This is a genomic window from Sphingobium sp. AP49 (assembly GCF_000281715.2).
GTDB lineage: Bacteria > Pseudomonadota > Alphaproteobacteria > Sphingomonadales > Sphingomonadaceae > Sphingobium.
Window position 1 is genome coordinate 3132627 of the sequence record NZ_CP124576.1, and the last position, 230686, is coordinate 3363312.

Consider the following 230686-nt stretch of genomic DNA (forward strand, 5'->3'; position numbering starts at 1 on the left):
ATTTCGCAGCTGGGCGGAACGCGCGCAGCCGGGTGAAGACGTGGTCTATGCCGAAGGCGTCCGCCCGGGCGACGCGATCGGCGCCACGGTGCGCGGGCTGCATGATGCCGGGCTGGTCGCCATGACGAGCAAGCGGGTCGATGGCCGGTTGCGCTTCATCGCGCAGCGCCTGCCCGATCCGCGCCCGTCGCAGCTTCGCGCACGGGTGTGCGAGGTGCCGCGACGCGGTCAATTCCAGCTGGGCGCCAATGACGGCGCGATGACGACGCGGGCGGTGCTGCGCATCCTGCAACAGGCAGCAGCGCGCGGCCTGCCCTGCCCCACCAATGAAGAGCTGGCCAAGCGGATCGGGCTGAATGGCAAGGAGGCTGCATCCTATCGCGTCCGGCGGCTGGTGCAGCTGGGCAAGATCAGCGTGGAAGAGCCTTCGCCGCTTGAACGGCGGGTGGTGACCATCCTGGCCAGCGGCAAGCAAACACAAAGGGCGATGCTGTGACCGCCTCCCTTCCCTCTTTCAAATCCGTCGGGTCGCACGACGGAACGGGCGCGGCGCCCGGCCCTGTGGCAGCCGCGCCCGCCAAAATCTGAGGCGGCGCGGCGGTGGAGCGGGACGGGACCGACATGGTGACCAGCCTGACGCCCGGTGAACTCTACCGCCGCGCCCGCCGGATCGAAGCGCTGGCCCGGATCATCATGGATTGCACCACGCGCGGCTCCCGCAGCGCCGACAGCGCGCGGGCCAACCAGTTGCTCAAGGAAATCGGCGCCATTGCCGGGGAAGGAAGCGAATGATGGGTGTCCTGAACAAGGCCTTCGGCCGCCTGCCGGTGCCGAAGATCGACGCCGAACCGCTGCGCGTGGTGCGCGTCCCCTGTCCGCGCTGTGGCACGGTGAACTGCGCGAACCATAGTGCGAGCGCGCTGACCTCGCGGGTGGTGACGCCGGCTTTCTGGAGGGGCGCATGATGTCTGTCCGCATGATGCGCCTGTTCCTATCCGGCTGATCGAGCCGGTGCGCGCACCGGGGCGCGCGGAGTGCGGGTATAGCCCGCGCCGCGACGGCGAAAGGCCAGCGAAAGGCCAAAGGCGTTGACGCCACCCGGACCCAATTTCTTCAAGTTTTGCCTGATTTTCGGGGTGGGGTTTCGTGTCTCTTTCACAAGCATTTCTCGACGAAGTTCGCGCCCGCACGACGCTTTCGGCCCTTATCGGCCGCGCCATCAAAGTCGAAAAGGCCGGCAAGGAACAGAAGGCCTGCTGCCCGTTCCATCATGAAAAAACGCCCAGCTTCACCATCAATGATGAAAAGGGCTTCTATCATTGCTTCGGCTGCGGCGCGCATGGCGACGCGATCCGGTGGCTGACCGATCATGGCGGGCTGGATTTCATCGACGCTGTCAAAGAGCTGGCCGGCACGGCCGGGCTGGACATGCCGACGCGGTCACCCGAGGAAGCGCGCCGCGAGGAACGGCGGATCGAGGCCGGCGATGTGCTGGGCCGTGCGGCAGACTGGTATCAGATGCAGTTGCGCCAGAGCCGCAGCGCCTATGCGCAGCTGACCGCGCGCGGTCTGACAGCGGACACCATCGCCCGCTTCGGCCTTGGCTATGCGCCGGGGCAGCAGTCGGTCGGTGCGATCGGCCTTGCGCCTGACGCCCTTGCCGGCTTTGGCCTGGTGGTCGAGACGCCGGACGGTTACCGCGACCGGTTCCGGGGCCGCATCATGGTGCCGATCGCCGATGCGCGCGGCCGGATCGTGGCCTTTGGCGGCCGGGCGACGCGCGATGGCCAGTTGCCCAAATATGTGAACAGCGAGGGGGCGACCTTCGCCAAAGGATCTACCCTCTACAATCTGCACCGTGCGTCGCCGGCCGCGCGATCGGCGCGGCGCCTGATCGTCGTGGAAGGCTATTTCGATGTCATCGCTCTGGATCAGGTCGGGATATCGGAAGCCGTTGCGCCGATGGGCACGGCCATCACGGTCGAGCAGTTGGAGCGCGTCTGGCGGGTCAGCGAAGCCCCCATCATCCTGATGGACGGCGACGAAGCGGGGCAGAAGGCGGCCATTCGCGCGGCCGAACGCGCGCTGCCGCTGGTCGCGCCGGGCCGTGGGCTGTCCTTCGCCTCCCTTCCGGACGGTTCCGACCCTGACGATCTGGCGCGATCGGGCGGCCGGGAAGCGATTGACGCGGTCCTGTCCGCTGCCGTCCCGCTGGTCGATCTGCTGTGGAACGCTGCGCTGGCGCAAGGGAATGCGGCGACGCCCGAAGGCAAGGCCGGCATCTGGCAGCGCCTGGCGCAGTTGGCGGCGGGGATCGCCGACGCTGAAACCCGTGCGCAATATCAGGCCGACTGGCGGGCGCGATTTGATCAGGCCTTCCCGCCCCCGCCGCCGTGGGCGCGCGATTTTGATACCCTTCCGACCGGAAGGCTGGAAGCTCTCTCCGAACAGCCGGAGCCGGTGCAGGCGCGATTGAAGCGGATTGCGCAGGAATGGTTCGACAAGCGTCTGGAGTATCTGGAGCCGTCCAAGGCGGCTATCCTGCGCCTGGCCTTTGTCGCGGGGCGGCGGGCCGGTGCGGGGCTGCTGGCGGAAGCGGCGGTCAAGGATCGGTTGTGGCGCGATGCCGGCGATGTAGATGGCGTCGAGAATGCTGATGTCGACCGGGCGATTGGCGACGGGGTCAAGAAGCCGTGGGATATCGGGCCTGATATCGTCATGATGGATTGCGCCGTGCTGCCGATGACTGATTTCGGCATCGGCGAACGGCTGATCGCCCGCTATGGCGAGCAATTCCGCTTCACCACGGCCAAGGGCTGGCTGGGCTGGGACGAACGGCGCTGGCGTGTGCTGGATCAGGAAAAGGATGGTCCGCCGCCGGCAGAGCTGCAAAAGGCGATCTTCGACACGATCCGCGACATGCAGGCCGAAGCGCGGATCATGCGGCAGGCCGGTGTCTATCAGGCGGAGGAAAACCCGCACGGCATCGACCAGTATATCCCCAAGGGCAAAAACTTCGTCCTGCTGTCGACTATATTAGCTGGCTATGGCCGGCAGAGCGAGCAGGCGGGAAAGCCGTCATCCATCGCGAAACTGGCGCAAAAATGGCTGACCGTCGCGATCGAGGCGTTCGATTGTGATCCGCTCGCTATCAACCTGCTGAACGGAACGCTGCGTTTCGAGCGCTATCAGGATGAGGAAGGGCGGCGGCGGGCGCGCTTCTCGCTGGAGGCGCATTCGCGTGCCGATCTCAATACCAAGCTGGCGCCGGTGGCATTCGATCCCGACGCGGTCAGCCCGATCTATGACGGCTTCTTCGCCTGGGCGCACCCCGACGAGGGCATGCGGCGCTATCTGCATCAGGTCGCCGGCTATACCGCGACGGGTGATACCGGCGAACAAAAGCTGTGGTTTCATTATGGCCTGGGCGCCAACGGCAAATCGACGGCGATGGACCTGTGGGCGCATGTGCTGGGCGACTATGCCGGCACGATCGGCATCGAAACCTTTCTCGACCAGGGGATCAAGAAGCGCGGCGACGCTGCCTCGCCCGATCTGGCGCGCCTGGGCGGTGTCCGTCTGTTGCGCGCGTCGGAGCCAGAGCGCGGTTCGCGGCTGAATGAGGCGCTGGTGAAGGCGGCGACGGGCGGCGAGCCTATGGCCGTGCGCGCGCTGCATCGTGGCTTCTTCGACCTGCTGCCCCTCTTCAAGCTGCATATCGGCGGCAACTACAAGCCCGATATTCCGGGCACCGACGAAGGCATATGGCGGCGCATGAAGCTGGTGCCGTGGAACGCCCATGTGAAGGATGGCGAGCGCGACGAACGTCTTCCGTTCAGGCTGCGCGACGAAGCGCCGGGCGTCCTCAATCATATTGTGCGCGGCCTGCTGGACTGGCTGGCGAATGGCCTGATCGAGCCGGATGCGGTGCGCGAGGCGACCCAGCAATATCGCGAGGATAGCGACCCGCTGGCGCGCTTCCTCAAGCTCTGCACGGCGCAGGATCAGCAGGGACGCATCCAGTCATCCCGGCTCTACGAAGTGTTTCAGGCGTGGTGCAAGGCGGCAGGCGAGAAGGAATGGAGCCAAAAGGGGTTCAGCAAAGCGATGCTGGACAAGGGCTTCACCAAGAAGGCCAGCGACGGAATGCAGTGGCTGGGCATGCGGCTGATCCGCGATGCTAGCGACTTCGTGGATGAGCATGGGCGTGTGCGCGCCGAACTGCCGCCATCGGCCGACGACATCCCCGCGATCACAGAGCCGCCCCCCGACATGGATGATTATGTCCCGCCCTTCTAGCGGCGGCGATTTGAAGGCGGATGCTTCCGGTCCGGAAGGGTGGCGGAAGCATCATGGAAGGAAGAAAGCGCGGGTTTCTGCGCCATTGGAAGGGTTGGAAGGGTTGGCCGAATGTTTCCTTCGTATGTGCGGGCGGGCGCGGGCGCATGTGCGAGCTATAATATTCATAAATCATTCCAATCCTTCCAATGCTTCCAGATTAGAAATTAAGTCATTGATTATACATAAATTTATAGTCGGAAGGGTTGAGCAATGAAGGTTCCGGCCATGGAAGGGTCACAGTTCTGGTCATTCGCGGACGTGGAAGAGCGTCTGGTCGAGGCGATGCGGCTGTGGTGGCATGTCGAGGGCGCGGGCTGGCCGTTCGCTTCGGATGGGCCGTGGCACCTGATCGGCGAGGATCGCACCTGGGATTGGGACTTGGATCGGCGGCCCGATGTTCGGGTGCCGAAGCTGCCCTTGTCGCGCGAACAGATGCGGCGGCGTGATGAGGCGACGGCATGGCTGCGCCACGCGCCTGATCGCGATCGGCGGTTGGTTGTGCTGGGCGTCACGGCGCTGGCAGCAGGGCGCAAGCGGGTGCCGTTCCGCGCGCTGCTGCGGCCGATGGGCCTTCGGACGGGCGCGGAGGGTCTGCGCAAGCGATACTCGCGCGCCATCAATGCGATTTGCCAAGTGCTGAACACCGCAGAAATGCGCGCATAGAGACGGCGCAAGGGGTAGAATGTGATGGTTGCGAAATATTCTTTGTCCGCCTTTGCCTCCGAAACTGCTATCCAGTGGATACGCTGGTGGCGGGCCTATGGGCGCGGCACTGGCGCGGACCTCTCCAACCTGACGACGCCTCGCCCTGCCCATGCAGCGCGGGGCGTCGTCATTTGCGACCGCGTCGCGATAGGGGATGGGTCGCGCCGGGGCTGCGACCGCGTCGCAAATGCCAGCAATGAAATTGCGCGGGCGGGTGGGGCGCGACAGAATATTGCGCCCACCCCCCTTTGGGTCCTCCCCGGCTCGCAAGGCTATACGGGGGCCGAAGGCGTTCGGTCTGCCAGCGTGCCGAATTTTTCGGCAAGCTTTTGTTTTTCTTTGGGTTTCGGTCGCTGATGCTGGGGAACCTCGCCGATCTGGTGGCCACTGGCCTCGCCTCTGAACCGACGCTGCGCAAGTGGCTGAAGGATCAGCGCGACTGCGACTGGCTGAAAAAGCGCGGCTCCAACGGCGATGCCTATGAAATCGACATTGCCGGGGCCATCGCCGCATGGCGGGCAAAGGAAAACGACAAGGCCGAAGCCGAACGGCAGAAAAGCGAAATGCTTGGCCAGATGGCCATGGACCTTGGTTTGTCTTTGCCGGCAGGCCCCGCGCTGTCGATCGCTGATCGGAAAGCCCTGATCGACGAAGAGATAGCGGCCATGAAGCTGGGGCAGCTGCGGCGCGAACTGGTTTCGGCGGCTGAGGTAGAGGCGGCGGTCGGTGATGTTCTCGCTCGCTATGCTCAGCGGGCCAGCACCTTCGCGGCCCGGCTCGCGAAGAAAATTGACCTGTCGCGTGAGCAAATCGCCGCGATCGAAACACTACGTGCGGCGGACCAGACTTGGTTCGCCGGCCAACTGGAGAATTGGGGTAAAGGCATTGTCGATGATGGCGGCAATACCGGCTCCGCGCTGGACCCTACCCGCCCCGACAACCGGCGGTGACATATTGCGCCGCACGGCGCACCATGTCCGCCCGCATATAAAAACGACGGTTAGTGCGTGGGCGATCGAACATCGCGAATACGATCCCACGACCTTGCCATGGCAACCCGAAATCATGGACACGTTGTCCGATCCGGAAGTCGCCGAAGTGGGCATGATAAAGCCCAGCCAGTGCGGTGGGACTGAGATAGGTTTGGCCTGGCTGGGATGGATCGTAGACACCGATCCATCGGACACGCTGGTCTGCCAGCCCGACCAAAATATGGCGGGCATCTTTTCAAAGACGCGCTTGCGCAAGCTGATCGACGAAACCCCGGCGGTGAAGCGGAAACTGAAGCCGACCGCCGATGCCGACACGGTCCACCTGAAATTGTTTCAGGGTATGGAGCTGGCAGCGGTGTGGCCGGTCCCTTCTCAGTTTACTCAGCGCCCTGTTCGCTATGGCTGGTTGGACGATTACGACCAATATGACGAAGATATCGGATCGTCTAAAGACAAAGGCGGTCAGGGCAGCGGCGAAAGCCTGCTGGAAGGCCGCAATACTTCGCACGAAGGACGCGAAAAGAAGTTTATTTCTTCTTCGCCTGCGCGCGAAGATGGGGGCGGTGTAGAGGCATTTGTCGAAGGCGGCACCGACGAACGGTTGCAGCCTATATGCCCGCATTGTGGCGATCGGTGGGAAATCGACATTCTGACCGATCTTCATTTTGATCGGAAGGGTACGGCCGACGAAGCCGAGGCCAGCGCCTATGTTACATGCGCGGCTGGATGTGTGCTGGAGCCGTCAGACCGGCGGGCCGTTTTGGACAGCCTGACGGATTTGCCTGCTAAAGGTTTTGTTTCAGCGAACCCGACTGCCAGCAAGCGCCGCCGATCGTTCCGAGTGGACGGCCTGATGGCGCTGACCAGTTGGCCTAAGCTGGCACGGCTATGGCGCGAAGCGCTGATGGCATGGGAGCTGCGGCAGGACGAAAGCAAGTTGCGGACGTTCTACAACACGAAAGGTGGCAAAAATTATCGCTCGCAGGCGAGCGGCGAAAAGCCGGTGGTTTCCGCCGATCTGCGCAAGCGGTTGACGATGGGGTGGCGCCTGGGGACGGTCCCGCGCGGCCCGACCGTGCTGAACCTGATCATCGACGTTCAGCATGACCGGTTTGAATGCGGCGTGGTCGGCTATGGTCGGGATGGGGAACGCTGGCTGATCGATCGCTTTGCGATCGACGTGATGGACGACGGGCTGACGCAGGTTTCGCCCTTCATCCACACCGAACATTGGAAAGTGCTGCTGCCCCTGTTTGATCGGAAATATCCGATGGTCGATGACGGCGGTGCCGTTGTGGGCCATGCGCCGATCCTGTCCATCACTGTCGACACTGGCGGTTCGGACAGGAAAGGCGATCAGGCAACGGCAGGCGCCAAATGGTTCTGGAATGCGGCCCGAGCGCTAGGCGTCCATCAGTCGCGGATTACGTTGGTGAAGGGCGGGTCGAACCGCGACGGCAAGAAGTTGATGCCGCCGGGCGAATTTGCCGACCAAAAGGTCAAAGGCGGGGCCAAGCGCAACAGCGCCCGCCTCTGGTTGCCGAACGTGCACAAGATCAAGAATGTCATCGACGCGAAATTGCGTCGACAGAAGCCGGGGCCTGGCTACATCCATCTTCCCGGCGGCGAGTTCGTCGACGGGACTGACCAGCGCATATTCGGCCTGACCGATGAGCATCTAGACGAAATCACGGCCGAAGAGCTGAAGAAGGGCAAGTGGGAAAAGCTGCGCGCCCGCAATGAAACGCTGGATATCCTCGTCTATGGCGAGGCCGCGATTTTGAAACCGCCATTTGCGCAGAGCCGCACTGATATGCGGTGGGTGCCGAAGGACTATCGCATCATCTGGCCGGCGCAAGGCGTCATCGTCCTGCCCGCGCCTGCTGCCAATGATCCCGCCCCGGTTCCGTCAGCGGAGCCGGTGGCGGTCAATGCAACACCACCGCCGCCAAAACCGGTGCGGAGCCGAACCGCTCCGCGCCGATCAGGTGGTTGGATGAACCGACTAGGAAGCCGCTAGATCATGATCAATCGTCTGACCGACGCCCTGCCGTCTATGCCATCGAGCATAGTGGCGGGCGACAGCCTGCGCGTGGTCCACGCCGATCTGGCCGCAACCTATCCGGCATCCGAAGGCTATAGCGCCACGTTCATCTTCGTTCCCGAACGTGGCGGGTCGGCGGTCACGATCGACGGGGAAGCCAGCAGCGGGGGATGGTTGCTGTTTGCTGCCGGGTCGGTGACCGCCGATTGGGCCGTTGGCGTTATGCGCTGGTCGGTCAAGGTTGAAAGCCCAGATGGTCGTTTCACCGCCGAAAATGGCAGCATCAACATTCTGCCTGACCCAGCATCGGCGGCCGACACACGCAGCCATGCGCGCAAAACGCTCGACGCCCTGGAAGCCGTGATCGAGGGGCGGGCGTCGAAGACGGACATGGAAACCACCCTGGCCGATGGGCGCCAGATCAAGCGCATCAGCCATGAGGAACTGGTGAAAATGCGCAAAACCTATGCCGGGCTGGTCGCGGCCGAAGAGCGCAAGCGCGGACGCGGTGGCCCGGCCCGCATATTGGTCAGCCTGTGATGCGGATATTCGGCATCCAGATCGGTCGCGACACGGCAACGCAGGGTGCGGCCCCGGCCATGCCCCGTCGCCAGCGGATTGCGCGCGGCGGATATGCGCGGCGCGGATTTCAGGCCGGTGTGACCGATCGCCTGACCAGCAAGTGGACCACCACCGACGAAACGGTGAACATGGCGCTGCTGAACCATTTGCGCCCGATGCGGGCGCGCAGCCGCGACTTCGGGCGCAATAATGAATATGGCCGCAAATTCCTGTCGCTGGTTCGTACCCATATCATCGGCCCGGCGGGTTTCACGCTGAAGGTCGACTGCCGCCGCCCCGACGGAACGCCGGACCAGCAGGACAGCAAGCGCATTGCCCGCGCCTATAAGAAATGGAGCAAACGCGGCAATTTCGATGTGACGGGACGGCTGAGCGAAACGCAATTCGACGCTCTGGCCATCACGATGATCGCGCGCGATGGCGAAGTGCTGATCCGCATGGTGGAAGGCCGCGACCGTGGCCTGCATCGCTTCCAGCTTCAACTGCTGTCCGGCCATCTGCTGGACGAAGGCCATAATATGGACCTGGCGAACGGTCACCGCATCCGCATGGGTGTGGAGTTCGACGCCTGGATGAAGCCAGTGGCCTATCATCTTCGGATCATGAGCGGGTCGGCTGACATGCACGGCACCGCCAGTCAGCGCTATGAACGGGTCAGCGCCGACGAAATTCTGCATCTGTTCGTGCCGGAGGAAATCGACCAGTGGCGCGGCATCCCATGGGCCTATGTTGCCCTGCGCGATGCCAAGCATCTGGATCAGTTTGACGAAGCGGCGCTGGTCGCGGCGAATGTCGGCGCCGCCAAGATGGGCTTTTTCCAGCAGAAAGACCCTGAGGCTGGTCCACCGATGCAGCGTGAGGGGGAAGACGATGGCGACGGATATGCCGATCAGCAGGACTTCGTCACGGCGGCCGAACCGGGAACGTTCGATGTCATTCCCGACGGCTATGAGCTGAAGGAATATGACCCGACCTATCCCAATGAGGTCTATGATCCGTTCACCCGCAACGTTTTGCGGCGGCTGTCGACCGGCCTGCTGGTCGCCAATCACAGCCTGACCGGCGATCTGACACAGGTGAATTTCAGTTCCATTCGCGCCGGCACCCTGGATGAGCGCGACATGTGGAAGATGCTTCAGGGCTTCTATGCGGAAGCGAAGGAAGTCATTTTCGGCCGCTGGCTGGGCGTATCGATGATCTATGATCCGGACCTGAAGGCCCTGCCCTACAGCAAGTTCGACAAGTTCAACGCGCCGGTGTTTTTCGGCCGCCGTTGGGATTGGGTAGATCCCAAGAATGACGCCGCCGCCGATCGCGAGGCGGTCGCGCTGGGGGTCCGCAGCCGGGCGGAAATCATCCGCGAGCGCGGCCGCGACCCTGATGAGGTCTGGGCCGAACTGGACAGCGAGAAGGAACGGGGCATGGCGACGCCACATGCGGGCGGCGGCAATAGCAATGCGGGCACGGCATCCGCCGCCGCCTGATTTCAGGAGACAGTCATGAGTAAAGTTGCCCTCGCCCTGCTGGCGGGAACGATGATGGCTGGCCCGCAGATGCGGGACAGCGAACCCGACCAGACCTTGCGTCGGGACATGCAATTCACCCTGCGGGCCGAAGCGATCGACGTGGAGGCCCGCACCGTCGAACTGAGCTTCTCCAGCGAAGAGCCTTATGAACGCTGGTGGGGCACCGAAATTCTGGATCACGCCGATACCGCAATCCGCCTTGGCCGGCTGAACGGTGGCGGCGCGCTCCTGATGGACCACAATAGCCGCGACCAGGTGGGTGTTGTGGAACGTGCCTGGATTTCAGGCAGGAAAGGCCGCGCGACGGTTCGATTTGGACGATCGGCCCGCGCGCAAGAGGTCTTTCAGGATGTCCAAGACGGCATCCGCAAACTGGTCAGCGTGGGTTATCGCATCGTCGAAATGGTGTTGGCGCAGCGTGACGGCGACAATGCGACCTATCGGGTAACCGATTGGGAGCCATACGAAATCAGTCTGGTTTCGATCCCTGCTGACACAACCGTTGGCGTCGGCCGCGAAGGCGAGCCGCCCGCTTTTGATCCCCGTTCCCTTGTTAAAGAGGAAGATGACATGAACTTTGGCACCCGTAATGCGGGCGGTGGTGCTGCTGCGCCTGCCGCCCTCGCTGCTGCATCCGCCGCCCAGACGGCCGTCGAACATCGCTCGGCCGTTCCGGCCCAGCCTGTCGCCCCTGTCCTTGACGCAGCGGCCATCGCCGCCGCCGAACGCGACCGCTCCAACCATATTCGCGCCATGGCCGCGCGGCTCAACTGTCGCGAGCTGGGCGACGCTGCGGTCAATGACGGCCGTTCGGTCGAACAGTTCATTCGCGATTTCGAAGCGCAGGCGGGCAACGCAACCCCGATCCGCACGGCCGAAACGCCGCTAATCGGCATGGGCGAGAATGACGTGCGCAGCTTCAGCTTCGTGCGCCTGATGAACGCCCTGGCGAACCCCACCGACGCGCAGGCCCAGCGGGCCGCCGGTTTCGAACTGGAATGTTCGGCCGCCGCTTTGCAGCGTGGCCATGCTTCGGCGAAGGCCGGGGCGCTGCGCATCCCGCTGGACGTTCTGCGCGCCGATATCAACGGTGAGGCCCGTGACCTGAATGTTGGCACCGCCACTGCCGGCGGCCACACGGTCGCGACCGATCTGCTGGCAGGCAGCTTTATCGAGCTGTTGCGCAATGCGATGGCGCTGACTGGCCTGGGCGTCCGCATCCTGGGCGACCTGAACGGCAATCTGGCCATTCCGCGCCAGACCGGCGGCGCCACCGCCTATTGGGTCGGCGAAGGTGCGTCACCTACCGAGAGCCAGCAGGCGTTCGATCAGGTGGCCCTGTCGCCCAAAACCGTCGCGGCCTTTACCGACATGACCCGCCAGCTGCTGATGCAGTCGTCGATCGATGTGGAGTCCTTCGTGCGTCAAGACATTGCGCTCTCGATCGCGCTCGCCCTCGACCTGGCCGGCGTGAATGGTTCGGGATCGGCCAATCAGCCGCGTGGCCTTCTCAACACCACTGGCATCGGTTCGGTGATCGGTGGTGCCAATGGCGCGGCGCCGACCTGGGAACATGTCGTCAAGCTGGAAACGGCGGTCGCCAATGCCAATGCCGAGCTTGGCAGCCTCGGCTACCTGACCAACACGAAGGTTCGCGGCAAGCTGAAGCTGACCCAGAAGTTCGCCGGCACCAATGGCGATCCGGTCTGGGAACGCGGCAACGAGATGAACGGCTACCGCGCCGCCGTCTCCAATCAGGTTCCGTCGAACCTGACCAAGGGCACGGCCATCAATTGCTCGCCGATCATTTACGGCAATTGGGCCGACATGCTGATCGGCATGTGGGGCGGCCTCGACGTGCTGGTCAACCCCTACATTCTTTCGGGCACCGGGTCGGTTCGCATCGAAGCCTTCCAGTCGGCGGACATCGCCGTCCGCCACGCGGAAAGCTTCGCCGTCATGGGCGATGCCCTGACCGACTAATCCATCCTCCAGCGAGGGCCGGGCATCCCGTCCGGCCCAAAGGGAAACAGCATCATGACCACGAAAAAGCTCTACGCGCAGCGCCCCGTCGGGATCGATGGCAAGCATTTCGACCTGGGCGAGGAAGTGAAAGACGTTGCGTCCGAGCAGCTCAAGCTCGCCGAAAGGCAGGGATCGGTAGGGCCGGACAAGCCGGGCACCCCGCCGGTTCCGGAAAAAAAGGACTGACAGGGCCGCTCGGCACAATGACAGCGCGGGCGCTGGTGGCCACGGCTACCGGCGCCCTTCTCGTTTGAAGGGCATATTTCATGAAGAGCATCACGCTTCATACCGCCGAACTCGACAATGGCGGCACCCGGCGCGAAGCCGGCGCCAGCATCGGTGTCGGCAAGGCCAAGGATCAGATCGACCTTGATCGGGCCAAGGCGCTGGTCGCCAACGGCGGCGCTGTCGAAGAGGCAGTAGCCGCGAAATGACCGAATTTTCGGACGCGGCGGCGGACCTGCATCAGGCTTTCGCCGATCCGATCACCTACACCGGTGCCGGGCTGAATGGCGCGACTATCACCGGCACCAAATATGATGTTGCCGGCGATCTCTTTCAGGGCGCCGGAAGCACCGCCCGCCGCGTCTGGTTTGAAATTCAGCAAGGCGATCTGCCGCAGGCGCCCGCCAAGCGTAACGGCGTCCGCCACACCGACCCCATGACCGGCATCACCACCGATTGGAGCGTCATCGACATCGCGCGCCGTGACGACATCGGTGCCTTCGATCTGACGGTAGAGAAAGCATGAGCACTCGGGAAACCATCTTTGCCGCGATCGAGGCCGCGCTAGCCGCAACCGGCGCGAACGAAATCGAACGAATGCCGTCGAGCGACCCGGCATCCTTCCCGGCCCTACACATCATGGACGACGGCCAGGGCCAGTTGGAAGGGGAAGCCGGGTCGACCCGCTATGGCATGGCCATTTCGATCGAAGGCTATGTCGAAGGCTCTGGCGGCAGCGCCATGCACACCGCCCTCAACACCCTTCATGCTGCAACGGTCACCGCCATCATCGGCCTGATCCCGACCGTCGTCGTAATCGAAGATATTCAGGAAGGCGATTTGCGCACGGCGGTCGCGCCGCTCGCCAGTGCCGCCCGCCTCGCCTTTAGCCAGGATTTTACCATCACCTTCGCCACTCGGCGCGGGCAACCTTAACCCTATAGGAGCAAGACATGGGTGATCCCGTAATCCGCCCCGACAATGCGGTGGCGATGTTCAAGATCGAAACCACCGAAGGCGTCGACGCCGTGCCCACGGCGGCCGATGCCTTCCCGTTCGACACAGGGCAGCAGTTCAACAGCCCGTTCACGACGGAAGACTCGACCGAAGTGACCGGCTCGTTCGTCGCCGGTGCGCCGACCGTCATCGGTCAGCCCGCCGAAATCACCTTTCGCTGCAAGATGAAGGGCGCGAACGCAGCCTATTCCGCCAGCGTCAAGCCGCCGCACCATGCCCTGCTGGTCGCGGCGGGCAAAAAAGCCTTGTTCACCGCTGCCGTCGCCGCTGCCGCTGTCACTGCCGTGGCCGGCGGGACCGCGACGCTTGCGGCCGCGTTCGCCGCCACTGCCCAAGCCTATCGCGGGATGCCGGTCAAGCTGTCAGGTGGGCCGGGCGCTGGTCGCACCACCTTCATCACCGACTATACAGCCGCCCGCGTGGCGACGCTGGCCGACAGTTTCAGCCCGGTGCTGACCACCGCGACGCAGGCGGAAATTCTGCCCAACTGGACCTATGCCGGGACCAGCCCGAAGGATCAGTCCGCGCGCCTGACCGATCAGCCCAGCGGTACGCTGTACCTGAATGAAGACGGCGTCCTGCGCAAGTATACAGCCTGCCGTGTCAGCCTAACTGATTGGGGCGGCGACACTGCCAAATCTGGCTTCTTCACGTTCCGCATCACCGGTATCTATGCCGGCAAGGTCGATGCGGCGATGCCAGATGCCGCCGTGCCGCTGCATAGCGGCCCGATCTTGGCGATGGGTGTCAGCGGCGTCGATCCCGCCTTTCTGGTCAATCGGCAGCAGCTTCCCATTTCGTCCTGGTCGATCGCTGAAAACACGACCCAGGAAAACCCGGAAGACCCCAACACCTTCTATGGTTTCGGCGCATCGCAGTTGGGTCGCCGCGTGCCCGAACTGCGATGCGATCCGCTTGCCACGCTGGTCGCTACGCGCAATGTCGAGGCGGATATAGCGGCGATGTCCCAATTTTCCGCACTGATCCGGGCTATTGGTGCCGCCTACAACCGCTGGGCCATCACGATGCCACTGGCGCAGCCGGTTGCGGCCGACAGTGCCACGCGCGGTTCGCTGCGGTCGGAAGACACCCGCTTCCGTCTGCTCAGCCCCGGCCGCGACGCCCAGGCGCGCGACGGCGACTCGATCCTCTGTTTCTGGTAAGGCCCATGTCGATCATCATCGCATCCACCGCCGCATCGGCGGCCGAACCCTTCACGCCGAAATGGCTGGAGGGCACCGCCGGTGCGCCAACCTTCTATATTCGTGCGGGCGACATCATCGAACGCCAGCTGATGGAGGCCGAACTATCTGGCCCGGCCTATAATGCCGGTGAAATCTGGCCCTGGGAGAAGCATGGCGCGCTGATCGACGGCATTAGCGCCTTTGCCGGGGAAGACACTGCGCACCTGATCGCGCTTGCTGAAACGTCGGTGAAGGGCGAGCTTGTCGACCCTGCCGAAATCCAGCTGTTACAGCAGGTGACACAGACGATCGCCCAGCATTTCCCGGCCTATCGGGCGCTGGTCGAGCGGGAGGAACGCCGCCGGGCAATCCTGCCCATGGTCGCCTTTTGCCGCTATTGCGTGGATTGGGAAAATGTCGAGGGTCGGCCGGTGCGTGGCATCAGCGGCCAGATCGACCCTGCAACGTTGACCACAGTCGACCCTCTGTTGCTGCGCGTCGCCGGCATGGAGGCCTATGACCGGCAATATGGGCTTAGCGCCCGAAAAAACTCCGATGCGCCCTTGAAGTCCGGCGACGACCAAGAGACTTCGCCTTTGGCCGAACCTTCGGAGACGGATGGATCATCGCAGGCGAGCGATACCGGGAAAACCCCCGCCTGACCCTCCCCGCCTGGGCGCTCTTCACCGTCGACCTATGGTTGCGGTGTCGGGCGCGCGGCGGGGCGCTGGGTGGTGGCACACCGATATTGCCCGGGCCGGGCGGCTATGGCCAGCAGCCGGCGGCATTGATGGATGCCTTTGACCTGCTGGAAATGATGGTGAGCGAGAAAGACGATGCCAGCCCTTGAACTCTCCGTCGACCGCGCCGACCTCGATCGGCGCAGTGACGCCATCATCACCGCCATGTTGCTGGCGGGCACCCGCTCCATCCATGCCAGCACCAAATGGCTGGAACGGCGCCTGGAGGATCAGACCAAGCGCGCCGTCAAGGGCCGGCTGTGGCGCGCCTGGAAGTCGGACGCCTATCCGGCGCAGGGCCGCGCGGCCTATTCGCCGGAAGGCCAGGTCTATGTGAACGGGGGAAAACGCTCGGTCGGCGCGATGGCCTATTGGACCAGGCCCGGCATCAACAAGAAGGCATCGGGCGAATGGCTGGCGATCCCGACGCCGGAAGCCGGGGTGCTGGGTCGCAGCCGCAACATCACGCCAGGCGAATGGGAACGCCGCAACGGCATTCGCCTCGAATATGTGCATGGCAAGGATGGAAAGCCGTCCCGCCTGGTTGCCGAACATGTGATGTTCGGCGCCAATGGCATCGGCGTCCGTGTGCCGACAAAGAAGCGGCTGCGCAACCAGCGCTATATCAATCGCGACGGCAGTCCTGCGCGGGTGCAGTCCGTCACCATCTTCGTGCTGATCCCATTCCAGCGCTTTGCCAACAAGGTGGCGGTTGACCCGATCGTGCGGCAGGCAGAGGCCTATCTCGCCAAGGATTATCGCGAGCGGACCACGAAGGTGGGCCGGCAGTTCAGCTAGTCTTTTGACTTCCTAATCGCCTCGACGATCGCGCCTGCTGCTATGAGGCCAATGCCGCTTACAAACAGTGCCGAGCTATAGATTGCCTGAAGGACGATGTCGGGCACTCCATAACTCACTCCGGCGCTGAAGACGATCAGCAGTATTCCGACAGCATAGAACGCGATGCTCATTATTTTCCCCTGCCCTTCAGAGGGCAGACCCATAGCCCGCTGGCCTGCGATGGTCCAGCAATGGAGTCCTGTGCATGGTTGACATCCTTGCCCGCCTGAAAATTCGGGCGGAAGAATTTTCGCGCGGCGCTGACCAGGCGTTTGGCCGCTTTGAACAGCAGGCGGCTAAGTCGGGCAACCGCGCGGGTGATGAATTTGCGCGCGGACTTTCTGCCCGGATCGATGCGCTAACCACGGGCGCCGGTATCGCTGCGATTGTTTCATTGGGTCAACGCGCGCTCGACCATGTCCAGACGCTGAAGAAGGAAAGCCAGCAGCTCGGCATTTCGACCAAGGCGCTTCAGGAATATCGCTTTGCGGCGGCGGAAGTCGGTGTCGAACAGCAGGATTTGAGCGACAGCTTTACCGACCTGACCCAGAAAATCGGCGAAGCGCGCGGCGGCAACAAGGATGCGAAAGATGCCTTCCGCGATCTGGGCATCGATATCGACACAACGACCGGGCGCGCCAAGAGTATGGAAGGCGTCTTCAATGAGCTGATCGGCAAGTTGTCGCAGGTCAGTGATCCGACCGAGCGCGCGCGTCTGGAAGCCCAGCTGTTCGGCGATGAATGGCGCAAGATCGACCCCATGCTGCGCGCCGGGGCCGGGCGGATCGACGGCCTGCGACAGGCCGCGAACGAGTTCGGCGCCGTCATTTCGGACGACGCGATCCAGAATGCCGATGCCACCGCCCGCAAGGTGCAGCAGATGAAGATGGTGCTGGAGGCGAATATTGCCGATGCTGTCGCCAAGAACTCGGGGGCGATCCTTGGCCTGGCCAATAGCCTGACGCGAATGACCGGTAGTTTGGCCCAATGGTGGAGCCAGAACCCGGAAAAGGCCTATGCACTTATGGGCGCCGCAGGGGGGGCACGAGCCGGTTTTGCATTAGGCGGGCCGATCGGGGCAATTATTGGTACCGGTGGTGGATTGGTCGCCGGAGCAGCTTATGGGAAGTCCGACAAGCAGGCCTCCGATGACGCCAATATGACCCTGGCTTTCCGCCGCCAGCAGGCGTTGAACGCGAAGAAGGAACTGGATGCGATGCGCGCCGCACAGACCAGCGGATCGCTGGTCAGCTTTCGGCGCAGCGGCAGCGAGCGGTCAGGCGGGACGTTGCAGCAGGCGGAAGCCGAAGTCTTGCGGCAGGCAAAATTGCTGTGGCGCGCGGCCCAGGCTGCGCAGACATCGACCATCCGGCGCACCGGTCCGATCTGGACCAGCCCTGTTACCGTCGATCCCGAAAGCCCCACCAGCGCTGCATCGTCGGGCGGTCGCGCCTCCGGTCGTTCGGCAGGCTCGGGCCAATCCGATGCCGATCGCGACCTTGAAAAGCAGAATGAGGCCGAACAGCGTCTGCGCGAAAGTCTGGAAGAGACGATCCAGCGCCAGCGCGACAGCCAGCAATTGGCCGATCTTCGCGCGCGGGGTCTCGATCGGCAGGCCGACCTTCAGCAAGCGATGCTGGAAATTCAGCGCCAGTTCCCCGGCCTGGAGGGCACGACCAACGCGGAGGCGGCCAAGCTGCTGGGCCTGCGCGAAGATCAGATCGCGCCGCTGCGGGAGCAATATGAGCTGCTGAAGGAAATCCGCACAGCAGAAGTCAATCGCGATGCCGATGCCGATGAAGCCCGGCAGCGCGTCGAGAATGAACGCAAGGCGCAGGAGGAAATAGGTCGTCTGCGCGAGGAAGCGGACCAGCGCCAGCGCCGGTCGATCGAGGATTTGTCGCGCCTCTATTATGACCTGTTCTCGGGCCATAGCAGCGATATATGGCGCGATTTCAAGCGCGAGGGCATGGAAGTCATGGCGACGCTGGCGGCGCAGTGGACCATCGCGCAATTTTCCGGTCGGCCCTTCGACCCCCTGACGGCGCTGAGTACGGCCACCAGCAGCATGGGCTTCGGTGGCCCGGCCAGCGCTATATTGTCGGCCCTGACGAACGGCAGCGGCCGGGCAAGCGGGCTGGCGGAACTGGCCGCAGCGGAAGGCGGCGACGCCGGACAGATCGCATCGGCAGCGGGTCTGGCCAAACAGTTCGGCGCGACCAGCGGCCTGAGCGGCATCGCATCCAGCGTCGCATCGGTCATGGGTCCATTGGCCATCGCATCCGCCGCCAACAGCATGATCGGGGATATTTTCGGTTTCAAGGGTGGCCCGCTGGGCGTACTCACCGGCCCGATATCGAACCTGATCAACCCCAGTCGATCGGCCGGCGCCACCATTACCGGCCTGGACAGCGTGACGATCGGTGGCAAGGACAAGAAGCAATATGGCGTGGCGAGCGGCCTGGCGGACAATGTCCTGTCGGGCCTCAAGGATTTGGCCGACCAGCTGGGCGGCAGCGTAGGCAGCTTTCGCACGACGATTGGCGTTCGTGACGGCGATTATCGCGTCAATCCCACCGGATCGTCGCTGAAGACGAAAAACGGCGCCGTCGAATTTGACGATGATGTCGAAGGCGCCATTGCCTATGCCATTGCCGACGCCGTGTCGGACGGCGCGATCATGGGGATATCGGAAGCCAGCAAGCGCCTGCTGACTTCGGGCGCCGACCTGTCCGAAGCGATCGAGAAGGCGGCGGCGATCGAGGCGATCCCCAAGGCATTGCAGGCCCGGCTCGATCCGGTCGGCTATGCGATCGAGCAGCTGAACGACAAGTGGGACGATACCTGGGCCGCGCTGAAGGAAGGCGCCGCCACCGCCGAACAGATGGCAGAAGCCCAGCAACTCTATAATCTGGAGCTGGAAGAGGTGAAGAGCAGCACCGCCAGCGCCGCGCAGGGCCTCAAGGATTTCCTCAAGGCCATGGACGCCGGATCAGCGTCGCCGCTGTCGCTGCGCGATCAGGAAAAGGCGGCCTATGACGAATTGTCGGTCTATCTCGACAAGATCGGCAAGGGGCAGTCGATCGACCAGAGCGCCTATCAGGATGCGGCCCAGACCTGGCTGGATATCGAGCGCCAGCTATACGGGTCGACATCCAAATATTTCGAGGCCTTCGACGCCATCCAGGCGGCGACCAGCTCGGCCATTTCCTCGATCGAGAATGTCAGCGCCATCACCAGCGCGTCGGACCAGTTGGCGCAGGACGCCGCCACTGCCGCCAAGGCGACGGCGACCAGCACCACCACCATGGCAGCGGACACGTCCAACATGGTCATATTGCTGCAACAGCAGCTGGCCGCCAGCCAGGCACTGTTGAACGCGCTGGGCGGCGGTAGCGGGTCCACCTTCACCGGCACCACCCGAAACTACTGATGCCCGCCCTTCCCGCTGACATCGCCGCCGCCCTGCGGCCACAGATCGTCGTGTCCAACGAAGATGCGACGATCAAGGCCCGCTTTCCCTCGGCCCGCAACAATAGCGACGAACCGTCCGAAGGTTTCTTTGACCTGCGGGCGGACGCTGAAACTGCCGGCGCCCAGCGCCGCGCCCTGATCGGCGCCGTCCGGCGCCGCTTCGCCGTGACGATCGACGACATGCTGCCAATTACTGCCGGCGTGATCCCGACCCATCGCCTGATCGACGCCGAACAGGGTGTCGACGCCCTCATGATGGTCACCCGGATCGAAGTCGATCTGGAAGACGAACAAACCAATGTGGAATATTTCGGATGAGCAATGCAGTGATCGTGAAGCCGCTGGCCTTTGCGGCCGCAAGCGCCGGCTCCACGGCGGCCGGCTATGATCCGGCCTTTGTCGGCAATGACCATATGGGCGTCGTGTGGAAAAGCGCGACCGGCGCGGCCAGCCAAGCGCTGACGATCGACATGGGCGCCAATGTCACGATCGACACCATCCTGTTGCTGGGCTGCACCGGCGCCCTGGCCGGCTGGACGCTGAAGGTCGAAGCGGCAACATCTGCGCAAGGTGCCACCTTCCCCGCTGGTTCATGGGTTGGCGCCGCCCTGCCCTTCCTCGCCGGCAGCGCCATGCCGGTCAGCGGACGCGGGCGGGCCATCTGGTTTGCGCCCGCCTCGCCGCCGCCGGCATCGCGCTATTGGCGCCTGACCATCGGCGGGCTGGCCAATGCGGCCGCGACCGTGGCGCGCCTGGTCATGGGCCGGAAAATCCAGCTCCAGCGCAATTTTCAGTTCGGTGCGGCCTTTGGCGTTCGCGACATGAGCAATGTCGATTTCTCGGTGCGCGGGGTGCTGCTGCGCCGACGCGGCGTCAAGCTGCGATCGGTCGCCGTCACCTTCGGCTCGGTCTACAAGGATGAGGTCGAGGCTGTGGTGCATCCGCTGATCGAGGAAATCGGCATCAGCGAACCGATCGCCCTGATCATCGATCCGGACGATGACGCCCAGCGACAGAACCGCATCTGGTTCGGCCCGCTGGTCGGCGACCTGGGCACGGTCTGGGCAAAGCCGGGCGGCTTTGAATGGCGCGCCAGCCTGGTGGGGCTGAACGCATGAAGGCGTGGCTGATCCAGATCGACGCCTATGACGGCGCCACCGCAACCACGCTGCGCATGGCCAGCCATGATGATGATCGGCTGTGCCATCTGAATGGTCAGACTTGGTGGCCGGTCATCGTGAAGCTGCCGACGCTGCGCTATGATTTCTTTGACGGCAGCTTTGACAGCGGCTCTATCACCTCGCCGTCAGGCACGCTGGAAGCCAATATCGAGGCGATCCCGTCGCTGCCGCGTCTGGCCATCCACGATGCCCGCATCCGCATCTGGGGCGGCGAGCTGGGCGCCGCATTCGCTGGCTTCCTGCTGACCTTCGACGGCCGCGTGAAAGAACAGCCTTCGGTCGACGGCGGGACGATGTCGATCAGCTTCGGCACGGACGACAGTTGGCTGGATCAGCCTCTGCTGGCGACCTATGCCGGCACCGGCGCAGCAGAGGGCGGCACCGATCTGGAAGGTCAGGTCAAGGCGCTGGCGCTGGGCGCGCCGCGTTTCGTACCTGCGACGTTGATCGATGCGGTGGACAATATCTATCAGCTGTCGGGCTATGGCGCGCTCAACGCTGTGGAAACGGCCTTTGAACGGCTGAACCGTTTCGGGGCGCCCGCCGGCAATGCAACCAGCTTCGCCGCGCTCAAGGCGGGCGCGGTGACGCGCGGGCAATGGGCGACATGCCTGGCGCAGGGCTTCGTCAAATTCGGCGCGCCGCCCGAAGGCCTGTTGTCCTTTCACCTTCAGGGCGATGCAACAGGCGGCTGGAGCCGCCTGCCCGGTGATATCATCCGGCGGATCGCGACGATCGCGGGCGGCGCATCGCGCCTGTCTTCGGATGACGTAGCAGCGATCAACACCGCGCGGCCCTGGCCCTTGTCGATCGTTGTGAATGCCCAGACCACCGCGCGCGACCTGATCCAGCGCATCGCGATGTCTGTCAATGCGGTCGCCTATGTCGACTGGCTGGGTATGCTGCGCCTGTCCGCCATTGGCATCGGCGCGGCAAGCATGACGGTCGCCGCCGATGGCAGCAGCCTGCCCCCCGTAGCGGATGTGCAGCAGGTCGAAATCAGCGCGCCTTTCTGGAAAATTGCGCAGGGCGCTGCCGTGACATGGCAGGTCCATGGCCTGAACGAAATCGCCTTCAGCGCACCGCTGAACCCACGCGGCCCCTATGATCCGGACGAAACCTATCGCGAAGGCGACATGGTCACGCTGCCCAACGGGTCGCAATGGCTTTTCATCGGCGCGACGCCCGCCAAGGGGTCGGCGCCTGCGGACAGTAATCCAAACTGGTTCCGGCTGTCCGACGCCATCACCGCCGCCAATGTCACCTATGATGATGGCCAGACCGTCGAGGAGCTGAAGCCTGCCGAACCGGGCGCGACCGATGGCATGAACCCGGCCGAGAAGGACGAGTTCGAGCAGCTCAAGGAAGACCAGGCCGCCGCCGAAGTGGCGATGGGTCAAGCCCAGGACCAGATCGATGATCTGATCGCTACTTATGGCTCGACCGCCAGCGCTGCGGCCTCCGCATCGGCAGCCCAGACCAGCGCCGCCGCCGCCCAGGGCTATGCCAGCACTGCCAGCACGGCGTCCGGCAACGCGCAGACGGCCCGCGACCAGGCCAACACGGCAAGCTCGGCCGCGCAGGCAGCGCGCACCGCATCGGAGACGGCGCGGGACAATGCGACCACGGCGGCGACCAATGCCAACACGGCCAAGGTCGCAGCGGAAGCCGCCCGCGACACGGCCAATACGGCGGCGACCAACGCCAACAGCGCGCGGACCCAGGCAGAAACGGCCTTCGCCAATTCGACCACGGCACGCGATGCGGCCCAGGCGGCGCAGACGGCAGCCGAGACGGCGCGCAGCCAGGCGCAGACCTATGCCTCCAATGCGAACGGTTCGGCCACGGCCGCTGCCGGCAGCGCGTCGAGCGCTCAGACCAGCGCCACCAACGCCGGCAACTCGGCCACCGCTGCGGCGGCCAGCGTAGTCGCCGCGACCTCGGCCTATACGAACGCGATCGACGCGATCAACCGCGCGCCGATCCTGCCATCCGGCTTCGGCGAGGGCGGCAAATATTGGACGCTGAGCCGCAACGGCGCCCCTTCGGCCATGCCCGATCCCACCGCCGCCGTCGTGGGATCGGACCCTGATTTGGGGCCGACGCTCGGTTTTTCGTGGGGCGCGCAAGGCTCCAACATCCTGACCAAGGGGATTGTCGAGCTGGTCGCGGGCCGGGTCTATGAGGTCCAGGCCCGGATGAAGGTCACGGCATCGGACGGCTCGATCAGCTTCTCGACCGTGGCCGTGCCGATGCTCGCCGATTTTACGGGCGCGCCAACCAGCGGCAACTTCATCAGCGGTGGCGCGGCCACCATCACGACGACGGGCACCGTCACCACTTTGAGCGGAAAGTTCAGTCTGACCGCCGGCACCGGCATCATGACGCTGCCCGCCGGGTCCGCCTTCGCCCGGTTCGGCGTCCGCATGACGACGGCCGAAACCACTACCCTGCCGACGTTCCTGTTCGGATCGATCACGATCCGGGATGTCACTGAACGCGAGGCGGCGACCGTCTATGCCGATGCGGCGGCGACCAGCGCGAGCGCGGCGGCGACCAGCGCCACGGCGGCCGGGACCAGTGCGACGGCGGCCCAGACCAGCGCCACCACCGCCAACACCCAGGCCGGCAATGCCAGCACATCGGCGGGGCAGGCATCGACCAGCGCCACCAATGCGGCCGGCAGCGCGAGCGCGGCGCAGACCAGCGCCACCAATGCAGCCAATAGCGCAACAGCGGCCGGCACATCCGCAACGGCGGCCAGCAATAGCGCATCGACGGCGGCCACGAAGGCAAGCGACGCGGAGCAAAGCGCTTCGGCGTCGGCGTCATCGGCAACCCTGGCAGGCACCAAGGCCGGCGAGGCGGCGACCAGCGCCACACAGGCATCGACCAGCGCGACGACGGCGCAGGGCCATGCCGCGACAGCCAGCACCCAGGCGACCAACGCGGCCAACTCGGCCACGGCGGCCGGCGGCAGCGCGATCGCCGCGAGCAACAGCGCATCGACCGCCGCGACCCAGGCGACGAATGCCGGCAATAGCGCGACAGCGGCCCAGGCGAGCGCCCTCTATGCCGAGAGCAGCGCCACCCTGAACCTCGTCAAGAAGGGCAATTTCAGCGACAACGGCATTGGCCTGTGGGCAGGCAACAGTACGCCCACCGCTTTTCTGGAAACCGCGCCGGACGGCCAGACCCGCGTCCTGCGATCGACGAACCGCGACACATGGGAGACGGCGTTCACGCCCGTCACCGCGACCAATGCGCGCACGCTGCGGCTGACCGGCTATGTCCGTAATCCAGGCAGTTTCGCCCTGCTGTTCGGCGTCAACTGGCAGAACGCGGCCGGCACCGACGCTTGGGTCCAGACCCAGATCGCCGCTGCCAGCGCCACCAGCTGGGCCGCCTTCTCGGTCACTATCACCCTGCCGGCGACGGCCGTCCGCCTCCGTCCGATCCTGACCAGCAACGGCACTGCTGGCGCGGCCGGCCATGATTATCGTGTCTCCAGCCTGCGGATCGAGGACATCACCGAAAGCACGGCGGCGGCCGGTTCGGCGACGGCGGCCAGCACATCGGCCAGCAATGCGTCTACCTCTGCGACGAACGCGGGCAACAGTGCTACCGCCGCGCAGAGCAGCGCGACGGCGGCGAACACCAGCGCCGGCAATGCCTCGACCTCCGCGACCCAGGCATCGAGCAGCGCAAGCGCGGCGGGTACGTCGGCCAGCAATGCAGCGACCTCCGCGACCAATGCGGCGAACAGCGCCACCAGCGCCGGCAACAGCGCCACGGCCGCCAGCGGGTCGGCGTCCAACGCCAGCACCAGCGCAACGGCGGCCGGCAACAGCGCGAGCGCTGCGGCCGTTTCTGCCGTCTCGGCCGCCTCCAGCTACACCAGTGCGGTCAGCGCGCTCAACAACGGGCCGCTGCTGCCGACCCAACTGACCGACGCCAATTATTGGACGGTCAGCCGCAACGGTGTGCCCGACAGCATGACCCCGGCCACCCTGTCGGTGGTCAATGACAGCCTGCTTGGCCCCTCGGCCGAGTTCACGACATGGACGACGGCGGGCGCCCAAATATTGACCCGTGGCGCCGCGCCGATCGTCGCGGGCCGCATTTACGAGGTCTCGGTTCTGTTCCGGGGTACGGCGGGCGACGGCAACATCCAGTTCAGCGTGATCGGCTGTCCGATGGATGGCGCCTATGCGGGCCTGCCCTCCGCGAACAGCTTTGTCTCTGGTGGCGTCGTCACGATGACCGGTACCACGAGCATGCTGGCGACGGCGATGTTCTCGACCGTGGCAGTGGCCGGTGTCTCTGCGATCGACGCCGCCACCAAATTCCTGCGCGTGGGCCTGCGCCTGGGCACGGCTGAAACTGGCCTGATCATCCGCATCGCGCAGATCAAGATCGTCGATGTCACTGAGCGCGAAGCGGCCAAGAGCAGCGCCAGCGCGGCAGCGACCTCGGCCAGTTCGGCGGGGACCAGCGCGACCAATGCGGGCACCTCGGCCAGCGCCGCGCAGGGCAGCGCCACGACGGCCGCGACGCAGGCGGCGAATGCGCTCAACTCGGCCAATTCTGCTGCGACCTCGGCCAGCAGTGCCAGCACTGCCGCCACGAATGCGGGCACCTATGCGACCTCGGCAAATAGCAGCGATGTTTCGGCCGCGCTGACCGCAGCAGCCATGATGCCGGCCGACTTCCAGCAGGACGGCAAATTCTGGGCGACCGGCTATATTGGCGCACCTAGCGCCCTGGCGCCGATCGCCACGAACAGCGTCTATTCGTTTGTCAGCGTCTCCGGCGTCGGTCGCGTCATCCAGATCGTATCGCAGGCCTCGTTTACCTATGTCTGCACGATCGGCGCCGTGGCTATGCAGCCCGGCCGCAAATATCGGGTGACGGGTCGAGCGCGCCACACCCAGGCCGCTTCGCTGTCGGTCTCCCTCTTCGCGGTCATGCTGGGGTCCGACTATAGCGCGGGCAGCAATCGCGAGCATCTCCAGACCCTATCGGTGCAAAACCAATGGGTGGACTATTCGCTCGATGTCGATGCTGACACTTTCATTGCGGCGGGCCGGACCTATCTGCGCGCGTTGTTCCGTCTCAGCGCTAACGCCGGCCACATCATCCAGATCGCCGGCATCAAGGTCGAGGATATCACCTCGCAGGATGCTGCCGCAGGTAGTGCGGCCGCTGCGGCCAGCAGCGCCAGCCTCGCGTCTGCCAGCCAGACCGCCGCCGGCAACAGCGCCAGTTCGGCCAGCACATCAGCGACCAATGCGGCCACATCGGCCACCAACGCATCCAACAGCGCGGGCGCGGCCAGCACCAGCGCGTCCAGCGCGTCGACCAGCGCGAGCAACGCTGCCGGGTCCGCCAACACGGCCAGCACGCAGGCCACCAACGCATCGAACAGCGCGACCGCTGCCAATAACAGCGCGTCGGCCGCTGCCGGCAGCGCGTCGGCCGCGTCCACCAGTGCTACCAACGCGGGCAATTCGGCCAGCGCCGCATCGGCCAGCCAGCTCAGCGCCTCCAGTTCGGCGGCGGCCGCACTCAACACGCTCTACGTCAGCGCGCCGCTGCTGACTTCGACCTTCGAGGAAGGTCTCAAGCACTGGATCAGCACGCGCAGCGGTAGTCCGACCTCGCCCGGCGGCGACCTTTCGCCAACGAATACCAGCTGGGTAGCCGACGCGGACATGGGTAACGCGCTCGAATTGTCCTGGTTCGCGACGGCCGGCGCCAACCTGGCTTCCCGTGGTGTCCTCGCGATTGCGCCTGGCCGCATCTACGAGATTTTCACCCGGTTTAAGATCACGGCTTCCGATGGCTCGGTGTCGCTCAATCTGGCCGTTGCGCCGATGTTTGGCGATTTCACGGGCAACCCGGCGAACAACGCGTTCGTAGGGGCCACCTCTTCGCAGAGCTTCACCGGCACCGGCACGGTTCAGACTATGAGCCGTCTGTTCAGCCTGACGGCGGGCACAGGTATCGCGACGATCACGGCGGGGACGACGTTCATCCGTCCGTTGCTGCGCCTCAACGGCAATGAAAGCGGCCTGGTCCTCCGCGTCGGCGAACTGCGTATCACTGATGTCACCGAGCGCGAGGCGGCAGCGACCAGCGCGAGCGCAGCCGCGACCAGTGCGTCCAACGCCTCGACCTCGGCCACCAATGCCGCCAATTCGGCGACCTCGGCCACCAACTCGGCGAACACCGCCAACACCCGCGCCAATGATGCCAGCAGCAGCGCCACCGCTGCGGCGACCTCCGCATCCAACGCCTCGTCCAGCAGCTCGGCCGCCGGATCGTCGGCCACGGCGGCGGCGAACAGCGCCACGGCCGCCGCCGGTTCGGCGACCAACGCAAACAGCAGCGCGTCGACCGCGTCCGGTCATGCCTCCAGCGCCAGCGGCTCGGCCAGTGCTGCCGCTGCCAGCGCGACCCAGGCAGCGACCTATGCCGGGAACGCGAACACCTCGGCCACCAACGCCAGCAACAGCGCCGTCGTGGCGACCAACGCCGCCTCGGCCGCGCAGACATCCATGACGCTGACCGCCTCGATCGCGGCGGGTGGCATGAACCCGAACCCTGCTTTCGCTGATTGGCCGAGTGGCAACGTCTACCCCGGAAGCTGGACGAATTACGGCACCATAGACGGCCTGGGGAAGATGACCAATATTTCCCCCTACGGCCCCTACGCTGTGTCGATGCTGGCGAACCCGGGCAACACACAGAGCGGTCTCCAGACTGGCGTGATCGGGGGCACCGATAACGGACGGATCTCAAACGGTCAGTGGCTGGTGATCGAAGCAGACGTTCGCTTCTACTCTGCCGTCACGGCAGGCGCCGGTGTCACCGTCGTGGTCCGCAACAGCAGCGGGGCTGGCATCGCCAATCTCAACCTGCATTTCTATTCGGACCCGGACACCTCCGGTGCGGTTAATGCGACCGGCATTGACGCCACCCGCATCAAGAGCTTTCGGAAGATGGTTCAGGTGCAGGCGGCTGGCGCATTCAGCTTCATTGTCTATGCGCTGAACCGCTGGAGCGGCTTTGCGGGTTACAACACGGGCGTAACGACGGGGATCGAGTGGTTCCGCGTCAATCTGCGCCCCGCCTCCGATCAGGAAATCGCCGCACAGAAGGCCACGGGCGACATCGCCACGCTCAACGCATCGGTCTCCAGCCAGGCGTCCGCGCTCGCCACGCTGCAGGGCAGCTATGCGTCGCTGTCGTCGACCGTCACCGCCCAGGGCGCCAGCATCACCAGCCAGGCGTCCGCGATTGCGAGCGTGCAGGGGAACGTCACCACGCTCTTCGCGCGCGCCTCGATGACGATCGCGGCCGGAAACGTCATCACGGGTTGGGAGAGCAGCACCAACGGCTCTGTCAGTTCCTTCAAAATAAGGTCCGATATCCTCGAAATCGTGCCTAGCAGCTCGAGCGGTGAGCGGACCTCGTTCAGCAATGGCGCGTGGAAGGGATACGACAGCGCCGGCACCAAGCGCTTCCAGCTTGGCAATCTGGCGGCCTGATCATGGCGGTGAACGACTATGGCATCAGGCTTTGGGATGAGGCAGGCGCGCTCGTCTTCGACACCAGCGACTATAGCGGTCGCTATGTCGACAGCCTGACCTTCACCGGCCCGGCTCATGCGAACTACATCGTCTCGGGCAAGCCTGCCGAGAGCCAGCTTTGGATTAAGGTCGAGTTCTATAACGCCACGCCCGTCGAGCTTGCCCAGGCGGTGGTAGTCATCATTGCGCCGGCCACCATCAGCTATGATTTGACCCAGCTTCCGTCGGGCGTCGTCACTGTCATCCATTACGGGTGGCGCTGATGGCTTGGGGCGCAACGATTTGGCATCCAGACGGCCGGGTGCAGTTTGACAGCACATGGCCGTCCATGTGTCGCGTTCAGAAAGGGCGAGCGACCGCCAGTGCGACGATCAGCGTAACGGGGGGACGGAAGCCCATCGTGGCGATCAGGCCGATCAACTGCAACGCGGCAATTGAGAGCTGCACCAAGTCCGGCAATAACTACAGCTATAGCTTGTCGATCTATGCGATGGGTGCGGGCGGCTATGTCGACTGGTGGGTCTATGACACCCCGCCTGAAACAGCACCAACCAGCGGGTGGGCGCTCATATTCTGGAATGAGGCCGGGAAGGTCACATTCAATAGCCTGTACCCTCCGATGCGGCCGGTGCCTGAGGGGCCTCAACCGGCCGGCAGGGTCTATGCAATCGTTTCGGCCATCGGGCCGAAATGGGAAGAGCAGGTCATCACGATCGAAGACACCTTCGGCAACATCGTCGGCTTCAATTGGTCGACGAACATTGGCGGGTGGGAATTTAACGGATCGGACTTCTACACCGTCTCATATTCCACCCCGGCCCATTTCGGTGTCTCTTCCGATACTGGCTACGATCCAGGCTCAACAAGTCGGCTGTTGATCGATGTCACTGGGCACTGAGGCGCTTCTCATAGGCTCCTACGCCGCGCAGCTTCGCGGCGTGCTGCCGGCGTGGCGCAATGGCCACGTGGGCGATGCCGATTTCGTCTGCACCCGGCGAGCAGCAGCCTGGATCATGGGACTGTTCGGTACTGCGGTGGTCGAACATGCGCCCGGGCGGTGCTTCCGCATCGATCGCGCGGGCGGGCGACATATCGACATGGACCTGCGCGGCCATCTGCTGCCGAGCGTCATGGCGCATGCCGACGTCATGCAGGTCCTGCTTAACGGGTGGACGATCGAGTGCCTGGTCGCGCGGCCCGCGTTGATCCTGGCGTTGCGGGAGGCATCCCAGGACGTGGTTCCCAAAGCGGTGGGCAAAGCCCGCCTCGATATCGACGGTTACCGCCAAGCCGGGGTCTGGACGCCCCCCGCGCTTGCTCAGGCGGCCTTGGCGTTTCGCAAAGATGGAGAATGACTTTGATCCCCAAGCTTAAATTGACCCTGCTGAACGGCGCCCGCTTCGAGCTGCCGGCGGCGGCTATCACGATCGTCGAAGAGCGCAGCGGCGAAGAAAAGGGCTGCGCGATCGCCTATGACATCGACGGCGATCGTGGTGCCGAAACACTGGGCGACCAGTATGGCTATGTGAAAAAGCAAGCAATCGATGCGGGCGGCATCCAGAACCCGATCGAACTGACCGCTCTCAACAATGAAGGCGTCTCGCGCCTGGTTACCATTTCGCGAGACCGCATCCTGGCTCGCAAGGAAGTGCTCGACAGCCCGATCGGCGTGAAATCGATCCTGTCGATCGCCAACGGCCAGAACAGCTTCCGCATGACGGTAGCGGACACGCTCGACCAGATCGACGGGATCGAAAGCCCGGCGAAGCGGGCCGCCAAGGCCTAATCCAACCATCGGAGCATAAAGACATGACCGAAACCACCACCCCCACCCTGGCTGAGCTGATGGCCCAGCAGGCGCAGCTGGAGCGGCAGATTGCCGCCGCATCGCTGACCGGCGTCCAGGCTGCGCAGGCCGTCATGGACCGCACGTCGACCGGCAAGGTTGCCGACGATCTGGAGGCGCTGCTGACCGACATTCCGGCCGGCAGCCAGAGCTATCAGCAGTTGTTCAACGTCATCAACGTCGTGCGCAATGTGAAGTCGTGGCTGCCCCAGGAAGTCGCCCGCCTCCAGGCGCTCGCCGCTGAGCCGCAGACGCAGGAAGCTGCCTGACGCATGTCCGATCCGGGCGCGGCCGCCGGCGAGGCAGGGGGAATTTTCGCCGGGGCTGTGGCCCTGCTCTATGCCATCGGCAAGGGCATGGCCTGGCTACTCAATTGGAAGGATGCGCGGGCGCAGTCCCGCGCGGCAAAATTACAGGTCTGGCACGATGAGCTGGCCAAAAAGGAAAAAGATCAGGACGAGCGCGACCGACAGTATCGGCAGCATATCGAAACACAGCTGCGCCGATTGGCCCTAGAAAACCGCGTATTGCGCCGGGCATTTGAATTGGTGGCTGAGCCGCTTCGTCGGCTGGAACCGGACAATCCTAAACTGGCGCAGGCGCAATCGATGCTCGACCGGGCATTCCCGCTCGATCCGGGGTTGCCGATCGACATGGGGGCGCTCCTATCGATGATCGATGAGCCGGGCGGCGAAGCCGAACTGGTCTGATCCTTCGTACAAGCAAGCTGACAGGGCGCCTCGGGCGCCCTTTTTCATGGAGCATGGAATGCAGAAAATCACCCAATGGCGCCGGGTCTGGCGCTGGTGGAGTGTGCGCCTGAGCGCGCTCGCTACCATGGTCTGGGCCTATCTTCTGGCGTCGCCGGATTTGCTCTGGATCGTACTCAACAGTCTGCCGCCCGAATTGCGCGACGTGGTTCCGCCGATCGCACCCATCGCCGTGTTTCTGGCGGTGACGATCGCGCGTAACCTTCAGCAGGTTCATGACGATGGCAAATAGAAAGATCGTCTTTGGCGGCGCCGGCACCGCCCTGGGCGCTGCGGTCGCTATCATCCTCGCGGGCGTCTATCATGATGAGGGCGGCTATGTGAACCGCAAGGATGATCCTGGCGGCGAAACCATGCGGGGAGTGACCAAGGGCGTCGCGCGTGAAGAGGGGTACAAGGGCGCAATGATAGCCTTCCCCAAGCAATGCGACGACCAGACGCCGGTCTGTTCGGACAAGGTCTATTTCGAGCGGTTCATGCAGCGGCCGGGATACCTGCCGATCATCGCCGCGTCGCCGGCAGTGGGTGAAGAACTGGTCAATTCTGCGGTGAACTTCGGCCCAGCGCGTCCTTCGGCCTGGTTGCAGCAATCGGTGAATGCGCTCTGCCCAGCGGCCCGGTTGAAGGTGGACGCGCGGGTGGGCGCTGGCACACAGCAGGCATTCGCTTCTTGCCGGCAGAGCCTTGGCAAGGTCAGCTTCTGCCTGCGGATGCTCGACCAGATGGATGGGCGCCAAAAGGCAGAATATGACCGGCTTGTCCGCGTCAACCCGCGCCTGAATGTGTTCTATCGCGGCTGGGTCAATAAGCGGATCGGCAATGTCGATCGCGCCAAGTGCCAGGCTGAACGCTAGTGTAGGGCTTCGTCACCTGATCAATTGTGCAGGCGAGGCGGCTGCATTCGCACCGCATTTACCACATGTGTAGGTGGCTGCCTCCCCCGCTCCTTCAGATGCGGAGAAATCCCCATCAATGAAGATGTCGGTGTAGTCGATATTCCAGTTATTATATGCAGGATTTTCCGTTTCCTGCTACGATGCGCGACCTTCGTTTCCGCACTCGCAATTCAAGCTCCGCCCTACACGTTCCATCTTCGCCATCGCAATCTCCTGTTGAAGCTTTCTAGATATTTCTTCGATATTAAGGCCCGGTTTACGAGCGCGAACGAGAGGACTTATGGACGCAGCGAGCATCACGATGACTGCCTTGGCGACTACGATCGGGACCGTCTTAGTGACTGGTTTCAGCCATAGGTTAGCTGTCAAGCGCGGATGGCGCGATGATGAGCGACGGCACGCCCGATATCTTGCGATCCGACTGGTGTGTATTCTTGACGAATTTGTGAATGGGTGCCTTGAGGTCGCCTATGATAGCGGGGAGTACGATAGCCAGGGCTATAGTCAGGCGACTGTATCAAGCCCCTCCATTGCGATGCCGGACGACGTTGAATGTAAGTCCATCGATAGCGCCCTGATGTACCAAGCCTTGTCACTTCCTAATCAAGTGGCAAGCGCAGATCGTTCGATCGCCTTTTATGGCGGCTTCGTTGCCACGCCACCCGATTTTTCTGAGTATTTTGAGAAGAGACGAGAATGCTATTGTAAGCTAGGCCTGTCGGCGATCGACTTATCAGATAAACTGCGCGTGGAATTTTCTATACCAAACTACGAGGCAGTTAATTCCGACTGGCACCCAAGCGAAGATTTCGAAAATGTATTGGCTAAGCTGGCGGCGCTTAACGCCGCGCACGCGATTGATCCCGCTGAACTAATTCCGACATGATTTCGCCATTCAGGCGACAGCAGATGCCCTATCGAAGTGACGCTAACGGCCAATGAGTTTGAGGAGGCCTCAGGGAATGAATCGCCTGGGCGTTGGCGAAAACCCGACGGTCGGCCACCGACCAATCGTCGCCGTGCGGGCCACGATCAAACTTTCCCGATTGCGGACATTGCACAATCGGATCACTATTGTGGAATGAGCCGTGCAGACTTTTTACGCACCCAAACGCCGCATTTAGTCGCTGAGGTTCGGATGTTCGCCACAGCTGATGGCGGCAGGAAAGGCCCGGCATATCCGGGCTGGGGGTGCCCCTGCATGCTATCGAAGGCAGAGCCGCTAATCGGCTATGACGCTTTGCCTTTTTTGGACGATGGCAACCTCCTGCCGGGTGAGACCCGCCGTTTAGGCTTCTATTTTCTTTCCTACGAAGAGGCGGTGCCGCTGATGCGAAACGCCGGCCACTTCTACCTTTGGGAGGGTGGTTTTATAGGCGAGGCCACGGTGATCGACGGCAGCTAACCCTATGGGGGCACCCAAAACCGGCCTGTCGCGTAACCACCCTTTTCCGCCGTTCGCGCGGGTCGCGGTGGAGTGACGCTAACGGCCAATGAGCTGATGTGGCCTCAGGGAATGAATCGCCTGGGCGTTGGCGAAAACCGGACGGTCGGCCACCGACCAATTTTCGTCATTCCGTTGGATGATCCGCGTCCCTAAAACCGGCCATTCATTCAGATGGCATGTAGAAGGCTGAATGACGAAATCTGGTGGTGAGCGGACGTTGAGTAATGCCGTACGGCATGCGACCTTAAGCGGATGAATGACACCCCCACAATCGCTGCGGCACGACGCTTTCTGCACTTGGTTCTGGAAGGGGCGCCGCCGGCTGATGAAGTCTTGGCGCGAGCGTTGGATGAGCTTGCGCTCGCTTACCATGACACTCCTGACGGGGAGCCACATGGCGACGAGAGCGAGCCGCCGAAGACAGACTATGAGAGGACAAGGAGCCGCCTATGCGCAAGATTTCCACAGTATAGTCACTATCCAGTCACTTGGCCCTCTAGCGATCTAGACGAAATGCCGGTGCTGGGGGACGCCATTGACGACCTCGCTGATATTTGCGGCGACCTTCAAAAAGCAATATGGCATTTCGAGGCTCAGGGCCCGGATGATGCTCACTGGCATTTCAAGTTTGACTACCAAATCCACTGGGGCAGACACCTCCGGCAGGTGGCTTATTACCTCTATGAGAAAATTCGTCGCGAGATGTCAGAGAGTTGGTAGCGTCCGCTCTTGGAGCGATTGTTGACGAATGATTTTATACCGCGCAGCGTCAGCTATCGCTGGTCAACTCTCCGAAACCGGCCAGTCCGCGATCCACCCTTTTCCGCCGTTCGCGCGGGTCGCGGTGGAGTGACGCTAACGGCCAATGAGCTGAAAGTCACGGCAAGTTCCTGACTGTACGGGAATTGCTGGGTGCATCCATTCCATCGGCGGGCGTGGCCTGCGCCTTTGAACGCAATGCGCTCGCTCGACTGGCACATGACCCACGATCCGGCCCGTTCGATCCTGGATCGCTGACCGAGGATTATGAGGCAGGCCTGCGAATCGCAGCGATGGGCGGACGCGGCATTTTCGTACGCATGCGCGACGCCGACGGAAAGCTCGTCGCCACGCGCGAATATTTCCCAAATGAAATTGGTGCAGCAATCCGGCAGAAGGCCCGCTGGATCATCGGTATCTCGCTGGCCGGCTGGGATCGCATGGGCTGGCAGGGCGGTCCGGCAGAATGGTGGATGCGTATCCGCGACCGGCGCGCCGCACCCGCCGCCCTGGTGCTGGTCGCAGCCTATGTTGCGCTGTTGCTGTGGAGCGTCATCACCCTCATCCGTCCGTTTCTTGACCACCCGGAAATGCGCCCGCCCTCACCCATCATCGAGGCGTTGCTGATGCTCAACCTCCTACTCATGAGTTGGCGCGCGCTGATGCGGGTCATCTTTACGGGCTACAGCTATGGCTGGCGCCAGGGCCTGGGGGCGCTGCCGCGCATGTTGGTCGCCAATGCTGTGGCGATTCTTGCCGCCCGCCGCGCGGTCATCCTCTATATCCGTTCGCTCCTGGGCCACCCCCTGACATGGGACAAGACCCAGCACCAGTTTCCAGAATCACAGGCCGTCTCATGAACCGGACGGCGGGCGGAAAGCCCCTGCGCTTCTTCGCCTTCCTCATGACGGGCTGGGTCGCCGCACGCCTTGCCAGCCCCGACCTCCTCCTGACATCCTTCATCCCTTCAAACTCCCCTGTTCCGGTCGCGCCCTATCCAGCAGCCCCAGCTTCGAGGCTCCTGGCCTCTGCCCCACTCTCGCCGATGCCTGCCGCGAATGCGGCCCCCTTGCCCATCAACTGGCCCGTTGCGGATCGATCGCTGGCTAAGTCGTCAACGGCGTCTTCTCGCTCAACGCTTCCCTTCCACCAGGCCGACAAGGCGAGCATGAAGGTACCGGGTGAGGATGAAAATGGTGTTGCGCTCGATCTGATGAACTTCATCCGGTTTACGGTGGGCTTTGCCAATCGCCATTATGCGAGCATGGACGGCCCCATCACGGCAACGCCTCTCGCTTCACCCCTGATCCAGACAGCTATAATATCTGCCGATCGCTGGCATGGCAGCGCGTGGCTGCTCTGGCGTCCAGGTGCAACAACGCCGGCAGACCTCGCATCTGTGGGAAGGCTCGGCGGATCGCAGGCGGGGAGTCGGCTGGATTACGACCTGACACCCAAGGCTAGCAGCCGTGTTGCAGCTTATGGCCGCATCACTGCCGCGCTTGAACGTCCTGCTGCCCCCGAAGCCGCGATCGGCCTGTCGCTTCAGCCCGCCCGTGCCATCCCCGTCAGCGTTGCGGTTGAACGACGGATCGCGATCGGCAATGGCGCACGCAACGCAGGTGCGGTGATAATAGCGGGCGGCTTCGCCCCCCGGCACGTCGCTGGCACGCTGGAGGCCAGCGGCTATGCCCAGACCGGGATGGTCGGATTTCACGCGCGTGACCTGTTCGTGGACGGCAAATTCTCCTTGCTCGCCCCCATCAAGCGCGCGCCGTTGCGCATCGGTGCAAGCATATCTGGCGGCGCCCAACCCACAGTTGAGCGCCTTGATATCGGCCCAGAGGTCCAGCTTCGCTTGCCTTTACCTCGGATCGCCGCGCGCCTGGGTATCGAATGGCGCGAACGGATCGCCGGACAAGCGGCTCCCGCCTCTGGCATCGCAATCACCCTGGCGGCGGATTTTTAAGGGAAAAGGACATCACGCGGCTTCCGCTCGCGATCTTTTGCCACTAACCCCGAACGGCATGGATCTGTACCTGCCCATCGCCAATCTGTCGGTGAACGCCCTGGTCATCATCGGGCTGGGCGGCGTCGTGGGTCTGTTGTCGGGCATGTTCGGCGTCGGCGGCGGGTTCCTGACGACACCGCTGCTGATCTTCTATGGCATTCCTCCCACCGTCGCAGCAGCCTCCGCTGCGTCTCAGGTGACCGGCGCCAGCGTGTCGGGCGTGGTCACCCACATGTCGCGGGGTACAGTGGATTTCCGCATGGGCGGGGTGTTGATCGCAGGCGGCATTGTCGGCGCCGGGTTGGGCGTCCTGATCTTCCGCCTGCTCCAGGCGATCGGCCAGATCGATACCGTCATCGGTATCCTCTATGTCCTGATGCTTGGCGGTATCGGATTGCTGATGGCCAAGGAATCGATCCAGGCGCTGATTGCCTTGAAGACCGGCAAGCGGATGCAGGCCCGCAAGCGCCGCCATCATCCCCTGGTCGCGGCCTTGCCGATGCGCTGGCGCTTCTATCGATCGGGCCTTTACATCTCTCCGCTGGCGCCATTGTTGCTTGGCATGGCGACTGGCATTCTCACCATGTTGCTGGGTGTTGGCGGCGGCTTCATCCTCGTTCCCGCCATGCTTTATCTGCTGGGCATGAACACGCAGTCGGTGGTCGGCACATCTCTGTTCCAGATATTGTTCGTCACCATGGCGACCACGATGATGCACGCGATGACGACCAAGGCGGTAGACCTGGTGCTGGCGCTGCTGCTGCTGATCGGATCGGTCACCGGCGCACAGGTCGGAACCCGCCTGTCAATGACGATCCGTCCGGAATATCTGCGCATCCTGCTCGCCGCAATCGTGCTGATGGTCGCCGCGCGCATGGCATTGGGACTGGGATGGCGACCCGACGAAATCTTCACGATCGAGATCCAGTGATGGCGCGCACACTCGTCCTGCCGGCCCTGCTGCTGATGCTGACTGCCGCCGACGAACCGCAACTCGTGCCGGATGTGTCGCAGCGCGAGGTCGAAATCCAGTATAGCTTCACCGGCGCAGACCTGCTGCTGTTCGGCGCGATCGTCTATCCCGACGGCACGCGCCCAGACAAACCGGCCGACATCGTCGTGGTGCTCAAGGGTCCCGAACAGTCGATCGCCATGCGCGAAAAGCAGAAGGTCGCCGGTATCTGGGTCAATGCCGATCGTGCCCGCTTTCGTTCTGCCCCCAGCTTCTATGCCATGGCATCGTCGCGCCCTATCGACCGGATCGTCGATGAACGCACGGCCGCCATCTATGAACTGGGCGTCGACAAGCTCCAGCTTTCACCTTCCTCACTCAACGACAGCGCCGAACTCGACCGGTTCCAGGCCGGGCTCGTCGACCTGCGTGAGCGCAACGGCCTGTTTGTCGAGCGTCCCGGCACGGTCGAGATTACCGACGGCGTACTGTATCGCGTCCGCCTGCCACTTTCAGCGCGCGTGATTGTAGGCGACTATACCGCCGAAACCTTTCTGGTGCAGGATGGCCGGGTTGTCGCTGCGGCCGTCCGCGATATCCATGTCCGGAAATCGGGCTTCGAGCGCTTCATGGCGGTCGCGGCCGAACATTGGTCCTTTCTCTATGGCCTGACCGCGATCGCGCTGGCGGTTGGCATGGGCTGGGCCGCCGGCGCGATCGCCCGCCGTATCTGATCGCCGCCTCTCCAAAAGTTCATCTTCCCGCCACGCTGCGGTTGCATCGACGGGCGCATATCCAGCCCTGCCACTGCCCCCTTGGTGGCACGAACCGGCCAGCATGGACCTGCTGGCCAAAGACGGTCGGGATGCGTGGGTCTTTCCCGACCGTTCAGCCCGGCACGGCGGCCTCCTCCCGTCGTGCCGGGCGTCCGGTCCGCGTTTGAGGAGAAGGACGATGAGGAGCCGCAGTCACGCTATCTTCCGTCGCGCTATCTTCCGGCATAGCCTGCCGATCCTGATCATTCTCTTCGCCGCCTTCCTGCTGTTCCTGCAATGGCTGGGCTATCTGGGTGGAGATCCCTTTTCCAGCTACCGTCCCACCATCTATCAGCCGGGTCGGGGCACGCCCGTCGCCATCATCCTGTCAGGTGACATGGGCATGAATATCGGCATGGGGCCGGGCATCGCCGCACGACTGGCGCGTGATGGCATCCCCGTCATCGGGGTCAATTCGCTCACCTATTTTCGCAACACGAGAACCCCGGCCGATGCAACCGCCCTGATCGAACAGGCCATGGCACGTGCCCATGCAATCGATCCTGCCGCCCGCATCCTGTTGATCGGCCAGTCCTTCGGTTCCGACATGGCCCATGTGGGCCTGGCAGGGCTGCCCGCCCCCCTGCGCCGCGACCTGGCGATGGTCGCACTCGTCGTACCGGGAGCGACCGTCGAATATCGTGCCTCGCCCGGGGAGATATTCACCTTCCTGATGGCGGACGCGGATGCGCTGCCGACTGCGCGTCAACTGGATTGGGTGCCGCTGCTCTGCGTCCATGGGCGCGAAGAACCCGCCAGCCTCTGCCCCCTGCTGCACCAGGCCAATCTGCGCAGCGTCGCCCTGCCCGGGGGACACCCGTTGCACCATGATGTAAACGCCCTCTATCATGTGCTGCGCGCCGCCTTCGTGCAGCAGAGATTGCTTCGGATAGCCTGATATGATGCGCAGCCTCCGCCCCCTTCTCGTTGCCTTATGCCTGCTCAACTGCGCGTCCGCCAACGCGGCCGATCCGGTCATGGGCTCCTGGATCAACCCGCGCGGCAGCGTCACTGTCACCACCGGGGCCTGCCAGGACAAGCTGTGCGGTTGGGTCAGCCACGCCAACGCCGAAGCACTGGCCGACGCGAGCGACGCCGGCATCCCGCATCTGGTCGGTACCACCCTGCTGCAGGATTATCGCCCGAAGGGACCGGGCCATTGGGCCGGCCGCGTCTATGTGCCCGACATGGGCAGGACCTTCTATTCGACGATCGACCAGCAAGGTCCGAACCAGCTCAAGATTTCCGGCTGCATCCTGGGCGGCCTCTTCTGCCGCAGCCAGTTGTGGCACCGGGTCACGACGGGGTAAAAGCAAGCCATGGGGGTCATGACATTCCTGCGCCAGTACCGCACCGGGCTCTCGGTCGGGTTGGTCGTGCTGCTGGCCGCACTCGGCTTCGTCGCGCTCTATCACCTGCTGCATGACGTCCATATGCGCGACATCCGCGCCGCCTTCCACGCGATCGGCCCGGCCGCCTTCATCCCCGCGCTGCTGCTGACGGCGATCAGCTATGTCACGCTGACCTTTTATGACGTGCTTGCGCTGCGTACCATCGGCCGCAAACTGCCCTATGAAACGGCGGCCCTCGCCTCCTTCACCAGCTACACGCTCAGCCATAATCTGGGCCTGTCGCTGCTGACCGGCGGATCGGCGCGCTATCGTATCTACAGTGCGGCAGGATTGGGCGTCGCGGATGTGGCGCGGGTCGTCGCGATCGCCGGCGCGACCTTCTGGGGCGGGGTTCTGGCGCTTGCCGCCGCCATGCTGGTCTGGCGCCCCGAGATACTGACCCTGGGCGGTGTCACTGTGTCGGCGTCGACACTGCGGCTCGCCGGCTGCGCCATCCTTGCCGCGATCGCCGGGCTGATGATCTATGCCGGCCGCCGTGGGCGGATGCTGAAGCTTGGCCGCATGACCCTGCCGCTGCCGTCGGCCGGCCGCATGGCAAGCCAGATCGGCATCGGCGTCATCGACCTGGCCGCCGCCAGCGCGGCGCTGTTCGTCCTGGTGCCCGGCATCGGCCTGCATGCCTGGCCCGCCTTTTTCCTGGGCTATGCCCTCGCCATCGTCGCCGTGCTGCTGACCCACGTGCCCGGCGGCGTCGGCGTGTTCGAACTGGTGATGCTCGCCGCCCTGCCCGGCGTGGACCGGCCGCAACTGGTCGCCGCGCTGCTCGCCTATCGGCTGGTCTATTATATCCTGCCGCTGGTGATCGCGGTCGGCATCATCGTCGCACAGGAAGGCTGGCGCTGGCGCCAGCCGCTGCGTCGCACCCTGCGCGGGCTGCAGGCGGTCACCACCGGCCTTGCGCCCATCATGACCGCCGCATTGGTCTTCCTGGGCGGCGCGGTGCTGCTGGTGTCCGGTTCGCTGCCCGCCATCCCGCATCGCGTCGCCACGCTCAGCAGCGTCGTCCCCCTGCCTTTCCTCGAAGCATCGCACATGGCCGGCAGCCTGGTCGGCGCGGCGCTGCTGATCCTCTCGGCCGGCCTTTATCGCCGGCTCGATGGCGCCTTCTGGCTGACCCGCATCCTGCTGCTGGCGGGCGCAATCTTCTCGCTGCTCAAGGGACTGGATTATGAGGAAGCGGCGGCGATGCTGCTGATCGCTGCCCTGCTGCAATGGGCGCGCCCCGCTTTCTATCGCCGTACCCAGTTGATCGCCGACGCCTTCACTCCCGGCTGGCTGGCCACGGTGGCGATGGTCCTCGCGCTCTCGGTCTGGATCGGCTTCTTCGCCTATAAGCATGTCGAATATCAGAACGACCTCTGGTGGCATTTCGCGGCCCGCGCCGACGCCTCTCGCTTCCTGCGCGCCAGCCTCGCCGTGGCGGTACTGCTGGTCACGCTGGCGCTCTGGCGCCTGTTCCGCCCGGCGGCGCCCATGCCGTTCACCGCCAGCAGCGCCGCCACCGCACCCGAGGCGGCCTTCGCCCTCGCCGAACGGACCGACGTCAACCTTGCCCATATCGGCGACAAGCGCTTCCTGGCGTCGGACAGCGGCCAATGCTTCCTGATGTACCAGATCCGCGGGCATAGCTGGATCGTGATGGGCGATCCGGTCGGCGCCCGGAGCGAATGGGCCGACCTGCTCTGGCGGCTGCGCGAACAGGCCGATGCCGCGCAGGGGCGGCTGCTGCTGTACCAGATCAGCCAGGACATGCTGCCGCTGGCGATCGAACTGGGGCTGCAGATCGTCAAATATGGCGAAGAGGCGCATGTCGACCTGGCCGGCTTCACGCTGGACGGGCCGGATGCCAAGCCGCTGCGCTATGCCGAGCGCCGCGCCGCGCGCGAGGGGGGCAGTTTCGAGATCATCACCGCCGCCGCGCTCGACACCGAGATGGACCGGCTGACGGAGATTTCCGCCCATTGGCTGCGGGCCAAGGGGCATAAGGAAAAATGCTTCAGCGTCGGCCGGTTCGATCGCGCTTATATGGCACGGTTCGACTGTGCCGTGGTCCGGCGCGAGGGGCGGATCGTCGCCTTCGCCAATATCTGGGCGGCGGCCGACCGGTCCGAACTGTCGGTCGACCTGATGCGCCATGACGAGGACGCCCCTTATGGCACGATGGACTTCCTCTTCATTCACCTGATGCTGTGGGGCCGGGAACAGGGCTATCGCTGGTTCAACCTGGGTCTTGCGCCCCTGTCCGGGCTGGAGGCGCGCCGGCTGGCGCCGCTCTGGTCGAAGCTGGGCGCTCTGCTCTACCAGCATGGCAATGCGCTCTACGGCTTTGAAGGGCTGCGCGCCTATAAGGACAAGTTCGGCCCGCAATGGGAACCGCGCTATGTCGCCGGGCCGCAGGGCCTGTCCTTCGGCCGGGCATTGCTCGACCTTCAGGCACTGATCGCCGGATAGCCATTGCGCGCCAGGCGCATCCCGCGATAGCGCATCCCGATGCATGCCATCCACCATATCGCCATCATCGGGTCCGACTATGCCCGCTCCCGCCATTTCTATGTCGACCTGCTCGGCTTTGCCGTGCTGAACGAGGTCTATCGCGCCGAACGGGATAGCTGGAAATGCGACTTGGCCGTCGGCGGCGCGCAGATCGAACTCTTCTCCTTTCCCAATCCCCCGCCGCGCCCGTCCCGCCCCGAAGCCTGCGGCCTGCGCCACCTTGCCTTTGCCGTCAGCGACCTTGATGCGGAGGTCGCGCGGCTTGAAAGCCATGGGGTGGTGTGCGAGCCGGTACGGGTCGACGAATATACCGACCGGCGCTTCACCTTCTTCGCCGACCCGGACGGTCTGCCGCTCGAGCTTTATGAAGATCAGGTCCGCGCCATTTGACAGCATCAGGCCATGCCCCTTAGGTAACCGGTATCAATAACCGGGAGAGGGTCATGGCAGTCAGCCGACGGGACGCATTGCTGGCGACGGCTTCGGCTGCGCTGGCGAGTGGTTTGAGCGAGGCGCGGGCAGCGCCCCCCGCCCCTCCGGCTCCCCCCGTGCCCGCCCCCGACTGGCGGCGCGGTTTCGACAATCAGCGCATCGCCGATCTGGGCGACGGCCGCTTCCTCAATCCGCTGATCGCGGGCGACCATCCCGATCCGACCATCCTGAAGGATGGCGCGGACTATTACATGACCTTCTCGACCTTCGATTCCTATCCCGGCCTCATTATCTGGCATTCGCGCGACCTGGTGAATTGGCGGCCGATCGGCCCGGCGCTCAGCAAGAATATCGGATCGGTCTGGGCGCCCGAACTGTGCAAGCACAAGGGCCGCTATTATCTCTACATCCCGGTCAAGGCGTCGCCCAACACCAGCTATGTGATCTGGGCCGACCGGATCCAGGGGCCGTGGAGCGACCCGATCGACCTCAATCTGCCCAATCATATCGACCCCGGCCATGCCGTGGGCGAGGATGGATCGCGTTGGCTGTTCCTGTCGGGCGGCGACCGGGTGCGCCTGACCGACGACGGCCTTGCCACCGTCGGTTCGCCCGAACATGTCTATGATCCCTGGCATTATCCCGACGACTGGGATGTCGAGGGTTTCTCGCCCGAAGGCCCCAAGATCCTGCGGCATAAGGACTGGTTCTATCTGGTGACCGCCGTCGGCGGTACGGCGGGGCCGCCGACCGGCCATATGGTGATCGTCGCCCGGTCGCGGTCGATCCATGGCCCTTGGGAAAATTGCCCGGCCAACCCGATCGTGCGTACCGTCGATCGCGCCGAAAAATGGTGGTCGCGCGGCCATGCCACTTTGGTCGAGGGACCGGACGGCAGTTGGTGGTCGGTGTATCATGGCTATGAAAATGGCTATTGGACATTGGGGCGGCAGACGCTGCTCGACCCGGTCGAATGGACGGCGGATGGCTGGTTCCGCATGGTCGGCGGCGACCTGTCGCAGCCGATCGCCAAGCCCAAGGGCGGAAAGGCAGAACCGCATGGCCAGCCGCTGTCGGACGATTTCAGCGCATTGCACCTCGGTTCGCGCTGGAATTTCTTCAAGCCTTCGCCGCAGGAGGCGCAGCGGGCGCGGGTCGAGGGCGGATCGCTGGTCCTGAAGGCTAGCGGCACCGCGCCGTCCAGTTCGTCGCCTTTGCTGCTGGTGGCGGGCGATCAGGCCTATCAGTTTGAATGCACGATCGAGATCGCGCCGGGCGGCGTCGCGGGGCTGCTGCTCTTCTATGACGAGCAGCTTTATTGCGGGCTGGGCTTCGACCAGGAGCGGTTCGTCACCCATCAATATGGCATAGAACGCGGCCGCCCCGCCAATCCCCATGGCCGGCGGATGCGGATGCGCGTCACCAACGACCGGCACATCATCCGCTTTCACATCAGCGGCGATGACGGCAAGAGCTGGAAACGGTTCGACCGGGGCATGGAAGTGTCGGGCTATCACCATAATGTGCGCGGCGGCTTCCTGATGCTGCGCCCCGGCCTCTATTCCGCCGGTGCCGGTGAAGCGCGCTTCACCGACTTCCGGTTTCGCGCGCTTTAGGCCGATTGCGGCCGACACGCGACGCGACAGTCGAAGTTCACAGTGTCGTGCGGGCTATTTCGGGCCAATGCGCCGGTAACGCGCCTGCGACGCGCCACCCACGCGCCTGTAACGCGACAGTGGCCGGGAAAACGGGTCACGCCCGCGCGCCTTCGACGCGACACTGAAGCGACAGGGACGCGACAGCCACGCGACAGGTGGGCGGTATGGGAAAGAGATAGGGCGGCGCTTGCATCCCCAAGGGTAGATCAGAGAAGGGCCGAGTAGGACAGCGAGGCGGACGTCGCGAAAGTCCACCCTGCCGCGCCTAGCGCGCTATTCGCGCAAGTCTCGCTCCCCTATACCTTGGCCGGAACGCGGCTCCGAAGCAGGGCGAGCAGCAGGGCGATGCCGCCGGTCAGCAGCAGCAGGTCGACCAGCAGCCCCTGCCCGCCCGCCAGCAACGGTGCGCCGTGGAGCAGCGCGACGATCAGCAGGCCGGCCACCAGCACCCATTGCAGCGCGCGCGACAGACGTGGACCGGGGAGCGCCTTGGCCATGCCGGCGGCCAGCACCGACAGGATGGTGAGGCCCAGCCAGACCAGCGGTAGCGGCGTTTGCGGCAGGACAAAGGCCAGCGCGGCGGTCAGGACGAGGATGACTGGCTGGCCCCAGCAGATCGCGGCCCAGATCCGTTCCCATTGCGGCGCGGGCCGGCCACGATCGCGACGGCGCGCCAGCCAGATGGTCACCCCGCTCGACGTGACGATGCAGAGCGCAATGCCGAGCAGGCCATAGGCGATCCGCACCGGCATGCCACCGAACCAGCCGAAATGCAGTTGGCCGATACCGCTGAGCATCCGGGTGCCGGCCGCCAGATCCTGCGGCCGTTCCTGATGGATCAGTTGCCCGCGCGCATCATATTGCACTTCATCCTGCTGGGTCAGCCATTGCGGCCGGCCGCTATGGATCGAGATGCGCATATCCGCGCGACCGGGTCGTTCGACCATGATGTTGTCCGGCGCGGCGACCGGCGCCCGAGCGCGGGCATCGGCGATCAGCTTCGCAATATCGGGAATGGGCATGGCGCGCGTATCGACCTTGGGCGGCGGATCGAGGAAGAGTTCATAGACCTTCCCCATGTCGCCGCGATAGAGCAGCATCGCCAGCATCGCGACGATAATGGTGCTGAGCCCCAGCAGCGCGCCGGTCAACGCCAGGGTGAAGTGAAAGGGCAAGGCCCAGATGCCGAGGCGATTGTGCAGGTCCGCCTCCTGCAGGCGGCGCGAACCACCCAGCCGCAGGTGGAAGGCATCGCGCAGCACGCGCGGATGCGCCAATATGCCCGACACCAGGGAGGACAGCAGCGCCACCCCGGTCAGCCCGACGATGAACTGTCCCCAACTGCGCGGCAGATGCAGGTTGATATGGAGGTGGATCAGGAATTCGGTCCAGACCGCTTCGAGATCGGACAGCGCACCATCGGCTGCCACGCCCCATTTATGCTCATAGGTCGCGCTGAAGGCGGTCAGGCTGGCACCATCCTGGCTGGCCGTGGGCAGCGACAGATAGAGGGTGGTGTCGGCCGGCGCGCGCTGCGCCGCTTCGGCGATAGCGCGGGCGGCCGACGCATCCGACAGGCTGGTCACCACCGGCATTGCCGGCACTTCCCACCGCTCCAGATCGGGCGCGAACACCGCGACCGTGCCGGTGAGGCAGACAATGTAGATGATCGCGGCAAAGGCGAGGCCCAGCACCGAATGGCTGCTGAGCACCGATCGCACCGTTTCGGGCGACAGCGGCCAGCGCCATTTCTTCGCCCGGCTGTTATTCTGGACGCTCTGGTCGTTCATGCGGCCCCTCCCAAGGCGGCGAGGCCGAAGCCGACGATGCTGGTGCCGACCAGCACGGCCGTGGCGCGCAGCAGGCGGCGATCCGCCAGCGTCCATGTCATCGCCAGCCCCCACAGGATCGGCAACAGCATGCCGCCCAGCACGATGCGAGTGCGCGGATCGCCGGGCATGTAGACGGTCAGGCAGAAAGCGACGCCCATCGCCGCCGTCATGCCGAGCGGCCCGGCGAGCAGCGCGCGCAATACGCCGCGCCAGAAGCGACCGGGTTCCTCCAGCGGTTCGGGCGCGACATCGCCGGCGCGCACCCGCCCTGCCTTGCGTCGCACGCGGCCGAACCAGATCAGCGCCAGCGCGCCGATCGCTTCCATCACCAGCCCGAGCGCCAGCCCCTTGACCGGCCCCACCAGCAGGAAGGCGGCGACCAGCAGGCCGACCAGCACCGTCCAGCCGGCAAGCAGCAGCGCCGGCACGGAGCGATCACGCCGCAGCCAGGACCGGCGCAGCAGGGCCGCCCCCAGCGCCCCGCCGGCGATCAGCAGGAGGCTGGCGAGCGGGATCACAAATGGATGCTCGCGCCAACGCCGACGGTCTGGGGCTCGCCCAGGATCGCCTGATGGATCGCCGCATATTGATATTGCATATATTCCTCGTTGAGGATGTTGCGGGCGAAGACGAACAGCGACCAATGATCGGTTTCATAGCCGATCCGGCCATTGACCACGGTGCGGCCGCCGACCTTATACTGATCCTGATCCTGGCCGACGCCAGTGAAAACCGACGTCCGGTAATTGGCGTTGAGGTTCGCGGTGAAGCCGGGGCCGAACCGTGCATTGATGCCGCCCGCCAGCGTCCAGCGCGGCGCATAGGGGAATTGCGTGTCGGTGAGGTCGACGGTGCTGGTCGCGCCGGTGGGCAGGTCGAAATCGTCGAACTTGGTGCGGACATGGCCGACCGAGGCATAGAGATCGATGCCGCGCGCGACATTGGCGTTGGCCTCCACCTCGAAGCCGTAGAGATGCGATCCGGCCGCGTTCACCGTGTTATAATCATAGGCATTTTGCCCGAAATAGGCGGTAACCTGCTGGTCCTTCCACTTCATGTAGAAGAGGTTGGCGTTGAGCATCAGATGCCCGTCGAGCCATTTCGACCGCAGCGAGCCTTCATAGTTCCAGCTATATTCCGGGTCATAGGGGACCAGTTCGGCGCGCGCCGGATTCTGGCTCGACCCGCCCGATCGATAGGCGCGCTGGACGGTGAAAGCGGTGGTCAGGTCCGGCGTCCAGTCCATGCTGATCCCGGCCTTGGGCAGGAAGGCATTGAAGGTCCGGCTGTTGCTCGCCAGCGGCGAGGAGGCGTCGGACACCAGCCCCAGCACGCCCTGGTTGATGAGCGTGATGATCGGCGCATAGGCGGCGCCCAGGAAATTGGCATTGGGCAGCGTGCCGTTGAAGGTGGCGACCGTTTCCGCCGCATAGCGGTTGCGCTCATGATCGAAGCGGAAGCCGCCGATCAGGGTCAGCCGATCGGTCAGCTTGAAGCGCGCATCACCGAACAGCGCCATCGTCTCCACCTTTTCCGGCTGGTCGGCGGAATAGGCCACCGGGATCACCGGCAATTGGGTCGCATAGGCGGTGCTGAGGAAGCTGGCCTGCGCGGCGGTCGCACCATTGGCGCGCAACAGGGCGGCGATGGTCGCGGTCGGCGTCGCGATGTTGACGCGGCTGTTCTGATCGATGCTGCCGGTGCGGCGATAATACCAGGCGCCCAGCAACCCGCTCAGCCGTTCGCTGTCATAGTTGAGGCGGAATTCCTGGGTCAACGTCTTGTAATCATAGCGATTATCGATCGCCTGGATATCCTGCGGCGTGCCGTCGGTATCGATCTGCGAATGGACCTTCGACTTGTTCCAGGAGGTGACGCTGGACAGCTTCAGATGGTCGGCGAGCGGGTAGCTGATGTTGAACACCGCGATGTCGCTGTCGATCTTGCCCCGGCTCGGCTGATCGCCGGTCGAGATGCGGTGGTTGAAATAATTGGGCACATCGGTGCGGGCATATTCGTAGAGATAGCCGCCGTCGCGCCGCACCCGGTTGTAGCTGGCAACCGCCTCCAGCCCCGGGATCGCCTGGGGCGTCCATTTGATCTTGCCGCGCAGGTTCAGCGATTTGAGTTCATCGTCATATTCGTCGCGGGTGACGTTGTAGATGAGGCCGCGATCGTTGCGGCGCTCGGCCGACAGGCGGATGCCCAGTTCGTCCTGGATGATCGGGCCGCCCACCGCAGCGGAAAAGGTGCGGTCGTCATATTCGGTCCACAGCACGCGCGCGTCGCCGCCCCAGGCGGTCAGCGAGGGATCCTTGCTGGTGATGACGATGCCGCCGGCCAGCGCATTGAGCCCTTGGATGGTCGATTGCGGCCCGCGCAGCACTTCGACCTGCTGCACGTCCCACATGTCGGTCGGGCCGCCATAAAGCGCCCATTTCGGGATCGGTGCGCCATCGACATAGACGCTGGCCGCGTCCGCCTGGCCCCCGGCGCCGACGCCGCTATTGCTGATGCCGCGGATGGTGAAGCCGGACGAGCCGTAGGTTTCCGACAGGTTGGCGGTACGGTTATAGACGTCCTGGATGGTGATCAGCACCTCGCGCTCGATCTTCTCGGGCGTCACGACGGCGATGCTGGTCGGCGTCTGCTGCAGGGTGCGGGCGCTCTTTTCCCCGGTGACGATGATGTCGGCCGGCGCACCGCCCTCGCGCTCCCGTTCAGGCGCTTCCTGTGCCAGCGCCGGGCCAGCGATCGCAACCAGCGCCACGCCAGCGAGCCACATCGACAGTCGGTTCATGAAATTCCCCCAAATCTTATACAAGCGGCTCCATATTTAATTCAGCTAACGCGAGTCAATGTCATTATCATGGAAGGTTTGACATTCGCTTCGGACAAAAAAGGGCCGGCCGCCTCGTGCAGAAGGCGACCGGCCCTTGTGGCGCGACCCAGGGAGGTTCGGGCTACATTTTCAGGCGCGCACCGAACTGGAAGGTGCGACCGAAATGGTTGTACTCATAGTTGCGATTGGCATCGAGGTCGGTGTAGCGATCGCGATATTCATCGGTCAGGTTGATGCCGTCGATGGTGAATTCGAGCCAGTCGGTCGCCTTGTAGCGGATCGAGGCATCGACATTGACTGTCGAATTATACCCCTCGAACACGTTGCCGGTGCCGCTATTCTGGTCGATATAAGGACCACGATAGCTGGCGGACACGCGGGCGCTGAACTTCTGGTCCTCATAATAGAGCGTGCCGTTATAGGCGCGCTTGGACACGCCAAAGAGCGTCGTCGTCCGCAATCCCGAGACCAGGCCACCACCCGGCACCGTCGCCGGCCCCTGCACATTATAGGTCGCGCTGGAATCGATGAAGGTCGCATTGGCGATCACACCGAAATTCTTGAATATTCCCGGCAGGAAGGTGAAGGGCAATTGCAGCGCGATTTCCGCGCCCTTCAGCGATGCGCCGCTGCCATTGACCGTGGTCGCAATGGTCCAGATCGGCTGTGACTGCAGCGCAGGGTTCAGCGCGGCCGGCGAGGAACTGACCAGCACCGATGCAGGCAGGCCGGTTTCCGTGAAGGTCGCGTTGGAAATGGTGGCGGCGACCGGGAAGCTCTGCACATCCTTCTTGAACAGCGCGACCGAGAAGATCGACTGCGGCGCGAAGTACCATTCGATGCCGATATCATAGGCCGTTGCCCGGAACGGATCGATATAGGGATTGCCGTAGCTTACCCGATATTGGAAGCCATCGGCCGATCCACCCGGCGTCAGATTGCCCAGGGTCGGACGGGTCATCACATCGGCCACGGCTGCACGGATGATGATATCCTGAGCCGGGAACAACGCCACGTTCACCGCCGGCAGCCAGTCTTCATAGCTGCGCTTGATCGTCACCGGCGCGGTCCCGTTGATACCGGTCGAGGTCTGGTCGGTCTTGGCATAGCGCATGCCCGCATTCAGCGCATATTCGAGACCGAACAATTCCCCCTTAGCATCGAACTGGAAATAGCCGCCGGTCACTTCTTCGCGTACCGACCGATTATTGCCGACGTCGAGCAGCAGCGGACGATCATACAGCTTGGTATAGGCCGTCGCCGCATCCAGGTTCGGGATCAACCATTGGGTCGTGGTGCCCGACGGCTGCCCCGCCTTGCCCAGGGTGAACAATTCGCTCAATTGCGGCGTCGCCTGGAAACCATAAATGGCCGTCGGCCCGAACAGGCTGGTGGGCGAGCAAGTGATGGTACCCAGCACCAGATCCTTGCCGCCATTGCCGCAGACGGCGGTATCGCGCTGATAACCTTCCGTCTTGAAGTCGAATCGGCGCCACATCGTGCCGACCTTGACCGTCAGCCCCTCGGCCGCGTCCCATTCGGTGCGGAGCTGCGCGGTCTTGAATTCATTGGTGGTATTGGAGGGGCGATCACGAATTTCCGCCAGTTGGAAATTGGCCGGATCGGTCACGCTGGTGCCGAAGGTCAGCTTGGGCTGCTTCATGTTGCTATAGTCATAGCTATAGCCCTGGGCATCGCGATCGTCGAACACGACGGTCGTTTCGACCGGAATGTCGGCGTTCGACTTGGAAAAGCCGCCCAGCAGGGTGAAGCGGAACTTGTCGCCCACATCCTGGTCCCAGGTGCCGCCCAGCTGGTAAAATTCGGTGCTCGACTTGCGCAAATAATGTTCGGTACGGACCCAGGCATCGTTCAGCGTCGCCGAGATCATATTGCCATTATTGTCATAGACCGGGTTGACCACATTGATCGACCGTTCATTGGAGCGCAGCAGCACCTCGCCCCACTTCTCCTCGCGCGTTTCCTTGAACCGCGAATAGAGGCCATCGATCGAAATCTTGGTCGCATCGGTCGGCGCAAATTGAACCGACCCGGTGATCCCCAGGCGCTCGCGATCATGGCGCACTTCGCCATAGCGCGGAATGCGCGGGTGAAAGGCCAGAGCAGCCGTATTGCAGGCGTCGCTCGGACGATAGGTGCCGCCGGAATTGGGCTGGCTCCAGCAGGCTGTGCTGTCGACGCTGTCAAACCGCGCCTGAGCCCAGCGCACGCTGTTGTTACCCAGTTCCTGATTGTCCATGCTGGAATAGGCGCCCGACAATGCGACGCCAAAACGGCCATCGGCCGATTTCCACGAGGCGATGCCCGCCAGGCGCGGCCCCCAGTTTTTCGACAGGTCATTATAAGCTGCCGTTGCCGAACCGACCAAGGTCAGGCCATATTTTCCGCCCAGCGGATTGCCGGTGTTGAGATCGACCACCGCGCCCAGCGAGCCTTCGTCAAGCGAAGCCTCTGCCGTCTTGTGGACGACGATCGAATTGAACAGTTCCGAAGCGAACACGTTGAAATCGAATGAACGGTCACGGTTGGAACTGGCACCATCCGTCGAGGTGGCAACCGTTTCGAGACCATTGACGCGGACGCGGGTAAATTGCGCACCCAGGCCGCGAACACTGATCGCACGCCCTTCGCCGCCATCACGCTGGATCGAGATACCCGGAATGCGCTGCAGCGATTCCGCCAGATTCTGGTCGGGGAATTTGGCGATATCCTCCGCGACGATCGCGTCGACCGAACTCACCGTGTCGCGCTTCAGATTGATGGCCGCGCCCAGCGACTGGCGGAAACCGGTGACGATGATGTCTGCATTCTGGCCGCTGTCGGCCGCGCCCTGCGCCGTGGCGGCATCGCCCTGATCGGCCGGCGCCGGTGCAGTCTGGGCATGAGCGGCCGAGACGCAGGCAATGGCGCAGGCCAGAGTGGAGGCCGCAGACAGCCATTTCCGGGCGGACGAAGCCTGTACGAACGCAATCATAAAAACATCCCTCCTTATTTCCGCCACGCCTCTTTGGGGGTGCGGCCCGATGTTGTCCCCTTGAAGACACCGGTGTCAGAAACTTGTGACCCGACTGCGGATCAATGTCAATGATCATTGCGGCAATTATGTCTGAAGCCGTCAGGCCAGCCGTCGCGGCGATTTTCGGCACCCTTCTGCCGCGCAACCCTCCATATCGAGCCATTTTGCACCGCAATATGGGCCATGTAGCTCAAAATTGAGAGAGACAGAACCCGAGCCGGCGCCATTAGCAAGATGTCGGCAAACAGATTCGACACCGGTGTCAAATTGCTTGCATCATCGCCCTCGCGGTGCAAGTCTGGCAGCGAGAGGAGCCTTCGGAAGAATGACAAAAATCGCGCATCTGCTTGCCTTGCCGCTCATCGGCCTTGCCCTGACCACCCTGCCCGCCCCTGTGGCCGCCGCGCCTGCAGCCACCGTTCCATCCAATGCCCAGACCGCCTTTCCCGGCGCCGTCGGCTGGGCGTCCGCAACGCCCGGCGGCCGGGGCGGCCGCATCATCCGCGTGACCACGCTGGCGGCCGACGGCCCCGGCAGCCTGAAAGCGGCACTGGAGGCGAAGGGCCCGCGCATCGTCGTGTTCGAGGTCGGCGGCGTCATCGACATGGCGCGCCAGACCATCACCATCCGCGAACCCTATCTGACCATTGCGGGCCAAACCGCCCCCTCCCCCGGCATCACCCTGATCCGGTCGGGCATCGACATCGCCACCCATGACGTCATCATGCGCCATATCCGCGTGCGCACCGGGGTGGACGACCAGCCGCTGCTGAGCGGATGGGAGGCGGATGCCATGTCAGTGGTCGGCGGTCATGACATCATCGTCGACCATTGCAGCTTCACCTGGGCGATCGACGAGAATATGTCGGCGTCCGGCCCGCGCTTCAATGGCAAGACGCCCGATGAATGGCGCGCCAACACAGCGCACAACATCACCTTTTCCTATAATCTGGCGGCCGAGGGCCTGGCCAATGCCAGCCACCCCAAGGGCGAGCATAGCAAGGGCACGTTGATCCACGACAATGCGACCAACATCCTCATTTATCGCAACGTCTACGCCCATAATGTCGAGCGCAACCCGCTGCTGAAAGGCGGCGTCCATGCCGCCGTGGTCAACAACATCATCTATGATCCGGGCGAGCGCGGCGTGCATTACAATCTGATGGCGCTGGAATGGGGCGAACATCCCTATCAGAATGGCAAGCTGGCGGCGGTCGGCAATGTCATGCGCGGCGGCGTATCGACGGCGACCGGCCTGCCCTTCCTGACGCTGGGCGGCGACGGCGACCTGGAATATTATGGCAAGGACAATCTGGCGGTCGACAAGTTCGGCAAGCCATTGCCGATGTTCGGCCGCTATGGCGAGACCAAGGCCAGGCTGATCGAGACGCAGACGCCGCCGACCTGGTGGCAGGGGCTGGACGTACTGCCGGTGCGCGATGTCGAGACCCATGTACTGTGGCGCGCGGGCGCCCGCCCCTGGGACCGCGATGCCGACGATCTGCGCGTGCTGTTCTTCGTGGCGGAAGGGCGCGGCGAGATCATCGACAATGAGAAACAGGTCGGCGGCTATCCCAAATTCGCACCAACCCGCGCACCCTTTGTCGAGGGCGACTGGAATCTCGACACGATGGAGCCGAAATCGGGCCGCTACCCTGGCCAGAAGGACGACATCACCGAGCACCTGTCGGATCGCGACAAGATGATGCGGCAGGAGGCGAAGCCATGAGCCTGATGCTGTTGCTGGCAGCCGCCGCCGCGCCGCCCATGGTCGTGATCGACGAGCGCGAGGTGATGCGGGACGAGCCGCCACCCCATGGCGAGATCGGCATGTCGACCGCCTATCGCATCAGCGACGCCGTGCCGCAGCCGCGCAGCATGGAGTTCCGCAAGCGCGTGCTGCATGTCGGGGCGGCGATCGGCGTCCATCCGATCGCCCATGACGAGGTCTATTATGTCCTGTCGGGCGAAGGCGTGGTGACGTCCGACGGCGTGGAAAAGCCGCTGACGCAGGGCATGGCCGCCTATCTCTACAAGGACGCGAAAGTGGGCATCCGGCAGGTCGGCAAGGAACCGCTGGCGCTGATCATCAGCTATCCGGTGGTCCACTGACCCGACAAGTCACCAGGCGCGGGGTATATTGCCTATGCGCCTGGCGACGTTGGTTTCGATCGCGTTGAGTTCAGCCTGGCTGAGCACGCCCGACAGCATCAACCGGCGCATCAGTTCATCGACCAGCGCCGCGAGAAAATGCAGCTCACCCCGTTCTGCCGCATGATCCAGTTCATCGACGTCCATGCCATCCTCCTTGCTGCGGAAACTGGATCAATGCACGTCCCGCCTTCCGGTTCATGAGGACACGGCCAGCCGTTCAGCTGCCCGGCTGGATATAGGGAACGCGGGCGAAGAGGTCCCGCTCCCAGCCGCGCGGATCGCTTTCCACCCGACTGTCGACATCGACGATCATCGTCTGGCGCCCGTCCAGCCGATAATGCGGCCACGGTATCATCCCGGCACCAGTGGGGTCGCCGCGCCGGGCGAAAGCGAGGAAGCGCTGCATCAGCGCGCGCGAGGCGGCCTGGGCGCCTGCGCCCGTGCCGGTGAAGCTGCCCGGCGCGTCGAGCGTGCCGAAGGCGAGCGCGATGTCCATGGTGTGCGGCGCGCCGCGTTCGGGCTGGGTCGGCGAGGCGAAATCGACCTGATAGACCCAGGTCGGCGCATCGGCGCGGGCCCGCGCCTCCGCCTCCAGCACCTGCCCCGGCCAGCTGCGCCCGGCCGTGGTCGCGGCATAGAAGATGCGCTGCGCCGACCAGTCGGGATAGCGCGCACGATATTGGGCGACGATCCATTCGGGCGAGAGGTCCATGCGCAGTTCCGGCGCGATCCGGGTGGCGAGGTTGGACCAGTCCAGCCCCTGGAGCTTGGGGCCATGGGGATCGATGAAGGCACGGGTCTCGTCATGGGTGTTGCCCAGCATCATCGGGATCGCCTGCGACTGGGGCGGCGCATCGGGCCAGAAGGGATGGCGCGCAAGATGCGTCATGTCGAGCACCGGCCCCATATAGAGGCCGCCGCCCATGATCGGGTCTTGCGCTGCCAACCCCTCCACCAGTTGCGCCGTCGAAAGTGACAGCAAAGATGACAGCTCATCGACCTTTATGCCCAGCCGGGCGAGATAGGCCTGCGCCCGCTTCGTCGCGTTGAGCGGGCCGGAGGCGGTGACCTGCTGCCCGCTCATGGTGATGGCGCGGTGGAACAGGCCGGCGGCGGCCGGCATCGCCATCATCGTCGCGATCTTGGCGCCGCCGCCCGACTGGCCGAACACCAGGATATTGCCGGGATCGCCGCCAAAGGCTGCGATATTGTCGCGCACCCATTGCAGCGCGAGGATGAGGTCAAGCTGGCCGGCATTGCCGCTGTCGGCAAAGCGCGGATCGAGCCGGGCGAGATAGAGATAGCCGAAGATGTTGAGGCGGTGATTGACCGTCACCACCACGACATCGCCCTGCGCCGCCAGCCGGTCGCCATGGGTCAGCGGATCGACCACGCTGCCGTTGGAATAGGCGCCGCCATGGATATAGAGCATCACCGGCCGCTTGGCGCGCGGGTCCGGACCGGGGGTCCAGATATTGAGGAACAGGCAATCCTCGCTCTCCGGCTCCTGCTTGCCCTGTTGCGGGCAGGATGGGGCGAAGGCGCCGGCATCGGCCGTGCCGGTCCAGCCATCGGGCACAAGCGGTGCCTGGAAGCGGCGGGGCGCGGTATCCTGACCATAGCGCAGGCCGCGAAAGACATGGAGGCCGCCCTCGCGGGTGCCGGCGACCCGGCCCTTGCGGGTGGTCACGATGCTGGCGGTGGCGGCATGGGCCGGGCGAGCGAGACTGGCGCCCAGCAGGGCCGCAGCCCCGGTCAACGCGCTCCGCCGGTCGATATCGGGCATCCGTCCTCCTGTGATGGGTCGGGAGGTTCAAGCCCTCCTCTTTGGTCAGGGTTGTCCTGCGCCCGCCCATCAGGAACGGGCGCAGGACGGGATATCAGCGGGCCAGCCAGCCGCCATCGACGGCCAGGACATGGCCATGGATATAGTTGGCCGCCGGCGAGGCGAGGAACACGGCGGCGCCGCCAATGTCGCTCGGGTCGCCCCAGCGGCCGGCCGGGATGCGCTCCTGGATCTGGCGGTTGCGGGTCTCGTCGGCCTGCAGCGCGGCGGTGTTGTTGGTCGCGATATAGCCCGGCGCGATCGCGTTGACGTTGACGCCCCTGGCCGCCCACTCGTTCGCCAGCAGCTTGGTGAGGCCGGCGACGCCGCTCTTGGACGCGGTATAGCTCGGCACCCGAATGCCGCCCTGGAACGACAGGAGCGAGGCGATGTTGACGATCTTGCCTGAACCCTGTGCCAGCATGTGCCGCCCGGCCGCCTGCGCCAGGAAGAAGGTCGACTTCAAATTGGTGTCGATCACCGCGTCCCAGTCTTCCTCGGTGAAGTCGACGCTGTCGGCGCGGCGGATGATGCCGGCATTGTTGATCAATATGTCGAGCCCGCCCAGCTTGGCGATCGTCTCGTCGACGACGCGCTGCACCGGCTCGATGCTCGACAGGTCAGCCGAGACGATCTCCGCCTTGCGGCCGAGCGCCCGGACCTTTGCGACGGTTTCCTCCGCCGGGGTGCGGCCGACCGCCGCAATGTCGGCGCCGGCCGCCGCGAGCGACAGCGCGATCGCCTGGCCGATGCCGGTATTGGCGCCGGTGACAATGGCGACCTTGCCACCAAGATCGAAGATGTTGCTCATGTCAGGACTCCCTGGCCCCTTCCACTCGCGCGAAAGGGGCGAAAAACCGTCAGGCCAGCTGGCAGATGTCCAGCACGTTCATGTCGGTATAGTCCTGGTTCTCGCCGGCCATCGCCCAGATGAAGGCATAGGCCTTGGTGCCCGAGCCCATATGGATCGACCAGGGCGGCGAGATCACCGCTTCCTCGTTGGCCATGACGATGTGACGCATCGCGTCGCCCTCACCCATATAGTGGAAGACGCGGTCGGCATCGCCATCCAGCTCGAAATAGAAATAAATCTCGCTGCGGCGCTCATGGATGTGCGGGGGCATGGTGTTCCACACCGAACCGGGCTTCAGGACCGTGAGGCCCATCACCAGCTGCGCGCTGTCGCAAATGCCGGGGATGACGAGCTGGAAGATGGTGCGCTCGTTCGATTCTTCCAGGCTACCGCGCTCCAGCGCATTGGCGTCGGCGATGCCGAGCTTGCGGGTCGTGAACGCCTTGTGCGCCGGGCAGGAGGCGAGATAATAGCGCGCGCCGGCACCGGCAAACTCAACATCCTTGGCGCCCATCGTCACATAGAGGCAATCCTTGTTGCCGAGCGTGAAGACCTCGCCGTCGACGGTCACGGTGCCTTCGACGCCCGAAACATTGACGATCGCCAGTTCGCGCCGCTCCAGGAAGGGATGGCCCGCCGCCGAGGCCGGCTCGGTCTGCGCCGGCAGCTTCACCGGGGCATCGGCCACCGCCACGCCGCCGATCACGAAACGCTCGGCATGGGTATAGTTCAGCACGCATTCGCCGTCACGGAACAGCCCGCCGATCAGATAGCGATCCCGCAGCTCCTCGTTCGACACGCACTCCATCATGTCGGGGTGGGTCGCATAATAGGTCTTGTCGAACATGATATCCTCACCCGTTTGTCTGAAATTTCTCCCTTGGGAAGCAAATTTGGAAACCGGTGTCAACCTTCAGGATGCGAGCGGCGCGACCGAACTGCGCCGGATCAGCGTCGAACTGAACAGCGACGGCTCGCTGACCTCCGCTTCCTCGCCGATGGCGGTGCCGATCAGCTTGAGCGCGGCGGCGCGGCCCATGGCGGCGATCGGCCAGCGCACGGTGGTCAGCGGCGGCCAGACGCGGGTGGTGAGCGGCGTATCGTCGAAACCGATGATCGACAATTGCTCCGGCACCTCGATCCCGCGCAACCGCGCCGCATAGAGGACGCCGGCCGCCATCTCGTCATTGCTGGCAAAGATCGCGGTCGGCGGCGAGGTCAGGTCGAACAGGTTTTCGGAAGCGGAAACCCCTGATTCAAAAGTATATTGTCCGTCCGCTACCAGGCTGCGCGGCAGGCTGATGCCGGCTTCCGCCAGCGCCATTTCAAAGCCCTCGCGCCGTTCCTTGGCCGAGCGGAAGCCATGCGGCCCGGCGATCAGGCCGATCCGCCGATGCCCCTGCGCGATCAGATAGCGCACCGCGTCCGCCACCGCGTCCCGGTCATTGGAGGCGACCATATGTTCCGGGTCATCGAGCAGGGCCGAGCCCATGCGCACATAGCGACAGCCGGCATCGTCGAACAGCTTCGAAAGATGGTCATTTTCCGAGAGCGGCGGCAGCACAACGACGCCGAACAGGCGCTGGCGGGTCACGAAATTATGGATGTCCTCCATCACCATGGCCGCCCCCCTGTCCACCGGGCGCACCACCAGCTCGAACTCGGTGCCGTGCAGCGCCTCCAATATCCCCTTCTGCATGCTCAGCACCATCTGGGCATTGGGATTGTCGTAGATGAGGCCGATCAGGAAATTGCGCCCCAGCGCCAGCGCGCGCGCCTGCGGATTGGGAACATAGCCGGTCTGGCGGATGATTTCCTCCACCTTGCCGCGGGTTTCCTGGTTCAGCAGCGGCGATCGGTTGATGACGCGGCTGACCGTCTTCTTCGACACGCCGGCCATGCGGGCGATGTCGTTGATGGTCAGCTTGGCGGTGGCGCCCTCATCCCTGGGTGTCTTTGTCATGGCCCTTTTATAGCGCGCTTATGGCCCGCAACCAGCGCAATATGCGTCGCTCGGCAAATCTATTGACACCGGTTACTCTTGCAGGCATCCCGAGAGGCAGAACCAGCCGAGAGGATCATCGTGACCGCCGCTTCCCCTGCCGCCATTGCGCGCGCCTTCGTCACCGCCCGACAGCGCGCGACGGGCTTTTCCGACTATCCCGGCCCGATCCCGCCCAGCCTGGCCGATGGCTATGCGATCCAGGCGGAGGCGCTGACGCTGGTCGATGCGCCGGTCGGCGGCTGGAAGGTCGGCCGCGTGCCCGTACCGCTGGTAGAGCGCTTCGGCGCCGATCGGCTGGCCGGGCCGATCTTCACCCCGACCATCCATGCCCTGACCCCCGACGCCACCGGGCTGGTCTTTGCCCAGGGCTTTGGCGCGGCGGAGGCGGAGTTTCTGCTGCGCATCGGCCAGGCGCCCGATCCGGCGCAGACGCGCTTCACCCTGGAGGAGGCCGCCGCGCTGGTCGACGCGGTCCATATCGGCCTGGAGATCGCCAGTTCGCCCTTCACCGGCATCAACGAACATGGCCCGGCGGTCACCGTTTCGGATTTCGGCAACAATAACGGCCTTTTGATCGGTGCAGCCGTACCGGACTGGCAAAGCCTGGCCTTTGCCGAGGTCGAGATCAGCCTGCGCATCGATGGCGTCGTCGCCGGTACCGGCCGCGCCGTGAGCTTCCCCGACGGGCCGATCGGCTCGGTCCGTTTCCTGCTCGAAAATCTCGCCGCGCGGGGCATCGGGCTGCAACCGGGCGCATGGATATCGACAGGCGCCGTCACCGGCGTGCATGAAGTGCGCGTCGGGCAGAATGTCGTCGCGGACTTCGGACCGCTCGGTACCGCACACTGCGTCATCCGCCCCCAAGCGGCCGCCTGACAAGGCCGCAGGGCAAGAGGAGAGGAAGAGAATGAACGAGGCCGTCGCCGGAGCAACCCAGAGGGTCGGGCGCTATCGCTGGGTGATCGTCGGGCTGCTGTTCGCCGCCACCGCGATCAACTATGTCGACCGGCAGATGATCGGCGTGCTGAAGCCCACATTGGCGGCCGAGATGCACTGGTCGGAAACCGACTATGCCAACATCGTCTTCTGGTTCCAGGCGGCCTATGCGATCGGCTATCTGGGCTTTGGCCGGCTGGTCGATATGATCGGCGCGCGGTTGGGTTATACCGTCGCGATCATCATCTGGACCATCGCCCATGTCGCCCATGGCGGCGTGCATAGCGTGACCCAGTTCGCCTTCGCCCGCTTCGGCCTGGGCGTCGGCGAATCCGGCAATTTTCCGGCCGGCATCAAGGCGGTGGCCGAATGGTTCCCGCAGAAGGAGCGCGCCTTCGCCATCGGCCTGTTCAACGCCGGCGCCAATGTCGGCGCGATCATCACCCCGCTGCTGGTGCCATGGCTGACCATCCAATATGGCTGGCGCTTCGCCTTCATCGCGACCGGCATATTCGGCGTCGTCTGGCTCGCCGCCTGGCTGATCCTCTATCGCCGGCCACAGGAGCATCCGCGCGTCGGCACCGCCGAACTGGCCTATATCCAGCAGGATCCGGCCGATCCGGTCACGCCGATCGGCTGGCGCCGGCTGATCAGCGTGCGCGAATGCTGGGCCTATGCGGTCGGCAAATTCTGCATCGATCCGATCTGGTGGTTCTTCCTCTTCTGGCTGCCCGGCTATCTGGGGGAGCGCTATGGCCTCGACCTCATCAGCTTCGGCCCGCCTTTGGTCGCCATCTACCTGCTGTCGGACCTGGGCAGCGTGGCGGGCGGATGGATGTCGAGCCGGCTTATGAAGGCGGGGCGCAGCGTCAATGCCGCACGCAAGCTGACCATGCTGGCCTGCGCCGTTGCGGTGCTGCCGATCATCTTCGCCCAGTCGATCGACAATCTGTGGCTGGCAGTGCTGGTCATCGGCATCGCCACCGCTGCGCACCAGGCCTTTTCCGCCAATCTCTATACCCTGCCGTCGGACATGTTCCCGCGCGGGGCGGTCGGATCGGTGGTCGGCATCGGCGGCACGGCGGGCGCGATCGGCGGCATGCTGATGGCGAAATATGCCGGCTATATCCTCGACAGCATCGGCAGCTATGCGCCGCTCTTCGCCGTCGCAGGCAGCGCCTATTTCATCGCCCTGCTGGCGATCCACCTGCTCTCGCCCCGGCTGGCGCAGGTGAAGGTGCCCGACTGAAGTCCCTACTGCGTTCCTTGGGGGGAGGATGGCGGTCCCGGGTCAGGCGGCGGCGAGCGCCGTACGGCCGATCCGGGACCGCTCAAACCACCAGAGCAGGGCACTGGCAATCAGCCAGCCGATGAACCAGGGCCAGGACGGGCCGGGAACGGAACGCGCGGCAGTGACGCCATCGCCCTTCTGGCCGGCGCCCTGCAGCAGGGCCATGGCCTGATACAACTGCGCGGCCCGCAGCGTCGGCAAGGCATTGGCGGGGTAGATGTAGAAGGCCGCAGCCGAGCCATCCGTCCGGCGCAGTTGATGCCAGCCCGCCCGATCGGGCCACCAGGCGGCGCAGTCGCCGGTCGCAGGATCGATCGACAAGGGCGCGCCATCGATACGGGCGCCGGGCTTCAGGCCGCACAGGCTGATCCGTTCCTGCACCCAGGCCGGGCCTGTGAACGCAGGGACAGGCCCCGGCGCGGGCCGTACCACAGCGGCCATCATCCGCCCCCACCAGTCGCCATACAGATCGCCCCGGCCGCTCAGCACCAGGCCGAAACTGTCGAGCCCGGTCCAGACCGCGACGCGACCCGCGCCCAGCGCGCGCCAGGCGGCGAGCGGCGTGCCGGCAGAATCCTGCACCAGCGGCACGACGTCCCGCCCCGCGGGGAGGCCATCCATGCGGGTGACTTCAGGCAGGACATCGTCGCCGATATTGAGGTCGGCGGGTATGTCGGTACTGCCAATGCCGGCGCGGGTGCGGGCGCGATCGGCGGCCAGCGAGGCCGGCAGGGCAATCGGCGCGATGCCATTGCCACCGGACAGATCGAAGCCCAGCGCGCGCCACTGGCCGCGCAGCGTGCCGTCGGCCGGGCCGCTGCCGCGTAGCAGCAGGCCCATGCCACCGCGCACGGCATCCAGCACCGCGCCGCGCGCGCCGCCAAGGCCCGCCCAGGCGCGATCATCGACGATCAGCAGATCATAGCGGCGCAGGCTGGCGGCATTGATCGCCACCGGCGCGTCGCCCAGCGCGACGCCGCCGCCCGCGCCCATGTTGAGCGTGACGGCATAGCCGGCGTCGGTCGCCCAGCGGCGCAGATATTTGACCTCCGGCCCCGGTGCGCCGGCCAGGATCAGCAGGCGCGGCGCGGCATCGCCTTCGACCAGCAGCGGCACTACCGCCTGTTCGACCAGCCCGCCATCGGCGCGGCGGAGGCGCAGGGTGAACTCGGCGGTGCCGGCGGCGCGCGCGGTGCCGGTCAGGCTGAAACGCCCATCGGCATCCACCGGGGCGGCGTCGGTGATGCGCCCGGCAGGATCGAGCAGTTCGACCTGCGCCTTGGACAGGCCGGCCACTTGGCCGCCCACCATGAAGGCTGTGCCCGGCGCGACCCTGTCGGGTCTGGCCAGTGCGATGATGCCGGAAGGAGACGGCGGCGGGGTGTAATCGATCGCCAGTCCCGGTGCGACATCGCGATCGCGGGCGACGAGCCCCTGCCCCAGGATAACAAGGCGGCGGGTGTCGGGATAGCGGCGCAGCGCAGTCGCCAGATCCGGCACCGCCTGCGCGCCCGCCACGTCCGGCGCTTCGGGCAGTGCGACCAGATACGCGCCCTTGACGGCCGAGGCGAAACGCGAACTGCCCTGGGTTGCCACCGTCAGCGTGCCGCCCGCCACGGGTAGCGCGGGCGGAAACAGGCCGAAGAACAATAGAAGAGCGACAATCGGCTGGAGCAGCATCAACGCCGCGAGGCGCCAGGGCCGCGCGCCCAGATCGCCCGCCGCGCGCTGCCACAGGATCAGCCTGGCCCAGCCGACCAGCACGGCCGCACCGAGGAGCAGCGCGGTGATGGCTTGCGCGCTCATGGCCGTCCCCCGATCGCACCGAGATAGCGCGTGCCGGCAGCGTCGGCCGGGCGCCGCCGCGCCACGCCACCCTGCGGCCGCTCCATAGCCATCCACAATTGCGCGCGCAGCTTGTCGCGGCAGGATGCGCAGGCAGGCTCTCGCCGGACCGCGTCGATCGCGCCGCTCAGTGCCAGTGGATCGGGCAGGCGTGCGGCGTTGGCCCGCGCCCATCCCTCCAGCGCGTCGAGCGGCACCGGTCCCTGCGCCAAGCCGCGCCAGGCGGCGGCAGCCGGGCCGTCATCGCCCTGTACCGCGACCAGCGGCTCGAAATGGTCCGCTATCCCCTCGCGCTTGCCGGTCATGCGGCGGGCGGGGTCGATCGGCGGCAGTTCCGGCCCGACACGCGACAGGAAGATGCGGGTCGCCTGCTGCACGTCCTTGATGAAGCGCAACGCCTTGTAAGCGAAGGGCAAAGCCAGATCCGGCCGGCCCTGCTTCAACTGCATTTCCGACTGCCACATCTCGTCCACCGCCTGTTTCAGGATCGCGCGGGTTTCCGGGTCCAGGCTGGAGGCGGGCGATTCATCGTGCGGATGGCCGAACTCGGCAAGCACATCTTCCTTCTCGCCAAAGACATTGGGGGCCGCGACCGGCGGGCCATGGTCATGGCCGTCGCCCTCGCCATGGCCATCCGCATCGGCGGTCGGCGGGCTGGGTTCGCCTTCGCTCTCGCCGCCCAGAAACTGGCTGTAGCGGCCGCGCAAGATTTTCTGGTCGTTGCCGATGCCGTTGGATTGCGACAGATATTTGTCGGCCGACAGGCTGCGCTTGCGCTTCAGCAGCGCCTCGATATCGATGATGATCTGGCGCTGACTGCGGAAATAGGCCGGCAGGGTGGTGTTGACCATGCCCTGCAGGCCGGCGCTTTCCGGGGCCTTGGGCGCGGGCCAGCGCAGGATGACGCTGGGGCCGCGCACCTCCTGTGGCGATGGCGCGCGATTGTCGCGCACGATGATCTGCACCACCATGTCGCCGCCGGCCGAAAAGCCGAGTGCGCCGAAATCGAGGCGCGGGGCGAAGCGCCGGTCGCGCGCCGGGCCGGTGCCGGACACCGCGATCTCGCGCTCGGTGAAGCGGATATTCTCGCCCTCGCCGATCGCCAGGGTGATGCGCAGCCGGGCGGTGGCGGCGACGCCATAATCGTCGGTCGCGGCGAAAACGGGCGTCCAGCTACGCTGACCCGGTGTCACCATATTAAGGCTGGCGGCGGGCGCGATCAGCTTCACCTGCGGCAGCGCATCGGCGACGCCGTCGATCCGGTGCAGCGGCGGCAGCGGGCCGCGCCCGGATGCCGGGTCGACCCGGTAGAGGAAGGAGGCGTCGAGCGTGCGGCTGGCGATCCAGTGCTCGCCATCGCGACGCAGCGCCACGCCCGCGCCGCCAAGCGGCAGCAGCGCCGGCGTACTCGCCTGCGGATCGAAGCGGAAGGTCCATTCGAGGCGTGATCCCAGCGGCGCGCGCGCATCGAGCTTGGCCTCGTCGCGGAGCGGCAGGCCGGTGTAGGCGGGCGGGATGATGCGCAGATTTTGCGCGACCAGGCGCGGGATGCCGGGCTTTGCGGTAATGCCTTCGGCGGCGGGGGCCAGCACGACGGGTTTGTCGCTGCCGCGCGGCCAAAGCAGGAGGGCGGCGATGCCGAGCAGGGCCACGACCCAGAGCGCGATAATCATGCGGCGCGACCAGTCCGGCGCCAGTTCCTCCGGCATGCCCTGCCCCAGCCGCTGGTCAAGGCGGGATCGTTGCAGCCGTTGCAGCGACCCGAGCGCCTGCGGATCGGCGAAGAGAAGCCCGCTGCTATCTTCCAGATCGGGGCGGCTGGCATCGAGGCGGCGGACCAGCCAGGCCTGATCGAAACGCCGAGCACGACGGACGATGAGAGCGCCGAGCAGACCGGCGCCGATCAGCAGCAGGATCACCGCCGGCACTCGTCCGGCGAAGCGCCAGACGAGCGCGCTCGCCAGCAGCAGGATCGGCAGACCGCGCAGCAGCATGTCGAACCGCACGCGCCGGCGGCTCGGCGTCAGCCAGGTGGAGAGCAGCGCGTCGGCACTCATGGCGCGATCGCCCGTTTGCGGCTGGTGGCAAACCAGCGTTCGGCGAGCAGCAGCGCGGCGATCAGCAGCGCCAACCAGGGGCGCAGGTCGGCCGGCGGTTGGGGATAGGTACGTCCGCCAGTCAGCGGCGCATAGGCGGCAGCTTCGGCGCGTTGCGGCGCGACGCTTGGCGGCTGGATCAGCGCGCGCAGGCGGGCAGGGAAATCCGCCTCCAGCACTTGCGGCATCTGTGCCGGCTGCAACGGGCGGGTGAAGCGGAGCAGGCGGCCCTTGCCGATCGGCATCGCCTCCACCAGCGGCCGGGCAAGATCATCCTGCCACAGGGGCGCGGGGGTCGTGCCCTGGGGCAGCAGCGCATCGGATGGGACGATCGCCTGCCCGCCCTGCGCGATCCAGCGTTGCAGCGCTTCAGGCAAAGTGCCGGCGCTCATCCAGAACAAGATCTTGTCAGATGAAGGCAATGGCGCGGTCAGTGGGCCGCTGTCGATACCGGCCGACTTGCCCGCGGGCTGCCAGGCAAGCGCTGCGGCATTGAGGTACCGCAGCCCGGCGGCATGACCCGCGTCGGCGCGGATCGCGATCGACGGCGGCTGTACCGCCACCGGCTTGCCCGCCGGCATCGCGCCGGGGACGATGCGCCAGTCGACCTTGCGCGACAGGCGCGGCCGCTCCGCATCGGCGCCCTGGAGGATCTGCGGTACGATGATGGTCAGCGGCGCGCCCTGCGGCAGTTCCGCGTCAAGCTGGCGCACCAGACTGCCTAGCGGGATGGCGTCGGTCGTGATCGGCTTGCCCGGTTCGACGCGGGGATAGCCGGGCACCAGCCAATGCGCCCTGCCATCGGCCAACGTCTTGTCGTCCACCGCCGCCGGATCGACGCCGGGCGTCAGCGCGACATAGGGCTGCTTGCTGGCGGCGCCGAACAGCACCGGATGGGCCAGCCACAGCACGACCAGCGCCAACAGCGCGAGGCGCAGGGCGAGCAGCAGCCATTCGTCGAAACGGAGGCGGGACCGTGGCTTGGGCTTCTGCCGCAGCCAGCGCAGCGCAGCGAAATCGGTCGGCAGTTGCTCGCTGCGCCGGGCGATATGGATCGCGAGCGGGATCAGCAGCGCCAGCAGGCCGGCCAGCGCGGCGGGGAGCAGCAAGGCAGGCGTCATGAATATTCGGCCGCGTCATGGGCACCGAACAGGCGGCGCAGCGGCAGGTCGATCGGCTCGTCCAGCACATGGGTCGCGCGGCGGATGCCGACCGCATCGAGCCGCGCATGCAGCTCCGCGCGCGCCTCACCAAAGCGGCGCAGAAATTCGGCGCGCAGCGCGGCGCCATCGCCCAGCAGTTCCTCGCCCGTCTCCGGATCGCGAAAGCGATAGCCGCCGTCGAACGGGAAATCGCGTTCGCTCACGGTCAGCATCTCGACCACCAGAACCTCGCGCCCGGCGGCCGCCAGCTTCTCGACCAGCTCGATCGCGCCGGACTCGAAACAGTCGCTCAGCAGGATGACCAGATCATGGGCACCGATCCGTTCCCACAGCGGCGCCAGTTGCGCATCGTCTGGAAAGCCGCCCGCCGGCTGCACCGGCAACAGATCGAGCAGCAGCCGGTCGCGCTGGCGCAGGCCGGTGGCGGGCGGCAACAGGCGCAGCCCTGTGTCGGAGAGCGCCATCCAGCCGAAGCGATCGCCCTGCTGCATCGCCAGTTCGGCGATGCTGGCGGCGATCCCCTTGGCCGCGTCGAGCCGGCTATAATCGGGCCGGATCGCGTCCGCCTGCCCCATCGACGCGCTGGCATCCATCACGATCCAGACCGCGACCGGGCTTTCCCGTTCCGCCTCGCGGACGAAGAATTTGTCCGACCGGGCATAGAGTTTCCAGTCGATCTGGCGCAGCTCGTCGCCCGGTTCATAGGCGCGATATTGCGCAAATTCGAGGCCGGCGCCCCGGCTGTGGCTCTGGTGCAGGCCAAGGCCATGCGATCCCACCGCCCGGCGCGTGAGCAGGCGCAGGCTTTTCAGCCGGCTGCGCACGTCTGGGGGAATGAAATCGGCCATGGCTGCGCGTCCGGATCAGGCGAGCGGCACAGCGCGCACCAGCGCGGCGACCACATCGTCGGCACTCTTCCCTTCCGCCTCGGCGGCGAAGGACAGCAGCAGGCGATGGCGCATCACCGGCCCGGCCAGCGCGACGATATCCTCACGCGTGGCCGCCAGACGGCCCTGGAGCAGCGCGCGCGCCTTGGCCGCCAGGATCAGCGACTGGCCGGCGCGTGGGCCGGCGCCCCATTTCACATATTTGCGGATTTCCTCCGGCGTGCCCTCGCCGGGACGGCTGGCGCGTACGATGCGCGTCACCCAGCGCAGCAGATCCTCGCCGAAATGCACGTCGCGCACCAGCTTCTGCAGCGCCAGCACCTCCTCGCCCTGCATCACTGCCGGCACCGCGCCGGGCTTGGCGCCAGTGGTCTGGGCGAGAATGTCATGCTCCTCCTGCTCGGTCGGATAATCGACGCGGATATGGAGGAGGAAGCGGTCGAGCTGTGCATCGGGCAGCGGATAGGTGCCGGCCTGTTCCAGCGGGTTCTGCGTCGCCAGCACGAAGAAGGGTGAGGGAAGCTGATAGGTGGTGCCGCCATAGCTAACGGTGCGTTCCTGCATCGCCTCCAGCAGCGCCGCCTGCGTCTTGGGCGGGGTGCGGTTGAGTTCGTCGGCGAGCAGCAGGTTGGTGAAGACCGGGCCTTTCTGGAATCGGAAGCTGCGATGGCCGGTGCCATGATCCTCCTCCAGCAATTCGGTGCCGAGAATGTCGCTGGGCATCAGGTCGGGGGTGAACTGGACCCGGCGGAAGTCGAGCTTGAGCGCTTCACCGAGCGAGCGGACCAGCAAGGTCTTGCCAAGGCCCGGCACCCCTTCGAGCAGGCAATGACCGCCGGCGAGCAGGCCGATCAGCAACTGTTCGACCACCGCCCCCTGCCCCACGATCGCCTGGCCGATCGCCGCGCGCAATTCGCCCAGGCGCGCCAGTTTCTGCTGGATTTCCGCTTCGCTGATATCGGTCATTTCATGTCCCTTGCTGGGCAAATCATCGGGTGGGGAAACGCCGTCACGACGACAGCGCGTACATCACGATATTGACCGCGAACCTGGTATTGTCCTCGGCCAGGAAGCGCTTGTTGCGCCAGTCATAGTCCCACTCGCAGCCATAATCCTTGTTGCTGTAGAGAACGCCCAGGCGGCCATTGACCTCTATGCCCTTGAGATAATCATGGACCAGATCGTCGCCCCAGCCGTTCAGTTCCAGCCCGGTATTGGGCGGCCCGTCGAATTTGAAGAAGCTGCGATAGACCGGATGGGTCTTGGGCAGCGTCTTCAAGCCCTTGGGGCCGAAAATCTTGGCCATCTGCGCCTCGAACGAGCGGGCGAACAGGCCGTCTATGTCATGGTTGCAATCATCCACCAGGACGAAGCCGCCATTGCGGACATAGCGCTCGAAATTGCGCCGCTCGGCCTCCGAAAATTCGACCAGCTTGTGCCCCGCCATGTAGCAGAAAGGCGCGGTCAGCATCTTCGGGTCCGAAAGGGCAATGACATGCTCCTTCGGATCGACCCGCAGCGTCGTATAATCGATCAGCGAGGTGATGAGGTTGGACGGCATGCGCTGGTCGACGTCCCAGTCGCCCGAGTCATAGCGCAGCCGCGTGAACCAGAAATCATAGCCTCCTGCCGCAGCGAGCGGCCTTGCCAGCATTGCGCCGGCAAGGCCGCCTGCCATCAGGCGGAGAAATTCCCCGCGCGTCATGATCGCAAGATCACACCGCGTCCGAGAGCGAGGTGAAGGTGAAGTCGCGCAGCTTCATCGGCGGCACGACGATGTTCATCGACACTTCGTCCGGCGGCACCCGGACCGGGCGACCCAGCTCTTCGACATTGTTGAGCATGATCACCGGGCTCTCGTTAAACCGGAAATTCTTGATCGGATATTTGATCTGGCCGTTCTCGACATAGAAGGTGCCGTCGCGGGTCAGGCCGGTCAGCAGCACGGTCTGCGGATCGACCATGCGGATATACCAGGTGCGGGTGACCAGCACGCCGCGCTCGGTCGAGCGGACCAGGTCGGCGGTGGTCTTGGTGCCGCCGGTCATCAGGATATTGCCCATCTGACCGATCGCAGGCTTGCCCTGCTTGCTCGCCCAGTAGCGGCTATAGTTGAGGTTCGTGACCTTGCCGTCCTTGACCATGTCGACGCGCTGACGGGCCAGGCCATCATCATCCCAGGGCAGGCAGGGCGCGACCGGATCCCACGGGTCGGTGTAGAAATTGACCTGCGGCCCGAACACCTGTTCGCCGAGCTTATTGCCGCCGCCCTTCTTCGACAGGAAGCTGCGGCCCTCGTCCGCCTCGCGCGCGCCGAAGAAGTAGAACATGAAGCCGATCAGGCCTGCGGCCGCCATCGGTTCCAGGATCACGGTATATTTGCCGGGCTCCAGCGCCTTGGCCTCGGACGAGGCCGATGCCTTGCGCATGGCGATCTGGATGTCGCTGTCCGCCTTGAATCGGGTGGCGTCCTGCGTGTCGGTGCCGACCCAGCCGGAACCCCGGCCATCCTCGGTCCGCACGGTGCAGGTATAATCCAGCATGGTCGAGCGCTGATAGCCGAAATTGCCCTTGCTGTTGGCGATCGCGACGAAGCTCTGATTATCCTCCAGATAGCCGGCCGCGATCAGCTTCTGCGACTTGCAGGCGCTGATCGAGGTCGACGCCACCTGGGCGCGATATTCCGGCGTGATGTCAGCGGTCGACTGGGCGAAGGTCGGGCTGGCCTTATAGGCCTGCTTGTCCACCGCTGGCATGAATTCCGGATTGTCCGGGGCCAGATTGGCCAGCGTTTCGGCCCGGCGCACCACCCGTTCGAGCGAGGCGTCGTCGAACTGGTTGATGGTGGCAGTGCCGATCTTCTTGCCATAGGCGACCTGGACCGCCAGCTCGATATCGTCGGTCAGGCCCGCAGTCGACACGTCGTTGCGGGCGAAACGGATATTGCCCTGGATCTTGCCGGTCAGTTGCGCGGTGCACTCGTCGGCCTTTGACATGGCGACGACCTTGGTCAGGATTTCCTTGGCCTGCGCTTCGGTAAAGATGCTCATTTTCTGTCTCCCCTAAAGCGTCAACCGAGCGAACGCGCGGTGTTGATGACGTTGATACCGTTGAAGCGCGCGGTCGAAGACCCGTGCGACACGGCGGAGACCTGGGCCGGCTGGCCCTTGCCGTCGAAGAAGGAGCCACCCAGGCGATAGTCGCTCTGGTCGCAGACGCCGACGCAGGCATTCCAGAATTCCGGGGTGCGGATCTGGTAGGCGACGTCCTCGATCTGCTGACCGATCTTGCCATTCTTGATCTCGTAGAAGAGCTGGCCGCCAAACTGGGCGTTGTAGCGCTGCTGGTCGATCGAGAAGCTGCCATCGCCGATGATGTAGATGCCGTCCTCGACGCCCGCGATCATGTCGGCGACGCTCTGCTTGGTCTTGCCCGGCTCGAGCGACACGTTCGCCATGCGCTGGAACTGCACATTGGACCAGCTATCGGCATAGGCGCAGCCGTCCGATTCCTTCTTGCCCTCGATATGGGCCTGGTCACGGATCGCCTGATAGCCGACCAGCTTGCCGTCGCGGATCAGATCCCACTTCTTGGTCTTCACGCCCTCGTCATCATAGGCGACGGCGCCCAGACTGCCGGGCTGGACCTTGTCGGCGACGATGTTCACCTTGTCGCTGCCATATTGGAAATGGGCCTGCAGCTTGTCCATCGTGGCGAAGCTGGTGCCGGCATAATTGGCTTCATAGCCCAGCACGCGGTCCAGTTCGAGCGGATGGCCGACGGATTCGTGGATGGTGAGCCAGGTGTGCGACGGGTCGAGCACCAGGTCATATTTGCCCGGCTTGACCGACGGCGCCTTAAGCTTGGCGCGCGCCTGCTTGGCGGCGGCGACGGCATCTTCCTTCATGTCATAGGACTGGCCATAGACGGTGACGCCATTGGGCAGGACAGTCTTGCCACTGGCGGCGCCGTCCAGATATTCAAAGCCCAGCCCCATCGGCGAGGACAGGCCGTCGCGCGTGCGGAACTTGCCGCTGGTCTTGTCGACTGCGGTCACCTCCATCGGCGCCCAGATGCGGTGGACATCCTGGTCGATATAGCTGCCATCGGTGCTGGCGAAATATTTCTGCTCGTTGACCAGGAACAGGATCGAACGGATGAAGTCCGCGCCTGCCTCCATGGCAGCGGCGTTGACGCCCATCAGCAGATCGACCTTGTCCTTGATCGGCACGGCCATGCTGTTCTTGACGATCGGCGTGCGCCAGCTGACCTCGCCCGCGCCCTTGACCGGGGCGAGCTGGACCGGGGCGCTCTGCTGCGGCGCATTCGCCTTGGCGATCGCGACCGCCTGCTGCGCGGCCTTGGCGACCGCTTCCTTGGTGATGTCGTTGGTGGCGGCAAAGCCCCAGGCGCCGTTCGCCAGCACGCGAATGCCGACACCGGTGGATTCGGTGTTGACGATATTTTCGACATTCTTCTCGCGGGTGATGACGAACTGGCGCAGGTAGCGCCCGACCCGGACGTCGCAATAGCTGGCGCCGGCGCTCTTGGCCGCATTCATCGCGGCATCGGCCAGTCCCTTCTTGAAGCCGACATCAAGCGCACTGTTCAGCTCTTCTGCTGCAATGACCTTGCCGAGGAAGGACGGCAGGACGAGCCCGCCGACGCCCAAAGTGCCAAAGGCCAGGAAGTCGCGTCTATGCAAGATAGCCTCCACTGGAATGCCCGCAGGACGCGGGTCTGTCTTGTCGCGAAGGCAGCCCCCTTGGCACCCCCCGCTTGGATGGCGCGGATCATTGCGAGCCGGACAGACGAGGTCAAACGGCTTTTCGGAGCGACAGGGCGTGGCCCCAGGGGTTTCGACGAACGACAAACCGATGCCGACCAACGACATGAGCGGCCATGACCATGTCACATGCCCTGCCCAAGGTCGCGATTTTTCCGGCTTTATCTCAGATGCTTGGCAATGAGATTCTCGCTCTCATCCCAAAACCGCGCAACCACCGCCGGATCATCGACGAGTGGATTGGGCGTGCGCAGAGCGCGGCGATACCAATAGCCGCCGCCATTCGCCCCGCCCTCCGTCTCAGTCGCCAGCCAGACCAAAGTGTCCGCCCCTTCCGCCTCGCTCGCCTTGTCCAGGCCAAGCGAGCGGGCCTGGGTATCGGCGGGCGCATGCGAAAAGAAGTTCGAGTCGACGGCGCCGGGATGGACGGCATGGGCGACGATGCCTTCGCCCGACAGCCGCCGCGCCAAGGCCCGTGCGAACAGGACATTGGCGAGCTTGCCGGTGCAATAGGCCATGCCCGGGCTGAACCGTTCCAGATTCTGCAAATCGTCCAGGTTGATCGCCGGGATCATCTCGCTGGCATCCGATGCGGTATTGAGGATGCGTACTGCCCCCGCCGGCTGGTCAGCCGCAGCCTTGCGCAGCAACGGCAACAGGCGCTGCGTCAACAGGAAAGGCCCCAGATGATTGCCGGCGAAGTTCGCCTCCAGCCCCTCATCGGTCATCACCAGCGCATCGGTCATGCCACCGGCATTGTTGAACAGCACGTCCACCCGGTCCGTGAGGGCCGCGATGTCCCGAGCCAGTTGCAATGCCCCATCCAGCAACGACAGGTCGGCGCGCAGCATGTCGACCTGCGCGCCAGCCGCCGCGCCCCGGATCTCCGCCTCTGCCGTAGCAAGGCGTCCCGGATCACGGCCGGTGCCGATCACCCGCCAGCCCTGCCGTGCCATGGCCTTGGCGATCGCCTTGCCGATGCCCGAACTCGCGCCCGTCACCACCGCCACGCGTACCTGCTCCACCATGTCCTGCTCCCTGGATTTGTCAGGCAGCCTATCGATTGATGCAGGGTGATGCACGCCGCCGCAGCGATGCGTGCGGGCGATCATACCGGGCCGGTACTACCACGCAGGATCAGTTCATGCGGCAGCATGAGCGCGCCTCTGACACCCGCTCCCCGGCGGAACTGCGGGTCAACCAATATGTCGACCGCCGCTGTCGCCATTTCGGCCTTGGGCTGGCGAATGGTCGTCACCTGCGGCCAGGCCGCGCGCGAGGATGGCGCATCGTCGAAACCACAGACGGACAACGCCTCCGGCACAGCGATGCCATGCTTCATCGCCGTAATCAGCACGCCCAGCGCCATATCGTCGTTCGACGCAAAGATCGCCGTTGGCCGATCGGGCAGCGCCAGCAATTGCTCGCCCAGTTCCAGCCCACTGCGCGAGGTAAAGTCCCCGCGTAGGACGCAGGATTCGTCAACCTCGACGCCCGCCGCCGCCATCGCGGCGCGAAACCCTTCCTCACGCCGGGCGGACGCGCTGTGACTGACCGGCCCCTGGACGAAGCCGATATGGCGATGCCCCAGGCCCAGCAGATACTCGGTCATTTCCCGTGCCGCGCGACGGTCATCCATCCGCACGGTCCCCGACGCTGGTGGCGCCACGCTGGGCGCCACCAGCACGGTGGGCAGGCCCGCCTCGGCAAAGACCGCCATCAGCGCGACATCGTCGCAGATCGGCGGTGCGATGATGGCACCGTCCAGGCGCAACGCCTTGATACTGGCGCGCAACTGATCGGCCCAGTTGGGCGCTGCAAGATCGACCGGTTCCACGACGAGATGATAGCTGCGCGCGCGACACCCCATCAGCGCGCCATGCTGCACATCGGCAGCATAGCCCGAAACCGGATCGTCGATGAACAGGCCGAGCAGATAGGAACGCGAACTGGACAGGCTGCGCGCGAAGGCATTGGGGCGATAATCGAGTTCCGCCACCACCCGTTGCACCACGTCGCGTACTTCGGGGCGGACATGCGCTTCGCCATTGATGACGCGCGATACCGTCTTGGCCGACACGCCCGCCCTGGCAGCGACGTCCTTGATCGTCACGACATTCATGCCTCTGCCTCCAGCCCTCGTGCGCAGATCCACGCAAAGGCGGCGACACCGATATAGCACAGCGCCGGCAGCAGCAGTGCGGGCAGCAGCCCCACGGCATCGGCCGCGACGCCCGTCAGCACCGGCACAATCGCGCCGCCGACCACCGCCATGCACAACCACATCGATGCCAGCGGCGCGAGGCGCCGGTCACGCGGCATGGCCAGCGCATAGATGGTCGGATACATGATCGCATTGCACAGGCCGACGGCGATCAGCGCAGCCGCACCCAAAGCTCCCGGCAGCAGGATGGCACCGATCGTCAACGCAATCGCCGCGACGGCGGCCAGCAGCAACAGCCTCGCCTCGGCGATCCGCGTCATCAGCCAGGCGCCGATGAAACGGCCGACCATCGCCCCGGCCCAATAGAGGCTGACCAGTCTTCCCGCGCTCACCGGATCCAGCGCCAGCCGTTCGGGCTGCATCATGATATTGGTCATCAACGTCCCGATCGTCACTTCCGCACCGACATAGACGAAGATGGCCAGCGTTCCCCATAATAGGCGCGGATCGCGCAACACCGCGAATATCTGTCGCGGCCAGTCCTTCGGCAGCCCTTCCCCGCCGCCGACCGGCGCATGTGCCAATAATCCGCGATGGCCGACATAGAGCAGCGACAGGGCCGCCAGCACCGCACCCGTGGCGATGAAGGGCATGGAGGCCGCCATCTCCGCCCGGGTGCCGGGCGCAATGTCGGCCAGTAGAAAGGGCGCGGTCAACAGCGGCCCAAGCACCGTGCCAAGCGAATTATAGCCCTGAAGCAGGGTTAGTCGGAATGCGGCGCCACGCGATGGCCCGATGACCGTAACCACCGTGTTGGATGCAATCTGCAGCACCGTCTGCCCCGCCGACAGCAGCAGCAAGGCGCCCAGCACCAGAACGAACCGATGCGCAGTTTGTGCGATCACCAGCGCCAGACATCCCGCTGTCATCACCATGAGGCCGGCGGCGATCGAGCGCATATAGCCGACTCGTACGACGGCCAGGGCGGCGGGCAACGCGAACAGCAGATAGCTGGAATGGAAGGCAAGCTGGACCAGCAGCGCCCCTTTATAGTCGAGCGCCAGGATCGACTTGAGCTGCGGTACCAGCAGGCTGATCGACGCACTCAGGAAGCCGCCGACGAAGAAGACTCCGATCGATAGCCAGAACAAGCGCTTGGCAACATATTCCAGCATTTTTCCCGGCCCGGTAGCCGACGGCGATAGAGGCATGTCGGACATTTATGGCAGCCTGATCGGGATGGCAAATGACTGTTGCATGGAAAACACATAGCCTGACATCGATGTCAAATCCATCTTGACAACGATGTCAGACTTTGGTCATTGCAGCGTCACAAGTAACAAATATCCGGGAGGATGACATGACGAGGCACACACTCGTCGCGAGCACGGCGCTCGCGGCTTGCCTATTTACCGTTTCCGCAGCCCATGCCCAGAATGCCGCCGCCCCCGCGCCGCAGGCATCGGAAGCTGGCGCTGACATCATCGTCACCGCGACCCGTCGCGAAACCAGCCTGCAGTCGACCCCGATCGCGATTTCCGCGTTCAGCCAGGACACGCTGACCAAGAATGGCGTCAAGGACGTCACCGACCTCGCCCGCTTCGTCCCCTCGCTGCAGTTCAACCAGCAGGGCGACCAGTCGGCCGTGCTGCTGACCCTGCGTGGCATCGGCAATGACAGCGCCTATACCGAAGTCGCCGATCCCGAAGTCGCCATTTATATCGACGGCGTCTATTCGCCGCGCTCGCAGGGCGCGTCGGTGCTGATGTACGACATGGAGCGCGTCGAAGTGTTGCGCGGCCCGCAGGGCACGCTGTTCGGCCGCAACGCCACCGTCGGCGCCCTGAGCCTGATCTCGGCCAAGCCCAAGCTGGGCGAGTTTGAAGGCAATGTCGAAGTGGTCGCGGGCAATTACGACCGGTTCGGCGTGCGCGGCGCGATCAACATCCCCGTCACCGACACGCTGGCCTTCCGCGTCGCCTTCGTCAGCGACCAGCATGACGGCTATGCCGACTATCAGGCTGCCCCCGATGTTCCGGGCGTCAACCCGTCGGCCTTCGTCACCTCGGGCAAGAAATATTATGCCGCCGACCAGCAGTCGGGCCGCATCTCGATGCTATGGCAGCCCAGCGACCGGTTCAGCTGGAACCTGTCGACCGAAGGCTTCTGGGACAAGGGCGCGCCGGTGATCGGCCTGCTCCAGACCCCGCGTGAAGGCACCAAGCGCTGGTCGACGCTGAGCGACACCGCGCCCGAGACCGATCGCTATTCCGCCGCCGTGCGGAGCAACATGAACTATGACATCACCGATGGCATCCAGCTGAGCTATATTGCCGGCTGGTCGCGCATCGGCGGCAGCACTCGCACCGACGCCGACGCGGGCGCCCTGCCCCCGACCGGCCAGGTCGACGCGGATGGCAACGACCTGCCTCTGGGCGCCTTCAACGAGAACAGCACCGTCTGGTCGCGTTATGACTTCCAGAGCCATGAACTGCAGCTCAAATCGACTGGCGATCAGGCGGTCGACTGGATCCTGGGCGCCTATTACAGCCACGAAAAGAACAAGATCCGCTTCGATATCGACCAGCGTAACGGCTATCGTGACGGCACGTTCAGCTGGGCCGGCAGCTTCATCCAGGCCAATCGCCAGATCGACAGCCGCGCCGTGTTCGGCCAGGCCGTATGGCATGCCACCGACTGGCTGCGTGTGACCGGCGGCCTGCGCTACACGTCCGACAAGAAGGAAGATATTGGCGGTCGCAACGTGATGTTCGACCATTGCCCCGACACCCTGCCCGCCGATGCGTGCCAGGATGGCATTTTCGGCGCCTATCCCGACGCCACGGCCGACGAACTGGTCGCGCTGCTGCCGGGCTATGCGATTTCCAGCAACGACGTGAAGGGCAAGTGGAACAAGCTGACCTATCTCGCCCGTGTCGATGCCGACATCGCCGCCGACACGCTGGGCTATGCCAGCATCTCCACCGGCTTCAAGTCGGGTAACATCCAGGACAATGCCGGCCTGACCGATCCGGAAACGCTGACCAACTATGAAGTGGGCCTCAAGTCGCGCTTCTTCGATCGCCGCGTCACGCTGAACCTGGCCGCCTATTATTCCGACTTCAAGGGATATCAGGTGAACCAGGCCGTCACCTTCCGCGACGACCAGGGCAATGTCATCCGCAGCCAGATGATCACCCAGAACGCCCAGGGCGCCAAGGCCTATGGTCTGGAAGCCGAACTGGTGGCGCAGATCACCGACAATGACCGCCTGAACTTCTCGGGCACGCTGCAGAAGACCAAGCTGGAGGATCTGGAGAGCGTCGACGGGCGCCTCTATGACGGCGGCAAGCAGTCGTCGATCGTGCAGCTGAAGGGCAATGAGCTGGCGCATGCGCCACGCTTCTCCGCCACTGCCAGCTACGAGCATCGCTTCGAACTGGCCAGCGGGGCGACGATCGTGCCGCGCGTCACCACCCATTATGAAACGCGCAGCTGGCTGAGCTACTTCAATGGCGACGCCAACCCGTTCGTCAATGCGAACGATCCGGCGGACAACATGCCCAACCGTGGCACCTATGGTACCGACTGGGACAAGCAGAAGGCCTATTTCCGGTCCGACGCATCGTTGACCTTCAACTCCGCGGATCAGAAATATTCGGTCGAGGCGTTCGTCCAGAATATCGAGAATGGCAAGATCCGGACCGGCGCGGGGGCCTTTGGCGCGACCCGTTACGACCCGGTGTTCCTGTCCAATCTCCAGTCGCCGCGTACCTGGGGTGTCCGCGCCCGCGCGGCCTTCTGATCGCGGCCTGAAAGGAAACAGACATGACGACCGACTCCTCCCTTCCCGGTCGCGTCGTCATACTGGGCGGCGGCACGGCCGGTTGGCTGGCCGCCGCCTATCTGTCCCGCACGCTGAAGGTGCCGAACGTCACGCTGGTCGAATCCAGCGAGATCGGCATCATCGGCGTCGGGGAAGGGACTTTTCCCACCATCCGCACCACACTGGCCGGGCTCGGCATCAGCGAGGCCGAATTCCTGGTCCAGGCCGACGCCACCTTCAAGCAGGGGGTGCTGTTCGACGGCTGGGCCACCGGCAGCGACAGCTATTTCCATCCCTTCAACCTGCCCGTCGGTGGCGAGGATGAGGCGCTGCTGCCGCACTGGATCGCCGCCGCTGGCCCCAACCGGCCAGCCTGGGCCGATGCCGTCACGGTGCAGGAACGGGTGATCCGCGCCGGGCGCGCGCCCAAGCGGCCCGAGGACGCCGATTTTTCCGGGCCGATGAACTATGCCTATCATTTCGACGCGGCCCGCTTCGCGGCCTATCTGCGCGCCATTTCGGTCGCCGCCGGGGTGTCGCGCATCGAGGGCACGGTCGGATTGGTCGAGCGCCATGCCGATGGCGATATCGCCGCGCTGCTGCTGGCCGACGGCCGCCGGGTCGAGGGCGATTTCTTCCTCGATTGCTCGGGCTTCCGCGCCCTGCTGATCGGGCAGACGCTGGGATCGGGCTTCAAAAGCTGCGCCGACAGCCTGTTCAACGATCGCGCGCTGGCGATGCAGGTGCCCTATGCAACGCCCGACGCGCCGGTCCGCCCCTATACGCTGGCCACCGCGCACGAGGCGGGCTGGACCTGGGACATCGGCCTCTCCGGCCGGCGCGGCATCGGCTATGTCTATTCCAGCCGCCATTGCTCGGACGACGAGGCGGAGGCGACATTGCGCCGCTATGTCGGCAGCGAAGGTGACAGCCTCACCCCGCGCCAGCTGCGCTTCGAGACCGGCTATCGCGACACCCAGTGGATCGGCAATTGCGTCGCCGTGGGCCTTTCCGCCGGCTTCTTCGAGCCGCTGGAATCGACCGGCATCATGCTGATCGAGGCCGCGCTCAAGATGATCGGCGATTTCCTGGTGCCCGGCGACCGCGCCGCCCGCGATGCCGCCGCGCGCAGCTTCAATGCGCTGATGGCTGCCCGCTTCGCGCGGATCGTCCATTTCCTGAAACTCCATTATTGCGTCACCCGGCGCACCGACACCGCCTATTGGCGCGACAATGCCGACCCGGCCTCGATCCCGCAGGAATTGCAGGACATGCTGGCGCAATGGTGCCATCGCCCGCCGTCACGCTTCGACTTCCTGGTCGATGTCGAGACCTTCCTGCCGCCCAGCTATCATTATATCCTCTACGGCATGGGCTTCGAGACAGCGCTCACCGCCGGCGCGGATCGCTATCCCGGCGGCGCCGAGGCCCGCGACATCTTCACCCGCGTGCGCGGCGCCCAGGCCGGCGCCTGCGCCGCCCTGCCCGACCATCGCACGCTGCTGAACCATTATCATGCCCGTGCGGCCACCATTCCAGCCAAGGTTTCCCGATGACAATGAAGAAGACGGCGCTGATCGCCGCCCTGATGATCGCCAGCAGCCTGACCGGCGTTGCCGCTGCACAGACCGCCGCGTCCGCCCCCGCAGCAGCCACAGCCCAGTCGGCGCAGGCCCGCGCCGACGCGCTGGTCAAGCAGATGACGCTGGACGAGAAATTGCAGCTGATCCACGGCTATTTCCCGCCGCTGGCAAAGCCCGTGCCGCCGATCGCGATGATCCCGTCGGCCGGCCATATTCCGGGTATCCCGCGCCTGGGCATTCCCACGCTGCGCGAGAGCGACGCCAGCCTGGGCGTCGCCAATCAGGTCGAGCAGCGCAAGGGCGACGTCGCCACCGCGCTGCCCGCCAGCATCGCCACCGCCGCGACCTTCAATCCCAAGCTCGCCTATGAAGGCGGCGCGATGATCGGCGCAGAGGCACGGGCCAAGACCTTCAACATCCTGCTGGCCGGCGGCGTCAACCTGACCCGCGATCCCTGGAACGGTCGCAATTTCGAATATCTGGGCGAAGACCCGCTGCTCGCCGGCACCATGGTCGGCGAACATATCAAGGGCGTGCAGAGCAACCATATCGTCTCGACCATCAAGCATTTTGCGCTGAATTCGCAGGAAACCGGCCGTAATGTGCTCGACGCGCGGATCGACAAGGCGGCGCTGCGGGAGAGCGACCTGCTCGCCTTCCAGCTAGGGATCGAGATCGGCCAGCCGGCGTCGGTCATGTGCGCCTATAACAAGGTCAATGGCGACTATGCCTGCGAGAATGACTGGCTGCTCAACACCGTCCTCAAGCAGGACTGGGCCTATAAGGGCTGGGTCATGTCGGACTGGGGCGCAGTCCATTCGACCGAAAAGGCGGCGATCAAAGGCCTGGACCAGGATAGCGGCCAGGAACTGGACGACCAGATGTTCTTCGATACCAAATTTGCCGATGCGGTGAAGGCGGGGCGCATCCCGATGAGCCGGCTCGACGACATGGTCCGTCGCATCGTGTTCGGCGTGATCGACAGCGGGCTGATGGACCAGGCCGTGCCCGACAGCGCTCAACCGATCGACTATGCGGCCCACGCACTGGTCGCGCAGAAGGCGGCCGAGGAAGGCATCGTCCTGCTCAAGAATGACGGCAATCTGCTGCCGCTGGCGAAGACCGCCAAGACAATCGTGCTGATCGGTGCCCATGCCGATGTCGGCGTGCTGTCGGGCGGTGGATCGTCGCAGGTCCGCTCGGTCGGCGGCGCGCCGGTCGAAATCCCGCTGACCAAGGGGGCGGCCGCCTCCTTCGCGCGGATCACCTGGCACGCCTCCTCGCCGCTGAAGGCGATCCAGGCGCTCGCCCCCAATGCCAAGGTCACCTATATCGACGGCAGCGATCCCAAGGCAGCGGCCGCCGCCGCACAGGGCGCCGACATGGCGATCGTCTTCGCCTGGGCCTGGCGCACCGAAGCGCAGGACCCCGAAAGCATGGCCCTGCCCGACAATCAGGATGCGCTGATCGACGCCGTCGCCGGCGCCAACAGGAAGACGCTGGTGGTGGTCGAGGCCGGCGGCCCGGTGCTGATGCCCTGGGTCAGCCGCGTGCCCGCCATCCTGCAGGCCTGGTATCCCGGCCAGCGTGGCGGCGAGGCGATCGCCAACATCCTGTTCGGCGATGTCGATCCTTCGGGGCGCCTCCCCATCACCTTCCCGGTCGGCGTCGATCAGGCGCCGCGCCCGGAACCGATGGGCCTCGCGGAGCTGCACGCCGCCGAGGCCCGCCGGGACGCCGGCGACAAGACCGTCTATGGCATGAGCGGCGGGGTCGCCTCCTTCCCGGTCGACTATCCCGAGGGCGCCGATGTCGGCTATCGCTGGTATGCGGCCAAGAACGCCAAGCCGCTTTTCCCCTTCGGCTATGGCCTGACCTATACCAGCTTCCACTATGCCAATCTGAAGGTGGCCGACGGCACCAAGCTGAGCGTCAGCTTCGATGTCACCAATAGCGGCCAGCGCGCGGGCGCCGACGTGCCCCAGCTCTATGTCGAGGCAAAGAGCGCCGCGGGCACCAAGGCCTATCGCCTGGCCGGGTTCGAGAAGGTCTGGCTGAAACCCGGCGAGACCCGGCAGGTCAGCCTGACCGTCGATCCGCGCGTCATCGCCCGCTTTGACGAGGCCAAATCCGGCTGGGCGCTGGACGCGGGCAATTACAAGCTGCGCATCGGCCATTTCGCGGGCGACGCGGCGCTGACCGGCTCGGCCCGGCTGGACGCGGTCGCGCTCAAGCCATGACCAGCGCCACGCATCAGACCGAGCTGCTGCTCTTCACGGTATTGGTCCAGCTGATCGTGATGATCGGCGCCGCCCGGCTGATGCACGTACTGTTCCGCCGCATGGGGCAGCCCGGCGTGGTGGGCGAGATCGTCGCCGGCCTGCTGCTCGGCCCATCGTTGTTCGGCCATTTCTTTCCCGGCCTATCGCTTATCCTGTTCGGCGCCAAGCCCGAACCGGCGGTGACGGTGCTGAGCCAGATCGGCCTCATCCTGCTGATGTTCCAGATCGGCAGCGAGTTTGAGTTCGCCCGGTTGCGCGAGGCGCGATTGCGCCAGACGACGCTGCTAGTCGCCATCACCTCCGTCGCCATTCCCTTCCTCGCCGGTTTCGGCGTTGGCCAATGGTCGGCGGCGGCGCTGGCCCCCTCCATCGATCCCTTCGTCTACAGCCTGTTCTGCGGCGTCGCGACGGCGATCACGGCGGTGCCGATCCTCGGCCGCATCCTGGGCGATTTCGGCCTGACCCGCACCGACATCGGCATCGTCGCCATCTCGGCCGCCGCGATCAACGATGTCGTCGGCTGGGTGCTGCTGGCCGGGATCGCCGCCTTTGCCACGGCGCAGCTGTCGGGCAGCTATCTGGTCGTCCATGTCGGGGGCCTCGCCCTCTTCCTCTTCGCCCTGCGCTTCGTCGCCGCGCCGCTCGCCGACCGGCTGGTCGCCCGCTTCCCGCTGGAGCGGGGCACGATTCCGCCGTCGCTGCTGGCGATCCTGCTGCTGATGATGTTCGGCCTGGCGCTCTGCACCTATGCGCTGGGCATCTTCGCGATCTTCGGCGGCTTTGCTGCGGGCCTGCTGTTCCATCGCCATCGCGCGCTGGTTGATGCCTGGCAGGAACAGGTGGGCCGTTTCGTCACCGTTTTCTTCCTGCCGATCTTCTTCACCTTCACGGGCCTGCGCACCAACATATTGGGCCTGGCCACCGGCACCGAATGTTTCTGGCTGATCGCCGCCTGCGCCGCCGCGATCCTGGCCAAGATCGTTCCGGTCTATTGCGCCGCCCGGGTGAGCGGCTGGCCGCACCGCGACGGGCTGATCCTAGGATCGCTGATGAACACCCGCGCGCTGATGGAGCTGATCGTGCTCAATGTCGGCTATGACCTCGGCTTCCTGCCCAAATCGATGTTCACCATTCTTGTGGTGATGGCCGTGGTCACGACATTGATGACCGGACCGATCCTGCGCATCCTGCTGCGCGCCACCCCGCAACCACTTGCCAGACCCGCCGAAGCCTGACGCTTCGCCTGCACAGGAGTCCCCATGATCCCGCGCCTTTCGTCCGCGTCTCTTTCCATCCTTGCGCTGGCGCTGACCGGCGGCGCCGCAGCCCAGTCGGTGCCGCAGCAGCCGACCGCCTCGATCGCCAACCCCGCGATCTGGCCCAAGCTCAACGCCCAGCCCAAGCGCGACGCCAAGGTGGAGCAGCGGATCGACGCACTGATGCGGGCGATGTCGATCGAGGACAAGGTCGGCCAGTTGATCCAGGTCGACATCGGATCGATCAAGCCGGCCGATGTCGTCACCTACAAGATAGGGTCGGTGCTGAACGGCGGCAATAGCGGCCCCTATGACGACGAATATGCCTCGCCGGCCAAATGGCTGAAGCTGGCCGACGAATTTTACGACGCATCGATGACCCGCAACGACGGCCGGCCGAAGATCCCGATCATCTGGGGCACGGATTCCGTCCACGGCAACAATAATATCGTCGGCGCCACGCTGTTCCCGCACAATATCGGCCTGGGCGCCGCGCGCGACCGCGACCTTATTCGCAAGATCGGCGAGATCACCGCGCTGGAAACCGCCGCCGCCGGCCTCGACTGGACCTTCGCGCCGACGTTGGCAGTGGTGCAGGACGACCGCTGGGGCCGCACCTATGAAAGCTATGGCGAGGAGCCGGCAATCGCCGCCGACTATGCCGGCGCGATGATCGAGGGCGTGCAGGGCAAGGTCAATGGCAAGGATTTCCTGGCGCCCAACCATCTGATCGCCACGACCAAGCATTTCCTGGGCGACGGCGGCACCGGCGGCCGCGACCAGGGCGACACGGTGGTGTCCGAACAGGTGCTGCGCGACGTCCATCTGGGCGGCTATCCCGCCGCGATCGAGGCTGGGACGCAATCGGTCATGGCCAGCTTCTCCAGCTGGAACGGCGAGAAGATGAGCGGCAACAAGTCCCTGCTGACGGGCGTGCTGAAGGAGCAGATGGGCTTTGACGGCTTCGTCGTGGGCGACTGGAACAGCCATGGCCAGGTGCGCGGCTGCACCAATGAGGATTGTCCCCAGGCGATCAATGCCGGGCTCGACATGTTCATGTATTCCGGCCCCGGCTGGAAGCAGCTCTATGCCAATACCCTGCGCGAGGCGAAGGAGGGCACCATACCGGCGAGCCGACTGGACGACGCGGTGCGCCGCATCCTGCGGGTGAAGCTGCGCGCCGGCACCTTCGATCGCGGCCGGCCTTCGTCCCGCCCCTTTGCCGGCAAGTTCGACGTGATTGCCGGTCCGGCCAGCAAGGCGATCGCCCGCCAGGCGGTGCAGGAATCGCTGGTGCTGCTCAAGAATGAGGGCGTACTGCCGCTCAAGCCCAGCGCCCATATCCTGGTCGCCGGCGCCGCTGCCGACAGCATCAGCCAGCAGGCCGGTGGCTGGTCGATCACCTGGCAGGGCGCGGACCTGCCCAACAGCGCCTTCCCCAATGCCACCTCGATCTGGAAGGGGATTGCCGACACGGTGAAAGCGGCCGGCGGCACCGCCAGCTATGCGCCCGACGGCAGCTTCACGACCAAGCCGGACGCCGCGATCGTGGTGTTCGGCGAGAAGCCTTATGCCGAGTTCAAGGGCGACATCCCCAATCTGGAATATAGTCCGGGCGACAAGCCGGACCTCGCCCTGCTCAAGAAGTTGAAGGCAGCCGGCATACCGGTGGTCACGGTCTTCCTGTCGGGCCGGCCGCTCTGGGTGAATGCCGAACTCAATGCGTCGGACGCCTTTGTCGCGGCCTTCCTGCCGGGCAGCGAGGGCGGCGGCGTCGCCGACGTCCTGTTCGCCAAAGCCGATGGCAGCATCAATCATGACTTCCGCGGCACGCTCGGCTTCTCCTGGCCCAAGCGCCCCGATCAATATGTGCTCAATCGCCGCGACCCGGGCTATGATCCGCTCTTCGCCTTTGGCTATGGATTGTCCTACGCCAAGCCGGGCAAGGTCGGGCCGCTCGACGAGAGCCGCCCCGCCGGCATGGCCGAGGCGACGCCGGGCACCTTCTATGGCACCGGCCGCACGCCGCCGGGCTGGGCGATCGACACCGAACTGGTCAAGCAATCGGGCGTCGACCGCCGCGCGCAGGAGGATGCCCGCCTGTTCAGCTGGAGCGGCGGCGCGCCGGGCAAGGTCGCGATCGTCGCGCCCCGCCCGATCGACCTGGCGCGCGAAAGCAATGGCGAGATCAGCCTGGTGATCCAGTATCGGCTCGACGCCAAGCCCGGGGCGCCGGTGACGATCGGCGTGGAAAGCGGCGGCAAGACCATCGCCGTGCCGATCGATGCCAGCCTGGCCAAGGCAGTGCCGGGCAGTTGGACCAGCTTTGCCGTACCGCTGCAATGCTTTGCTAGCCGGGGCGCGGACATGCACGCACTGACGGCGCCCTTCGTCCTGTCGACCAGCGGGCCGATGACGATCGCGATTTCCGACGTGAAGCTGGACTATGTCAGCATGCCGATGAATGCCTGCGGGGGGTGAACCGGCCGTGGCGGCGCGAAGCAAAGCTATCACCCCCCTGTAGTCAGGGGCGGGTTTCGCGCCGCCGTGGCGTCCGCTATGTCCCACCGCGAAACATAAGGGGGGACGCACGGATATGGATCGAGTGCAGGGACTTGCATGGGCGGCACGATCGCCCTTAGGTGACGCCATGACGGGTCGCACCTCCATTTGTCATACGCCGCAGGAGCGGCCGTGACGATCAATCCGCTTTATTCCCTGACGGGCTTCATTGTCGGCACGCTGGTCGGGCTGACCGGCGTTGGCGGCGGATCGCTGATGACGCCGATCCTGGTGCTGCTGTTCAATTTCCATCCCGCCGCCGCAGTCGGCACCGACCTTCTCTATGCCTGCGTCACCAAAAGCGTGGGCAGCCTAGTCCATGGCTGGAAGCGGTCGGTCGACTGGGCGATCGTCGGCTGGCTGGCACTGGGGTCGATGCCCGCCGCGATCGGTGCGCTGATGGCGCTGCGGGCGATGGGGCCACCATCCGCCGCCGTGGTCGATCCGATCAAGGTGACGCTGGGCGTGATGCTGCTCCTCACCGGCCTGGTGCTGCTGTTCCGCGAGCGGATCACCGCCTGGTCGCGCAGCCATGGCCAGGATCGCAGCCCGGCGACCACCCGCAACCTCACCATATTGCTGGGCGTGATCGTCGGCGTGGCGGTGACCATCACCTCGGTCGGCGCTGGCGCGATCGGCGCGACCGCGCTGCTGATCCTCTATCCCCGCACGCCGCTCGCCCGGATCGTCGGCAGCGACGTCGCCCATGCCGTGCCGCTGACGCTGGTGGCGGGCATCGGCCATTGGTGGCTGGGCACGGTCGACATGTCGCTGCTCGCTTCGCTGCTCATCGGGTCGATCCCCGGCATCATCGTCGGCAGCCTGCTGGCATCGCATGTGCGCGAAGCGGTGCTGCGCACGATCCTGGCGACGATCCTGATCATCGTCGCGCTCAACCTGGTCTTCTGAAACGCCGGGGCGTCAGCCCGGCAGGAAACCGGACTGGCGCAGCCGATCGACCGAATCCCGTGCCACCGGGGCGGACATGCCGTTGGTCAGCCGGACTTCCCGGCTCTTGCCGATGCCGGGCACATCGGCGACCGCTGCCTTGGCGACCCACCAACTGCGATGGATCTGCGCACCGGGCATATCATCCATTTCGGCAATGGCGTCGCGCAGCCGCATCAGGATCAGTTCGCTGCCGCGCGGTCCATGGACGCGGACATAATGATCCTCGCTCTCCAGCGCGAGCACCGGCCCCGTAAAAGCGGAACTTAGGCGCCGATCGAGGCGGGTGCCATCCGCCCTGCTCGCCGGCCCATCCGGCAAGGCGGGCGCCTCGGTCCGTTCGGCCCCCTGCGCGAACATGGTCGCTGGCCCCATATGCTCGTCATAATAGCGCAGCAGATGGGCGTCGGCCCGTTCCGCCCACCAGGCGATGGTCATGACCAGCAGACAGCATAGCAAGGTGAAGGGCAGCAGTCCGGGATAACCGCCCAGCAGCCTTATTTCGTCGCGCCCGACCAGACGCCAGATGAGGGCCAGGGGAAAGCTGGACACGACCATGCCCCAGAAGACCAGCGATCCGCGCGGCAGGCCGGTCGCCCGGGCGATCGCCCGCCAGGCGATCATGGTCGGGCGCGCCAATATATAGGCCCCCATCAGCAACAGCCACCATCGCCCCGCGCGCAGGAAAAAATCACCGGACAGATAGGTGCCGAACGGCCCCAGGAAGCCGACGACCGCCGCGACCGGCAGCATCGCCCACAGTTCCAACAGCACACGGCGGAGACTTTTCACGCAATCCCCCTTCCCATTCACGAAACGCGAACCGCGCAAGGCGCGGATTTCCGTGCTTTTCCTTATCATCCTTCCGCGTGACGGAAAGCCGCTTGCCCGTCAATCGCCGCCTGCCATCGCTCCCTTTCATACCGGCGGGCCGATGAATGGATCATCCACTTTGACCGGATAGGGAGACTGACAATGACCGACTTTCTGAGCACCAAGAGCGCGATCGCCATCATGTGCTGCGCCATCATCGCCCATATGGGTGCCTTTGCCCTTGCCCTCGCCTGATGTGCCGTTCCACGCCTTCCCGATCGCCCGGTACCGGCCCGCGCTTCAGCGACAGGCCGGGTTATGGGCGTCGGGATAGGCCATATAGCTGATGCTTGCCGCAGGCAGGGATTGCTCGCCCTGGGCGCTGACGCCCTTGAATTGCGGCACCACCCCATCCTTGCCCACCGTCAGCAGGCGGCCGTTGAGCTTCACCGTCCCGGCGTCCAGACTGTCGGCGGTCAATGTGTAACGAACGGCCTTTCCGGCCATTGCAAAGCGTGCCGGACTGGCGGTGTCGAGATTGATCGCCACGACGGCCACGCCGCCCGGCTTGCCACGCAGGCATTGGCTGTACAGATGCAGCTTCCCGGAATTTTGTCCGGCGTCCAGCACGACATTGCCCATCAGGCGCGCCCATAGAACCGCCGCCCAATAGCTGGGACGCGGCTCCATCGTGTCTTCGTCGATCCACGCATAGTCGCTGGCCGCCAGCGTATTGTGAAAGACGACCGAGATGCCCTGCCGCGCCTGACGCCCCAGTTGATCCACATAGCGAAACGTGTCGCGATATGTCGCCGCCCAGGCGTCACCGCCACAGGCCGCCTGCGCCGTCTCCGTGATCCAGATATCCGTCCCGGGCGCATAGCGCTGCTGCAGCGGCCTATAATAATCGACATAGCGATCCGCCCGCCCCAGCCAGTCCTCGCTCAAGGCCGCATCCGGTGCGATGCCGGCGCTCTTGTCCATCCTCGCGCAGCGCTGGGAAACGGTACCGTAAAAATGGTAGGAGAAGATATCGACCTTGGCGCGCGGTTCCGTCCCCATCAGCGCATCGGTTGAAATCTGGCCGGCATTGGCCGGGAATATCACGAACCCGGCTTCTCCGGTGCTACCGGGACCAACGATCTTCATGTCCTTTGCCTCGGCATCGCGAAAGGCGCGGAAGACGGCCATGTCCTTGGCAAAGGTGCCGGCATCATAGCCTTTGGGCAAGCCCACCATCGGACCGACATTGGGTTCGTTGATGAGTTCAGCCGCATAGATATGCCCGCCAAGCTTGCGGGTATAGGCATTGAGTTGGCGCGCCTGCTCGGGATTCCACACGCCAGAGGCATCGCGTGCGCCCTCGCTGACGGGAAAGGAGACGACCAGCTTGCCGCCAACCGATTGCACGAAGTCGATCACGCCGGCCCATTGGTCGCGGGTCAGCACGCTTTGATAGCCTTTGGGCGGCGTTGCCGGCGGTGGGGCATCGCTGTCATGGAAATAGGTGGCATTGGCCCATCCCCCACTGACCCGTATATAGGTCGGCCCCAGTGCCCTGGCGAGATTGCGCAAGCGCAGGTCGGTCTTCAGGTTGATCGGATCGCGCTTGCGAAACATGACCGCCGCCATGTCGACACCGCCGCTCGGCCCGACGCTAGGTTTGGGCGCGGCTTCTCCCGGCTTGGGATAGGGCGCCCAGAACCGGCCGCCGACCACTTCCACCATCTCAACATTATAGGCCTGATATTGGTCATCCACCTTGGCAATCCGCGCAAATTCGGTCGGATTGGCGACAGGCGAAGCAAGTACGGCGCCGCCGAGCAGCAGCGCACCGGTCGTCACGCCATATTGTGCGATCCGCAAATGGCTGTTGCGCATGTCGCTCTCCCTCTCCGTTGCTTGACCGGCACTATCGCCCGCACCGTGCCGGCCAGCAAGGGTGACGCAAAATTGGCCAGACCAAATCGCTCGAGCGATAGCGCGACAGCAGCGGCCAGCAGCAGCGATGTCGATCGCGGCATCGACACCTGTGTTCATCGGAGGCCGGAACTAAAATGGCCCCGGACCGTTACCGTCATGGTTGCGTAATATTACAAAGCCCAAGAACATATCCGACCTGATACCTGCCCCGGTAATAATACCGAGGTTTATTGGGGGCACTTTACGGTAGATTGAGGACGAACAGGGAGTAGCAACGATGAAACCCATTCGCAGTGCTCACACGCCACAGGCGCGCGTCGCCTTCACCCCGACCAGCAAAAAGGCTGGACAATGGGTCCAGACCCCGTCCGGCTTCGTGAAGCTCGACAGTCCAGCGGCTCCGCACGCCCAATAACGACTGCGCCTATCGCCGTCTGTGCCATGCCCGGCAAGATCGGCGATAGGCATGTCACTGCATCCGGAAATGCTCCATGCTGCCGCCAGCGGTATAGGGTGCGAGCAGCCTGCGAAATTCTGCGAACTGGGGCGTCGTGGTGAAGGCGACATGATCGTCCATGCTGGCCCATTCGATCAGCAGGATGAATTTATCGGGATGCTCCACCCCTCGCCCGAAGCGCACCGCCTGCACACCAACCAGGCCGCGCAGCAGGGGCAAGCCGTCATCCTGCATGGCGGTCTCGAACGCCTCCTCCATGCCCGGCTTCACCATCAGCAACGACTGTTCTACTAGCATGCCATATCTCTCCTAACGGGCTGCGAGGCCGGCATTGCCGCCATGCAGCCGCAGCTTCAGCGCATTTTGATAATAGGCAACCGTCTGATATTGACCGATCAATATGGGCAGTTCGATGAGTTGCGCCGGATCCAGCCGGGTTGCCAGTGTTGCCCAGGTGTCATCCTGGATCATGGCATCGCCATGCAGTTCCTCCACCGCGCGCAGAATGGCGCGATCATTTGCGTTCCATGCCGCGTCGGTCGAACCCACGATGATCCGTTCGACGTCCTCTCTTCCGATCCCGGCATGGCGCGCGATCAGGATATGCTCGCCCCATTCATAAGGCGCCTGGCACAACCATGCGATCCGCAGGATCGCCAATTCGCGATCACGCGGCGCCAATCGCCCTTCCGTCAACAGCAGAACGCCCACATCGGTCTGGCGCGCAAAAAGGGTTGGATGGCGCAGCATCGTCCGGATGATCTCCGGCAAGCGGGCCAGCAGGACGGCCATGTCAGCCGCTTCCTGCCCGGCCCCACGCGCGTCCGCCACATCAGTGAGCAGTTCCGCCTCGCGGGCATTGATGGACTGGTTGATCGCGATCATCTGTCGGATCAGGGGATCAAGATCGCCGCTATATTCATCGATCTGCAGCGGCTCGATCCGGGGTGCGCCACCCAATATCTGGTCATGGCGGCGGGCAATGCCAGCGGTCTCGGCGCCCATTCCGGGTTGCACATCCGCACTCTCGGTCATGCCAGCCTCTTCCCTTCGGTCTCCCGCTCCGTCGAAGTGGCTTGGTGCCCCGGCAGTGTCAAACCGCCGGGGCGCTATATGTCCGGTCAATATTCCTCGGGATCGGAATGAAATTCATGCCAGATGCCGTTGAGGATGCCGAAGCCGACGGCGAGGCCGACGCCCAATATCCAGGCAAAATACCACATAGGTCGGATCCTTAGTAAAAGTCGGGGTTGAGGCGGATTTCCCGATCGGTCACGCGGCCGAACATCACCTTGTAGGCCCAGGCGGTGTAGGCCAGCACGATCGGCAGGAAGATGACGGTGCAGATCAGCATGGTGAACAAGGTGCCGTGGCTGGACGAGGCATTCCATGCCGTCAGACTGGACCCCGGATCGATCGAACTGGGCAGGATGAAGGGGAACATCGACAGGCCGACGGTGCTGATGATGCCGACATTGGCGATCGACGAGCCGGCGAAGACCAAAGTGTCGCGCTGGCCACGAATGCCCAGCAATGCCAGCACCGGCCCCGCAAAGCCCAGGATCGGCGCCAGCAGCATCCAGGGATGCGCGGCATAATTGTCGAGCCAGGCGCCCGCCGCCGCGACCGCGCCGCCCAGATGCGGGTTGGACGGACCGTTGGGATCGATCACGCCGTCGACGCGATAGCCCATGCCACTCCAGGCGACGAACAGCCCGCCGATGGCGAACAGCAGGATCGACAGGATCGCCGCGCCCTGACCATAAAGACGCACGCGCTGTAGCACCGGCCCCTCGGTCTTGAGGCTGAGCCAGCCGGCGCCATGCAGCACCAGCATCGCGACCGACAGCAGGCCGGTCAGCAGGGTGAAGGGCGTGAACAGGCCCAGCAGCGATCCTTCATAGAACATGCGCAGGTCGCCATCGAGGCGGAAGGGCGCGCCGACCAGCACATTGCCGACCGCGACGCCGAAGACGAGCGCGGGCACCAGACCGCCGACGAACAGCGCCCAGTCCCAGCCGGCCCGCCAGCGGGCATCGGGTTTCTTCGAGCGATATTTGAAGCCGACAGGCCGCAGGATCAGCGCCGAGAGCACCAGGAACATCGCGAGATAGAAGCCGGAGAAGCTGACGGCATAGACGAAGGGCCAGGCGGCGAAGATGGCGCCGCCGCCCAGGATGAACCAGACCTGGTTCCCTTCCCAGGTCGCGCCGACGCTGTTGATGATCATGCGCCGTTCCTCGTCGGTCCGGCCGGCAAAGGGCAGCAAGGCCGCCGATCCCAGGTCAAAGCCGTCGGTAAGGGCGAAGCCGATCAGCAGCACGCCCAGCAGCAGCCACCAGATGACGCGCAGCGTTTCATAATCGAGCGGAATGGTCATTGTCCTAACTCCGGTTGGCGGGCGTCATTCGGCGGGCACGGCGCGGAAATCGGGCGCCGGCTCGGCGGGGCTGTCAGGCCGCCAGGGGATATAGCGTTCCGGCCCCTTGGCGATGGTGGCGAGCATCAGCTTCACCTCGATCACCGCCAGGATACCGTAGAGCAGGGTGAAGCCGATGATGGTGGTCCACAATTGCGGCACCGTCAGGCTGGAGGCGGCAAGGAAGGTCGGCAGCACGCCATCCACCGCCCAGGGCTGGCGCCCGATTTCCGCCACCGCCCAGCCGACCTCGATCGCGATCCACGGCATCGGGATCATGAAGACGGCCAGTTTCAGGAACCAGCGCGCATCGAACCGCCGCATCGACGAGAAGGCAAAGGCGGTCGCGAAGAAGGCGATGAAGGCAAAGCCCAGCCCCGCCATGATGCGGAACATCCAGAAGATCGCCGGCACATTGGGCACGGTGCTCCAGGCCGCCTTCTCGATCGTCGCGGCATTGGCCTGGCGCGGATCGGCGACGAAGCGCTTCAACAGCAGGGCATAGCCCAGATCCGCCTTGTTGCGCTCGAACGCTTCCCGCGCGACCAGATTGTTGCGATCGACCTTCAGCGTCTCGACCGCATCATAGGCGATGATGCCGGCGGCGATCCGCACCTTGGCGGTGTCGACCAGTTCGTTGATGCCGCTGACTTCGCCGGTCAGGCTGCGGGTCGAGATGAGGCCCAGTACATAGGGTATCTTGATCTCGTGCGTGGTTTCCCGCCCGCTGTTGGACGGCAGGCCGAAGATGGAGAGGCCGGCGGGGGCGGGTTCGGTTTCCCACATGCCCTCGATCGCGGCGAGCTTCATCTTCTGGTTCTCGGTCAGCGCATAGCCGCTTTCGTCACCCAGCACGACGACCGACAGCGAGGCGGCCAGGCCAAAGGCGGCGGCGACGGTGAAGGAACGCTTGGCGATGGCGACATGCTTGCCCTTGAGCAGATAATAAGCCGAGACCCCCAGCACGAAGACGCTGGCGCAGACATAGCCGGCGCTGACGGTGTGGACGAACTTCGCCTGAGCGACCGGATTGAAGATCACCGCCATGAAGTCGGTCACCTCCATCCGCATCGTCTGCGGGTTGAAGGTCGCACCGGTGGGATGCTGCATCCAGCCATTGGCGACCAGGATCCAGAGCGCCGACAGGTTCGACCCCAGCGCCACCATGAAGGTGGTGAGCAGATGGCCGCGCTTCGACAGGCGATCCCAGCCGAAGAACATGAGGCCGACGAAGGTCGCCTCCAGGAAGAAGGCCATCAGGCCCTCGATCGCCAGCGGCGCGCCGAAAATGTCGCCGACATAGTGCGAATAATAGGCCCAGTTGGTGCCGAACTCGAACTCCATGGTGAGGCCAGTGGCCACGCCAAGGACGAAGTTGATCCCGAACAGCTTGCCCCAGAAGCGGGTGATGTCCCGCCAGATCGGGCGGTCCGTCATGACATAGACGCTTTCCATGATGACGAGCATGAAGGAAAGGCCCAGTGTCAGGGGCACGAACAGGAAATGATACAATGCCGTGAGAGCGAATTGCAGCCTGGATAATTCAACGACGGCCATGCTTATCATCGCGACCCCCTTCTTCTTCCCTGAACCATGATGGCTCGCGGAATATTGGTGTGACGGTGCTACATCATTGAGGCAGATCAAATTCTATCCGCCCTGCTAGGGTAATTGAATGCGCCAAAGGGTCCACCTAGGAAAAACCGCAATAATGGGTTGGGTAATCGACATTTTAGGCGCGGCGCTGTTCGCCGCCGGGATTGCCGGCGGGATCGGCCGGCTGGCCGATGGCCAGGTCATCGGCTGGCTACCGCCGACCCTGATCCTGGCGGGCGGCATGCTGCGCGGCGCGGGCTTGCTGCTGGCGCATGTGCAGGCGATCCGGACAGCGCAGGCCGATGTCGCGTTGCGGCGTTCGTCACTGATCCCCCGATTGCTCGGTGGTCGATTGACGCGGCCGCTGCTGGCCGGCGAGAATGCGATGTTCGCGATCGACCATATGACCGCGATCGAAGCCTATGGCGCCCGTTTCATGCCCGCAAGACGCGCGGCCATGATCGGCCCCTTGCTGGTTGCGGCGATCGTCGCCGGGGCGAGTTGGGTGGCCGCGACCATCCTGCTGGCAACGCTGGTCCCCTTCGCCTTTGGCATGATGCTGGCCGGCACGGCTGCGCGCCGCGCCGCCGAGCAGCAGATGGCGGCGCTCGCCCAATTATCGGGCCTGTTCGTGGACCGGCTGCGCGCATTGCCGCTGATCCGCCATTTCGATGCGCAGGCGCGGGTCATCCGGCAAGTTGACGGTGCCGCGCAGGCGGTTGCAACGCGCACCAGCGCCGTGCTGCGCATCGCCTTTCTGTCTGGCGCCGTGATGGAGTTTTTCGCGGCCCTCTCGGTCGCGCTGGTCGCGGTCTATTGCGGCTTTGCCCTGCTTGGCCTGCTGCCATTTCCCATGCCCGAAACGCTCAACCTGAAGCAGGCCCTGTTCGCACTGGCCATGGCGCCCGAATTCTATCTGCCGATGCGCCGCCTGGCCGCCGCCTATCATGAAAAGCAGTTGGGCGAAGCCGCCGAGGGCGCGCTGCAAGCCGTCCTGCCCGCTGATGATGCGACGCCGCTTTCCACGCCCGGTGCGTTTGATGGCCTTCGCGTCGATGCGCTGTGCATCGGGCTGGGTGCGGGGATCGGTCCCGTCACGCTGAATCTGGAAATGGCCGATCTGGTCGCGCTGACCGGCCCGACCGGCAGTGGCAAGACCAGCATGCTCGCCGCCATTGCCGGGCAAATCCAGCCGGTACAAGGCCGCGTCACAACCGCGGGCGGCGACGTGATCGATCCCGACCAGATCGCCTGGGCATCCCAGACCCCCTTATTCCTGCCTGGCAGCCTGGCCGACAATATCGCGCTTGCCCGTCCAGACGCGGACCGCACCGATATCGCCCGGGTCGCTGGCCTGGTCGGCCTGACCCCCATGCTCCATGCCCGTTCGGCCGGGCTTGACCTGATCATCGACCATGCCGGATCGGGTCTTTCAGGCGGAGAACGCCGGCGGATCGGCCTGGCGCGCGCCATTCTGTCGAACCGCCCGCTGCTGCTGTGCGATGAACCGACGGCGGATCTGGATGCCGACAGTGCAGCGGCCATCACCGCCCTGCTTGTGGCCCTATCCGCCAGCCACGCGATCCTGGTCGCAACCCACGACCCTCATCTGACTGCGGCCGCCCGGCAGGTGGTGGCATTATGAACCCCATCCAGATCGCGCTGGACAATGCCCCAGGCACGCGCAAGCGCCTGATATTCGCCACGATATGCGCAGCGATCGCGACGCTTTCCGGCATCCTACTGCTTGCCCTTGCAGGCTGGTTCCTGACCGCCGCGATGCTGGCGGGCGCAGCCGGGCCGATTGCGGTCCAGGCATTCAACTATCTGATCCCGAGTGCCGCGATCCGGCTGCTCGCCATTGCCCGAACGGCGTCGCGATACGGCGAGCGGCTCTGGTCCCATAATGCCGCACTCGGCGCCATGGGTGGCCTGCGCGCAATGCTGTTCGCCAAACTGGCGGTGCAGGACAGCCGGACGGCGATCGACCTGTCGAGCGGAGACGCCGCCGCGCGACTGACAGGCGATGTCGATGCACTGGAAGAACTGATCGTTCGCCGGCCTTCGCGAATAGCTGGCCTGTTGGCGGCGTTGGCCGGCGGTGCCCTGGCCGCGACGGCGGGATGGCGCTGCGGGCTGTTGCTGGTCGCGTTGCTGGCCCTGTTGCCCCTGTTATTGCGCTGGATCGCGCCCCGGATTACCGAAGAACCCGCGCGCGAAGCCGCCGAAGCCCTGGGCCTGTTGCGGGCGCGCCATGTCGACTATGCGGCGGCCCGGCCGGAGATTGTCGCCTATGGGCTTGGCCCGCAGGTCATGGAGGATTTGCAGCCGTTGATCGCGCGACTGGACCGCGCGCGCGCGCGCCTGTTCATCGGGGAAGGGATACAGGCCGCCGTCCTTGCCACCTATGTCGCTTTTGCCACGATGATGGTGCTGCTCAGCGCCGTCGGCCCTGCCCCGATCATTGCCCTGGCCCTGCTGTCATGCGCCGGTGCGGTCGAGGCGATGGCGGGCCTGTCCCGTTCGGCCTTCCGCCAGGCAAGCGTGACGGCGAGCCTTCACCGCCTGACCGGCATCGCCACGCTCGCAACGCCCACCATGGCGGCAAGCGCGCCGCACATGTCGGCTTCGCTCCGCCTGGGCTCGATGCAGTTGGCGCCCGGCGACCGGGTCGCCATCATCGGCAGGTCCGGATCCGGCAAGACATTGCTCGCCGAAGGGCTGGCCGGTCTGCGCGCCGTCATCGCCGACGCCGCTGTCGACGGCCGCCCGCTCGCTACCGTTCCAGCCGCCTTGCTCCAGCGGCAGTTCGCACTCTCCCCGCAGGATGCGCCGTTGCTGGCGGGCAGCATTGCCGACAATTTACGGCTCGCCCGCCCCGGCATCGACCATGCCATGATGATGGACGCCCTTGCCGTCAGTTGCCTTGAAGACCGGATCGCCACTCTGCCGGGCGGCCTCGATTTTCAACTGGGCGAGGCAGGCAGCAATCTTTCGGGGGGTGAACGCAAGCGATTGTCGCTCGCGCGTGCACTGCTGGCCGGACGCCCCTGGCTGTTGCTCGACGAACCGACGGAAGGGCTGGACGCCGCGACCGAAGCGCGCATGATCGAGCGCCTGCGGCACTGGCTCGATCGCACCGGCACCGGCCTGATCCTCATTTCCCATCGTCCGGCCCCGCTCCAGCTTGCGCGGCACCGGATTGATGTCGCACGGATAGGCGCCATTCCAGCCCTGCCGCGGGGTGGCTAGGATCATCCGGCAATGATAGGCTTTATCTACAAGCGGATAACCGCGACCGAATCTCGAAAGCCAAAGGGAGACGCCCGGTGCCCGTTCAACCTACGATCCTTATCGCCAGCGATCTGAGCGCCCGCAGCGATCGGGCTTTCGATCGCTCGGTCCAGCTCGCCACCCAATTGAACGGCGCACTGCTGCTCGTCCATGTTCTGGACAAGGGGCATGCCGAGGAGGCGAGCTATGCCGCCACGCGGGCCAATGCGGTCATCGCGAAGCTGACCGCCGGGCTGTCCATCCCGGTCGAGGCCCAGCTCGCCGACGGCCGCGCGCCCGAAGTGATAGCCAGCATCGCCGGCGACCGGCGGTGCGACCTGATCGTCGTCGGCCCTGCCCGCCACAATGGGGTCGGCGACTTCATTCTTGGAACCGCCGTCGATTATCTCGTGCGGCGTGCGAACGAACCAGTCCTGATCGTCAAGGATCGCCCCCAAGGCCCCTACCAACGCATCCTGGTGGCAACCGACTTCTCGGATTGTTCGCTGCAGGCGCTATTGGCCGCGACCCGGATTTTTCCCGATACCCGGTTCGATCTGGTTCATATCTATGACGGCGGCTTCCCGTCCCGCCTCGATCCGGCAGAGACTCTTGTTTTCGCCCGGTCCGAGGCTGAACGTGAAAGTGCACGCTTCCTTGCCCGCCCCGAACTCACCCATGCCCAGCCGTTCCAGGTCGAACTGATCGAGGGACGCGCGGGCGAAATGCTGCCCATGCTCATCGCCGAACGGAACATCGACCTGCTCGTGCTGGGGTCCCACGGCAATGGTGGGTTCATCCATGCGCTGATCGGCAGCCGGGCATCGGAACTGCTGGAGGCCGCGCCCTGCGACGTACTGATGGTCCGCACCGCCGGGAAATGACGATGGTCCATGCTATGAACAGGGAAGCCGCGCTTCTGGTTCGCGCGCGCCACTGCGGATTGTCTGAAGCGTCGTGATCGATCCCCGTGCGCTGCGCACCTTCCTCGCCGTATGCCGTGCCAATTCGATCAGCGGCGGCGCCCGGCTGCTCAACATCTCCCAGCCATCGGTATCCAATGCGATCGCGCAACTGGAACAGTCGGTCGGCGCGGCGCTGTTCGCGCGGTCGCGCAGCGGCATCAGCCTGACGCCGGAGGGCGAGGTGCTGCTGCGCCGGGCAGAGGCGGTAGACAGCCTGATCAGCGGCGCGGAGGAAGAGCTCCGGCTGGCCCGCGCGGGCGTGACCGGCCCGCTGCGGGTGGGTGGCACGCCGGGCGCCCTCGTCAGCCTGCTGCCCGATGCAGTGCGGCGGCTGGAGGACAAGATGGGGCATTTCGCGCTGCATGCCGTCGAGCGCCCCGACCATGACCTGGCCGACATGCTGCACCGGGGCGAGATCGAGCTGGCGTTCGTCACCACGGGGCTGGAGGAGCCGCCCGAGGGGATCGAGGAAATCACCTTCGCGCAGGATCCCTTCGCGCTGGTGGTCGGGCGCCGCAACGACCATCTGCCGGCCGAGGTGTCGCTGCGCGACATGATGGCCAGGCGCTGGGTGCTGCCGGAGGCCCGCGGCGCCTTTCGCCGGCAGATCGATGCGCTGTTCATGGCGGCGGGCGTGCCGGTGCCGCAGGATGTGATCCGGTGCGATTCGCTGCTGACGACCAAGGCGATGGTGCGGAACAGCAGCCGGCTGACCATCTTGCCGATGAAGGTGGCGGCGGCCGAATTGTCGATCGGCGTGCTGCGCGCGATCGCCATCCGCGAAGCGACCTTCCAGCGCAGCATCGGCATCCGCAAGCTGAAGGATGCGCGCCTGTCGCGGCTGGGCGAGGCCCTGCTCGACATCATGATCCATAGCTCCAAGCTATGATGTTGCCAAAAATCATTATTATTCTTGCATATAAATTTGGCGCATAAGGGCATTCAACAAGAGACTTCGGGAGAGCCCTCGTGCGGCAGCTGATCCGCAATATTGCGATTTTCGACGGGACGGGCTGCGCGCCCTTCCCCGGCGCAGTCATGATCGAGGGCGATCGCATCGCCGACATTCTGCGCGACGAAGCCGCGATCGACGCGGCACAGGCCGACATGGTGATCGACGGCCGGGGCGCGACGCTGATGCCCGGCATGGTCGATGCTCATACCCATCTGACCTGGGGCAGCTCGGTCGAAAAAATCTATCACCAGTTCATCCTGCCGCCCGAGGAGCTGAAGGTCGCCGCCTGGCGCAACGCCCGCGTGTTGCTCGACCATGGCTATACCAGCCTCTATTCGGCCGGCGCGCTGGGCGACCAGATCGAACCGGAACTGGCCCGTGCAATCGCGGCAGGCGAAACCCCCGGTCCGCGGCTGGTGCCCTCCACGCTGGAGCGCAGCCCGGAGGGCGAGGAAGGGGTGGAGACCGGCGATGTGTTCAACGGGCGGGGACCTGAAGCGATGCGCGCCTTCGTCGCCTATTGCGCGGCGGAGGGCGTCAAGTCTCTGAAGCTGGTGATTTCGGGCGAGGATGCGCTCAAACCCGGATCGTCGCAGGACATCCTCTACACCGACGCGGAAATGATCGCGGCCGGCGAGGCGGCGAAGGAAGCCGGCCTGTGGATCGCCACCCATGCCTATAGCCCACGCGCCATCAATCTGGCGCTCGAAGCCGGCGCCCGCATCCTCTATCATTGCTCTTTCGCCGATGACGCGACGGTCGATGCCATGGCGGCCAAGAAGGACGCCATCTTCTACGCGCCCGGCCCCGGCGTATCGGTCGCCGCGCTGGAGGCCAATCCGCCGCCCCATATCAACATGGCGTCGATGAAGGCGAGCGCGGCCGAGCGGCTGGAACTGGAAAAGACGCTGGTGCCGAAATTGAAGGCGCGCGGCGTGCGCGTCCTGCCCGGCGGCGACTATGGCTTCCCCTTCAACCCCCATGGCCGCAACGCCCGCGACCTGGAGCATTTCGTCACTTATTATGGCTTCACCCCGGCCGAGGCGCTGCATGCCGCCACCATGCTGGGCGGCGAGCTGATGGATCAGCCCGTCGGCCAGGTGAAGCCGGGTTATCTCGCCGACCTGCTGCTGGTCGAGGGTGATCCGACCAAGGACGTCCGCCTGCTGCAGGATGCGGCCAATATCAAGATGATCATGCTGGGCGGGCGGATGCACAAATCCCCCGTGCCCGAGCCCCTGACGGTCTGACCGGAAAGACGCTTTCATGTTCGACGTTGCGATCATCGGCTGCGGGCCGGTGGGGGCCTTTGCGGCCAATTTACTTGGGAAAGCGGGTGTCTCGGTCCTGGTGATCGAGCGCGAGGCCAACCCCTACCCCCTGCCCCGCGCGGTCCATCTGGACCATGAGATGATGCGCCTGTTCCAGTCGGCCGGCGTCATAGACCGGGTCGCGCCGGACATGCGCGATACCGAGGGCCATCTGCATGTCGGCGCCGATCATGGCGTGATCCGCTATATGGGCACGGTCGGCCGCCCCCGCCCCTTCAGCTGGTCCAACGACTATTTCTTCTACCAGCCCGAACTGGAAGACCATCTGCGCGACGCGCTGGACGTCTATCCCAATGTCGAGCTGTCGCTGGGCACCGCGTTCGAGGCGCTGTCGCAGGACGATGACGGCGTCACGCTGACGCTGCGATCGGACGCCGGCGAGGAACAGGTCCGCGCCCGCTATGTCATCGCCTGTGACGGCGCCCGCAGCGCGGTGCGCAAGGCGCTCGACATCGGCCTGGACGATCTGGATTTCGAGGAACCCTGGCTGGTGGTCGATGCCGAGGTCGACGGCCCCGTCCGCTTCCCCGACCTGTGGGGCGTGCCGGATGCTGCCGACCTGCAGAAATTGTCGGTGATGATGTGCGATCCCAAGCGCCCGGCCACCATCGTCCCGGGGCGCGGCAATCATCGCCGCTGGGAGTTCATGCTGCTGCCCGGCGAAGATGACCAGGCGATGATGCAGCCCGATGCCGTGGCCGCCCTTGTCGAGCCTTACCTCTCCGGGGTTCCGCACAAGGTCGTGCGCGCTGCGACCTATCGCTTTCATGGACTGATCGCCGAGCGGTGGCGGTTGGGCGGCGTCTTCCTGGCCGGCGATGCCGCGCACCAGACGCCGCCCTTTTTCGGCCAGGGCATGTGCCATGGCCTGCGCGATGCCGCGAACCTGGCCTGGAAGCTGGAACTGGTGCTGGCGGGCAAGGCGCCCGAGAGCCTGCTCGACAGCTATCAGCCCGAACGCGATCCCCATGTCCGTGCCGTCATCTCCGCCGCCGTGGGCGCGGGCCGCTATATCTGCGTGCTCGATCCCGACGCCGCCGCCGCACGCGATCATCAGCTGCGCGAAGCCGCCAAGGGCGCCCAGAGCGGCACCGCCGCCGACCTGATCCCCGCCATCGCCACAGGTATCGTCGCCAGCGGCACGGCGGGTGCGGGCGAACGTTTCATCCAGCCGCGCGTCGGCGACCGGCTGCTGGACGATGTGACCGGCGGCGGCTGGCGCCTGTTCACCCGCCAGCCGGTTGTCGGCGGCGACGTGACCGTCGTCGATGTCGCGGAGCTGGGCGATGATGGCCATGTCTCCGACTGGCTCGATGCGCGCGGCGCCGACGCCGTGCTGGTCCGCCCCGACCATTATGTCTTTGGTACCGGCAAACCCGCTGATCTCATCGCCCGGCGCGACGCGCTGATCGCCGGCAACGCCCAGCAGGAGATCGCGGCATGACTCTCTCGCTCGCGCAGGCCCGTGCCATCATCGACGCCGCGCTTGCCAAGGCACGCGCCGATGGCGCCCAGCCGCTGGCGGTCATCATATTGGATGCCGGTGCCCATCCGGTCGCCTTTGTGCGCGAGGATGGCGCCAGCCTGTTCCGGTTCGACATCGCGAAGGCTAAAGCCACCGGAGCGCTGGGAATGGGCGCGGATACGCGGGTGCTGGCCACCCGTGCCGCGTCCAACCCTGTCTTTTTCCAGAGCATCGCGGCGGCCACCGGCCAGATGGCCTTTTCGCCGGGCGGGGTGCTGATCCGCGATGCAGACGGTGCGCTGGTCGGCGCGGTCGGCATCAGCGGCGACACCGGCGAGTGCGACGAGGCCTGCGCCATCGCCGGCATTGACGCTGCCGGACTTTTCCACGGAGACAGAAAATGAAGCTGCGCAGCATCGAACTGGCGCTGCCCCATGCGGGTGAGGCCGCCGCCTTCCTGACCGACGTCTGGGGCATGGCGCCGGCGGCGCAAGAAGGCGAAACCCATTATCTGCGCGGGTCGGGCAGCTATCCCTATCTGGTGGCGCTGACGGAATCGGCCGACGCCTATGTGCGTTCCACCACCTTCGTCTGCACCGCCGAGCGGCTGGAGCAACTGAAGCGCAGCGTCACCGCCGCCGGCCTGCCCGCGACCCCCACGGTATCGACCGATCCCGGCGGCGGCCATGGCATCATCGTCGAATTGGCCGAGGGTGAATTGCTGCGCTTCCTGGTCGATGCCGAGGAAGTTGCGCCGATCGCGGGCGCCGACCTGCCGGTAAAGCTGACCCATGTCGTCTTCAACAGCGCCGATGCGGAAGCGACCGGCCATCTGGTCGAGCAGGCGCTGTCCTTCCGCGTGTCGGACCGGACCAAGGGCATGGTGTTCGTGCGCTGCAATGACTCGCACCATTCGACCGCCTTCGCCCGCGCCGGCTTTGCCAGCCTCAACCATATCGCCTTCGAGATGGCGGACATGGATGCGGTGATGCGCGGCATCGGCCGGTTGCGCGACCATGGCATGGTGCCCGCCTGGGGCCGGGCCGCCATGGTCCGGGTGCCAATGTCTTTGCCTATTTCATCGCCCCCTTTGGCCCCGTCATCGAATTTTCGACCGCCGTGGAAAAGGTGGCCGAGGATTATCAGGCCGGCGCGCCGGAGGACTGGACCTGGCCCGAGGGCCGGATCGACCAGTGGGGCATGTCCGACAAGGATTTCGCGGGCCTGCGCGCCGCCGAAGAGAAATTCCGCCACCGCCGCGACTGGGACGCCCGGCCGCTGGACCTGATCAACGAGGAACAAGCCTGATGCGCTATGTCAGTTTCCGCCGTCCCGACGGCACCCCCAGCTTCGGCCGGATCGCAGGCGAGACGATCGTCGAGCTGGCAACCGATGCGGTGCCCAGCCTGAAGGCCGCGCTGACCGACGGCAGCCTCGCCACCCTGGCCGATGGCGCATCCCATGCCGCCGCCGATGTCGTGCTGCTGCCGGTGATCCCCGATCCCGCCAAGATCCTGTGCGTCGGCCTCAACTATGCCGAGCATGTCAAGGAAACCGGCCGCGAGCAGAAGGCGCATCCCGCCATCTTCGTGCGCTATGCCGACAGCCTGGTCGCCGACGGCCAGCCAATGGTGAAGCCCGCCGTGACCGAGCGGTTCGACTATGAAGGCGAACTGGCGGTCGTCATCGGCAAGCCCGCGCACAAGGTCGCGGCCGCTGACGCCTGGGATTATGTTGCAGGCTACAGCGCCTTTAACGACGGGTCGGCCCGCGACTGGCAGCGCCACAATATCCAGTTCACACCGGGCAAGACCTTTCCCGGCACCGGCGGCTTCGGCCCGGCGCTGGTGACGCCCGAAGAGATTGACGATCTCGCCGCGCTGCGCGTCCAGACCCGCCTCAATGGCGAGTTGCTGCAGGACCAGCCGGTCAGCGACATGATCTGGGATATCCCGACCGTCATCGAATATGTCACCGCCTTCACCCCGCTCAGCCCCGGCGACGTCATCGCCACCGGCACGCCCGGCGGTGTCGGCGATAAGCGCACGCCGCCGCTCTACATGAAGGCAGGTGACAAGGTCGAAGTGATCATCGGCACCATCGGTACGCTCAGCAACCGCATCATCGACGAACAATAACAATCATCAACCCGCACACCGGGGGAGGACAGACCATGCGTAACATGCACATCACCATTGCGGCCCTCGCCAGCGCGAGCGCCATCGCGATCGCCGCGCCGGCCTTCGCACAGGACGCCGCCACGCCCGACCAGGCCGCCGCGCCCGCCGACGTCAATTCCGACATCATCGTCACCGCCCAGCGCAAGGCGGAGAAGGTGACCGAAGTGCCGATCTCCATCACGGTGGCCAATGCCGCGCAGTTGGAGCGGCAGCAGGTCAACACGATGAACGACCTCAACCGCATCGCGCCCAGCCTGGAAATCCAGCAGGCGCCGGGTCAGAATACCGGCGGCGGCGGCGCTATCCGTGGCATCGGCACCCAGACCTTCTCGGCCGGCGCGGTCGCCTCGGTCGGCGTCGTCGTCGACCAGGTCAGCCAGGGCAATGCCAATATCTCCGACCTGTTCGACGTCAGCCGGATCGAAGTGCTGAAGGGGCCGCAGGGCACCTTGTTCGGCCTCACCACATCGGCCGGCGTCATCAACATCACCACCAATGCGCCCGATCCCACCGGCTTTTCCGCCCGCGTCCGCACCGAGCTGTCCGACGCCGGCACGCTGGGGTCGAAATTCGGCAACCAGATCGTACAGGGCATGGTCAACATCCCGCTGGCGTCCAACGCCGCGATCCGCCTGTCGGGCGTCGCCAATTTCCGCCAGGGGCCGAACCGCAACGCCAGCACCGGCGATTATAATGATACCGATCGCTACGGCATTCGCGGCCGCTTCCTGTGGGAGCCCACCGATCGCCTGACCGTCAATGTCATCGGCGACTATACCAAGAGCCGGATCGAGAATGGCGGCGACTTCTTCACCTTCGTCAAGACCAGCGGCCCGGGCACGGCGCTGGGTGGCCTGCTGACCGACACCACCGGCATCACCGCCCGCCTCGCCAGCTGCGGCGTGACCCGGGCGAGGGCAATCGCGACTATTGCAGCGACGATAGCTATGTCGGCCATACCGAAAATTACGGCGGATCGCTGCAGCTCGATTATGAGGCCGATCCCTTCACCCTCACCTCCGTCACCGCCTATCGCAAATCGAACGAGACCGGCTATGGCGCGGCGACCAACGTGTTCCGGGCCGATCCGCTGGAATTGCAGGTCGGCAATGGTGCGGTGAACCGGCGCCTCAGCCTCTTCACCCAGGAATTGCGGGTCAGCTCGCCTGCCGACCAGTTCCTCGAATATACCGCTGGCGTCTTCTATTCGAACCAGAAGCAGACCCGCGATCCTGAAACGCTGGCGGTGTCGGTCGTGCCCTTCCCCGGCCTCGTCATCCCGATCGTGCGCAATCCCGGCGCCGACATCGACATCCAGGATGAATCGCTGGCCGTCTTCGGCCAGGGCACCTTCCACCTGTCGCCCGCGCTGCGGCTGATCGCCGGCGGTCGCTACACCACCGATCGCCTGTCGATGGACCGCTATGATTATTTCACCCCGGCCGATCCGTTCAGCCGGACCGTGCTGGACGTCCAGAAATTCTCCTGGCGCCTGGGCGCGCAATATGACCTGGCCAACAACAGCATGGTCTATGCGACCGCCTCGCGCGGGTTCAAGGGCGGGCAGATCGCCATCCCTTCGGCCCCGGCCAAGCCCTTCGTCGTGCAGCCGGAAATCCCGACCGCCTATGAACTGGGCCTCAAGAGCACGCTGTTCGGCAGCTGGGTCGCCGACCTCAATATCTTCTACAGCAAGATCAAGAATTTCCAGGCGCAGCAGTGCACGGTGGACAGCACCGCGGTCATCTCCTGCGTTCAGACCAATATCGACGGCGTTAAGTCGCGCGGCGCGGAAATCAACTTCTTCGGCAAGGTCTTCGACGGCCTGTCGCTCAACACCGGCTTCATCTATGCCAAGGCGACCTATCCGGGCGGTTTCATCGGCACCGATGGCACCAATATCGGCGGCACCCAGCTCGCCTATGCGCCCAAGTACAAGTTCACCCTGTCGGGCGAATATGAAGCGCCGGTGACGGGCCGCCTGAAGGGCTTCCTGGCGGCGGATACGGTGTGGAAGTCGAAGGTGCGCTACGAAGCCAATTCAAACGACGAAACGACCTTCCGGTCGCACTGGCTGGTCGGCGGCCGCATCGGCCTGCGGACCGAGGACGATCGCTACAGCGTCGCGATCTTCGGTCGCAACCTGTTCAACGTGCATGAGCCTTCGCTGATGCAGAGCGACTTCCCCTACACCACCGACCAGGGCGAGCAGAATATCGGCGCCATCTATGGCCCGCAGTCCTTCCGCCAGATCGGCATCAGCCTGGACGCGAAATTCTGATCCTCCTGGGGCGGGGCGCCGCTGGTGGCGTCCCGTCTTTTTTCCTAATCCTTCTGGCCAGAGGGGACATATGAAGCCGATCAGGGACGCCATCGCCGCACTGGGCACCGATCTGGGACCGGACATACTCGGCCAGTGCCGGGCGCTGTTCGATGCCGAGCAGGTGGCGCTGGCGGCGGCGGCGCCGGTGACGCAGGCGGACATCGCCTATGGCCCGGACGACCGCCACCGGCTCGACCTCTACCGACCGCAGGGCGATGCCCCCGCACCCATTCTGCTCTTCGTCCATGGCGGCGGTTTCCTGAAAGGCGACAAGGGCAGTGCCGACGCCTGGCCCAATGCCAATGTCGGCCGGATGGCGGCGCAGGCCGGTTCCCTGGGCGTCGTCATCAATTATCGCCTCGCCCCCGACCATGGCTGGCCCGCCGGGGCGGAAGATGTCGCGGCTGTCGTCGCCTGGCTCAAGGATCATGCGGCCGAGCATGGCGGTGCCCCCGATCGCATCGTCCTGATGGGCACATCGGCCGGCGCCGTCCATGTCGCGGGCTATCTGAAACTCGCCGGATCGGGCGCCATTCGCGCCGCCGTGCTGCTGTCGGGCCTTTATGGCTATACCCCGCTCGATCAACGCGACACGCTCTATTATGGCGATCCCGCGCTCTACCCGGAACGCATGCCGCTGGAAGCCATTGCTTCGACCGACCTGCCGCTGCTGATCGCCTGCGCCGAGTTCGACCCGCCCCGCTTCCAGGCCGAGTTCCTGAGCCTGTTGCAGGACCGGCTCGCCCGCCATGGCGCCATGCCGCGCGCCTTCATCCAGTCGGGCCATAATCATTATTCCATGGCCCTGCATCTGGGCACCGCCGACCGGCGGCTCGCCAACGAAATCTGCGCCTTCGTGCGCGAAACCACTGCCTGACAATTATAATAGGAGAGACGGAACATGCTGGATCGCCGCACCCTTCTGGCTACCGGCGCCGCGCTGATGGCCGCCCCCGCCATCGCCGCGCGCAAGAGCGCCACCCCCAATTTCCCCAAGAGCTTCTATTGGGGCGCAGCCACCGCGCCGCATCAGGTCGAGGGCAATAATATCGCCAGCGACCTGTGGTTCGTGGAGAATCAGCAGCCGACCGTCTTCGCCCAGCCTTCGGGCGATGCCTGCAACAGCTTCGCCCTGTGGGCAACCGACCTCGACCTGGTCAAGAATATGGGCCTCAACGCCTATCGCTTCGGCATCGAATGGGCGCGGATCGAGCCGGAAAAGGGCCTCTTCTCCCAGGCGATGCTCGATCATTACAAGGCGGTGATCGACGGCTGCCATGCGCGCGGCCTGGCCCCGATCGTCACCTTCAGCCATTTCACCGCGCCGCGCTGGTTCAGCGCGCAGGGCGGCTGGACCAACCCGGAAAGCGCACAGCTTTTCGCCCGCTATTGCGACAAGGCGATGCGCGCGCTGGGCCAGGGCATCGCCAGCGCCATCACCCTCAACGAACCCAATATCCTGCTGCTCTTGAAGCCCATGCTGCCGCCGCAAGTGTGGGACATCCAGAAACTGACGCTGGAAACCGCCGCCAAGCGGCTGGGCGTGCCGAAATATGTCTGCGCCAATGTCGCCGGCTTCGACGATCTGCCCGCGCTCCAGACCGGTCTCGAAGCCGCGCACAAGGCCGGCAAGGCCGCGATCAAGGCGGTGCGCGGCGACCTGCCGGTCGGTTTCTCGCTGGCGCTGATGGACGATCAGGCGGTCGGCGCCCATTCGGTGCGCGATAGCATGCGCAAGCAGCTTTATGGCAACTGGCTGGAGATCGCGAAGGGCGACGATTTCATCGGCGTCCAGAATTATGAGCGGGCGCTGTGGGGCGACAAGGGCCGCCTGCCCGCACCCAAGGGCGGTGCCGTCAACTGGTCCGGCACCGAAGTCTGGGCGCCCTCGCTCGGCGGCGCGGTGCGCTTTGCCCATGAAGCGACCGGCGTGCCGATCCTGGTGTCCGAACATGGCGTGGGCAGCGACGATGATGCGGTCCGCGCGCAGTTCATTCCCGAAGCGCTGGCAGGCCTCAAGGCCGCGATCGACGATGGCGTGCCGGTGCTGGGCTATTGCCATTGGTCGCTGCTCGACAATTTCGAGTGGATCTTCGGCTACAAGCCCAAATTCGGCCTGCACAGCGTCGATCCGGTGACCTTCGCCCGCACGGCCAAACCCAGCGCCGCCGTCTATGGCGCGATCGCCCGCCGCAACGCGCTCTGAAGGGGAGGCCTGCCATGAAGTGCCTTGTCCTGTTGCCGCTGTTGCTGGCCTCGCCCGCCATCGCGCAGATGCCGACGCCCGTGCCGGCGCAGGCTCCGGCCGAACCCAATGCCATCCCGCTCTATCCCGATCTCAAGGCGCCCAAGGGCACGACCGAGAATTGGGTGCGCTTCGGCGGCGACCTCGCCGTGCGCAACGTCACCGTGCCGACCATCACCCCGGTCCTGCCCGATCCGGCCAGGGCGACCGGCGCGGCGGTGATCGTCGCCCCCGGTGGCGCCTTCATGCTGCTGGCGATGGATCATGAGGGCTGGAATGTCGCGCGCTGGCTGGCCGATCATGGCGTCGCCGCCTTCGTCCTCAAATATCGGCTGAACCAGACCCCGGCCGACATGGCCGAGGCATCGGCCTATATGGGCAAGCGCATGGCGGACTCGCTGCGCGATCCCAACGTCCCGCCAACGATCAGCGAGCCGCGCGCCACGCTGGATGCCCTCGCTGCGCTGAAACTGGTCCGCACCGATGCGGGCAAATGGGGCGTCGATCCCGGGCGGGTCGGCATGATCGGCTTTTCCGCCGGCGCCATGACGACGATGAATGCCGCGCTGGAGGGCAAGGGCGCCGATCGCCCCGCCTTCATCGGCTATGTCTATGGCCCGATGCTGGCGCGCAATGTCCCCGCTGACGCGCCGCCGATGTTCGCGGCGATCGCCAATGACGACAGCCTTTTCCCCAATCCCTCCTATGCGCTGGTCGAAAGCTGGCGCCGGGCGCATGTGCCGGTCGAACTCCACGCCTATGAGCGCGGCGACCATGGCTTCGGCATGGGCAAGCCGGGCACGACGACCATGGGCCTGTTGCCGCAATTTCTGAGCTGGATGGACATGCGCGGTCTGCTCACGAAGGCGGGACAATGACCAGCGCCGTATCGATCCGGCGGGAGGCGGCGATCAGCGTCGGCATCAATGGCGCGCTGAGCCTGGCTTTCTTCCTCGCCTTGTTCGGCACCCAGCCGCGCCTGTTGGCCTGGACCGCGCCCGATCGGCTGGCGCTCGATTTCGTGCCGCAGAGCATTGCCGTTGCGCTGATGAGCGCCCTCGTCCCGGCGCTGATCGCGCGCAAACGGGTGGGTGGCGCCTTATGCTCAATCCTGCTGCGGGCCGCCGGCTTTGCGCTGGCCGGTGCCGCGCTGGGCGGGCTGCTGTCACTCGCGACCGGCGGCCTGCCACCGATCGGCTGGGGCGCCGCACTGGCCATCAAGATCGCCTATGGCGGCGCGCTCGGTGCGCTGGTCGCCAGCCTGGCGCTGCGGCGGATGTTCTCGTCCGCCCCAATCATCTGAAATAGAGGATCGCCCCCCGATGACATTCCGCTCCCTGCGTCTCGCCATGCTGCTGGCCGGCACCGTGCTCGCCATGCCTGCCCAGGCCGACGATCTGGCCGACGGCTTCAACAATCCGCCCAGTCGGCCCGGCCGCGCGTGTGGTGGCACTGGATGAACGGCAATGTGACCAAGGAGGGGATCGACAAGGATCTCGACTGGCTGGCGCGGATCGGCATCGGCGGCGTACAGAATTTCGACGCCAGCCTGATGACGCCGCAGATCGTCAAGGAACGCCTCATCTACATGACCGATGGCTGGAAGGACGCCTTTCGCCACGCCGTCCAGACCGCCGATGCCAAGGGGCTGGAATTCGCGATCGCGGCGTCGCCGGGCTGGAGCGAGACTGGCGGCCCCTGGGTCAAGCCGCAGGACGCGATGAAGAAGCTGGTCTGGTCGCAGACCGATGTCGAGGGCGGCCAGCGGGTCAAGGGCGCCCTGCCCGCACCGCCCTCCGTCACCGGCGCGTTCCAGAGCGCGAAGTTCAGCGATCCTTTGGCCGGTGGCGCCGAGATAGCCGACCAGCCGCACTTCTATGGCGAGGCGCGGGTGCTGGCCTATCCGATCGCCGACACTGCCCTACCCGCGCCCCGCATCCTGGATGCCGATGGCCAGCCGCTCGCGGGTGCGACCGCCCTGGGCGATGGCGATCTCGAAACCGTGGCACAGATGGCCAAGGGCGATGCGACGCACCCCGGTACGCTGATCCTGGACTATGGCAAGCCGGTCACGGTGCGATCGGCCAGCCTGTTCGTTCCCCATGCCCGCCCGCCCTTCGGCGATCCCGCCTATCGCCCGACGATCGAGGCGGAGACGGCGCAGGGCTGGCAGCCGCTCGGCCGCTTCTCGCTGACCGAAGTCGCCTCCACCACCAGCTTCGCGCCCGTCACGGCGCAGCGCTTCCGGCTGGTCCTGTCGCCCAATGACGCCGCCAAGTCGCCGGGCTTGGGCGATGGCGCGCCCGGCGCGGTGATGATCGACGTGTTCGGCCGCCCGGCCAGCCCGACCCTGGGCATTGGCGACCTGCGCCTGTCGGCAGAGGCACGGATCGATCAGTTCGAGGCGAAGGCAGGCTATGCCATCGCATCCGATTATAACCGTCTGAACATGGGTCCGGCCGATGCGCCGGCGATCGACCCGGCCAGGGTCATCGACCTGACCGACCGGCTGCGCCCCGACGGCACGCTCGACTGGACCGCGCCCAAGGGTACGCGCTGGCGCATCGTCCGCATGGGCTGGTCGCTGACCGGCAAGACCAACCACCCCGCCACGCCCGAAGCCACCGGGCTGGAGGTCGACAAATATGACGCGGCGGCGGTGCGTCGCTATCTCGAAACCTATCTCGCCATGTATCGCGATACGGTCGGCGCCGATTGGATCGGCAAGAAGGGCATCAGCGCGCTGCTGACCGACAGTATCGAGGTGGGCGCGTCCAACTGGACGCCGCGCATGGTCGAGGAGTTCAAGGCGCGGCGCGGCTATGACCCCCTCCCCTTCCTGCCGACCCTGACCGGCGCGGTGGTGGGATCGGCCGCGCGCAGCGACGCCTTCCTGCATGATTATCGCCAGACCCTGGCCGACCTGCTGGCCGACGCCCATTATGGCACGGTGGCCAAGGTCGCGCATGAAAATGGCCTCACCGTCTATGGCGAGGCGCTGGAAAATGGCCGGCCGGTGCTGGGCGACGACCTTGCCATGCGCTCGCATACCGATGTGCCGATGGCCGCGATGTGGACCTTCAATCGCGGCGGCGCGCCGCGCCCGACGCTGATCGGCGACATGAAGGGCGCGGCGTCGGTCGCCCATATCTATGGCCAGAATATCGTGTCGGCCGAAAGCATGACGTCGGCCTTCGCGCCGTGGGCCTTCGCCCCGGCGGACCTCAAGCGCGTGATCGACCTGGAATTCGTGTCCGGCGTCAACCGGCCGATCGTCCACACCTCCGTCCACCAGCCGGTGGATGACAAGGTGCCGGGCCTCAGCCTCATGATCTTCGGCCAATATTTCAACCGCCACGAAAGCTGGGCCAATATGGCCAAGCCCTGGGTCGATTATATGGCGCGCACCGGTTTCCTGCTGCAGCAGGGCCGCGACCATGCCGACATCGCCTATTTCTATGGCGAGGATGCGCCGATCACCGCGCTGTTCGAACATGGCGTGCCGGCCGACCTGCCCAAGGATTATGCCTATGACTTCGTCAATGCCGAGATTTTGGCGAGCAAGGCGTCGGTGCAGGATGGCGACCTGATTGCCGGCAAGGCCCGTTACAAGGCGCTGTATCTGGGCGGATCGAGCAAGGTGATGACGCTCGTCACCCTGCAGCGCATCGCCGCGCTGGTGGAGGGGGGCGCCACCCTGATCGGCACCGCGCCCGAACGCGCGCCCGGCCTGCAGGATGATCCCGCCGCCTTTCGCGCGCTGGTGGCGAAGCTGTGGAGCGGCCAGCCGGTCGGCAAGGGCAAGGTGATCGCCAGCGCCGATGTCGACGCCGCGCTGGCCGGCACGGGCATCGGCGCCGATTTCCGCGTGACCGGCAGCGGCGACGCCGATGCCTATCGCTTCCTTCACCGCGCTTTGCCCGATGGCGACCTCTATTATGTGACCAATGGCAAGGCTCAGGCCGAGCATGTCGAGGCCCGCTTCCGCGTCACCGGCCGCCAGCCGGAAATCTGGCGCGCGATCGACGGCAGCGCCGCGCCGCTATCCTACCGGACCGAGGGCAGCGACACGATCGTCCCGCTCGATGTCGGGCCGGAGGATGCCGTCTTCATCCTGTTCCGCAAGCCGGCGCAGGCCACGAGCCGGACGATCGCGCCGGTGGCGGTGAAGCCGGTCGCCACCCTGTCGCAGCCCTGGACCGTGCGCTTCCAGCCGGGTCGCGGCGCGCCGGCCGAGATCGCGATGCCGACGCTGACGGCGCTCGACAAGAGCAGCGATCCGGGCGTGCGCTATTTCTCGGGCGAGGCGACCTATGCCAGCAGCTTCATGCTGCCCAAGGGCGCCAGGCCCGGCGCGCCGCTCTGGCTTGATCTCGGCAGTGTCGGCGATGTCGCAGAGGTGCGGGTCAATGGCCAGGTCGCGGGCACCAGCTGGTTCGCCCCCTATCGGCTGGACGTCGGCAGACTGGTGAAGCCGGGCCGCAACGCGATCGAAGTGAAGGTCGCGAACCTGTGGGTCAATCGCCTGATCGGCGACCAGCAGCCCGGCGCGGACAAGATCAGCTTCACCGCCGCCCCCACCTATCGCCCGGATGCGCCGCTGCGGTCATCGGGTCTGATCGGCCCGGTCATCCTGTTGGCGGAGCAGCCGGGCCGTTGACCGTTGACCGGGCGGAGCATCCCGCGCCGCCCGGTCCTATGGTTCAGAGCGGCAAGCCGACATAATTTTCCGCGATGCTCGTCTGCGCGGCGGTCGAAGACGCGATATAATCGAGATCGGCCAACTGCATCCTCCGGTCGAAGGCATCATTGTCCGGGAAACGATGCATCAGCCGGGTCAGCTGCCAGGAAAAGCGCTCCGCCTTCCACACCCGCGCCAGCGCCCGGCTGGAATAGCCGGCCACCGCATCCCTGTCGTTGCGCCGATAATATGCGACCAGCGCTTCCGACAGATAAGCGACATCGGATGCGGCGAGGTTCAGCCCCTTGGCCCCGGTCGGCGGCACGATATGGGCGCTGTCGCCGGCGAGCAGCAGGCGCCCATGGCGCATCGGCTCGAACACGAAGGAGCGCAGCGGCGCGATCGACTTTTCCAGTGCCGGACCGCGTGCCATATGGGCCGCCGCCTCCGGCCCCAGCCGCACCGCCAGTTCGTCCCACAAGCGCTCGTCCGGCCAATCCTCGACCTTCTCGTCCAGCGGCACCTGAATATAATAGCGGCTGCGGGTTTCGGAGCGCATCGATGCCAGCGCGAAGCCACGGGCATGATTGGCATAGATCAGCTCATGATTGCACGGCGCAACATCGGCCAGAATGCCAAGCCAGCCAAAGGGATAGACTTTCTCGAATGCGGTCCCAACCGAGGGCGGGATCGCCTGACGCGACGGGCCATGATAGCCGTCGCAGCCGCAGATGAAGTCGCAATCGATCCGACGATCGCTGCCATCCTTGCGATAGGTCAGATAGGGCGCATCGCCCTCCACATCGTGCAAAGCCACATCGGCCGCGTCATAGAGGATCTCCAGCCCCCGCTCCGGCGCCGCCGCCATCAGGTCGCGGGTCAGTTCGGTCTGGCCATAGACCATGACCTGACGGCCGGTCAGCGCCGCAATGTCGATGCGGATCAATCGCTCGCCATCGGCCAGGTGAAAGCCGTCATGCGGCAATCCTTCGGCATGCATGCGTGCGCCAAGGCCCAGCCGGTCCATCAGATCGGTGGTGGTGCGCTCCAGCACGCCGGCGCGGATGCGGCCCAGCACATAATCGGGCGACGCCCGCTCGACCAGCACCACGTCCAGTCCTTCGGCCCGCAACAAATGGCCCAGCAACAACCCGGCCGGGCCTGCGCCGACAATGGCGACCTGCGTCTTCATCCTGATCCTCTCCATTTATTTGGCTGACCCGGATGATCGCGCCGATCGGGCTTGCCGGACATGGGTGGACCAGCCTAATAATTGGACAATTCAACAGCAGTGTTTTCGCCCATGCCTGATCCCGCCGCCCCCTCGTCAACCCAGGCCGTCCCGGCCTTCTACCTTTACGGTGAGCCGCAACGGCATGTGATTGATGGCTTCGTCCATGTCGAAAGCCTGGACGATCGGTCACGCCCGAGCGAATGGACGATCCGACCGCATCTCCATCGCGACCTGAACCATATCATCCTGATCGCCGACGGGGGCGGGTCGATGCAGGCGGAGGGCGCACTGGTGGCGTTCGAGGCGCCCTGCCTGCTGCTCATCCCGGCCGGCGTCATCCATGGGTTTGACTGGCACCGGGAATCGCGCGGCCATATCGTGACCATCGCCGACGCCTATCTTCATCAGCTCCTCGAACGCGACCACGACCTCGCCAGCCTGTTCCAATCGCCCCGCGCCATCACCCTGCCGGTGGTGGAAGGGCCGCTGGTTGAAGCGCGGATCGATCTGCTGGCCCAGGAACTGGGCTGGGCCGGTCCCGGCCAACGCGCTGCGATCGAATCGCTGTTGCTAGCGTTGATGGTGCGTGGCTTGCGCCACGCCGCGATCGGCACCCGACCGCCCATTGCCAGCAGTCGCCAGGCCGTCATCGTCGCGCGCCTGCGCGAGCGGATCGAACAGCGTTTTCGCCAGCGCGATCCGGTCGCCGTCCATGCGCGGGCGCTGGGCGTCAGCGAAAGCGCGCTGCGCCAGGCCTGCGCCCGGATCGCCTCTACATCGCCGGCGGCCATGCTGGACGAGCGCGCCCTGCTGGAGGCGCGCCGCCTGCTCCTCTATTCGCAGATGAGCATCACCCAAATCGCCTTTGCCGTGGGGTTCGAGGATCCGGCCTATTTCTCCCGCTTCTTCGCGCGCCATGTCGGCATGAGCGCCCGCGCCTTTCGCGCCGCGCGTGAAAATGGCGCGCCGACAACCGCCGCTTGAACGACCGCCATCGTCCCCCTAGAGCAGCCGCCATGGACGAAGAGCAACCCAGCATCCGGGCAATATTGGACCGCCTGCGCGCGCCCGCCGGCAATCCCGTGGCCCGCGCCCGCTGGCTGGTCGAGCGCCAGGTGCCCGAAGCGCGGCGCGGCCCCGGCTGGGACCGGCACTGGCGCGAGCTGGAAGCCTATCTGGACAGCCCGGTCAGCTGGTCGGGCAATCGCGATGCGGACGGGATAGAAGGGCTGGACGATGACCTCTGACCGGCTGATCGACATGATGATCGCGCGGCTGGTGATCGCCCATGGCAAGAGCAAGCATCATTGGCGCAAGGTAATCGGCCCGGTCCGCCTCTACAGCCGCGCCACCCACCCCCATTGCAACTGGGCCTTCACGCCCAGCGGCACGGCCGGTGAGATATCGGTGATCGAGACGCTGCTCGACGACCTGCACCTGCGCCATCCGCTGATCGACCGCTGAAAAAAAGGGGCGCGGATGGCCTGTCGCCATCCACGCCCCCTTGCGACCCCAGAGGGAAGCCGTCAGCCGGCGAGCTGCGTTTCCAGTTCGCCCAATACGCGATAGCAGTCGAACACCTTGCCAACCGAGCTGTTGGGCTCGCGGCCCTCGCGGATCGCGGTGATGAACTCGCGGTCCTGCAATTCAATGCCATTGTTGGAGATGGCAACGCCGGCCAGGTCGATCGGCTCTTCCTTGCCGTTCACCAGATCGTCGTAGCGCGCGATATAGGTGTCGGTGTCACCGATATAGCGGAAGAAGGTGCCGAGCGGCCCATCATTGTTGAAGCTCAGCGACAGGGTGCAGATGGCGCCGGTCTCGCTCTTGAGCTGGATCGACATGTCCATGGCGATGCCCAATTCCGGATGGATCGGCCCCTGCATCGCGTGCGCCGCCACGATCCTGCCCGCCTGATAGGCGAACAGGTCGACCGTATGCGCGGCATGATGCCACAGAAGATGGTCGGTCCAGCTGCGCGGCTCGCCCTTGGCATTGATATTCTTGCGGCGGAAGAAATAGGTCTGCACGTCCATCTGCTGGACGTTGAATGCGCCCGCCTGGATGCGGTTGTGGACGAACTGGTGCGACGGGTTGAAGCGGCGGGTATGGCCGACCATGCAGACAAGGCCGGTTTCCTGCTGCTTGGCGAGCACCGCCTGCGCATCGGCCCAGCTGTCGGCAAGCGGGATTTCCACCTCGACATGCTTGCCCGCATTCATGCAGGCGATCGCCTGTTCCGCGTGCATCTGGGTCGGCGTACACAGGATCACCGCATCGACATCGTCACGCGCCAGCGTCTCGTTGAGATCGGTGGTCACATGGCCGATGCCATATTTCTCGGCGACCTTCTTCGTCGCCTCCAGTTCGCGGCCGATGATCGAGGTGACCGTGACGCCGTCGACATATTTGAGGCCATCAAGATGCTTTTCGCCAAAGGCGCCGGCACCGGCGAGGGCAATACGCATGGAATTTTCTCCTGGGACAGGTTAGCGGGCGGGTTCGAGCACCAGGTGCCCGACCGCGGTGTTGGAAGCGGGAACATGATAATGGCGGTGCAGCGGCCGGACCTTGTCGCCCAGCGCCCCGCGCATGATCAGCCACATGACCATCTCGATCCCTTCGGACCCGGTCTCGCGCAGATATTCGATATGCTCGATCGCGCGCAGCGCCTCGCCATCGTCACTCTGGCTCATCAGGTCGAGGAAGCGATTATCCCACTCGGCATTGATGAGACCGGCGCGCGGGCCTTGAAGCTGGTGGCTCATGCCCCCCGTGCCCCAGATCTGGACGTTGAGATCCTCGGGGAAGCTCTCGACCGCGCGGGCGATCGCCTCGCCCAGCCGCCAGCAGCGATTGCCCGACGGCGGCGGATAGGTGACGACATTGACCGCCACCGGAATCACCCGGCACGGCCAGGCGTCGGGCTGGCCGAACATCAGGCTCAACGGCACGGTCAGGCCATGGTCGACATCCATCTCATTGATGATGGTCATGTCGAATTCGTCGAGGATCAGGCTCTGGGCGATGTGCCAGGCCAGGTCCGGCTCGCCGATCACGTCGGGCACCGGGCGCGGCCCCCAGCCCTCGTCGGCTGGCTTGTAGCGTTCGCCACAGCCGATCGCGAAGGTCGGGATGATCTTCATGTCGAAGGCGGAGGCATGGTCATTATAGACCAGGATCACGACATCGGGCTTTTCCTGCGCGATCCATTGCCGCGACCAGTCATAGCCGGCGAACAAAGGCTGCCAATAGGGTTCGGCGGTCTTGCCCAGATCCATGGCAGCGCCGATGGCGGGCACATGGCTGGTGGCGACGCCGGCAGTGATGCGGGCCATCAGCGTTTCTCCTTGATGGAGCGGACACCCTGAGGCGAGCGGCCGCCGGCGATCATCATCGCCTGATACTCTTCCGGGCTCATCCCGGTCATGGTGCCGACCGCCTGCAGGAAGCTGAGGCCGTCGGTCGAAAAGACCTTGGCGAGGAAATAGATGTTCCCGCCCAGGTCCAGGCAGCGATTATAATCGCGGTCCAGGATCGCCTGTTTCTGCGCCTCGGTCATCGGCCATTCGTCGATATAGGCGCGCTCGCCGGCCAGCCAGCGGACGCGGTTTTCCGCCTTCATCAGGCTCATCGCGAACTGGTTCATCCAATAGCCCTGACGCGCCCGCGCCGCCGTATAGACGCGGGTGCCCGGGATATCGTCGAACTCGGCGAGATATTCGTGGATATCGATGCTCATCTCATCCTCTCTTGGCATCCATCCCCCGGCCCTTCCTTCCAACAAAGGACCGGGGGATGAACGCGCCCCTCCGCGGGGATAGGGTTATAGGCCGCGCGCCTTCAATTGCGCGTCGAGCCGGGGGAAGACCCGGCGGGCATTGCCCGCAAAGATCGCGGCACGCTCGCCCTCGCTGATGTCCAGCGCGTCGACATAGCGCTTGGTATCGTCGAAATAATGGCCCGTGGTGGGATCGATGCCGCGCACCGCGCCGACCATTTCCGACCCGAACAGGATATTCTTGTTGTCGATCACATCGGCCAGCAGGTCGACGCCCGGCTGATGATAGACGCAGGTGTCGAAAAAGATGTTGTTCATCAGATGGGTCGACAGGTCGGGCTTCTTCAACATGTCGGCCAGACCGCGGTAGCGCCCCCAATGATAGGGCACCGCGCCGCCGCCATGCGGGATGATGAACTTGAGGGTCGGGAAATCCCTGAACAGGTCGCCTTCCAGCAACTGCATGAAGGCGATGGTGTCGGCCGCGATATAATAGCCGCCGGTCGCGTGCATCGCCGGATTGCAGCTGCCCGACACATGGATCATCGCCGGCACGTCCAGCTCGACCATCTTCTCGTAGAAGGGATACCAATATGTGTCCGTCAGCGGCGGATGCTGGAAATGACCGCCGCCCGGATCGGGATTGAGGTTGCAGCCGATGAAACCCATCTCGACGCAGCGTTCCAGCTCGGCAATGCTGTTCGCCATGTCCGCCTTGGGCGACTGGGGCAGCATGCACACGCCGACGAAGGTTTCGGGGAACAGGCCGACGACGCGCGCGATCAGGTCGTTGCAGCGCATCGCCCATTCCTTCGCCACCGCCGCGTCGCCGACATGGGGGGCCATGGCCGACGCGCGCGGCGAGAAGATGGTGAGGTCGGCGCCGCGTTCCTTGATCAGGCGCAGCTGGTTCGCCTCGATCGTCTCGCGGATTTCGGCGTCGCTGATGTCGGGATAGGCGGGGGCCGGCACGCCCGCCTTGAACGCCGCCTTCTGCGCCTCGCGCCAGGCGTCATGCCCCTTGGGCAGCACCGTATAATGGCCGTGACAGTCGATAATCATGGTCATGCCGCGTCGGCCTTTCCTGCCTGAACCTGCGTGATGATGTCGATCTTGGCGCCCAGCCCCTCGGGCGGCGTCTTGAGGCCCAGCGTGCCGATCGCCTGCTGGCGCTCGACCGTGCAGCGCGTCATCGCGGAACCGGTGCCAAGGCCGTCGAGCGTCTTGACCACCTCCTCCATCTCGGCCGCCCGGCGCAGCCCGTGGACCATCATGCGGTCGAGATTATAGTCGGCGCGGATATCCCAGGGACGCGGCTTCTCGCTGGCGTCGAGCGATCCGATCACCTCGTCCAGCACGCCCGCCGCATCGGCCGCCAGCATACATTCGGCGGTCAGCGCCTCCAGCCCCTTGACCATGACCGATCGGATCATCTTGATCGAAGACGCCCGGCCGACGGCCTCGCCGACGACGCGGATATTGGTGAAGCCCAGCCGCGCCAGCCCCGCCCGCGCCGCATCGGCATGGGCACCGCTGACCAGCAGCGGCACGTTCAGCCGGGCCGGATCGACCGGCGCCATCACGGCGACATCGACATAATGGCCGCCGGCCGCCTCGATCGCGCGGGCTGCCGCCTGCTTGGTCTGCGGCGCGACGCTGTTGAGATCGCAATAGAGGGCGCCGGGGGCGATATGGGCGGCGGCGGCCTGCGCCACCGCGAGCGCCTGGTCGGCGGTGACGAGCGACAGGATGAAGGGGACGGGCGCGACGGCATCGGCCAGCGTCGGCACGGCCCGGACGCCGGCCCTGGCACAGCGCGCCAGCATCGCATCGCGGGTGGCGCCGGCATCGGTCTGGATATCATAGACGCGGGCCGCGTCGATCCAGTCCCCCGCCATCGCAAAGGTGGACCCCGCCTCGCCAAATCCGATCAGACCGATTTCCTGCTCCATGTCGGGTTGGATGACGGATCATGTCTGATGCCGCCAATCGAATCCGCTGGACCAGTATAAGATTTTACGAATTCATATGTGCCGCAGCCTGATCGATCGCGGCCATGAACTGCTGCTGCAACCGGGTCGGGCGCCAGTCGGCCCGCGTCGTGAGGCCGATGGTCCGGCTGATCGCGCCGGGTGCCGGGCCGATATCGATCAGCAGCCCCGCCTCCAGCTCCAGCGCCAATTGATCGTGCGACAGCAAGGTCAGATACTCGCCGCCGACCAGCAATTGCCGGATCGTCATCACCGATCCGCATTCGATCGGCACCGCCGGCAGATCGCCGCCCAGCGCCGCGAACATCGCCTGCCACAATTGTCGCAGCGGCGTGCCTTCCGGCGGCAATATCCAGGGATAGCGGCGCAGCGCATCGGCGTCCCAGCCCGCCGCCAGCGCATGGCCGCGCCGCGCCAATATGGTCGGTCGATCCTCGAACAAGGGCCGTTGCGCCAGGTCCAGCGCCATGGCCGGATCGCGCAGCGCGCCGACCATCAGGTCGATTTCGCCATCGCGCAGCGGGCCGACCAGTTCGGCATGCGATCCTTCATGGACGCTGATATTCACCAGCGGGAAATCGGCGCGGAACCGGGCGATCGCATCGGGGATCAGGCGCGCGCGAGACAGCGGCATGGCGCCGACCAGAATGCGCCCGCCCTCCTGCCCGCGCAGGTCGGCCAGATCCTCCAGCCCCTGCCGCAATTCCGCCAGCGCCAGCCGCAATCGCTGCGCCAGCACCGTCCCGGCCCTGGTCAGCATAACGCCGCGCCCGCGCCGGTCGACCAGCCTTTGCCCCAGGGCCAGCCCCAGATCACCGACCGCCCGATGCAGCGAGGGTTCGGCCACGCCGGTCGCCACCGCCGCCGCCGCATAGCTGCCGCCACGTGCCAGGGCGACGAAGGCGCGCACCTGCGCCGCCGTCACCCGGTTGCTGCCGATCAGCCGCAGCGCCGCGTCGATCCGGGGCTTCAGCCGCTCCGCCGGTTCCAGCGCGACCATGCCGCCGGGCTGGCGCGCGAACAGCGGCAGGCCCAGTTGCGCCTCCAGCTTGGCGATCCCCTGGGTCACCGCCGGCTGGGTCAGGTTGACCGCGCGCGCCGCCAGGCTGACGCTGCCAAGCTCCACCACGGCCGCCATCGCGGCAAGATGACGGATATTGAACTGATCGGGGTTCATGTCCAACACTTAGCAAAAATTTATGCACTGGTTCCAGTTCGGATTTGAGCATCGCGCTGCACCTGTCCACATCGCTGTCAACTTATGCGCGAGGAGAAGGCTTGATGTCCGGCATTGTCGTCCAGAATATCGAACGGGCGGACCTCGCCGTCATCGATGGCCTCGCCAAGGCGGGCGTCGCCACCGTCCATGAAGCCCAGGGCCGCAAGGGCCTGCTCGCCTCCTATATGCGCCCCATCTATCCGGGCGCCCGCATCGCCGGCAGCGCGGTGACGATCTCCGCCCCGCCGGGCGACAACTGGATGGTCCATGTCGCGATCGAACAGTTGAAGGAAGGCGACATATTGCTGCTCGCCCCGACCAGCCCCTGCACCGACGGCTATTTCGGCGATCTGCTCGCCACCTCCGCCCAGGCACGCGGCTGCCGGGGCCTCATCATCGACGCGGGCGTCCGCGACGTGCGCGACCTCAAGCAGATGAACTTCCCGGTCTGGTCCAAGGCGGTCCATGCCCAGGGCACGATCAAGGGCACGCTGGGATCGGTCAATATCCCGGTCGTGTGCGCCAATGCGCTGGTCAATCCGGGCGACGTGATCATCGCCGACGATGATGGCGTGTGCATCGTGCCGCGCGCCGACGCCGCCGCCGTGCTGGAAAAGGCGCAGGCCCGCGAAGCTGCCGAGGAAGCCAAGCGCGTCCGCCTAGCCGCCGGGGAACTGGGCCTCGACATCTACAATATGCGCCCGCGCCTCCAGGAAATGGGCCTGAAATATGTCTGACGGCCAGCCCAGCGCCCGCGTGATGTGGATGCGCGGCGGCACGTCCAAGGGGGGCTATTTTCTGGCCGAAGACCTGCCCGCCGACAGCGCCGTGCGCGACGCCTTCCTGCTGCGGATCATGGGATCGCCCGATCCGCGCCAGATCGATGGCATGGGCGGCGCCGATCCGCTGACCAGCAAGGTCGCGGTCGTCAGGAAATCCGATCGGGAAGGCATCGATGTCGACTATCTCTTCCTCCAGGTCTTCGTCGATCAGGCGATCGTCAGCGACGCGCAGAATTGCGGCAATATCCTCGCCGGCATCGGTCCCTTCGCGATCGAGCGTGGCCTCGTCGCCGCGCAGGACGGCGAGACCCGCGTCGCCATCTTCATGGAAAATACCGGACAGATCGCGATCGCCACGGTGCAGACGCCGGGCGGCACGGTCCGCTATGACGGCGAGGCCAGGATCGACGGCGTGCCGGGCAGCGCCGCGCCGATCCCGCTGGAGTTTCGTGACACCGCCGGCTCCTCCTGCGGCGCGCTGCTGCCGACCGGCAACGCCTTTGACGAGGTGGAGGGCGTCCGCGTCACCCTGATCGACAATGGCATGCCGTGCGTCGTCATGAAGGCGCAGGATGTCGGCATCACCGGCTATGAGGACCGCGACACGCTGGACAAGGACGTGGCGCTCAAAGCCCGGATCGAGACGATCCGCCTTGCCGTCGGCGAACGGATGAACCTGGGCGACGTCAAGGAAAAGTCGGTGCCCAAGATGATGCTGGTCGCTCCGCCGCGCGACGGCGGCGCGGTCACGGTGCGCAGCTTCATCCCGCATCGCGCCCATGCCTCGATCGGCGTGCTGGGGGCCGTCAGCGTCGCCACTGCCTGCCTGATCGACGGCTCGCCTGCGGCCGAGGTGGCATCGATCCCCCAAGGCCATCGCAAGACGCTGTCGGTCGAGCATCCCACCGGCGAGACGAGCTGCATCATGGACCTGGACGAGAGTGGCGCGGTCACCAGCGCCGCCATGCTGCGCACCGCACGCAAGCTGATGGATGGAGAGATTTTCGCATGACCGCCCCCGAACTTGGCCGCATCATCAGCTGGCACGGCAATCCGTCCAAACCGCGCTACACGCCTCCGGCCGGCGCGATCGACGCCCATTGTCATGTGTTCGGTCCGATGGCGCAATTTCCCTTCAGCGCGAAGGCGAAATATTTGCCCGAGGATGCCGGCCCGGACATGTTGTTCGCGCTGCGCGACCATCTGGGTTTCGCCCGCAACGTCATCGTCCAGGCCAGCTGCCACGGCACCGACAATGCCGCGACGCTGGACGCCATCGCCAAGTCGAACGGCAAGGCTCGTGGCGTCGCGGTGGTCGATCCGGCCATTTCGGAGGCCGATCTCGCCGCCCTGCATGAGGGCGGGATGCGCGGCATCCGCTTCAATTTCCTCAAGCGCCTGGTCGATGACGCACCCAGGGACAAGTTCCTGGAAGTGGCCAAGCGCCTGCCCAAGGGCTGGCATGTCGTCATCTATTTCGAGGCCGACATATTGGAGGAACTGCACCCCTTCATGGACGCGATTCCCGTGCCGCTGGTGATCGACCATATGGGCCGCCCGGACGTGACCCAGGGGCCGGATGGAGCCGACATGAAGGCGTTCCGCGCCTTCCTCGACAGCCGCGACGACATCTGGTTCAAGGCGACCTGCCCAGACCGACTGGACCCGACCGGTGATCCGTGGAACGCCTTTGCCGATGCGGTAGCGCCGCTGGTCGCCGACTATCAGGACCGCGTGCTGTGGGGCACCGACTGGCCGCACCCGAACATGCAGGATGCGATCCCCGATGATGGCCATCTGTTGGACATGATCCCGCGCATCGCCCCGACCGAGGCATTGCAGCGCAAATTGCTGATCGACAATCCGATGCGCCTCTACTGGCCCGAGGAGGCGGTCTGAACAGCCGCCAGTCCGGCGCATTGGCCTTTCCTTCCTGCCTCGGCTATTGAAGGCCGCAAGTCGAGCGAGGAGAATGGCGAATGGCCAAGGAGACCGAACTCAAGCTGGAGCTGGACCCGGAGGCTGCAGCCTTCCTGGAAGCGTCCGACTTGCTCAGTGGCCCGCCCTATACCGCCAAACAGCATGCCATTTATTTCGACACGCCCGGCCAACGGCTGCAGGCCGAAGGCATGTCGCTGCGCATTCGCCAGGAAGGGCGCAAGCGAACCCAGACGCTCAAGATCGCCGATGGTCCGGCCGCCGGCCTCTTCGCCCGCTCCGAAACCGACATGCCGGTCAAGGCCAACCAACTGGTCCATCAGCCGGATAGTCCGCTGATTGACCTGCTGGGCGACCAAATCCATCTGCTGGCGCCGGCGTTCGAGGTTTCGGTGGAACGGCGCGCCTGGTTGCTCAAGCTGCGCGGATCAAGCATCGAACTGGTCATGGATCGTGGCATGGCCAAGGTCGCCGGACGCTCTGCCTCGATCAACGAAATGGAATTGGAGCTCAAATCCGGCGACATCGTCGATCTCTTCGCGCTCGCGCGCAGGTTGGACCAGATAGCTCCGGTCCGCTTGGGTGTATTAAGCAAGGCAGAACGCGGTTACCGGCTATTGGGGGCCGCGGTCGAGGCGCACAAGGCCGACCCCGTCACGCTGGACCGCATGATCACGACCGCCGCCGCCTTCCGCCAGATCGCGCTCGCCTGCATCCGGCATTACCGCCTGAACGAAGCGCTGTTGCTGGACACATGGCGGCCAGCCGCCTTGCACCAAATGCGGGTCTCGCTCCGCCGCCTGCGTGCGAGTTTCACAATTTTTAAGCCGATACTGGACCCTGTTCGGGCAGACCATTTCAGCAGGGCATTGCGTGGGCGCTTTGCGATCCTGGGAGAGGCCAGGAACATTGATGTCCTGCTCGATCATTGCCCGACCCACAATTTGCGCGACGAGATCATGGCGGCGAGATCCCAGGCCTATGCCCATGTAAAAGACGAACTGATGTCGGATGCCGGCCGCCGCTTGATGCTGGATCTGCTGGAATGGCTGATGGACGGTGATTGGCTAAAGCTGTCCCCCCGAACGCATCTGCGCGACACCATGGCAGCCGATTTTGCCGGTGCCGTGCTCGACCGCCAACGCAAACGCTTCAAGAAACATGGCAAGATGCTCAAAACGGGCAGCGACGAAGAGCGACACCGGGTGCGCAAGGATGCCAAGAAGCTCCGCTACGCATCGGAATTCTTCACCACTTTGTTTGGCACGGTTCGCCAGCAACGGCGCTACGGCCAATTTATCGAGGCGTTGGAAGATGTGCAGGATCAACTGGGAATCTTGAACGACCACAGCACAGCACGGGAATTGATCGATCGGCTGTTTCCATCGAAACGGGATGATCTCGTCAGCCTGCTGGGCGATACACCGACCAGAAAGGCGATCAAGCGCGCCGATCATGCCCGGGCCGATCTGGTCGATCTCAAACCATTCTGGCGCTAGGCTTCCGCCTTAGTCCCGGACAGGCTCAGGCCTGCACGATGTTGTTCCGCACCGCATAGCGCACCAACTCTGCGGTCGTGCTGAACGCCAGCTTGTGCATCGCTGCGGCCCGATGCGTTTCCACCGTCTTTGTGCTGACACCCAATAAATAGGCGATCTGCTTGTTGATCTTTCCCTCCGCAATAAGCTGAACGACCTCGCGCTCGCGCGGTGTCAATATCGTGGTGCGGCCCATATTTCCGCTGCTCGCGACGAATTGGTCGATCAACATCTCGGCAATCGCTGCCGAAAAATACGCCTTGCGCAGAGAAAGTGCTTCCACCGCCGCACGTAATTCGACGCCGCCATCCGACTTGAGGACATAGCCCCGCACACCGGCGCGAAGCAGATCCGTCACAAGCTGTTCGCGATCATGCATGGTGAAGATCAGTATCTCGATGTCCGGCAATTCCTGCTTGAGCAGCCGGGTGAGTTCCAACCCGTTTATCAAAGGCAGCGAATAGTCGAGAATAGCGATATGCGGCCGTGTGTCCCGCGCCGCCGCCAGGGCGTCCCTACCGTTTGAGGCCTCGGCGACGATCCGCCAAGACGCCCTCCCTTGCAACAGGCCGCCAATCCCCTTTCGGACCAGTTCATGGTCATCGGCAATCAATATCCGATCCAGGCGTCCGGCCACGACATCACCTTATCCCTTGGCTCCTGGCCGATGACACCGTGCCCGATCCGGAACGTTTTCATCATCCTAAGCGCCAGATGAGCGCCAGCCCGCAGGGGGCCGACCCGGGAAGCCTATGCTTCACAGACGCCATCGCTATGCGGATCTTCTCAATTCGTTCATCCGTGACATTTCGTGCAGGGCTTCGATCCGCCTTGCGCGAGTGGCAGAGGGCAACTCCCCGAAAAGATCCCGATACCACCCCGCCAATCGCCCCAGTTCGCTGATGCCCCATCGGTTGGCGACGATCGTCACCGTGCACAGCCTTTCCTGATCCGTTGCCAGATCGTGCCGGATCCGATTGAGCCTGAGCTTGCGGACGAAGGATTGGGGCGCCTCGCCGAACACATGATGGAACGCCCGATACAATGTACTTTGCGAGGTGACCGCAGCCCGTGCGATCATACCGATCGACAGGGGCTGTTCCAGATTCGCCGCGATGAAATCCTGCGCGCGCCGGACGATAAGGCTGTATCGGCTGAGGTCGCGCCGGCCCAGGACAGGCTGCGGGCTTCGCGCCAGAATGGCGATGGCCCTTTCCAGCGTCCCCCGGCCCAAACGGCTGCCCGACATCGCCGCTGGCCCATGCCCGGCATGCAACCGGCCAAAAGCATGCCGCACAGGCGCAATCGCCTTCGCAGAAAAGGACCGAGGGCTGACGCCCGTGCCGCCCAGTTGCCTGTGGTCCAGCACCAGGTCCATGTCGGCGGCAAGCTGCTCAAGGCGATCGCCGCTCAGGGATGCGCAGAGATAGACGGAGCCAGGCGCATATATCCCCTCATGCAGGTCGCCTGGCTGGAAAACACCAATGGCGCCCGTATCGACTTCGCCCAGCCACTGGCATGATCCCGGTGCCATCTGGATGCCGACGCCCAGCGATATCATGCTGTCAGAAAGCGCCCCGGTGAGAGCGACGCATCCCTCGACATATCCACTGCTATACACGATGTCGTCATGGGTCGAGAAGGCCAGGCTTCCCCCCATTGCACCGCAGGAGAGCTGCACCGCATCCAACCCCGCGCCCATCACCGCCTGCTGCAGAGCTTCTACACGATTCACGGCAACGCGATCCCAATGCTCGCCGGCTTCATAGTGCGCGCACGTCATCGCCCATGCTCCTCGATTGACGAACAGCGAAGCTGTCGGCCATCCCTCTCAGCTGTCAACGCCGTTGCGACGGCCCGTGCCGGCCTCAGGCACTCAGAGGGTTACGCCACGCTTCCAGATCGCAATGTCGCGCTCGCCATTGACCTCGTTGCGCGCCCGGCCACCCGACGCAATGGCGCAGATATGTGCCATCAAGGCATCCGTCGCCGCGTCCAATCCGACATCCAGCACCATGGCTGCATCAAAGTCGATCCAGCCCGGTTTCCGCTGGGCCAGATCATGATTGGTCGCCAGTTTCAACGTTGGCACCGGACTACCCAGCGGCGTACCGCGCCCCGTCGAAAATAACGTCATGGTCGCACCGGCGGCCGCCAGCGCTGTCGTCGACACCGCATCATTCCCGGGTGCCTCCAGCAACGCCAGGCCAGGTCGACGCACGCGCTCGCCATAGGCCAGCACATCCGTCAATGCGGCATGCCCACCCTTCTGGACGGCGCCCAGCGACTTTTCCTCCAATGTCGTGATGCCGCCTGCGACATTGCCGGGACTGGGGTTTTCCGAAATCGGCTCTCCATGGTCGATAAAATAGCGTTTGAAGCGGTTTACCAGCCCCACCAGAGCGTCAAACACCGCCCGGTTTGTGGCGCGCTGCATCAACAGCCGCTCCGCGCCAAATATCTCGGGTATTTCGGTCAGGATCGCCTGCCCCCCTGCCCCGGTCACGACATCGGCGATCTGCCCGATCAGCGGGTTGGCGGTCAGGCCGCTCAGGCCGTCCGATCCGCCGCATTTCAGCCCCAGCCGAAGCGCACCGATATCGACCGGTTCGCGCCGGTCCTGCGATGCCAGCGCCACCAGAGCGTCGATCGAATCCGTCGCATCCTGATATTCATCCGCACTCATCTGCGCGCCGACGCTGCGCACCCGCGCGCGCCGCTCGACCGGGATCCGCTCGATCAGCGCGGCCAGTTGATTTTCCTCGCAGCCCAGGCCGATCAACAGCACACCCCCGGCGTTGGGATTGCAGGCCAATGCCGCCAGCAACCGGGCGGTGCCATCAAGATCGTCGCCCAGTTGCGAACAGCCCAGAGGATGGGGAAAGGCCACGACATCATCGATCCGTCCGGCATGCCGATCAGCCGCCTGGCGCGCGATACGCTCGGCGGTCCGCGCAACGCATCCCACGGTCGGGATGATCCAGATTTCATTGCGGGTGCCAACGCTGCCGTCATCGCGCAGATAACCATCAAACTGCCATCGCCCCGGCGTCGATGGCAGCGCGACCGGCGATGCGGGCGCAAAGCCATAGGGCTCCTCCGCCTTCAGATTCGTCGCCAGATTATGGCTATGGACATGATTGCCAGCAGCGATCGGCCGGGTCGCCGTCCCGATCGGCCAGCCATAACGATGAACCAGATCGCCCGATGCGATCGGGTGCAGGGCGATCTTATGGCCTCTGCCGATCCCTTCGCGCACGATGATATCCAGCCCTGCGACCTTCAACCGTTCCCCTGCGGCCAGTTCGCGCAACGCCACCGCAACCTGATCGACAGGGGCAATGCGCACCGCATCCGGCACTGTCGCAGCGGCGGCCTTTTCCTCAAATGCAATGACATCCATCACCGCCCAATATCATTTATGCCAACGTTGGCACAAGCCGTTTGGAAAAGAACGGATCACCACATAGCCGGGCAGAAAAACCCTATCCGCTGGCGGCAAGCGCGATGGAAAGGCGTGGAGGCGGGGGGAAGACACGGCTACAGCATGCAGAATGGATAAACCCGACAAGCATGATGCCGATGGCGGCTGGACCATTGCCGACGTCGCGCGCCGGGCCGGCGTATCCATCCGCACGGTATCGCGCGTCATCAACCGGTCTTCCCTGGTGAATGCGGATACGCGCAAAAAGGTCGAACAGATCATCGCGCAGCTCCATTTTCATCCCAGCGCGCGCGCGCGCGGGCTGCGTACGGGGCGATCCTATCTGATTGGACTGCTGCATAATGATCGCAATGCGCTGGTACTAGGGGCAGTGCAGCGCGGGATCGCAAGGGTGGCTGCCAAACATGGCTATGAACTCGTCGTTCATCCCACACCAGACAGCGACGACAACGCCATTGCCGATATTTCCCAATTTGTGTCACGCTCGAAAGTGGATGGCGTCATCGTCATGCCGCCCGATTCCGGCGCGCCCGGACTACCCCAAAGCCTGGCCGGCGCGGGCGTATCGGCCGTGGCCCTATCGGCGGTGCCGCTTCACGGATATGCCGCGATATTGGTGTCGGAAGAGCGCGCCGCAGCCCGAGACGTCGGGCTGCACCTCATGGCGTTGGGGCATCGGCATGTCGGCCTCGTTTCCGGTCCGCATAGCGCTCATTCCGCGCAGGAACGTCGCGCCGGGCTGATCGAAGCGCTGGCGGCCGGCGGCATCGACCTGGCCGGCGAAGCGGAAGGCGACTATGGTTTTGAAAGCGGCGTCGCCCAAACCCGGCGCCTGCTCACATCTGCCGTACCGCCCACCGCAATTTTCGTCAGCAACGATATCATGGCGGCCGGCGCCCTTCAGGCAGCGACAGAATTGGGCCTGTCCGTTCCACGGGATGTGTCGATTGTCGGCTTTGACGACAGCATCCTGGCACGCATGCTCACCCCACCGATCACCACGGTGAATCGACCGATGATCGACATGGCCGCCTGGGCCACGACATGCCTGATCGACATCATCGAAGGGCGCCCGTTCAAACCGACGATGTCGCAGGCTCTTTCATTGACCATAAGGGCATCCACCGCGCCGCCCGGGCGGTGATACCACCCCCGATTACCGGCCATGCCATCGCATCGCTTTGCCGGCAATTTAGTGCAACCGTCGGCTCACACCATGCTCAGGCCCGCATCAGCGAGCCCGCGCCACAGATGCAGGGCCTGCACGCTTTCCTTCACGTCATGCACCCGCACCATCTGCGCGCCCAACTGCGCAGCCCGAAAAGCCAGCGCCACCGAACCGCCCAGTCGATCGGCGGCTGGCGCTTCGTTCGACAAGGCGCCGATCAGCCGCTTGCGGCTGCCAGCGAACAGCAGCGGTACACCCAGCCCCTGGAACGTCGCGAGACCGTTCACCAACGCCAGATTGTCGGCCAGGCTCTTGCCGAAGCCCAATCCGGGATCGACCATGATCTTCTCGCGCGCGATGCCCGCGTCGAGGCAGGCTGCGATCCGCGCATCAAGATAGTCGAAGACATCGGCCACCACATCGCCATAGCCGCCCGGATTGTCATGCGGATCATCCCCGGTCGAAGGCGCGTGCATCAGAATGACCGGACAGCCGGCCCGGACAGCAACTTCCAGGCTGCGCGGATCATGTTCCAGCGCACTCACGTCGTTGATGACATGCGCACCGGCAGCCAGCGCCGCCTCCATCACAGCAGCCTTGCGCGTATCGACCGATATCGCGACGCCCGAAGCCGACAGCTTCTCGATGACCGGCACGATGCGGGCGATCTCGTCTCCTTCCCACAGGCGCGGCGCCTTGGGCCGGGTGGATTCACCGCCGACATCGATCAGCGCAGCCCCCGCCGCAGCCATGGCAAAGCCGGCATCGGCCGCCGCCTGTGCGTCTTCCATATGCTTGCCGCCATCGGAAAAGCTGTCTGGCGTGATATTGAGGATCGCCATTAGCTGGGGGGCGTCAAACCGGATTGTCCGACCGCCCAGATTGAGCGGTGCCCGTGTGCCCGATATATTGGTCGCCAGTTGCCGCGCGCGCGCAGCCAGAGCATCGGGCAAGCGCGCAACCACGGCATCGAAATCGGCCACCGGTACCGTCATACGCACCAGGCGCTGCCCATCCCCGCGCGCGGTCAATTCATAGGCCTGGAACCAGATCAGTCCATTGCCCATTCGGGCCACTGTCCCGTCCGGCAGGCCGATCGGGCTTGGCACGAACCAGGTCGGCTTAAGGTACAGCCGGGCGTCAGCGGGTATCTGTGGCAGCAGCATTATATCTCCGTCCGGGCCGACCCTGTCGAAACGATGCCCTTAATTGCAAGCGAAGAACAGCATTTCGACAGGTCTGGCGCGAACCGGAACACCGCCCGATCAGGGTTCGTTGGCGAGCAGATAGGTCTGCCGCAGCGTATCGATCGGGTGGAGCTTGCCCGCCTTTTCGATATGCCAGAAAGTCCAGCCATTGCAGCTTGGCGCGCCCTGCAGCGTCGCACCCATCTTGTGGATCGAGCCGCTTTCGCCTGCAACCGCCAGCGATCCGTCCGCCCGCACCGTGGCGCTCCAGCGGCGCTTGCTGTCCATCAGCACCGCACCCGGATCCAGATAGCCGGTCTCGACCAGCGTGCCGAACGCGACCTTGGGCTGCTGGCGCGCGGTCTGCATGATCGTCAGCGCGGATTCGTCCAGCGGCAGGGCGTCGGCAATGCGCTGCTCGGCCACTTCGATATAGTCCGGCTCGCGCTCGATGCCGATCCACTGACGGCCCAGGCGCTTGGCGACCGCCCCGGTGGTGCCAGTACCAAAGAAGGGATCGAGCACGATGTCGCCCGGCTTGGTGCAGGCCAGCATCACACGATAGAGAAGCGCTTCGGGCTTCTGGGTCGGATGCGCCTTGGTCCCGTTGCGCTTCAGACGCTCCTGGCCGCCACAGATCGGCAGGACCCAGTCCGAACGCATCTGCAGTTCGTCGTTGAGCGTCTTCATCGCCTTGTAGTTGAAGGTATACTTGGCGTCCTCGCCCTGGCTCGCCCAGATCAGCGTCTCATGGGCGTTGGTGAAGCGCGTGCCCTTGAAATTGGGCATCGGGTTCGCCTTGCGCCAGATGATGTCGTTGAGGATCCAGAACCCCTCATCCTGCAAGGCAGCACCGACGCGGAAGATATTGTGATAGCTTCCAATTACCCAGATCGTGCCGTTCGGCTTCAGAATCCGGCGGGCTTCCGCCAGCCAGGCCTGGGTAAAGCGGTCATAGGCCGCCAGCGTATCAAACTTGTCCCAGTCATTATCGACTGCGTCCACCCGGCCGCCTTCGGGCCGGAACAGATCGCCGCCCAACTGCAGATTATAAGGCGGATCGGCGAAAATCATGTCGACACAGCCATCGGGCAGCTTGGCCATCTCCGCGATGCAATCACCGCGCAGCAGACGATTGGCCTCGATCGCCGGTACCGGCGCAAGTGCAACCGCCTTCTTACGCCGCGGTGCGACGCGTTCCATGACACCCATTATGTGCAACCCCCATTCGTTTCGAGGCCCAGCACTGAGTCCTCGGGAGTCGGCCGTCAAGATCAGCAGCTTAGCATTTGAGCCTCATAGAATGGTTAACAAGAGGCGGAACGAAGCGGGTAGCCACGACATATTGAGTCGCGCGACTCGAGCGAGACTCAATATGGGGTGGTGTGACTCAAAAGACTCAGCGCATCGGCGATCCGCATTTTTTTTTGTTAACGCGATCGCGACGCGCCTCAATCCCCCATCCTTGACCCATTCATAATCGAATGGTTATGGGAAATTCATGACCGACGCACGATTCAAGGCCGCCCTGGACTCCACCAGCGATTCACTCTTCAAGGCTCTTTCCGATGCCACCCGCCGCGCCCTGCTCGAATATCTCGTCCGCGAAGGCGAGCAATGCGTTCACGCGCTCACGGCAGTGGCTGGCGTCTCGCAACCGATGGTGTCGCGCCATCTGGGCAAGCTCAAGCAGGCGGGGCTGGTCACGGCGCGCCGGGCCGGGCGAGAGACCTGGTACAGCGCCCGCACGAAAGGCCTGGCCCCGGTGGTGCAGTGGATGGCGATCTATGGTGCGCTCTGGTCCCAACGCTTCACCGCGCTTGAAGCGATCAGCGAGTAACTCGCCCCCTTCCCGCGCCCCTTCCTGCTCCAGCCCGAAATTTTCCGCTGTCCGGGCTGACAAGCAGGGCCAGGCTGACTAGCGTCCCTCGCAATCCGCAATACAGGGGGTCCGCGATGAAGATGATTGCACGTTTCTTGGTGTCGGCAGCGATGGTCTGCGGCACTGTCAGCGCACCAGTGCTGGCCCAGCCCAAGCAGGTGCTGACCCATGAAACGCTCTGGATGATGAAGCGTGTCGGCGCGCCCGTGACCAGTCCGGACGGCAAATGGGTGGTCTACTCCCTCAGCGAACCCTCCTATGAGAAGGACGGCGCAGTCAGCGACCTGTGGATCGTGCCGGCCGACGGATCGGCCGCACCCCGTCGCCTGACCGCGACCAAGGCGGGCGAAGGCGATCCGGCCTGGGCGTCCGACAGCCGCCGCATCGCCTTTTCCGCCAAGCGCGAAGGCGACGATGTCGCCCAAATCTATGTGCTGGATCTCGCCGGTGGCGAAGCGAAGCGGGTGACCAGCGTCCCGACTGGCGCAGGCAAGCCGATCTGGCGGCCCGATGGCCAGGCGATCCTGTTTGAAAGCGCGGTCTATCCCGGCGCGATGGACGCCGCCGCCAACAAGAAGGCGGCCGAGGAACGCAAGGCGCGCAAATATAATATGCGTGTCTATGAGCATTTCCCGATCCGCTACTGGAATGACTGGCTGGACGACAAGCGGCCGAGCCTGTGGCTCCAGCCGCTGGCCGAGGGCGCGGCGGCACGCGACATACTCTCCGCCACCAAGCTGGCGCAGGCCGAGGGTTTTGGCGGCAATGCCCAGAGTGACGGTGGCACCACGCTGGCGCCGGTCTGGAGCCCGGATGGCAAGGAAATCATCTTCACCGCCACCACCGAGCGCTGGAACGCGGCCCATGCCCGCGTCAATTTCGGCCTCTATCGCATGACCGCCGAAGGGGGCGAGCCGGTGCTGGTGACGCCGACACCGGGCGAATATGGCGACATGAAGTTCACGCCGGACGGCAAGAACCTGATCTTCAAGTTCAATACGCAGGGTGAGGAGGTGTATGACCTGGCCCGGTTGCACCGTGTCGCCTGGCCGGCGGGTGGCGCGGCGACGCCGCTGACCGGAGCGTTCGATCGGGAGGTGGACGGCTATGCCGTGACGCCCGACAGCCGCACCCTCTATCTGACCGTGCCCGACGCGGGCATGGAAAATCTCTATCGCGTGCCGGTGAACGGCGGCACGCCCGAACTGGTGATCGCGCCCAAGGTCGGCGGCTATGCCGGCATCGACATCCCGTCGGATGCCAAGTCGACCCAGATCATCGCCAGCTATGGCAGTGCGGTGAACCCGGCGGAAATCGTACGGATCGACCCGGCGGCCAAGCGGCATGAGAATCTGACCAACGTCAACACCGCGCTCGCCGCGACGATCGACTGGACCAGTCCGCAGCATTTCTGGTTCACCACCGACAAGGGCCGGCGCATCCACAACATGGTCGTCACGCCCCCGGCGTTCGACCCGGCGAAGAAATATCCGCTGATGGTGCTGATGCACGGCGGCCCGGCCTCGTCCAACATGGACCAGATCGGCCTGCGCTGGAATTATCACCTGCTCGCCAGCGCCGGCTATGTCGTGCTGATGACCGACTATACCGGCTCGACCGGCTATGGCGAGGCCTTCTCGCGGGCGATCAAGCTCGATCCGCTGCGGGGACCCGCGAACGAGATCAACCAGGCGGTGGATGAGGCCGGCAAGCGCTATGGCTTCATCGACACGGCCAATGCCTGCATCGGCGGCGCCAGCTATGGCGGCCATCTCGCCAACTGGATGGAGGCGACCACCACCCGCTACAAGTGCATCGTCAGCCATGCCGGTGAAGTCGACCTGCTGACCCAGTGGGGCACCAGCGACTTCAACTATGGCCGCGAAGTGGCGAGCGGCGGTCCGCCCTGGGGCGACAGCCCGGTGTGGCGCGACCAGAGCCCGATCACCTATGGCAAGGACTGGAAGACGCCGATGCTGCTGACCGCGGGCGAGCGCGACTTCCGCGTGCCGATGGCGAACACGCTGGAAACCTGGTCGACCCTGCAGCGCATGCAGGTGCCCAGCCGCCTGCTGATCTTCCCCGACGCCTGGCACTGGATCACCAAGCCGGAGGACAGCCGCCAATTCTATCGCGAGGTGCAGGGCTGGCTGGCCCATTATCTGAAGGGCGCGCCTGCGGTGACGGGCGGGCCGATCGCCACGCCGGAAACGGCGACCAAGACGCCCTGATCAGCCAACCCGACAATATTCGCCGGGCTATCGAGATATCCCGATAGCCCGGCCATTTTTTCCGTGCTGGATCGGTATTAATCCCAATAGGCAATCGGTCCCATGCGATCATGCTGAATATCGGCAGCGAACGCCCGGAAAATGGGGAACATTCTGATATGCGCATGACTCGGAGACAAGGATCCGCCCGGCTGGCGATGCTGAGTAGCGTGCTGCTGTTGACGGGGTGCGCCACGGCGCCCGCCCCCACGAGCCTGTCCACCACGCCGGTTCCGCCGACCTCGATCGAGGCCGTCGGCCTGCTGAGCAAAACTTTTCCCCTTCCCAAGGGCTATCTTGATCCCAAATCATTGCCGGACAGCCTCGCCCTGCTGCCTCCGCCACCGGCCGAAGGAACGGCGGCCAAGGCGGCGGATCAGGAAGCCTTCCGTGACGGCAAGGCCGCACCGGCCGATCGCCAGGCGCTGGCGGCGTCCGATGCGGATCTCGGCTGGCCGCATGTCGTGTCGAGTTTCGAGCAGATTGTCGGCGTTTCACTATCCGACGGATCGAAGCCGCACACGGAAATGCTGCTGCGGCGGTCGATGACGGATGCCGCGCTGGCAACCTATCGCGCGAAAAATCACTATCAGCGTGTCCGCCCCTTCGTCGAGAACAAGAGCGACACCTGCCGCCCGCAGGACGAGGCCATGCTCCGGACCGACGGTTCCTATCCGTCCGGCCATACCGCAATCGGCTGGATATTGGCGTTGACCCTGACCGACCTGGCGCCGGACAAGACCGACGCCCTGCTGCAGCGCGGCTATGCCTTTGGCCAGAGCCGGGTGGTCTGCCGGGCGCATTGGCTGAGCGACACGACCGCGGGGCGCGTCATCGCTTCGGCCGCCTATGCGCGGCTACAATCGGACCCGACATATCAGGCACAACTGGCCCTGGCCCGGGCGGAAATGGCCAAGGCGCCCTGATCCCTCAGATCGCGCGTGCAACGCCCTGTCGCGTCTGGCGCCATTGGCGATAGCCCAGCGCGGCAAGGGCGACCATCGCGCCATAAAGGCCGGCGGTCAGCCATAATTGCTTGAAAGCGAACATGCCGACATAGAGCATGTCGACCACGATCCATAACAACCAGCTGGCCGCGTGACGCCGCGCCGTCCAATATTGGGCGACCAGGCTGAAACTGCTCAGCGTCGCATCCATCCAGGGCAGCGCGGCATCGGTATAATGGCTGGTGAACCAGCCAATGGCGGCCGCACCGATCGCACCGCTGGCCAGGCCCGCAGCCGCCCGCCCCGGATGCAACGGCTGCACGACCACCTCGCCGCTAGCCTGCTTGCCCCGTGCCCAGACGATCCAGCCGTAGAGGATGGCAATGCCGAACAGGGCCTGCAGCACCATGTCGGCATATAGCCGCACATCGAGGAACAGCTTGAAATAGAGGGCGCAGGCCAGCAGGTTGACCGGCCAGCACAGCAGCCGGCGCTTCGCGGTCAGCCAGATACCCAGAAAGCTGATGATGACAGCGACAATCTCCAGCATGCTCATGCCCGTGCCCCTTGCCCGATTTGCCCCAGGAAGTGCTGGCCCGGCACCGACAGGAACCATTGGGCATGGGCGAGCAGAAAATCCTGCCACGCCATCATTGCCTGATCGGGATCGGCCAGGATGCCCGCGAAATAGTGCATTTCCGACAGGGCAAATTCGATATGAACCAGCGGCAGCAGCGCCAGCAACGTGTCGATATCGTCGCGCGACAATGGCAGCACCGCGTGATAGCCGGCAATCAGCGCCAGCGCGGTGTCCGGGTCCGCCGGCATCGACCCGGCATCGCCCAGTTCCAGCCAGCTTATCGCCGTCCGCTCGATCGCGGTGGCCAGATCGTGCAACGCGCAGCTTCGGGTCGCCAGCCCGAAATCGAACACCGCACTTACCCGATCATCGGCCGACCAGAGGAGGTTGGAAGGGTGCCAGTCATTATGCGTCCACAGCAATGGCTGCCCTTCCAGCCGATCCGGCAACCCCGCGCCCAGCGCCGCGAACAGCCGCGCCAATTCTTCCCGCCAGGGCTTGCCGGCCAGAAAATGGTCCAGTCCCGGGCGCGCAGCCACATAGGCCGCCGCCGCGGCCAGCGGATCGCGCGCGGGAAGAATGGTAAAGCTCGAAACGAGCGGATGAGGACCGCGGGCGGGCGCATCAAAGCCGTGCGCCGCGCGATGCAGTCGTGCCAGCGCCTTGCCGGCTTCATGCGCATGGACCGACGACAGGAAGGGCGTCCAGGACAGGCGATCACGGTACAGGTCGATACCCGGCGCCTTGCGGTGCAGTTCATAACTCCATTCGCCCTCGCCAATGGCACTCGCGCCATCAATTGCCGCCATCACCTCCGGCACCGCCAGCCCTGCCTTGGACAGATGGGCCATGAAGCGATGCTCCTCCGCCAACCCCTCCGGCGTGCGCACCGACCGGTGATGCCGCTTGAGCAGAAATTCCCCCTGCCCGGCCTCCACCAGCGCGGCCGCCGAAAAAGGCCGTGGCGAGTGCCAGCGCAGGGCGATCGGCCGGCCGGCAGCGGGAAAGCGGGCCAGGATATTCTCGGCCTCGCTCTGGGTTATGGCCGGCCATGTCGGCGCCTCCAGCGTGGTCCCCATGCCATGGACCAGATGCGCCGGCGCGCCGTTGATGTCCGTTTCGGCCATGATCAGAAGGCGCGGGACAGCGTCGCCACCACCGCCCGGCCGCTGCCCACATAATAGGTGGGCGCCGCGCCGGAAATGACGGTGCCGTTGCGCCCCGTCACATCCTGCGCATTGCTGCTGATCGCCTGCACGCCGGACAGCACATGCGGATTGGTCAGGTTGATGGCATTGAGGCGCAGGTCGGTGCGCTGGGCGTCGATCACCCCCGCCAGATGCACGCCCACCGACAGATCGAGCGTCGCATAGCCCTTGATGCTCTCGTCGTTCATGAAGGTCGCATATTGGCGGCCCACATATTTGAGGGCGGTGCTGCCGAACAGCCGGCCATCATCATAGGTCGTGCCGATACCGAACTGGAAGGTCGGCGCGGCCACGGCATGCTTGCCCCGGGTCGGCAGATAATCGCCGCCGACCGACAGGTCATCGTCCAGCCGCGCATGCAGATATTCGCCCGAGACATAGATGCTGAAGCCCTTGGCCGGGCGATAGTCGATCTCGCCATCCAGCCCGTAGCTCGTCTGGCTGCCCGCATTGATGGTCGAATTGACCAGCGCGCCGCCGTTATTCACCACCGTCGCCACCTGTCGGTTGCGGAAATGATAATGGAAAGCTGTCAGCGAAAATGACAGGCTTGGGCCGATATAGCGATAGCCAAGCTCTTGAGAGAGCGAATATTCATTCTTGAGCGCGTTCGTGCCCTGCGCCACCAGTTCGCCGCCATAATAGCTGTTGTAGAGCGCAAATTCGTTGGGCGTGCGGAAATTGGTCGTGATGTTGGCGAACAGCTGCTGCCGGTCGTCCAGCTGATAATGCACGGCCGCGCGCGGCAAGGCGGCAAAGCTGTCGACATGCACCGTGGTTTGCGGGCCAGGCAGATAGTTGCGGCCGTTGCGCAGCAGGCTGACGCCCTTGAAGCCGATGTCGACGCCCAGCTTCGGCGTGACCGCGATGCTGTCGGCCAGGAAAAAGCCCTTCGTCACGGTTTCGGTGCGCTGGTTTTCATAGGCGAGCAGCCGGCCGTCGGCGGTCTGGATCGCCTTGTCCTGATAGCCCCATTGGTCCACCGGTCGCCCATCCGGTCCGACGGATGTGTAGGACTGGGTCACCCGGTCGGTGCCATAGTCGAACCACAGGCCAGCGGATATCTGGTGGATGCCGGCGCGATAGGTCAGCTTGACCACATCGCCGGCGCGAAACTGCTTGCCGGTCCAGTTGCCAAGCACGGTCGCGACCCCGTCCACCGCACCAGGCAGCGCAATCGGCTGGGTCAGTTCCTCGGTCCCCAGATAATTGCCGGTGGTGCTCAGCTGCGTGCCATAGGGCGAATTGCCGTGACCGAACTGGAGATAGGCGGTGTTGTCGATATCCAGCCTGTCGTTGAGCCGGAGATGCAGCGGTGCCGCGACATAGAGATTGCGGAACGGCGCGCGATAGAGACGCCAGTAACTGGTGTCACCTTCGCTGTAACTTTCACTGAAATTATAGTCCCGGCCATAGGCCTGCCAGTCTGCGCGGGTCGGGCCGGGATAGGTCGATGTCTTGGCATCGTTGAACGACAGCGCGATGCTGGCACGATTGCCTTCGCCCCATTCGCCAAGCAGCTTCGCATCGATATGCTGGCGCTGGTCATAGCCGGCGCCGCGCCAATTGTCGGCGCGATTGTTGGAGTAAGAGACGAAAGCCTTCAGCCCGCTGGTGCCGATCGTGCCCGTGTCGATCCGCGCAAAGATACGCCGTTCGTCATAGGAACCCAGCGACAGATTGACGAGTCCGCCAGCCTCCGTTTTGGGATCGTCGAGCGACAGGGACAAAGTGCCGCCGGCGGCCGCGACCACCGGGGCATCGATATCCGCGGCCCCCTGGGCAAGACTGATCTGCCGAACATTTTCCGCATCGGCGAACTGGGCGGGATAGGCATAATAATAGCCGATATCGTTTTGCGGCGCGCCTTCCATCAGCACGCCGATCTGGTCCTGGCCCAGGCCGCGCAGGGTAATTCCGGAGCTGGCCGACAGGCCGTAGGGATCGCTCGACGAAACATTCGCGCCCGGCAGGAGGTTGACCAGCTGAAAGGCGTTCAACGTTGGCGCCTGCTTGATGATGAAGTCGGTCGAGATCGCGCTGACCGCCTTGGGCGCGGTTTGATCGGGCAGCAGAGCTTCGGGGTCGGGATGGCCCAGAACCTGGATGGTCGTGGGATCATTATCCTCGTTCGCCGCCGCAACGGCGGGCACAAGCAGCATGATCGGCAGCGTGATCGCCGACAGTCGGGGGAAAATATAAGCAGCGGCCATCGTCTCGCATCCACTCCATTGGAGGGAAAACGGCCAACCGTCGCCCTCCCTACGCCGGTATCAGCCGGATCAGGTTCAGCGGGTCGTGGTCTGCTGACCACCTCTCAGCCGCGCGTGAGCGGCCCCCCGGGGAGTGGGCGCTCTAGGCGTTCGGACGCGGCGTGGGAAGCATTATTGCATGCGATATATCGAAGCCCGGGCAATCAGCTGCCCAGGCACCTCAGCTGTCATGCAGTTCGGCCCGTGCAAGCCGTTTTCCGGTCACCAGCGTCTGGATGACGAACAGCAGGATCAAGATCAGTCCCACCGCGCCGACAAAAACATCGAAGCCCGACAGCGCACCAAAGAGGCCGGGACCGGCGCCCAGCACCATCATCATCAGGGTGAGGACGATCAGCATCAGCCGCAATTCGGTAGGCCCGGCCGCAAGATAGGAGAGCTTGAACTCGCCCAGTACGCGGGCGGCAAGATAGGCATGGATCGACAGCAGCAAATAGCCTGCCAGCGCCACCAGCGCGACGTCCATGGTCACGAACGGGCTGAGGCCGATGCCGGCCAGGATCAGCAGGGTGGCCAGGCCGTCGCAGCTATGGTCGATGAAATAGCCATAGGATGGTCGCTCGATCTGACGATAGCGCGCGATGCTGCCGTCCATCGAGTCCCCGAACCACTGGACGAAATAGCCGGCGATGGCGAGCAGGAGCCAGGACGCGCCGAAATTACTGGCAACATAGCCAGTGAAAATCATGAAGGCGCCGACCATGCCGAGCGAGGTCAGGCGGTCCGGGGTAACCCAGGGCGGCATGCGACTGCAAATCCAGTTGAGCAGTCTACGCTCCCTGGCGGCTAGCCAATTTTCCTGGATGCGATCGAGCGACGACGTATTTTTCGGTTGAGCTGTCATATCATCTTATGGGGCCATCGTCCGGGATGAGCAACGGACGAAATGTCAAAGGGCCTGCAAAACGGGGCTGAAACAGGACGAAGCAGGCGGAAACAGGCCATTTTCCCACCATCTGCCCCGCAACTTCGATGCCCCAGACGCGGCAGTGAGGTGCATCCGAAGCCCCGGTTCCTTCAGGACATGGCCCCTGTCAGCCGAACGCGCGAAAGCGACGCAGTTAGGTTATTGAAAACCAATATCTTCTACATCCGTGCCTGCCCGACGATGCGGCCCGCCGTCGCCAGGCACGATAATCATCGGTCATCCTGCGATTGAAGTGCAGGATGATCGACCGCCAAGTGAGTATGCACGTGCTGCCGTTTTCCTCCACCAGGCCGATCGACTGGCTGCTTGAAACGAAGACCAAGGTGCCATTCGGCATCGCCGATCAGCTGAAAAATGGCCTTTTCTCGTCCCTGCCGATATTCCTGGGCGGCGTCCTCAATGCAACGGCCGTGGCCGCGATCGCCGCCTGGCGGCATCCCACCGCAGCATTTATCGGCTGGCTGCTGTTCGAGATCATTCTGGGCCTGGTGCGGATGGCGGTCCTGATCCAGGGAAAGAAGCGCCTGGCTGCGGGGCAATTGCCGCCCAGGGCCGTTTCGGCCCTGCTGTCGTGCATGTGGGCCTTGTCTGTGGGACTGGGTACGTCCTTGTGCATCCTGTCAGGCGACTGGATATTGGCGACGATTGCATGCCTGTCCGCCGCCGCGATGGTGTCCGGCATCTGCATGCGCAATTTCGGCACGCCCCGGCTGGCCACCACCATGGTCTTGCTGGCACTGGGGCCATGCGCGATCTCCGGGATGCTCACCCGCGAACCCATCCTGCCGATCATCAGCGTCCAATTGCCGATCTTCATGCTCACCATATTTTCGGCATCCTTTGCGTTGCACAAGATGCTGGTGTCCTGGATGATCGCATTGACCGATCTGGAACGCAGTGAATCGCTCACCGAAACCATCCTGCGATCAAGCCCCGACCATATGCTGATCCTGGACAAGGATTATCATGTCATTTTCTACAATCGGCAGCGGGATGGATCGGAGGAAGGCGGGCTGGTGGGCAAAAACTGGCTGGCCGGAATCGCCGAGGAGGATCGCGGGACGGCCCAAGCCGCGCTGGAAAGCGCCAAAGCGGGCCAGTCGGCCGTCCTTTCGCTCGGCCTTGCCACCGATCCGGGCAAACGGCTCTGGTTCGACATTGCGATCAATCAGACGTCGGACGCTTCGGGTCGGTTGATCGTCGTCGCGCGGGACATCACCCACCAGAAGAAGTCGGAGGAAAAGGCGATCTGGATGGCCCAGCATGACGCCCTGACCGGCCTGCCCAACCGCACGCTGTTGCAGCAGCATCTCGACGAGACATTGGCCGATGTCGGGCGGGACATGGCAGCCGCGATGCTGATCGTCGATGTCGACAATTTCAAGGCGATCAATGATACGGTCGGCCATGATGGCGGCGATGCGCTGCTTTGCGCCTTTGCCGAACGGCTGCGGGCGGCTGTCGCCGAGGGCGATCTGGTCGCACGGACCGGCGGTGACGAATTTGCGCTGGTGATCGGCGCGCGGTCGGAAAAGGCGGTGGAACGTATCGCCCAGAATATTTTCGACCAGTTGCGCGTCCCCATCGACCATGGCGGCCGCCTGCTGGAATGCGGCGCCAGCATTGGTGCCAGCCTTATCCCGCGTGATGGCACAACCCGTTCGGAAATTATGAAGGCGGCCGACATCGCCCTCTATGCCGCGAAGACCGGGGGCCGCGCTCAGCTCAGGATCTTTGAACCGGGCATGATGATCGAGGTCGAGCGACATCAGACCATGATCGCCCTGGCCCGCCAGGCGCTGATCCATGACGCCATCATTCCGCATTACCAGCCCAAGATCGATCTCCGCAGATCGGAGGTCGTCGGCTTCGAGGCTTTACTGCGCTGGAAGGACCATGACGGCCAATTGCGGACGCCCGATATGCTGAGCGCCGCCTTTGACGATCCCGCGCTGGGTTCCCTGTTGAGCGAACGCATGCTGCAAAAGGTATTGGACGATATTCAGCATTGGTCGCGGACCGGCGTGCCGTTCGGCCATGTCGCGATCAACGTCGCGGGTGCGGACTTCAGGCATGGCGGCTTCGCCGGCAAGGTGATCGGCAATCTGGCGGCACGCAAACTGCCAGCAAACTGTATCCAGATCGAGGTGACCGAGAATGTGTTCCTTGGCCACGGCGCCAGCGATGTCGAGCGTGAGCTGCGCATGTTGAGTGATTACGGCATCCGGATCGCCCTCGACGATTTTGGGACCGGATACGCATCCCTGTCCCATTTGACGCAATTTCCCGTCAACCTCCTGAAAATCGATCGATCCTTCATCCAGAACATCGGCATCAGCGCCGACGCCGAAGCCATCACCTCAACGGTCGTGAATTTGGGCCATTGCCTGGGCCTGGAGATCGTCGCCGAAGGCATAGAGACACCCGCACAGGAGGCCTATCTGCGGGAAATGCGGTGCGACGTCGGACAGGGCTTCCTCTATGCCCGCGCCATGCCCGCCAAAGCCGTTTCCGCGTGGCTGGACAATTTCAACGCCAGCGACCAGATCGCCATCGCCAGCTAGACGATCGGCCCAGGGGAGAATTCCCCGCGATCGCACAGCTATTGCAAGTCGATTGCAAATTCTATTTATGCTGCACCCGCAACATAGGCATGGGCCGCCCGACACCGGGTTGCCGGCACGGGGTTTCGGGTGACCAAAACGATATTCTTCCAGATCCACTGGTTCCTTGGGATCAGCGCAGGCCTCGTCCTGGCGCTGATGGGCATTACCGGTGCATCCATGAGCTTCGAGGACGAGATCAACGAAGCCCTGTCGCCACGCCTCTATGCGCCGGGCCGGTCCGCCAGCCCCGACCTCTCCCCCGACCGGATCATCGCCAGGGTGCAAGCCGATCATCCGGGCTATTATGTCAGTCGGCTCGACTGGGAAGCGGCCCCCGAACGCACACACAGCGTTCGCCTGGTCGCCGTGAAAGGGCGCGATCGGCTGCAGGGACAAGTCGACCGAACGACCGGGCGCTGGCTGGGCGAACCGGCAGGCGCTGGCTTTTTCCATCTGATGGACGAACTGCATCGCTGGCTTGCACTGCCGGGCGGCGGCAACGGGATCGGACGCCAGATCACGGCGTTCAGTGCCATCTCGCTTATCTTCTTTGCCTTGTCCGGCCTCTATCTGCGCTGGCCTCGCCAGGCATTGGACTGGCGCGCATGGCTGGTGCTGGACCTGCGCAAGACCGGCCGCAATCTGTGGCGCGCCTTGCATGTGGTGATCGGTACCTGGGTTCTGCTCTTCTACCTGTTGAGCGCGCTGACGGGTTTGTGGTGGAGTTACGACTGGTATCGCCAGGGTGTCACCTATGCGATGACGGGCAAGCCTGCCGGCGAGGAGAGACCGCGCGAGAAGAAGAAGGATGGTCCTGCTCCTCAGCGCCCCGCGATCGATCCGTCCTGGACGCAGTTCCAGCAACTGACCGGCGATCGCTATGGCTGGGTTCGCATCACCCAACCCGCGCCATCGCAGCAGGTCAAGGCCATCACTTTCGAGGCCCGTCCGGCCGAGGCCCGCCACCTGCGCCAAACCGACAGATACAGCTATGATCCCGAAACAAGCGTACTGAAGAAGCGGGATCTCTACGATCGCCGACCGCTTGGCGTCATCATCACCCAGAGCATGTACGAACTGCATCGCGGTGCGTTTTTCGGCCTGCCGGGTCGGATCGTGATGTTGCTCACCAGCCTGACCATGCCGCTGTTCACGATCACGGGCTACCTACTCTATCTGTCGCGCCGCCGCCGCAAGCGGGAGGCAAAGGCATTGGAGGCCAGCATCCCCATGCCGACGGGCGCGAGCGAGATCCTGATCGCCTATGCCAGCCAGACCGGCACGGCAGAAATCCTGGCCCGCAATGCGGCACTGGCGCTGGCGCAAGGCGGAGTGCGGACACAGGTCCTGTCTATAGCGAAATTGACGCCGGCGCTGCTCGCCACGACCCAGCGCCTGTTGCTGGTCGCCAGCACCTATGGCGAAGGCGAACCGCCAGACATGGCACGTGGTTTCGCCAGCCGCATTCTGGGTGGCGAGACGTTGGATCTGACCCATCTCCATTATGGTATATTGGCTCTCGGCGACCGCGAATATGTGGATTTTTGCGCTTTTGGATACCGGCTGGACCAATGGCTGCGCACGGCCGGCGCGACCGCATCCTTTCCCCTGATTGCCATGGATCATGGCGATCAGGCGGCCGACCTGCTGTGGCATGCCGCCTTGCACGACCTCGGCGCAGCGGACGCAAAGCGGGGACAGACCGCAATCCCCTTCACCAATTGGACCCTCGTGGCCCGGCGGACGCTCAACCCGGCAAGCACATCCCTTCCGGCCTTTCATCTTCAGTTTGAAGCGACCACGGATGCTGGCGGCGACTGGGAGGCCGGCGACATTGTGGAGGTGCAGCCCTGCAATGCCCCGGCACGGGTCGATGCCCTGCTGGCAGCGCAGGCCCGGGCACAGGATGGCGAATTGATCGACCTAGCCGCATCGCTGCGCGATCATCTCGCGAGCGCGATCCTGCCCGAACCGGGCACACCGATCTCGACCGAAGCGTTGCGCGCCCTGCGTCCATTGCCGGTACGCGAATATTCGGCGGCATCGATCACAGCGGACGGGACACTGGACCTGGTCGTCCGGCAAGTCCATGGCGAAGACGAACGGCTGGGCATAGGCTCTGGCTGGCTGACAGCATATTTGCCCGTCGGTTCGACCACCCGGCTGCGCGTCCGTCCCAATCCGGGGTTCCGTATCGATGCCGGGCATGCCGCCTGCCCCCTGATTCTGATTGGCAATGGCACGGGCATCGCCGGCTTGCGTGCGCATCTTCGCGCGCAAGCCCATGCCGGACATAAAGGGCATTGGCTGCTATTTGGCGAGCGATCCCGCAGGCATGAAAGCTTCTTCGACGACGAATTGTCTGCCTGGATGCAGGATGGAACCCTCAGCCGTCTCGATCGCGCCTTTTCGCGCGATGACGACTGTGGCCGCTATGTCCAGGATCTGCTGTCGAACCAAGGGGATATGCTGTCCGACTGGATCGATCGCGGCGCAACCATCCTGGTTTGCGGTAGCCTGGAAGGCATGGCCCAGGGCGTCCATGACGTACTGGTGAATAGTCTGGGCGAAGCGACCCTCGAAAATCTCGCCGAAGAGGGCCGCTATCGTCGTGACGTCTATTAAGCGTCCCTCCCCTCCATCGACTTGCTGAATGTGAACAGTCCCGCCGTTCGGTTGAACGACGGGACCTGAACTGCCGACAATTCGTCAGATCTGGGCAAAGCCGCCATCGACGAAGATTTCGGCCCCGTTGACGTAGCTCGACGCATCCGAGGCGAGAAATAGCGCGACCTTGCCAATTTCGCGCGGATCAGCAAGGCGGCCCAGCGGGATGCCGGCGGCGAGACCATTCTCGAAGCCCTGCCATTCCTCCTCGCTCGATGTCAGCCCCTGCAGGCCGGGCGTCCGTGTTGCCCCGGGGGCAATGACGTTGACACGGATCTTGCGGTCCTTGAGATCGAGTATCCAGTGCCGCGCGAAATTCCGGATGGCCGCTTTGGTTGCGCCGTAAACGCTGAACGCCGGCAGCGCCTTCACCGCGCTGGTCGATCCCGTGAGGATGATCGATGCCCCGTCGCGCAGCAGCGGCAATGCCTTCTGAACGGTGAACAGCGTCGCCTTCACATTCAGATCGAACGTGCGGTCGAATTCCTCTTCGGTGATGGCGCCCAGCGGCTGGAACGTCCCGCCGCCCGCGTTGGCGACAAGGATGTCGATCGGCGCGCCATGCTGCTGCACAACGTCATAAAGGCGGTCGAGATCGGCCAGGCTGGTGACGTCGCCCTGCACGCCGACAGCGCCATGACCGATCGTCCTGACGGCAGCGTCCAGTTCCGCCTGACGACGGCCGGTCACGAACAGCTTGGCCCCTTGCTCGGCCAGTTCCTGTGCAATGCCAAGGCCAATACCGCTGTTGCCTCCGGTCACGACGGCAACTTTGTTGGTGAGATCATAGGTCATATTCATTCTCCTTAGATGGGCCGACGAACTTCGCTCGACCGATGAGAATGAGATAGATATGCAACGATAATGTCTGTAGTTGGCAATATTGACACTTATCATCCCATAAATGGAACGATGATATGCAAGACCTCAATGACATGCGCTATTTCGATGCCGTGGTTGACCATGGGGGCTTCGCGCCGGCCGGGCGCGCGCTGCGCATCCCGAAGTCCAAACTCAGCCGTCGCATCGCCGCCCTGGAGGAACGGCTTGGAGCGCGGCTGATAGAGCGATCTTCACGGCGCTTTCGCGTTACCGAGATCGGCCTTGCGTTCCATGCCCAATGCCAGTTGGCGGTGGCAGCCGCCGATCGCGCCCAAGCTCTCGTCGAGGCGAGCCTGAGCGAACCCCAGGGCACGGTACGCATGGCCTGCCCCACCGGTCTTGTCGCGATCGTGGCGGACATGCTGCCCGACTTCCTGACGCTATATCCCAAAGGCCATGTTCAAATCGTCGCACGCGACAGCCCGGTCGACGTCATTGCCGAACGCATAGACGTCGCGCTGCGCGTCCGAACCAGGCTCGACAGCGATGCGGCGCTGACGATGCGCACGCTTGCGCATAGCCGCCGTATCCTGATCGCCAGTCCGGCACTCGCCAACCGTCTTGCAGGACAGGGAATAGATGCGCTCGAGGCCGCTCCCACCTTGAGTTCGTCTGGCGAGGATGGCGAGGTCATATGGCGGCTGGAAGGGCCAGGTGGTGAAATCCGCAACATCCGACATCTTCCCCGACTGAGCTGTGGCGATTTCGGTGCCATCCGGGTCGCGGCGATGGCGGGCCTCGGCGTTGCCATGCTGCCCGACCATATATGCGCCAGTGAACTGCGCGACGGGACTCTGGTCCGTATCCTGCCCGAATGGACGAGCGAGGACGGGATCGTGCACCTCGTCTTCACGACGCGCACCGGCCTTCCCCCGCTTGTGCGCGCCTGGATCGATCATCTGGCGAAAGGGTTCAAAAATCCGGCCCTGTTCGGCGTATGACAGGGCCGGATTGATATGTCAGCCGACAGGATTGGAAGCGATCAAGGCCAGCGCGGGTTCAAGGACGCAGCACCCAGCCGCCATCGACATGGATGGTCTGGCCGGTGATCCAGCGCCCGGCCTCCGAACAGAGGAGCAACGCGGTGCCGACCAGTTCGTCCGGCTCGCCACGCGGACGCAGCGCGCAGCTCATCTGCAGGAACTGGATGAAGGGGGAATCGTCGGGCACCAGCATCTTCCCCGCATCCGACATAACATTGCCCGGCGCGATCGCGTTGCAGGTAATGCCATCCTTGCCGAACTGCTTGGCGAGCGTGGTGGTCAGGCCGACCAATGCCAGCTTGGAGATGCCGTAGAGGCCGGTCGCGGGAAAGGCGCCGCCCGATGTCTGGTTGACGATACGCCCGCCGCCCCGTGCCCGCATCGAGGGAATGACGGCACGAGCACAAAGCAGAGCACCATTGAGATTAACCGAAAAGGCCCGATTCCAGGCCTCCATGCTAACCGATTCAACATTGTCATAGCTGATGTCGACCATCAGCGCGGCATTGTTGATAAGGACGTCCACGCCGCCAAAGGCATCCACGGCCGCCGCCCCCATCGCCAGGGTCGACGCCTCGTCGGCGACATCGACCTGGACGGCGATGGCTTGTCCGCCGGCCTCCACGATCTCATCCGCCACGGCCTGCGCGCCATCGCCATTAAGGTCGGCGACGACGATGGCCGCACCCGCCGCAGCAAGGCCCAGCGCATAGGCGCGGCCGATGGAATTGCCACGCCCGCCGGCGCCGGTGATGATCGCGACTTTGCCATCCAGGCGAAACTGGTCGAGGTTGAAGGACATGGCACAGGTCTCCGTGAATCAATCGCCGCACGCGGCGGACAGGAAAGGGGTGGCGGCTTGGGACAGGGCTTGGGCGCCCGCATCGTCAGGAAGGCTGGACATCAACAGGCCGACATCCTTGCGCAGCAGCGGCGCGCCATGGGCAAAGGCGTGGGGAGTCGGCAAGCGGGCATAAACCTCGAAACCGAAGCTGCGGCCGCTGCTCGCCGCGATAAGCGCGCGCAGCGCAGCGCCGTCGAGATCGAGCGCCGCTGCCGCCTGCATCGCCGCATGGGCCAGACCCATATTGGCCGCCATCAGCGCATTGTTGACGATCTTGGCCCGTTGTCCCGCGCCGACATCGCCCATGCGCACGATCAGGCCGCCAAAGCTTTCCAGCACCGGCCGGGCCGCTTCATAGGTTTCGACCAGACCACCGCACATGACCGTCAGCGTGCCTGCAGCCGCGCCCGGCCCGCCACCGCTGACCGGCGCGTCAAGGAAGGCGATGCCCCGTTCCGCACAGCGTTCCGCCAGGCGCGTGCAACTGTCCGGCAGGATGGTCGAATGAATGACGACACGGCTGCCCGGCCGCATCGCCGGCAACAGTTGATCGATGATCGCGGAGACGCCGGCATCGTCGACCACGCAAATGCCGACATGATCGCACGTCGCGCCCAACGTCGCCACATCGGGTACGGCGGTCGCACCGAACGCGAGAAAGGGTTCCAGCGCCTCCGGCCGCCTGGCCCACAGGGTGAGAGGATAGCCTGCCGCCGCTATACGCCGCGCCATGGGACCGCCCTGGCTACCCAGGCCGATGAAGCCGACCCGTTCCAGCCCGCTCATCCTGCCGTGATCCCGGCATCGATCGAGATGCAGTTGCCATGATAGCCACGCCCCGCCGGTGATGCGAGCAATGCCACCATGTCCGCCACGTCATCGACCTCGACGGTACCGCGCATACCCGAAAAACGCTTGAGCAGCTCAAAATCACAGCCCTCGGGCGGCCGGAAATTGGTGGCGATATTGGTGATCATGCCACCGGGCGCGACGGCGTTGATGCGGATCGGCTGCTTCTGATACTCCATCGCCATCGCCTTGGTAAGGTTGAGGAGCCCCGCCTTCGACGCGCAATAGGCAGCGGCATAGGCCTCGCCGATGAAAGCGGCCGAGGAGACGACATTCACGATCGCGCCATTGGTCTTCAGCAGATGCGGAATGGCCGCCTGCGACAGCAGGAAAGGCGCGGTCAGGTTGACCGCCAGCGTCCTGTCCCAAAGCGGCCGGGGCATTTCGGGCGTATTGGCGAGATAGATAAGCCCCGCCACATTGCACAGCGCATCAAGCCGTCCGAAATGGGCGATCGCGGCCGCGACCGCCGCGTCGCACGCCTCCGGATCGGCGAGATCCGCGACCCGCACCTGATGCTCGCCCTGCGCAAGCAGGCTCCGGGTTTCCGCCAATCCTTCGGCATCGAGGTCGACCAGCCACAACCGGGCGCCGGCCTGCGCCAGCTTGAACGCCGTCGCACGGCCCAGTCCCGATGCAGCGCCGGTCACCAGCGCAACTTTCCCGGCCATGTCGATCGCGATGCTCATCGCCCTTCCTCCTTCTGGTTCCAGGCCAGGCCTTTCGCGACCTTGGCGGCCATTTCCAGCACCACGCCCTGGATCACCGAAGCCTTGGGCCAACCGGCATGGACCGCATAATGCAGGACGAACTCATGCAGTTCGGCGGCGGTGCAGTTGCCGCTTGCCATGGCGGCATGGAAATGGCTGGCGATCGGCACGGTCGCGGCGGAATCCGCCACGCCGACAAGCGTCAGGAATCGGCGTGACCGCTGGTCGAGGCCCGGCCGACACCACATCTCGCCAAACACGAAGTTCAGGATGCCGTCCTGCAGATAGGGCAGGCCATTGCCGACGCGTGGGCCGTCGAACGTCATGACGGCGTGAAACGCGGCAAAGCCCTCCTCCATCCGCCGCTGCGCATCCCAGGGTTCGGAACGGATCGGCGCCGAGGCAACCGGCTCCAGCCCCTGTTCCGCATCGATCCGATCAATGGCGGCGTCAATTGCGCCCCCCCTATCCCAGCCGGAATAGACCGCGACATGCAGAGCAGCCTCGCGCAATTCGGCCTGGGTCAGCGCGCCGGTCGCCAGCGCGCCGCGCACATAGCCGTCCAGCCGATCTGCAGGCGCATTGGCACCGGCGGCCGACGCCAGCGCGATCAGAAAGCGCGCGCGTCGATCGAGCCCCGGTCGCGACCAGATTTCGGCGTAGATGAAGTCGCGCCAGCTTTCCGCCAGCGGCGATCCTGGCTCTGGCGCGTCCCGGCCCGTCAGTTCGGCCTGAAGGGCACGGCCCAGCGCATGGCGTGCCGCAGGATCGAGCAGGGTCATTGCCCGCCCTCCGGCGGCGCCATGCTCATCCAGACATTTTTGGGCTGCAGAAATTCATGCAGGCCCTCAATGCCACCCAGCCGGCCATGACCGCTCTTCTTGAAGCCGCCGAACGGGCAATTTGGCTGCATCGCCTCGCCCGCACCATTGACATGGATCATGCCGGCCTGAAGCTCGCGCGCCATATGATGAGCACGGCGCAGATTCTGCGTGTGGACATAGGCGCCCAGACCATAGTCGGTGCCATTGGCCAGTGCGATTGCGTCTTCCTCTTCGTCGAACGGGGTTACGACCAGCACCGGGCCGAACACCTCATTCCGGGCAATCTCGCTATCGTCCGACACATCGGCCAGGATCGTCACCGGCAGGAAAAAGCCCTCGGCAAAATCGCCACCAAGCCGCTTGCCGCCGGCAATGAGGCGGCCGCCGTCGGCAATGCCGCGATCGATCATGCCGCTGATCCGGTCGAGCGCATTCTGGCTGATCACCGGCCCCAGCACCGTCGTGGGATCGAACGGGTCACCCGACTGAACATGGCCGGCCATCGTGCCGATCAGGTCCAGATAGCGGTCATATACGCCGCGCTGAACCAGCAGCCTTGTGCCGTTGACGCAGCCCTGACCATTGGAGGAGATCGCGCCGGTCAACCCTTTCTTGGCCGCCAGCATCAGATCGGCATCGTCGAACACCACCACCGCAGACTTGCCGCCCAGTTCCAGCCCGACCGGCTTGAGCGACTGCGCCGCATTGACCAGCACCTGGCGCGCGGTGGTGCCCGATCCGATAAACTCGATCTTGTCTATACCGGGATGGGCAACCATTGCTGCGCCGACATCGGCGCCCCCGGTCACCAGATTGACCACCCCGTCGGGCAGCCCGGCCTCATGCAGCAACTCGACCAGCTGCATGACGCTGTAGGGGGCAAGTTCGGGGGCCTTGATCACGACGCAATTGCCCGCTGCCAGCACCGGCGCCAATACCATCGTCGCGGCGAACAGCGGGCCATTCCACGGCACGATGATACCGATCACGCCATAAGGATCATAGCTGACATAATCATGAGCGGGTGCCCCCCACATCGGAATGGTCCGCCCGTGCAGCTTGTCGCACCAGCCACCGAAATAGCGGAATTTCTGGGCTGCATCATAGCCCATATAGGGGGCGACCATGGCCACAGATCCGTTTTCCGCAATCAGGCTGGGCGCGAACGCTGCGGATTTTGCCTCCAGCAGGGCGGCAAGGCGAAACATCAGGTCGCGGCGCTTGTCGCCGGGCATGGCGCGCCAGGCCGGGAAGGCCTTGCGCGCGGCGGTGACCGCATGATCGACATCATCGGCATCGGCCAGCAGCAGTTCACGCGTAACAGTGCCGGTCCCCGGATAGACATGGGCATGACGTGCCGCACCCGACGGCATCTCACGCCGTCCGCCAATGATGACGGGATGCCGCGGCAATGCGTCGATTACGGGATCCCTGAACGCCATGGCACTCTCCTATTGTGGCAGGGCATCCCTGCGCGGCACCGCTCGAATGTTCGGCAGCGCTCCTGTTTGAAAACAATAATACGCACATTATTTGACTCGCAAGGGCGATATACGCGACATCGCCCTTGCGGATTTTTATTAAACATGCCCATTTATAGGCATGTTTAATATGGTTCACGAAAAAGATGATGCGATGCGGACGGTCGGCAAGCGCCAGGTCGTGCGCAATGCCGCCGATTCGTTACGCCGCCGCATTCTCGCCAGCCCGCCGGGAGAACAGATCGGCTCGCTACCGACGCTCGCGCGCGAACTCGCGGTGGGTATCGTCACGATCCAACAGGCCGCACGCATATTGGAGCATGAAGGCATATTGGAGGTCCGACGCGGCCCGGGCGGCGGCTATTATGGTCGACGACCGGAAATGGCGGATCTGGAACGGATGCTGAGCGCCTATCTCTGCGGAGAGCCTGGTTCCTGGCGCGAGATACTCGACATCACCTCCCTGTTGTTCAATCGGCTCTGCGCTGCTGCCGCGCGATGCGAGGACATGCACCTACATGGCGCGTTGCAGGAGGTGCGTGCGCAGATCGACGGATGCGACAGCATGCAGAAGCTTGGCCTGTTGGAAGGCCGGCTACAGGATATTCTGTTCCAGATGGTCAGCCAGCCCCTGTTCGAACTGCTCACCCGAGTGGCGCTAGGCAGCGCACGGGATGTCGAGCGCGATGGCATCCTATCAAGCACGTTCGACCTGGCAGTCTGGCGTCGTGGGCGATTGCGCATCATCGATGCCATCGCCGGCCGGGATCCCGCACTCGCCCATTTTGAGGCTGATCGTCAAAATCGGCAGGTGCTGAGCGCCTTATGCGGGTTCGAGCGGATTTGAAAAAACCGCGCACCTCACAAGCACCAATGACACTCATGGAAAGATGAAACTTTCTTAATTGGCGCACCGCCCGCTTTGCAGCCTCCCTTTTCCGGCTAAAGGAAAAGCCAACTGCAAAAAGGGGCATGATGAATGGACTATCGCACGCTCGGCCGCACCGATCTCCAAGTCAGCCTGATATGCCTGGGCACGATGACCTGGGGATCCCAGAACAGCGAGGCGGAGGCTCACGCCCAATTAGACTATGCCCTGGGCCAGGGTGTGAATTTCATCGACACCGCAGAAATGTATCCGGTGACGCCGGTCAGTCGCGAGACGCAAGGCAGGACCGAAGAATTCATCGGTAGCTGGATAGCAGGCCGCAAGCGGCGTGACGACGTCATCCTGGCGACCAAGGTCGCCGGCCCCGCACGCGATCCCTCTCGCGGCATCCGGACGCTGGACCGCCTGGATCGCCCCAATATCGAGCAAGCCATCGATGACAGCCTGCGACGGCTGCGCACGGATTATATCGACCTTTATCAGGTCCATTGGCCCGATCGCCCGGTCCCGTCCTTTGGTGTCCGGGGCCTTGCCAGCCTGTCCGATCGGCCTGATACCGTTCCGATCGAGGAGACGCTGGACATCCTGGCGGACCTGGTGAAAGCAGGAAAAGTGCGCCACATCGGCGTATCGAACGAAACGCCCTGGGGGGTCGCCGAATATCTGAGGCTGTCGCGCGAGCAGGGATTACCGCGCATCGCCTCCATCCAGAACGCCTATAATCTGCTCAACCGCACGTTCGAGATCGGCCTGTCCGAATTCGCATTGCGCGAAAATGTGGGGCTGCTCGCCTATTCGCCGCTCGCCGGAGGCAATCTGACCGGCAAATATCTGGGCGGAGTCATCGCGCCCGGCACCCGCCGCGCGGTCGCAGCCCAGTTCGTGCGCTATGACCTGCCCGGCCAGGCGCCTGCCAGCGCACGCTATGTCGCCATCGCCCGCGCCCATGGCATCGATCCCGCCCAGCTTGCCCTCGCCTATGTGAACAGTCGACCATTCGTGACATCGACGATCATCGGTGCGACTTCCTTGGAGCAACTGAAGAGCGATATCGCCAGCATCGACATTCGGTTGGACAGCGATGCGCTGGCTGCGATTGAAGCCGTTCACAGAGACTTGCCCGACCCCTGCCCCTGACCATGCCCCGACAGCGGGCGCCCAAGCGATTTTCTGGATGAAGTCGTTGGAGGATGGCTGCGCATCGGCGCCAACCATCCCCGATCATGCGGCGCAATAGCGCATCCCCCAACAAGCCTCTTCGCCCGGTCCCTGAACGGCAGGGCCGGACTGTCATGCCGGCTTCATACTCTCCCCCTAACGGGTCGCCGAAAGGGGAGAAATATCATGCACTTCCGTTCTCTAGCTCTTGCCGCCATCAGCCTGCCCGTTTTCGCTACGGCAACCGCGCATGCTGAAACACCCGATGCCGCACCGGCCGATTCGATCATCGTTACCGCGCAGTTGCGCGAGCAGGACGCCATCGACGTTCCCATGGCGCTCAGCGTCATCGGCCAGGATCAGATGGATCGTATGGGCCTTTATGAGTTCGACGCGCTGTCGCGCTTCGTGCCTGGCTTCGATGTGCAGAATCAGTCGCCCAACAATCCGGGTTTCGTGATGCGCGGCATCACATCGGACAGCGGCACTGCCAGCAACGAACCGCGCGTGTCGGTCTATCAGGATGGCGTATCCATCTCCAAATCGCGCGGTTCCTATGTCGAACTGTTCGACATTGAGCGGGTCGAGATCGCCAAGGGGCCGCAGTCCACCCTCTATGGTCGCGGCGCGCTGATCGGCGCGGTCAACATCATCCAGAACAAGGCGCAGCTCGACAGCTTTGAAGCGGCAGGCCGGGTTTCCTATGGCAATTATAATAGCTGGCTGGGCGAAGCGATGGTCAATGCTCCGATCGGCGAAGGCATGGCGATCCGCCTGGCCGGCCGCATCCGCAAACGCGACGGCTATACCGACAACCTGCTGGGCGGCGCGGATTTCAACTCCGCCGACACGAAGGCCGTACGCGGCAGCTTCCATGGCGAAAAAGGCGACCTCAGCTTCGACCTGATCGGCAATTATCAGAAGGATACGCCCAACGGCACCGGCTTCAAGTCGATCGCCTATAACCCGACCGACCCGACCACGGGTGCCGTAATCGGTGATCGTGGCCGCAACAGTGGCGCAGCGCTGGCGGCGGGCACCGGTTTCGAGGATGGCAAGGATCTGGGCCTCAACCGCCAGGTCTGGGGTGTCACCGGCATCGCCAGGCTGAAGCTCAACGACCAGTTCAACCTGATCTCCACCACCGCGTTTCGGCGTTTCGACGCACTGGAAATCTTCGACGCAGACGGTATTTCGCTGCCGATGCTGACGGCGGCGGAGGATGCGCGCGGCCGCCAGTTCAGCCAGGAATTCCGCCTGACCTATGACGAAGGCCCGATTACGGCCTTCCTGGGTGCCAGCTATTTCTGGGAAAATGGCACACAGCGCGTCCCCACCCAGTTTGACGAACGCGCAACGCTGGCCCGACTGGCCAATGCGCTCAACGGCGGCGGCGCGATCCCCGGCCGCCCGACGACCGATCCGGTGCCGATGGCGGTGCTGGCGAGCCCGGCCTTTACCGGGGCGCTGCTTCAGGGCGTGGCCAGCGCCTATGGCGTCGGCCTGTCGAGTGCGCAGGCCCAGGCAATCGCCGCCAACCTCAAGCCCAACCATCTGGAAAGCACCACCAATGGCGCGCGCACCAATGCGTTCGACCTGTTCGGCGACGTGACCGTGCGGCTGTCCGATCAGTTCGAGATTGGCGGCGGCCTGCGCTACACCCATGACGACAAGCGCAGCACCTTTATGTCATCGGTCGAAAATGGCCGGTCGATCCTGGGCGGCTTCATCGGCGCGCTGAGCCAGCCGACAGCCGTGCGCACTGCGTTGCTCCAAGCGCTCGCCGTGCCCGGCGCGGCGACCATCCCGACCTCGGCCGCCTATCCGGTGCCGATGTTCGGCCTTGGCGCGCAGCCGACCGCCGGCAATGGCGGCGAGGATAGCGATACGCTCAGCAATGGCGGCTTTTCCTGGCGCCTGACGGCCCGCTACAAGCCGAGCGACGACACCAGCCTCTATGCCACCTATGCGCGTGGCCGTCGCCCCGAAGTGCTGGCCGCCAGCGCGCCGTCCGCGCCAATGGGCGCCACCCGCTTCTCCGTGCTGGATTCCGAGACCGTCGACAGTTTCGAGCTGGGCGCGAAGACGGCGTTGATGAACCGCACCCTGTTCCTCGATGGCGCGGCCTTCTTCTATCAATATGATAATTTCCAGACCACGGTGCAGCAGGGCACCCAGTTCGTCCTGACCAATGCCGGCAAGGCGGAAAGCTATGGCTTCGAGGGCCAGTTGCGCTGGGTGCCGAGCGATGGGCTGACCCTGTTCGCAACCTATGCCTATAACCATAGCCGCTTCAAGACCGGCGTACGCGACGGCAACCGTTTCCGCCTGTCGCCCGACCATAGCGCCTCCTTCGGCGCCGAAGCGTCCCTGCCCGCCGGCCCCGGCCGCATCATCTTCACGCCCAGCGTGACCTGGCAGTCGAAGGTCTTCTTCGACGATGACAATGACCGCCCCGACCTGCAGCAGCCGCCAGCCGCGCTGGTCGCCGACAATATCCAGGACGAGTGGCAAGGCAGCTATGCGCTGGTCAATGCGCGGCTTGGCTATGAGGCGCCGGGTGGCGCCTGGCGGATCGAGGGCTTCATCGAAAATGCCTTCGACAAGAAATATATCATGGACGCGGGCAATACCGGCGACAGCCTGGGCATGCCGACCTTCATCGGCGGTGCGCCGCGCTTCTATGGCGTATCGGCCAGCTTCCGCTTTGGTGGTGCGCAATGAGCGAGGACAGCATGAAGCTTGATCGTCGCGCGGCGTTGGGCCTGATCGGCTCGGGCGCCGCCCTCCCCGGCATCGGCATGGCTGCGACACCAACTGCCGCCGGCTTCGCCCATGGCGTGGCGAGCGGCGATCCGACCCAGCGCGGTGCCATTCTGTGGACCCGCGTCACCCCGGCCGATCCGGCGCAGCAGGCCGCCATCGCCCTGCGCTGGCATGTCGCAGAAAACGCCGACGGCAAACCGGTCGAAAGCGGCATCGCCGAGGCGCGCGCCGCCCGCGACTTCACCGTCAAGGTCGAACCGCGCAAACTCAAGGCCGGACAGGATTATCATTACTGGTTCGAGCTGACGGACGGCACGAAATCGCCGGTCGGCCGCTTCCGCACCCTGGCCAAGGGCGCTGTGGCCGACGCTGTGCTGGCCGTAGTATCGTGCCAGCTCTACCCCGGCGGCTTCTTTACCGCCTATGATTCGATCGCCGCGCTCGACCGGATCGATGCGGTCGTGCACCTGGGCGACTATATCTATGAATATGGTGCCGACGGCTATGGCGCGGAGATCGGCCAGAAGATCGGGCGCGGGCTGGAACCGGCGCATGAGATCGTGACGCTGGCCGACTATCGTACCCGCCATGCCCATTACAAGGGCGACAGGAGCCTGCAGGCGGCCCATGCCCGCGCCGCCTTCATCTGCGTGTGGGACGATCATGAAACCGCCAATGACAGCTGGATCGGCGGCGCGGAAAATCATCAGCCTGCGACAGAGGGCGACTGGGCCAAGCGCAAGGCGGCAGCGATGCAGGCCTATTTCGAATGGATGCCGATCCGCGATCCGCAAGGCAATGATCCCTGGGAAGGCATCAACCGCCGTTTCGACTTTGGCGACCTTGCCACCCTGCTGATGGTCGAGACGCGCCTGCTCGCGCGCAGCGAACAGGCCGGGTTCAAGGGCGAGACGCCGGGACGGTCCGAAGTCGCGGCGGTGCTGGCCGAACGCAACCGACCGGACCGCGAGATGCTAGGCGAACCGCAGCGCGCCTGGCTGGAGCAGGAACTGGCCGCGTCGGTCAAGGCCGGCACGCCCTGGCAGATATTGGGCAATCAGGTGGTGATGGCGCGGGTCAACGGCCCGGACCTCGCCAAGCTGTTCGGCGCAGACAAGGCGGCCGCCATGGTCGCCACGCTGCAACCGTCGATCCGCGCTCAGGTGGAACTGGCACAGGCGGGCTATCGCGCCGGCCTGCCCTTCAACCTCGACGCGTGGGACGGCTATCCTGCCGCGCGTGAGCGGCTCTACCAGAGCATCCGCCGGACCGGTGCCCATCCGCTGGTGCTGGCGGGCGACAGTCATGCCTTCTGGGCCAACCAGCTGGCCGACCGGGACGGCAACGCGATCGGCGTCGAATTCGGCACCTCCTCGATCAGCAGTCCGTCGGTCGGCGACACGCTGCCGCAGGTGCCGCTGGGTAATCTGCTGCAGCAGGCAAGCCCGGAGGTCGCCTTTTGCGACCAGCGCGCCAAGGGCTATATCCTGCTGACGCTGACAGCGGAAAAGGCGACGGGTGACTATATCGCCATGTCGACCATCTATGCGCCCAAGGCGGAGGCCCGCACGCTCAGGCAGTTTTCGCTGACGGTCGGTGCGACCAAGTTCGATAGGGGGTGAAGCAGTCGGGCTGTGGATTTCATCCGCAGCCCCGATGGCACTCCCATTTCATACCGGGACGTTTTGGCTCGCCATGCTGCTGCAATGCCGGCCTCGCATTCTAGCGATCCATCATTCCCCTTCTATCCGGCCAAGCCACGTCTTGACCTGATTGAGCGTGCGCCGCTCCTGATCCGCCTCCATCACAAAGGGAGGCTGGAGGAGCGCTGATGCGGCATGACTTGCCAGGGCATCGGGTGCGGAGCCGACACCGTAGCCGCCATGGGTCATGAAGGGCCGCAATATTTTCCCGCGCAAGTCATGTCCTTTCAGGAAGGAAATGATCGGCGGCGGCACAGCCTGGCCCCAGATCGGGAAACCCAGGAATATCTCATCATAGGATATGATGTCGGTGACCAGCGCGGCCAGTGGCGGCTCGTAACCACTGCTATGTTCGTGTGCAGCCTGCGCGACATGCTCTTCATAATCGGCAGGATAAGGGCGCGCTGGTCTGATTTCAAACAGATCGGCGGACAGGGTGCGATGCAGGGTTTCGGCGATGACCCGGGTGTTTCCCGAGCGGGTGAGATAGGCGACAAGGGTCTTGCTGCCCTTGATGCGTGCAGTGCGGCCATCTTGGGCGCAGGCCGCCGCACCGGCAAATGCCAGCACGGCAGGCGCACCAAGCAGCATGCGCCGCGACAGGTCCGATCGGTCGCCGATCATGGCTTCAACGGCGCCTCGACGCCCGAAAAGGCCTGTACGGCGGGCGGAAGACGATCGCCCTTTACAATAATCGCAGAAAGGGCGGCGGTCAGCTCGGCGGCTTCGGCGGGCGTGAAGCGGAGATTGGCCGCATCGATATTCTGCATCATATGCGCCATCTGGGTCGTACCCGGGATCGGTACGATCCATGGCCGCTGGATCAACAACCAGCCCAATGCGATCTGCCCCGGCGTCGCCTGTTTCCGCGCGGCCCAATTTTTCAGCAAGTTCACCAAGGCCATGTTCGACGCGACATTCTCCTTGGCAAAGCGGGTTTCATATTTGCGGATGTCGCCGTCGGCATAGGCCGTCTGCGCATCGATCGCGCCGGTCAGGAAACCAACGCCCAGCGGGCTCCACGGCACGAAGCCGATGCCCAATTCTTCGCAAAGCGGCAGAACCTCGGCTTCCGGTCCGCGCCAGAGCATCGAATATTCGCTCTGCACCGCCGTCAGCGGCAGTGCGGCATGGGCACGGCGCAGCGTATCCAGCCCCATTTCGCTGAGCCCCCAGTGCAATATCTTGCCTTCGTCCATCAGATCCTTGATCGCGCCGGCGACATCCTCGATCGGCACCGCCGGGTCGACGCGATGCTGGTAGAGAAGGTCGATGCGGTCGGTCCGCAGCCGCCGGAGCGAACCTTCGACGGCAAGCTTGATATGGGCGGGGCGGCTGTTGAGACCGGGCCGGCGCTCGCCAGTTTCAAGATCGATATTCCAGCCGAACTTGGAGGCAATGACGATGCCGTTGCGGAAGGATTGGGTCGCCTCGCCCAGGATGCGCTCGTCTTCATGCGGCCCATAGGCCTCGGCCGTATCGAAGAGAGTGACGCCATGATCATGGGCGGCACTGATGATACGGTGCATCTCAGCCCGATCGGGGATGGTGGTCTGATAGGTCCGGTGCATGTTCTGGACACCAAGACCGATAGCGGACACCTCGAGCGCGCCCAATTTCCGGCGCGCGCCGAGAGATGTTCCGGTGCCCGACGTTCCTGCAGCGCCATTTGACGGTCCGATCGCCGGAGCCCCTACCGCTATGGTCGCCATTCCCATGCCCACCACGCCCAGCAGGCTACGCCGGCTCACATGGCCTGATCCGCGTTGGTCTGTCATGCCTATTTCCCTAATCAGAGCTTGCGCGTGCCGAGCCATTTCACCATCGCCGGATCGCGATGGTCGAAGAAACTGCTGGCCTTCTGGTCTAGTGCGGCGATGGCGGCGATATCGTCATCATTCAGGGCAAAGTCGAAGATCGCGAAATTTTCGGCCATGCGTTCCCTGCGAACCGACTTGGGGATCGCGACGATGCCGCGCTGGTTCAGCCAGCGCAGCACCACCTGCGCGATGCTCTTGCCGTGTTTCCGACCGATCGACGCCAGTAGTTCGTTGCTGAACAGCCCATTTTTGCCCTCGGCAAAAGGTCCCCATGCTTCGGCCTGAACGCCATATTCCGCCAGTAGCGCCTGGGCGTCATGCTGCTGATGAAAAGGATGAATCTCTATCTGGTTGACCGCAGGGACGATTTCATTATGCAGCACGAAATCGAGCAGCCGGTCGGGATAGAAATTGCTGACCCCGATGGCCCGGATCCGGCCTGCCCGATGAAGTTCCTGCATGGCGCGCCAGGCACCATAGACGTCGCCATAGGGCTGGTGAATCAGCCAGAGATCGAGATAGTCGAGCTGCAGCTTGTTGAGCGAACGCTCAAAGGCTGCCTTCGCGCCCTCATAGCTGGCATCCTCGATCCACAGCTTGGTGGTAACGAATAATTGGGCACGGTCGATACCATGCGCGCGAATGGCCTGTCCGACAGCTTCCTCATTGCCATAGGATGTCGCCGTATCGAGCAGGCGATAGCCCACATCGATGGCATCGCGCACACTGCGCTCGCACTCGGCCGGATCGGGAACCTGGAAGACGCCGAAACCGAGGCTTGGCATTTCGACGCCGTTGTTCAGCATCACTTGCGGGACAATCTGTGTCATTGGAAAATCTCCGTTCAGGCCGCGCAGGAAATTGATGTGCAGGATATAGCCTGAGAAGCGAAATGCGATTAGACGCCATAATCGGCATGTCGCTATAAGGTGACCTAATCAATGGCGGGCGAGAATTATAACGAGCTTGCAGCCTTCGTGATGGTCGCGCGCGAACGCAGCTTCACCCGTGCTGCGGCCAAGCTTGGCGTCTCACAATCGGCGCTCAGCCAGACCATCCGAGGGCTTGAGGAACGGCTGGGCCTGCGCCTGCTTGCCCGCACCACCCGCAGCGTATCGCCTACCGAGGCAGGCCATCGACTGTTCCGCACCCTGGCGCCGCGTTTCGAGGAGATTGCGCAGGAACTGGCCGCGCTCAGCGAATTGCGCGACAAGCCATCGGGCACGATCCGGATCAACAGCGGCGAGCATCCGGCCGTCTCGATCCTGCAGCCGGCCTTGCGCACGCTGCTACCAGGCAATCCCGACATCCGGGTTGAGATCATCGTCGACTATGGCCTGACCGATATCGTCGCGGAGGGCTATGATGCGGGCGTGCGTCTGGGCGACCAGGTCGCCAAGGACATGATTGCGGTCCGGATCGGCCCCGACCTGCGCATGGCGGTCGTCGGTTCACCCGACTATTTCGCCCGCCATCCGATCCCGCATGCACCGCACGACCTGACCGGCCATAATTGCATCGGCATCCGCCTACCCACCTATGGCGGCATCTTCCCCTGGGATCTCGACCGGGACGGACATGAGGTCAATGTTCGGGTCGAAGGGCAACTGGTCTTCAACAATATCGGCCTGCGGCTCAGTTCTGCGCTGGATGGCCTGGGCCTGGCCTATCTTCCGGAGGATCAGGTTCTGTCCCATATCGCGGATGGCCGGCTGGTACGCGTGCTGGAGGACTGGTGCGAGCCTTTCCCCGGCTATCATCTCTATTATCCCAGCCGACGCCAAGCCTCGCTGGCCTTCGCGCTGTTGGTCGAGACCCTGCGTTATCATGGCTGAGGACCATCCATCCCGGTGACCAGCCATCCAGGCTTTCAATTCAGACCGCTGGAGAATCTGCTATTTTAGTCAGCCGGGCTTGGTCATGCCAATCTTTGCACGAGAAAATCCACGAACACTCGAAGACGGGCCGGCACATTGGCACCGCCCAGAAAAACGGCATGGATCGTCTCGATATCGCCAGGATTATAATCCTCCAATAGCGGCACCAACTGGCCGGACGCCAGTTCGGGCTGCACACTGAACCGACCCACCCGCGTGATGCCGACGCCGTCGGCCGCGAGTTGGCCCAGCGTCTCGCCATTATTCGCCTCGATCGTACCCCGGACGCTCAGCGCATAATCGCCTCCATCTTTTCGGAATGGCCAAACCGGCTCTGCCCGGCGGAAATTGAAGTTCAGGCAGTTATGGCCGTGCAAATCTTCCGGTATTTCGGGTGTGCCGTGGCGGGCGAGATAAACGGGCGAAGCGACGATGACGCGGCCATTTTCGCCGAGCTTGCGGGCTGTCAACGGACTGTCGGCCAGCGGCCCGAAGCGGATCGCCACATCAGCTTGTCCGCCAGCGATGTCGACCAGCCGATCGCTGAGGCTGATGTCGATCAAGATATGCGGATAGAGTTGCGCGAATTCGCCGAGCAGCGGCACGATGCACAGCCGGCCATGGGAATGGGCTGCGCTCACCCGCAGCCGCCCGCGCGGTGCACCACGATCGGCAATTGCCTGTTCGGCCTCGTCCAGATCGGCCAGAATGCGGCGCGCACTGCTCAAATAGGCCTGGCCCTCCGCCGTCAGCGTCAGCGCGCGGGTGGAGCGTAGCAGCAGCCGGACCCCCAGCCGATCCTCGATCCGGTCGACCGCGCGGCTGACCGCCGACGGTGTAAGGCCCAGCAATCGTCCGGCGGCCGAAAAACTGCCTTCGGCGACTATGGCCGCGAAGGTTTCCAACGCTCGTGCCCGATCGGCATGAAAGGGTATCTTTTCATCCATTGCAAAGATCCTTCGCCTTGCAGCCCTCTAAACGCGGGGAGTCCGGCCTTCCATTTATGCGTCCATCACGGAATGGAAAGGGATGATGATGGAATATCGGCAATTGGGGGCATCGGGGCTGCGCGTGCCGGCGCTCAGTTTCGGCACCGGCACCTTCGGCGGCTCGGGGCCTTTGTTCGGCGCCTGGGGCACGAGCGACGCGCAGGAGGCACGCCGCTTGCTCGACATCTGCCTCGACGCCGGCATCACCCTGTTCGACACTGCCGACGTCTATTCCAACGGCGCGTCCGAAGAGGTGCTGGGCGCGGCGATCAAGGGGCGGCGCGATCAGCTATTGATCTCGACCAAGCTGGGCCTGCCGACCGGTGACGGCCCCAATGACTGGGGCGTGTCGCGCGATCGGCTGATCGGCGGCGTGGAAGCCGCGCTCCGGCGCCTTGGCACGGACTATATCGACCTGCTGCAACTGCATGCCTTCGATGCTTCGACACCGGTCGAGGAACTGCTGGCGACGCTCGACCAGTTGGTCCGCGCCGGCAAGCTGCGCCATGTCGGCGTGTCCAACTATCCCGGCTGGCAGCTGATGAAGGCACTAAGCGTGGCGGATCGCCAGGGCTGGCCGCGCTTCGTCGCGCACCAGGTCTATTATTCGCTGATCGGCCGCGCCTATGAGGCAGAGCTGATGCCGCTCGCCGCCGACCAGGGCGTGGGCGCGCTGGTATGGAGCCCGCTCGGTTGGGGCCGCCTCACCGGCAAGATAAGGCGCAGCAGTCCGATCCCCGAGGGCAGCCGCCTGCACCAGACCGCCGCCTTCGCGCCGCCGGTGGAGGACGAGCATCTCTACCGCGTGGTCGATGCGCTGGACGAGATCGCGGCGGAAACCGGCAGGACGGTGCCGCAGGTCGCGCTCAACTGGCTGTTGCAGCGGCCGACCGTGTCGTCGGTCATCATCGGTGCCCGCAACGAGGAACAGTTGCGCCAGAATCTGGGCGCGGTCGGTTGGTCGCTGACCGCCGATCAGGTCGCCCGGCTCGACCGGGCCAGCTACCAGATGCCGGCCTATCCCCACGCCCCCTATCATCAACAGGCCGGCTTCGCCCGGCTGAACCCGCCGCTTGTCTGACGGGAGGAGCATCATGAAGATCAATCCACCGCTGCTCGCGCTGGCGGCCGGTGCCTTTGGCATCGGCGTCACCGAATTTGCGCCGATGGGCCTGTTGCCCGTCATCGCCACCGACCTGGGCGTCTCCATCCCCGCCGCCGGCCTGCTCATCAGCGCCTATGCGATCGGCGTGATGCTGGGCGCGCCGCTGATGACACTGACCACCGGCCGCTTGCCGCGTCGCACCCTGCTGATCGGCCTCGCCGCCATCTTCACGGTCGGCAATCTGATCGCAGCGCTCTCCAGCAGCTATGCCATGCTGCTGTTCGCGCGGATCATCACCTCGCTCAACCATGGCGCCTTCTTCGGCGTCGGATCGATCGTCGCCGCCAGCCTGGTCCCGCCCCAGCGGCAGGCCGGCGCGGTCGCCGCCATGTTCATGGGGCTGACCATCGCCAATGTCGTCGGCGTGCCGCTGGCCACCTGGGCAGGCGACGTCATAGGATGGGGCGCGGCCTTCTGGGGCATCGCAGCGCTGGGCGTCCTTACCATCGTGGCGCTGCGCCTCACTCTGCCCGACATGCCGGCCCCGACCGAGGGCGATGCGCGCTCCGAACTGCGGGTGCTGATGCGCGGGCCGGTGCTGGCGGCGCTGGGACTCACCGTGGTCGGTGCGAGCGCGATGTTCACCGTTTTCACCTATATCACGCCGATCCTGCGCGATCAGACCCATGGTTCGATCACTTTCGTGACCGCGATGCTGGTGCTCTATGGCGTGGGCCTCACCATCGGCAACTGGCTGGGTGGGCGCTTTGCCGACCGGTCGGTCGACCGGACGCTGATCGTGACGCTCGCCGCGCTGACCGCGATCCTCATCGCCTTCGCCTTTGCCATGCCCTTTGCCGGGCCGACGGCGGTGCTGATCTTCCTCTGGGGCATTGCCAGCTTCGCGCTGGTGCCGCCGCTGCAGGTGCGGGTGATGAGCGCGGCGGCCGATGCGCCGAACCTCGCATCCTCCATGAATATCGGCGCCTTCAACCTGGGCAACGCCATAGGAGCGGCGCTCGGCGGTGGGGTGATTGCCGCCGGATTGGACTTGCCCTTTGTCGCGATTGCCGGCGCGGCTGCATCGGGCGTTGGTTTGCTGACCATTCTCATGAGCCCTCAAGATACGGCTATCCGTGAAGCACATCCGCAGAGGATATATGAATGAAAGGATGGCCTGCAGCCGCGAACCACGGAATGAGGGCTGCCGCATTATGCGCAGGGTCGGTACGGTCCCGCTTGGTCACCGCCTCGAACCTGCTACCGTCCAAGCCGATGGCGTGACCGAAACGGGTTGAGACAGCCCTACGGATAAATCTTCGGCATCATAGCTTGAGAAAGAAACTTGTCTTACCGCCGGCCTTTCCCTTCCAGGGTGCGCACAGTCCGCTTTCATCCTGGAAGTCGTTTTCAATCCTGATGCACGTCCTGTGAAGTCCACACATCATGTGCATCAATCTGCAGCTTAAGAATGGCTCGTAGAATCGCGGCGCGTGCATCGATTTCCTGTCGGCGCATCTCGTTGGCCTGACGTCGCGCCAGTAAAGCCTCGGACAGGCCGATCTGCCCCAGTTCATAGCCGCGTTTCGTCCGCGCCGCCGCGCCCTCTGCGCTGTCTGCCGCGATTTGCATGCTCTGCCATATCCTATGACGCGCCTTGACATTGCTGAGGTCGGCTGCAGCAGTCGCCTCGACCTCGCGACGGACGCGGGCGACATCTTGTTCCGCCACACCCGCTTCCGCCGTTGCCTGATCATGGGCGGCTCGACGATAGCCGCCGCCAATCGGAATGGAGCCGACCAGCCCGACGCCCTTCTCCAGCCCACCTCGTTCGCTGAATAGGCGAATGCCCAGCGAGGGATCAGCCATCCGGTCCGCCGACGCGCGGCGTGCCAGGACTGATAGACGCTGCGCTTCCCGTTCAGCCGCGTGGATCTCGTGACTGCGCTCCACCACAAGGTCGCGCAGATTGGCCAGCCGATCCAAAGGTAAGGCTGGCGTCGATAGCATCGGCGCCTCTTCGGGCAGGGGCAGTCCGGAGAAACCGACCGCCAGCTTGACACGCGTCTCGTCCTGCGCGGCAAGGGACATGGCAGCCTGTGCCTGTGCCTGTGCCAACGCGGCCTCTGCCTGATCGACATCCAGCAGCGACGCATCACGCAATGCCGCACGGCGTCGGACCGCATTCAGATCGTCCTTCAGGCTGGCGACTGAATCGAGGTCGGTGTGATGCTGGGCGCTGGCAACCAGCCAGTCATGCCAGAGGTCGGAAAAGGCGAGCGCCGTCTGATGCCGCACATCTTCCATCTGATTATGCGCCACCTCTATGCCCAGAACGCCTGCCTTGCGGTCCAGCGCGGCCTTGCCGGGCAAACGCAAGGGTCGGGTCAGGTTGACGTCATATTCGGCATAATCGCCTTCCCCTTCGGCCGAACGGCGCGACACCGTGCCCTGGAAGGTGAATTCATGACTGCCCTTGCGCAACATGTCCGCGCCGGCCTGTGCCGAACGAACCCGTGCATATGCGGCGGCGACCGCAGGATGGGTATCCAGTGCCTCGATCACCAATGGTTCGGGCGGCAGGTCCGTGCGCTGGGCGACGGCGGGTGTCGCGAGGACGGCAATGCCAGTCAACAGCAGATGGCGGATCATGCGATGCGCCCCCGGGCCGACACCGCCATGCTGTGCCAGCGAACGGGGTGGCCCCGACGCGCGTCGGCGACCGTTCCGACCAATATGCTGACCGCTTCCGCCTCCACGATCAGGTCAATCGCGGCCCGACGCAATGCGCCGCGTACCTTTTCGCCTGTCAGCGCATCACCAAAATCGCGGCCCAGCACCTGCTCGTCACGCAGGTGAAGCGGCGCACTGGTTTGCCTGCGAAGCGCATCGGCAACAACATCGCGGTCAATGGCGGCACAATAGAAAGTCAGCAGCATGTCAGTCATGATCGGGTTCCGAACCGGCGGTCTGCATCGTTCGTCCACGCACGCTCTCACCAAAGCGCTCGAACAATATGGGCAACAGGATGAGGGTGAGCAGGGTCGAACTGACAAGTCCGCCGATCACCACTATGGCGAGCGGCTTTTGGATCTCGGACCCCGGCCCGGTCGCGAAAAGCAAAGGTACAAGGCCGAAGGCCGTGATGCTGGCAGTCATCAGCACCGGCCGCAGCCGGCGTTCCGCCCCTAACCGCACAGCCTGTGCCATGCTCAGTCCCTCTGCGCGCAACTGACGGAAATAGGCGACCAGAACCAGGCCGTTCAGCACCGCAATGCCGAGTAGCGCGATGAACCCGACGGAGGCGGGAACCGACAGATATTCGCCAGACACCCACAGCGACACGATCCCGCCAACCATGGCAAAAGGGATATTGGCAAGGATGAGCAGCGACGCGCGCAGCGAACGCAATGTCAACAGCAGCACCAGCAGGATCAGCAGCAGCGCCGCCGGGATCACCAACATCAACCGGCCGAGGCACGCTGCTGATTTTCGAACTGGCCGCCCCACACCATGCGATACCCGGCGGGTAGCGTGATTTCGCGATCCACGGTGGCTTTGGCGTCGTCGACATAGCCGACAAGGTCTCGGCCGGACACGAAAGCCTGTACGAGGGCGTAGCGAGAACCATTTTCATGATCGAGCTTCACCGGCCCTTGCGTCCTTTCGACCCGCGCCATGTCGCTGACGCGGGCCACCGTGCCATCGGGCGTCCGCAGCGGCAGGTCGGCAAAGCGCGTCGCGTCCCTGCGGATTGTGTCATCACCCTTGACCAGAATGGGCACGCGCTTCTGTCCATCGGCGACTATGCCGGCATGGACCCCCTCGATCTGGGCACGCAGCGTGTCCTGCATCTGGTCGATCGGCATACCGAAGCGACCGGCGGCGGTGCGATCGATATCGAGTTGCAGATAGTCGACATGGTCATTGGCGACGGTCATCACTTCGGATGCGCCGCGCGTCTGCGACAGGATTTTCTGCACCTGCCCGGCAAGGTCGGACAATGTGTCGAGGTCCGGGCCGAAAATTTTAACCGCCAGATCGCCGCGCGAACCGGTCAGCATTTCCGACACGCGCATCTCGATTGGCTGGGTGAAGGTCGGTTCGATGCCGGGCAGGCGAGCAATCGACTTACGGATTTCGTCGACGACGAAATCTTTCGAGCCACGCCATTCCTTCTGCGGTTTCAGGACGACGAAGCTGTCCGTCTCGTTGGGACTCATCGGATCGAGACCAATCTCGTCTGTACCGACGCGCGCAATGATCTGCTTGATTTCCGGTACGTCCTTCATCAGCGATTGCTGCACGGCAACATCGCCCAGGACCGACTGGTCCAGGTTGATGGTCGGCAGCTTGGCGGTCTGGACGATCACTGACCCTTCATCCATTGATGGCATGAAGGTCTTGCCAACCGCTCCATAAGCGAGGCCGGCCAATATTAATCCTGATGCAGCAGCGGCATAAATCAGCCGCTTGCGCGCGAAGGCACCGTTCAGCACATCCTGATAGCGCGGCGTCAGCTTGCGCATGATCCATGGTTCGCCATGGTGACCGGACTTGAGACCGAGCGAGGATAGCACCGGCACCAATGTCAGAGCGATCAGCAGCGACCCCGCCAGCGCGAAGATGATGGTCAGCGCCACCGGCGCGAACAATTTGCCCTCCAGGCCCTCGAGCGAGAGCAGGGGCAGAAAGACGAGGGCGATGATGAGGATGCCGGCCGAAACCGGAACGATCACTTCGCTGGTCGCGCGGAAGACCGTGTTGAGCCGGGGCGCTCCATCGCCTTCCTTTGCATGGTTCAGACGATCAACGATATTCTCGACCACCACGACCGCGCCGTCGACCAGCATCCCGATCGCGATGGCCAGGCCGCCAAGGCTCATCAGGTTGGCCGACAGACCCATGCCTCGCATCATCAGGAAGGTGACGAGTGCCGCCATGGGCAGGGTCGCTGCCACGATCGCAGCGGCGCGCCAGTCGCCCAGAAACACGATCAGCAGGATGATCACCAGCACGGTCGCTTCGATCAGTGCCTTTTCCACCGTGCCGACGGCGCGACCGATCAGGTCCGACCGGTCGTAGAAGACGTCGATATTTGTGCCTTGCGGCAAGGTCTTTTCCAGTTCGGCAATGCGCGCCTTGATGCCATCCACTACGGCACGGGCATCGGCCCCGCGCAACGCGATGACCAGCCCCTGAACTGCTTCGCCCTTGCCGTTGGCCGTCACCGCACCATAGCGGGTCAGGCTACCGACGCCGATGGTGGCGACGTCGCCCATCCGCACGATGCGGCCGTTGCGGGTCGCGATAACCAGCGATTCCAGATCCGCTTCCGACTGGATCGCCCCGACAGCGCGCACGATGAGCGACTCCTCGCCCTGCGACAGACGGCCTGCACCGTCATTGCGATTGCCACGCTCAATCGCTTCGGACAGGTCCGCGACGCTCAGCCCCGCGCTTGCCAGCGCGATCGGATCGGGCCGCACTTCAAACGCGCGAACATAGCCCCCCAGCGCATTAACGTCCGCCACGCCCGGCACAGTGCGCAGAGCCGGTCGGATCGTCCAGTCCAACAGGGTTCGCTTTTCTTCCAGGCTGAGTGGCCCTTCGATTGTGAACATGAACACATCGGACAACGGCGTGGAAATCGGCGCCATGCCACCGTCGATACCTTCGGGCAGGTCGCCCATTACGCCCGACAGGCGTTCGGCCACCTGCTGACGCGCCCAGTAGATATCGGTGCCGTCGATGAAATCGATGGTAATATCGGCAATGGCATATTTGGCCGAGGACCGCAGGATCGCCTGTCCCGGTATGCCCAGCATCTCCATTTCGATCGGCGTGATGACACGGCTTTCCACTTCTTCAGGGGTCATGCCGGGCGCCTTCAGGATCACCTTGACCTGAGTCTGCGCGATATTGGGATATGCGTCGACGGGTAGGTTGACGAAGGCCCATGCACCAACGCCTGCCGTGATCAGCGACAGCGCGATTATGAGCAAGCGATAGGACAGCGCCCATGCAACAAGCGATCGGAGCATGACGCGCTTACTCGCCCACGGCCAGCGGCTTAAGTGCACTGGCGCCGACTACGACGATCTGTTCACCGGGCCTGACCCCGGACAGGATCAGGATGCGGTCGCCATCCTTGCCACCGATCTTCACCTTACGCACCATCACACCCTTTGCGGCGCGCACGAACACCACCTCCCCTTCCGGCACGGTCGTGACCGCGCTCTGCGGTACGGTCACGGCACCCGCAGATGCGGGTCCGAACAGCGACAGGCTAGTGGCACGTCCGGCCAGCGCACCGGGACCGGCGGGCAGCTTTGCCTTGAGCGTCACGGACCGGGTCATAGGATCGATGGTCGATCCGACAGAGGTCACGGTGCCGTGCAGCGTATCGCCACCAGCCTCGTTCAACGCGACCGTCATACCGGGCTTCACCTGTCCAGCCAGTCGTTCGGGCAATTGGGCCTGCGCCTCATATTGTCCGGTGGCGTCGATCACATAGGGGGCAGTTGTGCCGTCCACCACGCTGCCGGCATGGATGGCCGCGGACGTGACCTTGCCCGCGATCGGCGCGGTCAGCGTGTAGCTGCCGCTGACGCCCGATCCGTTTACCATCGCAAGGATGCGACTCTTTTCCGATACGTCGGCGCGCGCCTCGCCCAATGCGGCGCGGGCTTCGTCGGCGCGCGCCCCCGCAATCACCCCTTCGCGCTCCAGCTGTGACAGGCGGTTGGCGCTGGAGCGGGCGACCTCCAATCGAGCATTGGCGCGGCTGAGATCCGCGCCTATGCTGAGCACATCGCGGCTCGACACGATGGCCAGCGCGTCACCACGCTGCACATCCTGCCCCTCGACCACAAGGATGCGGGTCACCACGCCGGGAAAGGTCGCCGCCACGGCAACGCGCGCATTGGGCGGCGGCGCGATGATGGCAGGCATAGTGGCGATCGGTGCCAGCCTTGCTTCAGCCGCTGGCGCAAACTTCAACCCCAGCCGCGTGATATTGTCGGCATTCAGGGGAATAGTACCTGGTTCTGCCGACATGACGGCCGCTCCATTGTCAGGCGCAGGTGCCTCGCCGGAACAGGCTGTCATGGACAGCAGGACAAGGATGACAGGTAGCGTTGCGGGCGCGATACGGATCGAGTGGAGCATGGCCCATCGTCTATGGCGCAAAACTGACGAGAGCCTGACGATCAGGTCAGATGGGGATTGCCATTCGGGGTTTGGGCGAAAAATCCAGAATCACTTCCCGCGCCTCGGGCACACTGTGCAGTTGGCCACCATGCGCGGCCATGATCCGTGCCACGATGGCCAACCCCAGTCCCGCCCCTTCGCGACTGGCATGATCGGCGCGCCGATGGCGTTGCGCTAGTTCCTGCAGCCGGACGGAGGTCAGGCCGGCGCCTCCATCCTTCACCCGCATCCGGGGACCGGGGCCGACCAGCACGGTCACCGCGCCATCAACCGGGGTTACACGCAAGGCATTTTCCACCAGATTGCGAAGTGCCGCCGCCACCATTTCCCGTTGGCCGGTGATGACCGGCGCTTCGCCGATGCAGGTCAGCGACAGGCTCTTGTTCGCGCCGATCGCGGCGGGTGCCAACAGGCTGACGATATCGGCACCGACCTCCTCTAGCCGCAATGTATCACGGATGCTGTGAGCGAAATTCTGGGCATCGACACGCGCCAGCAGCATCAGCTGGTCTATCAATCGGCGCATCGCCAGCAGTTCGGCGCGCAGGCGCGGCGCATCGGGATGGTCCAGCGCGTCCAGCTCCAGCGCGATCACTGCCAGTGGCGTGCGCAATTCATGGGCAACATCTGCCGCAAAGGCCTCATGATCCCTCACCGCCCGATCAAGTTGCGCCAGCAGATCGTTCACCGCCTCGGCAAAAGGAAGCACTTCAGTCGGAAAGGTAGCATGATCGATCATCACGCCACGCTCGTGCCTGCCGACCACTTTCAACTGCTCGACCGCCCGCCCGAGCGGTTCGAGCCCGCGTCGGATCACGATCAGATTGGCTATCCCCATAGGCAGGATCAGTACCAGGATCGGCACAAGGACATGTTCAAACAATTCACGAAAGGCTCGGCTAGCCGCCACCGGGTCATTGAGCGCACGGAAGCTCTGTTCATGTTCGCGGATGATGAACAGTAGCAGCAGCGACCCTCCAACCAGGCCTACAGCAGACAGGCCGATGAATAGACGCAGAGCGATGGAGTGGCGCGCCTTCAATGGACAGGTTCGCGCAACATATAGCCTACGCCCCGCACCGTTTGCAGCATATCTTCGCCGCCTGCTTCCTCGAGCTTTCGGCGCAGGCGGGAGACGATCGCCTCCACCGCATTTGGTGTCACCGGCTCGTTGAAAGCATAAAGCGCATTTTCCAAGGCATCGCGTCGTACAACCATTCCGGCTTGCCGGAGCAGCAATTCCAGCAGGTCCATCTCACGCCTCGACAGGTCAAGCGGATGTTCGCGATACTGTGCCGCACGACTGCCGGAATCCAGTAGCAGCGGCCCCAAGCATAATTGCGTCTGCGCGCGCGGTCCTGGCCGCCGCAGCAAAGCACGAATGCGTGCGGCGATCTCGTCCACTTCGGCCGGCTTTACAACATAGTCATCGGCCCCGGCATCCAGCCCCTGCACCCGATCCTCCAGCGCGTCGCGTGCCGTCAATATCAGGGCTGGCTGCATAAACCCTGCTCGGCGCATCTCCCCCAGCCACGTCACACCATCACCATCGGGCAGGCCGCGATCGACGATCAGCACATCATGAACCTGCGCCGCGATCGCCTCCGTTGCCATGATCAGGTTCAAGGCGTGATCGGTGCTGAAGCCGCGCCGGGCAAGGCCAGCGATCAGAAGCCCGGCCAGTCGCTCATTGTCTTCCACCAGCAATAGACGCATGCTGAAGTCCATCGGCTCTTCTGCGCTGCCAATCAACCTGTTTCGCGCGACATGAGCGGCACCGGCAGTTGACGCTCCAACGCGAAGGCGCCTGGCCTTGATCCTGCTCCATCCGTTCGCGGACAGTCCGAAAATCGGACGCCCTCGGCTATGCCTTGGTTGTGAACGCAGCGTAGCGCTCTCGCCAAGCGGACACTTCGGCGCTCAAATGTGCCGGCGCGGTGTCTCCCGACAGGACGAGGCTCGCGACGCTGCTGTCGGGGTGCATCAGCATCTTCTTTGATCCGTCGGTGAACCAAACGGGCACCAACTGATCGCAGATGCTGTCGAGGATGGCGCCGGCCATGCCATTTTCGATCGCCTCGCTGCCGGGAAGCAAGCGCACCATGATCGATACGCCCTCGAAGCAATTGCGTGGCTCACGGACAAAATCGAGCGACACCAGAATGCCCGAACGGTCTGGACGCGCCTCTTCGGCTATGCCCGCGACCCTGCGCCAGGCGCAAAACCAGGTCCGGCAAATGTGCGGACGCACGGCATGGATGCCGCATCCATGACCGGTCAGGTGCGCACAAGGGGTTCCGGCCGACTTCTTGAAATCAGGCGTATCCACGGTGAGGATGGTGCAACAGATTGTGCAGTCACCACACGTCCGGTCGGACAGGACCGGGCCTAGCAGAGTGGTTTCCAGATCATTCTCTGTGCGCATTCGGGCGGGGGTGCCTTGACCTTGCCGGGAATGCAAGTGGGACTAGGCGGTGCGGGTTGCTCGTCTATCCATGGCTAGCGTAAACGGATGGCGGAAAGACCCAGCCAGCCCGCCATGTCGTTCAGTTCGGCAAGCAGTGCGCCATGCGTGTCAGCAGGTGCATCCGGTTCCAGATGCACAGAACGCGCGAGCAGCACGGATGCGGCGCGGTCAGCCTTCAGATCGACCCGCACGACCAGGCGATCCCCCAGCAGAAACGGCAACAGATAATAACCATGCGTCCGTTTATCGGCAGGCACATATATTTCGATGCGATAGCGAAACCCGAACAGTCGCTCGGTCCGTTCGCGTTCCCAGATAAGCGGATCGAACGGTACCAGCAGCGCCCGCGCATCGACGCGGCGAGGCTGTTTTGCCTCATGGTGCAGCCAGGCATGTCGCCATCCCTCTACAGCGACCGGGATGAGGACACCCTCCTGTGCCAGTTCTTCTATCGCGGCGCGCGCCTGTGCGGGCGACTGGCGGAAATGGTCGCGCAATTCCTTTTCGGTCGCGATGCCATGAGCCCGCGCCGCCGCGTCGCCGTCGTGATGTGACCGGCCCAGAAAAGTCATTCCAATGCGCGCTTGGTATCACTCCATTCCCACCAGCCCGACTGCCCCTTGTGCGCCTCGAAATCCGATGCAGCCATCGGACCTTCCGCCCGGATCCGCGCCAACAGGGCCATGGCTTCGCTCCGGCGTTCGGTGGCGAAGAGACGCATCCCGGTCCATCCGGTTTCGCCGCGATCGGCACTCGCCATCCGCCAGCGCAACAGCGGCTGCAATGCGAATGGCAACAGCGAAGCCTCATGCGCCCAATATTCAAACAGCCGGCGATGCTCGCTGCGCTGGCCGTGGTGTGCGAAAAGGAGATCGGATCGATCATCAACCTCTATATGACGCCCGTCAGCCGCAGCGAGTTCCTGCTCGGCAAGCAACTCCCCTATGTCGCGCTGGCGCTCATCAACTTCCTGCTGATGGTGCTGGTGGCAATCTTCCTCTTCGGCGTGCCGGTGAAGGGCAGCTTCCCGACCTTACTGCTCGCTGCCTCTATTTATTGTGTCACCGCGACGGGCATGGGCCTGCCCGCCTCGTCCCTGTCAATCAATCTGGTGGTCCAAGGGTTTAGCATGTGCCTATCGCCGGATCGCTGGCGCTGTTCTTCGCGGGGGCGGCGCTGCTACTCTTCTCGACCACCGCAATGGGCATCTTTCTGGCGACACTGGCCCGCAACATGCCGCAGTTCGGCAGGTTGATGATCCTCGTTCTGCTACCGCTGCTAATGTTGTCGGGGGCTCCACTCCGCGCGAATCCATGCCCAAGCTGGTGCAGGACGTGATGCTGTTCGCGCCGACCACCCATTTCGTCGAACTGGGGCAGGCGATCCTGTTCCGGGGCGCCGGCATCAGCGTCGTCTGGCCGCAATTCGCCGCCACCGCCGCCATCGGCCTCGCCTTTTTCCTGATCGCGCTCACCCGCTTCCGCCGAACGATCAGCGCCATGGCCTGATATGATGAACTGAAATCAAATCAGCCTGTTGTCATGGCCGTCAGCAGGCATCCCCAATATCAAGGGGATGTTTAAATTATTAAAATAAATCAAATATTTGGCTGGGGCGGCAGGATTCGAACCTGCGCATGGCGGCATCAAAAGCCGCTGCCTTACCGCTTGGCGACGCCCCAGCATGGCACCGGCAGACCCGGTGCGGGATCGCCATATAGCGCCTGATGCGCGAAAGAAAAGCCCAGAGCGCAATCGATCTGCAGGGCCGCCCCCGACGGCCGTGTTTCGCTTCCCTTCGATCGCCGAGCGCCTTAGTGATCAGGCCAACATGCGCCTTTTCTAGCCGGAACCCCATCACCATGATCGCCCATGCCCCCTCGCCCGCTCCCAGCCAGATCGCACCGGCATCGCCGCTGTTCCTGCGCGAGGACGAAATCCGACGCGGCATCGAGATGCTCTATTTCGGCTATTCCGCGCTCACCCGCTCGATCGACGAAGGCCTGGCATCGCAGGGCCTGGGCCGCGCCCATCATCGCGCCCTCTATTTCATCTCGCGCCAGCCCGACCTGACGGTGAAGGAACTGCTCCGCCTGCTGGCGATCACCAAACAGTCGCTCGGCCGGGTGCTCAACGACCTGATCGAGCGCGGCTATATCGAGACCCGGCCGGGCAGCAGCGACCGACGGCAGAAATTGCTGCGCCTCAGCCCCGCTGGCCGCGCGCTGGAGGCTGAACTGTTCCGCGCCCTGCGCGAAAAGATGGCGGCCGCCTATGCCCAGGCTGGCCAGGGGTCCGTCACCGGATTCTGGCGGGTGATGGAAGGGCTCATCCCCGACGCCGACCGGTCGATAGTGTTCGGCCTGAGCGGCGGATGATCGAAAAAAGACGCAACCTTATTGCCGCTGCCGCGCTTGTACCGGCCTGGTCAACGCAATGAGGAGACATCATGCGCCCACCCCTTCTGGCCGGCCTTGCCGTGCTTTCGGCCCTTGGCCTGTCCGCCTGTTCGGAAAAGGCGTCGGACAATCTGGACAATGCAGGCTCGGCGATCGGCAATGACGTGAGCAACGCCGTCGACGACGCGGGCAACAGCATCGACAACGGCCTCGATCGCGCTGGTGCTGCGATCGACAAGGGTGCCGACCGAATCGGCACCGCCACCGACAGGGCGGCCGACGATGCGAAGCGCGAAGGCAGGGAAGCCAGGGAGGATGTTGGCGCTTCGCTCGAAAAGGCCGGTGCAGACCTGCGCAACGATAACCACTGATAGGGCGACGGGCCTCTCGTTGCGGAGGCCCGTTCCTAGAAGACCACGTTGCGCACGAAGCGCAGCAGGTCCGCCCCGCGATTGACGAAGACATAGGGGCGGTCGCTGCTGAAGATGAGGAAGTCGCCCGCCGCAATCGTGCGCGTGCCGACATTCATCTCGACCGTCAGCACCCCTTCCACCACATAGAGCATCTCGTGCCAGTTGGCGGCATCCGCCTCGGCCGGATAGCGATCACCCGGCGCCAGCGACCAGGACCATAGCTCCGCCTCGCGCGCGGCCGGCACCGTGCCGAGCAGGGTCGCGCGGCTATGCGGACCCTCGCCCTGCCAGGCCAGGGTATCGATCCGGCTATTGTCGGGCATGTCGGGGGCGCGCACGACGTGCGAGAAGCTGACGTCCAGCGCCTGCGCCAGCCGATCGAGCGTCGACAGGCTGACATTGGCTTCCCCGCTCTCGATCCCGACCAGCATGCGCCGGCTGACCCCGGCCGCGCTGGCCAGCGCATCCTGGCTCAATCCCTTGGCGGCGCGCAGGCAACGGATATTGCCGGCGACATGGGCAAGGACGTCGGGACGTGGGGCTTCGACTTGACTGTGCAATATATTGCTCATAACGCACTGTGCATTATGTTGCACAATCCCGTCCTCGACAAGAGCCCTGCGCCCCGGCTGATGATCGGCCGCCCCGAACTCGCCCTGATCGGCGTGACCGTGCTGTGGGGGGCGACCTTCCTGATCGTGCATCATGCGATGAGCCTGTCCGGACCGCTCTTCTTCGTCGGCCTGCGCTTCGGCACCGCGTCGCTGCTGGCATTGCCGCTGGCGCTGCCGGTGCTGCGTGGCCTGACCCTGCGCGAACTGATGGCCGGCGGGCTGATCGGCGTGGGCATCTTCACCGGCTATACGCTGCAGACCTGGGGATTGCAGACCATATCCAGCAGCAGCTCCGCCTTCATCACCGCCGCCTATGTGCCGCTGGTGCCGATCATGCAGTGGGTGATCCTGCGCCGCCGGCCGCGCCTGATGAGCTGGATCGGCGTGGTACTGGCCTTTGCCGGCCTGCTGCTGGTCGCCGCCCCGCGCGACGGGCTGTCGCTCGGCAAGGGCGAGGCGCTGACGCTCATCAGCACGGTGGCGATCGCGCTGGAAATCATCTTCATCAGCCTGTGGGCCGGTAAGGTCGATGTCGCGCGCGTCACGCTGGTGCAACTGGCGACCACGGCGCTGCTGGCCTTTGCTCTGATGGCCCCGGTCGGCGAGGCGATCCCGCCCTTTTCCTGGACAGTGATCCTGTCGGCCTGCGGCCTGGGCGCGATGACGGCGCTGATCCAGTTCGTGATGAACTGGGCGCAGCGCACCGTGTCACCGACCCGCGCCACCCTGATCTATGCTGGCGAGCCGGTCTGGGCCGGGATCATCGGTCGGATCGCCGGCGACCGCCTGCCGCCGACGGCGCTGGTCGGCGGCCTGCTGATCGTCGCTGCCGTCATCGTCAGCGAATTGAAGTTCGAGCGGCGGGGCAAGGATTAAACCTAGCCCCGTTCCCGCTTCGTCAGCCTCGTTTGAACACCGGGGCACGCTTTTCAAAGAAGGCCATGAAGGCTTCCTGCGCCTCGGGCGAGGCCAGGCTCTCGCGGAACAGCCGCGCCTCTTCCGCAATCCGGGCCTGCAAGGCGGCGGGATTGCCCTTCATCAGCCGACGCGTCGCCATCAGCGCCTGGGGCGGCTTGGCCATCAGCGCCGCCGCCTTGCTGCGGGCATGGTCAAGCAGCCCTTCCCCTGTCACGATCGCTGTCACGAAACCGGCGCGATCGGCCGCTTCCGCATCCATCGGCTCGCCCAGCATCAGCATCGCCGCCGCCTTGGCATGGCCCATGAGCGCCGGCGCGAGCAGGCTGGACCCGGCCTCCGGCACGATGCCCAGATTGACGAAGGGCATGACGAAGCGCGCGTCGGGCGCGGCATAGACCAGGTCGCAATGGAACAGCATGGTCGTGCCGACGCCCACGGCAAGCCCCTGCACCGCCGCGACGATCGGCTTGTCGAAGGCGGCGATGGCGCTGATGAAGTCGAAGGCGGCGGCCCCGCCCTCCGGCCCGGCCATGAAGTCCTTGAGATCATTGCCAGCGCAAAAGGCGTCACCCCGCCCCGCGAACAGCACCACGCCAATCTCCGGTCGCGCCGACGCATCGGCCAGCGCCGCCGTCATCGTCCGGTACATTGGCCCGGTCAGCGCATTCTTCTTGTCGGGCCGGTCGATATGGATTTCGAGGACGCCGTTCGTCTCGATCATCGCGATATGGTCGCTCACGCAAAGTCTCTCCCAGAGCTGTGTGCCGAGGCTGTTGGCCCAAAGGATGGGGCGGCGTCTATCCTTTTCCAAGCCCCTTCCCTATGCCCGGAACCATGATGACTCGCCTGCGCCTGATCCTCGACCCCTTCCTGGTCCTGCTGCTCTGCACCGTTGCCCTAGCGTCGGTCCTGCCCGCACGCGGCCAGGGCGCCCATGTCGCGTCGATCGTCGCGGATGCCGGTATCGTGCTGCTTTTTTTCCTGCACGGAGCAAAATTGTCGCGCGAGGCGATCTGGGGCGGCGCCAAGGCTTGGCAGTTGCACCTTGCGACTCTGGGCACGACCTTCCTCTTCTTCCCGCTGGTCGGCATCCTGCTGCAACAGATCGGCGCGATCCCGGAGAATATGCGGGCGGGTCTGCTGTTCCTGGCGCTGCTGCCTTCGACGGTGCAAAGCTCAATCGCTTTCACCGCCATCGCGCGCGGCAATGTCGCCGCCGCCGTGGTCAGCGCGTCCTTCTCCAACCTGCTCGGCATTGTCCTGACGCCATTGCTGGTCGCGCTATTGATGCAGCGCGGCGGCAGCAACCTCATCTCCCTCTCCTCGGTCGAGGGGATCATGTTGCAACTGCTGCTGCCCTTCGTCCTGGGCCATCTCGCCCGCCCCTGGATCGGCGGCTTCGTGTCACGGCACAAGACGTTGGTCGGCCGGGTCGATCGCACATCGATCCTGCTGGTGGTCTATTCCGCCTTCAGCGCGGCCGTGGTCGAAGGGCTGTGGCACCGCGTCTCGCGCGCGGAACTGGTGCTGCTCGCCCTGCTCTGCATCGCCATGCTGGTGATCGTGCTGCTCTTCACCTGGGGGCTTGGCCGGCTGCTCGGCTTCTCGCGCGAGGATGCGATCGTCCTGCAATTCTGTGGCTCGAAGAAGAGCCTCGCCTCGGGTGTGCCGATCGCCGGTGTCCTCTTCCCCGCGGCCGCCGTCGGGCCGATCATCCTGCCGGTCATGCTGTTTCACCAGATTCAGCTGATGGCTTGTGCCCTGCTGGCACGACGCTATGGGGCGCAGGCGGCCGATAGGGCCGATTCGCAGATGGCAACTCAATCATGACCCAACCGATCCTGACCGACATTCCGATGGAGAGCTTCCTCTCCCATATCGACGCCGTGGCCGGCGCGATCGCCCGATCGGACTGGCGGCCCGACTATATTGTCGGCGTCGGGCGCGGCGGGCTAGTGCCGGCCACCTATCTGTCCCACGCCATCAGCCAGCCAATGCTGTCGGTCGACCTGTCGGCCCAGGTCGCGGGCTTTTGCGACGAACTGCTCGACAAGCTGGTGGCGATGGCACTCGAAGGATCGCGCCTGCTGTTCGTCGACGACATCAACGACAGCGGCCGCACCATCAACCAGCTGCGCGCAGCCCTGGCCGGCGCGCCGGCCGATCATCTGCGCTTTGCCGTGCTGATCGACAATGTCAGCTCGGCCGCGAAGGTCGAATATCGCGCGACCACGATCGACCGCATCGTCACCAAGGACTGGTTCGTCTTCCCCTGGGAAGCGGTCGCCAGCCGCGCATCGATCCTGTCCGACTGGGGCGAAGTGCCGGAACGGACCAGCTGAGAACAGTCTGTCAAAAAAATATAATGGGCTTTGCCCATTCATCCGTTATACATCTGTAAAACTGCAAAGGGGGCTTGCGGGACAGATGGAAGAGAGCGGGCGCGCACCGGATCCAGACGCGGGTTTTAGCCTGCCGGCATGGACCTATGGGGATCCGGAATTCTTTGCCGTCGAGACCCGCCGTATATTTCGCCCGAGCTGGCAGATCGTCGCCCATGAAAGCGATGTGCCGACACCGGGCGATTTTCATACGCTCGATTATCTTGGCGAGAGCATCATCGTCATCCGGGGGATGACGGCAAAGTTCGCGCCTTTACGAACGTGTGCCGCCATCGCGGCGCGCGTCTAGTGGACGGGCCTTCGGGTCGCACCAGAAAGCTGGTCTGTCCCTACCATGCCTGGACCTATGGTCTGGACGGATGCCTGACTGGACTGCCGATGGCAGGCAGCTATGGCAACCTCGACCGGTCCAGGCATGGACTTTCCCCCGTCGACGTCGAAAATTTCCACGGCTTCCTGTTCGTTCGGCTGGAGGATGATGGCGGACCATCGGTCGCGCAGATGATGGCGCCCTATGCCCACGAGATCGCCCCCTATCGCTTTTCCGAACTGCGCGCGCTCGGCCGCGTCACGCTGCGCCCGCGCGCGGTCAACTGGAAGAATATCGGCGACAATTATTCCGATGGCCTGCATATCGCGGTCGCCCATCCGGGCCTCAAGCGGCTGATGGGCGATGGCTATGGCGTCGAATCCAGCGCGCATGTCGACAAGATGTGGGGGCCGATCCTCGATCGTCCGTCCGCCAACCTGTCCGAACGCGCCTATCAGCATTTCCTGCCGGCCGTCCCGCATCTGCCGCCCGAACGGCAGCGGCTATGGACCTATTTCAAGCTCTGGCCCAATTTCGCCTTCGACATCTATCCCGACCAGGTGGATTTCATGCAGTGGCTGCCGGTGTCGCCGACCCAGACGCTGATCCGCGAGATCAGCTATGCCCTGCCCGAAGACCGCCGAGAGATGCGGGCGGCACGCTATCTCAACTGGCGCATCAACCGCCAGGTCAATGCCGAGGACACGGACCTTGTCGCCCGCGTGCAGGCCGGCATGGCGTCGGACAGTTTCACCGTCGGCCCCTTGAGCGACCAGGAAGTCGCGCTGCGCCATTTCTGCGTGCGCATGCGCGCCATCATTCCGCAGGCGCGCCAGCATCGCGCCCCTGCCCCCGGCTGGAGCCACATCGCATGACCAAAGCCTATGACGCCGTCATCATCGGCGCGGGCCATAATGGCCTCGTCTGCGCCTTCTACCTCGCCCGTGCCGGCTACAAGGTGCGCATGGTGGAGCGCCGCGATATCGTCGGCGGCGCGGCGGTGACCGAGGAGTTTCACCCCGGCTTCCGCAACTCGACGGCCAGCTACACGGTCAGCCTGCTCAATCCCAAGGTCATCCGCGACATGAAGCTGGTCGACCATGGCTATCGCGTGATCGAGCGGCCGATCAGCAATTTCCTGCCCCAGCCCGATGGCGGCTATCTGAAACTGGGCGGCGGGCTGGAGCGGACCCAGGCCGAGTTTGCCCGCTTCAGCGCGCGCGACGCCGCCACCCTGCCGGCTTATTATGATGCGCTGGAAGTGGTCGCAGACGTGTTGCGCGACCTGGTTCTCAAAAGTCCGCCCAATGTCGGCGATGGCCTGACCATGGTGGTCGAGGCGCTGAAGCAGGGCCGCCGCGTCGCCGGGCTCGGTATCGAGCAACAGCGCGACGTGCTCGACCTGTTCACCAAATCGGCCCGCAGCTTTCTCGACAGCTGGTTCGAGAGCGAGGCGATCAAGGCCGCCTTCGGCTTCGACGCGGTCGTCGGCAATTTCGCCTCCCCCGACACGCCGGGCAGCGCCTATGTCCTGCTGCACCATGTGTTCGGCGAAGTGAACGGCAAGAAGGGCGCCTGGGGCCATAGCGTCGGCGGCATGGGCACGATCACCCAGGCCATGGCGAAGGTCGTGCAGGCGATGGGCGTCGAGATCAGCCTGGAGGCGCCGGTCGACCATATACTGGTCGATGGCGACCGCGCCGTCGGCGTGAAGCTGGCCAGCGGCGAGGAAGTGATGGGCACTAGCATCATCGCCAATGTCGGCCCCAAGCTGCTCTATGAGCGGATGATGCAGCCGGCCGACCTGCCCACGGGCTTCCTGAAACGTATCCGCGCGTTCAAGGCCGGATCGGGCACCTTCCGCATGAATGTAGCACTGTCCGCCCTGCCCGACTTCTCCTGCCTGCCCGGCATTGGCGAGCATCACCAGTCGGGCATCATCATCGCGCCCACGCTCGACTATATGGACCGCGCCTATCTGGATGCGAAGCGCGATGGCTGGTCGAAGCAGCCGATCGTCGAGATGCTGATCCCGTCCACCATCGACGACAGTCTGGCGCCCGAGGGATGCCATGTCGCCAGCCTCTTCTGTCAGCAATTCGCGCCCGAACTGCCCGACGGACGCAGTTGGGACGATGAGCGCGAGGCCGCGGCCGACCATATCATCGCCACGGTCGAGGCCCATGCGCCCGGCTTTGCAAAGAGCGTGATCGCCCGCCAGATCCATTCGCCACTCGACCTGGAGCGCAAGTTCGGCCTGGTCGGCGGCGACATCATGCATGGCAATCTGACGCTGGACCAGATGTGGGCGGCGCGCCCTGTGCTGGGCCATGGCGCCTATCGCGGGCCGCTGAAGGGCCTCTATATGTGCGGCGCGGGCACCCATCCGGGCGGCGGCGTCACTGGTGCGCCGGGCCATAATGCCGCGCGCGCGGTGCTGAAGGATCGCGCCCTGTGGGGGAAATGGCGCGGCCGGGCCTGATCGGGTCTTTCCCCGCCTTGCCCCAACCGAAAGCCTGGCCTAAAGACCCGGCTCATGCCCGACATCTTCATTCCTGATGCAACGCCCGAGCTGACCGGCCGGGCGCTGTTCCCGCACCGGCACCTGCTGTCGATCGCCGACCTCAAGCCCTGGGAAATCCGTTTCCTGCTGGACGAGGCCGAACATTGGGCGCGCACCAACAAGGGCCAGGCGCGCAAGCATGACGACCGGCTGGCGGGCATGACCCAGATCAACGCCTTTTTCGAGAACAGCACCCGTACTTTGCTGTCGTTCGAGATCGCCGGCAAGCGGCTGGGCGCCGACGTCGTCAACATGCACGCCGGCCAGTCCAGCGTGAAGAAAGGCGAAACGCTGATCGACACGGCGATGACGCTCAACGCCATGGCCGCCGACGTCATCGTCATCCGCCATGCGAGTTCCGGCGCGGTCGCGCTGATCGCCGACAAGGTCGACTGCCCGGTGCTGAACGCGGGCGATGGCTGGCACCAGCATCCCACGCAAGCGCTGCTCGACGCGCTGACCATCCGCCGTCGCAAGGGCGGGTTCGCGGGGCTGGTGGTCGCCATCTGCGGCGATGTGCTGCACAGCCGCGTCGCCCGATCCAACATGCTCTGCCTAGCCGCGCTGGGCGCACAGGTGCGCGCGGTCGCGCCGCCCACCCTGTTGCCGCCCGAGGTCGAGATGCTGGGCGCCACCCCCTATAGCCGGATGGAAGACGGACTGGATGGCGCCGATGTCGTCATGATGCTGCGCCTGCAGAATGAACGGATGGACGGCGCCTTCATCCCGTCGGCGCGCGAATATCATGCGCTCTACGGCTTGACGCCCGAGCGGCTGGCGATCGCCAAGCCCGATGCGCTGGTCATGCACCCCGGCCCGATGAACCGCGGCGTCGAGATCACCAGCACGGTAGCGGACGATCCCGACCGGTCGGCGATCACCGAACAGGTTGCGATGGGCGTGGCGGTGCGCATGGCGTGCCTGGATGTGTTGACGCGCCAGGCGCGCGGCGTGGAGGGTTGGGCGTGAGCAGGATCGCAATCGTCAATGGCAAGCTGGCCGATCCGGCCGGCGACGCCCTTACCCCTGGTACCGTCCTGATCGAGGGCGACCGCATCCTGGCCACCGGGGCCGTCGACATTCCCGCCGACACGCAGCAGGTCGACGCCGGCGGGCTGGTGGTCGCGCCGGGCCTGATCGACCTGGGCGTCTTCGCCACCGACAAGCCGGCCTTCCATTTCGGCGGCATCACCCGCGCCGCGCTGATGCCCGACCAGCGCGCGCCGCTGGACGAGGTCGGCCTGATCCGGGAAGCGACCCGCGCGGGCAAGCCCGACTTCTGGGTCCACCCGATCGCCGCCGCGACCCGCGGCCTCAAGGGCACGGAAATGGCCGAAATGGGCCTGATGCAGATCGCGGGCGCCAAGGCGGTCGGCACTGGTCGCCAGTGGATCGCCGATTCGGGCGTGATGCTGCGCATCCTCTCCTACGCCTCGGGTCTTGGCCTTACCGTCATCGCCCATGCCGAGGATGGCGGCCTGTCCGCCAAGGCGGTGGCGACCAGCGGCGAAACCGCGACCCGCCTGGGTCTCGCCCATGCCCCGGCCTGCGCCGAGGCAATGGCGATCGCGCGCGACATCATGCTGGCCCGCGAAACCGGTGCCGCCATCCATTTCCGCCTGGTCACGACCAGGGCCGGCTTCGACCTGATCCGCGCCGCCAAGGCGGAAGGACTGAAGGTCAGCTGCGGCATCAGCCCGGCCTATCTGTTCCTGAACGATCAGGCGGTGACAGCCTTCCGCACCTTTGCCCGCCTGTCGCCACCGCTCCGTTCGGAAAACGACCGCCAGGCATCGATCGCCGCCGTCGCCGACGGCACCGTCGACGTCATCACATCGGGCCATGACCCGCGCGGGCCAGAGGACAAGCGCCTGCCCTTCGCCGACGCCGCCCCTGGCATGGCCGGTGCCGAAACGCTGCTGGCCCTGTCGCTCAACCTGGTGCGCGATGGCCATGTCAGCCTCAACCGGTTAATGACCCTGCTCAGCGCCAATCCCGCCAAGATATTGGCCGTCAAAGCCGGAAGCTTCGCGCCCGGCAGCGCCGCCGACCTGATCTTCGTCGACCCCGACGCCCCCTGGATCGTGGATTCCGCGAAGATGGCGGCCTCGGCTGGCAACACGCCGTTCGACAAGGTGCCGGTGCAGGGCCGTGCCAGACGGATCATGAAGGGCGGTACTTTCCTGTAATCAGGCCGACCGGCGCGGAACCGCCCTTCCCCTTCGCGCGCTTGGCTGTACGTTCAAGGCCAACAGGGGAAGCCGATGACCGAGACCGTCGCCCAGCAGGTTCATGTTGATGCACCGTGGAAAATTCCACCACGGGCCTGGTGGGAGATATTGAAGCGGGTCTACGGCGCCCTGTCTGCCAACCATATCGGCCTGCTCTCTGCGGGCGTCGCCTATTACGCATTCCTGTCCATTGCCCCGCTCTTGGCAGCGGTGGTGCTGACCTATGGGCTGGTCGGCGATCCCCAGCTCGTGGCACGTCACATGCAGGCGATCATCACCGTCGTGCCCGCCGACGCAGCATCGCTGATCAACGACCAGCTCCTGGGCGTGGTGAGCACCCGCAAGCCCGCTATCGGCTTCGGCCTGTTCCTGGCGCTCGGACTGGCGGTATATGGCGCGACCCGAGCCGCATCCGCGATCATGGAAGCACTCAACATCGTCTACGATCAGAAGGAAGGCCGCAATATTTTCGCCTTCTACCGTGTGTCGATGGGAATCACCTTTTCCGCCGTCCTGGTGGTCGTCGCGGGTGTTTTCACGGCGACCATCATCGGCCTGCTGCAGGATTTTCTGACCAGCTGGGGAACAGGCGTCCTGTTCGCGATCAAGGCGTCGACCTGGATATGCGCGGGCCTGCTGGCAAGCACCATCTTCGGCATGATCTATCGCTTTGGCCCTCATCGCCGCCGGGTGCAGTGGCAATGGCTGACCGTCGGATCGATCGCCGCCACGCTGTTCTGGCTGGTCGCCACTCTGGGCGTTTCCTTCTACGTCTCGACCTTTGGCAATTATAACAAGACCTACGGATCGCTGGGCGCGGTGGTGGTATTGCAGCTCTGGCTGTTCGTATCGGCCTATATCGTCCTGCTGGGCGCGCAGATCAACGCAGAGGCCGAACGCCAGACCAGCGTCGACACCCATGTTGCGGAAGTTGCATAATGTCGCTTGCCCTCCCCGTTTGGCCACGCTAAAGCGCCCTCCTTCGCCGGCACAGGAGTGTAGCTCAGCTGGTAGAGCGTCGGTCTCCAAAACCGAATGCCGGGGGTTCGAGTCCCTCCACTCCTGCCAAGCGTCATGCCGCGAAACCTTGAAAATCCAAGGGTTCGCGGCTAGATGCGCAGACGAAGAACGGGTCGCGGAGCGCGGCCGCACCCCCGGACACCGAATATGGTGAGATCGGGAGGGCGGACTGTTGCTTCGCGCTTTGGTATTGGTTTTGAAGGTGAACAGGCAGCGCGATGGCCAAGACTTCTCCGGGTGAGTTCGTCAATCAGGTCAAGACCGAAGCGTCGAAGATCGTATGGCCGACCGGCCGTGAGACGGTGATGACCGCTATCATGGTCGTTATCATGACGTCGTTGCTGGGCATCTTCTTCTTCGGTATCGACACCTTCTTCGGTGCGATCGTCCAGTGGCTGCTGGCCTTCGCCGCAGGTCGTTGAACGCAAGGCGTTCTACAGGGAGTTTGAAACGGTAACATGGCGCGCTGGTACATCATCCACGCCTATTCGGGCTTCGAGAACAAGGTCAAGGAATCGATCCTGACCGAAGCCGAGCGCATGGGCCTCTCCCAGCTGGTCGAGCAGGTGGAAGTTCCCACCGAGACCGTGACCGAGGTAAAGCGCGGCAAGAAGGTCCAGGTGGAACGCAAGTTCATGCCGGGCTATGTGCTCGCCAAACTGGCGATGAACGACGACGTCTATCACCTGGTGAAGAATACGCCGAAGGTGACCGGCTTCTTGGGATCGAGCGGCAAGCCGCAGGCGATCAGCGAGAGCGAAGCCGCCCGCTATTTCGGCGCCCGCAAGGAAGCCGAGGCCGCGCCCAAGCACAAGGTCAATGTCGATTACGAGATCGGCGACAGCGTCAAGGTGCTCGACGGCCCCTTCGCCAGCTTCAACGGCGTGGTCGAGGAACTGGATTTCGAAAAGAACCGCGTCAAGGTGTCGGTCTCGATCTTCGGTCGCGCCACCCCGGTCGAACTGGATTTCGAGCAGGTCGAACTGTCGAAGTAACGCATCGCCGCAAGGCTTTTCAAAAAGGTCGCCAGCATATCAGCCGGCGGCCTTTTTTGTTTGAGGGAAACCATCGTTCGGCCGAATTTACCGAAAGACGAACTCCCCCTTCCCTTTGGACAAGAAGGTCGCTATAGGGCCGCGCTTCCATGCCGCCCCACGGGTGGCTGGACATGTGCGGGAGGCGCCCCCTGCGGACGCCGCTAGACCGCTAAACTTGAACCGGTGGACCTGCCTGCAGGTCTGCCAGCAACAGAGTGAGTGAACATGGCCAAGAAGATTACGGGCTATATCAAGCTCCAGGTGCCCGCTGGAGCCGCCAACCCCTCGCCGCCGATCGGCCCTGCCCTGGGTCAGCGCGGCGTGAACATCATGGAATTCTGCAAGGCGTTCAACGCCTCGACGGAAAAGATGGAAAAGGGCACTCCGCTGCCGACCATCATCACCGTCTATGCGGACCGTTCGTTCAGCTTCGTCACGAAGCAGCCGCCGGCAACCTATCTGATCAAGAAGGCCGTCAACCTGAAGTCGGGTTCCAAGGAACCGGGCAAGGTCGTCGCTGGCAAGATCACGCGCGCCCAGCTCGCCGAAATCGCCCAGGCCAAGATGGTTGACCTGAACGCGAACGACATCGACGCTGCGACGAAGATCATCGAAGGCTCCGCTCGCGCGATGGGCCTCGAAGTGGTGGAGGGCTAAGACCATGGCAAAGCTGACCAAGAAGGCGAAGGCTCTCGCGACCGCAATCGACCGCGAAAAGCTGCACGGCGTTGACGAGGCCCTGGGCCTGATCAAGACCCACGCCACCGCCAAGTTCGACGAAAGCGTCGAAATCGCGATCAACCTGGGCGTTGACCCGCGTCACGCCGACCAGATGGTCCGTGGCGTCGTCACCCTGCCCGCCGGCACCGGCAAGGACGTTCGCGTCGCCGTGTTCGCCCGCAACGACAAGGCCCAGCAGGCGCTCGACGCCGGTGCCGACATCGTGGGCGCCGAAGACCTGCTCGAATCGATCCAGGCCGGCAACATCGACTTCCAGCGCGTCATCGCCACCCCCGACATGATGGGTCTGGTGGGTCGCCTGGGTAAGGTTCTGGGTCCCAAGGGCCTGATGCCGAACCCGAAGCTGGGCACCGTCACGCCGAACGTCGCCGAAGCCGTGAAGGCCGCCAAGGGTGGTCAGATCGAATTCCGCGTCGAAAAGGCCGGCATCATCCACGCGGGCCTCGGCAAGTCGAGCTTCTCGGCCGAAGACCTGCGCAAGAATTTCGACGCCTTCGTCGACGCGATCGTCAAGGCGAAGCCCTCGGGCTCGAAGGGCAAATATGTCCGCAAGATCGCCCTGTCGTCGTCGATGGGTCCGGGCGTGAAGGTCGATGTGGCGGAAGTCGCTTCGATCTAATCCCGCGCGGATAAATGATAAAGGGGCCGCCTTCCCTCCTTGCGGGGGAAGGCGGCCTTCTTATTTTATAGGATCGTCCGCCCATCAAGAGGCGGCTTGAGGGCCATGGGCCAGGCAGAAAGCGAAAGCTTTCGGCCACAGGGGGACACCCCTCCACCGCCGGCATTGCCGGTGGTCCCCTCTCCTGATGGAGAGGATTTTGGAACCAGGGACGCGACCTATCCCTGGGCTCCCGCATCGGGAGCATGGCAGGTCTTTCGTATCCGTCGGGAATGGCGGGTCGCTTTTACCGATGGAATACAAGAACATGTCTTTTGAACACCTTCCCGCCCTGCTGTCGCAGGCCCTCTCCACCAAAGGCTATGAGAGCCTGACTCCGGTGCAGACCGAAGTGACGCAGGAAGAAGCGCATGGCCGCGACCTGTTGGTGTCGGCCCAGACCGGCTCGGGCAAGACAGTGGCCTTCGGCCTCGCCATGGCCGGCGAGTTGCTGGGCGCCGAGGAACGCCTGCCGGTCGCCGGCCTGCCGCTGGCGCTGGTCATCGCGCCGACGCGCGAACTGGCGCTGCAGGTCAGCCGCGAACTGGAATGGCTCTATGGCGCCGCCCGCGCCCGCATCGCAACATGCGTCGGCGGCATGGACGCCGCCAAGGAACGCCGCGCCCTCAGCCATGGCGTCCATATCGTCGTTGGCACGCCGGGCCGCCTGCGCGACCATCTGGAGCGCGGCGCACTCGACCTGTCGGCACTGCGCACCGTCGTCCTCGACGAGGCCGACGAGATGCTCGACATGGGCTTCCGCGAGGATTTGGAGGGCATTCTCGACAGCGCCCCCGAAGGCCGCCGCACTCTGCTCTTCTCCGCCACCATGCCCAAGCCGATCGTTGCGATGGCCAAGCGCTATCAGTCCGACGCGCTGCGCATCTCGACCGTGGGCGAAGAACGCGGCCATGGCGACATCAGCTACCAGGCGATCACCGTCGCCCCGTCCGACATCGAGAATGCGGTGGTCAACCTGCTGCGCTATCATGAAGCCGAGACGGCGATTCTGTTCTGCGCCACCCGCGACAATGTCCGCCATCTGCACTCCAGCCTGACCGAGCGTGGCTTCGCTGCCGTGGCGCTGTCGGGCGAGCATAGCCAGAATGAGCGCAACCACGCCCTCCAGGCGCTGCGCGACAAGCGCGCCCGCGTCTGCGTCGCCACCGACGTTGCCGCACGCGGCATCGACCTGCCCAGCCTGACGCTGGTGGTCCATGTCGAACTGCCGCGCGACGCCGAAACGATGCAGCACCGTTCGGGCCGCACCGGTCGCGCCGGCAAGAAGGGCACCGCCGTCCTGATCGTCCCCTATCCGCGTCGTCGCCGCGTCGAATCGATGCTGCGCGGCGCCAAGATTCCGGTCGAATGGGGCACCCCGCCCAGCAAGGAAGCGATCCTGGAACAGGACAATGCCCGCCTGCGCTCGACCCTGATGGAAAAGGCCGAGCTGGACGAGGCCGACTGGGCGCTGGGCGCCGAACTGCTGGCGGAAAAATCGGCCAAGGAAATCGCCGCGATGCTGGTGAAGAGCGCCCGCGCCTCGCTGCCCGCGCCCGAGGAACTGCTGGACCGCAGCGAAGCGCCGCCGCGCCAGGACGGGCCGCGCCCGGGCTTTGAGGACACCCAATGGTTCCGCATGGACATTGGCCGTCGTCAGAATGCCGATCCGCGCTGGATCCTGCCGCTGATCTGCCGCCGTGGCCATGTGTCGCGCGGTGACATCGGCGCGATCCGCATCACCACGAATGAAACCATGTTTGAAATCCCCAAGGCGATCGCCAGCCGCTTCCTGTCTGCCGTCAAGCGCTCGGCCGAAGCGAATGATGAGGGCGCCGACGTGGCATTCGAGATGGTCGATGGCGCTCCGCGCGAACAGGCCCGCGACAATCGCCGCCAGGGCAATCGCCCGAACGACCGTGGCCCGCGCCCGGCCGGCTACGCCCCCCGCCCGTTCAAGGGCGGCCCCAAGCGCCCCGGCGGCCCGCGCAAGCCGCGCGGCTAAATTCTGTCCCGAACAAAAGGGCGGCGAGCGATCCATCATCGTTCGCCGCCCTTTTCTATTTTGGTTCAACCCGCTCCGCAGAGTTGCAGCATGCGCGACGCCAGTACGCGCTCACCCATGACGACATTGGGCACCCCCAGCCCTTCCAGATAGGCCACCTCCGCGTCGGAATGGGCGCGCGCGATGACCTGCAAATTGGGGTTGAGGCTGCGGGCATGTTCATGGATCGCTCCGCCTTCAAACCCTTCGGGCACGGCGATCAGCAGATAGCGTGCCTCGCATATGCCCGCGGCCAGCAGATGCCGATCCTCCAGCGCATTGCCACGTACCACTGGCAGGCCGGCTTCCTCAGCCTCCTCCACCCGCTCGACGTCGTCCTCGATCACCACGAACTGGATATGACGCTCGGCCAGGCGCTTGGCGATCAGCTTGCCGACCCGGCCATAACCGACCAGGATCACATGCCCCAGGCGCGGATGCTCCACGCTGGGATCGACCGGGGCTTCATCCTCATCCTTCTTATGCTCCCGCACGATCAGCGAGAAGAGGATCGGGTTGATGAAGATCGACACGATCGCGCCAGCCAGGATCAGGTCGCGCGCATCGGGCGGCAACACGCCAAGCCCGCTGCCCAGGGATGCGAGGATGAACGAAAATTCGCCGATCTGCGCCAAGCTCGCGGCGATCGTCAGCGCCGTGACATTGGGATGGCCAAAGGCGCGGACGATGCCATAGGCCGCGATCGACTTACCGATGACGATGATGAGGACCGTCGCCAGCAGCGGCAGCGGCTGTTCGATCACCACGGATGGATTGAACAACATGCCGACCGATACGAAGAACAGCACCGCGAACGCATCGCGCAGCGGCAACGTCTCCTCGGTCGCGCGGCGACTGAGCGGCGTCTCGCCCAGGATCATGCCGGCGAAGAAGGCACCAAGCGCAAAGGACACATCGAACGCATAGGCGGCACCGAAGGCGACACCCAGGGCGATGGCCAGCACCGCCAGGCGAAACAGTTCGCGTGATCCGCTATGCACCACCCAGTGCAGCGCCCAGGGAATGAGCCTGCGTCCGACCACCAGCATCAGTACGACGAAGCCGACGACCTTCAGCAGCGTGCCCACCAGCGGCGCGATCAGCGCGCCCGCACCACCGCCGGCACCGGCATTGTTCATCACGCCCGCCAGTGCCGGCAGCAGCACCAGGGCAAGGACCATCACCAGATCCTCGACGATCAGCCAGCCGACCGCAATGCGCCCGCGCCGGGTTTCGACCAGGTCCGCCCCCTGCAGCGCGCGCAGCAGCACGACCGTGCTGGCGACCGACAAGGCCAGGCCGAACACCAGTCCGCCCATCAACGACCAGCCCATCAGGTAACCGAGCCCCATCCCCAGCAGCGTCGCCACCGCGATCTGGACGACGGCCCCTGGCACGGCGATGGCCTTCACCGACAGAAGATCCTTGAGCGAGAAGTGCAGGCCGACGCCGAACATCAGCAATATGACGCCGATTTCGGCCAATTCATTGGCCAGACCGCTATCCGCGACATAGCCGGGGGTGAAAGGGCCGACCATGATGCCGGCCACCAGATAGCCGACCAGCGGCGACAGTTTGAGGCGATGGGCGATCGAACCCATGATGAAGGCCACGACCAGGCCGGCGACGATCGTCCCGATAAGGGGTGTATGATGGGGCATGGATTTCCTTCCCTGTCCGCCGGCGCAGGCACCCATCCTGCTGCCGGCGGCTATTCCTCTGTTTATTCGACGATGCCAAGCATCGCCATCGATAACAGCGCGCCGGCCGCGCCTAGCGCGGCGATGACGGCGGGCATGAACCAGCCAGGCGGGCTGCGCCGCCGGCCGCGCCATTTCCTGCGGGGCATGATTAATATCCTTCTGACGGACGGAGGCCCGCCCAGGCGGGCGATCAGGCTATGATCAACGCCCTGCGGGCGGAGCGCGGGCGCGCCGCCGCTCAGCGCGGTCACGCGCAGGATGCCGTTGCCGTTCAGGCCCGGCGGGCGAGACGGCAAGCATCGCCCATGCCATGACCAAAAGCGAAATCGTGGCCGGCATAAGCCATGCCGGCAATATGCCCCTGCCATCGGGGCGGACCGCGCTGACACTCTGCGGCGTGGAGGGAGAACGCGCCTTCAGCAGCACGGCGGTAGTGGCGGGGTTGAAGGCCGATCCGGTCAGCTTGCTCGATGGCGGACCGTCGGGGGCAATCGCGCACAATAGGGCAACCAGGATCGTCGTCCACAGGGCAGCGATAAAGGGCAGCCTGCCCTTCACTTCACTTCCCCTTGATGCCCTCGACGCCATGCCCATATATCCTCTTGCCCGCTGATGTAGGGACGCAAAAGGGCAAAAACCAGCCCGCTTTCCCTGTCCTTGGTGGTTGACAGAATCGAGTCATTCCAATAACGGGCCACATTCCCGCGCGGGTCCGACAGGCTTTTTGTCCTCGACGATCTGCGTAAAGCAGATTTGAACGAGAAGAGACCAAGCCATGTTCGCTATCGTGCGCACGGGCGGCAAGCAGTATCGCGTCGCCGCCGGAGATAAGATCGTCGTTGAAAAGCTCGCTGGCGAAGCCGGCGACAAGGTCACGCTGGACGACGTCCTGCTGGCCGGCGAAGGCGGCGACCTGAAGGACGCAGCCAAGCTGACCGTTGCAGCCGAAATCATTGCGCAGGCGAAGGGCGAGAAGGTCATCGTCTTCAAGAAGCGTCGTCGTCACAACTATCGCCGTAAGAACGGCCACCGCCAGAATCACACGATCCTCAAGATCGTGTCGATCGCCTGAGCGCAGCTGAAGTAAGGAGTTTAGGTCATGGCACATAAGAAAGCTGGCGGTTCGTCGCGTAACGGTCGCGATTCTGAGTCGAAGCGCCTTGGCGTGAAGAAGTTCGGCGGTCAGGAAGTGATCGGCGGCAACATCATCATTCGCCAGCGCGGCACCCGCGTATATCCCGGCCGTAACGTCGGCATGGGCAAGGATCACACCCTCTTCGCCCTGGGCGAAGGTCGCGTCGTGTTCCACGACGGCAAGCTCGGCCGCAAATATGTATCGGTCGACGCGGTAGCCGCGGCAGCCGAATAACGGACGATCGATGACGGGTCGTCCTTCGCAAAAGGGACGCCCCGCCTGATCGGCCATGCAGGCAACTGCACCGGTCGGGATCGAGGGAAAAAGGGCGCCCCTTCACTGGGAGCGCCCTTTTTCCGTTCTGACGAACATCACCGGGCACTCCTCCCGATTTCCCTCAAACCTCTGGAACCACTGACCTTCTCGCGCGTCGTGCGGGCGGGGATCAGCCAGAGAAGACCGTCGTCAAGCCGTCATGATTGGCGGCTAATGGCGCGCAGATAGAGGAGAGACGTGAATGTTCGCCCGTACCCCCCGCCTGCTGCTGCGGCCCGGCTGGATGGAAGATGCCCCCGCCCTGGCCCAAGCCATCGGCAATGAAGCGGTCCTGCGCAATCTGAGCCGCGCGCCCGCCCCCTATGGCCTGGCCGATGCAGAGGTCTTTCTGGCGCTGCCGCAGGATCCGCGCATGCCGCGCCTGTTGGCCTTCACCCGCACCCAGGGCGCACCGCGCCTGGTGGGCGGCTGCGGTATCCATGCGGCCGAGGATGGCACGCCGGAACTGGGCTATTGGATCGCCCGCCCTTATTGGGGCCTGGGCTTCGCGACCGAGGCGGCCCGCGCCGTCATGAGCATCGCCCGCGCCCATAATTTGCCGGCGGTCCGCGCGGTCCACTTCGCCGACAACCGCGCGTCGGGCCATGTCCTGCGCAAGATCGGTTTCCGTGCCAATGGCACGGTGGAGCGGCGCTACAGCCCCGCCCGCCAGACCGAGACCGACTGCCTGGTCTTCGACGAGGGCGAAGCCGCGCGCATGAGCGTGGACTTTGCGATGGACCTTTATGGCGACGCGCTGCCGGCGCTTGCCGCTTAACTGAAGTGCGCGGGTGCCGATCGCGGCGCCCGCCACCTAGAGCGCGCTGCGCTAAATCCGACGCAAGCCGCGCGCTCTGAGTTTTTGTTGTCACATCGTTTTATGCGCAAAACCCGAGCCGGAGGCACGCCACTCCGGCTCGCCCACTTTTGCGCACGATGCTCTAGCCGTGCCGCGGCCGATCGAAGACACGGGTCGGCGCACCATGGAAATCGACATCGCCCAGCGCGATGAACCCCAGTTTCTCTGCGACCTTGATTGACCCCGCATTGTCCGGCGCAATGATGCAGCGAATCGACGTCGTCGCCAGATGCGCATCGGTCCATGCGAAGATCGCGGCCATCGCCTCGGTCGCGATACCCCGCCCCCAGGCCGCCGGGCCAAGCACCCAGCCCGCCTCCGGCACGCCCTCCAGCGCAGGCAGGCCACGCGCCGCGCTCAGCAGCCCGGCCTCCCCCAGCAATTCGCCATTGGCGCGATCCTCGATCGCCCACATGCCATAGCCCAGCAGCGCCCACATGCCCGCATAGCGCAGGATGCGGAACCACACCGCCTGCGCATCAAGCGCCGCGCCACCGATGAAGCGCACCACGCCAGGATCGGCCCAGAGCGCCTGGCAGGCGGGATAATCCTCCACCCGATGCGGGCGCAGGATCAGACGGTCGGTGGTGAGGATGGGTGCATCGGTCATCGCCAATCTATGGGCGGCCGCGCAGGGACCGGTCAAGCGACGCCGCACATGGCTATGGCCTTCCCCCGGCCCCTGTGTCATGGGCAAGGCACGTTGCCCGAACCGATCCCCCTCAAGCGCTCGCGCCTCAGCCCCGACGAAAGTCGCCTGATTGCACTGGAAGCCGCCCGCGATCTGCTGCTGGAAGCGGGGCCGCAGGCCGTCACGCTGAAGGCGGTGGGCAATCGCATCGGCCGCACCCATGCCAATCTGCTCCATCATTTCGGATCGGCCGCCGGCCTGCAGAAGGCGCTGGCAGGCTATCTGGCCGACGCCATCACCGCCACGATCGGCGACGCGGTGAACGCGGCGCGGCGTGGCGAGGTCGAGCCCCGGCGGATCGTCGACATGACCTTCGACGCATTCGATGCCGGCGGCGCTGGCGCGCTGGCCAGTTGGATGCTGGCGTCGGGCAACGAGGACGCGCTCGACCCGGTGGTGGATGCGATCCATCGGCTGGTCGACAAGCTGGCCGCGACGGCGCTGCGTCCGCAACTGGCCGAGGTGATCCGCGACAATACGCTGATGCTGGTCCTGCTGGCGCTGGGCGATTCGCAGATGGGCGGCCCGATGGCTGCCGCGCTCGGCCTCAACCGTGAAAAGGCACGCGAACTGGCGGCCCGCAGCCTGGTCTCGGCCCTCACCGAAGAAGCCCGGTTGACGGCGACAGCGAAAGTGACGCAGGCTAAGGTTTAATTTTGCCCAAGAAGGCGCTATGGGCGCGCCATGCATTTTCTCGATCAAGCAAAAATCTACATCAAGTCCGGCTGGGGTGGTCCCGGCGCGGTCAGTTTTCGGCGTGAAAAATATGTCGAATATGGCGGCCCGGACGGCGGCAATGGCGGCAAGGGCGGCGACATCATCTTCGAGGCCGTGGCCGGCCTCAACACGCTGATCGACTTTCGCTATACCCAGCATTTCAAGGCGCAGCGCGGCATGCCCGGCATGGGCAAGAACCGCTATGGCGCCGGCGGCGACGACCTGATCGTCAAGGTGCCGGTCGGCACCCAGATCCTGTCCGATCCCCAGCCTATCGAGGGAACCGAGGACGAAGACGGCTATCCCGAATATGAGGAACAGGAAATCCTGGCCGACTTCACCGAGGTCGGGCAGCGTGTCAGCTTCCTGCGCGGCGGCGACGGCGGCCGTGGCAACCTGTCCTACAAGACCAGCACCAACCGTGCCCCACGCCAGCATGGCACCGGCTGGCCGGGCCAGGAAATGTGGGTCTGGCTGCGCCTGAAGCTGCTCGCCGATGTCGGCCTGGTCGGCATGCCCAACGCCGGCAAGTCGACGCTGATCAACCAGGTGACGAACACCAAGGCGAAGGTCGGCGCCTATGCCTTCACCACCACCAAGCCGCAGTTGGGCGTGGTGCTGCACCGTGATCGCGAATTCGTGCTGGCCGACATTCCCGGCCTGATCGCGGGCGCGGCCGAGGGCGCGGGCATTGGCGACCGGTTCCTGGGGCATATCGAACGCTGCCGCGTGCTGCTGCACCTGATCGACGCGACCGGCGACGATCCGGTCGACGCCTTCCGCATCGTCACCGACGAACTCGCCGCCTATGGCGGGGGCCTGGACGAAAAGCCGCAGATCGTGGTGCTCAACAAGGGCGACCTGCTGGGCCAGGAACTGATGGAAGATATTGCCGAGCAGCTGCGCGAGCAGGCCGGCGTGGAAGATGTCTTCATCATCTCCGGCGCCACCGGCGAAGGCGTCTCCGCGCTGCTTGACGCTGTGCTGGAGATCCTCGACGATGCACGCGCCGAGGAGGAAGCCGATGAAGGGGATGATGGCGAAACCACCTGGTCGCCAATCTGACCTTCCTTCAGTTCCCCGTCTTTCGGATGTTCCATTAGTGTCCATTTCGCTGTCCGGCTTCCCCCCTTCCCTGGTCCGCCGCCTGGTCATCAAGATCGGGTCGGCGCTGCTGGTCGATCCGGCGGGGGAAGTGCGCGTCGACTGGCTGCGCACGCTGGTGGCCGATGTTGCCGCGCGCAAGGCCGCCGGGCAGCAGGTCATCATCGTGTCTTCGGGCGCGATCGCGCTGGGCGCGCGCCGGCTGAAACTGCCCAAGGGCGGGCGCGGCAGCCTGGAGGATGCACAGGCAGCGGCCGCCACCGGCCAGATCGCCCTGTCGCAATGCTGGGCCAGCCTGCTGCATGAGAAAGGCATCACCGCCGCGCAGATGCTCGTGACGCTCGACGATCTGGAGCATCGCCGCCGCTATCTCAACGCATCCGCCACGCTGGAGCGGCTGATGGCGCTGGATGTCGTGCCGGTGGTGAACGAGAATGACAGCGTCGCAACCGAGGAAATCCGCTTTGGAGACAATGATCGTCTGGCTGCGCGCATCGGACAGGCGGCACGGGCCGACGCGGTTGTACTGCTGTCGGACGTGGACGGGCTTTACACCGCCAACCCGCACGCCGATGCGAATGCCATGCTGATCGAGAGGATAGAGCGCATCGACGCGCGCATTACCGCCATGGCCGACACCGGCTCCGCTTCGGGCATGGGATCGGGCGGCATGGTGTCGAAGATCCAGGCGGCACAGATCGCCACCGGCGCCGGCGCCCATCTCGCCATCATCTCGGGCAAGGTCGACGCGCCGCTCAGCCATTGGGCCGATGGCGGTCGTGGCTCCATCTTCCTCGCCGCCGAAAGCCAGGGCGCGCGCAAGGGCTGGCTGTCCGGCCGCCTCACCGTACTCGGCCGGATCATCGTCGATGCCGGTGCCGAAGCGGCGCTGGGCAAGGGCAACAGCCTGCTGCCGGCCGGCGTCGCGCAGGTCGAGGGCGTGTTCGCGCGCGGCGACGTGGTCGACATTCTCAACCAGGATGGCCGGGTGATCGCCCGTGGCCTGACCGAATATGACAGCGAGGCCGCCGCGAAGATCGCCGGCCGCCGCAGCGAGGACATTGCCGCCCTGCTGGGTGAAATGCCACGTTCCGTGCTGGTCCATCGCGATCATATGGCGATGGTCTGACCCATTATGTCCCTTAGAATTGCCATGACCGGCGCGACGGGTTTCGTCGGCGCCGAAACGCTCGATCAGGCGCTGGCCGCCGGTCTCCAGGTCAATGCGCTGACCCGTCGGGCGCAGCCGCCGCGCGCCCATCTCAAATGGGTACCGGGATCGCTCGACGATGCCGCCGCGCTCGACACGCTGGTGCGCGATGCCGACGTCGTCATCCACATCGCCGGCGTCGTCAACGCGCCCGATCGCGACGGGTTCGAGGCCGGCAACGCCCGCGGCACGATGGCGGTGGTCGATGCCATGCGCAAACGGGGCGTGCGCCGGCTGGTCCATGTCTCCTCGCTCGCCGCGCGCGAACCCGACATGTCCGACTATGGCTGGTCCAAGGAACTGGCCGAACGCCATGTGAAGGCCAGTGGCCTCGACTGGACCATCGTCCGTCCGCCTGCGATCTATGGTCCCAATGACCAGGAAATGCTGGAACTGTTCCGCATGGCCAAGCGCGGCATCATGCTGTTGCCGCCCGAGGGCCGGCTGTCGGTGATCCATGTCGCCGACCTTGCCCGGCTGCTGCTGACCCTCGCCTGCGAAAAGGAACAGAGCCAGACCCGCACCTATGAGGTCGATGACGGCACGCCGGGCGGCTGGGACCATCAGGATTTCGGCCGGGCGATCGGCCATGCCGTCGGCCGCAATGTCCGCACCTTCGCCACGCCGCAATGGCTGCTGGCCACCGCCGCCCGGATCGACCGGCTGGTGCGCGGCCGCAATGCCAAGCTGACACCGGACCGGGTCGACTATTTCTGCCATCCCGACTGGGTCGTCGCCAAGCGCAAACAGCCGCCCAAGCGGCTGTGGACACCGCAGATCGCGACCGAGGATGGTCTCAAGGCCACGGTCGACGCCTATCGCGCCAAGGGCTGGCTGTAGGCGGCCCGAGGACGCAAGCCTGCGCGGGTCACGACCGAAGTTCACAGTGTAAACGCCCTATTGGGGGCGTTTGCGCCAGCTTTGCGCCTATGATGCACCACCCGCGCGCCTGTCACGCGCCTAGGCAGGTCCGGCAAATGCGCCCCGCGCGCGCCGGCAAGGCGCCACCCCCGCGCCTGTGACGCGACAGCGACGCACCCGCAGCGCGCCCGTGGCATCGATGGCGGACACGGGATGATCGACAACATCATGGCGCAGATGAAAACAGGGAAATCCGGTGTAGGACAGCGCGATGCGGGGATGGCGGATTGGATAGGGCCGCTAACGACCAAACCCTGTCATGCCAGCGAAGGCTGGCATCTCACCTCTTTTTGCGATGTTCCTGAAAGAAAAAAGAGATCCCAGCTTTCGCTGGGATGACGTTGTAAAACCCCGTCCGCTCTTCCACCCTCCCCGGTCAGCCGGCCGGGTCGGGTTCGGCCGGCTTCTGCGCGCGCTGTTCGTCGACAAATTCGCTGATCGCCTTGCCGCTGGCATTGAGCAGCGGATAGGTGCGCGCGTCGGACAGCCAGTCGGGGCGGCGCGCACCGCTGCCGTAGAATGTGTCGTAGACGAGGCTGAAGGCGAGGAAGACCAGGGTCGCGCCGATCAGGCCCTTGATCGCGCCGAAGCCGCCGCCCAGCACCCGGTCGATCGGGCCGAGCACCGACTGGCGGGTGCGCTGGCCGATCGCGCGGGCGAGCAGCTTGCCAGCGCCAAAGGTGACGGCGAAGATCAGGAAGAAGGCCAGCACCGCCGCCCCGCTCTCGCTGCCGACGAAGCTGGTCAGCAACTCGGTGACGGAGGCATGGAACAGGCTGATCGCGAAGATGCCCGCGACCCAGGCGATCAGCGACAGGGTTTCGGTCACGAACCCGCGCAGCAGGCCGAATATGGCGCAACCGCCGATGAGGAGGAGGACGAGGATATCGACGGCGTTCATGCCGCGCTGGCTATCCGCGCCCGAGCATCTGGTCAACCAGCTGCGACAGGGTACGGAAGCCGCTGACCGAAATCCCCTTCACCCCGTCCGCGCCCGACGCCGGCACGAAGGCGCGGTTGAAGCCGAGTTTCGCCGATTCACGGAGCCTGAGCGGCGTATGCGACACCGGACGGATCTCGCTCGACAGCGCGACCTCCCCGAACAGCACGACATCGGCCGGCACCGGCCGTTCCGAGAGCGCCGACATCAGGGCAGCCGCGACGGCCAGGTCGGCGGCCGGGTCGGACAGGCGATAACCGCCCGCGACGTTGAGATAGACTTCGCAGGTGGAGAAGCTGAGGCCGCAGCGCGCCTCCAGCACGGCCAGGATCATCGCCAGCCGGCCGCTGTCCCAGCCGACCACCGCGCGCCGGGGTGTCGCCCCGCTCGACAGCCGCACCACCAGCGCCTGGATCTCGACCAGCACCGGCCGCGTCCCTTCCAGCGCGGGGAAGACGGTGGCGCCCGTCACCGTCTCGTCGCGATTGGTGAGGAACAAGGCGGACGGATTGGCGACCTCCTCCAGCCCTTCGGCGACCATCGAGAAGACGCCGATCTCGTCGGTGCCGCCGAAGCGGTTCTTGATCGCGCGCAGGATCCGATACTGGTGGCTGCGCTCGCCCTCGAACGCCAGCACCGTGTCGACCATATGTTCCAGCACGCGCGGGCCGGCGATGCTGCCATCCTTGGTGACATGGCCGACCAGGATCAGCGCGGTGCCGCGCTGCTTGGCGAATTTGATCAGTTCCTGGCTCGATGCGCGCACCTGGCTGACGGTGCCGGGCGCGCCCTCGATCAGGTCGCTGTGCATGGTCTGGATCGAATCGATGATGAGCAGCGCGGGCGGCACCCCCTCGCTGAGCGTCGTCAGGATATCGCGCACCGATGTCGCGCTCGCCAGTTGCACCGGGGCGTTGCCAAGGCCGAGGCGCTGGGCGCGCAGCCGCACCTGGTCCGACGCTTCCTCGCCGCTGATATAGGCGACGGTCAGCCCGCGCGCGGCGACCCGCGCCGCCGCCTGCAGCAGCAGCGTCGACTTGCCGATGCCCGGATCGCCGCCGATCAGCGTTGCCGAACCCGGTACGATGCCACCACCCAGCGCCCGGTCGAACTCGGCGATGCCGGTGCTGGTCCGGGGCGGCAGTTCCACCTTGCTGTCGAGCCCGACCAGGGTGATCGCCCGGCCACCGCCCTGCAGGTCATGCCGGGCGGAAAAGACGGTCTCGGCCGCTTCCTCGACAATGCTGTTCCATTCGCCACAATCCTCGCACTGCCCCTGCCACCGGCCGGTAACGGTGCCGCATTGCTGACAGACGAATTTGCGCTTTGCCTTGGCCATGGCCCACGCATAACAGAACATAAAAGGAACACAAACGCGATCTTGCATAGAGGCTGGAAACCCCGGCGCGGCTGGCGCATTGAGGGAGGATGTCCGCCACGATCCGCGTTGCCAGCTATAATATCCGCAAGGCCATCGGCACCGACCGCCGCCGCTCGCCCGAGCGGGTGATCGACGTGCTGAACGAGGTGGATGCCGACATCATCGCGTTGCAGGAGGCCGACCGGCGCTTTGGCATCCGCCATGCCGCGATCCCGCCGCTGCTGCTCGACAGCCAGAGCGGCTACAAGCCGGTGCCACTCAATGTCCAGACCGATAGCATGGGCTGGCACGGCAATGCCATCATCGTCCGCAAGGAGGCCGAGGTCGCCGCCTATGACGTACTGCACCTGCCCTGCCTGGAACCGCGCGGCGCGACCATGGCGGAGGTCGCGATCAAGGGTGCCACGCTGCGCGTGTTCGGCATGCATCTCGACCTGTCGGGCCTGTGGCGGCGCAAGCAGGCGGCGGCGGTGATCCATGCCGCGGCGCAGGGCCATGCGCTGCCGACGGTGCTGATGGGCGACCTCAACGAATGGAGCGCCGAGCGCGGCTGCCTGGCCGACTTTGCCCGCCATTACAGCTTTGCGCCGTGCGGCCGCAGCTTTCACGCCCGCCGCCCGGTCGCCCGGCTCGACCGGATCATGCATTGCAGCCGCCTCCGCCTGATCGACAGCGGCGTCCACGAAAGCGCCGCCGCGCGCAAGGCGTCGGACCATCTGCCGATCTGGGCGGAGTTCCGGCTGGGGTGAAGGCGCGCCCGTATTTGGGGGACGGCTGAGGGTCTGAAACGGCCAGAAGTGGACATTCCTTCTCCCGCTAGCGGGAGAAGGATACGGAGCCTTGCCGGCAAAGCCGGTTAGGCGAAGTTGGATGAGGGTAGCTTGTTTCTGAAAACCCTCACCCTCCCACGCCTGCGGCGCGGGTCCCGCCCTCTCCCGTAAACGGGAGAGGGTAAGCATACAGTCCGCTCCCCCACCCATTTTCGTCATTCCCAGTAAAAAAACAGGCCGTTGCTTAGCAACCCATCCAGTTCCCCTTCCCGCTTTCGGACAGGGGTGGGACATTCCGCCTCTCGACAAGGCGCCCTGGCTTTGCGATCCCTATCCCCATGAGGGAGAAGGAATTACGCCTCGCGCTCGTTTGTTATGGCGGCATCAGCCTGGCCGTCTACATGCACGGCATCACCAAGGAAATCTGGCACCTCACCCGGGCGAGCCGGGCCTTTCATGACGGGGTGGCGCCGCAGGGGGCGAGCGAGGCGGTCTATCATCGGCTGCTCGCCGATATCGAGGCGGCCAGCGGCACACGGCTGCGCATCATGCCCGACATCATCGCCGGCGCCAGCGCGGGCGGGATCAACGGCATCTTCCTCGCCCAGGCGATCGAGACCGGCCAGTCGCTGGAGCCGCTCACTGCGCTGTGGCTCGACAATGCCGATGTCGACGAACTGCTCGATCCCGATGCCCGCCCTGCCCGCGCGCTGACCAAATTCTGGGCGACGCCGCTGGTATGGATGGCCGCGCGCCGCCCCGGCGACGCGGTCGAGCGCACCGTCGCGCCCGACACGCGCGAAGAAGTGCGGATGAAATTGTCGCGCTTCATCCGCTCGCGCTGGTTCGAGCCGCCCTTTGGCGGGGCGATATTCTCGACCATGCTGCTCGATGCGTTCGACGCCATGGCCGCCACCCCGGCCGGACCGTCGCTGCTGCCCGACGGCCATCCACTCGACCTGTTCGTCACCGTCACCGATTTCGACGGCCATGTGCAGAGCCTGAGCCTCAACAGCCCGCCCCAGGTGATCGAAACCGAACATCGTCTGTCGATCGGCTTTCGCGGCCGGGGCGGCAGCGCCAGCGGCTTTGCCGATCCAGCCGAGCTGGTCTTCGCCGCGCGCGCCACCGCCAGCTTCCCCGGTGCCTTCCCGCCCTTCACCGTGCGCGAGCTGGACCGGGTGCTCAAGCGCCGCCATCGCGCCTGGCCCGGCCGCGACGCCTTCCTGGCGCGCGTGCTGCCGCGCCGGGCGGCACGGGGCGAGGCGGAGGACGCGGTGCTGATCGACGGATCGGTGTTGGCCAACGCCCCCTTTGCCCAGGCGATCGGCGCGCTCAAGAACCGGCCGTCGCGGCGCGAGGTCGACCGCCGTTTCGTCTATATCGATCCCAAGCCCGGCCACCGGTCGATCCACCTCAATCGCGAGGGCGAGGAGGAAGACGCGCCGACCGGCGAAAATGCGCCCCTGCCCGGCTTTTTCCGCACCATCTTCGGCGCGCTGTCTGACATTCCGCGCGAACAGCCGATCCGCGACAATCTGGAGGCGATCGACCGCCATTCCGCCCGCATCCGGCGCATGGGCCGGATCATCCAGGCGCTGCGCCCCGGCATTGAGGCGGAGGTGGAGGGCGCGATCGGCCGGATACTCTTCCTCGACCGGCCGACCCCTGCCCGCCTGTCCGCCTGGCGCGCCAAGGCACAGCAGCGCGCCGCCGCCTCGGCCGGCTTCGCCTTTCCCGCCTATGCCCATCTCAAACTGTCCGGCATCGTCGAGGATCTGGCCGCGCGGCTGTTCCAGCTGAGCGGCGAGGATGCGCCGATGATGCGCGAAGCCTATCGTCAGGCGGTCTGGGCGCAGGTCCGCGAGATCGGTGCCGACCAACTGACCGACGATGCCGGATCGGGCGCTGCGCCAGTCCTGTTCTTCCGCACCCATGACCTGGCCTTCCGCATCCGCCGCCTGCGCTTCCTGGCGCGGCGGTTGGCCGAAACGCTGGAACTGGAGGCGGAGAGCGGCAGCCCGGCGGTACAGGGGATGCACGACGCCATCTATCGCGCGCTGGCCCTCTACACCGAATGCGAGGGCAATGATTTCTATGCGGATCATGTTCGCGCTGCCGCCGCGCAGGTACCGACCGATGCCGCCGCAGCGCTGGACGCGATGGCGCAGGTGCGCGGCCTGCGTGCCCGCGACGAGGCGGCCGACATGCTGCTGGCCGAGGCGCTGGCCGGGCTGTCCAAGGCCGGACGCCGCACCATGTTGCTCGCCTATCTCGGCTTCCCCTTCTCCGACATCGCCACGCTACCGTTGCTTCAGGGTGACGCTGTCGATGAATATGATCCGATCAAGGTCGATCGTATCTCCCCCGAAGACTGCACCGCAATTCGCACAGGTGGTGCCAACGCCACGCTCAAAGGCATTGAATTCAATAATTTTGGTGCCTTTTTCAGCCGGGTCTATCGCGAGAATGACTATCTGTGGGGCAGGCTTCACGGCGTGGAGCGGCTGCTGGATATCGTAATTTCCGCAATTCCTGCCCCAGCCCGTCTTCCCGAAGGCGCCGTGCACGACTATAGGCGGGCCGCGTTTCTGGCGATCCTCGACGAGGAAGAGTCGCGCTTGCCGCATGTTGCGGATCTGATCGCCGGGCTGCGGAAGGAAATCGGGTGAAGGGGCGGGCTAAGCTGTTTCCGATGATGCTGGCGCTGGTGCTTGTCACCGGCTGCAAGGCGTCGTCCGAAGACAGCGCCCAGACGGCCAATATGACCGAGCAGCCCCTTGGCGCCGCGCCGCTCGACAATCCGCCGCCAACGCTGCCCGAAACGCCGCCGTCCAAGCCTGCGCCGATCGTCACCGTGCATGCCCAGCCGGCCCCGAAATTCCCGCTCGACCTGCCGCCGTCCGATGATGCGGCCCAGCCCGAGCCCTTCCCGGCCGAGGTCACCGCCTTCATGGTCGATCGCGACAGCTGCGACCATTTCCGGGGCGAGGAACCCTATGATGCGGAACGCCGCGCCTATATCGAGGAAAGCATAGCCGAGCTGTGCACCGGCACCGACGTGAAGCTGGCCACGCTGCGGCATCGCTACGACAAGGTGCCCGAAGTGATCGCCGCGCTTCATGGCTATGACGACCGCATCGAGGGCGAACAACCCTAGGTTCGGCGCCCCCAGCCGGGACGGATCAGTGCGACAGCGCGTCGATCGCCATCGCCAGGTCGATATCCCGTTGCGACACTCCGCCCGCATCATGCGTCGTCAGGACGATGTCGACCCGGTTGTAGACGTTCGACCATTCAGGATGATGGTCCGCCTTCTCCGCCAAAAGCGCCACTTTCGTCATAAAACCGAAGGCGGCGACGAAATCAGGAAAGCGAAATTGCCGCGCAATGCCGTCCGGCCCGGACACCGCCGTCCACTGCGGCAATTGCGCCAGCGCGGCCCGGCGTTCGGCATCATTCAGCTGAGCAAGCATTTCTCTATCCCGGATTATTTCTTTCGCCTATGTGAACCCGATGCCTGACACCGGTCAACCTCTCCGCTTCCCACCCACTCCGCAGGATATCGAAATATTGGCTCTGGCAGCGCTCAACCGCCTGCCCGAACCCTTCCGTTCACATCTGTCCGACGTTGTCCTGCTGGTCGAGGAGTTCGCCGACAAGGTGATCCTGCGCGAGATGGAAATTGACGACCCCTTCGGCCTCACCGGCCTGTATAGCGGCCGCCCGGTCGGTGCCGAAGCCCAGACCGGCGACCTGCCGCCGACCGTCCACCTCTTCCGCCGTCCGCTGCTCGACGAATGGGTCGAAACCGGCGTGCCGCTCGACGCCCTCATCACCCATGTCGTGGTGCATGAAATCGGTCACCATTTCGGCCTGTCCGACATCGACATGCATGTGCTGGAGGATATGGTCGCGTCATGACCCCTGCCACGCTGCGCTTGTCGGGCATTGCCTGCCTGCGCGGCGGCCGGATGCTCTTTTCCGGCGTTGACCTGGCCTTGGGTCCGGGTGGCAGCGCCCTGCTGCGTGGCCCCAACGGCATCGGCAAGTCCAGCCTTCTGCGCATTTGCGCGGGTCTGCTGCCGGCCTATGCTGGATCGATCCACCGACAGGGCGATGTGGCTCTGGCCGACGAGCGGCTGGCGCTCGATATGGAATTGCCGCTGGCACGGGCGCTTCGCTTCTGGACGCGGCTCGACAGGGCAAGCGACACCGCGCTGGAACAGGCCCTCAACGCGATGGCGCTGGAGGCCTTGCGCGATGTCCCGGTGCGGATGCTCTCCACCGGACAGCGCAAGCGCGCGATGCTCGCCCGCGTGATTGCCAGCGGCGCGGAAACCTGGCTGCTCGACGAGCCCGGCAACGGCCTCGACGATGCCTCGATCGCGTTGCTCGGCGCCGCGGTGAAGGCCCATCTCGGGTCCGGCGGCATCCTCGTCGCTGCATCGCACCAGCCCCTTCCTCTCACCATGCCGGTGGTGATCGACATGGCGGCCCATGTCGTGGAGGATATATGCGGCTGATCGGCCTCCTGGTGGCGCGCGACCTCGGCCAGGCCTGGCGCTCGGCCGGGCTGTGGCTGCCCGTCGCCTTCCTGCTGCTGGTCGCCAGCCTCTATCCCTTCGCCATCGGTCCCGACGCCGCGCTGCTCGCCCGGACCGGCGGCGGGATGCTCTGGATTGCAGCGCTCCTTGCCAGCCTGCTGCCCGTCGACCGGCTGATCACGCCCGATCAGGACAACGGCATATTGGACCAGATTGCCCTGCGTGGCGTCGGCGAAGAGATACTCGTCCTCGCCCGGCTGATCGCCCATTGGCTGGGTTTTGGTCCGCCCTTGATGATCGCCACCCTGCCTGCCGCCGCGCTCCTCAAGCTCGATGGGGAGACCCTGGCCAGACTGGAGGCAGGCCTGCTGATCGGCACGCCGGCGCTTGCCGCGCTTGGCCTGCTGGTCGCCACCCTGACCGCCGGCTTGCGCTCGTCCGGGGCGCTCGCCGGCCTGCTTGCTCTGCCACTCGCGGTGCCACTTCTGATCTTCGGTGCCGGTACGCTGGGGGACGGCAGTGGCGCGGCATTCAAATTTCTCGGCGCCGCTTCCCTGTTGCTGGTCGTCATCACCCCCATTGCGGGCGCTGCGGCAATCCGGGCAGGACGGGAATAATCCCACCCCTTTGCTCGAAGCGTCTTTGCCGAAACGTTGACATTGGCGCGCCGGGATGGTTCGATGCTGCATCGCAACAATTTTCGGCAGAGACATGGTTCCTGCCGAAAGGGAGGCGCCGTCGATGACAGACCCCCAAGCGCAGCATCCATCCCGGCTGATCGACCTGGCCCTGCAGGGTGGGGGCGCCCATGGCGCGTTCACCTGGGGCGTGCTTGATCGGCTGCTGGAAGAGAGCTGGCTACAGATTGACGGCATTTCAGGCACTTCGGCAGGCGCGATGAATGCCGCCATACTGGTCGACGGCTATGCGCAGGATGGCAGGCACGGCGCGCGCAAGGCACTCGAAGCCTTCTGGCGCAAGGTATCGGAAGCAGCGATGTTCAGCCCCTTCCGACGCAGCCCGCTCGACATCTTGATGGGACGCTGGACCCTCGACTATTCGCCGGTTTATACCGGCATGGACCTGATGGCGCGGCTCTTCTCGCCCTATGATCTTAATCCCGCGGGCTTCAACCCACTGACCGACATCCTCAACGATTGCATCGACTTCGATCATCTGGCGCATAGCCCGATCAAGCTGTTCATCACCGCGACCAGCGTGCGCACTGGCCAGGCCCGCGTTTTTCGCAACGCGGAAATCACGCCCGACGTACTGCTGGCTTCGGCTTGCCTGCCCACGATGTTCCATGCGGTGGAAATCGATGGAGAGGCCTATTGGGATGGCGGCTACTCCGGCAATCCGACGCTGACCCCGCTGGTGCGCGACTGCGATTCGGACGACACCATCCTGATCCAGGTGAACCCGGTCGAGCGCGCCACCGACCTTTATGCCGCGCGCGACATCGCCAGCCGGCTCAACGAAATTTCCTTCAACGCAGTGCTGCTGCAGGAAATCAGGATGATGGCGCTGCTGCGCCAGGTCGCCGATCCCGGCCATGGCGAAGGCGAGAAGTGGGCCAAGATGCGGATCCACCGGATCGCCAGCGCACAGATGCTCGACTATGGCCATTCGTCCAAGCTCAACGCCGAATGGGCGTTCCTCTGGCGGCTGAAACGCATCGGCCGCAAGGCCGCCGACGATTTCCTGAGACAGCATGGTCATTCGATCGGCCGGCAATCCACGCTCGATATCGACGCGCTGCTCGCCCATGTCTGATGCACTCACTGACGCGCTCAGCTTCCTGGGCATACTGGTCGCGCTCGGCGCGCTGATCGCCATGGCCTATCGCGGCTGGAGCGTGCTGTTCCTCGCCCCGGCGCTGGCGATGATCGCCGCCAGCTTTTCAGGCTATCCGATGCTGGCGAGCTGGACTCAGATCTTCATGGTCGCCGCCGCCGGCTTCCTCGCGCAATTTTTCCCGCTCTTCCTGCTGGGCGCGATCTTCGCCAAGCTGATGAACGACAGCGGATCGGTGCGCACCATTGCCGATGCCATGATCGGCTGGCTCGGCCCCAGCCGCGCGATCATGGCGGTGGTGCTGGCCGGCGCGATCCTGACCTATGGCGGGGTCAGCCTGTTCGTCGCCTTCTTCGTGCTGGTGCCGATGGCGCAGGCGCTGTTCCGCGTCGGCAATATTCCCCGGCGGCTGGTGCCCGCGACCATCATCCTGGGCACATCGACCTTCACCATGACCGCCCTGCCCGGCACGCCGGCGATCCAGAATGTCATTCCCATGCCCTTTTTCGGCACCTCCATCTATGCCGCGCCGGGCCTGGGCCTGATCGCCGCGGTCATCATGCTGGCGGTGGGGCTGGGCTGGTTGCTGCGAGCACAAGCGGCGGCGGCCGCGCGGCAGGAGGGCTATGACCCCAGCCTGTCCCCCGCCGCGCCGGTCGACAGCGCGCGGATGCGCGAACATACGACCACCGCCTCCACCTTCGATCCCGCAGAGATGGACAAGGGCGCGCCAACCGACGACCGCCCTTCGCTCGCCATCGCCTTCCTGCCGATCGGCGTAATGATCGGTTGCAACCTCATCCTTTCGCTCTGGGTGTTCCCGACCTGGGACGCACCCTTCCTGGCGCAGCCGCTGTGGGGCAGCACCAGCCTGGGCGCGGTTGCGGGCATATGGTCAGTGACGGCCGCGCTGATGATCGCGACGCTCGCCATCATCCTGTGCAACCAGGCACGCCTCATCAGCCTGCGCGACAGCATCGATTCGGGCGCCAACGCCGCCGTGCTGCCGATCATCAGCGTCGCCAGCCTGGTCGGCTTCGGCGCGGTGATCGCGGCGCTGCCCGCCTTCCACATGATCCGCGACTGGGTGCTGGGCATCGGTGGCGGGCCGCTGGTGTCGCTGGCGGTGGCCACCAACCTGCTCGCCGCGCTCACCGGATCGGCCTCGGGCGGGCTCACCATCGCGCTGGAGGCGCTGGGGCCGACCTATATGGACATCGCCGCGCAGACCGGCACCGATCCCGCCATCATGCACCGGGTGGCGGTGATCGGGTCGGGCACGCTCGACATATTGCCGCATAATGGCGCGATCGTGACGCTGTTGGCGCTGAGCGGCGTCACTCATCGCGAATCCTATCTGGATATCGCCATGGCCGGCATCGTCAGTTCGCTTGCGGCGCTGGTCGCCATCATCCTGATCGGGTCGACGATCGGCGGCTTCTGATCCCTTCGCCCCTTGGCCGGGTCGACAGGGGCGTGCGCATCCGCCATGGGCTGCCCCATGTTCGGCATCATCGCATCCATATTGTTCGTCCTGATCTGGTCCACCGGCTTCATCGTCGCGCGCGCGATGGTGCCCCATGGCGCGCCCGAACTGATCCTGGCGGCGCGTCTGTGCCTGACCGCGCTGCTGCTCGGCCTCCTTGCCCTGCGCGCACGCCAGCCGCTGCCGCACGGCAGGCGCCTGTGGCTGCATCTGGCGGCGGGGGCGATGCTGCACGGCTTTTACCTGACGCTCAGCTGGTGGGCGGTCGGCCATGGCATGCCCGCCGGCATCATGTCGCTGCTGGGCGCAACCCAGCCGCTGATGGTCGCGGTCGCCAGCGTCGCGATCCTGGGCGAACGGCTGCCCGCGCGCGCCTGGACCGGCCTTGCCATCGCGATCCTGGGCGTCGGCTGCGTGCTGATGCCCGCGATCGCCAAATCGGGCGCGGGCGCGATCACCCTGATCCCCGCCATTGCCGGCATCATCGCGGTGCTGGGCATGACCGGCGGCACGCTGATCCAGCGCGGCACGATCGGCGGCGATCCGATCTGGGTGTCGGGCGCGGTGCAGAATGCCGGCGGCGCGCTGGTCGCCATCGCCGCCACTTTGATCGTGGGCGAATGGCGCTGGGACAATAGCGTGATGCTGTGGATTGGCCTTGGCTGGTCGGTGCTGGGGCTGTCGGCGGCCGGCCTGTCGCTGCTGGTCTGGCTGGTGCGGACCCAGGGGCCGACGCGCATGTCTATGCTGCTGCTGCTGGTGCCGCCGCTTGCCGCGATCGAGGCCTGGCTGTTGTTCGGCGAGCGGCTCGGTCCGGTGCAGATCGCCGGCTTCGCGCTGGCGCTCATCGGCGTGCTGCTCGGCCGGTCGCAGCCCAAGCGGACCGAGGTTGTGGAGCCGGCCTGAACCGCGCCGTCACAGGTTCGTCACATCCTGCAACATGGCCGTCATCATCGCGCGCTAGGGCGGGGCATGAGCAAATCCAGCCGCACTCCGCCGCTTCCCTCGATCCTGTCGCAGGCGACGGACATGCAGATGCAGATGACCCTGCGCCAGGTCGGCTTCGGTGTGCCATCGCCCGGTGCCGCGCCAGCGCCCTATGTGCCGCCCAAGCCGGCTCCGGCACCGCGCGACGAGACTGCGCTCGCGCTCAAACGGCGCGACTGGCTGCTGAACGTGATGGAGCAGCAGCGCGCCCTGTCCCCCTATGCCTCCGGCCTGCTCACCGCCGAGGATCTGCCAGGCGAGGAATTTCTCCACAATTTCTATGCGCCCGGCCGCCCGGTGCTGATCAAGGGCGCGATGGCCGGCTGGCCGGCGCTCGATCGATGGACGCCCGACTATCTCGCCGAGCGGATCGGCGACGCCCAGATCGAATATCAGGGCGGCCGCGCCCAAGCCGCCGACTATGAACTCGCCAAGGACCGGCACAAACGCCGCGCCCCCTTCCGCCAGTTCATCGACCTGGTGCGGGACGGCGGCAACGATGCTTATCTCACCGCCTATAACAGCGCGGCGAACGGCCCTGCCCTCGCGCCGCTACAGGCCGACCTCGGCCATCCCGACGCCTATCTCGCGCCGACGCCGGGCATGCTCTGGATCGGCGGCGCGGGCGCCTTCACCCCGCTCCATTTCGACCTCACCAACAATCTGCTGGCGCAGGTCACCGGCAGCAAGCAGGTCATCCTGGTGCCACCGTCGCAGACCAGCCGGCTGGCGCACAACCGCCATGTCTTCAGCGATGTCGGCGACCTGACCGATCCGGCGCGGCTCGCCCAATATCCCCGCGCCCGCGACCTGCTGCGCTACGAGGTGCGCCTGACGCCCGGCGACCTGCTCTTCATCCCGATCGGCTGGTGGCATCAGGTCCGGTCGGAAAGCTTCTCGACCATGCTGACCTACACGCATTTCCACTGGCCCAATGCGGGCCATGAAAATTATCCAGCGGGTTAGAGCCTTGTTTGGAGAATGTGCTGCCGCACATTCTGCCGCACCGGCCCGCTCCCCACCCGGCCACCCAACGGCCGTATTCTGTGGGTGGCCGGGTGGGGGAGCGGGCTGGCACCGTCTCAAAAATGCGCTCTTCCGCGCATTTTTCGCAATCAGCCTTCCCGCAGCCGTTCATGATGACGGATCACCTCATCGATGATGAAGCGCAGGAATTTCTCGGTGAAATCCGGGTCCAGATTGGCGTCGAGCGCCAACTGGCGCAACCGCTGGATCTGGCGTTCCTCGCGGCCCGGATCGGCCGGCGGCAGGTCGTGGGTCGCCTTATATTCGCCGACCGCCTGGGTGACCTTGAAGCGTTCCGCCAGCATGAAGACGAGCGCCGCGTCGATATTGTCGATGCTCTCGCGATAGCGCTTCAAAGTCTCGTCCACCTGGCATTCTCCACTGGGGCATCGCGACGGAAAAGCGCGTGGCATTTCCGTTACTGCGATGCGTCAATCCATCGTCCGGCGCGCTTTTTGCGCCATTGGGTCGCGCAGGCAAGCTATTCCCGCTTGCCATCTGCTTTTTGCCCCGCCACAGGACGCTTGTCATGACTGCATCCTCCCCCGGCAACGTCCATCCGATCGGTCGCGCCAGCGCCCCTTCGCTCGCTCCCATCATGGCGCTCGTCGCCGATGGCATGAACCAGGTGAACGGCGTCATCCTGGACCGGATGCAGTCGCGCATCCCGCTGATCCCGGAACTGGCCGGCCATCTGATCGCCGGCGGTGGCAAGCGGTTGCGGCCGATGCTGACGCTCGCCTGCGCCGATCTGGTCGGCTATGCGGGCACCCGCCATTACAAGCTCGCCGCTTCGGTCGAGTTCATCCACACCGCCACCCTGCTGCATGACGATGTCGTCGACGGATCGGGCCTGCGCCGCGGCCGCAAGACCGCCAACATCATCTGGGGCAACAGCGCCTCCGTGCTGGTCGGCGACTTCCTCTTCTCCCGCTCGTTCGAGCTGATGGTCGAGGCCGAGTCGCTCAAGGTGCTCAAGATCCTGTCGGGCGCATCGGCGATCATCGCCGAGGGCGAGGTCAACCAACTGACCGCCCAGCGCAAGATCGACACCAGCGAAGAACAATATCTCGACATCATCGGCGCCAAGACCGCCGCCCTCTTCTCTGCCGCCTGCCGCATTTCCGCCGTGGTCGCCGACCGCAGCGAGGCGGAGGAGCATGCGCTCGACGTCTATGGCCGCAACCTGGGCATCGCCTTCCAGCTGATCGACGACGCGATCGACTATGAATCGGACGGCGCGACCATGGGCAAGGATGCCGGCGACGATTTCCGCGACGGCAAGGTCACCCTGCCGGTGATCCTGGCCTATGCGCGCGGATCGGACGAGGACAAGGCCTTCTGGAAGGCCGCGATCTCGGGCCATCGCATCAGCGACGAGGATCTCGCTCACGCCACGCAGCTGCTGCGCCAGACTGGCGCTATCGCCGACACCCTGGCCCGCGCCCGCCATTATGGCCAGCGCGCGATCGATGCGCTGGGCATGTTCGATGCCGGCAAGGCGAAAGCGGCCCTTACCGAAGCGGTCGAATTCGCGATAGCACGCGCCTATTGAAGCATTTTCCGAAGCGGACGGCACGTCCGCTGCCTCGGTCAATGCGGCAAACCATAGATTGAGGGTGCGGGCGGTTTCGTTCGTCTCCCTTTCCGTCAACCGTTCGCCCTGAGCGAAGTCGAAGGGCAAGGCCGAGCCACAGGCGAAGGTCCTTCGCCTCGCTCATGCGCGCGCTTCGACTTCGCTCAGCCCGAACGGGGTAAATATTTTGATCCTCTCTCCCGAAATCATCGCCTTCCTCATGGCCGCCGCGCTGATGGCCGGCTGCATCGACGCGATGGCGGGCGGTGGCGGCCTCATCACCCTGCCGGCCTTGATGGCCGTTGGTATCCCCCCGGTCCCCGCGGTCGCCACCAACAAGCTGCAATCCAGCTTCGGCACGTTCGGCGCCTGCATCGCCTATGCCCGCAAGGGGCATATGGACCTTAGAACCTATCGCTGGCCTACCATCGCCGCCTTTGTCGGATCGGTCGGGGGCGCCTGGCTGCTGCAGCGGGTCAGCCCCGCCATCCTGGCCGGGTTGATGCCCGCGCTGCTGATCGCGATCGCCGCCTATTTCACCTTCTCGCCCAAGGCCAGCGACCTTGACCGGCACAGCCGCATCGGCATCGGCCTGCTCAGCCTGCTGATCGGCGTGGTCGGCTTCTATGATGGTTTCTTCGGCCCGGGGGCCGGCGCCTTCTACACCACCGTCTATCTGGCGCTCGGCGGCCTGTCGCTGCTGCGTGCCACGGCCCAGACCAAGGCCGCCAATTTCGCTTCCAACGTCGCAGGCCTGCTGACCATGATCGCGGGCGGCCATGTGCTCTGGATCGCCGGCCTCGCCATGGCGGTCGGCTCCATCGTCGGCGGCCAGATCGGCTCCCATCTTGCCATGCGCTTCGGCTCGAAGCTCATCAAGCCGGTGCTGATCGTCATGTCGCTCGCGCTGACGGCCAAGATGCTGCTCGACCCGAAAAACCCGATCCACATCTATTTGTTCGGCTGAGTCGGTGGCCCCGCGACGCGACAGTAAAAATCGGCTCCGAAGTTCACAGTGTAAACGGCCTATTCGGGCCTTTTGCGCCTGCTTTGCACCCATGACGCGCCGCCCACGCGCCTGTGACGCATCATGGGCGATGCAGACCGGGTCAGCGCGGCGCGCCATGAACGCCTGCCCGACGCGACAGTGAAGCGCCACCGAAGCGACGGCAACGCACCTGATATGCGCGCAAGGCAGAAGCGGCAGTCCAACATGCATCGCCAAGGGTAGATCAGAGGCAAGGCGAATAGGAAAGAGACGGCCGGTTTCGACCATTCTTGGTAACTCCGCCAGGTTATCCTCATTCCTAAAACCGGCCACTCATTCAGATGGCCCGTTGGACGCCGAAAGACGAAATCAGGTGAAGAGCGGCCATTTACTCTTCGATGGAACGTGCTTTCAATTTAGGTCCGAGCAAACCGATCAAACTGGTGATTCCGCATGTAAGCAATACAAGCCCGACGGGCGGCTTACCCTCACTGATCCATACGGTTAGCAGCACTGATCCACTAACGATTATTGGCGTCGCAAGAGCATAACACATAAGCGTGTAATGGGTCTGAACACGGGGCATCGTTAGACGATATCATGCGACAGAATGACCGCAAGGGGGCGATTGTTGCCGAACGATCTTTACAGCTATCGCCCGTCACCTCCCCAAAACCAGCCTGACCGCTCCCCACCCCATTCCCCCTTGCTTGTCCTGCGCCTTGCGCTCTGCCCCGATTGGCGCGAGAGGGGGCGGATCATGACTGCCCCTGCCCTGCCGATCCATGCCGTGTTGCCCGACCTGCTCGCCGCGCTGGCGCGTGGCAGCAATGCGGTGCTGGTGGCGCCGCCGGGCGCGGGCAAGACGACGGCGGTGGCGCCGGCGCTGCTCGACCAGCCCTGGTGCACGGGGCAAGTGCTGCTGCTGTCGCCGCGCCGTCTTGCCGCGCGGGCCGCGGCCGAGCGCATTGCCGAGATGCTGGGGGAACAGCCCGGCGGCACGGTCGGCTATGCGACGCGGATGGACAGCAAGGTTTCGGCCAAGACACGGCTGCTGGTGCTGACCGAAGGCATTTTCGTCCGCCGCATCCAGGATGATCCCGAACTGGCGGGCGTGTCGGCCGTGCTGTTCGACGAAGTGCATGAGCGCAGCCTGGACAGCGATTTCGGCCTGGCGCTGGCGCTCGACGCGCAGGCGGCATTTCGGCCGGACCTGCGCATTCTGCCGATGTCGGCGACGCTGGATGGCGCGCGCTTTTCCACCTTGCTGGATGGCGCGCCGGTGATCGAAAGCGAGGGCAAGATCCAGCCCTTGGAGCTGCGCAATATCGGTCGCCATGCCGAAAAGCGGATCGAGGATGAGATGGCCGCCGCCATTCGCCGCGCGTTGGAGGAGGAAGCCGACGGCGACCTGCTCGCCTTCCTGCCCGGCGTGCGGGAAATCGAGCGCACCGCCGAACGGATCGAGGGCACCACCGCCGAGATTCACATGTTGCACGGCTCGCTCGATCCGGCGGCTCAGCGCGCCGCCATCCGCCCCTCGCGCGAAGGGCGGCGCAAGGTGATCCTCGCCACCTCGATCGCCGAGACCAGCCTGACCATCGACGGCGTCCGCATCGTCGTCGACAGCGGCCTGGCTCGTCGCCCACGCTATGACCGCGCCGCCGGCGTCACCCGCCTGGTCACCGAGCGCGCCAGCCAGGCGTCGGCAACCCAGCGCGCCGGCCGCGCCGCGCGCCAGCGTCCGGGCGTCGCCTATCGTCTGTGGGAAGCCGCCGCGACGGCGGGCATGCCGCCCTTCGACCCGCCCGAAATATTGGAAAGCGATCTTTCCAGCCTGTTGCTCGACTGCGCGCTCTGGGGCGTGAACGATCCAGCCAGCCTGCGCTGGCTCGACGCGCCGCCCGCCGCCGCCTTGGCCGAGGCTTCCCGGCGGCTGACCGCGCTGGAAGCGCTCGACACCGACGGCCGCATCACCCCCCATGGCAAGGCGCTCGCTACCCTGCCGCTGGCGCCGCGCATCGCCCATATGCTGGTGCGCGCCGGTGAGCGCGGCCTCGCCCGCACCGCCGCCGAGATCGCAGTCCTGCTCGGTGAACGCGGCCTGGGCGGGCAGGATACCGACCTCACCCTGCGGCTCCAGCGCTGGCGCCGCGAGGGCGGCAAGCGAGCCGAAGCAGGTCGCGGCCTCGCCAAGCGCTGGGCCAGGCTGGTCGATGCCCGGTCGCCCGCAGAGGGCGGACTGCACGATGTCGGCCTCTGCCTTGCCCTTGCCTTTCCCGATCGCGTCGCCAAGCGCCGCTCCGCCGACGGTGCCGACTGGGCGAGCGTGGGCGGGCGCGGCTTCCGCCTCGATCCGCTCTCGCCGCTGGCCAGCGAAGCCTGGCTGGCGGTGGGCGAGGTGCAGGGCAGCGCCGCGGGTGCGCGCATCCTGTCCGCCGCCCCGATCGGCGAGGCAGACGTGATCGCTTTGTTCGGCGAACGCATCGCCGAGCATCGCACGGTAAAATTCCGCCCCGCCAATGGCGGGATCGAGGCGCTGCGGGAGCGCCGGCTGGGCGCGGTCCGCCTGTCCTCCGGCTCCGATGACCGGCCCGACCCCGATGCCATGGTCGCCGCGCTGGTCGATGGCGTGCGGCAGGGCGGCCTTGCCCTCCTCCCCTGGTCGGAGGCGGCGCAATCGCTGCGGATGCGCGCAGATTTTGCCGGGATCGACGAATTGTCCGACGCCGCCCTGATCGACACGCTGGACGAGTGGCTGCCGCCGCTGCTGGCGGGCAAGCGCCGCCTGTCCGACGTCGACCGCTCGCAACTGTCGGGCGTGCTCGAAACGCTGATCGGCTGGGACGGCAAGCAGCAGCTCGACCGGCTCGCCCCGCCCGATTTCCGATCGCCTGCCGGCTCCACCCATGCGATCGACTATGCGGCGGAAGGTGGCCCGCGCGTGGAATTGCGGGTGCAGGCGCTGTTCGGCCTGTCGCAGCATCCCACGGTCGGAAACCAGCGCATTCCGCTGGTCCTGTCGCTCACCTCGCCCGCCGGCCGGCCAATCCAGACGACGCGCGACCTGCCGGGCTTCTGGGCCGGCAACTGGCGCGACGTGGCCAAGGAAATGCGCGGCCGCTATCCCCGCCACCCTTGGCCCGACGATCCGGCGAGCGCCAATGCCACATTGCGCACCAAAAATGCGGACGCGCGCCGCAACTCTTGACTTGGGCGTGACCGCTGGTGCAACGCACAATGACGATTTTACGGAGTTCCATCGCGATGACCGCGCGCATTTACCAGATCCAGAAGAACGCCCTCCAGTCCGGCAAGGCGCTGACTCACAAGTGGGTGCTGGAATATGCGCCCGCCGAAGCGAAGAAGGCCGATCCGCTGACCGGCTGGGCCGGCTCGGGCGACACCAAGCAGCAGCTGAAGCTCAGCTTCTCCTCGCAGGAAGCCGCCGTCGCCTATGCCGAGCGCGAGAAGATCGCCTACACCGTCATCGCGACCCCGCCCAAGACGCTGAAAATTCAGGCCTACGCCGACAATTTCCGCTGATCCTCCCGCCCCTGTGGGGCTGGAATAGCAGAGCGCGGCGCGACACGGCACGCCGCGAACAAGGCATATTGCCCCAGATGCTGCCCGATTGACGCCTTATTCGCTTGCCAAAGAGCTGGCTGAGGCGGCAAAAGCCGTGCTTTCATGGAAAGATTGACGAGATAATGACCGATCGCAGCGAGATTTTCGACAGCGTCGCCGCGCAGATCGCCCCCTTCAACAAGAAGGGCGTCGACCTCAGCGAAGCCACCACTTTTGCCGGCGACCTGGAATGGGACAGCCTGACCGTGATGGACTTCGTCGCAGCCATCGAGGACGAGTTCGACATCATCATCACCATGAACATGCAGGCCGAGATCGAGACCGTGGGCCAGCTGGTCGACGCGGTCGCCAAGCTCAAGGGCTAAGCCGCCCTCCCTGTCCCGTTCGCTTCGAGCGAAGTCGAGAAGCCTCCCGTACCGGTTCTCGACAGGCTCGACCCGAACGGAGGTTCTGAACCGAACGGATTTTACTATGACCGACGCCCTTGCCACCGCGAACGATTCCCGCACCCCGGACGAAGTACCGGGCGCGCGCGATCTCTTCTCCAAGTTCGATCCGCTGATCAACGAGCGCGAGGCGCTGCTGGCGACGGGCGTGCGCGATCCCTACGCGATCGTCATGGACCAGGTGCTCTCGCCCACCCGTGCGATCATCAAGGGCAAGGAAACCATCCTGCTCGGCACCTATAATTATATGGGCATGACCTTCGACCCAGACGTCGTCGAAGCCGGCAAGAAGGCGCTGGACGAATTTGGCGCCGGCACCACCGGCAGCCGCGTCCTCAACGGCACCTATCAGGGCCATAAGGAAGTCGAGGACGCGCTCAAGGAGTTCTACGGCACGTCGGGCGCCATGGTCTTTTCGACCGGCTATCAGGCGAATCTGGGTATCATCTCCACCCTGGCGGGCAAGGGCGACTATGTCGTGCTCGACGCCGACAGCCACGCGTCCATCTATGATGGCTGCGCCATGGGCAATGCGGAGATCGTCCGCTTCCGTCACAACAGCGTCGAGGATCTGGACAAGCGCCTGGGTCGCCTGCCCGCCGACGCGCTGAAGCTGGTCGTGCTGGAAGGCGTCTATTCGATGCTGGGCGACGTCGCCCCGCTGCCCGAGATGGTCGCCGCCATCCGCAAGCATCCCAACTGCATGATCCTGTGCGACGAAGCGCATGGCATGGGCTTTTTCGGCCCCAATGGCCGTGGCGCCTATGAGGAACAGGGCGTCGAGGGCGAGATCGACTTCGTGGTCGGCACCTTCTCCAAGTCGGTCGGCACCGTCGGCGGCTTCTGTGTCTCGAACCATCCCAAGTTCGAAATCCTGCGCCTGGTCTGCCGTCCCTATGTCTTCACCGCATCGCTGCCGCCGAGCGTCGTCGCCACTGCGGCGACCAGCATCCGCAAGCTGATGCACGCCGGCGAAAAGCGCGCCCATCTGTGGAAGAACAGCCAGCGACTGCACAAGGGCCTGACCGACCTCGGCTTCAAGCTGGGCAGCGCCACGCCGCAGTCGGCGATCATCGCCGTCATCCTGACCGACCAGATGCAGGCGGTGGCGATGTGGCAGACGCTGCTGGAGCTGGGCCTCTACGTCAACATGGCGCGCCCGCCGGCAACCCCGGCCGGCACCTTCCTGCTGCGCTGCTCACTCTGTGCCGAACATAGTGACGAACAGGTCGAACAGATCATCGCCATGTTCGAGACGGCCGGCAAGGCGACGGGCGCGATCGCCTGATCGCGCTTTTGTCGGCCCAGACGACCGGCCGGGTATTTCCTGCGACGGAATATGCTACAGCAACGGAACCATCTAACTGCGATAATCGCGCGGTTAACATAGTTCGGTTAGTGTAACGGTATATGGCGGACGGCGATATCATCGAGGAACAGGAACTGGGCTGGCGGGCCATGGCGCGGCGTTACATGCCGGTGGTGCTGGTCATATTGCTGATCGGATCGCTCGGCGCCCTGCTCTATAATGCCAGCAACGCGACGCGCGATCATCAGCGCGCGCTCGCCGAACAGCAGCGCAGCTTCGAGATCATCGCTCTCGCTCGGGCATTCGACGCCAAGACCGCACGCGCAGAAATCACGCTGGCCCGTTACGTCATCAGCCTCGACCCCGATACCGGCCGCCTGTTCCAGGACCAGTGGCGGACCGCCGGCAGCCAGCTCAAATCCTTGGCCTATGCCAGTCGCAGTTCGGATTGGCAGCGGGGCAATGTCCGTGCGCTGCAAGCCGCCTATGCCCAGCGCGGCAAGACGCTGAGCGAAATCGGCCTGCGTACCACTTACGACCAGAAAATGGGTGCCCTCGCCCAATTCCACAAAGCGGGGCAGTCGCAGGACATCAAGCGCATGACAGCGCTGATCGATCTCGTCATTCAGGCGGAAAATGCCCGGTTGCGCGAACGCAGCCTGGCGGTGACGCTGGCCGGTGATCGCACGGAATTTGTCGGCAAGACCTCTCGCATGCTGGGGCTGGTCCTGCTCGTCTGCGTCCTGTTCGCCCTGTGGCTGGCCAACGCCGCCTATACCGAGCGCCGCAATGCCCGTCGCATGGCCGATGTGGAAGGCGAACGCGCCGATCGGCTGGAAAGCGCGGTTGCCACACGTACGGCCGAATTGTCGGACGCCTATCTGCAGCTCAAGCAGGAATCGGCCGAACGGGAAGCGGCCGAGGAAAATCTGCGCCAGATGCACAAAATGGATGCGGTCGGCCAGTTGACCGGGGGCATCGCGCACGACTTCAACAATATGCTGGCCGTCGTGGTCGGTGGGCTGGAACTGGCCAAGCGCAAGCTGCGGCTCAAGCCCGAGGAAGCGGGCCGCCACCTCGACAATGCCATGGAAGGCGCCAACCGCGCCGCCGCCCTCACCCGGCGCCTGCTCGCCTTTGCCCGATCCGAACCGCTGTTGCCCAGCGCGGTCGACCCGGATTCGCTGCTGCGCGGCATGGCGGATCTGGTCGATCGTACCATCGGCGATCAGATCATCGTGCAGTTCGGCCATCAGGCCAAGGGCTGGCACGTCTTCGTCGACCAGCATCAGATGGAAAATGCGATCCTCAACCTGTGCGTCAATGCCCGCGACGCGATGGAAGGCCGCGGCCGGCTGGCGATCGAGACCGGCCAGGCCGAACTGGCCGCCAACGAGATCGGCGAATGCGCGCCCGGCGAATATGTGACCCTGTCGGTCACGGACAATGGTTGCGGCATGACGCCCGAGGTGGTGGCCCGCGTGTTCGAGCCGTTCTTCACGACCAAGCCGGTCGGCAAGGGAACAGGGCTGGGCCTCAGCCAGATATTCGGCTTCGTCCGCCAGAGCGAAGGCGAAATCCGTATCGATTCCACGGTGAGCAAGGGCACCAGCGTCCATATCTACCTGCCCCGCAAGATCGTGACCGAGGAAGAGAAAGCCGGCGAGATACATCAGCCCGGCGCAGTCCACACGCTGCATCCGCCGACCCGCATATTGGTGGTCGAGGATGACCCGCGCGTGCTCAACCAGACCATGTCGGCGCTGGCGGAACTGGGCCATCTGCCCATCGCCTGCGACCATCCGACCAAGGCAGCGAAGCTGCTCGCCAATAATCTCGACATTGGCCTCATCATGAGCGACGTGCTGATGCCGGACATGACGGGGCCGGAAATGATCCGCGACCTGCCCGCGCAACACCGCCATCTTCCGGTGCTGTTCGTCACCGGCTATACCGGCGATGCAACGGAAAGCGCCGATTTCGAGGGGCATGAAGTGCTGCGCAAACCCTATACGCTGATGGCGCTGGGCCAGGCACTGTCGCAGGCGCTCAGCGGATCGAACCGCGCAGGAACAGCCGCGGCAGCAGAGTGACCGCGCCCAGCAACGGCCAGCGCCGCTGCCAGGGCTTGATCGCTATGCTGGTGCCGGCATGGCGATTGATCTTCCAGGCGAGATAGTCGATGCCGCCGGCATAGGTGAAACTGGCCTTGGCCAGCCGCACCACCGACAGATATTTGCCGCGTCGCTGGAGTTGGCGCCAGAGCTTCGCCGCATTGTCGGGCGAAGGCGGCAGCCCTTCGGCCAGCGCCGCCGCACCGATGCGGCGATAACGATCCGGATCGGCATCGACGATCGAGAGCGAGCGGCCGGTTTTCTCCGCTCGCAGTTCGGCATTATAGGTGAGCGTAAAACCGGTCTTCCACAGCGTGACCGGATCATCCCCCTGCCCATCTGCCATCGGCCGGGCGAGCGAGAGCAAGGTCGGTGCGGCCTGCGCCACCGCCACCAGCGCGCGCTGGCGGGCCAAATCGTCCGCCACCCACAGCAAGCGCGAAGGCTGGGCGAAGCGCGCCCAGACCGAAACATTGTCCGCCTTCACGCTGTTCAGCCGGGCAAAGTCGGCTTCGGACAGCACCGCATATTTGGCGATCAGGCCATTATGCTCGAACGGAAAGACATTGGGCGGAATCGCCCGGTTCGCCCGCGCCAGCCAGCCCTTGCCATAAGCCGCGTCATAATCGGAGACGATCAGGTAGAAATCGAGCATCAGCCCGTCGAGATTGGCCTCGCGCAGGCAGGAACCGTAGAAGAGTACGGCCCGCGCCGCATCGGGATATTGCGCCGCGAGCGCGCCCGCCATGGCCGCCGCGCGCGGATCGGCTGGCGCGGTGAGTTCAGCGGTCACGAGCGAGAATAGGCTGTTGGTCATCGGCGCCGCTTTAGCGCCGACGGAAGATCAGGGACAGATTATTTGCCGGCATCTCCACCTGCCGATCGAAGATCAGCGCTTCCGCATCGGCAGCGGCAATCACATCCTCCATCCGGCGCAGGCCCCAGCGCGGGTCGCGCGCCTTGAGCGAGGCGTCGAACGCCAGATTGCTGGGCGCGGTCTCCACGCCGTCACGCAGATAGGGGCCATAAAGATAGAGCAGGCCGCCCGGCGGCAGGATGCGCGCCGCGCCGGCCAACAACCCCAGCGTCGCCGCCCAGGGGCTGATATGCACCATGTTGATGCAGAGGACCGCATCGGTTGCATCGACCGGCCACGCGCCGGCGGCGTCCAGTTGCAACGGCGCGCGCAGGTTGGGCAGCGCCGCATCACTGCGCAGTGCCGCAATCGAAGCGAGGGCCGCCGGATCCGGGTCGGTCGGTTGCCAATCGAGCGCAGGGAAAGTGACAGCGAAGTGGACAGCATGTTCGCCGCTGCCGCTCGCCACTTCCAGTACCAGGCCGGTCGCGGGTAGTTCGTCCTGCAGGACCGCAACGATCGCATCCCGGTTGCGCATGGTCGCGGGGGCATGGCGGCGCGGGTCGGGGCCGGCTCCCTCCGGCGTCCAGGGGCCGTCGCTCATGCGGTTCAACCCTGGGTCGCGCTAACGGCGCGGGCCTGCATCAGCAAACGCCGGGCGCGCAGGAACATTTCCAGCCGCTGCATCGTCAGCACGCCCAGCGCGAAAGTGACCAGGATGTCGGTGACCAGCATCACCATGCCATGCCCCTGCCCGCCATAGCTGAGCGCCAGTGAGCGCGACGCGGCGCGCAGGGCGATAAGCGCAACGATGAACAGCATCGCGGCGGGCGATGTCGTCTGATTGAGCGCATGGGTCTGCGGGTCGACGCTGATCGCCATCATCCACCCGCGCGTCCAGCCGAGCGCCCCGCCCGCCAGCAGTGCCAGCGCACACCAGAGCCAGGCGAGACCATGGGGCGGCACATTCCACAAGATGACGGCCGCGACGCAGGCATAGATGGCCGGGATGATCCACAAGGTTTCCAGCCGCAAGCGGCGGGCACGGCCGACCTGCCGCAACCGCCAGGCCATGACCCCGCCGATGATGAGGGCGGTCAGAGCATAGCTGGACCAGGGCGAGGCGGCGTGAATGGTCATGCAAAAATCCTCCGTTTCCCGGTCCATAAAAGAAAGGGCGGTGGAGGTCATCCACCGCCCTTTCTTGAAGAGGCTTATTCGGCGGCGACCGCCAGATCCGGTTCGGACCAGGTCAGTACCGGCTTGCGCGCGGCCAGCGTCTCGTCAAGACGACGGCGCGGGGCATGATAGGGCGCGCCCTTGAGCAGTTCGTCGCCCTTCTTCGCCCGTTCCGCCAGGCTGCGCAGCGCCAGGATGAACTGGTCGAGCGCGGCCTTGCTCTCGGTCTCGGTCGGTTCGACCAGCATCGCACCATGGACGACCAGCGGGAAATACATGGTCATCGGGTGGAAGCCCTCGTCGATCAGCCCCTTGGCGATGTCGAGCGTGGTGAAGCCTTCGGCCAGACCCTTGTCGCTGAACAGCGCCTCATGCATGCACGGGCCGGCGGCGCCGAAGGGCGCGTCGAGCACGTCGTCGAGGCTGCGCAGAATGTAATTGGCGTTCAGCACCGCATCGCTCGCGACCTGACGCAGGCCGTCCGCACCGTGGCTGAGGATATAGGTCAGCGCGCGGGTGAACATGCCCATCTGGCCATGGAAGGCGACCATGCGGCCGAAGGTCTGGGCGTGATGATCCTCCGCCGTTTCCTCTTCGACCAGCACGAACTTGTCGCCCTGCTTTTCGACGAAGGGGAGCGGCGCGAAGGGCGTGAGCGCTTCCGACAGCACCACCGGACCCGAACCCGGACCACCACCGCCATGCGGGGTCGAGAAGGTCTTGTGCAGGTTGATGTGCATCGCGTCGACGCCCAGGTCGCCGGGGCGGACCCGGCCGACGATGGCGTTGAAGTTCGCGCCGTCGCAATAGACGAAGGCCCCGGCGGCATGGACCGCGTCGGAGATGGTCTTCATGTCGCGCTCGAACAGGCCGCAGGTGTTGGGGTTGGTGATCATCACCGCCGCAACATCGGGGCCGAGACGCGCCTTGAGCGCTTCCAGGTCCACGCGGCCATCCGGGGTCGCGGGAATATCCTCGACCTTGTAGCCGCAGAAGGCGGCCGTTGCCGGGTTGGTGCCATGGGCGCTTTCGGGCACCAGGATGACGCTGCGCGCGTCACCACGGGCTTCGAGCGCGGCGCGGATTGCCAGCAGGCCGCACAGTTCGCCATGCGCGCCCGCCTTGGGCGACATCGCGACCGAGTGCATGCCGGTCAGCGTCACCAGCCACCGGGCAAGTTCATGGATGACGGCCAGCGCACCCTGCACCGTCGACTGCGGCTGCAGCGGGTGGATGTCAGCGAAACCGGGCATCCGCGCGACCTTTTCGTTAAGGCGCGGGTTGTGCTTCATGGTGCAGCTGCCGAGCGGGAACAGGCCAAGATCGATGGCGTAGTTCTGGCGCGACAGGCGGGTGTAATGGCGCACCGTTTCCTGTTCCGACAGGCCGGGCAGGCCAATGCTGTCGGTGCGGGCGAGCGAACCGAGGCGGCTGGCGACCTTGGGCGCATCGGCGAAATCGACGCCTGTGGTGGCGGTCGAGCCGATCTCGAAGATCAGCGCTTCCTCCAGCATCAGCGCGCGATTGCCGGTGGCGGTTGCGGGCGCCATATGCTCTTCCTTGACGGCCTGCGGGGTGGTCGGGCGACCTTCCTTCAACATGGTCATGCCAGTTCCTCCTCAAGCGCTGCGGCAAGGGTTTCGATATCCTCCGGCGTGACCGTCTCGGTCACGGCGATGACCAGGCCGTTGCCGATGGCCGGCGCGTCGGGGAACAGGCGGCCGAGCGAGACGCCCGCCAATATGCCCTTGTCGGCAAGGTTGCGGACGACGTCGCGCGCATCCTTGGTCAGGACCAGCGTGAATTCGTTGAAGAAGCCGTCGTTGAGCAGCGTCACGCCGGGCACCTGGGCCAGACGATCGGCGGCCTGCACGGCAAGGCCGTGGTTCAGGGTCGCCAGCTCGCGCAGGCCCTTCTCGCCCAGCAGGGTCATGTGGATGCTGAACGCCAGCGCGCACAGACCCGAATTGGTGCAGATGTTCGACGTCGCCTTTTCGCGGCGGATATGCTGCTCGCGGGTGGAGAGCGTCAGCACGAAGCCGCGCTTGCCCGCAGCGTCCAGCGTCTCGCCGCACAGGCGGCCCGGCATCTGGCGGACATATTTCTGCTTGCAGCCGAAGAGGCCGAGATAGGGGCCGCCAAACTGCAGGCCGACGCCGATCGACTGGCCTTCGCCCACGACGATGTCGGCGCCCATAGCGCCCGGCGCCTTGATCGCACCCAGCGCCACCGGCTCCGTCACCACCGCGACCAGCAGCGCGCCGGCGGCGTTCGCGGCTTCGGCCAGCGGGGTCAGGTCGGCGATGCGGCCCAGAATGTCGGGATATTGCACGACGACGCAGGACGTGTCCTTGTCGATCGATGCGATCAGCGCGTCGATGTCGGTCGCGGCGTCCAGGGTCGGCGCCTGATGCACCAGCGCGTCGCCGGTGAACTTCGCCATGGTGTTGGCGACCGACACATAATGCGGGTGCAGGCCGGACGACAGCAGCGCCTTGCCGCGCTTGGTGATGCGGCGGGCCATGCCGATCGCTTCCCAGCAGGCGGTCGAGCCGTCATACATGGAGGCGTTGGCGACATCGACGCCCAGCAAGCGGGCGACCTGGGTCTGGAATTCGAACAGCACCTGCAGTGTGCCCTGCGCGATTTCCGGCTGATAGGGCGTGTAGGCGGTCAGGAACTCGCCGCGCTGGATCAGATGATCGACGCTGGCGGGCACATGATGCTTGTAGGCGCCGGCGCCCAGGAAGAAGGGCGCTTCCCCTGCCGACAGATTCTTGCGCGCGAGGGCGCCCATATGGCGCTCGACCGCCAGTTCACTGGCATGATCGGGCAGGCCGGCGATGGTGCCGGTCAGCCGGGCTTCGGCGGGCACGTCGATGAACAGGTCGTCGATCGTCTCGGCGCCGATGACCGACAGCATCTCCTGCCGGTCGGTGTCGGTAAGGGGTAGGTAGCGCATTCGGTTTTCTCCCCCCTCTCCCACAAGCCTCCCCTCCCGCATGCGGGAGGGGCCGGGGGAGGGTCTGTGAAGGAGATGGCGCGAACACCCCTCCCCTAACCCCTCCCGCATGCGGGAGGGGAACTCTTAGATTAAAGCGAGGCCACGAACTTCTTGTAGGCGGCTTCGTTCATCAGGCCTTCCAGCTCGCTGGTGTCGGCGATGCGCAGCTTGAAGAACCAGCCATCTTCCTCGGCGTCGCTGTTGACCAGCGCCGGCTCGTCTTCCAGCGCACCATTGGCTTCGACGACTTCGCCCGAGATCGGGGCATAGACGTCGGACGCGGCCTTGACCGATTCCACGACGGCGGCGTCGTCGCCCTTTTCGAAGGTCGTGCCTTCGGCAGGCAGTTCGACGAACACGATGTCGCCCAGTTGCTCCTGCGCATAGTCGGTGATGCCGACGGTGGCGATTTCGCCCTCGACGTCGATCCATTCATGTTCGTCGGTGAAATAGCGGCTCATGCTTGCTCTCCTCGAAAAGCGGTAATTCAGGCCTTGCGGCGATAACGATGGGGAACGAACGGCATCGGCGCAACCGCCGCTGCAATCCGCTTGCCGCGCACTTCGATCTCCAGCGCGCTGTCCAGCGCGGAATAAGGCAGGCTGACCCAGCCCATGGCGATCGGCGCGCCCACGCTCGGCGCGAAGCCGCCCGAGGTGACTTCGCCCACCAGCACGTCGCCGGCATAGATTTGCGCGCCTTCGCGGGCCGGCAGGCGGCCTTCGATCTTCAGGCCAACGCGCTTGGAACCGGGGCCTTCGGCCAGTTCCTTCATCACGCGACCATGGCCGATGAAGCCGCCTTCCTCGCGGCGGCGCTTCTGGATGGCAAAGCCCAGGTCCGCGCCGATCGTGCTGACGGCGGGCGACAGGTCATGGCCATAGAGCGGCAGGCCGGCTTCCAGGCGCAGGGAGTCGCGTGCGCCAAGGCCGATCGGCTTGACCTGCGGCAGTGCGCACAGCGCATCGGCCAGCAGCGCGACGGAATCGCCCGGCACGCTGATTTCAAAGCCATCTTCGCCGGTATAGCCCGAACGACTGATCCACAGCGGCACGCCGCGCCAAGTGAAGGGGCCGGACTGCATGAAGATGAGGTCGGCGGCTTCCGGAATGAGCGCGGCCATCGCCTCGCCCGCTTCCGGACCCTGCAGCGCCAGCAGTGCCTGGTCGGCCATATGGTTCATGGTGACGTCGTCGGGCAGATGTTCGATCATCCAGCCGATATCGTCATATTTGGTCGCGCCATTGACGACCATGTAGATCGCCGCGCCTTCGAACGCACCGTCGCCGGGGCGCGAGACCATCAGGTCGTCGAGGATGCCGCCTTCCGCGTCCAGCAGCATCGAATAGCGCTGGCGGAAGGGCTTCAGCCCCTTGATGTCGCTGGGCAGCAGGGTTTCGAGCGCCGCATCGACGCTGGCACCACCGGTCTCGTCGGAGAAAGTGAGCTGGCCCATATGGCTGACGTCGAACAGGCCGGCATGTTCGCGGGTCCAGCTATGTTCGGCCATGATGCCTTCATACTGGATCGGCATGTGATAGCCGGCAAAGCCGACCATGCGCGCGCCCTTGGCACGGTGCCAGGCGTCGAGCGGCAGGGCTTCGAGGGGCAGTTCCGCTTCGAGGGCGGCGACGTCGTCAATGGCGGTCATGGCAAGACCTTTCCGTAGGAGGGATGCGGCGACAGGCCAGCGCGGCCGACGAATCGGCGCTTCCGGCATGCCA

At 64.8% G+C, this 230686-nt stretch carries 204 protein-coding genes, 2 tRNA genes, 6 pseudogenes and 1 riboswitch (1 of these 213 running past the window's edge); of the genes and pseudogenes, 132 read left to right on the forward strand and 80 right to left on the reverse strand.

The genetic code is table 11. From position 1 onward, the window contains the following. From PMI04_RS14975 to PMI04_RS15055, 17 genes are all read left to right on the forward strand, one after another. Positions 1-496 carry the 3' portion of a winged helix-turn-helix domain-containing protein gene (locus PMI04_RS14975; RefSeq protein ID WP_037485591.1) on the forward strand. Its footprint begins 23 nt before the window's first position, so only the last 496 of its 519 coding nucleotides appear in the window; the start codon falls outside the window, past its left edge; it ends in the stop codon at positions 494-496. A gap of 125 nt (positions 497-621) precedes the next feature. Further along, a complete protein-coding gene (locus tag PMI04_RS14980; protein ID WP_157178179.1) occupies positions 622-792 on the forward strand; it encodes a hypothetical protein in 171 nt (56 codons plus the stop codon). Beyond that, positions 789-965, forward strand: a complete 177-nt coding sequence (locus tag PMI04_RS14985; RefSeq protein ID WP_007713366.1) for a hypothetical protein — start codon at positions 789-791, stop codon at positions 963-965. Before PMI04_RS14980 ends, PMI04_RS14985 begins: the two co-directional genes overlap by 4 nt. 181 nt (positions 966-1146) lie before the next feature. After that, positions 1147-4299, forward strand: coding sequence for a DNA primase (gene dnaG / locus PMI04_RS14990; RefSeq protein WP_007713368.1), 3153 nt, complete (start codon positions 1147-1149; stop codon positions 4297-4299). 252 nt (positions 4300-4551) lie between these two features. Next, positions 4552-5004 carry a hypothetical protein gene (locus tag PMI04_RS14995; protein ID WP_007713369.1) on the forward strand — a complete coding sequence of 151 codons (453 nt, stop codon included), beginning with the start codon at positions 4552-4554 and terminating at the stop codon, positions 5002-5004. A gap of 398 nt (positions 5005-5402) precedes the next feature. Next, the gene (locus tag PMI04_RS15000; protein ID WP_007713370.1) at positions 5403-5996 is read left to right on the forward strand and encodes a hypothetical protein; all 594 of its coding nucleotides are present in this window, start codon (positions 5403-5405) and stop codon (positions 5994-5996) included. Then, positions 5938-8058, forward strand: a complete 2121-nt coding sequence (locus tag PMI04_RS15005) for a terminase gpA endonuclease subunit (protein ID WP_007713371.1) — start codon at positions 5938-5940, stop codon at positions 8056-8058. Before PMI04_RS15000 ends, PMI04_RS15005 begins: the two co-directional genes overlap by 59 nt. Positions 8059-8061: 3 nt before the next feature. Continuing rightward, positions 8062-8622 (forward strand): hypothetical protein, encoded by a 561-nt coding sequence (locus PMI04_RS15010; RefSeq protein WP_007713372.1) that lies wholly within the window; start codon positions 8062-8064, stop codon positions 8620-8622. After that, a complete protein-coding gene (locus PMI04_RS15015) occupies positions 8622-10148 on the forward strand; it encodes a phage portal protein (RefSeq protein WP_007713373.1) in 1527 nt (508 codons plus the stop codon). The genes PMI04_RS15010 and PMI04_RS15015 overlap by 1 nt, the downstream gene beginning before the upstream one ends. A gap of 15 nt (positions 10149-10163) precedes the next feature. Further along, on the forward strand, positions 10164-12173 hold the full coding sequence (locus PMI04_RS15020; RefSeq protein ID WP_007713375.1) for a phage major capsid protein: 2010 nt from the start codon (positions 10164-10166) through the stop codon (positions 12171-12173). 54 nt (positions 12174-12227) lie between these two features. Beyond that, entirely contained in the window at positions 12228-12401 is a 174-nt protein-coding gene (locus PMI04_RS15025; protein WP_007713377.1) for a hypothetical protein, read from the forward strand. Positions 12402-12481: 80 nt separating this feature from the next. Then, positions 12482-12649 (forward strand): hypothetical protein, encoded by a 168-nt coding sequence (locus tag PMI04_RS15030; protein ID WP_007713379.1) that lies wholly within the window; start codon positions 12482-12484, stop codon positions 12647-12649. Then, positions 12646-12966 carry a hypothetical protein gene (locus PMI04_RS15035; protein ID WP_007713382.1) on the forward strand — a complete coding sequence of 107 codons (321 nt, stop codon included), beginning with the start codon at positions 12646-12648 and terminating at the stop codon, positions 12964-12966. The genes PMI04_RS15030 and PMI04_RS15035 overlap by 4 nt, the downstream gene beginning before the upstream one ends. Continuing rightward, positions 12963-13376, forward strand: coding sequence for a hypothetical protein (locus PMI04_RS15040; RefSeq protein WP_007713384.1), 414 nt, complete (start codon positions 12963-12965; stop codon positions 13374-13376). Before PMI04_RS15035 ends, PMI04_RS15040 begins: the two co-directional genes overlap by 4 nt. Positions 13377-13393: 17 nt before the next feature. Next, on the forward strand, positions 13394-14620 hold the full coding sequence (locus tag PMI04_RS15045) for a hypothetical protein (protein ID WP_007713387.1): 1227 nt from the start codon (positions 13394-13396) through the stop codon (positions 14618-14620). A 5-nt stretch (positions 14621-14625) separates the two neighbouring features. Next, the gene (locus PMI04_RS15050; protein ID WP_007713389.1) at positions 14626-15303 is read left to right on the forward strand and encodes a hypothetical protein; all 678 of its coding nucleotides are present in this window, start codon (positions 14626-14628) and stop codon (positions 15301-15303) included. Positions 15304-15477: 174 nt separating this feature from the next. Continuing rightward, complete coding sequence (locus tag PMI04_RS15055; RefSeq protein ID WP_007713391.1) at positions 15478-16179, forward strand: DUF6441 family protein; 702 nt, start codon at positions 15478-15480, stop codon at positions 16177-16179. On the opposite strand, the gene PMI04_RS15060 is transcribed toward PMI04_RS15055, so the two are convergent. Then, positions 16176-16352 carry a hypothetical protein gene (locus PMI04_RS15060; RefSeq protein WP_007713393.1) on the reverse strand — a complete coding sequence of 59 codons (177 nt, stop codon included), beginning with the start codon at positions 16350-16352 and terminating at the stop codon, positions 16176-16178. The genes PMI04_RS15055 and PMI04_RS15060 overlap by 4 nt on opposite strands. Positions 16353-16426: 74 nt before the next feature. On the opposite strand from PMI04_RS15060, the gene PMI04_RS15065 reads away from it, so the two are divergent. From PMI04_RS15065 to PMI04_RS15175, 23 genes and pseudogenes are all read left to right on the forward strand, one after another. Continuing rightward, positions 16427-19654, forward strand: a complete 3228-nt coding sequence (locus PMI04_RS15065) for a hypothetical protein (RefSeq protein ID WP_007713395.1) — start codon at positions 16427-16429, stop codon at positions 19652-19654. Beyond that, on the forward strand, positions 19654-20013 hold the full coding sequence (locus PMI04_RS15070; protein ID WP_007713397.1) for a hypothetical protein: 360 nt from the start codon (positions 19654-19656) through the stop codon (positions 20011-20013). Before PMI04_RS15065 ends, PMI04_RS15070 begins: the two co-directional genes overlap by 1 nt. After that, a complete protein-coding gene (locus tag PMI04_RS15075) occupies positions 20010-20813 on the forward strand; it encodes a discoidin domain-containing protein (protein WP_007713399.1) in 804 nt (267 codons plus the stop codon). Before PMI04_RS15070 ends, PMI04_RS15075 begins: the two co-directional genes overlap by 4 nt. Further along, positions 20780-28429, forward strand: a complete 7650-nt coding sequence (locus tag PMI04_RS15080; protein WP_157178181.1) for a hypothetical protein — start codon at positions 20780-20782, stop codon at positions 28427-28429. Before PMI04_RS15075 ends, PMI04_RS15080 begins: the two co-directional genes overlap by 34 nt. 2 nt (positions 28430-28431) lie before the next feature. Next, the gene (locus PMI04_RS15085; RefSeq protein ID WP_007713403.1) at positions 28432-28734 is read left to right on the forward strand and encodes a hypothetical protein; all 303 of its coding nucleotides are present in this window, start codon (positions 28432-28434) and stop codon (positions 28732-28734) included. A gap of 137 nt (positions 28735-28871) precedes the next feature. Next, positions 28872-29369 carry a hypothetical protein gene (locus PMI04_RS15090; RefSeq protein ID WP_037487032.1) on the forward strand — a complete coding sequence of 166 codons (498 nt, stop codon included), beginning with the start codon at positions 28872-28874 and terminating at the stop codon, positions 29367-29369. Further along, positions 29353-29826: a hypothetical protein gene (locus PMI04_RS15095; RefSeq protein WP_007713407.1), complete on the forward strand. Its 474-nt coding sequence runs from the start codon at positions 29353-29355 to the stop codon at positions 29824-29826. Before PMI04_RS15090 ends, PMI04_RS15095 begins: the two co-directional genes overlap by 17 nt. A gap of 2 nt (positions 29827-29828) precedes the next feature. Continuing rightward, entirely contained in the window at positions 29829-30257 is a 429-nt protein-coding gene (locus tag PMI04_RS15100; RefSeq protein ID WP_157178182.1) for a hypothetical protein, read from the forward strand. 23 nt (positions 30258-30280) lie between these two features. Beyond that, complete coding sequence (locus PMI04_RS15105) at positions 30281-30586, forward strand: hypothetical protein (RefSeq protein ID WP_007713411.1); 306 nt, start codon at positions 30281-30283, stop codon at positions 30584-30586. A gap of 3 nt (positions 30587-30589) precedes the next feature. Next, entirely contained in the window at positions 30590-31027 is a 438-nt protein-coding gene (locus tag PMI04_RS15110) for a hypothetical protein (RefSeq protein ID WP_007713413.1), read from the forward strand. A 58-nt stretch (positions 31028-31085) separates the two neighbouring features. Further along, entirely contained in the window at positions 31086-31319 is a 234-nt protein-coding gene (locus PMI04_RS15115) for a hypothetical protein (protein ID WP_007713415.1), read from the forward strand. Beyond that, positions 31309-31941 carry a glycosyl hydrolase 108 family protein gene (locus PMI04_RS15120; RefSeq protein WP_007713418.1) on the forward strand — a complete coding sequence of 211 codons (633 nt, stop codon included), beginning with the start codon at positions 31309-31311 and terminating at the stop codon, positions 31939-31941. Before PMI04_RS15115 ends, PMI04_RS15120 begins: the two co-directional genes overlap by 11 nt. Positions 31942-32263: 322 nt before the next feature. After that, complete coding sequence (locus tag PMI04_RS15125; protein ID WP_052028102.1) at positions 32264-32869, forward strand: hypothetical protein; 606 nt, start codon at positions 32264-32266, stop codon at positions 32867-32869. A 195-nt stretch (positions 32870-33064) separates the two neighbouring features. After that, complete coding sequence (locus PMI04_RS15130; RefSeq protein ID WP_037487043.1) at positions 33065-33388, forward strand: hypothetical protein; 324 nt, start codon at positions 33065-33067, stop codon at positions 33386-33388. Positions 33389-34293: 905 nt separating this feature from the next. Beyond that, positions 34294-35049 (forward strand): annotated as a pseudogene (locus tag PMI04_RS15135) (glycosyltransferase family 2 protein); the annotation flags it as partial. Next, on the forward strand, positions 35046-36158 hold the full coding sequence (locus PMI04_RS15140) for a hypothetical protein (RefSeq protein WP_037487047.1): 1113 nt from the start codon (positions 35046-35048) through the stop codon (positions 36156-36158). The pseudogene PMI04_RS15135 and the gene PMI04_RS15140, both read left to right, overlap by 4 nt. A 58-nt stretch (positions 36159-36216) precedes the next feature. Next, positions 36217-37131, forward strand: coding sequence for a sulfite exporter TauE/SafE family protein (locus PMI04_RS15145; RefSeq protein WP_007713428.1), 915 nt, complete (start codon positions 36217-36219; stop codon positions 37129-37131). Continuing rightward, positions 37131-37886, forward strand: a complete 756-nt coding sequence (locus PMI04_RS15150; protein ID WP_007713430.1) for a TIGR02186 family protein — start codon at positions 37131-37133, stop codon at positions 37884-37886. The genes PMI04_RS15145 and PMI04_RS15150 overlap by 1 nt, the downstream gene beginning before the upstream one ends. 220 nt (positions 37887-38106) lie before the next feature. Further along, positions 38107-38865: an AcvB/VirJ family lysyl-phosphatidylglycerol hydrolase gene (locus tag PMI04_RS15155; RefSeq protein ID WP_007713432.1), complete on the forward strand. Its 759-nt coding sequence runs from the start codon at positions 38107-38109 to the stop codon at positions 38863-38865. 4 nt (positions 38866-38869) lie between these two features. Then, positions 38870-39277, forward strand: a complete 408-nt coding sequence (locus PMI04_RS15160; RefSeq protein ID WP_086014446.1) for a DUF2147 domain-containing protein — start codon at positions 38870-38872, stop codon at positions 39275-39277. A gap of 9 nt (positions 39278-39286) precedes the next feature. Then, entirely contained in the window at positions 39287-41830 is a 2544-nt protein-coding gene (gene mprF, locus PMI04_RS15165) for a bifunctional lysylphosphatidylglycerol flippase/synthetase MprF (protein ID WP_007713436.1), read from the forward strand. A 39-nt stretch (positions 41831-41869) separates the two neighbouring features. Next, complete coding sequence (locus PMI04_RS15170) at positions 41870-42262, forward strand: VOC family protein (protein ID WP_007713438.1); 393 nt, start codon at positions 41870-41872, stop codon at positions 42260-42262. Positions 42263-42315: 53 nt separating this feature from the next. Next, on the forward strand, positions 42316-43920 hold the full coding sequence (locus tag PMI04_RS15175; RefSeq protein ID WP_007713442.1) for a family 43 glycosylhydrolase: 1605 nt from the start codon (positions 42316-42318) through the stop codon (positions 43918-43920). 338 nt (positions 43921-44258) lie between these two features. On the opposite strand, the gene PMI04_RS15180 is transcribed toward PMI04_RS15175, so the two are convergent. The 4 genes from PMI04_RS15180 to PMI04_RS15195 all read right to left on the reverse strand — a co-directional run bounded on the left by PMI04_RS15180 (position 44259) and on the right by PMI04_RS15195 (position 51631). Next, the gene (locus PMI04_RS15180) at positions 44259-45752 is read right to left on the reverse strand and encodes a PepSY-associated TM helix domain-containing protein (RefSeq protein ID WP_007713445.1); all 1494 of its coding nucleotides are present in this window, start codon (positions 45750-45752) and stop codon (positions 44259-44261) included. Beyond that, entirely contained in the window at positions 45749-46312 is a 564-nt protein-coding gene (locus tag PMI04_RS15185) for a hypothetical protein (RefSeq protein WP_007713448.1), read from the reverse strand. The genes PMI04_RS15180 and PMI04_RS15185 overlap by 4 nt, the downstream gene beginning before the upstream one ends. Continuing rightward, positions 46309-48594 carry a TonB-dependent receptor gene (locus PMI04_RS15190; RefSeq protein WP_007713452.1) on the reverse strand — a complete coding sequence of 762 codons (2286 nt, stop codon included), beginning with the start codon at positions 48592-48594 and terminating at the stop codon, positions 46309-46311. Before PMI04_RS15190 ends, PMI04_RS15185 begins: the two co-directional genes overlap by 4 nt. 163 nt (positions 48595-48757) lie before the next feature. Beyond that, a complete protein-coding gene (locus PMI04_RS15195) occupies positions 48758-51631 on the reverse strand; it encodes a TonB-dependent receptor (RefSeq protein ID WP_007713454.1) in 2874 nt (957 codons plus the stop codon). A gap of 367 nt (positions 51632-51998) precedes the next feature. Here PMI04_RS15195 and PMI04_RS15200 point away from each other — a divergent pair, with 367 nt between their 5' ends. Further along, positions 51999-53402 carry a hypothetical protein gene (locus PMI04_RS15200; protein WP_007713456.1) on the forward strand — a complete coding sequence of 468 codons (1404 nt, stop codon included), beginning with the start codon at positions 51999-52001 and terminating at the stop codon, positions 53400-53402. After that, a complete protein-coding gene (locus PMI04_RS15205) occupies positions 53399-53785 on the forward strand; it encodes a cupin domain-containing protein (RefSeq protein ID WP_007713460.1) in 387 nt (128 codons plus the stop codon). The genes PMI04_RS15200 and PMI04_RS15205 overlap by 4 nt, the downstream gene beginning before the upstream one ends. 9 nt (positions 53786-53794) lie before the next feature. Here the strand turns inward: PMI04_RS15205 and PMI04_RS15210 are convergent, their stop codons facing one another. From PMI04_RS15210 to PMI04_RS15230, 5 genes are all read right to left on the reverse strand, one after another. Then, the gene (locus tag PMI04_RS15210; RefSeq protein ID WP_007713462.1) at positions 53795-53971 is read right to left on the reverse strand and encodes a hypothetical protein; all 177 of its coding nucleotides are present in this window, start codon (positions 53969-53971) and stop codon (positions 53795-53797) included. Positions 53972-54044: 73 nt separating this feature from the next. After that, complete coding sequence (locus PMI04_RS15215; protein ID WP_007713464.1) at positions 54045-55613, reverse strand: carboxylesterase family protein; 1569 nt, start codon at positions 55611-55613, stop codon at positions 54045-54047. A 94-nt stretch (positions 55614-55707) separates the two neighbouring features. Beyond that, complete coding sequence (kduD, locus tag PMI04_RS15220; protein WP_283184791.1) at positions 55708-56463, reverse strand: 2-dehydro-3-deoxy-D-gluconate 5-dehydrogenase KduD; 756 nt, start codon at positions 56461-56463, stop codon at positions 55708-55710. 49 nt (positions 56464-56512) lie between these two features. Next, complete coding sequence (kduI, locus tag PMI04_RS15225) at positions 56513-57352, reverse strand: 5-dehydro-4-deoxy-D-glucuronate isomerase (protein ID WP_007709280.1); 840 nt, start codon at positions 57350-57352, stop codon at positions 56513-56515. A gap of 66 nt (positions 57353-57418) precedes the next feature. After that, the gene (locus tag PMI04_RS15230; RefSeq protein WP_007708550.1) at positions 57419-58468 is read right to left on the reverse strand and encodes a LacI family DNA-binding transcriptional regulator; all 1050 of its coding nucleotides are present in this window, start codon (positions 58466-58468) and stop codon (positions 57419-57421) included. Between the two features lie 120 nt (positions 58469-58588). Here PMI04_RS15230 and PMI04_RS15235 point away from each other — a divergent pair, with 120 nt between their 5' ends. Together PMI04_RS15235 and PMI04_RS15240 are read left to right on the forward strand one after the other, a co-directional pair. After that, on the forward strand, positions 58589-59386 hold the full coding sequence (locus PMI04_RS15235; RefSeq protein ID WP_007708553.1) for a fumarylacetoacetate hydrolase family protein: 798 nt from the start codon (positions 58589-58591) through the stop codon (positions 59384-59386). Positions 59387-59417: 31 nt separating this feature from the next. Further along, on the forward strand, positions 59418-60695 hold the full coding sequence (locus PMI04_RS15240) for an MFS transporter (RefSeq protein WP_007708556.1): 1278 nt from the start codon (positions 59418-59420) through the stop codon (positions 60693-60695). 42 nt (positions 60696-60737) lie between these two features. Here the strand turns inward: PMI04_RS15240 and PMI04_RS15245 are convergent, their stop codons facing one another. From PMI04_RS15245 to PMI04_RS15295, 11 genes are all read right to left on the reverse strand, one after another. Beyond that, on the reverse strand, positions 60738-62543 hold the full coding sequence (locus PMI04_RS15245; protein ID WP_007708558.1) for a hypothetical protein: 1806 nt from the start codon (positions 62541-62543) through the stop codon (positions 60738-60740). Then, positions 62540-64639: a DUF4175 family protein gene (locus tag PMI04_RS15250; protein WP_007708560.1), complete on the reverse strand. Its 2100-nt coding sequence runs from the start codon at positions 64637-64639 to the stop codon at positions 62540-62542. Before PMI04_RS15250 ends, PMI04_RS15245 begins: the two co-directional genes overlap by 4 nt. Beyond that, positions 64636-65799, reverse strand: coding sequence for a BatA domain-containing protein (locus tag PMI04_RS15255; protein ID WP_007708562.1), 1164 nt, complete (start codon positions 65797-65799; stop codon positions 64636-64638). Before PMI04_RS15255 ends, PMI04_RS15250 begins: the two co-directional genes overlap by 4 nt. Further along, positions 65796-66689, reverse strand: a complete 894-nt coding sequence (locus PMI04_RS15260; protein ID WP_007708571.1) for a DUF58 domain-containing protein — start codon at positions 66687-66689, stop codon at positions 65796-65798. The genes PMI04_RS15255 and PMI04_RS15260 overlap by 4 nt, the downstream gene beginning before the upstream one ends. 15 nt (positions 66690-66704) lie before the next feature. After that, on the reverse strand, positions 66705-67694 hold the full coding sequence (locus tag PMI04_RS15265) for a MoxR family ATPase (RefSeq protein WP_007708573.1): 990 nt from the start codon (positions 67692-67694) through the stop codon (positions 66705-66707). A 43-nt stretch (positions 67695-67737) separates the two neighbouring features. Next, positions 67738-68433, reverse strand: a complete 696-nt coding sequence (locus PMI04_RS15270; RefSeq protein WP_007708575.1) for a DUF4159 domain-containing protein — start codon at positions 68431-68433, stop codon at positions 67738-67740. Between the two features lie 10 nt (positions 68434-68443). After that, on the reverse strand, positions 68444-69778 hold the full coding sequence (locus PMI04_RS15275) for a TldD/PmbA family protein (protein WP_007708576.1): 1335 nt from the start codon (positions 69776-69778) through the stop codon (positions 68444-68446). A 20-nt stretch (positions 69779-69798) separates the two neighbouring features. Continuing rightward, positions 69799-71433 carry a TldD/PmbA family protein gene (locus PMI04_RS15280; RefSeq protein ID WP_007708577.1) on the reverse strand — a complete coding sequence of 545 codons (1635 nt, stop codon included), beginning with the start codon at positions 71431-71433 and terminating at the stop codon, positions 69799-69801. Between the two features lie 242 nt (positions 71434-71675). Beyond that, positions 71676-72542: an SDR family NAD(P)-dependent oxidoreductase gene (locus PMI04_RS15285; RefSeq protein WP_007708578.1), complete on the reverse strand. Its 867-nt coding sequence runs from the start codon at positions 72540-72542 to the stop codon at positions 71676-71678. An 80-nt stretch (positions 72543-72622) separates the two neighbouring features. Further along, entirely contained in the window at positions 72623-73636 is a 1014-nt protein-coding gene (locus PMI04_RS15290) for a LacI family DNA-binding transcriptional regulator (protein ID WP_007708579.1), read from the reverse strand. Next, positions 73633-74898, reverse strand: a complete 1266-nt coding sequence (locus PMI04_RS15295) for an MFS transporter (protein WP_007708580.1) — start codon at positions 74896-74898, stop codon at positions 73633-73635. Before PMI04_RS15295 ends, PMI04_RS15290 begins: the two co-directional genes overlap by 4 nt. 140 nt (positions 74899-75038) lie before the next feature. On the opposite strand from PMI04_RS15295, the gene PMI04_RS15300 reads away from it, so the two are divergent. The 6 genes from PMI04_RS15300 (at position 75039) to PMI04_RS15325 (ending at position 86096) form a co-directional block, all read left to right on the forward strand. Further along, positions 75039-77483 (forward strand): TonB-dependent receptor, encoded by a 2445-nt coding sequence (locus PMI04_RS15300; RefSeq protein ID WP_007708581.1) that lies wholly within the window; start codon positions 75039-75041, stop codon positions 77481-77483. Between the two features lie 23 nt (positions 77484-77506). Next, positions 77507-79060, forward strand: a complete 1554-nt coding sequence (locus PMI04_RS15305) for a tryptophan halogenase family protein (RefSeq protein WP_007708583.1) — start codon at positions 77507-77509, stop codon at positions 79058-79060. A 2-nt stretch (positions 79061-79062) separates the two neighbouring features. Further along, positions 79063-81327 carry a glycoside hydrolase family 3 protein gene (locus PMI04_RS15310; protein WP_037486111.1) on the forward strand — a complete coding sequence of 755 codons (2265 nt, stop codon included), beginning with the start codon at positions 79063-79065 and terminating at the stop codon, positions 81325-81327. Next, positions 81324-82604: a cation:proton antiporter gene (locus PMI04_RS15315; protein ID WP_007708588.1), complete on the forward strand. Its 1281-nt coding sequence runs from the start codon at positions 81324-81326 to the stop codon at positions 82602-82604. The genes PMI04_RS15310 and PMI04_RS15315 overlap by 4 nt, the downstream gene beginning before the upstream one ends. Before the next feature lie 24 nt (positions 82605-82628). After that, positions 82629-85106 (forward strand): exo 1,3/1,4-beta-D-glucan glucohydrolase, encoded by a 2478-nt coding sequence (locus PMI04_RS15320; protein ID WP_007708590.1) that lies wholly within the window; start codon positions 82629-82631, stop codon positions 85104-85106. Positions 85107-85319: 213 nt separating this feature from the next. After that, positions 85320-86096, forward strand: coding sequence for a sulfite exporter TauE/SafE family protein (locus PMI04_RS15325; protein ID WP_007708593.1), 777 nt, complete (start codon positions 85320-85322; stop codon positions 86094-86096). A 12-nt stretch (positions 86097-86108) separates the two neighbouring features. Here the strand turns inward: PMI04_RS15325 and PMI04_RS15330 are convergent, their stop codons facing one another. Then, positions 86109-86927 carry a LytTR family DNA-binding domain-containing protein gene (locus PMI04_RS15330; RefSeq protein WP_007708595.1) on the reverse strand — a complete coding sequence of 273 codons (819 nt, stop codon included), beginning with the start codon at positions 86925-86927 and terminating at the stop codon, positions 86109-86111. Positions 86928-87248: 321 nt separating this feature from the next. After that, entirely contained in the window at positions 87249-88829 is a 1581-nt protein-coding gene (locus PMI04_RS15335) for a hypothetical protein (protein WP_007708605.1), read from the reverse strand. A 319-nt stretch (positions 88830-89148) separates the two neighbouring features. Here PMI04_RS15335 and PMI04_RS15340 point away from each other — a divergent pair, with 319 nt between their 5' ends. Beyond that, positions 89149-89286, forward strand: coding sequence for a hypothetical protein (locus tag PMI04_RS15340; protein WP_007708607.1), 138 nt, complete (start codon positions 89149-89151; stop codon positions 89284-89286). A 54-nt stretch (positions 89287-89340) separates the two neighbouring features. Here the strand turns inward: PMI04_RS15340 and PMI04_RS15345 are convergent, their stop codons facing one another. The 5 genes from PMI04_RS15345 to PMI04_RS15365 form a co-directional block, all read right to left on the reverse strand. After that, on the reverse strand, positions 89341-89625 hold the full coding sequence (locus PMI04_RS15345; RefSeq protein ID WP_007708609.1) for an antibiotic biosynthesis monooxygenase family protein: 285 nt from the start codon (positions 89623-89625) through the stop codon (positions 89341-89343). A 12-nt stretch (positions 89626-89637) separates the two neighbouring features. After that, positions 89638-90363, reverse strand: a complete 726-nt coding sequence (locus PMI04_RS15350) for a carboxymuconolactone decarboxylase family protein (protein WP_007708611.1) — start codon at positions 90361-90363, stop codon at positions 89638-89640. Between the two features lie 86 nt (positions 90364-90449). After that, positions 90450-90551: a cytochrome bd-I oxidase subunit CydX gene (cydX, locus tag PMI04_RS15355; protein ID WP_007708613.1), complete on the reverse strand. Its 102-nt coding sequence runs from the start codon at positions 90549-90551 to the stop codon at positions 90450-90452. A gap of 11 nt (positions 90552-90562) precedes the next feature. After that, complete coding sequence (gene cydB, locus PMI04_RS15360; protein ID WP_007708615.1) at positions 90563-91708, reverse strand: cytochrome d ubiquinol oxidase subunit II; 1146 nt, start codon at positions 91706-91708, stop codon at positions 90563-90565. 24 nt (positions 91709-91732) lie between these two features. Beyond that, entirely contained in the window at positions 91733-93310 is a 1578-nt protein-coding gene (locus PMI04_RS15365) for a cytochrome ubiquinol oxidase subunit I (RefSeq protein WP_202947608.1), read from the reverse strand. Between the two features lie 148 nt (positions 93311-93458). Between PMI04_RS15365 and PMI04_RS15370 the strand changes: the two genes are divergently transcribed. The 17 genes and pseudogenes from PMI04_RS15370 (at position 93459) to PMI04_RS15445 (ending at position 112740) form a co-directional block, all read left to right on the forward strand. Beyond that, positions 93459-94988: an ATP-binding cassette domain-containing protein gene (locus tag PMI04_RS15370; protein WP_007708619.1), complete on the forward strand. Its 1530-nt coding sequence runs from the start codon at positions 93459-93461 to the stop codon at positions 94986-94988. Continuing rightward, entirely contained in the window at positions 94985-96595 is a 1611-nt protein-coding gene (locus PMI04_RS15375; protein WP_007708620.1) for an ATP-binding cassette domain-containing protein, read from the forward strand. The genes PMI04_RS15370 and PMI04_RS15375 overlap by 4 nt, the downstream gene beginning before the upstream one ends. Before the next feature lie 77 nt (positions 96596-96672). Continuing rightward, positions 96673-97500, forward strand: coding sequence for a universal stress protein (locus tag PMI04_RS15380; RefSeq protein ID WP_007708622.1), 828 nt, complete (start codon positions 96673-96675; stop codon positions 97498-97500). A 73-nt stretch (positions 97501-97573) separates the two neighbouring features. Further along, the gene (locus tag PMI04_RS15385) at positions 97574-98470 is read left to right on the forward strand and encodes a LysR family transcriptional regulator (RefSeq protein WP_007708624.1); all 897 of its coding nucleotides are present in this window, start codon (positions 97574-97576) and stop codon (positions 98468-98470) included. An 80-nt stretch (positions 98471-98550) separates the two neighbouring features. Next, positions 98551-99786, forward strand: coding sequence for an amidohydrolase family protein (locus PMI04_RS15390; RefSeq protein WP_007708626.1), 1236 nt, complete (start codon positions 98551-98553; stop codon positions 99784-99786). 16 nt (positions 99787-99802) lie between these two features. After that, the gene (locus PMI04_RS15395) at positions 99803-101311 is read left to right on the forward strand and encodes a bifunctional 3-(3-hydroxy-phenyl)propionate/3-hydroxycinnamic acid hydroxylase (RefSeq protein WP_007708627.1); all 1509 of its coding nucleotides are present in this window, start codon (positions 99803-99805) and stop codon (positions 101309-101311) included. After that, entirely contained in the window at positions 101308-101736 is a 429-nt protein-coding gene (locus tag PMI04_RS15400) for a heme-binding protein (RefSeq protein WP_007708630.1), read from the forward strand. Before PMI04_RS15395 ends, PMI04_RS15400 begins: the two co-directional genes overlap by 4 nt. Beyond that, positions 101733-102640 (forward strand): annotated as a pseudogene (locus PMI04_RS15405) (VOC family protein). The gene PMI04_RS15400 and the pseudogene PMI04_RS15405 overlap by 4 nt, the downstream one beginning before the upstream one ends. Further along, positions 102640-103470: a fumarylacetoacetate hydrolase family protein gene (locus tag PMI04_RS15410; protein WP_007708641.1), complete on the forward strand. Its 831-nt coding sequence runs from the start codon at positions 102640-102642 to the stop codon at positions 103468-103470. Before PMI04_RS15405 ends, PMI04_RS15410 begins: the two are co-directional and overlap by 1 nt. Before the next feature lie 44 nt (positions 103471-103514). Further along, positions 103515-103931, forward strand: a pseudogene (locus PMI04_RS15415) (TonB-dependent receptor plug domain-containing protein); the annotation flags it as partial. Between the two features lie 311 nt (positions 103932-104242). Then, complete coding sequence (locus PMI04_RS15420; RefSeq protein ID WP_283184792.1) at positions 104243-105793, forward strand: TonB-dependent receptor; 1551 nt, start codon at positions 104243-104245, stop codon at positions 105791-105793. A 70-nt stretch (positions 105794-105863) separates the two neighbouring features. Next, positions 105864-106712 carry an alpha/beta hydrolase gene (locus PMI04_RS15425; protein WP_283184793.1) on the forward strand — a complete coding sequence of 283 codons (849 nt, stop codon included), beginning with the start codon at positions 105864-105866 and terminating at the stop codon, positions 106710-106712. A gap of 24 nt (positions 106713-106736) precedes the next feature. Beyond that, positions 106737-108041 carry a family 1 glycosylhydrolase gene (locus PMI04_RS15430; protein ID WP_007708647.1) on the forward strand — a complete coding sequence of 435 codons (1305 nt, stop codon included), beginning with the start codon at positions 106737-106739 and terminating at the stop codon, positions 108039-108041. A gap of 14 nt (positions 108042-108055) precedes the next feature. After that, a complete protein-coding gene (locus PMI04_RS15435; RefSeq protein ID WP_007708648.1) occupies positions 108056-108958 on the forward strand; it encodes an alpha/beta hydrolase in 903 nt (300 codons plus the stop codon). Next, complete coding sequence (locus PMI04_RS15440; RefSeq protein ID WP_007708649.1) at positions 108955-109383, forward strand: hypothetical protein; 429 nt, start codon at positions 108955-108957, stop codon at positions 109381-109383. Before PMI04_RS15435 ends, PMI04_RS15440 begins: the two co-directional genes overlap by 4 nt. Before the next feature lie 19 nt (positions 109384-109402). After that, positions 109403-109540 carry a hypothetical protein gene (locus PMI04_RS21275; protein ID WP_349293586.1) on the forward strand — a complete coding sequence of 46 codons (138 nt, stop codon included), beginning with the start codon at positions 109403-109405 and terminating at the stop codon, positions 109538-109540. Then, positions 109537-112740, forward strand: a complete 3204-nt coding sequence (locus PMI04_RS15445; RefSeq protein ID WP_349293587.1) for a glycosyl hydrolase — start codon at positions 109537-109539, stop codon at positions 112738-112740. The genes PMI04_RS21275 and PMI04_RS15445 overlap by 4 nt, the downstream gene beginning before the upstream one ends. A 43-nt stretch (positions 112741-112783) precedes the next feature. On the opposite strand, the gene pobA is transcribed toward PMI04_RS15445, so the two are convergent. Next, a complete protein-coding gene (gene pobA, locus PMI04_RS15450) occupies positions 112784-113953 on the reverse strand; it encodes a 4-hydroxybenzoate 3-monooxygenase (protein ID WP_007708651.1) in 1170 nt (389 codons plus the stop codon). A 111-nt stretch (positions 113954-114064) separates the two neighbouring features. Between pobA and PMI04_RS15455 the strand changes: the two genes are divergently transcribed. The 3 genes from PMI04_RS15455 to PMI04_RS15465 are packed head-to-tail and all read left to right on the forward strand — an operon-like array spanning position 114065 to position 115459. Then, the gene (locus PMI04_RS15455; protein WP_007708652.1) at positions 114065-114979 is read left to right on the forward strand and encodes a helix-turn-helix domain-containing protein; all 915 of its coding nucleotides are present in this window, start codon (positions 114065-114067) and stop codon (positions 114977-114979) included. 32 nt (positions 114980-115011) lie between these two features. Then, the gene (locus tag PMI04_RS15460) at positions 115012-115242 is read left to right on the forward strand and encodes a hypothetical protein (RefSeq protein WP_007708653.1); all 231 of its coding nucleotides are present in this window, start codon (positions 115012-115014) and stop codon (positions 115240-115242) included. Continuing rightward, complete coding sequence (locus PMI04_RS15465) at positions 115232-115459, forward strand: hypothetical protein (RefSeq protein WP_007708655.1); 228 nt, start codon at positions 115232-115234, stop codon at positions 115457-115459. The genes PMI04_RS15460 and PMI04_RS15465 overlap by 11 nt, the downstream gene beginning before the upstream one ends. Positions 115460-115521: 62 nt before the next feature. Here the strand turns inward: PMI04_RS15465 and PMI04_RS15470 are convergent, their stop codons facing one another. The 6 genes from PMI04_RS15470 to PMI04_RS15495 form a co-directional block, all read right to left on the reverse strand. After that, the gene (locus PMI04_RS15470) at positions 115522-116463 is read right to left on the reverse strand and encodes a Gfo/Idh/MocA family oxidoreductase (protein WP_007708658.1); all 942 of its coding nucleotides are present in this window, start codon (positions 116461-116463) and stop codon (positions 115522-115524) included. 21 nt (positions 116464-116484) lie between these two features. Then, the gene (locus PMI04_RS15475; protein WP_007708665.1) at positions 116485-117333 is read right to left on the reverse strand and encodes a class III extradiol dioxygenase subunit beta; all 849 of its coding nucleotides are present in this window, start codon (positions 117331-117333) and stop codon (positions 116485-116487) included. Then, positions 117333-117737, reverse strand: coding sequence for a protocatechuate 4,5-dioxygenase subunit alpha (ligA, locus tag PMI04_RS15480; RefSeq protein ID WP_007708667.1), 405 nt, complete (start codon positions 117735-117737; stop codon positions 117333-117335). Before ligA ends, PMI04_RS15475 begins: the two co-directional genes overlap by 1 nt. Positions 117738-117821: 84 nt before the next feature. Next, on the reverse strand, positions 117822-118844 hold the full coding sequence (locus PMI04_RS15485; protein ID WP_007708669.1) for an amidohydrolase family protein: 1023 nt from the start codon (positions 118842-118844) through the stop codon (positions 117822-117824). Beyond that, entirely contained in the window at positions 118841-119728 is an 888-nt protein-coding gene (locus PMI04_RS15490) for an NAD(P)-dependent oxidoreductase (RefSeq protein WP_283184794.1), read from the reverse strand. The genes PMI04_RS15485 and PMI04_RS15490 overlap by 4 nt, the downstream gene beginning before the upstream one ends. Positions 119729-119792: 64 nt before the next feature. Beyond that, positions 119793-120944: a LysR substrate-binding domain-containing protein gene (locus PMI04_RS15495; RefSeq protein WP_007708449.1), complete on the reverse strand. Its 1152-nt coding sequence runs from the start codon at positions 120942-120944 to the stop codon at positions 119793-119795. 104 nt (positions 120945-121048) lie between these two features. Here PMI04_RS15495 and ligK point away from each other — a divergent pair, with 104 nt between their 5' ends. The 4 genes from ligK (at position 121049) to PMI04_RS15515 (ending at position 125205) form a co-directional block, all read left to right on the forward strand. Beyond that, positions 121049-121723 carry a 4-carboxy-4-hydroxy-2-oxoadipate aldolase/oxaloacetate decarboxylase gene (ligK, locus tag PMI04_RS15500; protein WP_007708451.1) on the forward strand — a complete coding sequence of 225 codons (675 nt, stop codon included), beginning with the start codon at positions 121049-121051 and terminating at the stop codon, positions 121721-121723. Next, on the forward strand, positions 121716-122780 hold the full coding sequence (locus tag PMI04_RS15505) for a 4-oxalomesaconate tautomerase (protein WP_007708452.1): 1065 nt from the start codon (positions 121716-121718) through the stop codon (positions 122778-122780). The genes ligK and PMI04_RS15505 overlap by 8 nt, the downstream gene beginning before the upstream one ends. Then, the gene (locus tag PMI04_RS15510; RefSeq protein ID WP_007708454.1) at positions 122777-123667 is read left to right on the forward strand and encodes an amidohydrolase family protein; all 891 of its coding nucleotides are present in this window, start codon (positions 122777-122779) and stop codon (positions 123665-123667) included. Before PMI04_RS15505 ends, PMI04_RS15510 begins: the two co-directional genes overlap by 4 nt. Before the next feature lie 80 nt (positions 123668-123747). Beyond that, on the forward strand, positions 123748-125205 hold the full coding sequence (locus tag PMI04_RS15515) for a CHAD domain-containing protein (RefSeq protein ID WP_007708456.1): 1458 nt from the start codon (positions 123748-123750) through the stop codon (positions 125203-125205). 25 nt (positions 125206-125230) lie between these two features. On the opposite strand, the gene PMI04_RS15520 is transcribed toward PMI04_RS15515, so the two are convergent. The 3 genes from PMI04_RS15520 to PMI04_RS15530 all read right to left on the reverse strand — a co-directional run bounded on the left by PMI04_RS15520 (position 125231) and on the right by PMI04_RS15530 (position 128647). Continuing rightward, positions 125231-125881, reverse strand: a complete 651-nt coding sequence (locus PMI04_RS15520) for a response regulator transcription factor (protein ID WP_007708458.1) — start codon at positions 125879-125881, stop codon at positions 125231-125233. 135 nt (positions 125882-126016) lie between these two features. Beyond that, positions 126017-127027, reverse strand: coding sequence for an AraC family transcriptional regulator (locus PMI04_RS15525; protein WP_007708460.1), 1011 nt, complete (start codon positions 127025-127027; stop codon positions 126017-126019). 93 nt (positions 127028-127120) lie between these two features. Further along, the gene (locus tag PMI04_RS15530) at positions 127121-128647 is read right to left on the reverse strand and encodes an altronate dehydratase family protein (RefSeq protein ID WP_007708462.1); all 1527 of its coding nucleotides are present in this window, start codon (positions 128645-128647) and stop codon (positions 127121-127123) included. A gap of 151 nt (positions 128648-128798) precedes the next feature. Here PMI04_RS15530 and PMI04_RS15535 point away from each other — a divergent pair, with 151 nt between their 5' ends. After that, positions 128799-129833: a LacI family DNA-binding transcriptional regulator gene (locus PMI04_RS15535; RefSeq protein WP_007708464.1), complete on the forward strand. Its 1035-nt coding sequence runs from the start codon at positions 128799-128801 to the stop codon at positions 129831-129833. A gap of 65 nt (positions 129834-129898) precedes the next feature. Here PMI04_RS15535 and folP read toward each other — a convergent pair whose 3' ends face one another. Together folP and PMI04_RS15545 are read right to left on the reverse strand one after the other, a co-directional pair. Then, complete coding sequence (folP, locus tag PMI04_RS15540; protein ID WP_007708466.1) at positions 129899-131023, reverse strand: dihydropteroate synthase; 1125 nt, start codon at positions 131021-131023, stop codon at positions 129899-129901. A 99-nt stretch (positions 131024-131122) separates the two neighbouring features. Beyond that, on the reverse strand, positions 131123-132256 hold the full coding sequence (locus PMI04_RS15545) for a site-specific DNA-methyltransferase (protein WP_007708468.1): 1134 nt from the start codon (positions 132254-132256) through the stop codon (positions 131123-131125). A gap of 289 nt (positions 132257-132545) precedes the next feature. Here PMI04_RS15545 and PMI04_RS15550 point away from each other — a divergent pair, with 289 nt between their 5' ends. The 3 genes from PMI04_RS15550 to PMI04_RS15560 all read left to right on the forward strand — a co-directional run bounded on the left by PMI04_RS15550 (position 132546) and on the right by PMI04_RS15560 (position 136122). Continuing rightward, entirely contained in the window at positions 132546-132884 is a 339-nt protein-coding gene (locus PMI04_RS15550) for a metalloregulator ArsR/SmtB family transcription factor (protein WP_007708469.1), read from the forward strand. Between the two features lie 116 nt (positions 132885-133000). Beyond that, positions 133001-135157 carry a S9 family peptidase gene (locus PMI04_RS15555; RefSeq protein ID WP_283184795.1) on the forward strand — a complete coding sequence of 719 codons (2157 nt, stop codon included), beginning with the start codon at positions 133001-133003 and terminating at the stop codon, positions 135155-135157. 164 nt (positions 135158-135321) lie between these two features. Then, the gene (locus tag PMI04_RS15560) at positions 135322-136122 is read left to right on the forward strand and encodes a phosphatase PAP2 family protein (RefSeq protein ID WP_238535904.1); all 801 of its coding nucleotides are present in this window, start codon (positions 135322-135324) and stop codon (positions 136120-136122) included. Between the two features lie 4 nt (positions 136123-136126). On the opposite strand, the gene pnuC is transcribed toward PMI04_RS15560, so the two are convergent. The 4 genes from pnuC to PMI04_RS15580 all read right to left on the reverse strand — a co-directional run bounded on the left by pnuC (position 136127) and on the right by PMI04_RS15580 (position 141048). Then, a complete protein-coding gene (gene pnuC, locus PMI04_RS15565) occupies positions 136127-136699 on the reverse strand; it encodes a nicotinamide riboside transporter PnuC (RefSeq protein ID WP_283184796.1) in 573 nt (190 codons plus the stop codon). Further along, positions 136696-137835 (reverse strand): phosphotransferase, encoded by a 1140-nt coding sequence (locus PMI04_RS15570; protein WP_086014435.1) that lies wholly within the window; start codon positions 137833-137835, stop codon positions 136696-136698. The genes pnuC and PMI04_RS15570 overlap by 4 nt, the downstream gene beginning before the upstream one ends. Positions 137836-137852: 17 nt before the next feature. Further along, positions 137853-140144, reverse strand: coding sequence for a TonB-dependent receptor (locus PMI04_RS15575; RefSeq protein WP_007708111.1), 2292 nt, complete (start codon positions 140142-140144; stop codon positions 137853-137855). A 29-nt stretch (positions 140145-140173) separates the two neighbouring features. Then, a riboswitch (TPP riboswitch) is annotated at positions 140174-140283 on the reverse strand. Positions 140284-140364: 81 nt separating this feature from the next. Beyond that, on the reverse strand, positions 140365-141048 hold the full coding sequence (locus PMI04_RS15580) for a CDP-alcohol phosphatidyltransferase family protein (protein ID WP_037485939.1): 684 nt from the start codon (positions 141046-141048) through the stop codon (positions 140365-140367). 323 nt (positions 141049-141371) lie between these two features. Between PMI04_RS15580 and PMI04_RS15585 the strand changes: the two genes are divergently transcribed. Together PMI04_RS15585 and PMI04_RS15590 are read left to right on the forward strand one after the other, a co-directional pair. Next, complete coding sequence (locus tag PMI04_RS15585) at positions 141372-143696, forward strand: EAL domain-containing protein (RefSeq protein ID WP_007708117.1); 2325 nt, start codon at positions 141372-141374, stop codon at positions 143694-143696. A 129-nt stretch (positions 143697-143825) separates the two neighbouring features. Continuing rightward, entirely contained in the window at positions 143826-146363 is a 2538-nt protein-coding gene (locus PMI04_RS15590) for a sulfite reductase flavoprotein subunit alpha (protein ID WP_007708121.1), read from the forward strand. 84 nt (positions 146364-146447) lie between these two features. On the opposite strand, the gene PMI04_RS15595 is transcribed toward PMI04_RS15590, so the two are convergent. Beyond that, positions 146448-147200 (reverse strand): SDR family oxidoreductase, encoded by a 753-nt coding sequence (locus PMI04_RS15595; RefSeq protein WP_007708123.1) that lies wholly within the window; start codon positions 147198-147200, stop codon positions 146448-146450. A gap of 122 nt (positions 147201-147322) precedes the next feature. On the opposite strand from PMI04_RS15595, the gene PMI04_RS15600 reads away from it, so the two are divergent. Next, a complete protein-coding gene (locus PMI04_RS15600; RefSeq protein ID WP_007708125.1) occupies positions 147323-148228 on the forward strand; it encodes a LysR family transcriptional regulator in 906 nt (301 codons plus the stop codon). Between the two features lie 58 nt (positions 148229-148286). Here PMI04_RS15600 and PMI04_RS15605 read toward each other — a convergent pair whose 3' ends face one another. From PMI04_RS15605 to PMI04_RS15625, 5 genes are read right to left on the reverse strand one after another with little or no spacing between them, the layout of a single operon-like run. Next, a complete protein-coding gene (locus PMI04_RS15605) occupies positions 148287-149072 on the reverse strand; it encodes an SDR family oxidoreductase (protein WP_007708141.1) in 786 nt (261 codons plus the stop codon). A gap of 18 nt (positions 149073-149090) precedes the next feature. Continuing rightward, on the reverse strand, positions 149091-149900 hold the full coding sequence (locus tag PMI04_RS15610; RefSeq protein ID WP_007708142.1) for an NAD(P)-dependent oxidoreductase: 810 nt from the start codon (positions 149898-149900) through the stop codon (positions 149091-149093). Continuing rightward, the gene (locus PMI04_RS15615; RefSeq protein ID WP_007708144.1) at positions 149897-150652 is read right to left on the reverse strand and encodes an SDR family oxidoreductase; all 756 of its coding nucleotides are present in this window, start codon (positions 150650-150652) and stop codon (positions 149897-149899) included. Before PMI04_RS15615 ends, PMI04_RS15610 begins: the two co-directional genes overlap by 4 nt. Continuing rightward, a complete protein-coding gene (locus PMI04_RS15620; RefSeq protein ID WP_007708146.1) occupies positions 150649-151455 on the reverse strand; it encodes a carboxymuconolactone decarboxylase family protein in 807 nt (268 codons plus the stop codon). The genes PMI04_RS15615 and PMI04_RS15620 overlap by 4 nt, the downstream gene beginning before the upstream one ends. Further along, positions 151452-152939 carry an aldehyde dehydrogenase family protein gene (locus tag PMI04_RS15625; RefSeq protein ID WP_007708147.1) on the reverse strand — a complete coding sequence of 496 codons (1488 nt, stop codon included), beginning with the start codon at positions 152937-152939 and terminating at the stop codon, positions 151452-151454. The genes PMI04_RS15620 and PMI04_RS15625 overlap by 4 nt, the downstream gene beginning before the upstream one ends. 169 nt (positions 152940-153108) lie before the next feature. Here PMI04_RS15625 and PMI04_RS15630 point away from each other — a divergent pair, with 169 nt between their 5' ends. The 4 genes from PMI04_RS15630 (at position 153109) to PMI04_RS15645 (ending at position 159413) form a co-directional block, all read left to right on the forward strand. Next, a complete protein-coding gene (locus PMI04_RS15630; RefSeq protein ID WP_007708148.1) occupies positions 153109-153825 on the forward strand; it encodes a GntR family transcriptional regulator in 717 nt (238 codons plus the stop codon). 132 nt (positions 153826-153957) lie between these two features. Continuing rightward, entirely contained in the window at positions 153958-155004 is a 1047-nt protein-coding gene (locus PMI04_RS15635) for an NADP(H)-dependent aldo-keto reductase (RefSeq protein ID WP_007708149.1), read from the forward strand. A 207-nt stretch (positions 155005-155211) separates the two neighbouring features. Beyond that, on the forward strand, positions 155212-157749 hold the full coding sequence (locus tag PMI04_RS15640) for a TonB-dependent receptor (RefSeq protein ID WP_007708150.1): 2538 nt from the start codon (positions 155212-155214) through the stop codon (positions 157747-157749). An 11-nt stretch (positions 157750-157760) separates the two neighbouring features. After that, on the forward strand, positions 157761-159413 hold the full coding sequence (locus tag PMI04_RS15645; RefSeq protein WP_007708151.1) for an alkaline phosphatase D family protein: 1653 nt from the start codon (positions 157761-157763) through the stop codon (positions 159411-159413). A gap of 111 nt (positions 159414-159524) precedes the next feature. On the opposite strand, the gene PMI04_RS15650 is transcribed toward PMI04_RS15645, so the two are convergent. The 3 genes from PMI04_RS15650 to PMI04_RS15660 are packed head-to-tail and all read right to left on the reverse strand — an operon-like array spanning position 159525 to position 162144. Next, on the reverse strand, positions 159525-160118 hold the full coding sequence (locus PMI04_RS15650; RefSeq protein WP_007708152.1) for a flavodoxin: 594 nt from the start codon (positions 160116-160118) through the stop codon (positions 159525-159527). Beyond that, positions 160115-161272 (reverse strand): aldo/keto reductase, encoded by a 1158-nt coding sequence (locus PMI04_RS15655; RefSeq protein ID WP_007708153.1) that lies wholly within the window; start codon positions 161270-161272, stop codon positions 160115-160117. The genes PMI04_RS15650 and PMI04_RS15655 overlap by 4 nt, the downstream gene beginning before the upstream one ends. 14 nt (positions 161273-161286) lie before the next feature. Beyond that, positions 161287-162144, reverse strand: coding sequence for an aldo/keto reductase (locus PMI04_RS15660; RefSeq protein ID WP_007708155.1), 858 nt, complete (start codon positions 162142-162144; stop codon positions 161287-161289). 111 nt (positions 162145-162255) lie between these two features. Between PMI04_RS15660 and PMI04_RS15665 the strand changes: the two genes are divergently transcribed. After that, the gene (locus tag PMI04_RS15665; RefSeq protein WP_007708157.1) at positions 162256-163149 is read left to right on the forward strand and encodes a LysR family transcriptional regulator; all 894 of its coding nucleotides are present in this window, start codon (positions 162256-162258) and stop codon (positions 163147-163149) included. Between the two features lie 83 nt (positions 163150-163232). Here the strand turns inward: PMI04_RS15665 and PMI04_RS15670 are convergent, their stop codons facing one another. Further along, complete coding sequence (locus PMI04_RS15670) at positions 163233-164138, reverse strand: LysR family transcriptional regulator (RefSeq protein WP_007708159.1); 906 nt, start codon at positions 164136-164138, stop codon at positions 163233-163235. Positions 164139-164226: 88 nt separating this feature from the next. Between PMI04_RS15670 and PMI04_RS15675 the strand changes: the two genes are divergently transcribed. Together PMI04_RS15675 and PMI04_RS15680 are read left to right on the forward strand one after the other, a co-directional pair. Next, the gene (locus PMI04_RS15675) at positions 164227-165261 is read left to right on the forward strand and encodes an aldo/keto reductase (protein ID WP_037485951.1); all 1035 of its coding nucleotides are present in this window, start codon (positions 164227-164229) and stop codon (positions 165259-165261) included. A 13-nt stretch (positions 165262-165274) separates the two neighbouring features. Further along, entirely contained in the window at positions 165275-166453 is a 1179-nt protein-coding gene (locus tag PMI04_RS15680; RefSeq protein WP_007708163.1) for an MFS transporter, read from the forward strand. Between the two features lie 242 nt (positions 166454-166695). On the opposite strand, the gene PMI04_RS15685 is transcribed toward PMI04_RS15680, so the two are convergent. The 9 genes and pseudogenes from PMI04_RS15685 to PMI04_RS15725 all read right to left on the reverse strand — a co-directional run bounded on the left by PMI04_RS15685 (position 166696) and on the right by PMI04_RS15725 (position 175760). Then, entirely contained in the window at positions 166696-167937 is a 1242-nt protein-coding gene (locus PMI04_RS15685) for a TolC family protein (protein WP_007708165.1), read from the reverse strand. Continuing rightward, positions 167934-168233 (reverse strand): DUF3240 family protein, encoded by a 300-nt coding sequence (locus PMI04_RS15690; RefSeq protein WP_007708166.1) that lies wholly within the window; start codon positions 168231-168233, stop codon positions 167934-167936. Before PMI04_RS15690 ends, PMI04_RS15685 begins: the two co-directional genes overlap by 4 nt. Next, a pseudogene (locus tag PMI04_RS15695) lies at positions 168226-171329 on the reverse strand (CusA/CzcA family heavy metal efflux RND transporter). The gene PMI04_RS15690 and the pseudogene PMI04_RS15695 overlap by 8 nt, the downstream one beginning before the upstream one ends. Positions 171330-171336: 7 nt before the next feature. Continuing rightward, positions 171337-172344, reverse strand: a complete 1008-nt coding sequence (locus tag PMI04_RS15700) for an efflux RND transporter periplasmic adaptor subunit (protein ID WP_007708168.1) — start codon at positions 172342-172344, stop codon at positions 171337-171339. Positions 172345-172501: 157 nt separating this feature from the next. Then, positions 172502-173539, reverse strand: a complete 1038-nt coding sequence (locus PMI04_RS15705; RefSeq protein ID WP_007708169.1) for a HAMP domain-containing sensor histidine kinase — start codon at positions 173537-173539, stop codon at positions 172502-172504. Beyond that, complete coding sequence (locus PMI04_RS15710; RefSeq protein ID WP_007708170.1) at positions 173536-174213, reverse strand: response regulator transcription factor; 678 nt, start codon at positions 174211-174213, stop codon at positions 173536-173538. The genes PMI04_RS15705 and PMI04_RS15710 overlap by 4 nt, the downstream gene beginning before the upstream one ends. A gap of 148 nt (positions 174214-174361) precedes the next feature. After that, positions 174362-174922, reverse strand: coding sequence for a hypothetical protein (locus PMI04_RS15715; RefSeq protein ID WP_007708172.1), 561 nt, complete (start codon positions 174920-174922; stop codon positions 174362-174364). Between the two features lie 74 nt (positions 174923-174996). Continuing rightward, on the reverse strand, positions 174997-175536 hold the full coding sequence (locus PMI04_RS15720) for a crosslink repair DNA glycosylase YcaQ family protein (protein ID WP_007708173.1): 540 nt from the start codon (positions 175534-175536) through the stop codon (positions 174997-174999). Then, complete coding sequence (locus PMI04_RS15725) at positions 175533-175760, reverse strand: crosslink repair DNA glycosylase YcaQ family protein (protein WP_007708174.1); 228 nt, start codon at positions 175758-175760, stop codon at positions 175533-175535. Before PMI04_RS15725 ends, PMI04_RS15720 begins: the two co-directional genes overlap by 4 nt. Before the next feature lie 30 nt (positions 175761-175790). Between PMI04_RS15725 and PMI04_RS15730 the strand changes: the two are divergent. Then, positions 175791-176472, forward strand: a pseudogene (locus tag PMI04_RS15730) (ABC transporter permease); the annotation flags it as partial. Between the two features lie 98 nt (positions 176473-176570). On the opposite strand, the gene PMI04_RS15735 reads toward PMI04_RS15730, so the two are convergent. Beyond that, a tRNA-Gln gene (locus PMI04_RS15735) sits at positions 176571-176645 on the reverse strand. A 180-nt stretch (positions 176646-176825) separates the two neighbouring features. On the opposite strand from PMI04_RS15735, the gene PMI04_RS15740 reads away from it, so the two are divergent. Then, positions 176826-177341: a MarR family transcriptional regulator gene (locus tag PMI04_RS15740; RefSeq protein ID WP_007708180.1), complete on the forward strand. Its 516-nt coding sequence runs from the start codon at positions 176826-176828 to the stop codon at positions 177339-177341. Positions 177342-177412: 71 nt separating this feature from the next. Then, positions 177413-177733, forward strand: a complete 321-nt coding sequence (locus tag PMI04_RS15745) for a hypothetical protein (RefSeq protein ID WP_007708183.1) — start codon at positions 177413-177415, stop codon at positions 177731-177733. A gap of 35 nt (positions 177734-177768) precedes the next feature. Here the strand turns inward: PMI04_RS15745 and PMI04_RS15750 are convergent, their stop codons facing one another. After that, complete coding sequence (locus PMI04_RS15750) at positions 177769-178347, reverse strand: XRE family transcriptional regulator (protein WP_007708185.1); 579 nt, start codon at positions 178345-178347, stop codon at positions 177769-177771. A 15-nt stretch (positions 178348-178362) separates the two neighbouring features. Here PMI04_RS15750 and PMI04_RS15755 point away from each other — a divergent pair, with 15 nt between their 5' ends. After that, positions 178363-179265: a DMT family transporter gene (locus PMI04_RS15755; protein WP_007708187.1), complete on the forward strand. Its 903-nt coding sequence runs from the start codon at positions 178363-178365 to the stop codon at positions 179263-179265. A 22-nt stretch (positions 179266-179287) separates the two neighbouring features. On the opposite strand, the gene PMI04_RS15760 is transcribed toward PMI04_RS15755, so the two are convergent. After that, positions 179288-180046: an enoyl-CoA hydratase gene (locus PMI04_RS15760; protein ID WP_007708189.1), complete on the reverse strand. Its 759-nt coding sequence runs from the start codon at positions 180044-180046 to the stop codon at positions 179288-179290. 98 nt (positions 180047-180144) lie between these two features. Here PMI04_RS15760 and PMI04_RS15765 point away from each other — a divergent pair, with 98 nt between their 5' ends. The 13 genes and pseudogenes from PMI04_RS15765 (at position 180145) to PMI04_RS15825 (ending at position 192274) form a co-directional block, all read left to right on the forward strand. Next, positions 180145-181137 carry a bile acid:sodium symporter family protein gene (locus PMI04_RS15765; RefSeq protein ID WP_007708191.1) on the forward strand — a complete coding sequence of 331 codons (993 nt, stop codon included), beginning with the start codon at positions 180145-180147 and terminating at the stop codon, positions 181135-181137. Then, on the forward strand, positions 181134-181649 hold the full coding sequence (locus PMI04_RS15770; RefSeq protein ID WP_283184797.1) for a phosphoribosyltransferase family protein: 516 nt from the start codon (positions 181134-181136) through the stop codon (positions 181647-181649). Before PMI04_RS15765 ends, PMI04_RS15770 begins: the two co-directional genes overlap by 4 nt. Before the next feature lie 85 nt (positions 181650-181734). Further along, positions 181735-182894, forward strand: a pseudogene (locus PMI04_RS15775) (aromatic ring-hydroxylating dioxygenase subunit alpha). Further along, complete coding sequence (locus tag PMI04_RS15780; protein ID WP_007709075.1) at positions 182891-184501, forward strand: NAD(P)/FAD-dependent oxidoreductase; 1611 nt, start codon at positions 182891-182893, stop codon at positions 184499-184501. Before PMI04_RS15775 ends, PMI04_RS15780 begins: the two are co-directional and overlap by 4 nt. 54 nt (positions 184502-184555) lie before the next feature. Continuing rightward, positions 184556-185551 carry an aspartate carbamoyltransferase catalytic subunit gene (locus PMI04_RS15785; protein WP_007709076.1) on the forward strand — a complete coding sequence of 332 codons (996 nt, stop codon included), beginning with the start codon at positions 184556-184558 and terminating at the stop codon, positions 185549-185551. After that, on the forward strand, positions 185548-186771 hold the full coding sequence (locus PMI04_RS15790; protein ID WP_007709078.1) for a dihydroorotase: 1224 nt from the start codon (positions 185548-185550) through the stop codon (positions 186769-186771). The genes PMI04_RS15785 and PMI04_RS15790 overlap by 4 nt, the downstream gene beginning before the upstream one ends. Before the next feature lie 75 nt (positions 186772-186846). Then, a complete protein-coding gene (locus PMI04_RS15795) occupies positions 186847-187752 on the forward strand; it encodes a YihY/virulence factor BrkB family protein (protein ID WP_007709080.1) in 906 nt (301 codons plus the stop codon). A 53-nt stretch (positions 187753-187805) separates the two neighbouring features. Then, positions 187806-187881 (forward strand) — tRNA-Trp (locus PMI04_RS15800). Positions 187882-188051: 170 nt separating this feature from the next. Beyond that, complete coding sequence (secE, locus tag PMI04_RS15805; RefSeq protein WP_007709081.1) at positions 188052-188255, forward strand: preprotein translocase subunit SecE; 204 nt, start codon at positions 188052-188054, stop codon at positions 188253-188255. Between the two features lie 36 nt (positions 188256-188291). Continuing rightward, entirely contained in the window at positions 188292-188828 is a 537-nt protein-coding gene (nusG, locus tag PMI04_RS15810; RefSeq protein ID WP_007709083.1) for a transcription termination/antitermination protein NusG, read from the forward strand. A gap of 267 nt (positions 188829-189095) precedes the next feature. Further along, complete coding sequence (gene rplK / locus PMI04_RS15815; RefSeq protein ID WP_007709087.1) at positions 189096-189527, forward strand: 50S ribosomal protein L11; 432 nt, start codon at positions 189096-189098, stop codon at positions 189525-189527. Positions 189528-189531: 4 nt separating this feature from the next. Further along, a complete protein-coding gene (rplA, locus tag PMI04_RS15820) occupies positions 189532-190230 on the forward strand; it encodes a 50S ribosomal protein L1 (protein WP_004207896.1) in 699 nt (232 codons plus the stop codon). A 307-nt stretch (positions 190231-190537) separates the two neighbouring features. Next, positions 190538-192274 carry a DEAD/DEAH box helicase gene (locus PMI04_RS15825; RefSeq protein WP_007709089.1) on the forward strand — a complete coding sequence of 579 codons (1737 nt, stop codon included), beginning with the start codon at positions 190538-190540 and terminating at the stop codon, positions 192272-192274. A gap of 65 nt (positions 192275-192339) precedes the next feature. Here PMI04_RS15825 and ybaL read toward each other — a convergent pair whose 3' ends face one another. After that, positions 192340-193974 carry a YbaL family putative K(+) efflux transporter gene (ybaL, locus tag PMI04_RS15830; RefSeq protein WP_007709090.1) on the reverse strand — a complete coding sequence of 545 codons (1635 nt, stop codon included), beginning with the start codon at positions 193972-193974 and terminating at the stop codon, positions 192340-192342. Positions 193975-194036: 62 nt separating this feature from the next. After that, on the reverse strand, positions 194037-194312 hold the full coding sequence (locus PMI04_RS15835; RefSeq protein ID WP_037486219.1) for a hypothetical protein: 276 nt from the start codon (positions 194310-194312) through the stop codon (positions 194037-194039). Positions 194313-194326: 14 nt separating this feature from the next. Here PMI04_RS15835 and PMI04_RS15840 point away from each other — a divergent pair, with 14 nt between their 5' ends. The 4 genes from PMI04_RS15840 to PMI04_RS15855 all read left to right on the forward strand — a co-directional run bounded on the left by PMI04_RS15840 (position 194327) and on the right by PMI04_RS15855 (position 196244). After that, positions 194327-194629, forward strand: coding sequence for a hypothetical protein (locus PMI04_RS15840; RefSeq protein ID WP_007709091.1), 303 nt, complete (start codon positions 194327-194329; stop codon positions 194627-194629). 162 nt (positions 194630-194791) lie between these two features. Further along, positions 194792-195088, forward strand: a complete 297-nt coding sequence (gene rplU / locus PMI04_RS15845; protein WP_004207901.1) for a 50S ribosomal protein L21 — start codon at positions 194792-194794, stop codon at positions 195086-195088. A gap of 27 nt (positions 195089-195115) precedes the next feature. Then, the gene (gene rpmA / locus PMI04_RS15850) at positions 195116-195385 is read left to right on the forward strand and encodes a 50S ribosomal protein L27 (RefSeq protein ID WP_004207902.1); all 270 of its coding nucleotides are present in this window, start codon (positions 195116-195118) and stop codon (positions 195383-195385) included. Positions 195386-195668: 283 nt separating this feature from the next. Next, the gene (locus tag PMI04_RS15855) at positions 195669-196244 is read left to right on the forward strand and encodes a GNAT family N-acetyltransferase (RefSeq protein WP_007709092.1); all 576 of its coding nucleotides are present in this window, start codon (positions 195669-195671) and stop codon (positions 196242-196244) included. Between the two features lie 163 nt (positions 196245-196407). Here the strand turns inward: PMI04_RS15855 and PMI04_RS15860 are convergent, their stop codons facing one another. Then, positions 196408-196935: a GNAT family N-acetyltransferase gene (locus PMI04_RS15860; protein WP_007709094.1), complete on the reverse strand. Its 528-nt coding sequence runs from the start codon at positions 196933-196935 to the stop codon at positions 196408-196410. Between the two features lie 54 nt (positions 196936-196989). On the opposite strand from PMI04_RS15860, the gene PMI04_RS15865 reads away from it, so the two are divergent. The 5 genes from PMI04_RS15865 to PMI04_RS15885 all read left to right on the forward strand — a co-directional run bounded on the left by PMI04_RS15865 (position 196990) and on the right by PMI04_RS15885 (position 201307). Then, on the forward strand, positions 196990-197670 hold the full coding sequence (locus PMI04_RS15865) for a TetR family transcriptional regulator (RefSeq protein ID WP_007709096.1): 681 nt from the start codon (positions 196990-196992) through the stop codon (positions 197668-197670). A 30-nt stretch (positions 197671-197700) separates the two neighbouring features. Further along, on the forward strand, positions 197701-198798 hold the full coding sequence (gene obgE / locus PMI04_RS15870) for a GTPase ObgE (RefSeq protein ID WP_007709098.1): 1098 nt from the start codon (positions 197701-197703) through the stop codon (positions 198796-198798). A 37-nt stretch (positions 198799-198835) separates the two neighbouring features. Further along, positions 198836-199966 (forward strand): glutamate 5-kinase, encoded by a 1131-nt coding sequence (proB, locus tag PMI04_RS15875; protein ID WP_037486221.1) that lies wholly within the window; start codon positions 198836-198838, stop codon positions 199964-199966. A gap of 24 nt (positions 199967-199990) precedes the next feature. Beyond that, positions 199991-200887, forward strand: a complete 897-nt coding sequence (locus PMI04_RS15880) for an NAD(P)H-binding protein (protein ID WP_007709102.1) — start codon at positions 199991-199993, stop codon at positions 200885-200887. Between the two features lie 234 nt (positions 200888-201121). Then, a complete protein-coding gene (locus tag PMI04_RS15885; protein WP_157178106.1) occupies positions 201122-201307 on the forward strand; it encodes a hypothetical protein in 186 nt (61 codons plus the stop codon). 37 nt (positions 201308-201344) lie between these two features. On the opposite strand, the gene PMI04_RS15890 is transcribed toward PMI04_RS15885, so the two are convergent. Continuing rightward, positions 201345-201869, reverse strand: a complete 525-nt coding sequence (locus PMI04_RS15890) for a CvpA family protein (RefSeq protein ID WP_007709108.1) — start codon at positions 201867-201869, stop codon at positions 201345-201347. 10 nt (positions 201870-201879) lie between these two features. Then, the gene (gene radA, locus PMI04_RS15895) at positions 201880-203247 is read right to left on the reverse strand and encodes a DNA repair protein RadA (protein ID WP_037486223.1); all 1368 of its coding nucleotides are present in this window, start codon (positions 203245-203247) and stop codon (positions 201880-201882) included. Positions 203248-203336: 89 nt separating this feature from the next. Between radA and PMI04_RS15900 the strand changes: the two genes are divergently transcribed. The 3 genes from PMI04_RS15900 (at position 203337) to PMI04_RS15910 (ending at position 207219) form a co-directional block, all read left to right on the forward strand. Beyond that, positions 203337-204038: an endonuclease/exonuclease/phosphatase family protein gene (locus tag PMI04_RS15900; protein WP_283184798.1), complete on the forward strand. Its 702-nt coding sequence runs from the start codon at positions 203337-203339 to the stop codon at positions 204036-204038. Between the two features lie 359 nt (positions 204039-204397). Beyond that, entirely contained in the window at positions 204398-206731 is a 2334-nt protein-coding gene (locus PMI04_RS15905) for a patatin-like protein (protein WP_007708223.1), read from the forward strand. Continuing rightward, positions 206728-207219: a hypothetical protein gene (locus PMI04_RS15910; RefSeq protein ID WP_007708221.1), complete on the forward strand. Its 492-nt coding sequence runs from the start codon at positions 206728-206730 to the stop codon at positions 207217-207219. The genes PMI04_RS15905 and PMI04_RS15910 overlap by 4 nt, the downstream gene beginning before the upstream one ends. Positions 207220-207244: 25 nt before the next feature. Here the strand turns inward: PMI04_RS15910 and PMI04_RS15915 are convergent, their stop codons facing one another. Beyond that, positions 207245-207535 carry a 4a-hydroxytetrahydrobiopterin dehydratase gene (locus PMI04_RS15915; RefSeq protein WP_007708220.1) on the reverse strand — a complete coding sequence of 97 codons (291 nt, stop codon included), beginning with the start codon at positions 207533-207535 and terminating at the stop codon, positions 207245-207247. 40 nt (positions 207536-207575) lie between these two features. Here PMI04_RS15915 and PMI04_RS15920 point away from each other — a divergent pair, with 40 nt between their 5' ends. From PMI04_RS15920 to PMI04_RS15950, 7 genes are all read left to right on the forward strand, one after another. After that, a complete protein-coding gene (locus tag PMI04_RS15920) occupies positions 207576-207983 on the forward strand; it encodes a metallopeptidase family protein (RefSeq protein WP_037485972.1) in 408 nt (135 codons plus the stop codon). Then, positions 207980-208585, forward strand: a complete 606-nt coding sequence (gene ccmA / locus PMI04_RS15925) for a heme ABC exporter ATP-binding protein CcmA (RefSeq protein ID WP_007708218.1) — start codon at positions 207980-207982, stop codon at positions 208583-208585. The genes PMI04_RS15920 and ccmA overlap by 4 nt, the downstream gene beginning before the upstream one ends. Beyond that, a complete protein-coding gene (locus tag PMI04_RS15930; protein ID WP_007708217.1) occupies positions 208576-209223 on the forward strand; it encodes a heme exporter protein CcmB in 648 nt (215 codons plus the stop codon). The genes ccmA and PMI04_RS15930 overlap by 10 nt, the downstream gene beginning before the upstream one ends. A 124-nt stretch (positions 209224-209347) precedes the next feature. After that, positions 209348-210382: a patatin-like phospholipase family protein gene (locus tag PMI04_RS15935; protein ID WP_007708215.1), complete on the forward strand. Its 1035-nt coding sequence runs from the start codon at positions 209348-209350 to the stop codon at positions 210380-210382. Then, the gene (locus tag PMI04_RS15940; protein ID WP_007708209.1) at positions 210375-211847 is read left to right on the forward strand and encodes a GntP family permease; all 1473 of its coding nucleotides are present in this window, start codon (positions 210375-210377) and stop codon (positions 211845-211847) included. The genes PMI04_RS15935 and PMI04_RS15940 overlap by 8 nt, the downstream gene beginning before the upstream one ends. A 45-nt stretch (positions 211848-211892) precedes the next feature. Then, the gene (locus PMI04_RS15945) at positions 211893-212795 is read left to right on the forward strand and encodes a DMT family transporter (protein ID WP_007708206.1); all 903 of its coding nucleotides are present in this window, start codon (positions 211893-211895) and stop codon (positions 212793-212795) included. A gap of 66 nt (positions 212796-212861) precedes the next feature. Further along, positions 212862-213842 carry a cupin-like domain-containing protein gene (locus tag PMI04_RS15950; protein ID WP_007708204.1) on the forward strand — a complete coding sequence of 327 codons (981 nt, stop codon included), beginning with the start codon at positions 212862-212864 and terminating at the stop codon, positions 213840-213842. Positions 213843-213991: 149 nt separating this feature from the next. On the opposite strand, the gene PMI04_RS15955 is transcribed toward PMI04_RS15950, so the two are convergent. Then, positions 213992-214270, reverse strand: coding sequence for a chorismate mutase (locus PMI04_RS15955; protein WP_007708202.1), 279 nt, complete (start codon positions 214268-214270; stop codon positions 213992-213994). A gap of 161 nt (positions 214271-214431) precedes the next feature. Here PMI04_RS15955 and PMI04_RS15960 point away from each other — a divergent pair, with 161 nt between their 5' ends. The 7 genes from PMI04_RS15960 to PMI04_RS15990 all read left to right on the forward strand — a co-directional run bounded on the left by PMI04_RS15960 (position 214432) and on the right by PMI04_RS15990 (position 223902). Beyond that, complete coding sequence (locus tag PMI04_RS15960; RefSeq protein WP_007708201.1) at positions 214432-215457, forward strand: polyprenyl synthetase family protein; 1026 nt, start codon at positions 214432-214434, stop codon at positions 215455-215457. A 208-nt stretch (positions 215458-215665) separates the two neighbouring features. Beyond that, positions 215666-216445, forward strand: a complete 780-nt coding sequence (locus tag PMI04_RS15965) for a TSUP family transporter (RefSeq protein WP_037485966.1) — start codon at positions 215666-215668, stop codon at positions 216443-216445. A 781-nt stretch (positions 216446-217226) separates the two neighbouring features. After that, the gene (gene hrpB / locus PMI04_RS15970) at positions 217227-219677 is read left to right on the forward strand and encodes an ATP-dependent helicase HrpB (protein ID WP_283184799.1); all 2451 of its coding nucleotides are present in this window, start codon (positions 217227-217229) and stop codon (positions 219675-219677) included. Between the two features lie 56 nt (positions 219678-219733). Next, complete coding sequence (locus PMI04_RS15975) at positions 219734-220012, forward strand: ETC complex I subunit (RefSeq protein WP_007711606.1); 279 nt, start codon at positions 219734-219736, stop codon at positions 220010-220012. Between the two features lie 164 nt (positions 220013-220176). Further along, the gene (locus tag PMI04_RS15980; RefSeq protein ID WP_007711607.1) at positions 220177-220419 is read left to right on the forward strand and encodes an acyl carrier protein; all 243 of its coding nucleotides are present in this window, start codon (positions 220177-220179) and stop codon (positions 220417-220419) included. A 106-nt stretch (positions 220420-220525) separates the two neighbouring features. After that, positions 220526-221788 (forward strand): aminotransferase class I/II-fold pyridoxal phosphate-dependent enzyme, encoded by a 1263-nt coding sequence (locus PMI04_RS15985; RefSeq protein ID WP_007711608.1) that lies wholly within the window; start codon positions 220526-220528, stop codon positions 221786-221788. Positions 221789-221910: 122 nt separating this feature from the next. After that, entirely contained in the window at positions 221911-223902 is a 1992-nt protein-coding gene (locus PMI04_RS15990) for an ATP-binding protein (RefSeq protein ID WP_007711609.1), read from the forward strand. On the opposite strand, the gene PMI04_RS15995 is transcribed toward PMI04_RS15990, so the two are convergent. From PMI04_RS15995 to gcvT, 7 genes are all read right to left on the reverse strand, one after another. After that, on the reverse strand, positions 223859-224740 hold the full coding sequence (locus PMI04_RS15995; protein WP_007711611.1) for a hypothetical protein: 882 nt from the start codon (positions 224738-224740) through the stop codon (positions 223859-223861). The two genes, PMI04_RS15990 and PMI04_RS15995, sit on opposite strands and share 44 nt — an antisense overlap. Before the next feature lie 10 nt (positions 224741-224750). Next, on the reverse strand, positions 224751-225383 hold the full coding sequence (locus PMI04_RS16000; protein WP_007711613.1) for a DUF938 domain-containing protein: 633 nt from the start codon (positions 225381-225383) through the stop codon (positions 224751-224753). Positions 225384-225388: 5 nt separating this feature from the next. Beyond that, complete coding sequence (locus tag PMI04_RS16005) at positions 225389-225919, reverse strand: CcdC protein domain-containing protein (RefSeq protein ID WP_007711614.1); 531 nt, start codon at positions 225917-225919, stop codon at positions 225389-225391. 74 nt (positions 225920-225993) lie between these two features. Next, a complete protein-coding gene (gene gcvPB / locus PMI04_RS16010) occupies positions 225994-227565 on the reverse strand; it encodes an aminomethyl-transferring glycine dehydrogenase subunit GcvPB (RefSeq protein WP_007711615.1) in 1572 nt (523 codons plus the stop codon). Beyond that, positions 227562-228920, reverse strand: a complete 1359-nt coding sequence (gene gcvPA, locus PMI04_RS16015) for an aminomethyl-transferring glycine dehydrogenase subunit GcvPA (RefSeq protein ID WP_007711621.1) — start codon at positions 228918-228920, stop codon at positions 227562-227564. The genes gcvPB and gcvPA overlap by 4 nt, the downstream gene beginning before the upstream one ends. Positions 228921-229051: 131 nt before the next feature. Continuing rightward, the gene (gcvH, locus tag PMI04_RS16020; RefSeq protein WP_007711623.1) at positions 229052-229423 is read right to left on the reverse strand and encodes a glycine cleavage system protein GcvH; all 372 of its coding nucleotides are present in this window, start codon (positions 229421-229423) and stop codon (positions 229052-229054) included. 26 nt (positions 229424-229449) lie between these two features. Next, complete coding sequence (gene gcvT / locus PMI04_RS16025) at positions 229450-230613, reverse strand: glycine cleavage system aminomethyltransferase GcvT (RefSeq protein WP_037486738.1); 1164 nt, start codon at positions 230611-230613, stop codon at positions 229450-229452. Between the last annotated feature and the right edge of the window lie 73 nt (positions 230614-230686).

Bases quoted from the DNA above. Each gene is read 5' to 3' on its own strand.
- PMI04_RS14980 (WP_157178179.1), top strand. From the start codon at position 622: ATGGTGACCAGCCTGACGCCCGGTGAACTCTACCGCCGCGCCCGCCGG.
- PMI04_RS14985 (WP_007713366.1), top strand. From the start codon at position 789: ATGATGGGTGTCCTGAACAAGGCCTTCGGCCGCCTGCCGGTGCCGAAG.
- PMI04_RS14995 (WP_007713369.1), top strand. From the start codon at position 4,552: ATGAAGGTTCCGGCCATGGAAGGGTCACAGTTCTGGTCATTCGCGGAC.
- PMI04_RS15000 (WP_007713370.1), top strand. From the start codon at position 5,403: ATGCTGGGGAACCTCGCCGATCTGGTGGCCACTGGCCTCGCCTCTGAA.
- PMI04_RS15005 (WP_007713371.1), top strand. From the start codon at position 5,938: ATGATGGCGGCAATACCGGCTCCGCGCTGGACCCTACCCGCCCCGACA.
- PMI04_RS15010 (WP_007713372.1), top strand. From the start codon at position 8,062: ATGATCAATCGTCTGACCGACGCCCTGCCGTCTATGCCATCGAGCATA.
- PMI04_RS15015 (WP_007713373.1), top strand. From the start codon at position 8,622: ATGCGGATATTCGGCATCCAGATCGGTCGCGACACGGCAACGCAGGGT.
- PMI04_RS15020 (WP_007713375.1), top strand. From the start codon at position 10,164: ATGAGTAAAGTTGCCCTCGCCCTGCTGGCGGGAACGATGATGGCTGGC.
- PMI04_RS15025 (WP_007713377.1), top strand. From the start codon at position 12,228: ATGACCACGAAAAAGCTCTACGCGCAGCGCCCCGTCGGGATCGATGGC.
- PMI04_RS15030 (WP_007713379.1), top strand. From the start codon at position 12,482: ATGAAGAGCATCACGCTTCATACCGCCGAACTCGACAATGGCGGCACC.
- PMI04_RS15035 (WP_007713382.1), top strand. From the start codon at position 12,646: ATGACCGAATTTTCGGACGCGGCGGCGGACCTGCATCAGGCTTTCGCC.
- PMI04_RS15040 (WP_007713384.1), top strand. From the start codon at position 12,963: ATGAGCACTCGGGAAACCATCTTTGCCGCGATCGAGGCCGCGCTAGCC.
- PMI04_RS15045 (WP_007713387.1), top strand. From the start codon at position 13,394: ATGGGTGATCCCGTAATCCGCCCCGACAATGCGGTGGCGATGTTCAAG.
- PMI04_RS15050 (WP_007713389.1), top strand. From the start codon at position 14,626: ATGTCGATCATCATCGCATCCACCGCCGCATCGGCGGCCGAACCCTTC.
- PMI04_RS15055 (WP_007713391.1), top strand. From the start codon at position 15,478: ATGCCAGCCCTTGAACTCTCCGTCGACCGCGCCGACCTCGATCGGCGC.
- PMI04_RS15060 (WP_007713393.1), bottom strand. From the start codon at position 16,352: ATGAGCATCGCGTTCTATGCTGTCGGAATACTGCTGATCGTCTTCAGC.
- PMI04_RS15065 (WP_007713395.1), top strand. From the start codon at position 16,427: ATGGTTGACATCCTTGCCCGCCTGAAAATTCGGGCGGAAGAATTTTCG.
- PMI04_RS15070 (WP_007713397.1), top strand. From the start codon at position 19,654: ATGCCCGCCCTTCCCGCTGACATCGCCGCCGCCCTGCGGCCACAGATC.
- PMI04_RS15075 (WP_007713399.1), top strand. From the start codon at position 20,010: ATGAGCAATGCAGTGATCGTGAAGCCGCTGGCCTTTGCGGCCGCAAGC.
- PMI04_RS15080 (WP_157178181.1), top strand. From the start codon at position 20,780: ATGGCGCGCCAGCCTGGTGGGGCTGAACGCATGAAGGCGTGGCTGATC.
- PMI04_RS15085 (WP_007713403.1), top strand. From the start codon at position 28,432: ATGGCGGTGAACGACTATGGCATCAGGCTTTGGGATGAGGCAGGCGCG.
- PMI04_RS15095 (WP_007713407.1), top strand. From the start codon at position 29,353: ATGTCACTGGGCACTGAGGCGCTTCTCATAGGCTCCTACGCCGCGCAG.
- PMI04_RS15105 (WP_007713411.1), top strand. From the start codon at position 30,281: ATGACCGAAACCACCACCCCCACCCTGGCTGAGCTGATGGCCCAGCAG.
- PMI04_RS15110 (WP_007713413.1), top strand. From the start codon at position 30,590: ATGTCCGATCCGGGCGCGGCCGCCGGCGAGGCAGGGGGAATTTTCGCC.
- PMI04_RS15115 (WP_007713415.1), top strand. From the start codon at position 31,086: ATGCAGAAAATCACCCAATGGCGCCGGGTCTGGCGCTGGTGGAGTGTG.
- PMI04_RS15120 (WP_007713418.1), top strand. From the start codon at position 31,309: ATGGCAAATAGAAAGATCGTCTTTGGCGGCGCCGGCACCGCCCTGGGC.
- PMI04_RS15125 (WP_052028102.1), top strand. From the start codon at position 32,264: ATGGACGCAGCGAGCATCACGATGACTGCCTTGGCGACTACGATCGGG.
- PMI04_RS15130 (WP_037487043.1), top strand. From the start codon at position 33,065: ATGAGCCGTGCAGACTTTTTACGCACCCAAACGCCGCATTTAGTCGCT.
- PMI04_RS15140 (WP_037487047.1), top strand. From the start codon at position 35,046: ATGAACCGGACGGCGGGCGGAAAGCCCCTGCGCTTCTTCGCCTTCCTC.
- PMI04_RS15145 (WP_007713428.1), top strand. From the start codon at position 36,217: ATGGATCTGTACCTGCCCATCGCCAATCTGTCGGTGAACGCCCTGGTC.
- PMI04_RS15150 (WP_007713430.1), top strand. From the start codon at position 37,131: ATGGCGCGCACACTCGTCCTGCCGGCCCTGCTGCTGATGCTGACTGCC.
- PMI04_RS15155 (WP_007713432.1), top strand. From the start codon at position 38,107: ATGAGGAGCCGCAGTCACGCTATCTTCCGTCGCGCTATCTTCCGGCAT.
- PMI04_RS15160 (WP_086014446.1), top strand. From the start codon at position 38,870: ATGCGCAGCCTCCGCCCCCTTCTCGTTGCCTTATGCCTGCTCAACTGC.
- mprF (WP_007713436.1), top strand. From the start codon at position 39,287: ATGGGGGTCATGACATTCCTGCGCCAGTACCGCACCGGGCTCTCGGTC.
- PMI04_RS15170 (WP_007713438.1), top strand. From the start codon at position 41,870: ATGCATGCCATCCACCATATCGCCATCATCGGGTCCGACTATGCCCGC.
- PMI04_RS15175 (WP_007713442.1), top strand. From the start codon at position 42,316: ATGGCAGTCAGCCGACGGGACGCATTGCTGGCGACGGCTTCGGCTGCG.
- PMI04_RS15180 (WP_007713445.1), bottom strand. From the start codon at position 45,752: ATGAACGACCAGAGCGTCCAGAATAACAGCCGGGCGAAGAAATGGCGC.
- PMI04_RS15190 (WP_007713452.1), bottom strand. From the start codon at position 48,594: ATGAACCGACTGTCGATGTGGCTCGCTGGCGTGGCGCTGGTTGCGATC.
- PMI04_RS15195 (WP_007713454.1), bottom strand. From the start codon at position 51,631: ATGATTGCGTTCGTACAGGCTTCGTCCGCCCGGAAATGGCTGTCTGCG.
- PMI04_RS15200 (WP_007713456.1), top strand. From the start codon at position 51,999: ATGACAAAAATCGCGCATCTGCTTGCCTTGCCGCTCATCGGCCTTGCC.
- PMI04_RS15205 (WP_007713460.1), top strand. From the start codon at position 53,399: ATGAGCCTGATGCTGTTGCTGGCAGCCGCCGCCGCGCCGCCCATGGTC.
- PMI04_RS15210 (WP_007713462.1), bottom strand. From the start codon at position 53,971: ATGGACGTCGATGAACTGGATCATGCGGCAGAACGGGGTGAGCTGCAT.
- PMI04_RS15215 (WP_007713464.1), bottom strand. From the start codon at position 55,613: ATGCCCGATATCGACCGGCGGAGCGCGTTGACCGGGGCTGCGGCCCTG.
- kduD (WP_283184791.1), bottom strand. From the start codon at position 56,463: ATGAGCAACATCTTCGATCTTGGTGGCAAGGTCGCCATTGTCACCGGC.
- kduI (WP_007709280.1), bottom strand. From the start codon at position 57,352: ATGTTCGACAAGACCTATTATGCGACCCACCCCGACATGATGGAGTGC.
- PMI04_RS15230 (WP_007708550.1), bottom strand. From the start codon at position 58,468: ATGACAAAGACACCCAGGGATGAGGGCGCCACCGCCAAGCTGACCATC.
- PMI04_RS15240 (WP_007708556.1), top strand. From the start codon at position 59,418: ATGAACGAGGCCGTCGCCGGAGCAACCCAGAGGGTCGGGCGCTATCGC.
- PMI04_RS15245 (WP_007708558.1), bottom strand. From the start codon at position 62,543: ATGAGCGCGCAAGCCATCACCGCGCTGCTCCTCGGTGCGGCCGTGCTG.
- PMI04_RS15250 (WP_007708560.1), bottom strand. From the start codon at position 64,639: ATGAGTGCCGACGCGCTGCTCTCCACCTGGCTGACGCCGAGCCGCCGG.
- PMI04_RS15255 (WP_007708562.1), bottom strand. From the start codon at position 65,799: ATGACGCCTGCCTTGCTGCTCCCCGCCGCGCTGGCCGGCCTGCTGGCG.
- PMI04_RS15260 (WP_007708571.1), bottom strand. From the start codon at position 66,689: ATGGCCGATTTCATTCCCCCAGACGTGCGCAGCCGGCTGAAAAGCCTG.
- PMI04_RS15265 (WP_007708573.1), bottom strand. From the start codon at position 67,694: ATGACCGATATCAGCGAAGCGGAAATCCAGCAGAAACTGGCGCGCCTG.
- PMI04_RS15270 (WP_007708575.1), bottom strand. From the start codon at position 68,433: ATGACGCGCGGGGAATTTCTCCGCCTGATGGCAGGCGGCCTTGCCGGC.
- PMI04_RS15275 (WP_007708576.1), bottom strand. From the start codon at position 69,778: ATGAGCATCTTTACCGAAGCGCAGGCCAAGGAAATCCTGACCAAGGTC.
- PMI04_RS15285 (WP_007708578.1), bottom strand. From the start codon at position 72,542: ATGGTGGAGCAGGTACGCGTGGCGGTGGTGACGGGCGCGAGTTCGGGC.
- PMI04_RS15290 (WP_007708579.1), bottom strand. From the start codon at position 73,636: ATGAATGTCGTGACGATCAAGGACGTCGCTGCCAGGGCGGGCGTGTCG.
- PMI04_RS15295 (WP_007708580.1), bottom strand. From the start codon at position 74,898: ATGTCCGACATGCCTCTATCGCCGTCGGCTACCGGGCCGGGAAAAATG.
- PMI04_RS15300 (WP_007708581.1), top strand. From the start codon at position 75,039: ATGACGAGGCACACACTCGTCGCGAGCACGGCGCTCGCGGCTTGCCTA.
- PMI04_RS15305 (WP_007708583.1), top strand. From the start codon at position 77,507: ATGACGACCGACTCCTCCCTTCCCGGTCGCGTCGTCATACTGGGCGGC.
- PMI04_RS15310 (WP_037486111.1), top strand. From the start codon at position 79,063: ATGAAGAAGACGGCGCTGATCGCCGCCCTGATGATCGCCAGCAGCCTG.
- PMI04_RS15315 (WP_007708588.1), top strand. From the start codon at position 81,324: ATGACCAGCGCCACGCATCAGACCGAGCTGCTGCTCTTCACGGTATTG.
- PMI04_RS15320 (WP_007708590.1), top strand. From the start codon at position 82,629: ATGATCCCGCGCCTTTCGTCCGCGTCTCTTTCCATCCTTGCGCTGGCG.
- PMI04_RS15335 (WP_007708605.1), bottom strand. From the start codon at position 88,829: ATGCGCAACAGCCATTTGCGGATCGCACAATATGGCGTGACGACCGGT.
- PMI04_RS15340 (WP_007708607.1), top strand. From the start codon at position 89,149: ATGAAACCCATTCGCAGTGCTCACACGCCACAGGCGCGCGTCGCCTTC.
- PMI04_RS15345 (WP_007708609.1), bottom strand. From the start codon at position 89,625: ATGCTAGTAGAACAGTCGTTGCTGATGGTGAAGCCGGGCATGGAGGAG.
- PMI04_RS15350 (WP_007708611.1), bottom strand. From the start codon at position 90,363: ATGACCGAGAGTGCGGATGTGCAACCCGGAATGGGCGCCGAGACCGCT.
- cydX (WP_007708613.1), bottom strand. From the start codon at position 90,551: ATGTGGTATTTTGCCTGGATATTGGGCGTCGGCCTCGCCGTCGGCTTC.
- cydB (WP_007708615.1), bottom strand. From the start codon at position 91,708: ATGACCATTCCGCTCGATTATGAAACGCTGCGCGTCATCTGGTGGCTG.
- PMI04_RS15370 (WP_007708619.1), top strand. From the start codon at position 93,459: ATGGGTTGGGTAATCGACATTTTAGGCGCGGCGCTGTTCGCCGCCGGG.
- PMI04_RS15375 (WP_007708620.1), top strand. From the start codon at position 94,985: ATGAACCCCATCCAGATCGCGCTGGACAATGCCCCAGGCACGCGCAAG.
- PMI04_RS15395 (WP_007708627.1), top strand. From the start codon at position 99,803: ATGTTCGACGTTGCGATCATCGGCTGCGGGCCGGTGGGGGCCTTTGCG.
- PMI04_RS15400 (WP_007708630.1), top strand. From the start codon at position 101,308: ATGACTCTCTCGCTCGCGCAGGCCCGTGCCATCATCGACGCCGCGCTT.
- PMI04_RS15410 (WP_007708641.1), top strand. From the start codon at position 102,640: ATGCGCTATGTCAGTTTCCGCCGTCCCGACGGCACCCCCAGCTTCGGC.
- PMI04_RS15425 (WP_283184793.1), top strand. From the start codon at position 105,864: ATGAAGCCGATCAGGGACGCCATCGCCGCACTGGGCACCGATCTGGGA.
- PMI04_RS15430 (WP_007708647.1), top strand. From the start codon at position 106,737: ATGCTGGATCGCCGCACCCTTCTGGCTACCGGCGCCGCGCTGATGGCC.
- PMI04_RS15435 (WP_007708648.1), top strand. From the start codon at position 108,056: ATGAAGTGCCTTGTCCTGTTGCCGCTGTTGCTGGCCTCGCCCGCCATC.
- PMI04_RS15440 (WP_007708649.1), top strand. From the start codon at position 108,955: ATGACCAGCGCCGTATCGATCCGGCGGGAGGCGGCGATCAGCGTCGGC.
- PMI04_RS21275 (WP_349293586.1), top strand. From the start codon at position 109,403: ATGACATTCCGCTCCCTGCGTCTCGCCATGCTGCTGGCCGGCACCGTG.
- PMI04_RS15445 (WP_349293587.1), top strand. From the start codon at position 109,537: ATGAACGGCAATGTGACCAAGGAGGGGATCGACAAGGATCTCGACTGG.
- pobA (WP_007708651.1), bottom strand. From the start codon at position 113,953: ATGAAGACGCAGGTCGCCATTGTCGGCGCAGGCCCGGCCGGGTTGTTG.
- PMI04_RS15455 (WP_007708652.1), top strand. From the start codon at position 114,065: ATGCCTGATCCCGCCGCCCCCTCGTCAACCCAGGCCGTCCCGGCCTTC.
- PMI04_RS15460 (WP_007708653.1), top strand. From the start codon at position 115,012: ATGGACGAAGAGCAACCCAGCATCCGGGCAATATTGGACCGCCTGCGC.
- PMI04_RS15465 (WP_007708655.1), top strand. From the start codon at position 115,232: ATGACCTCTGACCGGCTGATCGACATGATGATCGCGCGGCTGGTGATC.
- PMI04_RS15470 (WP_007708658.1), bottom strand. From the start codon at position 116,463: ATGCGTATTGCCCTCGCCGGTGCCGGCGCCTTTGGCGAAAAGCATCTT.
- PMI04_RS15475 (WP_007708665.1), bottom strand. From the start codon at position 117,333: ATGGCCCGCATCACTGCCGGCGTCGCCACCAGCCATGTGCCCGCCATC.
- ligA (WP_007708667.1), bottom strand. From the start codon at position 117,737: ATGAGCATCGATATCCACGAATATCTCGCCGAGTTCGACGATATCCCG.
- PMI04_RS15485 (WP_007708669.1), bottom strand. From the start codon at position 118,844: ATGACCATGATTATCGACTGTCACGGCCATTATACGGTGCTGCCCAAG.
- PMI04_RS15490 (WP_283184794.1), bottom strand. From the start codon at position 119,728: ATGGAGCAGGAAATCGGTCTGATCGGATTTGGCGAGGCGGGGTCCACC.
- PMI04_RS15495 (WP_007708449.1), bottom strand. From the start codon at position 120,944: ATGAACCCCGATCAGTTCAATATCCGTCATCTTGCCGCGATGGCGGCC.
- ligK (WP_007708451.1), top strand. From the start codon at position 121,049: ATGTCCGGCATTGTCGTCCAGAATATCGAACGGGCGGACCTCGCCGTC.
- PMI04_RS15505 (WP_007708452.1), top strand. From the start codon at position 121,716: ATGTCTGACGGCCAGCCCAGCGCCCGCGTGATGTGGATGCGCGGCGGC.
- PMI04_RS15510 (WP_007708454.1), top strand. From the start codon at position 122,777: ATGACCGCCCCCGAACTTGGCCGCATCATCAGCTGGCACGGCAATCCG.
- PMI04_RS15515 (WP_007708456.1), top strand. From the start codon at position 123,748: ATGGCCAAGGAGACCGAACTCAAGCTGGAGCTGGACCCGGAGGCTGCA.
- PMI04_RS15525 (WP_007708460.1), bottom strand. From the start codon at position 127,027: ATGACGTGCGCGCACTATGAAGCCGGCGAGCATTGGGATCGCGTTGCC.
- PMI04_RS15530 (WP_007708462.1), bottom strand. From the start codon at position 128,647: ATGGATGTCATTGCATTTGAGGAAAAGGCCGCCGCTGCGACAGTGCCG.
- PMI04_RS15535 (WP_007708464.1), top strand. From the start codon at position 128,799: ATGGATAAACCCGACAAGCATGATGCCGATGGCGGCTGGACCATTGCC.
- folP (WP_007708466.1), bottom strand. From the start codon at position 131,023: ATGCTGCTGCCACAGATACCCGCTGACGCCCGGCTGTACCTTAAGCCG.
- PMI04_RS15545 (WP_007708468.1), bottom strand. From the start codon at position 132,256: ATGGGTGTCATGGAACGCGTCGCACCGCGGCGTAAGAAGGCGGTTGCA.
- PMI04_RS15550 (WP_007708469.1), top strand. From the start codon at position 132,546: ATGACCGACGCACGATTCAAGGCCGCCCTGGACTCCACCAGCGATTCA.
- PMI04_RS15555 (WP_283184795.1), top strand. From the start codon at position 133,001: ATGAAGATGATTGCACGTTTCTTGGTGTCGGCAGCGATGGTCTGCGGC.
- PMI04_RS15560 (WP_238535904.1), top strand. From the start codon at position 135,322: ATGACTCGGAGACAAGGATCCGCCCGGCTGGCGATGCTGAGTAGCGTG.
- pnuC (WP_283184796.1), bottom strand. From the start codon at position 136,699: ATGAGCATGCTGGAGATTGTCGCTGTCATCATCAGCTTTCTGGGTATC.
- PMI04_RS15575 (WP_007708111.1), bottom strand. From the start codon at position 140,144: ATGGCCGCTGCTTATATTTTCCCCCGACTGTCGGCGATCACGCTGCCG.
- PMI04_RS15580 (WP_037485939.1), bottom strand. From the start codon at position 141,048: ATGACAGCTCAACCGAAAAATACGTCGTCGCTCGATCGCATCCAGGAA.
- PMI04_RS15585 (WP_007708117.1), top strand. From the start codon at position 141,372: ATGATCGACCGCCAAGTGAGTATGCACGTGCTGCCGTTTTCCTCCACC.
- PMI04_RS15595 (WP_007708123.1), bottom strand. From the start codon at position 147,200: ATGACCTATGATCTCACCAACAAAGTTGCCGTCGTGACCGGAGGCAAC.
- PMI04_RS15600 (WP_007708125.1), top strand. From the start codon at position 147,323: ATGCAAGACCTCAATGACATGCGCTATTTCGATGCCGTGGTTGACCAT.
- PMI04_RS15605 (WP_007708141.1), bottom strand. From the start codon at position 149,072: ATGTCCTTCAACCTCGACCAGTTTCGCCTGGATGGCAAAGTCGCGATC.
- PMI04_RS15610 (WP_007708142.1), bottom strand. From the start codon at position 149,900: ATGAGCGGGCTGGAACGGGTCGGCTTCATCGGCCTGGGTAGCCAGGGC.
- PMI04_RS15615 (WP_007708144.1), bottom strand. From the start codon at position 150,652: ATGAGCATCGCGATCGACATGGCCGGGAAAGTTGCGCTGGTGACCGGC.
- PMI04_RS15620 (WP_007708146.1), bottom strand. From the start codon at position 151,455: ATGACCCTGCTCGATCCTGCGGCACGCCATGCGCTGGGCCGTGCCCTT.
- PMI04_RS15625 (WP_007708147.1), bottom strand. From the start codon at position 152,939: ATGGCGTTCAGGGATCCCGTAATCGACGCATTGCCGCGGCATCCCGTC.
- PMI04_RS15630 (WP_007708148.1), top strand. From the start codon at position 153,109: ATGGTTCACGAAAAAGATGATGCGATGCGGACGGTCGGCAAGCGCCAG.
- PMI04_RS15635 (WP_007708149.1), top strand. From the start codon at position 153,958: ATGGACTATCGCACGCTCGGCCGCACCGATCTCCAAGTCAGCCTGATA.
- PMI04_RS15640 (WP_007708150.1), top strand. From the start codon at position 155,212: ATGCACTTCCGTTCTCTAGCTCTTGCCGCCATCAGCCTGCCCGTTTTC.
- PMI04_RS15645 (WP_007708151.1), top strand. From the start codon at position 157,761: ATGAAGCTTGATCGTCGCGCGGCGTTGGGCCTGATCGGCTCGGGCGCC.
- PMI04_RS15650 (WP_007708152.1), bottom strand. From the start codon at position 160,118: ATGATCGGCGACCGATCGGACCTGTCGCGGCGCATGCTGCTTGGTGCG.
- PMI04_RS15655 (WP_007708153.1), bottom strand. From the start codon at position 161,272: ATGACAGACCAACGCGGATCAGGCCATGTGAGCCGGCGTAGCCTGCTG.
- PMI04_RS15660 (WP_007708155.1), bottom strand. From the start codon at position 162,144: ATGACACAGATTGTCCCGCAAGTGATGCTGAACAACGGCGTCGAAATG.
- PMI04_RS15665 (WP_007708157.1), top strand. From the start codon at position 162,256: ATGGCGGGCGAGAATTATAACGAGCTTGCAGCCTTCGTGATGGTCGCG.
- PMI04_RS15670 (WP_007708159.1), bottom strand. From the start codon at position 164,138: ATGGATGAAAAGATACCCTTTCATGCCGATCGGGCACGAGCGTTGGAA.
- PMI04_RS15675 (WP_037485951.1), top strand. From the start codon at position 164,227: ATGGAATATCGGCAATTGGGGGCATCGGGGCTGCGCGTGCCGGCGCTC.
- PMI04_RS15680 (WP_007708163.1), top strand. From the start codon at position 165,275: ATGAAGATCAATCCACCGCTGCTCGCGCTGGCGGCCGGTGCCTTTGGC.
- PMI04_RS15685 (WP_007708165.1), bottom strand. From the start codon at position 167,937: ATGATCCGCCATCTGCTGTTGACTGGCATTGCCGTCCTCGCGACACCC.
- PMI04_RS15690 (WP_007708166.1), bottom strand. From the start codon at position 168,233: ATGACTGACATGCTGCTGACTTTCTATTGTGCCGCCATTGACCGCGAT.
- PMI04_RS15700 (WP_007708168.1), bottom strand. From the start codon at position 172,344: ATGTCGGCAGAACCAGGTACTATTCCCCTGAATGCCGACAATATCACG.
- PMI04_RS15710 (WP_007708170.1), bottom strand. From the start codon at position 174,213: ATGCGTCTATTGCTGGTGGAAGACAATGAGCGACTGGCCGGGCTTCTG.
- PMI04_RS15715 (WP_007708172.1), bottom strand. From the start codon at position 174,922: ATGCGCACAGAGAATGATCTGGAAACCACTCTGCTAGGCCCGGTCCTG.
- PMI04_RS15720 (WP_007708173.1), bottom strand. From the start codon at position 175,536: ATGACTTTTCTGGGCCGGTCACATCACGACGGCGACGCGGCGGCGCGG.
- PMI04_RS15740 (WP_007708180.1), top strand. From the start codon at position 176,826: ATGATCGCCCATGCCCCCTCGCCCGCTCCCAGCCAGATCGCACCGGCA.
- PMI04_RS15745 (WP_007708183.1), top strand. From the start codon at position 177,413: ATGCGCCCACCCCTTCTGGCCGGCCTTGCCGTGCTTTCGGCCCTTGGC.
- PMI04_RS15750 (WP_007708185.1), bottom strand. From the start codon at position 178,347: ATGAGCAATATATTGCACAGTCAAGTCGAAGCCCCACGTCCCGACGTC.
- PMI04_RS15755 (WP_007708187.1), top strand. From the start codon at position 178,363: ATGTTGCACAATCCCGTCCTCGACAAGAGCCCTGCGCCCCGGCTGATG.
- PMI04_RS15765 (WP_007708191.1), top strand. From the start codon at position 180,145: ATGACTCGCCTGCGCCTGATCCTCGACCCCTTCCTGGTCCTGCTGCTC.
- PMI04_RS15770 (WP_283184797.1), top strand. From the start codon at position 181,134: ATGACCCAACCGATCCTGACCGACATTCCGATGGAGAGCTTCCTCTCC.
- PMI04_RS15780 (WP_007709075.1), top strand. From the start codon at position 182,891: ATGACCAAAGCCTATGACGCCGTCATCATCGGCGCGGGCCATAATGGC.
- PMI04_RS15785 (WP_007709076.1), top strand. From the start codon at position 184,556: ATGCCCGACATCTTCATTCCTGATGCAACGCCCGAGCTGACCGGCCGG.
- PMI04_RS15795 (WP_007709080.1), top strand. From the start codon at position 186,847: ATGACCGAGACCGTCGCCCAGCAGGTTCATGTTGATGCACCGTGGAAA.
- secE (WP_007709081.1), top strand. From the start codon at position 188,052: ATGGCCAAGACTTCTCCGGGTGAGTTCGTCAATCAGGTCAAGACCGAA.
- nusG (WP_007709083.1), top strand. From the start codon at position 188,292: ATGGCGCGCTGGTACATCATCCACGCCTATTCGGGCTTCGAGAACAAG.
- rplK (WP_007709087.1), top strand. From the start codon at position 189,096: ATGGCCAAGAAGATTACGGGCTATATCAAGCTCCAGGTGCCCGCTGGA.
- rplA (WP_004207896.1), top strand. From the start codon at position 189,532: ATGGCAAAGCTGACCAAGAAGGCGAAGGCTCTCGCGACCGCAATCGAC.
- PMI04_RS15825 (WP_007709089.1), top strand. From the start codon at position 190,538: ATGTCTTTTGAACACCTTCCCGCCCTGCTGTCGCAGGCCCTCTCCACC.
- ybaL (WP_007709090.1), bottom strand. From the start codon at position 193,974: ATGCCCCATCATACACCCCTTATCGGGACGATCGTCGCCGGCCTGGTC.
- PMI04_RS15840 (WP_007709091.1), top strand. From the start codon at position 194,327: ATGACCAAAAGCGAAATCGTGGCCGGCATAAGCCATGCCGGCAATATG.
- rplU (WP_004207901.1), top strand. From the start codon at position 194,792: ATGTTCGCTATCGTGCGCACGGGCGGCAAGCAGTATCGCGTCGCCGCC.
- rpmA (WP_004207902.1), top strand. From the start codon at position 195,116: ATGGCACATAAGAAAGCTGGCGGTTCGTCGCGTAACGGTCGCGATTCT.
- PMI04_RS15855 (WP_007709092.1), top strand. From the start codon at position 195,669: ATGTTCGCCCGTACCCCCCGCCTGCTGCTGCGGCCCGGCTGGATGGAA.
- PMI04_RS15860 (WP_007709094.1), bottom strand. From the start codon at position 196,935: ATGACCGATGCACCCATCCTCACCACCGACCGTCTGATCCTGCGCCCG.
- PMI04_RS15865 (WP_007709096.1), top strand. From the start codon at position 196,990: ATGGCCTTCCCCCGGCCCCTGTGTCATGGGCAAGGCACGTTGCCCGAA.
- obgE (WP_007709098.1), top strand. From the start codon at position 197,701: ATGCATTTTCTCGATCAAGCAAAAATCTACATCAAGTCCGGCTGGGGT.
- PMI04_RS15880 (WP_007709102.1), top strand. From the start codon at position 199,991: ATGACCGGCGCGACGGGTTTCGTCGGCGCCGAAACGCTCGATCAGGCG.
- PMI04_RS15885 (WP_157178106.1), top strand. From the start codon at position 201,122: ATGATCGACAACATCATGGCGCAGATGAAAACAGGGAAATCCGGTGTA.
- PMI04_RS15890 (WP_007709108.1), bottom strand. From the start codon at position 201,869: ATGAACGCCGTCGATATCCTCGTCCTCCTCCTCATCGGCGGTTGCGCC.
- radA (WP_037486223.1), bottom strand. From the start codon at position 203,247: ATGGCCAAGGCAAAGCGCAAATTCGTCTGTCAGCAATGCGGCACCGTT.
- PMI04_RS15900 (WP_283184798.1), top strand. From the start codon at position 203,337: ATGTCCGCCACGATCCGCGTTGCCAGCTATAATATCCGCAAGGCCATC.
- PMI04_RS15905 (WP_007708223.1), top strand. From the start codon at position 204,398: ATGAGGGAGAAGGAATTACGCCTCGCGCTCGTTTGTTATGGCGGCATC.
- PMI04_RS15915 (WP_007708220.1), bottom strand. From the start codon at position 207,535: ATGCTTGCTCAGCTGAATGATGCCGAACGCCGGGCCGCGCTGGCGCAA.
- PMI04_RS15920 (WP_037485972.1), top strand. From the start codon at position 207,576: ATGCCTGACACCGGTCAACCTCTCCGCTTCCCACCCACTCCGCAGGAT.
- ccmA (WP_007708218.1), top strand. From the start codon at position 207,980: ATGACCCCTGCCACGCTGCGCTTGTCGGGCATTGCCTGCCTGCGCGGC.
- PMI04_RS15930 (WP_007708217.1), top strand. From the start codon at position 208,576: ATGCGGCTGATCGGCCTCCTGGTGGCGCGCGACCTCGGCCAGGCCTGG.
- PMI04_RS15935 (WP_007708215.1), top strand. From the start codon at position 209,348: ATGACAGACCCCCAAGCGCAGCATCCATCCCGGCTGATCGACCTGGCC.
- PMI04_RS15940 (WP_007708209.1), top strand. From the start codon at position 210,375: ATGTCTGATGCACTCACTGACGCGCTCAGCTTCCTGGGCATACTGGTC.
- PMI04_RS15945 (WP_007708206.1), top strand. From the start codon at position 211,893: ATGGGCTGCCCCATGTTCGGCATCATCGCATCCATATTGTTCGTCCTG.
- PMI04_RS15950 (WP_007708204.1), top strand. From the start codon at position 212,862: ATGAGCAAATCCAGCCGCACTCCGCCGCTTCCCTCGATCCTGTCGCAG.
- PMI04_RS15960 (WP_007708201.1), top strand. From the start codon at position 214,432: ATGACTGCATCCTCCCCCGGCAACGTCCATCCGATCGGTCGCGCCAGC.
- hrpB (WP_283184799.1), top strand. From the start codon at position 217,227: ATGACTGCCCCTGCCCTGCCGATCCATGCCGTGTTGCCCGACCTGCTC.
- PMI04_RS15975 (WP_007711606.1), top strand. From the start codon at position 219,734: ATGACCGCGCGCATTTACCAGATCCAGAAGAACGCCCTCCAGTCCGGC.
- PMI04_RS15980 (WP_007711607.1), top strand. From the start codon at position 220,177: ATGACCGATCGCAGCGAGATTTTCGACAGCGTCGCCGCGCAGATCGCC.
- PMI04_RS15985 (WP_007711608.1), top strand. From the start codon at position 220,526: ATGACCGACGCCCTTGCCACCGCGAACGATTCCCGCACCCCGGACGAA.
- PMI04_RS15990 (WP_007711609.1), top strand. From the start codon at position 221,911: ATGGCGGACGGCGATATCATCGAGGAACAGGAACTGGGCTGGCGGGCC.
- PMI04_RS15995 (WP_007711611.1), bottom strand. From the start codon at position 224,740: ATGACCAACAGCCTATTCTCGCTCGTGACCGCTGAACTCACCGCGCCA.
- PMI04_RS16000 (WP_007711613.1), bottom strand. From the start codon at position 225,383: ATGAGCGACGGCCCCTGGACGCCGGAGGGAGCCGGCCCCGACCCGCGC.
- PMI04_RS16005 (WP_007711614.1), bottom strand. From the start codon at position 225,919: ATGACCATTCACGCCGCCTCGCCCTGGTCCAGCTATGCTCTGACCGCC.
- gcvPB (WP_007711615.1), bottom strand. From the start codon at position 227,565: ATGACCATGTTGAAGGAAGGTCGCCCGACCACCCCGCAGGCCGTCAAG.
- gcvPA (WP_007711621.1), bottom strand. From the start codon at position 228,920: ATGCGCTACCTACCCCTTACCGACACCGACCGGCAGGAGATGCTGTCG.
- gcvH (WP_007711623.1), bottom strand. From the start codon at position 229,423: ATGAGCCGCTATTTCACCGACGAACATGAATGGATCGACGTCGAGGGC.
- gcvT (WP_037486738.1), bottom strand. From the start codon at position 230,613: ATGACCGCCATTGACGACGTCGCCGCCCTCGAAGCGGAACTGCCCCTC.